This is a genomic window from Vibrio injensis (assembly GCF_001895205.1).
GTDB classification, from domain to species: domain Bacteria; phylum Pseudomonadota; class Gammaproteobacteria; order Enterobacterales; family Vibrionaceae; genus Vibrio; species Vibrio injensis.
Window position 1 is genome coordinate 461372 of sequence record NZ_BDJF01000027.1, and the last position, 230686, is coordinate 692057.

The 230686-nt window shown below is 43.8% G+C and carries 187 protein-coding genes, 1 tRNA gene and 1 pseudogene (2 of these 189 cut by a window edge); 90 read left to right on the plus strand and 99 right to left on the minus strand.

The window, feature by feature from the left end; translation table 11 throughout:
- A protein-coding gene (locus BSR11_RS14085; RefSeq protein ID WP_072670966.1) for an isochorismatase crosses the window boundary here: on the plus strand, nucleotides 1–393 show its 3' portion. It extends 492 nt beyond the left edge of the window; the window shows 393 of its 885 coding nt (coding positions 493–885); its start codon lies off the left edge, out of view; the stop codon is at nucleotides 391–393.
- A 57-nt stretch (nucleotides 394–450) separates the two neighbouring features.
- Here BSR11_RS14085 and BSR11_RS14090 read toward each other — a convergent pair whose 3' ends face one another.
- On the minus strand, nucleotides 451–2076 hold the full coding sequence (locus BSR11_RS14090; RefSeq protein ID WP_072670967.1) for a (2,3-dihydroxybenzoyl)adenylate synthase: 1626 nt from the start codon (nucleotides 2074–2076) through the stop codon (nucleotides 451–453).
- 9 nt (nucleotides 2077–2085) lie between these two features.
- Nucleotides 2086–3267: an isochorismate synthase gene (locus BSR11_RS14095; protein ID WP_072670968.1), complete on the minus strand. Its 1182-nt coding sequence runs from the start codon at nucleotides 3265–3267 to the stop codon at nucleotides 2086–2088.
- 145 nt (nucleotides 3268–3412) lie between these two features.
- Between BSR11_RS14095 and BSR11_RS14100 the strand changes: the two genes are divergently transcribed.
- A complete protein-coding gene (locus BSR11_RS14100; protein WP_072670969.1) occupies nucleotides 3413–4186 on the plus strand; it encodes a 2,3-dihydro-2,3-dihydroxybenzoate dehydrogenase in 774 nt (257 codons plus the stop codon).
- Between the two features lie 54 nt (nucleotides 4187–4240).
- Here BSR11_RS14100 and BSR11_RS14105 read toward each other — a convergent pair whose 3' ends face one another.
- The gene (locus BSR11_RS14105) at nucleotides 4241–5314 is read right to left on the minus strand and encodes a 3-deoxy-7-phosphoheptulonate synthase (protein WP_072670970.1); all 1074 of its coding nucleotides are present in this window, start codon (nucleotides 5312–5314) and stop codon (nucleotides 4241–4243) included.
- 231 nt (nucleotides 5315–5545) lie between these two features.
- On the opposite strand from BSR11_RS14105, the gene BSR11_RS14110 reads away from it, so the two are divergent.
- The 3 genes from BSR11_RS14110 to BSR11_RS14120 all read left to right on the plus strand — a co-directional run bounded on the left by BSR11_RS14110 (nucleotide 5546) and on the right by BSR11_RS14120 (nucleotide 8755).
- Complete coding sequence (locus BSR11_RS14110; RefSeq protein WP_072670971.1) at nucleotides 5546–6268, plus strand: 4'-phosphopantetheinyl transferase family protein; 723 nt, start codon at nucleotides 5546–5548, stop codon at nucleotides 6266–6268.
- A 175-nt stretch (nucleotides 6269–6443) separates the two neighbouring features.
- The gene (locus BSR11_RS14115) at nucleotides 6444–7292 is read left to right on the plus strand and encodes a TauD/TfdA dioxygenase family protein (protein ID WP_072670972.1); all 849 of its coding nucleotides are present in this window, start codon (nucleotides 6444–6446) and stop codon (nucleotides 7290–7292) included.
- The gene (locus BSR11_RS14120) at nucleotides 7277–8755 is read left to right on the plus strand and encodes an FAD-binding protein (protein ID WP_072670973.1); all 1479 of its coding nucleotides are present in this window, start codon (nucleotides 7277–7279) and stop codon (nucleotides 8753–8755) included. Before BSR11_RS14115 ends, BSR11_RS14120 begins: the two co-directional genes overlap by 16 nt.
- 154 nt (nucleotides 8756–8909) lie before the next feature.
- On the opposite strand, the gene BSR11_RS14125 is transcribed toward BSR11_RS14120, so the two are convergent.
- Nucleotides 8910–9800, minus strand: a complete 891-nt coding sequence (locus BSR11_RS14125; protein WP_072670974.1) for a LysR family transcriptional regulator — start codon at nucleotides 9798–9800, stop codon at nucleotides 8910–8912.
- A gap of 232 nt (nucleotides 9801–10032) precedes the next feature.
- On the opposite strand from BSR11_RS14125, the gene BSR11_RS14130 reads away from it, so the two are divergent.
- Both BSR11_RS14130 and BSR11_RS17530 read left to right on the plus strand, forming a co-directional pair.
- Complete coding sequence (locus BSR11_RS14130; protein WP_072670975.1) at nucleotides 10033–11859, plus strand: L-tyrosine/L-tryptophan isonitrile synthase family protein; 1827 nt, start codon at nucleotides 10033–10035, stop codon at nucleotides 11857–11859.
- A gap of 14 nt (nucleotides 11860–11873) precedes the next feature.
- Nucleotides 11874–12008 (plus strand): hypothetical protein, encoded by a 135-nt coding sequence (locus BSR11_RS17530; RefSeq protein ID WP_259741282.1) that lies wholly within the window; start codon nucleotides 11874–11876, stop codon nucleotides 12006–12008.
- On the opposite strand, the gene BSR11_RS14135 is transcribed toward BSR11_RS17530, so the two are convergent.
- Both BSR11_RS14135 and BSR11_RS14140 read right to left on the minus strand, forming a co-directional pair.
- Nucleotides 12005–12934 carry a sodium-dependent bicarbonate transport family permease gene (locus BSR11_RS14135; protein ID WP_072670976.1) on the minus strand — a complete coding sequence of 310 codons (930 nt, stop codon included), beginning with the start codon at nucleotides 12932–12934 and terminating at the stop codon, nucleotides 12005–12007. The two genes, BSR11_RS17530 and BSR11_RS14135, sit on opposite strands and share 4 nt — an antisense overlap.
- On the minus strand, nucleotides 12924–13154 hold the full coding sequence (locus tag BSR11_RS14140) for a hypothetical protein (protein WP_072670977.1): 231 nt from the start codon (nucleotides 13152–13154) through the stop codon (nucleotides 12924–12926). The genes BSR11_RS14135 and BSR11_RS14140 overlap by 11 nt, the downstream gene beginning before the upstream one ends.
- Before the next feature lie 124 nt (nucleotides 13155–13278).
- Here BSR11_RS14140 and BSR11_RS14145 point away from each other — a divergent pair, with 124 nt between their 5' ends.
- Together BSR11_RS14145 and BSR11_RS14150 are read left to right on the plus strand one after the other, a co-directional pair.
- Entirely contained in the window at nucleotides 13279–14214 is a 936-nt protein-coding gene (locus tag BSR11_RS14145) for a LysR family transcriptional regulator (protein WP_072670978.1), read from the plus strand.
- Nucleotides 14215–14283: 69 nt separating this feature from the next.
- Nucleotides 14284–14967, plus strand: a complete 684-nt coding sequence (locus BSR11_RS14150; RefSeq protein ID WP_072670979.1) for a TVP38/TMEM64 family protein — start codon at nucleotides 14284–14286, stop codon at nucleotides 14965–14967.
- Nucleotides 14968–15004: 37 nt separating this feature from the next.
- Here the strand turns inward: BSR11_RS14150 and BSR11_RS14155 are convergent, their stop codons facing one another.
- From BSR11_RS14155 to BSR11_RS14180, 6 genes are all read right to left on the minus strand, one after another.
- Entirely contained in the window at nucleotides 15005–15415 is a 411-nt protein-coding gene (locus BSR11_RS14155) for a VF530 family protein (RefSeq protein ID WP_072670980.1), read from the minus strand.
- A 260-nt stretch (nucleotides 15416–15675) separates the two neighbouring features.
- Entirely contained in the window at nucleotides 15676–16629 is a 954-nt protein-coding gene (gene rihA / locus BSR11_RS14160; RefSeq protein WP_072670981.1) for a pyrimidine-specific ribonucleoside hydrolase RihA, read from the minus strand.
- 133 nt (nucleotides 16630–16762) lie between these two features.
- On the minus strand, nucleotides 16763–17446 hold the full coding sequence (locus BSR11_RS14165) for a Crp/Fnr family transcriptional regulator (protein WP_072670982.1): 684 nt from the start codon (nucleotides 17444–17446) through the stop codon (nucleotides 16763–16765).
- Nucleotides 17447–17600: 154 nt separating this feature from the next.
- Nucleotides 17601–18329, minus strand: a complete 729-nt coding sequence (locus tag BSR11_RS14170; protein ID WP_072670983.1) for a nucleoside phosphorylase — start codon at nucleotides 18327–18329, stop codon at nucleotides 17601–17603.
- Nucleotides 18326–19072, minus strand: coding sequence for a nicotinamide riboside transporter PnuC (gene pnuC / locus BSR11_RS14175; RefSeq protein ID WP_072670984.1), 747 nt, complete (start codon nucleotides 19070–19072; stop codon nucleotides 18326–18328). The genes BSR11_RS14170 and pnuC overlap by 4 nt, the downstream gene beginning before the upstream one ends.
- Before the next feature lie 144 nt (nucleotides 19073–19216).
- Complete coding sequence (locus tag BSR11_RS14180; protein ID WP_072670985.1) at nucleotides 19217–19693, minus strand: hypothetical protein; 477 nt, start codon at nucleotides 19691–19693, stop codon at nucleotides 19217–19219.
- Between the two features lie 355 nt (nucleotides 19694–20048).
- Here BSR11_RS14180 and BSR11_RS14185 point away from each other — a divergent pair, with 355 nt between their 5' ends.
- The 4 genes from BSR11_RS14185 to BSR11_RS14200 all read left to right on the plus strand — a co-directional run bounded on the left by BSR11_RS14185 (nucleotide 20049) and on the right by BSR11_RS14200 (nucleotide 24289).
- Nucleotides 20049–22199: a TonB-dependent hemoglobin/transferrin/lactoferrin family receptor gene (locus BSR11_RS14185; protein ID WP_072670986.1), complete on the plus strand. Its 2151-nt coding sequence runs from the start codon at nucleotides 20049–20051 to the stop codon at nucleotides 22197–22199.
- A 280-nt stretch (nucleotides 22200–22479) separates the two neighbouring features.
- Nucleotides 22480–23178 (plus strand): energy transducer TonB, encoded by a 699-nt coding sequence (locus BSR11_RS14190; protein WP_072670987.1) that lies wholly within the window; start codon nucleotides 22480–22482, stop codon nucleotides 23176–23178.
- The gene (locus BSR11_RS14195; RefSeq protein ID WP_072670988.1) at nucleotides 23178–23885 is read left to right on the plus strand and encodes a MotA/TolQ/ExbB proton channel family protein; all 708 of its coding nucleotides are present in this window, start codon (nucleotides 23178–23180) and stop codon (nucleotides 23883–23885) included. Before BSR11_RS14190 ends, BSR11_RS14195 begins: the two co-directional genes overlap by 1 nt.
- Nucleotides 23882–24289, plus strand: coding sequence for an ExbD/TolR family protein (locus BSR11_RS14200; protein WP_072670989.1), 408 nt, complete (start codon nucleotides 23882–23884; stop codon nucleotides 24287–24289). Before BSR11_RS14195 ends, BSR11_RS14200 begins: the two co-directional genes overlap by 4 nt.
- Here BSR11_RS14200 and BSR11_RS14205 read toward each other — a convergent pair.
- Nucleotides 24286–25182 (minus strand): helix-turn-helix domain-containing protein, encoded by an 897-nt coding sequence (locus BSR11_RS14205; protein ID WP_072670990.1) that lies wholly within the window; start codon nucleotides 25180–25182, stop codon nucleotides 24286–24288. The genes BSR11_RS14200 and BSR11_RS14205 overlap by 4 nt on opposite strands.
- 241 nt (nucleotides 25183–25423) lie before the next feature.
- Here BSR11_RS14205 and BSR11_RS14210 point away from each other — a divergent pair, with 241 nt between their 5' ends.
- The gene (locus BSR11_RS14210; RefSeq protein ID WP_072670991.1) at nucleotides 25424–26635 is read left to right on the plus strand and encodes a sugar efflux transporter; all 1212 of its coding nucleotides are present in this window, start codon (nucleotides 25424–25426) and stop codon (nucleotides 26633–26635) included.
- A gap of 43 nt (nucleotides 26636–26678) precedes the next feature.
- Here BSR11_RS14210 and trhO read toward each other — a convergent pair whose 3' ends face one another.
- Nucleotides 26679–27668, minus strand: coding sequence for an oxygen-dependent tRNA uridine(34) hydroxylase TrhO (trhO, locus tag BSR11_RS14215; protein WP_072670992.1), 990 nt, complete (start codon nucleotides 27666–27668; stop codon nucleotides 26679–26681).
- 307 nt (nucleotides 27669–27975) lie between these two features.
- Here trhO and BSR11_RS14220 point away from each other — a divergent pair, with 307 nt between their 5' ends.
- The gene (locus BSR11_RS14220; protein WP_072670993.1) at nucleotides 27976–28422 is read left to right on the plus strand and encodes a DoxX family protein; all 447 of its coding nucleotides are present in this window, start codon (nucleotides 27976–27978) and stop codon (nucleotides 28420–28422) included.
- An 89-nt stretch (nucleotides 28423–28511) separates the two neighbouring features.
- Here the strand turns inward: BSR11_RS14220 and BSR11_RS14225 are convergent, their stop codons facing one another.
- From BSR11_RS14225 to BSR11_RS14240, 4 genes are all read right to left on the minus strand, one after another.
- Nucleotides 28512–29351, minus strand: a complete 840-nt coding sequence (locus tag BSR11_RS14225) for a CPBP family intramembrane glutamic endopeptidase (protein ID WP_072670994.1) — start codon at nucleotides 29349–29351, stop codon at nucleotides 28512–28514.
- Between the two features lie 332 nt (nucleotides 29352–29683).
- Nucleotides 29684–30946: a tyrosine--tRNA ligase gene (gene tyrS, locus BSR11_RS14230; RefSeq protein WP_072670995.1), complete on the minus strand. Its 1263-nt coding sequence runs from the start codon at nucleotides 30944–30946 to the stop codon at nucleotides 29684–29686.
- A gap of 149 nt (nucleotides 30947–31095) precedes the next feature.
- Nucleotides 31096–31887 carry a response regulator transcription factor gene (locus BSR11_RS14235; RefSeq protein WP_072670996.1) on the minus strand — a complete coding sequence of 264 codons (792 nt, stop codon included), beginning with the start codon at nucleotides 31885–31887 and terminating at the stop codon, nucleotides 31096–31098.
- A gap of 10 nt (nucleotides 31888–31897) precedes the next feature.
- Nucleotides 31898–32269 carry a rhodanese-like domain-containing protein gene (locus BSR11_RS14240; protein WP_072670997.1) on the minus strand — a complete coding sequence of 124 codons (372 nt, stop codon included), beginning with the start codon at nucleotides 32267–32269 and terminating at the stop codon, nucleotides 31898–31900.
- A 350-nt stretch (nucleotides 32270–32619) separates the two neighbouring features.
- Here BSR11_RS14240 and BSR11_RS14245 point away from each other — a divergent pair, with 350 nt between their 5' ends.
- Nucleotides 32620–33132 (plus strand): outer membrane beta-barrel protein, encoded by a 513-nt coding sequence (locus tag BSR11_RS14245; protein WP_072670998.1) that lies wholly within the window; start codon nucleotides 32620–32622, stop codon nucleotides 33130–33132.
- Nucleotides 33133–33316: 184 nt separating this feature from the next.
- On the opposite strand, the gene BSR11_RS14250 is transcribed toward BSR11_RS14245, so the two are convergent.
- Nucleotides 33317–34855, minus strand: a complete 1539-nt coding sequence (locus tag BSR11_RS14250) for an EAL domain-containing protein (protein ID WP_072670999.1) — start codon at nucleotides 34853–34855, stop codon at nucleotides 33317–33319.
- A 325-nt stretch (nucleotides 34856–35180) separates the two neighbouring features.
- Between BSR11_RS14250 and BSR11_RS14255 the strand changes: the two genes are divergently transcribed.
- On the plus strand, nucleotides 35181–37907 hold the full coding sequence (locus BSR11_RS14255; RefSeq protein ID WP_072671000.1) for a cation-translocating P-type ATPase: 2727 nt from the start codon (nucleotides 35181–35183) through the stop codon (nucleotides 37905–37907).
- A 77-nt stretch (nucleotides 37908–37984) separates the two neighbouring features.
- On the opposite strand, the gene BSR11_RS14260 is transcribed toward BSR11_RS14255, so the two are convergent.
- Nucleotides 37985–38635 (minus strand): HAD family hydrolase, encoded by a 651-nt coding sequence (locus BSR11_RS14260; RefSeq protein ID WP_072671001.1) that lies wholly within the window; start codon nucleotides 38633–38635, stop codon nucleotides 37985–37987.
- A gap of 296 nt (nucleotides 38636–38931) precedes the next feature.
- Here BSR11_RS14260 and BSR11_RS14265 point away from each other — a divergent pair, with 296 nt between their 5' ends.
- On the plus strand, nucleotides 38932–40671 hold the full coding sequence (locus tag BSR11_RS14265) for a SulP family inorganic anion transporter (RefSeq protein ID WP_072671002.1): 1740 nt from the start codon (nucleotides 38932–38934) through the stop codon (nucleotides 40669–40671).
- Between the two features lie 39 nt (nucleotides 40672–40710).
- On the opposite strand, the gene nagB is transcribed toward BSR11_RS14265, so the two are convergent.
- Nucleotides 40711–41511, minus strand: coding sequence for a glucosamine-6-phosphate deaminase (gene nagB / locus BSR11_RS14270; protein ID WP_072671003.1), 801 nt, complete (start codon nucleotides 41509–41511; stop codon nucleotides 40711–40713).
- Between the two features lie 407 nt (nucleotides 41512–41918).
- Between nagB and BSR11_RS14275 the strand changes: the two genes are divergently transcribed.
- Nucleotides 41919–42170, plus strand: coding sequence for a DUF3081 domain-containing protein (locus tag BSR11_RS14275; protein WP_072671221.1), 252 nt, complete (start codon nucleotides 41919–41921; stop codon nucleotides 42168–42170).
- A 268-nt stretch (nucleotides 42171–42438) separates the two neighbouring features.
- Here BSR11_RS14275 and BSR11_RS14280 read toward each other — a convergent pair whose 3' ends face one another.
- Entirely contained in the window at nucleotides 42439–42798 is a 360-nt protein-coding gene (locus BSR11_RS14280) for a MaoP family protein (protein ID WP_004396976.1), read from the minus strand.
- A gap of 217 nt (nucleotides 42799–43015) precedes the next feature.
- Here BSR11_RS14280 and BSR11_RS14285 point away from each other — a divergent pair, with 217 nt between their 5' ends.
- Nucleotides 43016–43921: a LysR family transcriptional regulator gene (locus BSR11_RS14285; protein ID WP_072671004.1), complete on the plus strand. Its 906-nt coding sequence runs from the start codon at nucleotides 43016–43018 to the stop codon at nucleotides 43919–43921.
- Nucleotides 43922–44040: 119 nt separating this feature from the next.
- On the opposite strand, the gene BSR11_RS14290 is transcribed toward BSR11_RS14285, so the two are convergent.
- On the minus strand, nucleotides 44041–44289 hold the full coding sequence (locus BSR11_RS14290; RefSeq protein WP_072671005.1) for an Lpp/OprI family alanine-zipper lipoprotein: 249 nt from the start codon (nucleotides 44287–44289) through the stop codon (nucleotides 44041–44043).
- 553 nt (nucleotides 44290–44842) lie between these two features.
- Here BSR11_RS14290 and BSR11_RS14295 point away from each other — a divergent pair.
- Nucleotides 44843–46225, plus strand: coding sequence for a DEAD/DEAH box helicase (locus BSR11_RS14295; protein ID WP_375152949.1), 1383 nt, complete (start codon nucleotides 44843–44845; stop codon nucleotides 46223–46225).
- Nucleotides 46226–46340: 115 nt separating this feature from the next.
- Here BSR11_RS14295 and BSR11_RS14300 read toward each other — a convergent pair whose 3' ends face one another.
- Nucleotides 46341–47720 carry a YjiH family protein gene (locus BSR11_RS14300; protein WP_072671006.1) on the minus strand — a complete coding sequence of 460 codons (1380 nt, stop codon included), beginning with the start codon at nucleotides 47718–47720 and terminating at the stop codon, nucleotides 46341–46343.
- 387 nt (nucleotides 47721–48107) lie between these two features.
- Entirely contained in the window at nucleotides 48108–49766 is a 1659-nt protein-coding gene (locus BSR11_RS14305; RefSeq protein WP_072671007.1) for a SulP family inorganic anion transporter, read from the minus strand.
- Nucleotides 49767–49967: 201 nt separating this feature from the next.
- On the opposite strand from BSR11_RS14305, the gene BSR11_RS14310 reads away from it, so the two are divergent.
- Nucleotides 49968–50279 (plus strand): isoamylase early set domain-containing protein, encoded by a 312-nt coding sequence (locus BSR11_RS14310; protein ID WP_072671008.1) that lies wholly within the window; start codon nucleotides 49968–49970, stop codon nucleotides 50277–50279.
- A 358-nt stretch (nucleotides 50280–50637) separates the two neighbouring features.
- Complete coding sequence (shyA, locus tag BSR11_RS14315) at nucleotides 50638–51951, plus strand: peptidoglycan DD-endopeptidase ShyA (RefSeq protein ID WP_072671009.1); 1314 nt, start codon at nucleotides 50638–50640, stop codon at nucleotides 51949–51951.
- 76 nt (nucleotides 51952–52027) lie between these two features.
- On the opposite strand, the gene BSR11_RS14320 is transcribed toward shyA, so the two are convergent.
- Complete coding sequence (locus tag BSR11_RS14320) at nucleotides 52028–53857, minus strand: putative bifunctional diguanylate cyclase/phosphodiesterase (RefSeq protein ID WP_072671010.1); 1830 nt, start codon at nucleotides 53855–53857, stop codon at nucleotides 52028–52030.
- Nucleotides 53858–54143: 286 nt separating this feature from the next.
- On the opposite strand from BSR11_RS14320, the gene BSR11_RS14325 reads away from it, so the two are divergent.
- Nucleotides 54144–54497 carry a hypothetical protein gene (locus BSR11_RS14325; protein WP_072671011.1) on the plus strand — a complete coding sequence of 118 codons (354 nt, stop codon included), beginning with the start codon at nucleotides 54144–54146 and terminating at the stop codon, nucleotides 54495–54497.
- Nucleotides 54498–54596: 99 nt separating this feature from the next.
- Nucleotides 54597–54731, plus strand: coding sequence for a hypothetical protein (locus BSR11_RS17535; protein ID WP_258306848.1), 135 nt, complete (start codon nucleotides 54597–54599; stop codon nucleotides 54729–54731).
- A gap of 55 nt (nucleotides 54732–54786) precedes the next feature.
- On the opposite strand, the gene BSR11_RS14330 is transcribed toward BSR11_RS17535, so the two are convergent.
- Both BSR11_RS14330 and BSR11_RS14335 read right to left on the minus strand, forming a co-directional pair.
- Nucleotides 54787–55410 carry a glutaredoxin gene (locus BSR11_RS14330; RefSeq protein ID WP_072671012.1) on the minus strand — a complete coding sequence of 208 codons (624 nt, stop codon included), beginning with the start codon at nucleotides 55408–55410 and terminating at the stop codon, nucleotides 54787–54789.
- 248 nt (nucleotides 55411–55658) lie between these two features.
- Nucleotides 55659–56630, minus strand: a complete 972-nt coding sequence (locus BSR11_RS14335) for a porin (RefSeq protein ID WP_072671013.1) — start codon at nucleotides 56628–56630, stop codon at nucleotides 55659–55661.
- A 275-nt stretch (nucleotides 56631–56905) separates the two neighbouring features.
- Between BSR11_RS14335 and BSR11_RS14340 the strand changes: the two genes are divergently transcribed.
- The gene (locus BSR11_RS14340) at nucleotides 56906–57520 is read left to right on the plus strand and encodes a fumarylacetoacetate hydrolase family protein (protein ID WP_072671014.1); all 615 of its coding nucleotides are present in this window, start codon (nucleotides 56906–56908) and stop codon (nucleotides 57518–57520) included.
- A gap of 70 nt (nucleotides 57521–57590) precedes the next feature.
- Complete coding sequence (locus tag BSR11_RS14345) at nucleotides 57591–58238, plus strand: LysE family translocator (protein WP_072671015.1); 648 nt, start codon at nucleotides 57591–57593, stop codon at nucleotides 58236–58238.
- Nucleotides 58239–58306: 68 nt separating this feature from the next.
- Here BSR11_RS14345 and BSR11_RS14350 read toward each other — a convergent pair whose 3' ends face one another.
- On the minus strand, nucleotides 58307–60013 hold the full coding sequence (locus BSR11_RS14350; protein ID WP_072671016.1) for a phospho-sugar mutase: 1707 nt from the start codon (nucleotides 60011–60013) through the stop codon (nucleotides 58307–58309).
- A 377-nt stretch (nucleotides 60014–60390) separates the two neighbouring features.
- Here BSR11_RS14350 and aroG point away from each other — a divergent pair, with 377 nt between their 5' ends.
- Nucleotides 60391–61443 carry a 3-deoxy-7-phosphoheptulonate synthase AroG gene (gene aroG, locus BSR11_RS14355; protein WP_072671017.1) on the plus strand — a complete coding sequence of 351 codons (1053 nt, stop codon included), beginning with the start codon at nucleotides 60391–60393 and terminating at the stop codon, nucleotides 61441–61443.
- 63 nt (nucleotides 61444–61506) lie between these two features.
- On the opposite strand, the gene BSR11_RS14360 is transcribed toward aroG, so the two are convergent.
- The 3 genes from BSR11_RS14360 to BSR11_RS14370 form a co-directional block, all read right to left on the minus strand.
- Nucleotides 61507–64341 carry an FAD-binding and (Fe-S)-binding domain-containing protein gene (locus tag BSR11_RS14360; protein ID WP_072671018.1) on the minus strand — a complete coding sequence of 945 codons (2835 nt, stop codon included), beginning with the start codon at nucleotides 64339–64341 and terminating at the stop codon, nucleotides 61507–61509.
- Nucleotides 64342–64366: 25 nt separating this feature from the next.
- Nucleotides 64367–65503 carry an FMN-dependent L-lactate dehydrogenase LldD gene (lldD, locus tag BSR11_RS14365; RefSeq protein ID WP_072671019.1) on the minus strand — a complete coding sequence of 379 codons (1137 nt, stop codon included), beginning with the start codon at nucleotides 65501–65503 and terminating at the stop codon, nucleotides 64367–64369.
- A 109-nt stretch (nucleotides 65504–65612) separates the two neighbouring features.
- On the minus strand, nucleotides 65613–67316 hold the full coding sequence (locus BSR11_RS14370; protein ID WP_072671020.1) for an L-lactate permease: 1704 nt from the start codon (nucleotides 67314–67316) through the stop codon (nucleotides 65613–65615).
- A gap of 203 nt (nucleotides 67317–67519) precedes the next feature.
- Between BSR11_RS14370 and BSR11_RS14375 the strand changes: the two genes are divergently transcribed.
- Nucleotides 67520–68419: a LysR family transcriptional regulator gene (locus BSR11_RS14375; RefSeq protein WP_072671021.1), complete on the plus strand. Its 900-nt coding sequence runs from the start codon at nucleotides 67520–67522 to the stop codon at nucleotides 68417–68419.
- Nucleotides 68420–68467: 48 nt separating this feature from the next.
- Here the strand turns inward: BSR11_RS14375 and BSR11_RS14380 are convergent, their stop codons facing one another.
- A complete protein-coding gene (locus BSR11_RS14380) occupies nucleotides 68468–68962 on the minus strand; it encodes a hypothetical protein (protein ID WP_072671022.1) in 495 nt (164 codons plus the stop codon).
- 226 nt (nucleotides 68963–69188) lie between these two features.
- Between BSR11_RS14380 and BSR11_RS14385 the strand changes: the two genes are divergently transcribed.
- Complete coding sequence (locus BSR11_RS14385; RefSeq protein WP_072671023.1) at nucleotides 69189–71549, plus strand: Lon protease family protein; 2361 nt, start codon at nucleotides 69189–69191, stop codon at nucleotides 71547–71549.
- Between the two features lie 51 nt (nucleotides 71550–71600).
- Here BSR11_RS14385 and BSR11_RS14390 read toward each other — a convergent pair whose 3' ends face one another.
- Entirely contained in the window at nucleotides 71601–72065 is a 465-nt protein-coding gene (locus tag BSR11_RS14390; protein WP_072671223.1) for a DUF2850 domain-containing protein, read from the minus strand.
- 166 nt (nucleotides 72066–72231) lie between these two features.
- Between BSR11_RS14390 and ppnP the strand changes: the two genes are divergently transcribed.
- Nucleotides 72232–72513, plus strand: coding sequence for a pyrimidine/purine nucleoside phosphorylase (gene ppnP / locus BSR11_RS14395; RefSeq protein WP_072671024.1), 282 nt, complete (start codon nucleotides 72232–72234; stop codon nucleotides 72511–72513).
- A gap of 254 nt (nucleotides 72514–72767) precedes the next feature.
- Here ppnP and BSR11_RS14400 read toward each other — a convergent pair whose 3' ends face one another.
- From BSR11_RS14400 to BSR11_RS14410, 3 genes are all read right to left on the minus strand, one after another.
- Nucleotides 72768–73616 (minus strand): pirin family protein, encoded by an 849-nt coding sequence (locus BSR11_RS14400; protein ID WP_072671025.1) that lies wholly within the window; start codon nucleotides 73614–73616, stop codon nucleotides 72768–72770.
- 172 nt (nucleotides 73617–73788) lie between these two features.
- Nucleotides 73789–74400: an alpha-ketoglutarate-dependent dioxygenase AlkB family protein gene (locus tag BSR11_RS14405; protein WP_072671026.1), complete on the minus strand. Its 612-nt coding sequence runs from the start codon at nucleotides 74398–74400 to the stop codon at nucleotides 73789–73791.
- 347 nt (nucleotides 74401–74747) lie between these two features.
- Nucleotides 74748–76286 (minus strand): DUF3612 domain-containing protein, encoded by a 1539-nt coding sequence (locus BSR11_RS14410; protein WP_072671027.1) that lies wholly within the window; start codon nucleotides 76284–76286, stop codon nucleotides 74748–74750.
- Nucleotides 76287–76444: 158 nt separating this feature from the next.
- Between BSR11_RS14410 and BSR11_RS14415 the strand changes: the two genes are divergently transcribed.
- Nucleotides 76445–77026, plus strand: coding sequence for an aldolase/citrate lyase/malate synthase family protein (locus BSR11_RS14415; RefSeq protein WP_072671028.1), 582 nt, complete (start codon nucleotides 76445–76447; stop codon nucleotides 77024–77026).
- Between the two features lie 120 nt (nucleotides 77027–77146).
- Here BSR11_RS14415 and BSR11_RS14420 read toward each other — a convergent pair whose 3' ends face one another.
- A complete protein-coding gene (locus BSR11_RS14420; protein ID WP_072671029.1) occupies nucleotides 77147–78163 on the minus strand; it encodes a GGDEF domain-containing protein in 1017 nt (338 codons plus the stop codon).
- Between the two features lie 100 nt (nucleotides 78164–78263).
- A complete protein-coding gene (locus BSR11_RS14425) occupies nucleotides 78264–79190 on the minus strand; it encodes a chemotaxis protein (protein WP_072671030.1) in 927 nt (308 codons plus the stop codon).
- Between the two features lie 184 nt (nucleotides 79191–79374).
- Here BSR11_RS14425 and ppiC point away from each other — a divergent pair, with 184 nt between their 5' ends.
- Both ppiC and ompW read left to right on the plus strand, forming a co-directional pair.
- Complete coding sequence (gene ppiC / locus BSR11_RS14430) at nucleotides 79375–79653, plus strand: peptidylprolyl isomerase PpiC (RefSeq protein ID WP_072671031.1); 279 nt, start codon at nucleotides 79375–79377, stop codon at nucleotides 79651–79653.
- A 323-nt stretch (nucleotides 79654–79976) separates the two neighbouring features.
- Nucleotides 79977–80621, plus strand: a complete 645-nt coding sequence (gene ompW / locus BSR11_RS14435; protein ID WP_072671032.1) for an outer membrane protein OmpW — start codon at nucleotides 79977–79979, stop codon at nucleotides 80619–80621.
- A gap of 88 nt (nucleotides 80622–80709) precedes the next feature.
- Here ompW and BSR11_RS14440 read toward each other — a convergent pair whose 3' ends face one another.
- From BSR11_RS14440 to BSR11_RS14450, 3 genes are all read right to left on the minus strand, one after another.
- The gene (locus tag BSR11_RS14440) at nucleotides 80710–83091 is read right to left on the minus strand and encodes a VolA/Pla-1 family phospholipase (RefSeq protein WP_072671033.1); all 2382 of its coding nucleotides are present in this window, start codon (nucleotides 83089–83091) and stop codon (nucleotides 80710–80712) included.
- Nucleotides 83092–83107: 16 nt separating this feature from the next.
- Nucleotides 83108–84340, minus strand: coding sequence for an outer membrane protein transport protein (locus BSR11_RS14445; protein WP_072671034.1), 1233 nt, complete (start codon nucleotides 84338–84340; stop codon nucleotides 83108–83110).
- A 519-nt stretch (nucleotides 84341–84859) separates the two neighbouring features.
- Nucleotides 84860–86905, minus strand: a complete 2046-nt coding sequence (locus BSR11_RS14450) for an alpha-amylase (protein ID WP_072671035.1) — start codon at nucleotides 86903–86905, stop codon at nucleotides 84860–84862.
- A gap of 302 nt (nucleotides 86906–87207) precedes the next feature.
- Between BSR11_RS14450 and BSR11_RS14455 the strand changes: the two genes are divergently transcribed.
- Nucleotides 87208–87516, plus strand: coding sequence for a hypothetical protein (locus BSR11_RS14455; protein ID WP_072671036.1), 309 nt, complete (start codon nucleotides 87208–87210; stop codon nucleotides 87514–87516).
- A 311-nt stretch (nucleotides 87517–87827) separates the two neighbouring features.
- Nucleotides 87828–88736, plus strand: coding sequence for an aldo/keto reductase (locus BSR11_RS14460; protein WP_072671037.1), 909 nt, complete (start codon nucleotides 87828–87830; stop codon nucleotides 88734–88736).
- Nucleotides 88737–88825: 89 nt separating this feature from the next.
- On the opposite strand, the gene BSR11_RS14465 is transcribed toward BSR11_RS14460, so the two are convergent.
- Together BSR11_RS14465 and nadE are read right to left on the minus strand one after the other, a co-directional pair.
- Nucleotides 88826–90151, minus strand: coding sequence for an anaerobic C4-dicarboxylate transporter (locus BSR11_RS14465; protein WP_072671038.1), 1326 nt, complete (start codon nucleotides 90149–90151; stop codon nucleotides 88826–88828).
- Nucleotides 90152–90566: 415 nt separating this feature from the next.
- A complete protein-coding gene (gene nadE, locus BSR11_RS14470; RefSeq protein WP_072671039.1) occupies nucleotides 90567–91406 on the minus strand; it encodes an NAD(+) synthase in 840 nt (279 codons plus the stop codon).
- Nucleotides 91407–91536: 130 nt separating this feature from the next.
- Between nadE and BSR11_RS14475 the strand changes: the two genes are divergently transcribed.
- Nucleotides 91537–92052: a nicotinate-nicotinamide nucleotide adenylyltransferase gene (locus BSR11_RS14475; RefSeq protein WP_072671040.1), complete on the plus strand. Its 516-nt coding sequence runs from the start codon at nucleotides 91537–91539 to the stop codon at nucleotides 92050–92052.
- A 33-nt stretch (nucleotides 92053–92085) separates the two neighbouring features.
- On the plus strand, nucleotides 92086–92559 hold the full coding sequence (locus tag BSR11_RS14480; RefSeq protein WP_083545008.1) for a hypothetical protein: 474 nt from the start codon (nucleotides 92086–92088) through the stop codon (nucleotides 92557–92559).
- A 101-nt stretch (nucleotides 92560–92660) separates the two neighbouring features.
- Here the strand turns inward: BSR11_RS14480 and emrD are convergent, their stop codons facing one another.
- Nucleotides 92661–93866 carry a multidrug efflux MFS transporter EmrD gene (gene emrD / locus BSR11_RS14485; protein ID WP_072671041.1) on the minus strand — a complete coding sequence of 402 codons (1206 nt, stop codon included), beginning with the start codon at nucleotides 93864–93866 and terminating at the stop codon, nucleotides 92661–92663.
- A gap of 323 nt (nucleotides 93867–94189) precedes the next feature.
- Between emrD and BSR11_RS14490 the strand changes: the two genes are divergently transcribed.
- The 6 genes from BSR11_RS14490 (at nucleotide 94190) to BSR11_RS14520 (ending at nucleotide 99930) form a co-directional block, all read left to right on the plus strand.
- Nucleotides 94190–94468, plus strand: a complete 279-nt coding sequence (locus BSR11_RS14490; protein WP_072671042.1) for a hypothetical protein — start codon at nucleotides 94190–94192, stop codon at nucleotides 94466–94468.
- 228 nt (nucleotides 94469–94696) lie between these two features.
- The gene (locus BSR11_RS14495; RefSeq protein ID WP_072671043.1) at nucleotides 94697–95605 is read left to right on the plus strand and encodes a siderophore ABC transporter substrate-binding protein; all 909 of its coding nucleotides are present in this window, start codon (nucleotides 94697–94699) and stop codon (nucleotides 95603–95605) included.
- A 274-nt stretch (nucleotides 95606–95879) separates the two neighbouring features.
- Nucleotides 95880–96818 (plus strand): iron chelate uptake ABC transporter permease subunit VctD, encoded by a 939-nt coding sequence (vctD, locus tag BSR11_RS14505; RefSeq protein ID WP_072671045.1) that lies wholly within the window; start codon nucleotides 95880–95882, stop codon nucleotides 96816–96818.
- A complete protein-coding gene (gene vctG, locus BSR11_RS14510; protein WP_072671046.1) occupies nucleotides 96808–97758 on the plus strand; it encodes an iron chelate uptake ABC transporter permease subunit VctG in 951 nt (316 codons plus the stop codon). The genes vctD and vctG overlap by 11 nt, the downstream gene beginning before the upstream one ends.
- A gap of 6 nt (nucleotides 97759–97764) precedes the next feature.
- Nucleotides 97765–98526 (plus strand): iron chelate ABC transporter ATP-binding protein VctC, encoded by a 762-nt coding sequence (vctC, locus tag BSR11_RS14515; protein WP_072671047.1) that lies wholly within the window; start codon nucleotides 97765–97767, stop codon nucleotides 98524–98526.
- A 210-nt stretch (nucleotides 98527–98736) separates the two neighbouring features.
- Entirely contained in the window at nucleotides 98737–99930 is a 1194-nt protein-coding gene (locus BSR11_RS14520) for an acetate/propionate family kinase (RefSeq protein WP_072671048.1), read from the plus strand.
- Nucleotides 99931–100273: 343 nt separating this feature from the next.
- On the opposite strand, the gene BSR11_RS14525 is transcribed toward BSR11_RS14520, so the two are convergent.
- From BSR11_RS14525 to gcvH, 3 genes are all read right to left on the minus strand, one after another.
- Complete coding sequence (locus tag BSR11_RS14525) at nucleotides 100274–100510, minus strand: RNA recognition motif domain-containing protein (RefSeq protein ID WP_072671049.1); 237 nt, start codon at nucleotides 100508–100510, stop codon at nucleotides 100274–100276.
- Between the two features lie 178 nt (nucleotides 100511–100688).
- Nucleotides 100689–103553 (minus strand): aminomethyl-transferring glycine dehydrogenase, encoded by a 2865-nt coding sequence (gene gcvP / locus BSR11_RS14530; RefSeq protein ID WP_072671050.1) that lies wholly within the window; start codon nucleotides 103551–103553, stop codon nucleotides 100689–100691.
- A 191-nt stretch (nucleotides 103554–103744) separates the two neighbouring features.
- Nucleotides 103745–104125: a glycine cleavage system protein GcvH gene (gcvH, locus tag BSR11_RS14535; RefSeq protein ID WP_072671051.1), complete on the minus strand. Its 381-nt coding sequence runs from the start codon at nucleotides 104123–104125 to the stop codon at nucleotides 103745–103747.
- Between the two features lie 324 nt (nucleotides 104126–104449).
- Between gcvH and BSR11_RS14540 the strand changes: the two genes are divergently transcribed.
- From BSR11_RS14540 to BSR11_RS14550, 3 genes are all read left to right on the plus strand, one after another.
- A complete protein-coding gene (locus tag BSR11_RS14540) occupies nucleotides 104450–105073 on the plus strand; it encodes a helix-turn-helix domain-containing protein (RefSeq protein ID WP_072671052.1) in 624 nt (207 codons plus the stop codon).
- Between the two features lie 234 nt (nucleotides 105074–105307).
- Entirely contained in the window at nucleotides 105308–106441 is a 1134-nt protein-coding gene (gcvT, locus tag BSR11_RS14545; protein ID WP_072671053.1) for a glycine cleavage system aminomethyltransferase GcvT, read from the plus strand.
- A 347-nt stretch (nucleotides 106442–106788) separates the two neighbouring features.
- On the plus strand, nucleotides 106789–107895 hold the full coding sequence (locus tag BSR11_RS14550; protein WP_072671054.1) for a S1 family peptidase: 1107 nt from the start codon (nucleotides 106789–106791) through the stop codon (nucleotides 107893–107895).
- Nucleotides 107896–107900: 5 nt separating this feature from the next.
- On the opposite strand, the gene BSR11_RS14555 is transcribed toward BSR11_RS14550, so the two are convergent.
- Nucleotides 107901–109598: an EAL domain-containing protein gene (locus BSR11_RS14555; protein WP_072671055.1), complete on the minus strand. Its 1698-nt coding sequence runs from the start codon at nucleotides 109596–109598 to the stop codon at nucleotides 107901–107903.
- Between the two features lie 272 nt (nucleotides 109599–109870).
- Nucleotides 109871–111175, minus strand: a complete 1305-nt coding sequence (locus BSR11_RS14560; RefSeq protein WP_072671056.1) for an inosine/guanosine kinase — start codon at nucleotides 111173–111175, stop codon at nucleotides 109871–109873.
- Between the two features lie 130 nt (nucleotides 111176–111305).
- Here BSR11_RS14560 and BSR11_RS14565 point away from each other — a divergent pair, with 130 nt between their 5' ends.
- Nucleotides 111306–111506: a hypothetical protein gene (locus BSR11_RS14565; RefSeq protein WP_139299853.1), complete on the plus strand. Its 201-nt coding sequence runs from the start codon at nucleotides 111306–111308 to the stop codon at nucleotides 111504–111506.
- A 174-nt stretch (nucleotides 111507–111680) separates the two neighbouring features.
- Here the strand turns inward: BSR11_RS14565 and BSR11_RS14570 are convergent, their stop codons facing one another.
- The 7 genes from BSR11_RS14570 to BSR11_RS14600 all read right to left on the minus strand — a co-directional run bounded on the left by BSR11_RS14570 (nucleotide 111681) and on the right by BSR11_RS14600 (nucleotide 122200).
- Complete coding sequence (locus BSR11_RS14570) at nucleotides 111681–112676, minus strand: PDDEXK family nuclease (RefSeq protein WP_072671058.1); 996 nt, start codon at nucleotides 112674–112676, stop codon at nucleotides 111681–111683.
- Between the two features lie 2 nt (nucleotides 112677–112678).
- On the minus strand, nucleotides 112679–114448 hold the full coding sequence (locus BSR11_RS14575; protein ID WP_072671059.1) for a restriction endonuclease subunit S: 1770 nt from the start codon (nucleotides 114446–114448) through the stop codon (nucleotides 112679–112681).
- Nucleotides 114448–115938 carry an N-6 DNA methylase gene (locus BSR11_RS14580; protein WP_072671060.1) on the minus strand — a complete coding sequence of 497 codons (1491 nt, stop codon included), beginning with the start codon at nucleotides 115936–115938 and terminating at the stop codon, nucleotides 114448–114450. Before BSR11_RS14580 ends, BSR11_RS14575 begins: the two co-directional genes overlap by 1 nt.
- Before the next feature lie 139 nt (nucleotides 115939–116077).
- Nucleotides 116078–117403, minus strand: a complete 1326-nt coding sequence (locus BSR11_RS14585; protein ID WP_072671061.1) for an MATE family Na+-driven efflux transporter — start codon at nucleotides 117401–117403, stop codon at nucleotides 116078–116080.
- 3 nt (nucleotides 117404–117406) lie between these two features.
- A complete protein-coding gene (locus tag BSR11_RS14590; RefSeq protein ID WP_072671062.1) occupies nucleotides 117407–118693 on the minus strand; it encodes a nucleotidyltransferase domain-containing protein in 1287 nt (428 codons plus the stop codon).
- Between the two features lie 56 nt (nucleotides 118694–118749).
- Nucleotides 118750–121194 (minus strand): EcoAI/FtnUII family type I restriction enzme subunit R, encoded by a 2445-nt coding sequence (gene hsdR / locus BSR11_RS14595; RefSeq protein ID WP_072671225.1) that lies wholly within the window; start codon nucleotides 121192–121194, stop codon nucleotides 118750–118752.
- A 364-nt stretch (nucleotides 121195–121558) separates the two neighbouring features.
- Complete coding sequence (locus BSR11_RS14600; protein ID WP_072671063.1) at nucleotides 121559–122200, minus strand: hypothetical protein; 642 nt, start codon at nucleotides 122198–122200, stop codon at nucleotides 121559–121561.
- 260 nt (nucleotides 122201–122460) lie between these two features.
- Here BSR11_RS14600 and BSR11_RS17210 point away from each other — a divergent pair.
- Nucleotides 122461–122706, plus strand: a pseudogene (locus BSR11_RS17210) (type I restriction endonuclease); the annotation flags it as partial.
- Nucleotides 122707–122795: 89 nt separating this feature from the next.
- Here the strand turns inward: BSR11_RS17210 and BSR11_RS14610 are convergent.
- Entirely contained in the window at nucleotides 122796–123269 is a 474-nt protein-coding gene (locus BSR11_RS14610; protein WP_072671064.1) for a CreA family protein, read from the minus strand.
- Nucleotides 123270–123442: 173 nt separating this feature from the next.
- Between BSR11_RS14610 and BSR11_RS14615 the strand changes: the two genes are divergently transcribed.
- Entirely contained in the window at nucleotides 123443–123976 is a 534-nt protein-coding gene (locus BSR11_RS14615; protein WP_240004075.1) for a hypothetical protein, read from the plus strand.
- Nucleotides 123977–124258: 282 nt separating this feature from the next.
- A complete protein-coding gene (locus BSR11_RS14620) occupies nucleotides 124259–124963 on the plus strand; it encodes an HAD-IA family hydrolase (protein WP_072671065.1) in 705 nt (234 codons plus the stop codon).
- A gap of 24 nt (nucleotides 124964–124987) precedes the next feature.
- Here BSR11_RS14620 and BSR11_RS14625 read toward each other — a convergent pair whose 3' ends face one another.
- Entirely contained in the window at nucleotides 124988–125218 is a 231-nt protein-coding gene (locus BSR11_RS14625; RefSeq protein ID WP_072671066.1) for a hypothetical protein, read from the minus strand.
- Nucleotides 125219–125733: 515 nt separating this feature from the next.
- Here BSR11_RS14625 and BSR11_RS14630 point away from each other — a divergent pair.
- The gene (locus tag BSR11_RS14630; protein WP_072671067.1) at nucleotides 125734–126357 is read left to right on the plus strand and encodes a DNA-J related domain-containing protein; all 624 of its coding nucleotides are present in this window, start codon (nucleotides 125734–125736) and stop codon (nucleotides 126355–126357) included.
- Between the two features lie 160 nt (nucleotides 126358–126517).
- Here the strand turns inward: BSR11_RS14630 and BSR11_RS14635 are convergent, their stop codons facing one another.
- The 3 genes from BSR11_RS14635 to tesA all read right to left on the minus strand — a co-directional run bounded on the left by BSR11_RS14635 (nucleotide 126518) and on the right by tesA (nucleotide 130282).
- Nucleotides 126518–128173, minus strand: a complete 1656-nt coding sequence (locus BSR11_RS14635; protein ID WP_072671068.1) for an ABC-ATPase domain-containing protein — start codon at nucleotides 128171–128173, stop codon at nucleotides 126518–126520.
- Nucleotides 128174–128322: 149 nt separating this feature from the next.
- Nucleotides 128323–129519, minus strand: coding sequence for an enoyl-ACP reductase FabV (gene fabV / locus BSR11_RS14640; RefSeq protein ID WP_072671069.1), 1197 nt, complete (start codon nucleotides 129517–129519; stop codon nucleotides 128323–128325).
- 145 nt (nucleotides 129520–129664) lie between these two features.
- Entirely contained in the window at nucleotides 129665–130282 is a 618-nt protein-coding gene (gene tesA, locus BSR11_RS14645) for a multifunctional acyl-CoA thioesterase I/protease I/lysophospholipase L1 (RefSeq protein WP_072671070.1), read from the minus strand.
- Between tesA and BSR11_RS14650 the strand changes: the two genes are divergently transcribed.
- From BSR11_RS14650 to BSR11_RS14660, 3 genes are all read left to right on the plus strand, one after another.
- Nucleotides 130281–130976: an ABC transporter ATP-binding protein gene (locus BSR11_RS14650; protein ID WP_004396609.1), complete on the plus strand. Its 696-nt coding sequence runs from the start codon at nucleotides 130281–130283 to the stop codon at nucleotides 130974–130976. The genes tesA and BSR11_RS14650 overlap by 2 nt on opposite strands.
- Nucleotides 130973–133414: an ABC transporter permease gene (locus BSR11_RS14655; RefSeq protein ID WP_072671071.1), complete on the plus strand. Its 2442-nt coding sequence runs from the start codon at nucleotides 130973–130975 to the stop codon at nucleotides 133412–133414. Before BSR11_RS14650 ends, BSR11_RS14655 begins: the two co-directional genes overlap by 4 nt.
- 395 nt (nucleotides 133415–133809) lie before the next feature.
- The gene (locus tag BSR11_RS14660; protein WP_083545010.1) at nucleotides 133810–135276 is read left to right on the plus strand and encodes an FAD-dependent oxidoreductase; all 1467 of its coding nucleotides are present in this window, start codon (nucleotides 133810–133812) and stop codon (nucleotides 135274–135276) included.
- On the opposite strand, the gene BSR11_RS14665 is transcribed toward BSR11_RS14660, so the two are convergent.
- Nucleotides 135273–136013, minus strand: a complete 741-nt coding sequence (locus tag BSR11_RS14665) for a 5-oxoprolinase subunit PxpA (RefSeq protein ID WP_072671072.1) — start codon at nucleotides 136011–136013, stop codon at nucleotides 135273–135275. The two genes, BSR11_RS14660 and BSR11_RS14665, sit on opposite strands and share 4 nt — an antisense overlap.
- A 250-nt stretch (nucleotides 136014–136263) precedes the next feature.
- Here BSR11_RS14665 and galE point away from each other — a divergent pair, with 250 nt between their 5' ends.
- Nucleotides 136264–137289: a UDP-glucose 4-epimerase GalE gene (gene galE, locus BSR11_RS14670; protein ID WP_072671073.1), complete on the plus strand. Its 1026-nt coding sequence runs from the start codon at nucleotides 136264–136266 to the stop codon at nucleotides 137287–137289.
- A 155-nt stretch (nucleotides 137290–137444) separates the two neighbouring features.
- Here galE and BSR11_RS14675 read toward each other — a convergent pair whose 3' ends face one another.
- On the minus strand, nucleotides 137445–138869 hold the full coding sequence (locus tag BSR11_RS14675) for a methyl-accepting chemotaxis protein (protein WP_072671074.1): 1425 nt from the start codon (nucleotides 138867–138869) through the stop codon (nucleotides 137445–137447).
- 231 nt (nucleotides 138870–139100) lie between these two features.
- Nucleotides 139101–140306 carry an aromatic amino acid transport family protein gene (locus BSR11_RS14680; RefSeq protein ID WP_072671075.1) on the minus strand — a complete coding sequence of 402 codons (1206 nt, stop codon included), beginning with the start codon at nucleotides 140304–140306 and terminating at the stop codon, nucleotides 139101–139103.
- A gap of 310 nt (nucleotides 140307–140616) precedes the next feature.
- Between BSR11_RS14680 and BSR11_RS17540 the strand changes: the two genes are divergently transcribed.
- Both BSR11_RS17540 and BSR11_RS14685 read left to right on the plus strand, forming a co-directional pair.
- Entirely contained in the window at nucleotides 140617–140748 is a 132-nt protein-coding gene (locus BSR11_RS17540) for a hypothetical protein (protein WP_256593214.1), read from the plus strand.
- A 164-nt stretch (nucleotides 140749–140912) separates the two neighbouring features.
- The gene (locus BSR11_RS14685) at nucleotides 140913–142175 is read left to right on the plus strand and encodes a DEAD/DEAH box helicase (protein WP_072671076.1); all 1263 of its coding nucleotides are present in this window, start codon (nucleotides 140913–140915) and stop codon (nucleotides 142173–142175) included.
- 63 nt (nucleotides 142176–142238) lie between these two features.
- Here the strand turns inward: BSR11_RS14685 and BSR11_RS14690 are convergent, their stop codons facing one another.
- Together BSR11_RS14690 and BSR11_RS14695 are read right to left on the minus strand one after the other, a co-directional pair.
- A complete protein-coding gene (locus BSR11_RS14690; RefSeq protein ID WP_072671077.1) occupies nucleotides 142239–143018 on the minus strand; it encodes a TetR/AcrR family transcriptional regulator in 780 nt (259 codons plus the stop codon).
- Nucleotides 143019–143137: 119 nt separating this feature from the next.
- The gene (locus BSR11_RS14695; RefSeq protein WP_072671078.1) at nucleotides 143138–143653 is read right to left on the minus strand and encodes an NUDIX hydrolase; all 516 of its coding nucleotides are present in this window, start codon (nucleotides 143651–143653) and stop codon (nucleotides 143138–143140) included.
- Nucleotides 143654–143992: 339 nt separating this feature from the next.
- Here BSR11_RS14695 and BSR11_RS14700 point away from each other — a divergent pair, with 339 nt between their 5' ends.
- Nucleotides 143993–145642, plus strand: coding sequence for an ATPase RavA domain-containing protein (locus tag BSR11_RS14700; RefSeq protein ID WP_072671079.1), 1650 nt, complete (start codon nucleotides 143993–143995; stop codon nucleotides 145640–145642).
- A gap of 13 nt (nucleotides 145643–145655) precedes the next feature.
- Complete coding sequence (gene viaA / locus BSR11_RS14705; RefSeq protein WP_072671080.1) at nucleotides 145656–147098, plus strand: ATPase RavA stimulator ViaA; 1443 nt, start codon at nucleotides 145656–145658, stop codon at nucleotides 147096–147098.
- A gap of 3 nt (nucleotides 147099–147101) precedes the next feature.
- Here viaA and BSR11_RS14710 read toward each other — a convergent pair whose 3' ends face one another.
- From BSR11_RS14710 to BSR11_RS14725, 4 genes are all read right to left on the minus strand, one after another.
- Nucleotides 147102–147761 carry a hypothetical protein gene (locus BSR11_RS14710; protein ID WP_072671081.1) on the minus strand — a complete coding sequence of 220 codons (660 nt, stop codon included), beginning with the start codon at nucleotides 147759–147761 and terminating at the stop codon, nucleotides 147102–147104.
- Nucleotides 147682–148407, minus strand: coding sequence for a hypothetical protein (locus BSR11_RS14715; protein WP_072671082.1), 726 nt, complete (start codon nucleotides 148405–148407; stop codon nucleotides 147682–147684). The genes BSR11_RS14710 and BSR11_RS14715 overlap by 80 nt, the downstream gene beginning before the upstream one ends.
- A gap of 180 nt (nucleotides 148408–148587) precedes the next feature.
- Complete coding sequence (locus tag BSR11_RS14720) at nucleotides 148588–149061, minus strand: peroxiredoxin (protein WP_072671083.1); 474 nt, start codon at nucleotides 149059–149061, stop codon at nucleotides 148588–148590.
- A gap of 193 nt (nucleotides 149062–149254) precedes the next feature.
- Complete coding sequence (locus BSR11_RS14725) at nucleotides 149255–149947, minus strand: tRNA (adenine(22)-N(1))-methyltransferase (protein WP_072671084.1); 693 nt, start codon at nucleotides 149945–149947, stop codon at nucleotides 149255–149257.
- A 106-nt stretch (nucleotides 149948–150053) separates the two neighbouring features.
- Between BSR11_RS14725 and BSR11_RS14730 the strand changes: the two genes are divergently transcribed.
- The 3 genes from BSR11_RS14730 (at nucleotide 150054) to BSR11_RS14745 (ending at nucleotide 152106) form a co-directional block, all read left to right on the plus strand.
- Complete coding sequence (locus BSR11_RS14730) at nucleotides 150054–150476, plus strand: VOC family protein (RefSeq protein ID WP_072671085.1); 423 nt, start codon at nucleotides 150054–150056, stop codon at nucleotides 150474–150476.
- 202 nt (nucleotides 150477–150678) lie between these two features.
- Nucleotides 150679–151032, plus strand: a complete 354-nt coding sequence (locus BSR11_RS14740; protein WP_072671087.1) for a GlpM family protein — start codon at nucleotides 150679–150681, stop codon at nucleotides 151030–151032.
- Between the two features lie 33 nt (nucleotides 151033–151065).
- A complete protein-coding gene (locus BSR11_RS14745) occupies nucleotides 151066–152106 on the plus strand; it encodes an AbrB family transcriptional regulator (RefSeq protein ID WP_072671088.1) in 1041 nt (346 codons plus the stop codon).
- 61 nt (nucleotides 152107–152167) lie between these two features.
- On the opposite strand, the gene glpD is transcribed toward BSR11_RS14745, so the two are convergent.
- From glpD to ahpC, 4 genes are all read right to left on the minus strand, one after another.
- The gene (gene glpD, locus BSR11_RS14750; protein WP_072671089.1) at nucleotides 152168–153712 is read right to left on the minus strand and encodes a glycerol-3-phosphate dehydrogenase; all 1545 of its coding nucleotides are present in this window, start codon (nucleotides 153710–153712) and stop codon (nucleotides 152168–152170) included.
- 353 nt (nucleotides 153713–154065) lie between these two features.
- Nucleotides 154066–154503, minus strand: coding sequence for a DUF3069 domain-containing protein (locus tag BSR11_RS14755; protein WP_004396583.1), 438 nt, complete (start codon nucleotides 154501–154503; stop codon nucleotides 154066–154068).
- A 270-nt stretch (nucleotides 154504–154773) separates the two neighbouring features.
- On the minus strand, nucleotides 154774–156342 hold the full coding sequence (gene ahpF / locus BSR11_RS14760) for an alkyl hydroperoxide reductase subunit F (RefSeq protein WP_072671090.1): 1569 nt from the start codon (nucleotides 156340–156342) through the stop codon (nucleotides 154774–154776).
- Between the two features lie 179 nt (nucleotides 156343–156521).
- Nucleotides 156522–157079, minus strand: a complete 558-nt coding sequence (ahpC, locus tag BSR11_RS14765) for an alkyl hydroperoxide reductase subunit C (protein ID WP_072671091.1) — start codon at nucleotides 157077–157079, stop codon at nucleotides 156522–156524.
- Nucleotides 157080–157328: 249 nt separating this feature from the next.
- On the opposite strand from ahpC, the gene BSR11_RS14770 reads away from it, so the two are divergent.
- The 3 genes from BSR11_RS14770 to BSR11_RS14780 all read left to right on the plus strand — a co-directional run bounded on the left by BSR11_RS14770 (nucleotide 157329) and on the right by BSR11_RS14780 (nucleotide 161079).
- Nucleotides 157329–158576, plus strand: coding sequence for a S1 family peptidase (locus BSR11_RS14770; RefSeq protein WP_072671092.1), 1248 nt, complete (start codon nucleotides 157329–157331; stop codon nucleotides 158574–158576).
- A complete protein-coding gene (locus BSR11_RS14775; protein WP_072671093.1) occupies nucleotides 158573–158932 on the plus strand; it encodes a hypothetical protein in 360 nt (119 codons plus the stop codon). The genes BSR11_RS14770 and BSR11_RS14775 overlap by 4 nt, the downstream gene beginning before the upstream one ends.
- Before the next feature lie 587 nt (nucleotides 158933–159519).
- Nucleotides 159520–161079, plus strand: coding sequence for an AbgT family transporter (locus BSR11_RS14780; protein ID WP_072671094.1), 1560 nt, complete (start codon nucleotides 159520–159522; stop codon nucleotides 161077–161079).
- A gap of 81 nt (nucleotides 161080–161160) precedes the next feature.
- Here the strand turns inward: BSR11_RS14780 and BSR11_RS14785 are convergent, their stop codons facing one another.
- Nucleotides 161161–161874, minus strand: a complete 714-nt coding sequence (locus BSR11_RS14785; protein WP_072671095.1) for a GntR family transcriptional regulator — start codon at nucleotides 161872–161874, stop codon at nucleotides 161161–161163.
- 185 nt (nucleotides 161875–162059) lie between these two features.
- On the opposite strand from BSR11_RS14785, the gene BSR11_RS14790 reads away from it, so the two are divergent.
- Both BSR11_RS14790 and BSR11_RS14795 read left to right on the plus strand, forming a co-directional pair.
- On the plus strand, nucleotides 162060–163385 hold the full coding sequence (locus BSR11_RS14790) for a 6-phospho-alpha-glucosidase (protein ID WP_072671096.1): 1326 nt from the start codon (nucleotides 162060–162062) through the stop codon (nucleotides 163383–163385).
- A 59-nt stretch (nucleotides 163386–163444) separates the two neighbouring features.
- Entirely contained in the window at nucleotides 163445–165007 is a 1563-nt protein-coding gene (locus tag BSR11_RS14795) for an alpha-glucoside-specific PTS transporter subunit IIBC (protein WP_072671097.1), read from the plus strand.
- A 304-nt stretch (nucleotides 165008–165311) separates the two neighbouring features.
- Here the strand turns inward: BSR11_RS14795 and BSR11_RS14800 are convergent, their stop codons facing one another.
- Nucleotides 165312–167015: an FAD-dependent oxidoreductase gene (locus BSR11_RS14800; RefSeq protein ID WP_072671098.1), complete on the minus strand. Its 1704-nt coding sequence runs from the start codon at nucleotides 167013–167015 to the stop codon at nucleotides 165312–165314.
- A 163-nt stretch (nucleotides 167016–167178) separates the two neighbouring features.
- On the opposite strand from BSR11_RS14800, the gene BSR11_RS14805 reads away from it, so the two are divergent.
- The 3 genes from BSR11_RS14805 to BSR11_RS14815 are packed head-to-tail and all read left to right on the plus strand — an operon-like array spanning nucleotide 167179 to nucleotide 168394.
- Nucleotides 167179–167499: an ArsR/SmtB family transcription factor gene (locus tag BSR11_RS14805; RefSeq protein ID WP_072671228.1), complete on the plus strand. Its 321-nt coding sequence runs from the start codon at nucleotides 167179–167181 to the stop codon at nucleotides 167497–167499.
- Nucleotides 167500–167509: 10 nt separating this feature from the next.
- Complete coding sequence (locus BSR11_RS14810; protein WP_072671099.1) at nucleotides 167510–167929, plus strand: YeeE/YedE family protein; 420 nt, start codon at nucleotides 167510–167512, stop codon at nucleotides 167927–167929.
- A 33-nt stretch (nucleotides 167930–167962) separates the two neighbouring features.
- Nucleotides 167963–168394, plus strand: a complete 432-nt coding sequence (locus tag BSR11_RS14815; RefSeq protein WP_072671100.1) for a YeeE/YedE family protein — start codon at nucleotides 167963–167965, stop codon at nucleotides 168392–168394.
- A gap of 102 nt (nucleotides 168395–168496) precedes the next feature.
- On the opposite strand, the gene BSR11_RS14820 is transcribed toward BSR11_RS14815, so the two are convergent.
- Nucleotides 168497–169396 (minus strand): endonuclease/exonuclease/phosphatase family protein, encoded by a 900-nt coding sequence (locus tag BSR11_RS14820; protein WP_072671229.1) that lies wholly within the window; start codon nucleotides 169394–169396, stop codon nucleotides 168497–168499.
- Between the two features lie 289 nt (nucleotides 169397–169685).
- Here BSR11_RS14820 and nrdD point away from each other — a divergent pair, with 289 nt between their 5' ends.
- Both nrdD and nrdG read left to right on the plus strand, forming a co-directional pair.
- Nucleotides 169686–171806: an anaerobic ribonucleoside-triphosphate reductase gene (gene nrdD / locus BSR11_RS14825; protein WP_072671101.1), complete on the plus strand. Its 2121-nt coding sequence runs from the start codon at nucleotides 169686–169688 to the stop codon at nucleotides 171804–171806.
- Between the two features lie 34 nt (nucleotides 171807–171840).
- Nucleotides 171841–172317 carry an anaerobic ribonucleoside-triphosphate reductase-activating protein gene (nrdG, locus tag BSR11_RS14830; protein ID WP_072671102.1) on the plus strand — a complete coding sequence of 159 codons (477 nt, stop codon included), beginning with the start codon at nucleotides 171841–171843 and terminating at the stop codon, nucleotides 172315–172317.
- Here nrdG and BSR11_RS14835 read toward each other — a convergent pair.
- Genes BSR11_RS14835 through rtxB form a run of 3 tightly spaced genes read right to left on the minus strand, consistent with a single transcriptional unit; the run spans nucleotide 172286 to nucleotide 177920 of the window.
- A complete protein-coding gene (locus tag BSR11_RS14835) occupies nucleotides 172286–174454 on the minus strand; it encodes a type I secretion system permease/ATPase (RefSeq protein WP_072671103.1) in 2169 nt (722 codons plus the stop codon). The genes nrdG and BSR11_RS14835 overlap by 32 nt on opposite strands.
- Nucleotides 174455–174456: 2 nt before the next feature.
- Entirely contained in the window at nucleotides 174457–175818 is a 1362-nt protein-coding gene (locus tag BSR11_RS14840; protein ID WP_072671104.1) for an HlyD family type I secretion periplasmic adaptor subunit, read from the minus strand.
- Nucleotides 175815–177920 (minus strand): RTX toxin T1SS ABC transporter subunit RtxB, encoded by a 2106-nt coding sequence (rtxB, locus tag BSR11_RS14845; protein ID WP_072671105.1) that lies wholly within the window; start codon nucleotides 177918–177920, stop codon nucleotides 175815–175817. The genes BSR11_RS14840 and rtxB overlap by 4 nt, the downstream gene beginning before the upstream one ends.
- 421 nt (nucleotides 177921–178341) lie before the next feature.
- Here rtxB and rtxH point away from each other — a divergent pair, with 421 nt between their 5' ends.
- From rtxH to BSR11_RS14875, 6 genes are all read left to right on the plus strand, one after another.
- Nucleotides 178342–178689 (plus strand): protein RtxH, encoded by a 348-nt coding sequence (rtxH, locus tag BSR11_RS14850; protein ID WP_072671106.1) that lies wholly within the window; start codon nucleotides 178342–178344, stop codon nucleotides 178687–178689.
- Between the two features lie 25 nt (nucleotides 178690–178714).
- On the plus strand, nucleotides 178715–179176 hold the full coding sequence (gene rtxC, locus BSR11_RS14855; protein WP_072671107.1) for an RTX toxin-activating lysine-acyltransferase RtxC: 462 nt from the start codon (nucleotides 178715–178717) through the stop codon (nucleotides 179174–179176).
- Nucleotides 179177–179199: 23 nt separating this feature from the next.
- Nucleotides 179200–193869, plus strand: coding sequence for an MARTX multifunctional-autoprocessing repeats-in-toxin holotoxin RtxA (gene rtxA / locus BSR11_RS14860; RefSeq protein WP_072671108.1), 14670 nt, complete (start codon nucleotides 179200–179202; stop codon nucleotides 193867–193869).
- Between the two features lie 70 nt (nucleotides 193870–193939).
- Complete coding sequence (locus BSR11_RS14865; protein WP_083545018.1) at nucleotides 193940–194116, plus strand: 4Fe-4S cluster-binding domain-containing protein; 177 nt, start codon at nucleotides 193940–193942, stop codon at nucleotides 194114–194116.
- A gap of 75 nt (nucleotides 194117–194191) precedes the next feature.
- Nucleotides 194192–195376, plus strand: coding sequence for an amino acid aminotransferase (locus BSR11_RS14870; RefSeq protein WP_072671109.1), 1185 nt, complete (start codon nucleotides 194192–194194; stop codon nucleotides 195374–195376).
- Nucleotides 195377–195399: 23 nt separating this feature from the next.
- Nucleotides 195400–196020 (plus strand): ATP-dependent zinc protease family protein, encoded by a 621-nt coding sequence (locus tag BSR11_RS14875; RefSeq protein WP_072671110.1) that lies wholly within the window; start codon nucleotides 195400–195402, stop codon nucleotides 196018–196020.
- A 109-nt stretch (nucleotides 196021–196129) separates the two neighbouring features.
- Here BSR11_RS14875 and fruA read toward each other — a convergent pair whose 3' ends face one another.
- The 3 genes from fruA to fruB form a co-directional block, all read right to left on the minus strand.
- Nucleotides 196130–197869 (minus strand): PTS fructose transporter subunit IIBC, encoded by a 1740-nt coding sequence (gene fruA, locus BSR11_RS14880; protein WP_072671111.1) that lies wholly within the window; start codon nucleotides 197867–197869, stop codon nucleotides 196130–196132.
- Between the two features lie 78 nt (nucleotides 197870–197947).
- Nucleotides 197948–198874 carry a 1-phosphofructokinase gene (gene pfkB, locus BSR11_RS14885; RefSeq protein ID WP_072671112.1) on the minus strand — a complete coding sequence of 309 codons (927 nt, stop codon included), beginning with the start codon at nucleotides 198872–198874 and terminating at the stop codon, nucleotides 197948–197950.
- A 10-nt stretch (nucleotides 198875–198884) separates the two neighbouring features.
- Nucleotides 198885–200033, minus strand: coding sequence for a fused PTS fructose transporter subunit IIA/HPr protein (gene fruB / locus BSR11_RS14890; protein WP_072671113.1), 1149 nt, complete (start codon nucleotides 200031–200033; stop codon nucleotides 198885–198887).
- Between the two features lie 506 nt (nucleotides 200034–200539).
- On the opposite strand from fruB, the gene cra reads away from it, so the two are divergent.
- From cra to BSR11_RS14910, 4 genes are all read left to right on the plus strand, one after another.
- Nucleotides 200540–201520: a catabolite repressor/activator gene (gene cra / locus BSR11_RS14895; protein ID WP_072671114.1), complete on the plus strand. Its 981-nt coding sequence runs from the start codon at nucleotides 200540–200542 to the stop codon at nucleotides 201518–201520.
- A gap of 74 nt (nucleotides 201521–201594) precedes the next feature.
- Nucleotides 201595–202737, plus strand: a complete 1143-nt coding sequence (locus BSR11_RS14900; RefSeq protein WP_072671115.1) for an exonuclease SbcCD subunit D — start codon at nucleotides 201595–201597, stop codon at nucleotides 202735–202737.
- 3 nt (nucleotides 202738–202740) lie between these two features.
- On the plus strand, nucleotides 202741–205785 hold the full coding sequence (locus BSR11_RS14905; RefSeq protein WP_072671116.1) for an AAA family ATPase: 3045 nt from the start codon (nucleotides 202741–202743) through the stop codon (nucleotides 205783–205785).
- Between the two features lie 53 nt (nucleotides 205786–205838).
- On the plus strand, nucleotides 205839–207887 hold the full coding sequence (locus tag BSR11_RS14910; protein ID WP_072671117.1) for an ATP-binding response regulator: 2049 nt from the start codon (nucleotides 205839–205841) through the stop codon (nucleotides 207885–207887).
- Between the two features lie 139 nt (nucleotides 207888–208026).
- Here BSR11_RS14910 and cqsA read toward each other — a convergent pair whose 3' ends face one another.
- On the minus strand, nucleotides 208027–209208 hold the full coding sequence (cqsA, locus tag BSR11_RS14915) for an alpha-hydroxyketone-type quorum-sensing autoinducer synthase (protein WP_072671118.1): 1182 nt from the start codon (nucleotides 209206–209208) through the stop codon (nucleotides 208027–208029).
- A gap of 455 nt (nucleotides 209209–209663) precedes the next feature.
- Nucleotides 209664–210314, minus strand: a complete 651-nt coding sequence (gene elbB / locus BSR11_RS14920; RefSeq protein ID WP_072671119.1) for an isoprenoid biosynthesis glyoxalase ElbB — start codon at nucleotides 210312–210314, stop codon at nucleotides 209664–209666.
- A 94-nt stretch (nucleotides 210315–210408) separates the two neighbouring features.
- Here elbB and yjjG point away from each other — a divergent pair, with 94 nt between their 5' ends.
- The gene (yjjG, locus tag BSR11_RS14925) at nucleotides 210409–211083 is read left to right on the plus strand and encodes a pyrimidine 5'-nucleotidase (RefSeq protein ID WP_072671120.1); all 675 of its coding nucleotides are present in this window, start codon (nucleotides 210409–210411) and stop codon (nucleotides 211081–211083) included.
- Between the two features lie 53 nt (nucleotides 211084–211136).
- Here the strand turns inward: yjjG and rnk are convergent, their stop codons facing one another.
- The gene (rnk, locus tag BSR11_RS14930) at nucleotides 211137–211547 is read right to left on the minus strand and encodes a nucleoside diphosphate kinase regulator (protein WP_072671121.1); all 411 of its coding nucleotides are present in this window, start codon (nucleotides 211545–211547) and stop codon (nucleotides 211137–211139) included.
- Nucleotides 211548–211787: 240 nt separating this feature from the next.
- Between rnk and phnR the strand changes: the two genes are divergently transcribed.
- Nucleotides 211788–212507: a phosphonate utilization transcriptional regulator PhnR gene (gene phnR, locus BSR11_RS14935; RefSeq protein ID WP_072671122.1), complete on the plus strand. Its 720-nt coding sequence runs from the start codon at nucleotides 211788–211790 to the stop codon at nucleotides 212505–212507.
- 81 nt (nucleotides 212508–212588) lie between these two features.
- On the opposite strand, the gene BSR11_RS14940 is transcribed toward phnR, so the two are convergent.
- Nucleotides 212589–213377: a siderophore-interacting protein gene (locus BSR11_RS14940; RefSeq protein WP_072671123.1), complete on the minus strand. Its 789-nt coding sequence runs from the start codon at nucleotides 213375–213377 to the stop codon at nucleotides 212589–212591.
- Between the two features lie 170 nt (nucleotides 213378–213547).
- On the opposite strand from BSR11_RS14940, the gene BSR11_RS14945 reads away from it, so the two are divergent.
- Together BSR11_RS14945 and BSR11_RS14950 are read left to right on the plus strand one after the other, a co-directional pair.
- Nucleotides 213548–214075, plus strand: a complete 528-nt coding sequence (locus BSR11_RS14945; RefSeq protein ID WP_072671124.1) for an NUDIX hydrolase — start codon at nucleotides 213548–213550, stop codon at nucleotides 214073–214075.
- A 126-nt stretch (nucleotides 214076–214201) separates the two neighbouring features.
- Nucleotides 214202–214705, plus strand: coding sequence for an RNA-binding S4 domain-containing protein (locus BSR11_RS14950; protein ID WP_072671125.1), 504 nt, complete (start codon nucleotides 214202–214204; stop codon nucleotides 214703–214705).
- A gap of 39 nt (nucleotides 214706–214744) precedes the next feature.
- On the opposite strand, the gene BSR11_RS14955 is transcribed toward BSR11_RS14950, so the two are convergent.
- Nucleotides 214745–214933, minus strand: a complete 189-nt coding sequence (locus BSR11_RS14955; protein WP_004396488.1) for a hypothetical protein — start codon at nucleotides 214931–214933, stop codon at nucleotides 214745–214747.
- Nucleotides 214934–215051: 118 nt separating this feature from the next.
- Here BSR11_RS14955 and BSR11_RS14960 point away from each other — a divergent pair, with 118 nt between their 5' ends.
- Nucleotides 215052–215489, plus strand: a complete 438-nt coding sequence (locus BSR11_RS14960) for a TM2 domain-containing protein (RefSeq protein WP_072671126.1) — start codon at nucleotides 215052–215054, stop codon at nucleotides 215487–215489.
- A 74-nt stretch (nucleotides 215490–215563) separates the two neighbouring features.
- On the opposite strand, the gene BSR11_RS14965 is transcribed toward BSR11_RS14960, so the two are convergent.
- Nucleotides 215564–216796, minus strand: coding sequence for an L-lactate MFS transporter (locus tag BSR11_RS14965; protein WP_072671127.1), 1233 nt, complete (start codon nucleotides 216794–216796; stop codon nucleotides 215564–215566).
- A gap of 397 nt (nucleotides 216797–217193) precedes the next feature.
- Between BSR11_RS14965 and BSR11_RS14970 the strand changes: the two genes are divergently transcribed.
- Nucleotides 217194–217268, plus strand: a tRNA-Gly gene (locus BSR11_RS14970).
- Between the two features lie 180 nt (nucleotides 217269–217448).
- On the opposite strand, the gene BSR11_RS14975 is transcribed toward BSR11_RS14970, so the two are convergent.
- The 4 genes from BSR11_RS14975 to clcA form a co-directional block, all read right to left on the minus strand.
- Nucleotides 217449–220211, minus strand: coding sequence for an EAL domain-containing protein (locus BSR11_RS14975; protein WP_072671128.1), 2763 nt, complete (start codon nucleotides 220209–220211; stop codon nucleotides 217449–217451).
- Nucleotides 220212–220284: 73 nt separating this feature from the next.
- A complete protein-coding gene (locus BSR11_RS14980) occupies nucleotides 220285–221235 on the minus strand; it encodes a tripartite tricarboxylate transporter substrate binding protein (protein ID WP_072671129.1) in 951 nt (316 codons plus the stop codon).
- A 146-nt stretch (nucleotides 221236–221381) separates the two neighbouring features.
- Nucleotides 221382–222338 (minus strand): TDT family transporter, encoded by a 957-nt coding sequence (locus BSR11_RS14985; protein WP_072671130.1) that lies wholly within the window; start codon nucleotides 222336–222338, stop codon nucleotides 221382–221384.
- Nucleotides 222339–222458: 120 nt separating this feature from the next.
- Nucleotides 222459–223853 carry a H(+)/Cl(-) exchange transporter ClcA gene (gene clcA, locus BSR11_RS14990; RefSeq protein ID WP_072671131.1) on the minus strand — a complete coding sequence of 465 codons (1395 nt, stop codon included), beginning with the start codon at nucleotides 223851–223853 and terminating at the stop codon, nucleotides 222459–222461.
- A gap of 473 nt (nucleotides 223854–224326) precedes the next feature.
- On the opposite strand from clcA, the gene BSR11_RS14995 reads away from it, so the two are divergent.
- On the plus strand, nucleotides 224327–225310 hold the full coding sequence (locus BSR11_RS14995; protein ID WP_072671132.1) for a CobW family GTP-binding protein: 984 nt from the start codon (nucleotides 224327–224329) through the stop codon (nucleotides 225308–225310).
- A 65-nt stretch (nucleotides 225311–225375) separates the two neighbouring features.
- Here the strand turns inward: BSR11_RS14995 and BSR11_RS15000 are convergent, their stop codons facing one another.
- The 5 genes in view from BSR11_RS15000 to BSR11_RS15020 are tightly spaced (at most 1 nt apart) and all read right to left on the minus strand, a layout consistent with a single transcriptional unit that may run on beyond the window.
- Complete coding sequence (locus BSR11_RS15000; protein ID WP_072671133.1) at nucleotides 225376–226086, minus strand: ABC transporter ATP-binding protein; 711 nt, start codon at nucleotides 226084–226086, stop codon at nucleotides 225376–225378.
- A complete protein-coding gene (locus BSR11_RS15005) occupies nucleotides 226079–227359 on the minus strand; it encodes an ABC transporter permease (protein ID WP_072671134.1) in 1281 nt (426 codons plus the stop codon). Before BSR11_RS15005 ends, BSR11_RS15000 begins: the two co-directional genes overlap by 8 nt.
- Before the next feature lies 1 nt (nucleotide 227360).
- The gene (locus BSR11_RS15010) at nucleotides 227361–228578 is read right to left on the minus strand and encodes an ABC transporter permease (protein WP_072671135.1); all 1218 of its coding nucleotides are present in this window, start codon (nucleotides 228576–228578) and stop codon (nucleotides 227361–227363) included.
- The gene (locus BSR11_RS15015; RefSeq protein ID WP_072671136.1) at nucleotides 228578–229849 is read right to left on the minus strand and encodes a TolC family protein; all 1272 of its coding nucleotides are present in this window, start codon (nucleotides 229847–229849) and stop codon (nucleotides 228578–228580) included. The genes BSR11_RS15010 and BSR11_RS15015 overlap by 1 nt, the downstream gene beginning before the upstream one ends.
- On the minus strand, nucleotides 229839–230686 hold the 3' portion of the coding sequence (locus BSR11_RS15020) for an efflux RND transporter periplasmic adaptor subunit (RefSeq protein WP_072671137.1). 280 nt of this gene lie beyond the right edge of the window; 848 of the gene's 1128 nt are visible here — the last part of the coding sequence; its start codon lies beyond the right edge, outside the window; it ends in the stop codon at nucleotides 229839–229841. Before BSR11_RS15020 ends, BSR11_RS15015 begins: the two co-directional genes overlap by 11 nt.

Genomic DNA, 230686 nt, shown 5'->3' on the forward strand with positions numbered 1-230686 from the left:
GATATTAAGCCTTTTGTGGTCGGTGATGCCGTAGCCGATTTTTCATTGGCAGAGCACCAGCAGATGCTTGCGTACATTACTGGCCGAGCTGGTAGTGTGAAGTCTACGCAACGCGTGATAGAAGAAATTCATCACAGCATTCAATTCGTGGCACCGCTCAGTCTAGAAGCGATGCAAAAAGATATCGCAGAAATGTTAGATCTCGATATAGAAGATGTAGACGTTGATGAAAATTTGATGCTGATTGGTTTGGACTCGATTCGTGCCATGAGATTATTCGAAGGTTGGCGAAAGCAAGGTGCCAATATCGCCTTCTCTGAAATTATTAAGAAAGTGACATTGAGAGAATGGTGGCAAACGATTGAAAAAGCTAAGAATTACGAAATAGCCTAGCCGTACCATTATTATAAAAAAACCGATTTCATTTGAAATCGGTTTTTTAGTGTTTCTTTAGTTTGTGGAGAATTGTTCTCTCAGTTGCTTTTTGTTAATTTTACCGACAGGTGTTTTGGGTAATTTATCCATAAATCGGATTTGATCAGGAATTTTGTATTCAGCTAGCCCTTTGGCATGCAGAAAACGTTTGAGTATGATTGGTTTAAGTGCTTTTTCTGGATTTAAAACAATAATCGCACAGCTGCGTTCTCCTAGAAATTCGTCTTGAACGGCAATTAGTGCCACATCATGTACATCTGGATGCTGTAATAATAGATTTTCGACTTCTTCTGCTGCAATCTTTTCTCCACCACGGTTGATCTGATCTTTATCGCGTCCAGTGACAATGATATTACCCTCTGGAGTCAGCTTGACTAAATCGCCAGTAGAATAGAACCCTTGATGATTGAAAGCGCGTTGGTTATGTTCTTTTGCTCGGTAGTAACCGCGAATGGTATATGGACCTCGGGTCAGGAGTTGTCCTTCCTGACCAGGGGGGACCGGTTTACCGTCTTCATTGAGCACCAGTATTTCGTCATCGGGGGAAATAGGCCGCCCTTGCGTTGAAACAATAACGTCGATGGGGTCATCCAAACGCGTGTAATTGACGAGGCCTTCTGCCATACCGAATACTTGCTGTAATTGACAACCTAGTTTTTCTGGTAACTGTTGTGCTGCACTTTGACTGAATTTAGCACCACCGACTTGCACTAGCTTTAAACTAGAAATGTCCTCGTTAGCTGAAGGTGCATATTGCATCCATAATAAGGCTAAAGGAGGAACGAGCGCTGATACCGTCACTTTGTGGCGTTCTATTAAGTCAAATGCGGCTTTAGGCGATGAATCTTGACTGAGTATCACGCAGCCGCCGGAAAAAAATACCCCTAATGAACCAGGCGAGCTCAGTGGGAAATTATGCGCAACAGGTAGTACGCATAAGTATTTGGTACTTGGGTTAAACTGACAAATCTCGATGCTGCCTATCACACTATAGACATAGTCATTATGGGTTCTCGGTATCAATTTTGGTGTGCCAGTTGTTCCGCCAGACAACTGATAAAAAGCGACATCTTCTGCTTTACTGTTTTGTTGGTAACAAGCATCCAAGTAAAGAGTATCGAGCGATTGAATATCGCTACAAGTGCTTTTACCTGATGTAATAGCGAATTTTAGTGATGGACAAGTTTCAAGCAATAATAGGGCTTGTTTTTGTGTATCAACATTTGCGATTTGATCAGAAAAAATATAAGCCTTTGCTTCAGCGTGCTGGCAGAAATAGCTCAACTCGTTATGACGATGTGCAGGTAATGCAAGAATGGGCTTGATCCCTTTCATGGTGAGAGCAAAAAAACAGAAGAAAAATTCAGCTTCATTGATCATCTGTAATACAACGTTATCACCAGCACTGAGGCCCAGAGCAGAAAAGCCTTTTGAGAGTTGGGCAATATTATTTTGAAGCTGTTGATAAGTATATTGCTGATCCTGACATACTAAGGCGATAGCGTCCGGTGATTGGACCGTCGTTACCGATAAGCAATCAAATAGTGTACGATCTTGCCAGTATCCTTGTTTACGGTAGTACTGCTCATAGTCAGTAGGCCAAGGTGTAAAGTCTAATGGTGTTGAAGTCGAATAAATCATGGAACGCCCTTATGCCGTAAGTAATTCGTCAATCTTTATCCCTGCAGCTTTTAAAATGGTACTCATTTTTGCGCCTGTTTCCTCAAGTTCACTTTGTGGCGATGATTCATGGACGATTCCAGCACCAGCAAAAATGCACATTTCTCGTTGGCTAACTTCAGCACAACGAATGGTCACAACCCACTCACCATTGCCTCGCGCGTCACACCAGCCAATCATCCCGCTGAAATAACCACGTTCAAACTTTTCAATCTGTTTAATCGCTTGATAAGCCGAGTGCCTTGGGAAGCCACATACCGCTGGTGTCGGATGAAGTTCTGCCGCAATTTGAAGTGAGTTTATTTCTGGATCAATGGCTTGACCTTCTAATCTCGTTGAGAGATGGAGCATCGTTTCCGTTTCGATCACAGATGGCACCATGGGGGTAAAGAGATTACGGCAGTAGCCGCTGAGTACTTTTTCAACTTCTTCCACGACAAAGCTATGTTCATTTAAGTCTTTCTGAGTGTCGAGTAAAGAAGTGTGAGATATCTGGTTATCGGATTCATTGATTGACTTTGGACGTGAGCCTGCGAGCGGATTGGAAACCACATGCCCACCTTTTTTCGCTAATAGCAATTCTGGGCTTGCCCCCATCAGCTTAGTTTCTCTTCCAATATCGACAGCAAAAGTATAACCGAGAGAATTAATGGCAAGTAAGTTTCGTAGTAATGCGGTTTGATCAATGATTTGATCGGTGGCTATTCGCACTGATCGAGACAGTACGACTTTAGAAAGATCGGTAGTATTAAACAGGTTTAACAAGGTTGAGACCCCCTGTTTATAGTCATTGCCTGTAGGGGGAGAAATGACCGTCGCCTTGTTTGCGCCAACCTTATCATTTTTACGTTCTCGTGCACTACTGGAGACATACAGTTTTTCAGGGATAAAAAACTTAGTTGGAGTCTTTTCATCAAACGGTACGATAGCAAACAATACAGGATTATCATTCTCTGATTTTTTCACCTGTCCGAGCATTTGGTTAGCACGAACAGCTAGCTCAGAAAATGGAATAGCTTGATCGAGTTGTTGCTCAATACCTACACCCAGCATTGAGTTATGTGGCGATGCAAAGAAAAAAGGGGCAGTTTCTAGTTCTTGGCTCAACAGTTCTTCAGCCATTCTGGAGAATCCGACAACTTCGCGTTTCATAATGACCTCATTCACAAAGGTGGCAAATATTTGCTATTTGTTTCATACGCAATACGTTGTAAGATTATACATGATAACGATTATCAGTTTCAAATGATAATCGATCTTGTTTGGTGGCAGTTAATATAAAAGAGGAGATATTAGGTTGAATCAGAATAATCAAACAGTATTGCTAACAGGATCAAGCCAAGGTATTGGGTATGCGGTATTGGAACGACTGCTCATCGAAGGATATAGAGTGGTTGCAACCGATCGATGCATTGACAAGCTTGATGAACATTTGGCCTCTTTGCAACGACAGTATGCTGAGAGGCTCGATTGTTATGCGATTGATTTGCTTGATAGTCAATTAGATCAGAAAGTCGCGCAGCTTTGTCGTCAGTATCGTTTTGATCATTTAATTAGCTGTGCGGGAATCTTAAGCATCGGGAGTGTTTCTTCAATGCCTATTGAAGAAATTAGGAAAATGTTTGAGGTTAATACTTTTGCTGCCATGAGCATTATTCAGAATGTAGCCAAGGGAATGAAACAACGGAAGTCGGGAAATATTGTGGTTATTGGTTCAAATTCCGCTAATACGCCAAGGATGAATATTGGTGGATATGCAGCATCAAAATCTGCCTTGCATCTGTTAGTCAAGTGCTGTGCATTAGAGTTGGCAGAATTCGGTATTCGCTGCAATATAGTCAGCCCGGGCTCAACGAGAACAGAGATGCAGACACAGCTTTGGAATGAAAGTTACGGTGAGCAACAAGTGATTGAAGGAAATCTTGCTCAATATCGTCTAGGTATTCCATTGGGAAGGATGGCTGAACCTGCTGATATAGCGAATACGGTGCTTTTCCTCATGTCAGACTCTGCGCGTCAAATTACTATGCATGACTTACGAGTAGATGGCGGTGCAACGCTCGATAATTAATTATTCGATAATGTTAGAAAATTAAAATAAAACAGGCTCTTAGAGCCTGTTTTATTAAGCGATTTCTGACTGAAGACAGTGTACTTTACGATAATACTCTACTGCCTGAGCAAGTGTGTCTAGGAAAACAGTGCTGTCTTCCCAATCTAGGCATTCATCGGTTATCGATTTACCATAAATGAGAGTCTGATCAAGTCTTTGATTTCCACCTTTTAAGAAGCTTTCACACATTACCCCTGCTATATTTTGTTCTCCATTCATGAGCTGGGCAGCGATGTCTTTCACCACTTTCAATTGATTTTTAGCAATTTTACTGCTGTTCCCGTGGCTGCAGTCAACAATCAGTCTAGGGCTAAGATTGTTGGACTTTAAGTGTTCAGCTGTATTTTTTATATGTTCGCTTGAATAATTGGGAGTTAAGCCACCACGCAAAATAATGTGGCAATGTTTATTGCCTACTGTGTGTGCGGCCATTGGGGTGCCATCCGCTGAGGACACAATCAGTACATGATTATCTTGTGCTGCATGAATCGCATCAATAGAGATTGCGGTATTGCCATCGGTCCCATTTTTGAATCCGATTGGGCAATCTAATCCAGAGGCGAGTTGACGGTGTGGTTGTGATTCTGTTGTCCTTGCTCCAATTGCTCCCCAGCAGATCAAATCAGCGATGTAAGGTGCGATATTGGTGTCAAGAAACTCTGTAGCCGTTGGGATCCCAAGTTCAAGTATCGATTTCAGCAGCTTTCTGCTGCGATACAGGCCTTGAACTAAATCAAATTGACCGTTCAAGTTAGGATCAACGATGTATCCTTTCCATCCTCTGCGGGTTCGTGGTTTTTCAAAATAAGTTCTCATCACGATTTTTAAGCTATCACGATATTTTTCTTGAATTTTGGCGAGCCGCAGCGCGTATCCTAGGGCTGCTTTAGGATCATGGATCGAGCATGGACCAATAATGACTAAGAGACGAGAATCCTCCCCACAGATAATACGCTTAATTTCCTCTCTTTGTTTTTTAACAAAGCGATACAGTCGTTCATCCACGGAAGTATTGGTTAACGATACGCCAATATCGGGCAAAGGGGAGAAGGTTGAAGCATTGATGACGTCGGTTATAGAGTGCATGGGCGTTTCCAAATCGAGCTAATCTGTGGTTTTCTATTAAACCTACATTTGTTAATGATAATTATTATCATTGAGTTTGAGGTATAGTGTGAGACTAATGGTAATTTGTCAATATTCAGAAGAGGTAGGAAAATGGGAAAATTCGTCCTAGTCTATATAACATATTGTTTTTCATTGTATTATAAGTATTAATACTAACCATTATCATTTTCTGGCTGAATAGAAATACTCATGTTTATTCCAAACTCGCCGAGTTTTTTAGAAATCAATTGGTTAACCGTGGATTATTCGTATCACTTCATCAATACCATGTTAATGGAGTATACCGAGTTACCCCACACCTTAAATCAAGCGGTATTGAAGCGAAAATGTGAGTTTTTGGCCGGTAGAGTGTGCGCACAACGTGGGCTGAATCAATTGATGGGCTCTCGCGTAGTGAGCATTAAAATCGGAAAACATCGGCAACCGATGTGGCCGACTGGGATAGTTGGGTCTATTTCCCATTGTTTGGACTATGCCGTTTCAGCTGTTGGCTTTAAAAGCGACCAATGTATCTCAGTTGGAATCGATATTGAAAAAGTCATCACTACGCAATTTGCCAAAGAAATTACCAATCAGGTGTTGTCAGAGGGGGAGATGGTTTTTGCAGAACAGTTTGATGAATTTCAATCCTTCTTAACCCTTGTTTTTTCCGCGAAAGAGTCGATTTATAAAGCGATTTTTCCTTTTGTAAAACAAGTTTTAGATTTTGATTGTGTACAGTTGATTGCTGTGGATCAAAAACAACAGATATTACAATTTCAGTTTTCTCCTTTTTTACTTGAGGTTCTCAATTCGAGAGTGACGGTCAACTACCATTTTTGTCAGGCAGATACAGTAGCGACTTGGTGTTTGCTCTCAAAAAATCATCTTCATTTTAGAACGATGAAGGACGCGGTTAGCTTGATTGATTGAAGTCGTCGTTGTCTGGGCTTCGTCGTTTATCTCAATCGCATTGTGTGTTCATATTTAGGCGATTGTTCCTTGATCAGTAACGATGGGTTCTATTTTGGCTGTCTAGTCAATACGATACAGAAGGCGAATAATCTGACGGAGAAGTATTGACTAACCCAGTATGGAGACCGTTGAAATGCCTTATAAAATAACTTCACTCGACCCTTTTGGGGTTATGGTTGAAGCGCAACACTCTTCTACCCATGTTGTTGAGCTTGATATATCGAGCTTACGCCATTTGTTTGAGCGTCATCAGCTCGTGCTCTTACGGGGCTTTACGGTTTTTGAACAGGCTGAAGATTTTGCTGACTATTGTGAGCAATGGGGAGAAGTGAGCATATGGCCGTTTGGCCGAGTACTTGAGCTGATTCAAAAAGAGCAGCCCGAAGATCATATTTTCGACAGCAGTTACATGCCGATGCATTGGGATGGCATGTATCGTCCGCAAGTACCAGAGTACCAGATTTTCCAATGTGTCGAAGCTCCCTTACCCGGTAATGGTGGACGGACAACGTTTTGTCATACCATGCTTGCCTTAGACAATGCTTCGGAGCAGGAGCGATCATTATGGCGGAAAGCGACGGGACACTATCAACGTAAAATGGAGTTTTATCACAGTAAAACGGTCTCTCCCATCGTGATGCCTCATCCATATAAAGGCTATGAGGTCATTCGTTATAACGAACCCCATGTGGTCGACAATGGTGATTTACTTAATCCACCAGATGTTACGTTATCGGGCATTTCAGATAGTGAAGCGATGGCGTGCCATCAAAGTTTACGCCGCGCTTTGTATGACCCACGCAACTTCTATGCACATGAGTGGCAGTCAGGGGACATTGTTATTACTGATAATTTCTCTTTATTACATGGCCGCGAGGCTTTCACATCACATACCCCACGGCATATTCGTCGTGTGCAGGTTTTAAGCAATCCGCCTTACCATAACCCTAGTTTGGAGTCGTACGAATGTCCGCAAGAGTAGTTGATATTGTTATTATTGGTGCAGGTCCGGTTGGTTTAATGAGCGCTTACTTAGCGCAGCGATATGGATTGAGTACGGTTATCATTGATAAATCTTCAGAGCCATTACAGGTTGGTCGTGCTGATGCGCTTAATGCGAGAACGTTACAATTATTAGAAATTGTCGATCTGTTTGAGCCGCTGTATCCACTGGGTAAGCCTTGTAATACCAGTTCCGTATGGGCAGATGGACAATTTATTTCCCGCCAATCTTCATGGTGGGAAGCGTTGGAAGGCTGCTTGCATCCGCATTTTTTGATGCTTGGTCAGTCTTATCTTGAGCAGCTACTGGACGATAAACTCACGTCATTGAATGCCCCAGTATGGCGTCAAACATCGGTGAAGGATATTGTTATTCATTCAGAGAATTGCCTGACCGAGTTAACCAATGGCGAGATCATTGAGTCGCGTTTTGTGATTGGTGCCGATGGCGCTCAGTCGTTTGTTCGCCAGCGGTTCACTATTCCCTTCCAGATAGTGCGTCCGGAAATTATTTGGGCTGTGATTGACGGCGTTATTGACAGTGACTTCCCCAAAGTCCCGGAAATTATCGTCTTTCAAGCAGAGACTTCGGATGTCGCGTGGATTCCTCGTGAAGGTGACATCGACCGTTTTTATGTCCGAATGGATACGCATGACTTTACCGTAGAGCAAGTGATTGAAAAAATTAATCGTGCCATGGCACCACATCAATTAAGGTTTAAAAAGAGAGTGTGGTTCTCTCAATTTGCGGTTAAAGAGTCCGTTGCTGAGCGTTATGACATAGAAAATCGCCTCTTTTTAGCCGGAGATGCTTGTCATGTTCATTCTGTCAATGGCGGGCAAGGTTTGAATACCGGATTAGCCGATGCGTTTAATTTGATCTGGAAACTGAACATGGTCCTAAAAGGTCATACGAATGAGTCACTGCTAACCAGCTATCAAGAGGAGCGTCAACCCGTTGCCCAGAGTGTAATTGCCAGCTCGGGTGAGTTAGTGCGCTCGACCAAGTTTTCTGCAACGAATACTCATGCGCAAGATTACGTGAAAATAGTCGAGAAGCGTTCGGGCAATATTACCGGAATGGGCATTCGTTATGGTGAACAAGGATTAGTCGGTACGCGGATATTTGATTTTGTATTCAATACGCCAACGCAAAAAACTCGGCTTTATTCATTGCTGGATTATTGTCAATGGACATTATTGATCGCAAGTGATACCGATTATGAGTTGAATCTGCCAGAGTTTATTAAGGTGATTCGAATTGGCTCGCGGGCAGAATATGCTCCTTATTGGACAAGTCAAAATCCATACACTGACCAAGCGTTATTAATACGTCCAGATAGCTACATTCATTCAATCAATGATTTGCTTGATTTGAATGCGTGGTTAGCAACCAGTATCGAGGCAATATCCAATGGTTTATCAGTGCCACCTGAGTTTTAAGCGGTGAGGACGATGATCGTCCTCACCAAAAGACAGTTGATGGTGGCGCAAGTGATTTGCTTATTTCTTTGCCATTCATCGACTATCTAAAACGCCAGTGATGTTACTGACGACTCATTTTATGAGGCAAAATAGTCGGGTGGTTTATTCTCCATCATACTTTGAGTGATGCTATCAAATAATCAATAAAGCACCGTACACGAGGCGGAATATTTTTTCGACTTGGGTAGAGAATATTCATCGTTGTGCTGACTTGGTAAAAATCGGGAAATAACCGAATGAGCGATGGACCGGGGATTTTATCAATTAAAAAATGAGCGATAGGGCCAATCCCTAATCCATTTTGAATCATGGCCATAACACCTAACGGCGCATTACTGGTGTGTTTAGGTTGTAATTTTATTTGCTGCTCCTGCCCATTATGGTTAGTTAATGTAAGAATATTATTCGGTAAATTTAGCCGAGAGAGGTAAACCCAGTCGTGATCTTGTAAATCGTCTAGGCAAGTGATCGGCTTGGCGTTATTGAGATAATCTTGACTGGCGTAAATACCTAATTCAAAAGGAGCAATCACTCGGCCTACCATCGACGATGACGTCAACTCACCAATTCTAATCACTAAATCGAGGTTAGATTCGACCATATCTTGCAGACCATCATCTAAGCAAAGATCAAAATTGACGTGTGGATACTGTTGATAAAAATCATTTAGTAATGGATTGATCAGGAAGGTTCCGACGTCAATCGTCGTTCCAATACGAATTGTTCCTGATATCTCTGACGCTAAATGATTCACTGCTCCCAGTGCTTGATCAGCGATATTCAGTAAGCCACGGCTGTATTGATAAAAAGTGCTTCCCTCGGTGGTCAAACTAATTTTTCTGGTTGTTCGGTGAAGTAGCCGCACATTAAGTTTTTTTTCTAATAGCGTGACTTGTTCACTGACTTTGGATTTCCCCATGCCGAGTGACTCTCCTGCTAATGTGAAGGAACCACATTCGACCACTTTATTAAATATGGCAATACGTTTTAATTCGTTAAGCATTACTGTTCCCTTATTGGTAACTTTGGGTTCTATTTTTGTCATCTAGTCAAACTGCGTTGTCATCTAAATAATGACACAGTCGATTAGAGAGAATTTGAATGCTTTGGTTTCGATTTAATAATAATTAAATTCTTAAACCCCATTTTCATGGGAGCGGTTCCATTTTATGGGTTGACAATAACCTAAATTGTCATCGTTTATTCAGTATTATGAAAATAATTAAGGGCTGGTTATGCTTGATGTTTACCGAGAAACAGAGATAGATAAAATTACGTTTATTTTACTTGACCAAATTATTGCGCAATGTGATGCATCGTATCAAGGGATTGCCACACTAAAACAGCAACTGCGTGATTCGATAAGAGAACAGAAAAAAATCAAATTACTATTACCTGCATTCCCATGTAAAACCAATAATTTAGATAAAGTGATCAGCCATGAGCCTGATATAGGTGAATATCTAGTGTTAAGACGCTTTTTACAGTGTCTTCGTGATATTGAAGCGGTTTATTCTCCAGGGGTCGTCTTATATATTTTTTCAGACTACCATACATTCTCAGATTATATTGCCGTTGATTTGTCTCATCATTATGCGTATTCTGATGGACTAAAAGAAATGCTTGTCAATATGCATGCTGAAGATTTAATAAAAATAATTAATTTTGAAGATTTTAAAGAGTTTGATCATCTTTGTGATACCGAGTATTTTTCTGGATTACGTAATATGTTTTCAGAGCCAGGCTATGCGGAAAATTTCACTGAGTTAAAACTTAGGAATAATAAAATGAATCAAACCTATCTAGGTTTGAAAAAATTCATGAATCAAGATCAAAAATATGTATTGTCAACGCTTTCTTACAAAGAGCGTCGTCGTCGTTTAGCTGAAATTGCTAAAGGAATGATGATACAAGGGAAAGCTCTAGATAACTTTCTAAAACAAAAGTTTTCCGATTCGATTCGTTTGAGTATTCATGAGCATCCAATGAATGGAAAAAAGTATTCACTATATTTGTTTGCAGAGCGACAATTTAAAACACCTTGGCATAGCACAGTACTTTTTGATGCAAGCCAAGGTAAAGTGATGATTGACACTAAAGAAAATCATCTCAAGCGTACAGGCATTATTTTACCTATTTTCTATAAGGGTAAAACATGGTGTTATTTACAATTAACTTGCGTTGATCAATCAATGAGTCACGTTGTCAGCCAAATTCGAGCAGAGTTACATCATGAAAAAGCAGGTTTACGTTTAATCAGTCCTACACCTTCTTTATCGGCGTCTGTCTTGAACATTAATGAATTGAGCCAACTAGTTAAAGAGTTTGGTTCGGTGTTATTGCATGGTTTTGCGCCTTTTCATCATCCAGATGATTTTTCGACTTGGTATCTGCAACATCGTTCTGCTGTCATTTTGGATAATGATCGCGTTGTGGAAAAATTGTCCGGTGATGCGCTACAGCAATCTATTGGTTGGCAATTCGCTACTTTATCCGATGTGATGGCTAATCGAACTTATCGATACGATTACGAAGATATTACTCCTCATGAATATGCTCTGTATTGCGCTTATTCAGAAACGCCTGTCCATGTGACTACGATAGATGCTGGATTAGCGCCGTTAACCTTACGTGGTCAAGAACGTGAGCAACTACGAAAGAGCATGTTGTATCCAATAAAGCATCACCAAGACTACGCTGAGCAGGAATTACCGCCATTGATTCGTTATTGCCAAGTATCTCGGCAAGATATTTTGCGCTGGCAGGGTCACTCACGTGGTCAACATTCAACAATACGCTTACCGCAAGTGGATGGGCGATCAAGTGGAGAGCCGATTGAACAGCGTATTGACCATTTATGCACAGAGCCGTCCCTTTGCTTTGAAAATACTTTGGTGGCAGGGGATATTCTTTTCGTAAATAACTTAACGACACTGCAAGCGAGTCATTCGTTATCACCGAGTAATCAATGTTGGCGTATTCAATTGCAGCCACCATCGATCAACTCACCATGGCAGCCACACAACCGTATGATGCCAAAGGCCGTCAGTGAAGTAGTGTGAAGATAAATTGATGTATGGATAAAAGGCACAGCAGCTTATCACACTGGGTGCCTTTTCTGATTTGTTTTACCCGTGATATAGAAGAGGCAGGTATTTATCTCTTGGGTGTAGATGATACCTATGGTCTCGAACCGATGAACGGTATTTAACTAACAGCCTGACCAAGAGCAATAAAAAATGGCACGTTAAATAGGACATTGAAAGGAAAAGTAATGCCTAATGCCGCGGTGATCGACATCCCTGCATTGGCTTCGGGCAGGCTCTCTTTCATCGCGGCCGGGACAGCAATATACGATGCGCTAGCTCCAAGTACCGCCATTAGCGTGATGCCGCCAGCGCTAAACCCAAGTAGAATGCCGAGCCCTGTGCCTGCTAACCCGCCAATCATCGGCATCAAAATAGCAAAGCTGATTAAAAACAGGCTGTTATCTCTAAGCGTTGCTAGTTGCTGGCCAGCAATTAAGCCCATTTTCAGAAGAAATAACGCTAAAATAGCCGAGAAAAGGTCAATAAACAGTGGCGAAAGCTTGTATACGGTATCGCCACCTACATAACCAATCACTAAACTGCCGATCATCAATAGCAGGCTTGGATTGGCGAGGAGTTCTTTTTTAAGAAAGTGACGATTAATCAGCGATACACTGCCTTTGGCGAGAATTAAACCAACGATGATCGCTGGCATCTCCAATAACACGACAAACAGAGGGAAATAAGCTTCATATGGGATCTGCTTGGCTTCAAGTAGAGCAACCGCGACGGCATAAGTAGCGACACTGACCGAGCCATAGTGAGCAGCAATGGCACCGGCATTAATCTTATCTAACTGACCAAAATATCTCAGCAGTGGGTAAGCAATCAGAGGTAGCAACAAACCGAATGCCACCACAATCAAAGCCATCACGACTAAGCTGGCCGCGATATGTGCTTGTAAAGCAATACCGCCTTTAAGGCCTATCGCAATCATCAGTATCAGACTGAGGGTTTTATACAGGTTATCTGGGAAAGGAATTTTTGCGCCCAGTAGCTGGCAGACAATACCTAGGATAAAAAAAGCAATTACCGCATCAAGCACCATGTTTAGTGCTCTCCTTGCTTGTTAAGTTGATGGTGTGCATTTTTGTTTTGCCAGAACGATTAAACGCTGTTTTAACCCCTTGGAATGCCGTATAACTTGCTAGCAAAGTAGCACAAACAAGAAAACTAAACGCGTTATGTCCGATGGACAAACCTAAATAGTAGAAGGTTACTAGCATCATCACTGTGGTCATTGGCAGTGCCATTGTACGAAATCTCATCACACTCTCCTGCAAATTTTTCAGCATGTTAGGCGGTTTTAATAATAGATAAAAATAGATAATTACTAACTTTTATATAGATAATGATCTATATTGTCTCAGTGAACTTGCTTGGAGGTGAGCAGTGGCATCGAGATTACACGCCCATATTGGCACGTTTCGCCAGCTAGAGATCTTATTAGCGGTTTATCATGGCGGAAGTATTACGGCTGCGGCAGACAGCTTGTTTTTAACTCAACCTACGGTTTCTATGCAGTTAAAAAAATTGACTGAGGCGATAGGCTTACCGCTTTATCAACAAGTTGGTAGAACACTTCGTTTTACCGATGCTGGATTAGCCACGGTAGAAACGGCGAAAAAAGTTCTCCAAAACTGTGAAGAATTGGACATGCGTCTGTCGCGTTTAAAAGGCCTTGAGGCGGGAACGCTCAAATTAGCGGTGGTCACCACGGCAAAGTATTTTATTCCTCATTTACTTGGCCCTTTTTGTCAGCGCTACCCCGGCATAGATATTCAGTTGACGATTGCCAACCGGCAGCAAGTGATGGAGCGCTGTGAGAATGGTGCCGATGATTTTTATGTGTTTAGTCATTTACCCGAAGGGTTAGAGCTGGACGTGATTGAATTTATGGCCAATGATTTGGTGGCGATTGCCGCGGCGAGCCACCCTTTCACACAGCAAGAGAGCGTGTCATTAGCCGAGTTTTGTCAGGAAGATTTTTTGATCCGCGAAGTGGGTTCGGGAACCCGCTATGCAACGGAAGCTTTCTTTAAGAAACAACCTTATCAGCCTAATATTAAAATGACGATTGCCAGTAATGAGGCGATTATTCATTCTGTATTGGCTCGCTTGGGGGTCTCTATTTTATCTGCTCATACCTTGGCGTTTGGTAATATATACGGTGTTCAAGTGATTAATGTTGAGTCGTTACCGATCAAAACCAGATGGTCATTCTCGTGGACTCGGCAGCGCGCTTTATCGCCGATAGCCGAGGTTTTTCTCAATTATGTACAAACAGAAGGGCGTGAAATCATTCAGCAAACGGTGCAATTGTCATAGCGAGTCAGTTGCTTATGCAAAGCGCCAAGCCTGTATTGGCAGTCATGATGATTAATAGGGAATATAAATATGAAAAAGTGGTTATTACTGATCACGATTGCGATATTGGGCGTGGCATTTTTTGCACTCGATCTCAATCAGTTGCTGACTTTAGACGGCGTTCAGCGTCATTTAGCCCAGTTTGAACAGTGGCGTAGTGATGCGCCTTTGCTGGTGGTGGCGTTGTTTTTTACTGTTTATGTCCTTGTTACGGCATTATCCCTACCAGGGGCGGCGGTGATGACCCTCGCCGCTGGGGCGTTATTTGGTTTATGGTGGGGAACACTGATCGTTTCTTTTGCCAGCACCATCGGTGCTACTTGTGCTTTTTTAGTTGCGCGCTATTTATTGAAAGAAACGGTGCAACGGCGTTTTGGTGAGCGCTTGCAAGCGCTCAATGATGGGGTAGAAAAAGACGGAGCCTTTTATTTATTTACCCTACGACTGGTGCCTCTATTTCCCTTTTTTCTGATCAATATTTTAATGGGCTTAACTACGCTTCGCGCGGTGACCTTTTACTGGGTCAGTCAAGTGGGCATGTTGGCCGGAACTCTGGTTTACGTTAACGCTGGTACTCAACTAGCCCAACTAGACAGCCTTAGGGGGATTTTATCGCCAGCGATTTTATTCTCGTTCGCGTTATTAGGGATATTCCCTTTGCTGGCGAAAAAAGTGGTCGAGAAAATCAATCAACGCCGGCGAGTCAGTGAATAGTGTTTATCGTTACCCTGAAAGCGCATCGGATATTAAGTTAACGACGGCTTTGGCGACTGCGTGCCGCTCTTTCTTTATGAGCGGAAGCGGCTTTAGCTTGTGATTTCAAAATCGAGTCTACGGTTAATTCCATCGGCTCTTTGGGCTGTAAGCCATGAGGGAAGGTGCGTGCGCGTGGTGGAATATTAAACTCTTCACTGGAAGCGCGAGGCATACGTTTAAAACGATACAGATAAAAGTTTTCTAGCTTTTCTCGTGCCCAATCGGTTTTATTTAAATATTTGACACTACTGGCAATTGACGGATTGGTATGGAAGCAGTTAAAGCGCATCGCCGTATCTAAAATATCCCAGCCGTAAAAATCCACCAGCTCTTGTAGTAAGGTTTCTAACTTAAGGCCGTGTAATGGGTTGTTTTTTTGTAGTTCGATTCTTTCTTGATCAGTCATGATAACCGGCTCCTAAGGGTAAACGGTAGATAGGGTAGGTATAGCAGGATTTGGCAGATATGAGTAATGTACTTGTTCATCCTTGCAGAGGGGGCGGATTCTAGCAGAGTTGATCGTACTTCCCTATGATTATCTCTATTCGGTTAACACTTATTCTTTACGACTTGAAGTTGCAGCGCTGTCAGTTCAGCTCGTTTTAATATGCAGGCTGATCGAGAGTCGCTTATCTGCAACTCCAAGTCGTTTGGGTATCACATCATTTAGGAAGCGGATGAATGAGTGGTAAAATAGTGCAAACGTTCAACCAATAAATCGACAAATCCCTGCCGATCAACATCAAATAACACGGTCGCATTGGCGGGCTGATTCGTTAGTTGATAACGATCAACCACGGTCATGCCTTGCGTATACTCACCTTGAGTTTCAATACCGACCCAGCATGTTTGAGCTTTAAACAGTTCAGGGGCCAATAACCAAGCGATGGTACATGGGTCATGCAACGGTGCGCCTGCTAGCCCCCATTTTGGGTCACGATGGTAAATCATAAAGAAGTCGAGCAATTCGGCCACGACACCAGCAATCGGGTTATCAATTTTCCGAATACGTTCGATGTCCTCATCCATGATTTGCGCCCGATGGGTGACATCGAGTCCGCACATGGTGATCGGAATACCGGATTGAAAAACCACTTTCGCCGCTTCCGGGTCGACATAAATATTAAATTCTGCTGTCGGAGACCAGTTTCCGGTTTCAGCGCCGCCGCCCATTAGGACAATTTCTTGAATTTTCGGTATTAACTCACGATGTGTAGCCAGCAGTAGGGCAATATTCGTCAGTGGACCCGTTGGCACCAGAGTAACGGGTTGTTCACTTTGTCTAAGGATGTTAGCCATTAGCTCAACGGCGTGCTCCGTTTGAGGAGCAAAACTGGGGTCAGGTAAGGTTGGGCCATCCAGCCCCGTCTCGCCATGAACATTATCAGCAATGATCAACTCGCGCATTAAGGGTTTTAGTGCTCCACCAGCCACTGGAATATCACTTCTACCCAGTAAGGTAAGAATACGTAAAGCATTATTTAAGGTTTTCTCAGGGGTTTGGTTACCGGCACTGGTGGTCACTGCTTTGATTGCTAACGATGGGGAAGCGCAAGCTAGAATTAACGCAATGGCATCATCATGGCCGGGGTCGCAATCTAAAATAATTGGACGTGTCATAAAAAGGGGTACTCCGTTTGTTTTTAGATGGCAGTGTATCGATTTTGCCAACCACAAAGTGTGATTGTATCGCTGAAACGAAGAAACCTAATGCAAACGAAAACCCTAAAGTGTGATGGTATATAAAATTAAGTTATTGAGGATTGCTATTTAAGAAGCGTTGCAGCTCTTGTTCATCAACAATCGTTAGTCCAGTCGCGGTTTTTTCCACTAACCCTTGAGCGATCAATTCGTTGACTGCTCGGCGATAGACTCTGCTTGAGGTACCAAATCGCTCGGCTTCTTGACTCGCTTTGCTAAAGCTCCCCAGCGCCATCGTTGAGCGTTGACGTAAAAGTAAGTCATAAGCAATGTTATAAGTCAAAGGATGGAGTAGGCGGTTAGTGTAGATCTCCATTGAATCACGGTAGTCTTCTGCCAACGCAGCGGCAAAATACACCATCATTTCGGGATGTTGTTCAAGGGCTTTCGCTAGCGAAGTGAGACAAATAATATCGACTTGTAGATGCTCATCGGCGGTGACCGTCCACTGACAGGGTGTTGCGGTAAAAAACTCCATCTCACCAAAAATATGATAGTCGCAGTTAGCCTCTCCTAATTGAAATCGTCGCCCGTTAGCGGCGAGAATGCTCATTGAAACGCGCCCGCCGGGAACCACGTAAATATGCTCTAGTGGTTCACCTTGCTTAAGAATATCGCTCCCAGCATCGATATAAGCGGTACTCATTTGGCACTGATAGATGAATGTCTTAAAGGCTTGCTTTTGTTCTACCAAGTAGGCGTGGAATCGACCGGATGAATAGGGGGTTATTTTCATAATATATCGACGAGAAATCAGGATGTTCAACGTTAGCTTGATTAGCCAAAGGTGGCAAGTTTTGCTTTCTCTGATGTAAAAATCAATGAGCGCTAAGAGATGAGATAAGCAGCGGTATGGTAGTCACCGCTGCTTAATGCGCTTGCAGGAAAAATTAAATGCAGTGACTCAAGGCATCTAACGCTGCCGTTGCGGCAAGTGTCTCACCCGCCATCATCGCTTGATCAGCGTTAACGTATTGCGTGACGCCTTGCTGTACATCTTGCTGGTACAAAACGACATTATTGAGTACAGACGCAACTTGTAAGCCACGTAATCGCCCTACGGTGAGTAACGCAGACGTTTCCATATCTGCCCCCAAGACTCCTTTTTTATTCCAATAATGACACAGGTTTTGTTCTTCATCGGTATAAAAACTATCGTGTGAGCGAACCAATCCAAAATGGACCGCTGTGGGCTGCTGTGTTAAAAATGCGTGTAAGCGACTCAGAAGCGAAAAGCTGGAAAATGCAGGGTAAGTGTCTGCAATATAGGCTTTTGATCCCCCTTCATCCCGCACCGCGGCTTCCGCGACAATCAGATCACCCAGTTGAATGTTAGCCTGCATTGCACCCGCAGAACCAACGCGCACAATATGGCTGACACCGCACTGCTTTAACTCTTCTATCGCAATGATCAAGGAAGGCGCTCCAATACCAGTGCTACATACGGTGATCTCTCGCCCATTATAACGACCATTGAATAAGCGGTATTCACGATTTTCAGCAATCAGCTCAGGATTATCGAGTAGCGCCGCGATTCGATTAGCTCGATTGGGTTCCCCACAGACAATCACTCGATTGGCAACTTGGCCATGGGCAACATTGATGTGAGGCTGAATCATACCGTGGCCTCTTGAACTTGGTCTGCTGATGTCACGGTTTGGCTGTTACGTTTTGCAGTACGAACCCATTGCCGAGTGCCATTTGCGGCAATAAACATCAAAATAGCGTATTGCACAGACATTGCATAAACACCTTGAGTCGCATAAATACCGACGCTGATGATATTAATCACAATCCATAGCATCCAGTTTTCGACATATTTACGTGTCATTAAAATTTGCGCGACGATGGATAACACTGTCATGGTTGAATCCCAAAATGGAAAAGCATCGGGTTCTAACACAGGTTGTGCAAGTTCAGCTCCTAATCCATTCATGATTTCGACACTAATGTTTGCGAGAGCAAAAAAGAAAGGATCAATATAAACCGTCAGTAAGCCAATACTGACGATACTCATGCCCGCCGTGATCAGTAGCTTTTGTTTACTTAACCAACGAACTTGTAAAATATCACCTTCCGCGTTGGGTTTTGTCCATGCATACCAACCGTAGACATTCGCGCAAAAAAAGAACAATTGAAGCAGCAACAAACCGTAGAGCTGAATTTGGAAAAAGATCACGGCAAATAGGGTGACGTTGAGCAAACCAAAAAGATAGTTGATGGTTTTTTCTTGGCTGGCAAACCAAATGCATAGCAAGCCAAATACGGTACCAAAAGCTTCGATCCAGCTCATGGCATAGCCAGAGCCAATCGGGATATTAACCAGTGTGTTATTAATATCGAGTAGAGCAAAAAGATCCATAGTCATTACCGTGGTGATTGATTGTATGCGCCTATCTTAAGTGATTCTTTGTGTTAATCGGGAGGACATATGTCCCCCTACGATTGAGAGCGATCATACATTTAATCAATAATCTGTTTTTTATAAAGGCTGAAAACCGCTTATTTACTCTTCATATTTAAAGCGTGTAGTTATTTGATAGTCCGAGATAGTCAAATGCGACCGACTGCAAGGGTTACCTTGGTTATCAGAACCGACCGATAACTGTTTGTCTTGGTGATCGAAAACTATTTCAACATACTGGCAATCATCTTGGCCATCACGAAGATAAGGATTGTTAACGGTTGGTTTGACACTAAAAGAATGAGGATCTGGTGCGTCTAGCGTGAGTGGTGAGTTAACGCTCGGTCGAGCATCAGAGGCCAGATAATCGTAGCTTTCTTGATAATCAAGATAAGGATTATGAGTGGGTGGCAATTTGAAAATGAAACTGTCTTTTGCTGGCGCATCAAGGTCTAAGGTCTGTGCCGCTTTATCGCTAGTGCTTTGGTTAAATATATCCAATTCTTTTTCAGACGCTGTCACGGATAGCGAGATCAGTAACAGTGCCCCAGCCAAAGTTGAGAATTTATGTGGTTGCATATGAGTACCTTGTCCATCTTTTATTATCAATATCTGGGAGCGGTACCATATACATTTTTTTACAAAAGTAAATAAGTTTGGGGGTTGTAAAGGTAGCGTTTTACTGAGTTGGGTTTTTTACTGCGCAGCTTTGATTGTGATATTTATCACGTATTTTTGATTTCCACTGTATTGGCTAAACGATAGTTTTTAAATCTAACGTGTTAATAAATATAAGCATATTGAATTTTTTGGTTATTTTTAGCACAATCTTAACTTAATTTCTAGTTAATGCAAATGATAGTAATTGTTATTCGTATAAAGTAGTATTGCGCACATTGTAAATCTGTTATTGATGCATAAGGTAATCACTCAGATGTTGACTAAAACGCTACTTTCTACCTCAATATTGCTTGCTCTTTCTCCTGCGGCGTTTGCCGAAAAAACAACTCAGTTTGATGAAGTGGTCGTATCTGCGACACGGACGGCGCAAAGTCTTGATAATACCGCAGCCTCGGTAGCTGTGATCTCAAGTAAAGAATTAGAAGCGACTATGGTTAGAGACGTTGCGGACATTTTTGAATACACGCCGGGAGTAACGACCAGTGGTTCTTCACGTCAAGGCATGCAAACCATTAATATTCGGGGTATAGAGGGTAACCGCATTAAAATTTTGGTTGATGGTGTTACACAAAGCCAAGCTTTTGACGGTGGGCCTTACTCTTTTATTAATTCAAGTGCTATTAGCATCGAACCAGATATGCTGAAAAGTGTTGAAATTGTTAAAGGGGCGGCATCAAGCTTACATGGAAGTGATGCTATTGGCGGCGTTGTAGCTTTTGAGACCAAAGATCCACGAGATTTTTTAAAAGGGGATGCGACGACAGGTGGACAAATTAAATTATCCTATGCTTCGGAAGATAAATCATTCAGTGAACACGTTGCTATTGCTCATCGTAGCGGTGATTTAGAAACCTTAGTAGCGTTTACTCGTCGTGATGGTCAAGAGCCCAAAAACTTTGGTGATCATAAAGAAAATTATTCAATTTCTGGGCAAGATAGTGCGAATAATGACTTATTATTGAAGCTACAATATCAACTTTCTGAAGCGCATCGAATCGAGTTTACAGGAGAAATGCTGCGTAATCAGGTTGACTCTGATATTGTTCACTCAAGTTATAAAAATTATACCGGACGAGATATTACCAAGCAGTACCGTCTTGGATTAAAACATATTTGGTTTTCTGATTTACCGCTTGCCGATACGATAACCAGTCGAGTCTCATGGCAAAGTAAGGAAGAAAACGGTTTAACTAAGCGTTTTCAGCCAGCCTCTGCCGGAAGGCCTCCTTATCAACCCGCTAACAATGATAATCATCAAACGAAAGATTATTTTTATAGCGATGACAAAATTGAATTAGAAGCTCAGTTCGATAAGCTCATTACTTTAAATAATAGTGAGCATAATATTATGTATGGTATCAATTTACTACGCAGTGATATTTCAAACATTAACAATGAATATAATTCTGATCCAGCGACACCAAATCAGGTGATTGTGTATACACCCGATGCCGAAGAGCAGAAAATTGGTTTATTTATTCAAAACGAAATTGCTTTGTTTAATGGTAATCTGATTGTAACACCTGGATTACGTTACGATTCATTCAGTACTGATCCTGGCGATAATGCTGGAAAAGGACTATCCAAGTTTAGTGATTCTGCCATAACCGGGCGATTGGGTACTCTTTATCGTTTAGATCCAAACAGTGCAATTTTTGCGCAAGTGAGTCAGGGGTTGCGCTCACCTAACTTTACTGAGCTCTACTATACCTTTAGTAATCCTGCTCATGGTTACGTTAATGAACCTAATTCAAATCTTAAGTCTGAAAAAAGCCTTTCTTATGAGCTAGGCTATCGCCACAATAACGATTTTTCTGCAACAGATATCTCACTATTTTATAGCAGCTATGATGATTTTATAGAACAGGTAGTTACTAAGGTTGAATCGAGAATAAACTACTACTCTTATATCAATTTACGTGAAGCGACGATTAAGGGCGTCGAATTATCTAATCAGTTAAAGTTAGATGAATTATTGAATGCTCCACGAGGATGGACAACTCGATTAGCAGCGAATTATACCGAAGGTAAAGATGGTGATGGACGACCTCTTAATAGTATCAATCCATGGAATGTCGTGGCAGCTTTGAATTTTGATGATCCAGATTCGACATGGGGAACGAGTTTAAAACTCAACTATACTGCGGGAAAATCAAACCGTAATATTAATAATGATAAAGCAACTGGTGGTACAGAGAATCAAGTTGAGTTATCTAGTTCAACTATTTTTGATATTACAGCTTATTATAAACCAATCAAAGACCTGACTTTGACTGCTGGTATATTTAATATTGCAGATAAAGAGTATTACCGCTGGAATGACATTAGAGGTAAGAATATTTTAGATAATGATTATTCTCAAGCGAAGCGTAATTTTGCAATTACGGCAAAATATGAGTTTTAATTATTAAAGTAAAAGGTGATTTTGCCCTGCCATAGTTTTAGATTGTCTTCTGACATCTGAAGCTATGGCATTACATTAACTGATCATGCCCAAAACATTCATCTGACCTATCTCAAGCTAAACTCTTATTCATTGAAATATAAAGCTTTACTGCAATTTTTACCTCTTCGGCTCAAGTCGTCATCTTTTGCAAATGATAATGCAATTGATAATTGATATTGTTTAGTTGTTGGGTAATAATCTCCCCATTAAGGCGCTTAGTTTTGATTTGGAGCACGACGTGAATTTCACCAGATATTGTGTTGCGGCGACACTTTCACTTGCCATTCATGGAACCCTGCTGTTGATGGATGATGAAGCCAAAGTTTTTGCTATGCCAGCTGGGAATCAATCGACCTCGGTATCGCTCAACTTTGTTGCTCAACCTCAAACTGTACGTCATGAGCAGCCGGTGTCATCGCCAACTGAACCTAAAAAGCAGAGCAAGCCGAATACGCCGAAGCCAGAGCAGGAAAAACCTCGAGAAGCGAAAAAGGTAGTGAAGTCGGATAAACCTGCTCCTGCGACTCAACCATTGGAGAAAAAAACAGCGCCCTCATCATCATCGTCGGTAGTCAAGGAAGAACCGACCAATCAGTGGCAAGAGAATAAGGAGCCGGCTCCAGAGCCCAGTCGTAGTGGGATAACCAATCAACCTACGCTTGTGGAAACGCCCTCATTTCTTTCGCGCCCCACACCGCCTCACTACCCAAGGCTGGCTCAAAAGCGTGGTATTGAGGGGGTGGCTTTATATGAAGTGTGGCTGGATGAGCATGGCCGACAAATTAAGCAAATTTTACTCTCTTCATCGGGAGCTCAATTGCTCGATCAATCGGCGCTGAGTGCGATTAAACAATGGAAATTTTCACCTTACACGGTGAATGGGCAAACCATGGCTCACCGTGTGCAAATCCCTGTACGTTTTAAATTGGAAGGATAATGGAACTACTGACTCAACTTGAGCAAGAGCTTGGACTGATGGCTTGGCCACTATTTTTGTGCTCTCTTTTCGCGACGATGATTATCGTTGAACGCCTAATCCAAGTGTTATTTACCCTTGGGGCCAGTCGAGGTTCGATTGGTGCGGCGCTTAATCAAATTTCTCCGATGCACAGCGATCAAATTGAAGCGTTAGCAGAGGAGTTATCGACTAGACGGTCACTACTTTACAAAGGGGTCGCGATGCTGTTGGCTCATCACGATTTTTCTAAAGGGCTACGTGAAGATACGGCGGGGATCTGGCTTCAAGATAAGCGCCATCAGCTTCATTCCGGATTACGATTATTATCCCTGATTGGTGCGATCAGTCCATTACTGGGTTTATTAGGTACGGTACTCGGATTAATTGAAATGTTTAAAGGTGTCGCGCTTTCGTCTGGCAATATTACACCGAATGATCTCGCCGATGGATTAGGGATTGCGATGCGCACGACGGCAGCAGGTTTATTGATTGCCGTCCCTGCGATTACCGCGGCTCAATTACTTGGTGCATGGGCAGATAGAGTCATGGCGAAACTTGAGCATACTTTAAACTATGTCAATTTATGGCTTGAAGGGGTATCGCTACAGCATGACTGCACTACTAAAAATGGACGTTGTAACCATGCTAATCATGTCGTTGAAAAAACAGCGGTCAATCCATCATGATTAAAACGCCGCCAACGACAGAAGCATCACTGATGCCAGATTTAACGCCATTATTGGATATTATCTTTATTGTGATGGTCTTTCTGTTACTGACCGCAGCGGTTAAGTTTACGTCATTAGACGTGTCTTTACCGAGTACCGATTCACCTGTGGTCAGTGAAATCAATACCCAATCCATTACGGTGAATATTTTGGCTCAACAGCCATATTGGGCAATCGACGGTACCACTTATGTTGCTTGGCAAGATTTTACAGAGGCTTTATTAAAGCGCAGTAAAGCCAGCGCAAAACCGATTGTGATTGCTGCGGATAAAACCGCTCAAGTACAGAATTTGGTCAAATTACTGGCATTTTTACAAGATAATGGTATTGCAGCGACACAGCTTTTGACTGATGAAAATTAACGTAGAGTTTGAAATTGATTGCGAAACGTTTTGGGTGTCATTGCTTTAATCGCTTTAAATTGGCGATTAAAATTGGATAGATTACTAAAGCCAGTTTTCTCTGCAACCAGAGCAATGGGAAGTGAAGAACTGGCTAGCAGCTCACATGCTTTACCGATCCGAAACTTTTTAAGATGTTCAGAAAAACTCATCGAGTAGTGTTTTTCAAATAAGCGATAGGTTGAGCTTTCACTCATATGCAGTACACGGCATAAATCGGTTATTTTTATCGGGTCAGCGAAATGAGATTCGATATAGCGTTTGGCAAGGTGGACTTTTTTGTGTGCTTCACTGTTGGCACTTAATTGCGATAGTCGGTAGCTAGAGGCTGATAAACGCTGAGCATCTTGATCTTCCGCCATGATCAATAACGACTCTACAATTCGTAGCGCCTGATAAGAACTGGCTAACTTTTCAATATCACTCAACTGGTTAGCAATAGCCTGAGCCGTTGCGTGGCTCAGTTTTAAGCCGTAGGCTGAACCTTCAAGTAAACGTTGAATAGACTGTGTCGGTGGTAAGATAGCTTGAATTTTATCAATCCATTCTGGTTTAAACCATACAATCGTTGAGTGCAGTGCTTGCGCTTGTTTGTGGTGTAGGCGCCCAGTGATCATATGAGGCAAGCCGGGGCCATATAATAATAAGGTGTGATCGTCCACGGTACCGCTAGCATCCCCTGCAAAATAGTTGCCCTGAAAGTTTCGGTTCGGATTGTGATAGAGCACCAATTCATATTCCGTATGATAATGCCACGGGCAAGAAAACTCTTCCGTATCCGCTTGGCAGTGATAATGGCGGATAACCCAGTCATGGTTTAGGCTCTGCAGTACATTTTCAATCAAGGGGCGCATTGCTGTTCTCCATCTATTGGCTCTGATCATAAAGGCTTAGCCTTTTCTGTCAAATGATGTATTTATTCTGACGGTTTAGTATTAAAAGTGGCAGGAATAGCATCATTTATCTTATCAGGATTGATTACACTAGCGGCGTGTTCTCCTACAACTTAAAGCGGCAGCGCCAAGCAACTTGGGAACATGGTAATTTTTATTTGTGACTCGTATCGGGTTACTTCCTGCCATTGGATAGCATGACATGTATCAAGATAAAACCGCCTTATTATTTATCATGACCGCCTTAGTGACGGGATTATGTGGGGCTTTTTTTTACCCATTATCGAGTCTATTTATTGTTGAAGCGCTCGGTGCTTCGCCGATGATGCTGAGTGTGTATATGGTCATGGCGGTTATCAGCTCCGTGGTAGTATCGCAGTGGTTAGCCAGACAATCGGATCGGCACTGGCAACGCAAAGTGATTTTATTGGTCGCACTTGGCTGCTATTTGATCACTGTGGTTAGTTTTACCCTCATTCGTAGTTATTGGTTAGCGATTGTTGTCGTTACCTTATTTGGTAGTGTAAGTGGCGCGTCGTTTGGTCAACTGTTTGCCCTTGGGCGGGAATACGCTGATCGCCATGTGGCAGATAAAACTACTTTTCTTGCCACGATGCGCGCAGGGATTGCTATTGCTTGGGTGTTTGGCCCTCCTTTGGCATTTATGCTCAAAGCCAGCTTTGGTTTTAATGCGGCGTTCAGTGTTTCTGCTGTGATTGTGACGATTGCTATTGTGCTGATTGCTAAATATTTACCGAAAGGTGTTGAAAAAGCGTCAGCCTCAGATCCTGCTGCCGCGTTATCATTACCCAAGCAAGGGGCGGTAAAGCGGCTTATCATTTTATATTGTATGACGATGGTGTTTACCTTTGCAGCGAATAACTTATACATTACCAGCATGCCTTTGTATCTTTCCCAAGAGTTGCTCGTTCCCGCTCATTGGTTAGGCTTACTGTTTGGGATGGCAGCGTTATGTGAAATCCCAATCATGTTGCTGGCAGGGAAATTAGCGCAGCGTTTTGGTACGACTCAACTTCTGTGCGTGGGTATAATGAGTGGTATGGCATTTTATTTGATTATGCTAACCAATACGACCTTCACCACTTTATTATTAGCGCAAATCCTCAATGGCTTTTTTATCGGTGTCTGTGCGACTTTAGGTATGGTGGTGTTGCAGGATATGATGCCTGATCGTTTGGGGACAGCTTCCACGCTGTTTTCTAGTATTCTTAGTATTAGCTCATTAGTGGCAAGTGTAGCCTTGGGTGTTGTGGGTGAGCTGTTCAACTATTTCAGTACGCTTTATGTCTCGCTGATTGGCGCTGTGGCAGCCTTAATTTTGCTGAGATTTTTTATGGGGTTAGCCGAAAAACATGAGCAGCGCGCTAGCGTTACTTCTAACGCGCTGAACTAGCCTTAATGAAGGCAATCATTAAGGCTAAAGCTTGAATGGCAGATTAACGAGGGGTTTTTTGGTTACGTTGCTGGGCTTTACGGGCTAACTTTTCAGCTCGTTTTTGTTCGATAATCTGCGCGGTATCGCTGCCAATGTGCGCTTCACCTCTTTGTTTGGCTAACTGCACTTGTTTTTCTCTTTCACGAAAGCGTGCCAATTGTTCTTCGCTATGAGTGCCAAAGCATTGTGGACAGCTAACCCCTTGTTCAAACTGTTCACTTTGCTTATCTTGTTCGGTAATCGGTAACCGGCAGGCATTACAGATTTGGTAATCACTTTCTTGTAATCCATGACCAACCGCGACGCGGCCATCGAAGACATAACAATCACCTTGCCATAAGCTCTCTTGCTCTGGCACTTCCTCTAAGTATTTTAAAATGCCACCTTCGAGGTGATAAACCTCTTCAAATCCTTGTTCTTTAAGATAAGCGGTGGATTTTTCACAGCGAATGCCGCCGGTACAAAACATCGCTACTTTTTTATGTTTCTCAGGATCGAGGTTTTGTTTTACATAGTCGGGAAACTCACGGAAAGTCTCGGTATGTGGATTTTGAGCATGCTTAAAGGTGCCAATTTGGATCTCGTAATCGTTACGAGTATCGACGACCAGCACTTCAGGATCGGAAATCAGCGCATTCCATTCTTTCGGCTTCACATAAGTGCCAACCACATGACGAGGATTAATACCTTCAACTCCCATCGTCACGATTTCTTTTTTGAGTTTGACCTTGCTGCGCTGAAAGGGCTGCTCTGAAGCCAAAGATTCTTTATAAACGGTTCCTTTGAGGCAAGGCTCTGTATCCAGCCAAGCAATTAAAGCATCAATGCCTTCTCGTGATGAGGCAACCGTGCCGTTAATCCCTTCGCTAGCGAGTAATAATGTACCGCGGATATGATGCTTTTCCATTAGCTCAAGCAGTGGAGCTCGTAGTGTTTGGTAATGGTTAAGCTCGACAAACTTGTACAGAGCACAGACAACATAGTGACTCATTGGAAACCTTTTAAAAACCGTATAAAGAGTTGGCGCGTAGTATAGCGAAGCATGGCTTGTACAAACACGGATAGTTTATAGGGGTATAAACGGTACTTTCGGATAAAAATCGTGACAATTGAATGGAGGTTGTGCGGACTGAGACGAGCAGCATTGGCTCAATATTCATCTTGTTCAGAAATTTCGTATGTTATTGTCAGTTTATATGGGTTTCCATCACAATTTTTTTCTCTAAACTAAGCACTATCTTAGGAAAGACAATAACTCTTTGTCTAAATTGAATCGTTAAATTTATTGAGGAAAAGACATGAAATCACTCATTACCAAGCTGGTTGAATCAAAATCTGGTTACAGTACACTGGCTTTACGTATCCCGATTGGGATTGTTTTTATGGCACACGGCGCACAAAAGTTATTCGGCTGGTTTGGTGGTTATGGACTAGAGGGAACCGGACAATGGATGGCATCGATCGGTTTAGGCCCTGGTATGTTGATGGCATTTCTAGCCGGTAGTGGTGAGTTTTTTGGTGGTTTAGCCATTTTACTGGGCATTTTGACCCGTCCTGCTGCAGCGGTACTTTCTATAACTATGTTAGTAGCTATTTTTGCGGTTCATTTTGAGCATGGTTTATTCATGTCGAATGGTGGTTACGAATTTGCATTAGCTTTATTGGCGGCCAGCGTGTCGTTAATGATGTCTGGTGCGGGGAAATTGAGTATCGATCAGATTATTTCTCAACGTCTTCGTGGCTAAGTTAGTGCATCAGCCTTAAAGCTGGTAATGAGTATCGAGATTGATAAAATGCCGACTTTGTACAAGTGCGGCATTTTTTGTTGTTTAGCCTATATCGAGACTTTAAGTGCGACTGGGTAAGTGAAGAAAATAAGATGGATAAAATTAAATAAGAAGTGCAAGAGCACGGCAATCCACAAACGACCACTGCAATAATAGATGGCGCCATAGAAAGCACCAGCTAAGGTAGCAAATAGTACTAAAGTGACGCCTCCTGCTAGGTGGGCTAAGCCAAATAGACTACTCGCAATAATAATACCTAAACCAAATCCCCACTTATCCGTTATTTTTTGTTGTAAATAGCCGCGGAAAAACGCTTCTTCTGCAACGCAGGTCAACAACGCATTATTAAGAGCAAATAACCACCACCATGTAGGGAGCGATAACTCTGGTTTAATCGCACCGAATCCCCAAGCAAGCAATAACAAACTGAATAATGGTAGTGAAAGTAAAACCACTTGCCGCCAAGGAATGCGCTGCTGATGACCTAATAGAGTAGGATAAGCTAGCAGAAGAGCAAAGAAGACCATCGGTTTATCGAGATTCAGATAGAGATTGAAAGGGACACTATGCGGCCCCGCCAGCACCCCATCTAAGACTTTAGGGTTTTCAAATCCTGGGATAATGTGTAACAACAATAAGCCACACCAAGCGAGCAAAGTACACTGTGCTACGGTTTGCCAACGCTTGGCGAGCGATGGTGTGTAATACGCGAGTATTAGCCCTAGTGAAACATACAAAAACGCGAGACTAGAGAGGCGTTCTATGAACCAGGCTCCAAGCAGTGAGAGAGCGAGTAAAGAGAAGGTGAGTAAAAGACGTTTTTGAAAACCCACGATTACGGCCAGCAACAAGGGTATCCAAATCCATAAAGAGGGATGAATTAGCATAAAAAATATTCTTAACGTGTGGTTTATTATTGAATGTTTATAGGGTCTGTTGACCTTTAGCGATTAAAACGTTTTTAGCTGAACCCTTCGAGCTGCGTTTATGGTTCTTTTTTACGGCGTTATCGTCTTCTCAGATAGAATACCTGTATTTCAAAGCCTCTGACTTGTATAAATAAGCCACAAATTGCTGAAAAAATCAGCTTAAAAGATCAGCAGGTCCTAATTATAGAGAATGATTAGCTGTCATCATATTCTACCAGTGAGCTGAGGTTTATTCGCTCGGTTGAGGTTGTAAGGCACCATAATTATGGTGCCTATTTACACTGTAAAACCTAATTGAGTTTGACCAAAGCAAACTGTTTCTTACCACGTTGAATGACATAATAGCGATCAAACAAGGCAAACTGACTACTGAGCTGTTCTTGCTCCATACGCTCTCCATTAATGCGAATCGCACCGTTGGCTAACCATTCGCGGGCTTGACGTTTAGAGCTCGCTAAGTGAGTAACCAACATCAACTCAATAAGGTTATCCGCGTTATCCGCCTGATAACAAGGCAGCCCATCCAGTTCCAACTGCTGCAACTCAGCTAAACTCAGTTGGTTCATCTCACCACGAAATAGCGCTTGAGTGATACGCTGCGCGCTTAATAAGCCTTCTTCACCGTGTACAAAGCGAGTTAATTGTTCAGCTAGAACTTGTTGCGCTTGTGGCTTACCTGTACTGGCTTTGTCTTGTTGCTCAATGAGTTCAATATCAGACAGTGACAAAAAGGTGTAGTAGCGTAGGAAGCGATATACATCAGCATCATCGGTATTGAGCCAAAATTGATAAAAAGCATAGGGTGAAGTTTTGTTGCTATCGAGCCAGATAGCACCACTCTCTGTTTTACCGAATTTAGTGCCATCTGATTTAGTGATCAAAGGTAGGGTTAAACCATGAACCACTTGATTATTAAGTCGGCGCGTAAGGTCGATTCCGCTCACAATATTACCCCATTGATCATTACCGCCAATTTGTAATTTGCATTGATATTGTTGATTCAAATGGGCGAAATCAAATGACTGTAGCAGGGAATAGCTAAATTCAGTAAACGAGATCCCTTGATCTGGACGGCTTAACCGCTGCTTGACCGATTCACGGTTGATCATCGTATTGACGGAAAAGTGCTTTCCAATATCACGGAAAAAATCAATGACATTGATTTTTGTAATCCAATCAGCGTTGTTGACACAGAGGAGTGGCTGAGTCAGGTGTGGGGTCATCACTTGATCAATTTGCTGAGCCAAATCATTGACCCATTGCTGCACGGTGGTTGATGAGTTCAATGTTCGCTCCGCGGCTTTAAAGCTGGGGTCGCCAATCATCCCCGTTGCGCCACCAATCAGAGCAATGGCGGTATGTCCTGCATCTTGAAAGCGCTTCAACATTAATAAAGGGACTAAGTGACCAATATGTAAGCTGCCAGCAGTGGGATCGAAGCCGCAGTAAAGTGTTTGTGGACGGTTCAAGAGCTCGCTGAGCTCGTCGATAGCAGTACTTTGTGCTATTAAGCCTCGTTGGGCTAATTCATGTAGAAAATGTGCTGAGTTCATACGGCCTTTCATCTTTTATAGACTGGATTTGGCCAGAATACGGATAAAATCGATCTGAGACGATGTCCCTAAAGGGATAGATAGGGTAATTTATGGTGAGGGGAAATAATCGCTGACGTGAAGCTGATTTGGGCGCGTTAACCCTGCTCTCAATAGCCTTTGGTGATCAAATGGTTTAAAAATAATTGGAATAATTCACTTAATGATGAGATTTGCAATTGCTGGTAAATACGTTTGCGGTGGTTTTTTACCGTCCCGTGACTAATGCTAAGCTGCGCGGCGATTTCTTGAGAATCGAGTCCTTGAACCAATAACGTAGTGATTTGTTGCTCGCGAGGAGTCAGGCAATCGGTGGCAAAATCAGCGATAGCTGCTGCTACCCAGTGGCGTAAATCATGCTCTGATTGACTGTTTTCTGCCAGAAATAATGCTTGTGATCCCCAATGTTGGCGGCATAACGCCTGCAAAACAGGAAACCTCTGCTTTAAGCCATTAATTTGTTGCTGTGAAATAGGCTGATCGGTTTGTAGCATGCCTAAGTAGATCACTATCCAGCGATTATCCTCCAGATCGACGGCAATACAGACCTCATCTTGCCAGCCCGTTTTTTGATAAAAATCGGTATGATAATTTTCCTGCAATGGATTGACGGGTTTAAACTCGCTACGTTGTAAAATGCCGGTTTTATGTTGCTCGGCAATCGCGACATAGAAAGGATCATATCGATATGAATGGGTTAAATAGTGCTGAAATAGCAATTGACGTTGCGAGGGCAGTGAATCATAAAGATAAATCGGGTGCTTATGCTGGCGATAGCCTAGGATCACAGCGCAGTCAAAAGTGACAAAGCGCTTAAGCAGTTGGATAAACTGAGCGGTAAACTGGGGGGTTTTTAACGCCGCGATGACCTCGCCAAGCTTTTGATATTCTATTGTATTCATTGTGGTTAACTTAATCTTTACTCACTATTAACTGGCGCATTTCATCCAGTCCACCGGCATCATGGACATGAGTAAATCCTTGCTTAATCAAGTGTTGTTTAGCGATATTAGATCGGTTCCCTGTTCGACAATAGAGAACGATCGGTTGATCTTTGGTAAATTGAGTTAAGTCAGAGTGCATAATATCACTCAATGGGATGTGCTGAGCAGAGTGAAGGTGTCCTTGCGTGAATTCTTGTTCGGTTCGAACATCAATTAACACTGCACCTTCTGCGATCATTGACCAAGCAATTTCAGCGCGTGGTGAAGCGACGGTGCTTCCAGATAAGAGAAGGCTGATGAATAGAGTTATTCTAGTCAAGCGTAAAATATAGCGTCGCATCGTGTTCTCCAATCAAAATGATAAATTGAGTGTTCAATGACCCTATTTGGTTATGGGCATTTTCTAGCATTTGATGCCGTCGATATCTATATAAGATAGGTGGGAGCGTTATTTCAATCATTTCGCAACAGTATGCCTATTTTGCGCTTTTTATTCCATAGGGTGTGATTACCTGTGCGCCAAGTGATTTAGTGATGACGATTCAGTAGTATGATATGGCTAGATTTTGCTAGGTACATAGTGATTTTGTGGCTTAGCTCTCCCCCGTGATAAAAAGGGCTAAGTTTTTTTGTCGATTAGCCGTTAAACTAGAAACACTTTTCGCTTTAGAGACAGATAAGGACATACTCATGAAAAAGTACTTTCCAACCTTAAGCTTAGCGGCTTTATTGTTGGCTGCTGCTGCCCCCGTTTATGCTCAATCTACCCCTTTTAATATGACGGCTAGCGCTGGTCCTACACAAGTGTCTTATGGCGGACAAAGTGCAACGGGTTATCAATGGCAAGTGCGAGGTTCCTACCGCTTAACCCCACTTAGTTCAGTTAACTTAGGCTATGGTGAAACGCACGCTGATTTAAAAGACAAAGAAGGTGAAAAACACGCCTATAAAGCCTATACAGTGCCTTTAACGATGACGCTGCGCCATCGAATGCAGATTGGTGATGTGTATTTGCGAGCGGGGGGCCAATACTATAATCGAACCTATAAAGACATTGAAAGTGATGGGTTTGGTTTGACGGGAGCCGTAGGGGTTAACCTAAATAACATGGATGGCTCGAATTTTTCTTTGGAAATTGGTTACAGTACTCAAGGTAGCGCAGACTCAACCTCGATCACCATTGGTGCTGGGATTGGTTTTTAATCAGACTCGTTGAGCTTGCTTTTGGTATTGGGATTTTATCCATCGCCATCCCGCTTGATAAATTTGCCTCGAAAGTGATACTCACGATACCGTGAGGGCTTTCGGGGTGATGGTTTACCAATCTATTCATCGAATGACGGATGATAAGTACAATAAGTTGAAGTAGGTATTAGCCAAGTGTTGATCACGTTTCGGCATGGAGTTTGTTGATGACCTCATTGATAGGCATGGCTCTGGCGTAGACATAACCTTGAATTAAAAATACACCTTGTTGAGCAAGATAGTCGACTTGATTAATCGTCTCCGCGCCTTCTGCAATCAATTCAATATTTCCTGCTTTTGCTGAAGCAATAATCGAGTCTAGCACGCTCTTTTTCACATCATCGGTTTCTATCGTATCAACAAACATCTTGTCTATTTTTATGCTGCGAATATGCAAATGTTGTAAGTAAGAGAATCCTCCATATCCTGTGCCGAAATCATCAATTTTAAACTGATACCCTTTTTCCATCAGTAGAGCGATTTCTTGGCTTGCAGCGGTTAAATCGTTGATAGGGATACGTTCAGTCAGTTCAAATTTTATCCGCTTAGCTTGAGGCCAATCCAGAAAGCTTAAAAGCGTTGAAAGATGCTGTTTTTCAATGTGTTCAGCGACTAAATTAATGCTAACCCAATGCGATAGTGGTAAATGTTCCAAATCGTGTAAAACGATCTTAATGATTTGGTTGGTGATCTTAATGATTAATCCTGTACTTTCCGCAGCATGGATAAATAAATCTGGCGCGATTAGCTCTTGACCTTTTTGCCAGCGTAAGAGCACTTCGTAACCGACGATCTTTCCAGTTCGGCTATCAATAATAGGTTGATAATAGGGAAGAAACTCATTGTCGCGAATTCCTTTTTCAATTAAGCCTTCGATTGAATTACGATAATTTCGTACAATCCAGTAACTGCCCATCAGTAAACCACCGAATAAAAGGCTCAACGGTGTACCCCAGATCAATAGGTTATGTTGTACATACTGTTGTAAGGCTTGTCCTGCCCATAGTTCTTGCTTGTTGGCGGCGGCAATACCTTGCACTGATACATGTAATGATTGAGCATTAGTGTCGTTGAGAATAGCTTCATTGCCTCTTTGTACCAATAAAACGGGACGATCTTGATTTACAAATCGCGCTTCATAATAAAAGCAGCCGGAACAAGGTTGATTAAGTTTGCTTTGTGTCCAACTACTATCTAAAACCCAAACCGCGGTATTACCATCTTGAGAAAATTGAATCAGCAGTTCACTTTCTGTTTCTGCAATCTCAGGGGTTGCAGCGAGAGAAAACGTTGCCGCTCCTTTATTGTTTAAGTGGTTGAAAGCACTAGCTTCTAATGGATATCCAAGTGTTGAACACTGCTCTCCTTGATTGGTTACGATACCCATAAAACGGATATAACGACTGTAATAATGAGGATCGCGAATCACTTGCCAATCATGAGGGCCACAATCAAATTGCAGTTGTTGGATTTGCTGCTGGATCATGGTTTGTAATTCATCACTTCGCGTAGCTAAATAATGTTCAATTTGAGCTTTTTTTTGTGTCAATAATAAGCTTGTAGCGTAAGTGCTGATCAGTGGAAAAGCAGCAAAATAGATCAACAGTGGCAGAAGCAACAAAGAGAAAGCGCGTTGTCTTATGCGATTGACTGGCAAGATATTGATCCCTAAAACGGTCATGTGTTTAGACTACTTTAGCACTCTTTGTGTCATCTACAGATGTCATGTGGGCAGATATTGCGAAAATGCTGTCTCAATAATGAGAATGCTGTATATTTAATAAGATTCTCTATCGCTGAGCATACTTAGCTCTGTACCGTAAGTGATTGACCTTGGTTGACAAAAAAATTTGAACACTAAGACAATTTTTTGCTTCTATTCTCATCAGTTGCTGCGCAGACGCTATCTTTATAAGAGCCTGTTTTAGTATGAGTGTCATGCATCATAGGTTAACAATACCAAGTTGTTTGTCTCTATTTGGGTTTCATTATTAAAGGAGGTGATTATGGAAAAACACTCACCGAACACCGCGAAAACGAGGGTCAGCCATCCGGTCTGGCATAGTCAATCTGAGCAGAATATTGTCGAGCAACTCAATAGTGATACAGACAGCGGCTTATCCTCTCAAGAAGTTCAAATTAGATTAGAACGTGATGGACGAAATGTCATTACTGGGCAGGCGATGATGCCAGCATGGAAACGTTTACTATTACAGTTTCACAACCCTTTGATCTATATATTATTAGTAGCCACACTCGTCACGACTATTTTGGGTGAATACGTTGATGCTGGAGTTATTTTATTAGTTGTTTTAATTAATGCGTTGATAGGCTTTATGCAAGAAAGTAAAGCTGAACAAGCGATTAACTCTCTTAAGAAAATGTTATCGTCCAATACGACGGTGATCCGTGATGGTAAAAAACAGTCGGTAACGACTACGGATCTGGTGTGTGGTGATATTGTCGTTCTAGCATCGGGTGATAAAGTGCCTGCGGATATTCGTCTTTATCAGTGCCGAGATTTACAGATTGATGAGTCCACCTTAACAGGGGAATCTGTCGCTGTTGAAAAACGATTAGGTGAGTTAGCGCCTGATACGGTATTAGGCGATCGACAAAATATGGCTTTTGCAGGTACTTTAGTCACTTATGGCACCGCTCAAGGCATTATTGTTGCGACAGGAGATAATACACAAACGGGCCAAATTGCCAGCATGATTGCCAGAGCCACTCAGCTAGAAACGCCACTCACTCGGAAAATTCATGCCTTTAGTCAATTACTGTTATGGGTGATTTTAATTTTGGCTGGCGCCACTTTTTTTATTGGTTTGGGTTATGGTTTACCTGCTGCCGATACGTTTATGGCGGCAGTGGCATTAGCGGTGGCGGCGATACCAGAAGGGTTGCCAGCGGTTGTCACTATTACACTCGCGATTGGTGTCCGGCGTATGGCAAAACGTCATGCGATTATTCGTACGTTATCAGCAGTAGAAACACTTGGTTCGACCAATGTCATCTGTTCAGATAAAACGGGGACGTTGACCGAAAACCAAATGACGGTACAAAAGCTGTATGCGGGAGGCTTGGCTCTTGAAGTGACAGGTAGTGGTTATGTTCCACAGGGTGAAGTTCCTGAGATTTGGAAAACGAATGATGCTTTTCAACATTTATTGCGTGCTGGATTATTAAATAATGACTCACGTTTGTTGGAAAAAGAAGATCGTTGGTTGGTGGAAGGCGATCCCACCGAGGGGGCGCTGATCGCTTGTGGTTTAAAAGCAGGATTAGACAATTCTTCTTGCCAGCAAACTTACCGTCGCCTTGATACCATTCCTTTCGAGTCTGATCGTCAATATATGGCGACTTTGCACCGTTTTGATGAGCAACGTAATTTGATTTACCTTAAAGGGTCGGTAGAACAAATCAGTCGCCGTTGCCGTCAACAATTGATGGCAGATGGCAGTTTGGTCACACTCGATCATGATAAGTTAGATGAGCAAGTCACCCAATGGGCCAGCCAAGGGTTAAGAGTGCTGGCTTTTGCGTTGCAGTGGGTCGATCATCATGAACAAACGCTGCAGCGTTTTAATCAACAGGAAGCGGAACCGAATCTTATTTTTTTAGGTTTGCAAGCCATGATTGATCCACCACGGGCTGAGGCTATTCAAGCAGTAAACATCTGTCAAAAAGCGGGTATTCAAGTCAAGATGATTACCGGTGATCATGCGCTCACTGCCAAAGCGATTGCTGCTCAAATTGGGATTGCCAGTGCGACTCATTCGGATTTTGGTACTGTGTTAACGGGTCAACAGTTAAGTGAATTAAATGATGAGCAACTGAAACAAGCTTGTCGTGATGTGTCTGTTTTTGCTCGGGTTGCTCCGGAGCAAAAATTACAACTGGTTAATGCTTTACAATCTCACCACTTGGTTGTCGCGATGACCGGGGATGGTGTTAATGATGCTCCTGCTTTAAAGCAAGCTGATATTGGTATAGCAATGGGGATCAGTGGGACAGAAGTGGCGAAAGAAGCTTCAGATATGGTGTTGACCGATGATAATTTTTCATCCATTGAAGCAGCAGTCGAAGAGGGTCGTAATGTTTTTGATAACTTAACCAAGTTTATCACGTGGATTTTACCGACCAATCTAGGCCAAGGATTGGTGATTATGGTTGCGATTGTGTTTGGATTAACGCTACCAATCTTACCAGTACAAGCACTGTGGTTAAATATGACCACTGCCGTTTTTCTTGGCTTGATGCTGGCCTTTGAACCGAAAGAAGCCGGTATTATGCAACGGCAACCTCGCGAGTTAAAAGAGCCTATCCTAAATCGCGAAATTGTTGGGCGAATTATCTCGGTTAGTAGCTTATTACTCTTGGGGGCATTTGGACTATTCCAATGGTCGGTGGCACAAGGCGCCAGTTTAGAAGAGTCGCGCAGTATTGCGGTTACCTTGTTTGTCGTCGTGCAAAGTTTCTTTTTATTGAATTGTCGACGTCTAAACGGTTCGATTTTTACCATGTCATGGCAGACTAATCCGTGGATTATGGTTGGTATTGTTTTGATGATTTTCGCCCAATTGGCATTTTTATACTTACCTTTCATGAACTTACTTTTCCAAAGTGCGCCGATTTCAGCCACTTATTGGGCGGTAATGGTTGCCTACGGAATCGCAGTGATGATACTGATTGAGTTGGAAAAAATGTTGTGGCGACGTATGAAACGTTAATCATTATGTTAGCCAGCCGTTAGAGTGTTGAACCGACTCCGCAGGTTGGCTAACTTGTCATAATGGGTTTGCTTAGGTTATGCCTGTAACTCGTTGAGTACGTGTCGTAATGATGGTCGAATATGGTGACCCAGTGCTCTGATACTGTCATTAGGTTCGACGAGGTCTGGAATTTGAAACGTATGCATTTTGGCGGCCATCGCTGAGCGTACACCATTATTTGAATCTTCAAAGGCTAAGCATTGTCGTGGATCGACCGCCAGCCGCTGAGCCGCTAAAAGGTAGATCTCAGGATCGGGTTTACCATTAACAACTTCACAACCAGTGGTTAGGCAATCAAAATAGTGATCAAGTTTGGCTAAGCGTAATTTAATGGTAGCGACTTCTTTTTGCGTTGACGTGGCGACCGCGGTAGGAATATTGTGTTGTTTCAGCCACTCCAGCAACTCAATGACGCCTTCTTTGACTGGAATGGGTTGATGTTTAACGACCGCGTCGTAGCCTTTGCGCCATTCTTTGTGCAAACTTGGATAATCAAGCTCAGGACCATAACCAGCTTTTAAACCTTGCTCGATTCCTGCGGCGTTACAGCCAATCACGGATAGGTAAACCTCACGTAGAAAAGGAATACCTACCGTCTGGCATGCTTGTTCAAATACTCTTAAGCACACGCTTTCAGTATCAAGCAGTAGGCCATCCATATCAAAAATAGCAGCGTTATAATTCATAAAAAACCTTTGGGCAGAGTGAAGGAATGATCATTATTTTATGTGATAGCCAACGTCGATATAGCCTTACTACCTGACATTACGCTAGGAGCAAACTCAGGTCTATCTCTGTTATTTTTGGTTATATAAATCATCTGATTAGCCGAGATAGTTGATGACACTTGAGTTATGATAGAGGATGATCCATCTTTCTGTATCGTCGTCGGTCGCTCTAAGTTAAACAACAGCTTTGAGTTATTATTTGGCAATCTTTGGTAGGGTAAACAACATTGAAGTCAATATCAATCAAGCAGTGGATGCCTGGGCTATATCAGCTTAAGCAGTATGAAAAAGTGTGGTTGTTGGATGATGTTCGTGCCGCTTTTTCAGTGGTGGCGGTCGCACTGCCTGTCGCGATTGCTTACGCCCAATTAACCGGAGTCTCGGCGATTGTTGGTCTTTATTCTTGTGTTCTACCGATGATCGTTTATGCGCTATTTGGAACATCACGACAATTGATTGTTGGCCCGGATGCAGCGACGTGTGCTGTGGTTGCTGCTGTGGTGACGCCTCTGGCAGCTGGAGATCCGACTAAGCATTGGCAATTAGTCATCACTATGACAGCGATGACGGGGTTTTGGTGTTTAATTGCTAGCCGCTTTCGTTTAGGCCTTTTTGCTGATTTCTTATCTCGCCCTATCTTACTTGGGCCACTCAACGGGGTCGCTTTAACTATTATCGTTGGTCAGTTAGGTAAAGTCTTTGGCATTAAATATGAACAGCGTTATTTTTTAGAGAGAATCATTGAAGCGCCTCACCGTCTATTAGATTTACATTGGCAGACGGTGCTCGTCAGTATTATGACTTTACTGATTTACTGGTTATCGAAACGTTTTCGGCCCGCATGGCCTGCGGCAATGTTAGCGATTGTTGTTGCTGCCATTTTAGTCTGGTTAACCAAACTCGATCGTTATGGGGTGAGTGTGGTTGGGGTTATCGAAGGTGGTTTACCTATCTTTCAAGCGCCAGCATTTAATATTGGTATCACTCGGGAACTGGTCGTGCCTGCTCTCAATTTAGCGGTGGTGAGCTTTGTCAGCATGATGCTGACCGCACGAAGTTTTGCGGCTAAAAATGGCTATGATATTAATCCAGATAAAGAGTTTCGAGCTCTGGGTTTAGCGAATTTAGCGTCAGCTTTTTCGCAAGGTTTTGCGATAAGTGGCGCGGACTCACGTACTGCTGTCAATGATGCTAATGGCGGTAAATCGCAACTGGTTTCAATCATTGCAGCAGTAGTGATTGGTTTTGTAGCGATTTTTCTTTATCAGCCATTACAGTACATTCCGAGTGCGGCATTAGGAGTCGTCTTGATTATTGCTTCGATGTCGTTGCTTGATCTCAAAGGGGTTTGGGGGCTTAAAAAGCGCAATCGGGATGCTTTTTACCTCTCTTCGATAACTTTGATTGCGGTGCTGGTTGTCGGGGTAATACCAGGCATCACGCTTGCTGTCTTGTTAGGATTGTTCCAATTTTTGCGTGTGGTGATGCGTCCGAGCGATCAATGCTTAGGTTTGGATGAAGATGGCACTATCCGTACCATGGATGAATCTAGCAAAGCAGCTGCGATTCCTGGCCTATTACTGTATCGTTTTAATTCACCATTAACTTATTTTAATGCACCCTATTTCAAGGCACGATTATTAGAAAAGATCGACCAAAGCCCAGATCAGTTGAGCTGTGTCGTGATTGATGCTGTAGCAAGTTTTACTCATTTGGATTTAAGTGTCATGGCGGTATTGGCTGAAACGCAGACGTTACTCAAAAAACGAGGGATTCGTTTAATCCTTGCTGGACGCAAGCGTAGTTTGCGTCAATGGTGTGAAGTAGCGGGCGTGCCGGTTGGAGATGGTGGACTGGTGTTACGTGCAGATATGTATTTGGCGATTAAATTGACGGGTTGTTATCAACATGCTGTTGAAGAAGGTCAAATTCCGACTGTGCAAAAGGAACCTAATCCAGACGATCCACCTAAGCCTATTCCTGAGGTTGCTTAAATAATTAGGCCCGCGATTATGCGGGCCTAAATTTTTTGCTTAGAAGCCTTTAATGTTTTCAGCTTCTAGTTCAGTAAAGTATTTGACCGTTTTGACTTTAAGTTCTTGAGTTGCTGGAGCGTCGCAGACAATCACCGCTTTAGGATGTAATTGTAGCGCTGATACGGTCCACATATGATTCACACAACCCTCAACGGCGGCTTGTAAGGCGAGTGCTTTATTATGTCCGGTGACGAGGATCATCACTTCTTCTGCATCTAACAAGGTACCGACACCAATCGTTAGCGCATATTTAGGTACTTGTGAGATATCACCATCAAAGAAGCGTGAGTTAGCAATACGAGTATCTTCAGTCAGCGTTTTTATCCGGGTACGTGAAGAGAGTGACGACGCGGGTTCGTTAAAAGCAATATGCCCATCATTACCGACACCACCCATAAACAGATTAATTTTACCGTAAGATTTAATTTTATCTTCGTAGCGTTTGCATTCCAGCTCATGGTCGTCAGTGTTACCGTTTAACAAGTTAATATTCTGTGGCTGAATATCAATATGATTAAAGAAATTATTGTACATAAAAGAGTGGTATGACTCAGGATGGTCTTCAGCAATACCAATGTACTCGTCCATATTAAATGTCACGACATGTTTAAAGCTGACTTCACCTGCTTGGTACAATTCAATTAATGCTTTGTAAGTGGCTAGAGGTGTGCCTCCCGTTGGTAGTCCAAGCACAAAAGGGCGATCTGCCGTAGGTTGGAATGCATTGATACGTTTTGCGATATGTGCCGCAGCCCATTTACCGACCTGTGCCGCTTGTTGTAATGGAATTAATCTCATTGGTTACCCCTAATTATAGTCATTGATCCCCTGCGACTTGGAGTAGTTATGGTGTGAAGTCTGGCCCACCCATTTCTCTCAGTGCTCTGGATACGGTGTTAATCACATTAATTTTCATTATAAAATAAGTTATTGGTTACGGCTATGCTTTGGGTCAAAGTTTTTTGTTTTAGGGGGAGAGATTGCCGTTTGTCAGCCAATACATGCCTTTGCTATCAATTGATATCAACGGTTTTGGTTGATTTCAGACCATGTCTAACAGAAAAAATTTACAGGGTAAATTAAGTCTTTTCATTTTAGCTATTACGCTAGGCGAAGCGGTAGTGTCGATATTTAGAGTGAACGAGTGGCAAGAAGTTGTTCGGTTATCCATACTAAAGAAAACAGTACTCAAGGGAGTTACCGCGATGAAAAATGAACTTGAATCAAGCAAAATACTGCATGCTTACGAAAAAGTGATGGAATACGGGACACCGACAGAGTTTGGTAAAATTTATGAAGGCATAGAGGCATTTTCTGACTACGATGGATACACAGTGTATCTACGAGGCAATGGTGTTGAGCTTAAAGTCGGTTTCCATAACACGTATCATTTGGAGTATGACCAAGAGCATCTACGCGATAGTTTTCTGAAAAAAATTGCGCTATTGACTAAATAAGCGCTCTTTTCTCAAGCCACCGGATGCCATCATAAGATGATACAGCCAGCTGATTTTCGTCTTGGTGATATGGAACCTTTTATAAAACAAAGCCCCAAGCAGAAGTAGGCTAGGGGCTTTGGGAGAAAGATTCATTGGATTAAAAAACCAACCGCTAATGTAGCGTTTAAGTTATCAAGCGCAAGGCATAGACCGTAGAGCTGTGACTTAACACGCACTACAGGCTTAATTTAATTCCCGACTTGGCATCACCGAGCATCGGTAATGATTAATCTTCTTCAACTAAGCTTGGTTCATCATCAGTATAATCATCCGACGCATCGGGCTTATTACGTCCATTTAGGGTATGGAAGCGTTTACGACCACGTGATAGACGGACATACTTCATCCAAACTCGCTCGATCTTACTGCTCGCTAGTTCTGGATTGGCTAGTACTTCAACAAAATGTTGTTCTTCAGCGTTTTCTGGGACTAGCTCACCGGATTCAAGGCCGAGCATCGTATCTCCGTAAAGGATCAGCAGTTCTTCTTCACCTAAAGTGAAGTCACCAGACTTGGCAAAACCGCGGGGAAATTTTTTGGTATCGTAAAAACGTTTTTTACCGTGACGAAAGACTGTTTCAGACATATCAACCTCGTGTGAATACGCGGAGTACTTAAAAGTATTTTTGGCTCTATTTTCCAGTGATACGGCGTATCTCTGAGGCCATTTAGGTACACCACTACTTAGCTGTGGATTACGGCGAAAGTTAGGCGCAAACTCTGGAAAAGAAAAACAAAAATTTTTTATCGTCATAATTGTCGTTCCTTGTTAATCTTCGCTGGTCATTGCAGAGGATTCAATAATGGATGTAAAAGTCTTTCGTACTTTTCTTGAACTGGCTAAAGTCCGTCATTTTGGACGGGCAGCGGAGAATCTTTATTTGACTCAAGCCGCTGTTAGCGCTCGAATCAAACAGTTAGAAAATTATTTTGATGCGCAACTTTTTAGCCGAGATCGAAACAACATTAAACTGACATCCGCTGGCGAGCGATTGGTCGGTTATGCTGAAGTCATGGTTGCGACATTACAGCAAGCTAAACTTGAGCTCTCTTTAGAGAGCGGTAAGGCGCTACAGTTAACATTAGGTGGGACACCTAACATATGGGATGCGTATCTGCAAAACTGCCTAAGCGCGGTTACCGATGCGTTTAGTGGCTATGGTTTTAAAGCTGAAGTGATGGGGCGAGAGCAGCTGAACCGTCAGTTACTTGAACGTACCCTAGATATGGCGTTTGCCTTTGATCAAATTAAAGCGGATGAGCTGCAATGTAAAAAGGTTGCGGACTTAGTCTTAGTCTTGGTGTCAACTCGACCAGATACCGCAGACAGTGTTTTTGAGAATCACTATGTTTACGTTGACTGGGGAATGCGTTTTGCCTCAGAGCATGCCGACAGACATCCTCGTGCTCCTGCGCCCTTCCTACGTACCTCAACGGCGCGTATTGCTTTAGATTTTATTTTAGAGAAAGGGGGAAGCGCTTACTTACCAGCATCGGTAGTTGCGCCTTTCATCCAGTCAGGACAATTATATCGTGTGGCAGCCGTTGCCGATTGGTATTGGCCAATTTACCTGAGCTATCGAAAAAATAGCTCATCGATCGACGCTATTCTACAGGTTGAGCAATTGGTGCAAAACATCGATCCGTTGACGGCGTACAGTTTGCAAAAAGCGGCTGAATTAAACGAAACCGAAACGGATAGTGATTAGCCGAAGGTCAACGAGCCTAGAGAGTGACGGCACAACATTCAGAGCCGTTAGTGATGGTTCGCGGTGAAGAAAAGTAAAAAGGGTAAGCTGAACTTACCCTTTTTACTGAATCGAACGATTTACTTAGTGTAAGACTGAGCAATATTATCGATACGCTCGTTTGCGCGTGCTGCCTCTTCTTGTGCAGCGAGAGCCGCATCAGTTAGCGATGCATTTTCACTTTTCAGTGCTGCAATTTGGCTATTGAGTTGGCTGACTTGGTTGTTTAACTGATCGATCTTGGTTGTCGTTGCTTCGTCAGGACCTGATGCACAACCAGCTAGAAGAAGTACAGAAGACGCTGCAGCTGCAAGTAACATTTTGTTCATATTGAACTCCTTGTTGATATTTATCAAATACGCCCTATACATTATTGTTCACTTGACCCTGGCGATCCTATCCTGCTTTGAGGCTAGCATGGTGTTGGCAAGACAAGTTGAAACCAGTTGCACAACGTATGCTCATGGGATGGAACTTATCTTTCCGTCTACCAGCTTGCTTCAGGTTATCCGGATAGGCATTGACCAATCGCCTAGGTGTATACCATATAGTAGCGAGTTAAAGTGTAGACACTATTTTCATTCACGACTATAGATTAAAAGTCAAAATAACCCAAAATTTTATACCTTAATCAATTGTTTGGGCTTTGCCTCAATGTTTTATGGTTTTTAGATGGCCTAAAACACAGAATATTTTATGCGATTGCTATCTATAGCGGGCATATTCAAGTTATTATGGGGCTTAATACCGAGTCTCTACTTGACACTGTCATCAGAGGTTGAAAGCCGCATTTTGCTTTATCACAGAGCCTAGATCTAGGCGGATTGAAGGAAGCGTCATTTCGTTAACCGTCGTTACAAGTGATTTGGTATACTACGTTTGATGTTTTGTTGGCTGCCTACTTTTCAGGCGGCATCATTTTTATTGGAGAATCCTTTGCAGTTTAAAGAATTAGGCCTAGACAATCGCTTATTAAAAACATTAGCACATTATGACTTTAAGCAAGCGACCGATATCCAGCGACAAGCTATTCCTGTTGCAATGGCAGGTAAAGATCTATTGGCTTCGTCGAAAACGGGTTCGGGGAAAACGTTAGCCTTCTTGCTTCCAATGCTGCATAAAGCGCTAAAAACCAAAGCGTTATCTGCACGTGACCCTCGTGGCGTTATTTTGGTCCCTACGCGTGAGTTAGCAAAACAAGTTTATAGTGAGTTGCGTTCTGCATTAGCGGGATTAAGTTACACGGCAACCTTGATCACTGGAGGTGAGAACTTCAATGACCAAGTGAATGCCTTGCGTCGAGGCCCCAAATTTATTGTTGCGACCCCCGGGCGTTTAGCGGATCACCTTGAGCATCGTTCTCTCTTTTTACAAGGATTGGATACGCTGATTTTGGATGAGGCTGATCGGATGTTGGATCTTGGTTTTGCACCACAGTTACGACATATTCATAATGCTGCTAAACATCGTCGTCGCCAAACGTTAATGTTTTCTGCCACGCTAGATCATGCGGAAATGAACACTATTGCGCATGAGATGTTGAATGATCCTAAACGGATTGCGATTGGTTTATCCAATGAGCAGCATAAAGACATTCGCCAACGTTTTTATTTGTGTGATCACTTGGATCATAAAGAAGCGTTATTGGATCGCATTTTAAAAGATGCGGAGTATCGACAAGTGATCATTTTCACGGCAACCCGTGCAGATACTGAACGCTTAACGAATAAACTGAATGAGCAAAATTTAAAAGTTGTTGCGCTCAGTGGTAGCCTCAATCAGGCTCAACGTAATACGATCATGAGTCAATTTGAACGCGCAGTATTTAAGATCTTAGTCACGACCGATATTGCTTCTCGAGGATTAGACATTGCGAATGTTACACATGTGATTAACTTTGATATGCCAAAGCATACGGAAGAGTATGTACACCGCGTAGGTCGTACTGGTCGTGCTGGTAATCAAGGTGATGCAATTTCTTTGGTTGGCCCTAAAGATTGGGACAGCTTTAAACGAGTGGAAGCATTTTTACAGCAAGACATTCAGTTTGAAGTATTGGAAGGTTTGCAAGGTAAGTTTACTGGTTTACGCCCTCGTCAGCCGCTGAATAAAACTACGGTTGCAACCGGTAAAGTTAAAAAACAGGCTAAAAAATTGCCTCAAAAACCCGTGAAACGCGATAAAAGTTTTTATCAGAATGTTGCGGTGGGTGATTCGGTCTTTATTCCGAAAAAGAAAACAGCGCCTAAGCCTGATGACGAATAACGCTACTCACTTTATTATATTGTTCAAGCAGTCAAAGCGGTCTTAGTTAGCAAGAGCCAAAACAAAAAGCGCCCTCATTACTGAGTGGCGCTTTTTTTAATCAAGCCTTGTGAGCTTAGAATATTAAGTGTGCTACACCGACGATAACTGGTAGTGTGATCAGAGTCCGGAGAATAAAGATCACAAACAACTCAAGAATATTGACAGGAATTCGGCTACCTAGCAGTAATGCACCGACTTCAGACATATAGATAAGCTGAGTTACTGACATCGCCGCAATCACAAAACGAGTCATTTCGTTATCGATTGACGCTGCTAAAATTGCAGGGATAAACATATCCGCGAAGCCAACCACAATCGTTTGTGAGGCTTGCACCGCCTCTGGTACACCTAACAATTCCAAATAAGGTACGAAAGGCTGGCCAAGGATCGCAAAAACAGATGTGTATTCTGCGATGATCAAAGCGACCGTACCCAACCCCATCACGACCGGTAAGACACCAAATACCATATCTACGGCATTACGAACACCTTCACCAAAGACCGACTTTACCGATTTTACTTGTGCGGCTTTTTCTAGTGCGAGTGACATTCCCCAAGAGAATGCACTGTGTTCTTGTGGGATAGCATCGGCATCTTTATGTGGTTTAGTACCATCAATGAACTCATCTTTCTTCAAACTGAGTGGTGGTAGACGAGGAATAATCACCGCGGCAACAAAACCAGCCAAACAGATAGCGCCATAGAAAGGTAAAAACAGATGTTCTAACTGTACTTGTGCTAGTACCACCAAACTAAAGGTAATAGAAACAGCAGAGAAGGTTGTGCCAACTACTGCAGCTTCACGTTGAGTGTAGAATTTATCTTCATACTGTTTGCTGGTCAGCAAGATACCGACACTGCCATCACCAAGCCAAGAAGCAGTACAGTCAATCGCACTGCGTCCAGGTAGGTTAAACAAAGGGCGCATGACACGGCTGAGTAGACTTCCCATCAGTTCCAATAAACCAAAGTTTAATAACAAGGGAAGGAGTAAACCGGCAAAAATGAATACTGAAAATAAAGTCGGCAGTAAGCCTTCTAAGACTAATCCACCTGTGTTCTCTTCCCAAATCAGCTCTGGACCGACTTTAAAAAAGGTCATTAATATTGCAGCCCCACCAATCACACGAACGGTGAGCCAAACCCAACTAGGATTGAATAAATTGTTGAGGAAAGGGGAGTTAACAATCACTCGGGGTTTAAAGAGCTTGGTGGCAACCGAAGCAACGGACATAAAAGTGACAATGACCGTAATGATGTTCACTAAGTAATCACCGAATAACGCTTGTATTGATTTCGCTAATACGGCAACAGGGATTGTCAAACCACCATTGTAGTAAACGGGTGCCATAAACAGGAACACACCAATTAATGATGGGATGAGGAACATCCACAGACTGGCAGCAGGGATATTCTTCTCCTGCGTTGGTAAAGTTTGAGAGTTATCTTGCATTGCTTTTCCTGTTTACTGCTGTTTAATTAAGGCCATCCATTGGCATATTAATTCACTAAACATCCCTATTTAATCAATGTGCGCAGAATAACTATTTTCCACCTTGCTTGCAATACTATTCAATAAATGGGGTTAGTTATTCAATCGTTTGCGCTGTTGAAAAAACAGATAACAGTGAATTGTTTTGTTATTGTTGCATTGGTTAAATTATTGTTTAAGTGGGCTGTGCTGTTTTTGTGATTTGCAACACTGTTTTGTCGTGTTCGATGAGAGTAAAGAAAACCCTTATTCTTGAAATTTCATCAATAATGCATTGAATAATAAAAAGAAATAAGGGTCTTAGTCGTTAGGTTTTTTAAAATCAAGATAATGTGGAATGCGATTTAATTAATCATTGGTTGGGGTTTGTTTTGCTAAACTATCTTTTAATGCGTCGGAAAATGTAGCATAAAGATTCTGCTCACCAATTAGCTCTGTTATGCCTGAACGATGCAATTTTAGTGTCACGCGAGAGTTTGCTCCGGAAATCAGTACTTGAACCTGTTTTTTATGGAAGCGCTTGATCATCGCTTCCAGCGTTTGCAACGCAGTGATATCCATAAAAGGCACCCATTTTAAGCGAATGATTAAAATGCGTGGTGTTTCTTGGATATTACTCATCACATGTTCGAAGTTTTCTGCGGCAGCAAAGAAAAAAGGGCCTTCTAGAGCATACACCGCAATATCACGTGGTAATTGAGATAATCCATGCTCTGCAAGTTCTTGAGTTAAATCTGGGCTTGTACTTGCTTTCACTTCGACACTGGAGGCCATGCGTTTGACAAAATGTAAGGTCGCGATGATCACCCCGATATTAACCGCCACCACTAAGTCTGCGAATACGGTCAGTGTAAAAGTGATCAGCAAAATGGCCACATCTGCCTTTGGAGCTCGTTTAATTAATTTAATGAAGTGTGGCGCTTCGCTCATGTTCCAAGCCACGACAAATAAAATAGCACTCAACGTTGCTAAAGGAATATTGACTGCTAGTGGCGCTAAGACTAATAGAATGACAACGAGAGTCAGAGAGTGGATGATGCCAGATAACGGGCTATTACCACCATTACGCACATTGGTAGCGGTACGAGCGATAGCGCCTGTTGCCGCAATACCTCCAAAGAGCGGAGCGACAATATTTGCCATGCCTTGACCCACTAACTCTTGGTTAGAGTCATGTTTAGTGCCTGTCATTCCATCGGCGACCACGGCAGAGAGTAGCGATTCAATGGCCCCAAGCATGGCGATAGCAAAAGCTGGGCCAATCAGTGATAACATTTGGCTAAAAGTGATGCTGGGTATTGAAAACTCCGGTAGACCTTGCGGAATACCGCCAAAAGCAGAACCAATGGTGCGAACGCCATCAAAACCAATTGTATATTGAAAGACAGTGACGACAACCAAAGCCAATAATGGCCCCGGAACTTTACTTAACTTCGGAAGTTTTGGTCCCCAGATAACCAGCGCAAGTGAAAAGAGTGCCAGTAGGGTGGTCGTAAAATCTAGGCTCGGTAAAGCATAGAAAATGGCGATAAGTTTTTGGTGAAAGTGCTCGCCCGTAATCGTCGGTAAACCAAAAAATTCTTGCCATTGTCCAATCCAAATGATCACCCCAATACCGCTGGTAAAGCCAACGATAACCGGATGAGGGATGTAGCGAATAATACTCCCCAGTTTAGCAAGACCAAGGACGAGTAATATCACACCAGCCATCATGGTCGCGATTTGCAGCCCAGTAATACCATATTGAGCCACGATGCTGGCTAAAATAACAATGAATGCGCCTGTTGGGCCGGCGATTTGTACTCGCGATCCCCCAAATAAAGAGACTATTAATCCAGCAATGATCGCTGTATAAATGCCTTGTTCAGGTTTGACGCCTGAAGCAATAGCAAATGCCATAGCTAAAGGCAGGGCGACCACACCGACAATCACACCAGCACTGATGTTTTTTATCCACTGATTGGGTTTGAGTAACCCAGCTTTGTAAGAATCATAAATGGCAAACATGGATCATCACCTCAGAAAAAGAAGGGAGAAATAGAGACGCGGAGGATTCTACGCTCATTTACCTGTCTGTAAAGGTTGAGGCTGGCCGACTCGGTGTTAATGGTTCACGTTGTTTGGGGATAGTGGTTGAGCATGTATGCAAGCGCGCTTATAATCTCTCCAGTTGTTCAAAATTGATACAAAATAGAAATGGAGTTTGTCATGATCAATAAACGTTTTTTTAAAACTAAGAATGAAGTGGAAGTTACTTTTGAACTTGAGGCCCCTCAAGATGCTGAGCGCGTAGATATTGTCGCTGATTTTTTAGATTGGCAACCTCAAGCCATGAAAAAAAGTGCAAAATCAAATGTATATAAGTTTAAAGCTCGTTTGCCTAAGGATGCAGAATTCCAATTTCGTTACCGACTGAATGAGCAGCAATGGCTCAATGATGCACAAGCGGATCATTATGTTGCCAATGAATTTGGCGAGGATAACTGTCTTGTACGCACTTATGAACCAGCCACTCATTAATTCAGATAGATGCTTTTCGCTGCCGGCGGTTGTTTAGTTAGTGCCAACACCGATCCTGAGAATTCGATGATGTCATAAAGTCGTTGTTGCATTAAGCGTTGTATCCACTAGATGCATAGCTTGGCGCAACAGCGAACTTATCATCGATAAAGAGTAGCGATAAACCAAACTTTTTTATTATGGCCTAGAGACGTCTGTTCCCTAGAATTCGCTTTTTGTCAGTCGATTAATTCAACTTTAATCAATAACTTTTCATAAATAAGCACACTTTTACTGATTATTTACCATACAAAAGGTGACTTTTTGGCGAGAAAGTCTTACTCTTTTGTCTCTTTTAACAGTACCAACGGGTTAAATTGTGCTATCCAAGTCTCTTTTTTTGCGCTTCTCCGCTTTATCTAAACGTAAGAAAGTCTCTGTCATCGGTTTACCTCTGCTCGCGTTGGCCGCTATTTCATCTTCAATCAACTCTACGACCTATTCGAAAAAGGTTACTTTATCTGTCCCCGAATCGCACATTGTAGAAACGATTATTGCGGATGCGAGTGAAGCCAAAGTGGCTTATCCCGATTATGAATACCAAATTAAATCCGGCGATAATTTAAGCACTATTTTTAATCAGCTTGGATTCCGGTACCAAGATCTAATGAAAATTATGGAGACAGATTTAAACTATCTGGCTCTCGATACTTTGCGTCCGGGTAATATTTTACGCTTTTGGAAATCCCCAGGTAGCCAAGATCTTGCTAAAATGGAACTTGAATTTAACGTTGTCAAACGTGCGGTTTATACACGCCTCGATGATGGTAATTACGATTTTGCTGAGGTTGAAATTCCTGGTCAATGGCGAGAATTTGCCATGATTGGCGAAATACAAGGCAGTTTTTCTCAGTCTGCGAACCAAGTTGGTTTAGGGAGTGCAGATATTGATCAGATCGTGTCACTGCTTAAAGATAAAGTAAATTTTGGTCGCGATCTTCGCGCTGGTGATCGTTTTGAAGTGGTGTTATCACGTCAGTTTGTCGGTGAAAAATTGACTGGGAACCGAGAGATACAAGCGATCAAACTTTACAATCGTGGCAGTGAGATTACCGCCTATCTTTATAAAGATGGTCAGTATTACGATAAAGATGGGCAAAGCTTACAGCGAGCTTTTCAACGTTATCCCACCACCAGCCAATGGCGGATGTCTTCTGGATTTGATCCTAATCGTCGCCACCCTGTAACGGGACGTATCGCGCCACACAATGGTACGGATTTTGCCGCGCCAACTGGCACCCCTGTTGTTGCCACTGGTGATGGTGTTGTCGTGATGACGCGTAATCATCCTTATGCAGGTAATTATATTACTATCCAGCATGGTAGTACTTACATGACGCGTTATTTGCATTTGAGTAAGATTTTAGTGAAAAAAGGGCAAAAGGTTACTCGTGGTCAACGTATTGGATTATCGGGTGCAACAGGACGGGTAACCGGACCACACATTCATTATGAATTGATCGTTAGAGGTCGCCCTGTGGATCCAATGACAGCTAATATTCCGATGGCGAATTCTGTTCCTAAGCAGGATATGGCCAACTTTATTGCCCGTCGTAATGAGTTAGACCGTTTATTGGCCCAACAAGACAGTATGCTCGCGGCAAGCAAGGCTGGATCGGATTCTGATAGTTAACGATTAGGCCATTCGATTCAATCAATGAACGGCCATTGCCCTAATCAATAGCTAACAATCCCCCCAAGTGGTTTCATTACAGCTTGGGGGGATTATTTTGTAAGTAGTTCACCATCGCCAGTGGTTGCTGAGGCTTGGAAAAATAGTAACCTTGGATTGCATCACAACCCATTTCATATAATTTGGTTAACTCGTGTTGGTTCTCTATTCCTTCAGCAATTAAGTCAACATTCAACTGTTTCGCGAGTTGAATGATTAAGCTAATCACATGCTCCGAGGTTTTATTTAATAACAAGTTACGGATAAACGTGGCATCAATTTTTATGCAGTCAATTGGATAGCTATGAATGTAGTTTAAACTCGAATAGCCAGTGCCAAAATCATCCAGCGCAATTTTAAAACCTAGCGCTCTTAGTTGATGTAAACGCTCAGAGACTTGATCAGTTTGAGTCAGTAAGACGCTTTCAGTCATTTCAATAATGAACTCTGAAGGATGGAATCCATACTGTTGAATGATTAAGTTGAGATGATTTAAATAGTGAGAGGAACGAGCAAACTCATGGGCAGAGCAGTTGATACCTAAAGTGACTTTGTAGTTCAGCCCAGTTTCTAATACTCGTTTTGCTTGGCAAGCCAACTCGATAATTCGCTCACCAAGTTCAATTATTAACCCTGATTGTTCGGCTATCTCAATGAATTCTAAAGGAGAAATTGTACCGAGTTGTTTGTTTTTCCAGCGAGCCAAGACCTCAAAATAAGACCAGTGAGATTGATTGCGATAAACGATCGGTTGGATTTCGACATAGATTTCTGAGTGTTCAGTTAATGGGCTTTCAAGCTCTGCTCGTAACCCACTCACAATTTGGGTTCGGCGATAATAGTAATCATTTAAATGTGTGTCATAGCAACGAACTTGTTGTAGGCTGTGTTTTTTACAATCCATCAACGCCAGACTTGCATTGAGAATCAATTGATCCGCCGTCATGGGTGGTGCTGATTTTTTCGCAATGCCGATACTCAAACGAATTTTAATGTGGTGTTGAGTGTCTCGATAACCCTGATTCAATGTATCGATGATCAATTGACAAATTTTAAGTGGGTCATTGGAAAAAGTAATAAAAGCAAACTCATCTCCCGCTATTCGGAAAACTTGGTTCTGTTTATTGACATAGTGAAAGATAACATTAGCAACAAACTTAATTACTTGATCGCCGATGTAATGGCCGTATAGGTCATTAATCGATTTAAAATTATCAATATCCAGATAAGCGAGAGTGAATGATTGATAACTATTTTCCACTAAATATTCCAGTCGCTCAGATAAGTAATCACGGTTAAAAAGATTGGTTAGGTTGTCATGAGAAATTTCATAACTCAGTTGTTGGGCTAAGCTGTCAAAGCGCTGGTTTAGCCATTGATGGATAAGATGATGGCGAATAATACGGGCAACAACACAATGAAACTCAATTTCCGCCTCTAGTGCCGCTGGGAATTCATGAAAAGTCGATAGAAGCATGCCTAGTATATCGCCGTTATCAGCGTATATCGGAACACCGATATAGGTGATGACTGCGTCATGATAGAGCAAATGATTATCGTGAAATGGCCGATGATGTTGATCGTTATAAACCACATACGCCTGCTTGCATCTAATTAACTGCTCATAAAAGCTCCCTTTGAGTGAGTAATCGCAGGTAACAGGATGAGACGTTTTACCTGCGTAGCTCAATGTCCTACCTTTATAAAGCGATTTATCCACTTCTATCAAATAAGTCGCCCAAGAATTCGAGTTGGTATGTAATACATGGACTGAACGTTGATAAATATCTGATCTATCGAGTAAAAGGAGTTCATTTATGAGGTTAAGACTCGTTGCACTTTGAGTCAAAACGCTGGTTGCTACCATAGTTTTTTTCGCCTTTATATATCCTAATGATTACCGTGATTCCTCTTATTTTTAAATGAAAAAGCATTCACAGCATTTGATTGCAACTTATTAACTATGGATGAGGATCGGCTATTTTTCCACTGTTGCTAGCAAGGGAGCGATGACCTCATCGTCACGAATCAATAAGTAAAGAATGAACGATGGTGAGAAGCGGATTACGGCACTATATCGAACGACATTACCTAACCTTCGCATCTTGAAGTGACTTGGGTATAATCACCGGACTCAACTTATAGGAAATATCATGCAACAGAATCAATTTGAGGCTCTAGTAAAAAGCCTTTGTCAATGGTCAACGCTTCCACAAGTGCTTGACGCGCTCAAACAGTCTGATGATCAAGACATTGCTGATACGGCTGCGTCATTGACGGGTCAGTTTGCTCTTGCTGAGGTCGACGGAGAAGCGCGGATTTACCATGTTACGACAGAGATTGATGAGCAAGAGCAAGAGCAGGAGTTTGTGGAGCATGTGATGAATGAAGGCGACGAGGTAATCAAGTTTATCGCTTGGTTTTTTGATTCTCAGTTTTCAGTCAAACACAAAGAGACTTATCAAGCTGCAGGAAAAACCTATCAGCAGCCCAAATGCACTAGTTAGTAATTTTACAACATAAAAGTGTGATATATGCCTTGTTTTGGTTTAATGTTATGCTATCATAACCTTGTTCGGTAATTTAATTACATTTAGAGGTGGGTTATGGGTAACGATTTAGGTTCAGCCTACATTGGTCAACTTATCGCCAAGCAGATGATGCACGAAGCATTGTACGGTAAAGTAAAACCTAAGAAGAAATCTTTCATTAAAACAGTATGGAAGAAGCTCAGCAAATAATCTGAGTATAAAGAATATAAAAAAGCCCTGAGTGAATCAAACTCAGGGCTTTTGGCTATTTCTTCGCTAATGAAATAACGTTATTGAGCGGCTCATCTTGTAATGAACCGGTTTGAGGATGTTCAAGTAACCAAGTCTGCAGCGCGTCATAGCCTCCGATATATTGACCATCTAACCATATTTGCGGGACAGTCACTGGAGTTTTAGCACCAATGATGGCTTTAACTTCGGGGATCATTCGATAGAGAGCGGCGCTGTTTTTTACGACATCAAAATATTGAAAACGAATGCCAGCTTCTTGTAAGGCTAGCTTGGCTTTTTGACAATATGGACAAGAGGCTTTGCCATAAACAATATTGCCTTGTAAGGTCTCACGTTGTGCTGATTGCTCGATCACTGCTTGTACAAGAACCCCTCGATTGAGTGCTGCACCTTGGCTGATGATTTTACCTTCGACAATCACAATAGGAGCGTGCCAAGCACCGTATTTTAGTGGTTCCCACCAGTGACTAAGCCAATCTTTGCTTTGTAAATTAATTTCAATGCCTGCCAGTTCATTAGCAAAAGTATCTTCAAGAATATCCTGAGTTAGTGTGCATTCACCGCAGGGAATATTGACTTTAAACGGTCCAAATTGACCGGCCCACCGGTATAGGGTGATATTGATTGGTGTCGCCATAAGTAACCTCGACGGTAACAAGAGAAGTGAGTCATTGGCCTTATCTTTAAAAGTGGCTTAGCAATGACTCTTGGTAAGTATATAAGAATTTTTGTTAGTTTTGAGAGTTTATCGTCGGAAAGATAGAGCCCACCGATGGAGGATGCGTATTTAACAGGTTATGGGGGGAAGGGACTAGAGCGTGGCAATGAAAAGGGCCAAGCGGAGCTTGGCCAAAAAGGACAGTATGCAATGGAGTTTATGAAACATTAAAAATCGTAACGTAATCCAAAACGTAGAGTATCTTCACTCTGAGTCTCAACGCCATTAACGACAACATCGTCAAGATTGTTCAGTTTATAGGAGATGTAGCTACGTAAAGCAGAGTTGAATTGGTAATAAGCGGCAAGTTCGAAGAAATCGGCGCTATCTGTCTTGTTTCCAGAGATTTTATCTTCACTTTTGCCGTAAACGCCTTTCAACGTCATCTGCTTGTTTAACTTATAAGCGGCGGCAAGTTCTAGAGCATTAAATTCACTATTGGCTTTATCATCATTATCACCAAAAGAGTAAGTCGCTCCTAACGATAATGCATCAAGCTTATAGCCTACGCCGAGTAACCATTGATTTTGTTTACCTTTACCGACACCATTATCGCCAGCTGAGTAGGCTGCACCAAGGTCCAGTCCGATAGGTAAAGAATACAATCCAGAAATACCATATAAATCAGCATTATCTTTACTATTAGCGGCATAGGTTGCTTGCAGATTAAGTGCATCGAATTGACCACGATACGCAATCACACTGTCTGTTTTATCAGAGGCTGAGGTAATGTACTGTTGGATCCCTGAAAACTCGGTGGTATCGGTGAGATTAGAAATTTGTACCGCTGCCATGTCCTGTTTACCGAATGAAATATCACCGACATTGGTTGCAAAACCAGCATACATGTAGCGATTTTTAAACTCTGAGGTTCCGGTATTCTGTTCCGCTTCGTAAAAAGCAAATCCTCTTAGGTCATCGGCAACTTGAGTTGAGCCTCTTACATTCAGACGAGCACGCGTACTATCTTTCATCGTCCCATCTATTTCTGCGCCTTTATCACCGATAAAATCACCACGGAATTCAACGCGGCCACCAATTCTCAACTCCGTGCCATCAGCGCTATAAACGGTTGCGGCTAAAGATGATCCTGAGACCAATGCGGCGAGAATGGCGGTTGTCACTGCTGCTTGTTTCATTATTATTACCCTATTTAGTAAATTGAGCTTCATGCTCTATGGTTGGTTTGAGAGTAAGGTAGAACGTTTAAATGACGATTTGATTGCTCAAATGTGACGATTACATTTTGTTTTTATGGAAGAAAAAAGACTCGACCATGTTTTCATTTGCTTTTATTGCAGACGGGAAGTGAAGGCATTCATATGGTGTTTTTGATTTTTATCTTTCGATGAAAGCTTGGCGATTTTTTAAGATAGGTTACACTTTGTGCTCACTCATTATTCAAGGACGAGCGATGAACGCGATACGCTATGAACAACAATTGGTTTACCCATCAAAGATACTGTGTGTCGGGCGTAACTATGTAGAACACATCAAAGAGCTCAATAACTCGTTACCAGAGCAAATGGTGGTGTTTAATAAACCCAACAGCAGTATTGCAAAACAATTACATGCCTATCATCAAGAAACCTTGCACTACGAAGCGGAGATTTGTTTTCTTATTCGTAATGGCGATTACGCAGGTGTGGGACTTGGACTGGATTTAACCAAGCGAACTTTACAATCTCAGCTCAAGCAAAAGCAGCTACCTTGGGAGAGGGCAAAAGCGTTCGATGGCTCGGCTGTCTTTAGCCGTTTTATTGATTTAACCGGCATCGATATCGCTACTTTACAGTTAGAGCTATACATTAACTGTGTGCGAGTACAATGTGGTGGTGTTGCGCAGATGATTTTCTCTCCCGCGCAGATTTTAACGGACCTTCAATCTTATACTAGTTTGCTGGATAACGATGTGGTGATGACGGGAACGCCACAAGGGGTTGGTGAAGTGCATCGGGGTGATGTTTTTCTCGGCCGTTTAAAATCTGCCGACCAAACTTTAATTGAAGTGGAATGGTTGGCTGAATAGCTTCCTCAATAGCAATGTCGCTGGCTTTAAGATAGAATTCGCGACTTTGTGCTGCTATTGAGCGATGATAATGATTGATATGACTATTTTACCGCTGTACCTCACCGCGGTAATTGCGTTGCTGTTAATACCGGGCCCTGACATGTTATTAATTGCCAGCTCAAGCTTGAGTTATGGGCGTAAAGTCGGCGTATTTGCTAGCTTAGGCAATGCGACCTCAGGCGTTATTTTAACCTTGCTCGCTGCCCTTGGTGTTTCGGCTATGGTGGCGATGAGCCCAATCGCCCTCACTGTGTTACAAGTGTTAGGTGCAGGCTATTTATTGAAAATGGGCGTTGATTGTCTGCGCAGTGGCGCGAGTGATGCTCCTCATCTTGCTCAAGGGAACGCACTAAGTAGTACTTTTTATCAACGAGCTTTGGTCAGTAACTTACTTAATCCTAAGGCATTGGTATTTTTTGTGATGTTTTTACCACAGTTTGTGTCGAGCAATGTCCCCGCAAGTTCCGGTGAACAAATGTTAATCTTGGGGATTGTACTCAATATCTGTGGGTTACTGTTTAATTTACTGCTGGTAGGTTTAGTCGGCTGGGGCGGACATGTCTTGCTTGAGAATGCCAAGTTTCGTTTATATCAGCACAAATTGATGGGTGGGATCTTTTTCTTACTCGCCTTATGGATGTTGAGTGATCTACTGCTTAGTTTTATGCCAAGCTGACAGCCAATCACACGGCATTATTTTAATGCACCCTCGCTGAATTGAGCATCAAGCGAGGGTATCTGCTGTTACACTAAACTACTTTGATGCTCGCTGATCAGCAATGCCATTTGTTCTTCGGTGCGTTGTTCTGCATCAGCAAAACTTTCCTCTGCGCTAAACGTTCCAACCACTTCATAGTAGCATTTGAGTTTAGGCTCGGTGCCTGACGGACGAACAATCACTCTTGCGTCATCTTGTAAATGATAAATCAGAACATCACTACTTGGCCAAGTGAGCGGCTCTGTCGTGCCGTCTTGATGATAACGAACGGCGAGTTTTAAATCATCGCAGCTGATCACAGCACGACCGGCAATGGTATGGGGAGGGTTCGCTCGTAGATGATCACCTATGGGTGGCGTATCTGGCGCGAGAGCAATACTGCGCTGCGCAGTAATGTATAAACCGTGTTGACGATATAACGTCTCTAATTGATCCCAAATAGTTTTACCTTGGCTATACAGTTCTGCCGCGAGTTGGGCAAAGGCCACCATAGCGGACAAGCCATCTTTATCCCAAACGCTATTACCGACGGTGTAACCTAAGGCTTCTTCATAAGCAAACAAGAATGGATGCTGCTCTGATTGCTTCGCCATTGCCACATTAGTTAACCATTTAAAACCTGTCAGTGTTTGGTAATAAACCGCGCCATGAACGGCAGCAATTTTACTGAGTAGGCTAGAAGAGACGATGGTATTTCCGACTAATGGGGCTTGATGCGCGGTATGACGGAGCAGGTAATCGCCGAGTAATGCACCGACTTGATCGCCCGTCAGCATTTGATATCCGCCTTCAGGTTTCGCCACGGCAACCGCGAAACGGTCGGCATCGGGATCATTGGCGCAGGCAAGCTCGGCATTCACCGATTCGGCTAAGGCTATGACTCTGTCCATAGCGCCGGCTTCTTCGGGGTTAGGGAAGTTAACCGTCGGGAAGCTACCATCGGGTTCGCGTTGCTCTTTGACACTCAGTACCTTATTAAATCCGGCGTCAGCGAGCAGGGTTTCTGCCATTTCGGCACCGACGCCGTGCATGGCGGTATAAGCGATGGTCACACTAGACGGATCGGTGTGATGCTGCAGCAATGGACTGGCGTTAATGGTTTGCCGATAGGTTTGATAATAATCATCTTGCAGCCAAACCAATAACCCTTGCTGTTGAGCTGTATCGAGATCCAGTGTTGGCACCGCTTGCGTTGCCGCTAAATCAATTTGACTGGCAATGCCTGAGTCATGGGGAGCAATGATCTGCGCGCCATTTTCCCAATAGACTTTAAAACCGTTGTATTCTGGCGGATTGTGGCTAGCAGTAACGACCACTGCGGCGGCGGCTTGTAAATGTTTGACCCCAAATGCCACTACCGGAGTAGGCGCTACTTTATAGGTAAGATAGACCTTAATGCCTAAAGCGGTCAGTACCGAGGCGGTATCTTGAGCAAATTGCTGTGAATCTGGGCGGCCATCATAGCCAATGACGACGCCTCGTTGTTTGGCATTGTCGACTTGCTGGATCAGATAATGACCCAATCCGACCGCGGTTTCTTGAATCACTAGCCGATTCATGCGGTTAGGGCCGCATCCCACCTTACCGCGTAGGCCAGCGGTGCCAAATTCTAAGCGAGATTTAAAGCGATCGGCAATTTCATCTTGCTGTTGGTTATCAATTAAAGTTTGTAATTCTTTACGGGTACGGAGGTCTGGATCTTTTGCTAACCAGAGCGTGACGTTATTGTTCATCGTGGTCACCTTTAATAGATAGTGTCAGTAGACATATTGTAAGTAATATTTATTCTCATTAATGGGCGCGCAATCGCTAAACGCGTTCTCTTCTTGCTATAGCAACGGATGTTCAGTCAACCCAGCAGCGTCAAGCAAAAAGGCCAGCCATCATTGGAGTCGATGTAAAAAGTATATTCAAGTCGTTTGAAGATGAACATGTTTAATGGTGTAAACTTTAAGTTACACCCTGTTATTTTTGTATTGAATGCTGAGTGGTTGAAAATTGATAAAAATAGTGCTTGCGATTGCTTGGTGAAGTGGTTAAGTTACTTACAAAGCATAACCGAGCAGTGATGGGAACTCCTGCAGTAATCAGTAATAGGAAGAAGTAAGCGATGTATCAAACCGATGATGTCAATATAAAACGTATCAAACAATTGCTGCCTCCAGTGGCCGTATTAGAGAAATTTCCTGCCAGTGAAGCTGCTTCTTCAACCACATTTCAAGCCCGTGAAGCGATACATAACATTTTACATGACCAAGATGATCGTTTGTTGGTGGTCATTGGCCCTTGTTCTATTCATGACCCTAAAGCCGCGATTGAGTATGGCCAGCGCTTGAAAGCCTTGCGTGATGAATTAAGCGGTCATCTTGAAGTGGTGATGCGGGTATATTTTGAAAAACCGCGTACCACAGTGGGCTGGAAAGGACTGATTAACGACCCGTATCTTGATGATTCCTATAAAATTAATGACGGTTTGCGTATTGGTCGTAAGTTGTTATTGGATTTAACCGATATGGGAATGCCAACCGCCAGTGAGTTTTTGGATATGATCACGCCGCAGTACGTCGCGGATTTGATCAGCTGGGGAGCCATTGGCGCTCGCACAACCGAGTCTCAAGTACATCGCGAGTTGTCTTCGGGACTTTCATGCCCAGTGGGATTTAAAAATGGTACTGATGGCAATATTAAAATTGCCACCGATGCGATTCGTTCTGCCAGTGCTTCACACCACTTTTTATCGGTGACTAAATTTGGTCATTCGGCGATTGTAGAGACGGCGGGTAACCCTGATTGCCATATTATTCTACGTGGCGGCAAAGAGCCTAACTACAGTGCTGAGCATGTTGCGGCGATTAAACAAGAGCTAGAAGTCTCCGGTTTAAAACAGAAAGTGATGATTGACTTTAGCCATGCCAATAGCTCTAAGCAGTATCAGCGACAAATGGTGGTGGCAGATGACGTTTGTGCGCAGCTGCGCGCTGGTGAACACGCTATCTTTGGGGTGATGATTGAGTCCCATTTAGTGGCAGGTCGTCAGGACTTAGTGGATGGTCAAGCACCGACTTATGGACAGTCGATTACCGATGCATGTATCGGTTGGGATGATACTGAAAAAGTATTACGTCAGCTCGCGCAAGCGGTTGAGGCGCGTCGTAACCTGTAAGGGATTTTGTTTCTGGTCGATAAAAAATAGGCGCTGAATCAGCGCCTATTTTATGGCGTCAACTTAATTATTTGGCCTTGATACTTCATCTAACAAATACAAAATAGATTGATAAGGGATCCCACTATGATGGGATAAGCCGATTTCACAAGTCCGACTATTACTAAAACCACGTTGGCAGTTGGCGGGTACTTGTTGTTTCAGCGATTGTACGGCAGCTTGGTTGAGCTCTGGCGTGGTAAAGCCCTTATCACCAGCAAAACCGCAGCATTGAATATGCTCAGGAACAATCACGTCTGATACGCAAGCTTGCGCGACCGCTAACATGGTCTTCTCAAGCGCCATTTTTCGTGAGCTACAGGTGATGTGCAGCATGACTGTTTCTTGTTTTGGAGTAATGCTTAAATGCTCTAAAACATACTGACTGATAAAGCCTGCCGGTTCAAAAATCTGCATTGGCTGGGTAAAGTGATCCATACTGCGTTTGGCACATGGGCTGGTATCGATGAGTACTGGATAGCGGCCCTGTTCACTGGCTTGCCACAATGCTTGTTCTAACTGCTGCGCTTTTTGAGTGGCAATATCAAACATCCCTTTACTGTCATAAGGCATACCACAGCATTGAGAAGAGACATCGTTTGGGATAATGGCCTCAAAGCCGGCTTTGTTGAGCAGGGATAAAGTCACTTCGGTCAGTGGCCGTGGATCAAGGGCGTTTTTGCCTTGCGCCATCGTCCGGCTGGCGCAAGAGGGCAGGTAGACGACTTTTTTCTCGCGTCGTGGCAAATTCGCCGCTTGTTTTGCCAGTGGATAGCGATTGGCGCGAGGCAGCTCTACCATCCATAAGGGTGTTTTGCCTTTGCTGAATTTGCGTAAGCTTTGGCTCAGTTGACTGATTCGCGCTTCTCCGCAGACGTTAGTTGCCAGTTGATTGACTTTAAGACCCGTTGTCACCAGTGCGGTGGTGGTGGAAAAATGGTCGGCTGTCCAGCGCGCAATCGGAGTAAATTTGGCGTATTTTGCCTGGCGTAATTGTTTAATTAAATCGCCCGTGTTGATACCCACTGGACAGCGCTCGGCGCATAAACCAGTGGCGGCGCAAGTATCAATACCTTGATATTGGAATACACGATTCATTTCATCGCTGGCAATCTCTTCTCCCGCTCGCTGACGACGTTGTAATTCACGATACAGCACAATTCGCTGGCGAGGAGATAAGGTCAAGGTGCGTGATGGACAAACGGGTTCACAAAAACCACATTCAATGCAGCGATCAACCAAAGGATCGGCGGCGGGCATCGGCTTAAGGTGTTGTAGATGCGCTTGAGGATCGGCGTTGATGATGACGCCAGGATTGAGCAGTCCTTGTGGATCAAACAGACTTTTGATGCGCTGCATAAGAGCGTAGCCTTCTTTGCCCCATTCTAGCTCGACATAAGGAGCCATATTGCGCCCCGTACCATGTTCCGCTTTTAACGAACCTTGATACTTGACCGCGACCAATTCCGCAACCGCATCCATAAATGCGCCGTAGCGGTCTATTTCAGCTTGCTGTTCAAAACCTTGTGTGAAGACAAAGTGCAAGTTGCCTTCTAAGGCATGACCAAAAATGATCGCTTCATGATAGTGATACTGATCGAATAGGGTTTGCAGTTCACGTACCCCAGCGGCGAGTTTTTCAACCGGAAAGGCGACGTCTTCGATGATCACCGTCGTGCCGACCTCACGGACGGCGCCGACAGCTGGAAACATACCTTTACGAATGCCCCATAAGGTGGCAACAGTTTGGCTGTCACGAGTAAACGGCACCGATTGAATGATCTGATAATCGCTGAGGCTATCCATAATGGCTTGGCACTGACTATCGAGTTCGACTTGTTGACTGGCGTGCGATTCCACCAATAGAGCGCAGGCTTCGATATCGAGTTCGGCAATAAAGTCTGGCATGCCAGGTTTATCAGCAACAGAACGGAGCGCGCGACCATCCATGAGTTCCACCGCAGCAACTGGCGTACTGGACAAGGTGGTTACCGCTTGGCAGGCTTGTTCAATAGTGGCAAAAACCAAGAGCGCTGAGGCTTTGTAGCGATGTTCAACTACGGTGTTATAGGTAATATCAGCGATAAAGCCGAGTGTGCCTTCTGAGCCGATTAACAGATGTTCGATGATGTCGATCGGATCATGATAGTCAATGAGCGCATTAAGTGCATAACCGGTGGTATTTTTTAAGCGATATTTGTGACGAATTTGTTCAGTGAGCTGAGTATTGGCGCGAGTGTGCGCGGCTAACGTTTCAATGCCCGCGAGCAAGTCTGCTTTGCGGCGTTTGAAGTCAGCAATACTTTGCTCATCTCGGGTATCAAGCACGACGCCGTCAGCAAAAACGATGGTCATGCTATCAACGGTACGATACGAGTTGTGCGCGGTACCGCAACACATGCCACTCGCATTATTAGCGGCGATACCGCCAATTTTACAAGTATTGATTGAAGCGGGATCAGGACCAATTTTACGTTGGTAAGGGGCAAGGTATTTATTGGCGTCCGCGCCGATAACCCCCGGTTGTAGCCGAATTTTATGGCCGTCATCAAGAATTTGATGCTCACGCCAATCATCAGTTAAGGTGATCAAGACAGAATCAGACACCGCCTGACCAGATAAGCTGGTGCCAGCGGCGCGAAAAGTAAAATGAATGCCCAGCTCAGAGCAACACTGAATCGTAAATATCACTTCATCAAGAGACTGTAAACGTAAGACGATTTTAGGCACTAAGCGATAAAAACTGGCGTCAGTACCATAGGCCAAACGTTGCGCTGGCTGAGTGATGATGCGCTCACTAGCAACGCGGGTTGCCAGTTGAGTGATCAGCTGCTGATAGTGTGAGGGTAACTCACTCATGTTGAACTCCTGTTTTCACCACGGATTAACGATTCACCAAAGAATCACGGGAGAGATCTTGCACCCGTTTAGCACCGGTTAAGGTCATTGCAACGCGCATCTCTTTATCAAATAAATCCAGTAAATGTTCAACACCGGCTTGACCTTGCGCCGCTAGTGCATAGACAAAAGCTCGACCCAGTAAGGTGCAGTCTGCACCTAAGGCAAGCATTCTGACCACATCCAATCCGCTACGAATGCCAGAATCGACAAGAATTTTTAACTCGCCTTTTACTGCATCAGCAATCTTAGGTAATGCCTGTGCGGTGGACAGTACGCCATCTAACTGACGTCCACCGTGGTTAGAGACCACAATGCCATCAGCGCCGAAGCGTACCGCATCTTTGGCATCTTCGACGTCTAAAATGCCTTTGATCACCATCGGGCCATCCCAGAAATCACGGATCCATTCGAGATCTTGCCAACTGATTGACGGGTCGAAATTATTCCCCAGCCAGCCAATATAATCTTCGAGTTTAGTCGGCGTCCCGCGATAGGTCGAAATATTGCCCAGATCGTGCGGTTTACCCAATAAGCCCACATCCCATGCCCAGCGAGGATGTGTCATCGCTTGCAGAATGCGTCGGCTTGCGGCATTGGGACCGCTCATTCCAGAGTGCATATCACGATAACGCGCACCGGGAACCGGCATATCGACCGTAAACACTAAAGTTGTCACGCCTGCCGCCTTGGCGCGCTCTAACACGTTTTTCATAAAGCCGCGATCTTTCAATACATAAAGCTGAAACCACATTGGACGAGTCAAGGTGGCGGTGACTTCTTCAATCGGACAGACCGACACCGTCGATAGGGTAAAGGGAATGCCTTTATTGGCGGCAGCGTGCGCGGCTTGCACTTCACCACGTCGAGCGTACATGCCGGTTAAGCCCACCGGAGCTAAGGCGATAGGCATGGCCAGCGATTCGCCAAACAATTCGGTCTCAAGGCTTAATTCAGACATGTCATTGAGCACCCGTTGGCGTAGGGCGATATCGGCTAAATCGGTAGTATTGCGACGTAGGGTGTCTTCGCGATACGATCCGCCATCAATATAGTGAAACAGAAAAGGCGGTAACTTCGCTTGAGCGGCTGCGCGAAAATCAGTCGAGGCAGAGATGATCATGGTTTGTATCCTTATAACAACGGGATCATGGATAACCTAATGAGTAAGTCGCGGTAGCGAGGGTTGTCTGTTCGCTACCGCGGTCAATATTAACAGCAGGATCGGTTGCTCATGAGTGTTCGGCTAGCATCAACACATCACTAACATTAAACCCATAAACAACCACCATGCCGATAATGGCGGTGGCAATCAGATAATACGCCGTCGGGATGATAGTTTTACGTAAGGTAGCTCCTTCACGACCCAGTAAACCGACTGTTGCTGAGGCAGCGACGACGTTATGAATCGCCACCATATTACCGGCCGCCGCGCCCACGGCTTGCAGGGCAACCACCACGACCGTAGAGATATTCAGTGTCTGCGCCACTTCAAATTGAAACTGGCTAAACATCATGTTAGACACCGTATTCGAGCCAGCAATGAAAGCACCTAAAGCACCCACGGTGGCACTAAGCGCAGGAAAGGCTTGCCCAACCAGACCTGCGGCAAAATTGGCGGTAGTCACAGGCATGCTGGCCAGATCTGCGCCATTAATACCGGAGTTGATAAAAATTCGTACCATAGGAATAGTAAAGACCAACACAAAACCAGCCCCCACTAACGTTTTACTGGATTCGCCAACGGCTTTTAATAGCGGAGCAGGGCTACGAGACTGTAGTAACACGGCCAAGATCGCGACAAAGACTAAGATGCCACCGGGCAGATAGAGCGGGTCAATCGATGTGCTGACTCCCATTTCACCAAGAATGTTATTAAAGCTCAGTTGTACACTCAGTAACATGGCTTTAAATTCACTGCTGACCCGGCTAGCAACCAGAATGACCGCTAACAACACATAAGGAGTCCACGCGAGAGCCAGCCCCATTGGTTTGGCTTTCATTTCATCAAGGTTCATTTTTAATGAGCCAAGCCATTCACTCGGCCACTCTGTTTCTGGTGCAAAATCCCATGTGGTTTTCGGTACTAAAAAGCCCTTTTTCGCAGCGGTGACCACAACGGCTAAACTGACTAATCCACCGATCAGTGAAGGGAATTCAGCGCCTAAGAAGATTCCCGTTAGCGCATAAGGCAGCGTAAAGGCCAAACCGGCAAACAGAGCAAAAGGTAAGATATCTAACCCTTCGGTCCAACTACGGTTTTTACCGAAAAATCGCGTCAGCATCATCGCCATCAGCACCGGCATCAAGATACCAACAACTGCATGAGTGAGTGCAACGCCTGCTGTGATTTGCTGTAAGTAGGCGTCCCAGTTGGAACCATTAGCCACTAAAGTTTCGCTAATATTATGTGTATCTAGTCCTCGGTTAACACCAACAATGATCGGCGTTCCCACCGCTCCGAATGATACTGGCGTTGATTGAATCATCATGCCCATTAACACCGCGGCTAAAGCAGGAAAACCAATCGCAACCAGTAAAGGGGCCGCAATGGCGGCTGGTGTACCAAAACCTGAAGCACCTTCGATGAAAGAACCAAAGCACCAAGCAATGATGATCGCTTGTATGCGACGATCGGGTGAAATGTCGGTGAAACCATTACGGATGGTAGTAATCGCTCCGGTATGTTTCAGTGTATTGAGTAGTAATATCGCGCCAAAGACGATCCATAATACGGAAACAGTAATGCCGAGCCCTTGCAAGGTTGAAGCAAGGACGCGAGTTATCGACATATTCCAAAAGATCAAAGCGATAGCAACCGTTAAGGCAAATGCCACCGGCATGGCTTTTTTGGCTGGCCAATTTAATCCGACCAGCAATACGGCTGCGACAACAATGGGTGAAAACGCAATCAGCGCCAGTAGGGTGTCACTCATGAAAGACTTCCTCGTCCTTGAACTCTCCATTCATAATGATGACTTAATACGTGCAGTAGGGTACGAGTTAAGCAATGTGAGTTCGGGTTGTTTAATTTTTATAGTTGTGATGGGCTTGTTAATTGTGGGTGAATTTACTCCTTTATTTTTTGAGGATATAGGGAAATAATGAAAATAATTAGTTCCTAAAATGGTGTAATCGAGTGCGCGCAGATGATCTGATTTTGTTCTCTCAAGTGATTGAGCTAGGGAGCTTTAGCAAAGCCGCAGAACAAAATAATCTTACTAATTCAGTAGTTAGCAAAAGAATCGCTCGTTTAGAACAAGAGCTAGCGGTACAGCTACTCTATCGTACAACCCGTAAGTTGACCTTAACTGAAGCGGGGAAAGCGTTATTAATCAGTGCCAGAAATGTGAAGCAAGCCACGCAAGAAGCCATCGATGCCTTATCAGGTTTTGGTGAAAATGTCAGCGGACATATCAGAATGTCTGTGCCGACTATCTCTGGAGATTTGCTGCTTGCTGATGCGGTTGCCGAATTTTGTAATCGCTATCCAGGGTTAACGGTGGATATGTCGTTAGATAATCGGTTTGTTGATTTGATAGAAGATGGTTTTGATTTGGTGATCCGTACGGGTTATTTAGATGACTCAAGTTTGATCGCTCGGCATATTTTGGATTCGCAATGGGTGGTGTGCACATCGCCCGCGTACCTTGCTCGCCATGGTCAACCAATAACGCCTGAGCAGCTTGTTACGCATAATTGTTTGCAATACGCTTATCAAACTACGGGTGCCAGTGATTGGGAGTTTAAAAGCCCAGCAGGAAACCGAATCGTTAAAGTTTCAGGCAGCTTTTCTACCGATAATGCTACGGCGCTACGCAAAGCCGCTTTGGGCGGGCACGGGATTGCTTATGTACCGCGCTGTTTGGTCTACCATGATTTTAGAGAAGGGACATTAATTGACCTGTTCCCAGACCAAGTGGGTAAAAAGTTGGGTATTTATGCGGTGTATCCTTTTACTCGTCAGCCACCGAATAAAGTTCGTTTATTGATTGAGCATATTCGTCAGCGTTATTTAGCGATTGCCCATTATTTTTAACCCTTAACAGTCATCAACGATCAATGGACGAGTTTTGATCACTTGCTTTTAGTTGAGTCTCGCTCCTGCAGTCATTTGCCCTTGTTGATGTTTTAATTGAGTGAAGTAGCGATGAGCTTTTTCAACATTGGCATATTCTAACTGCCATGATGCTGCTCTTTGTGCATGACAAAATGCATTCATGTGTTCGAGTAAATCGTGACTATTTCTGTCTAATACGCTGGCAACGGATCTGACTAATGGATTGTTTTCAATGGATAAAAATTGCAGTAGCGCATAACTTTGGTTGAGTACCTGATAAGCGTTTTTCTGCTGTCCCATGGTATTAAGAATTTCAGATTGATACACCGCACAGTCTCGTAGGCCGCTGATTAAGCATACCAATTGGCAAGGTTTGGTTTGTGCGTGCTGCGCAGCGTGATGCAGATGTTGTGGAAGGTATGCCAAAACTTGCTCGAAAAGATAATGGGCCTCGGGCCAATGTCCCTGATTAACCAATTTTTCTGCTTTTTGATAATAGCTCCAACATAAATTGAGATCCATTGTGACTCCGATATTGCTTAGGTAGTGAAGTTCTATTTAAAGATAATTTCACGGCAAATGCAACTAGTTATCATTTGCATTTTTCATGCTTGGGTTGTTGTTTATTTGTTCACTTAACCATGAATTAGTAGTAAGTCACTAAAAAGATTGTGCTTTTCTTCTACACTTAGGCTAAAACTAAAAGCAGTAACACTCACAATAACAATCATAAGAACTAGGAGGGAGTATGGCGATTCAAAAATTGAATCTTGAGCAGCTCTACCACGTTGCAACTTTAGAGCATTTGCCATGTAAATCGACCAAAGAATTGGCTCCCATTGATGAAATTGTTGGCCAAGAACGCGCGCAAAAAGCGGTTGAATTTGCGATGTCGATAAAAGAAAAGGGCTATAACATCTATGCGATTGGACGCAATGGGTTGGGTAAGCGTACCATGATCTTGCGTTATTTAAATCGCCATCAGCCAGAGAATAACGCGCTATTTGATTGGTGTTATGTGGCTAATTTCGATGATATTCGTACGCCGCGAGTGTTGAAGTTGCCCGCTGGAGTGGGGCAAACTTTCCGTCAAGATATTGAAAAACTAATGACCAAATTGGTCAATGCGATTCCGTTAGCGTTTGATAATGAACTCTACTTTAGCCGAGCCGACCGCTTAAAAAATCAACTCGCCCAAAAGCAGGAACAAGAATTAGCGGCCATCACTTTACGCGCTAAAGAGCGCGACATTAGCCTAACGATCACCAATCAAGGTGAGTATCAGTTTGTCGCCATGAATGGCGAAGAAATGCATACCGAAGAAACGTTTGATGCCCTGAGCAAAAAAGAGCAAGAGCATTTTTCACAAACCATCGATGAACTGGAAGTCAGTCTACGTAATATGGTTCGTCAACTGACCGAATGGGAAGAGACTTACAGCGAAAAAATTAAAAAGCTCAATGATGACGTGACGCTGGACGTGATCAGTCATTTTATTAAACAGCTTAAGCTTGATTATTCTAAATACCCAGAAATCAAAACCTACTTAACCGAATTACAAAAAGATATCGTCGAAAATGTGGAGATCTTTTTGGACGAAACGGGAGAGCAAGGGGAGCTGGCTACCGCGGCGTTGGATAAAAAATTACCGCGTCGCTATAAAGTTAACGTGCTGGTGTGTCGCGCTTCGCAAGAATTTCCGGTAGTGGTCGAAGAAAACCCTAACTATCATTCCTTGTTTGGTTATATTGAAACTGCTACTTATAAAGGAACGGTATTTACCGATTTTTCACTGATCCGCGCTGGTAGTTTACATAAAGCCAACGGCGGCGTGCTACTGATGGATGCGGTGAAGGTACTGGAGCAGCCCTATGTGTGGGATGGTTTAAAACGTGCTCTGCGTTCACGTCAGCTCAGTTTCACCTCGCTAGAAAAAGAGGTCACCTTAACCGGAACCGTCTCGCTGGATCCTGAGCCGATACCTCTGGACGTTAAAATCATTTTATTTGGTGATTACCGAACCTATGAATTGCTTACGCATTATGATCCGGAGTTCAGTGAGCTGTTTCGCGTGACGGCCGATTTCGAAGATGAGATGAAGCGCACGCCAGAAAGTGAATTGCATTATGCTCGTTTTATTTCCAGCATAGTGCATGATAACAATATGTTGCATTGCGATCGTAAAGCGATTGCGCGCATTATTGAACACAGTTCGCGGATGACCAGCGATCAAAATAAGCTCTCTTTGCATTCCGCCCATATTGCTAATTTATTGCGTGAATCTAATTATGTTGCTCGGCAAGCGAACTCTAATATGATCCGACAAAATCATGTAGAAGAGGCACTCAATAACCAACAAATGCGAGTAAACCGTTTGCAAGAAGGGGTGATGGAAACCTTCCTCAATGGCACCACATTATTGCACACGGAAGGTTCCGCCATTGGTCAAGTAAATGCTTTATCCGTATTAGCGACGAGCGATCACGCCTTTGGTGCGCCGAACCGAATTACCGCCACTACCTCGTTTGGCGATGGCGACATTATTGATATTGAACGTAGTGTTGATTTAGGGGGCAGTATCCACTCGAAAGGCGTGATGATCCTTTCTGCTTACTTAAAATCAGTATTTGGTCGCACCGCGCGTGTACCACTCACGACCACTATTACTTTTGAGCAATCTTACGGTGGTGTTGATGGGGATAGCGCAAGCATGGCCGAGTTCTGCGCTATTGTATCGGCGTTTTCTAGACAACCTAATCGACAAGATATTGCGATTACCGGTTCGATGAACCAGTTCGGTGAAGCGCAACCGATTGGTGGGGTGAATGAAAAAATCGAGGGTTTCTTTGATGTTTGTTCGATCAAAGGTCGTCATCCACAACAAGGGGTTATTATACCGCGCTCGAATCAACATCATTTGATGTTACGAGCGGATATTCTCAAAGCGGTGGAAAAAGGCGAATTCCATATTTGGGTGATTGACCATGTGACAGAGGCGATTGAACTCTTCACAGGTAAACCTGCTGGGATTGCAACCGAAGATGGCAGCTACCCAGTCGATACGATTTTTGGCTTGGCTCAGGCTAAGCTCAACGCACTACGTAAATAAACTGAGCTTTGGATTAACACTTCGCTTTCTTATTGGCTCCTTCGGGAGCCATTATCGTTCTCTGAAATGCTCTGATACGGCTGAACGGCGGCTAGGTCCAGGTTCGGTAGAAATGGTGTGCTCGTAGCCTGCTCGAATAAAGCGCTGATGAGGTAGCGGAGGTTCAACTCGACGTAGCTGTGGTGAATCGGTGGTTCCTGACAGTTGATAAAGGGTTTCGCCAGTACCTGTTCTGATCGCAATTGTCTTGCCATCAAATTCAAATTGTGTGGCAATTAAACGATGATCACGAAACACACCTTGTTCATTAAACGTGAGCACTTCGGTTAAGTGGCTCGGCGCGCCAATTTCAATCCAAGAACCATGAACGTTCTTTGGATTAATATAATCGCGATAACTCACGATAATTAACAGCGCAAATCCGACGGCCAATAGACTTAATATTAGCCAAAAGAGGACTTTAAACAGAAACGATTGACTATCAGGGCGGTATTTTCGGCTAGGTTTTTTTCTAATAACCACGTCATTCTCTCAAAGTATTTAGGATTTATTACGTAAAGCCTCTAGGTAAGCTGAGTATAGCATATTGTCATTAAAGCTAAGCTAATGATATCTTGAGTGTCTCGTTGAGTCATGAGTGGAAAATGCCACTCAAACTATTTTATCTCAGAAAAGGAATATCATGATTAAGGAAAATAGCTACTTTGATGGCAATGTGAAATCTTTAGGTTTTCAGCAGCAGGGCGAGTCAATGACCGTCGGTGTGATGGCTCCCGGAGAGTATACCTTTGCGACGGATGCTCCGGAAAAAATGACCGTTATCAAAGGGTCATTAACCATTAAACGGACGAGCGATCAACAATGGTTAACTTTTCATAGCGGAGAGAGTTTTGACGTTGATGGTCATTCATCGTTTGATCTTCAAGTGTCGCAAGCGACCGCTTATTTGTGTGAATTTTTATAGCGACTTATTCTTCGTTCACAATAGGAACGACATTTCCTGCTGACCCAAAAAAGCCACACTGAATCAGTGTGGCAAAAACAAAAATATTAGGCAGTGGCTTTATTTTTGTTTAACAACCGACCTTATGGTCGAATAGACAGTAAACTTATTCTTCCTTTCCTCTTACAGCGGCAGCCATCTTTGTTTGCTCATCGAGTTTGTTGATGAGGGCTGATCACCACTCTAAGTCGTTTGGGTATAGAGTTATCAGGCAATTAGTAGGTGGCAAATAAGCCCGCATTATAATCCGCGATCGCTTGCTCAATCTCTTGGTGGCTATTCATCACAAATGGACCGTAATGAACGATCGGTTCGTTAATTGGTTCACCGGCTAAAATCAATACGCCACTGGCCTCTGAAGCTGATAATTGCAGGTCAGAGTTGCGAGAAAGTACCGCGAGTTCGCCCTGTTTTAAGCTCTTGCCAACTACATTCACCGTGCCTTGATAAGCATAGAGCAACACATTGTAGTGCTCAGGGATGATTAGAGCGATGTCACTGGACGATTGAGCGCGCCAGTCGGCCACAATAGTCGCAACCCCAGTTTGAGTTAGTGGGCCTTGCAGCGTTCGCTCGTCGATAGCCAGTTCTCCGGCAATGATCCTTAGCTTACTCACTGAATCTGTTGAGTATTCAGTGATCGTCTCAGGTTGAAAATCATGATACTGGGCAGGAGCCATTTTGTATTTTGCGGGTTGATTAATCCAAATTTGGAAACCATGCAATTGCCCTTGCTCCATGATCGGCATTTCACTGTGGATGACTCCTCGCCCCGCGGCCATCCATTGTGCGCCACCGCTGCGTAGTTCACCGACGTTACCCATTTGATCGCGATGTTGAAAGTGACCTTGTAACATGTAGGTGAGTGTCTCAATGCCTCGATGTGGATGAGGGGGAAACCCACCAATATAGTCAGCACTGTCGTCTGATTTCAGCTCATCGACCATCAGGAAAGGGGAAAACCTGTCATGGTTAAAACCAGCAATACGACGAATTTTAACACCATCACCATCTGAGGTTGCTCGGGCGGGAATTATCTGTTCAATGACGCGTAAGGGGTTCATGATCATGCTCCATCATTAGAGGATGATCATAGCTTACCGATTACATCACAAAAAGGGAGCACAGAGAGTTGAGGATGTCATTCAAAAATTTTGAATATTGATATTGTTATATTTTCCGACACATTTTTCTAAATGTAGGGCCGTTTTTATGATCTATGGTGTATGCCCATCACTAAATAATCTGCCTGAATGTGAGGTTGATTCTCGGTTGGCAAGCTTGACGAGTTTTAGGAATAGTATGTTGCCAACAGTGTTGTGTGTCTCCCGCCATCACTAATAATGAGCCATGGCTAAGCTCAAAGGTTAATTTTTCTTTACTTTGAATATGGCGCAGCGCAAAACGCCGAGTCGCTCCTAGTGATAATGAAGCAATGACTGGCTGATGACCTAATTCCGGTTCATTGTCTTGGTGCCAGCCCATCGAATCTTGACCATGGCGATAGAGATTCGCTAATACTGAATTGAATGGTTGATCTGCAACACGCTCACATTGTGCTTTCAGGGGCAATAAGGCTGGTGCCCATGACTGTGGTGCTAAGCTTAAGCCTGAATAGCGATAAGCTTTTTCACCATACCAAGCGTGAAGGCGAGGCTGCATGATTGGTTTACCAAACATCATGATCGCTTGTTGCTGCCAATTCAGTTCCAATGACAGACGTTTATAAGCGTTATCAGCTTGTTCAAGGGATAAAAAATTTGGAATCCACAGTAATTGTCCATCCTGAATGGTTAGCCATGAGGGAGTGTGTGTGGACTTTTGAATAGAAAACAGAGTTGGCGTCATTATTATTCTCAGTCAATCTTTTTGTCGTCAGAGTTAGCTTATGTTTGACAGGCGAAAAAACGATTATCGGCGGTCTATTTTTTTTGCATTTTGCGCATTGGTTGCAAAATGCAAAATCACTATGAGATTGGTTGTAATGAAACGGATGTTTTTTCGCCACGTTAACCCTAAATTACTGGATTTTTCGATTTTAAAAAGTTGGCACGCAATATGCTTTATAATATATGACCCTTTTAAGCCGAGGGTCACCTAGCCAACTGACGTTGTTAGTGAACCTTCTTGTTCACACAAAATATAGCCAATCGCGCCTTTTTTGCGGTTGGCTTTTTTTTACGTTGTTTTTCTTGTCAACGATCAACGCTCCCAGCTTTATTGGCACATTTATCATAGCAACTAGGCACTCGTGGGCATACAGCACCACGTGAGCAGATTAATCTTGCTTGATTATCAATCCCACGCTCAATCCAATTAATATTGAGAATTTTTGCAATCGTCAGCAAATCTTTTTTAATGTGTCTGGGGATGATGGTAGAACCTCCTTGTTGAACACAAGAAGCTTTGAGCTCTTCGGCTATCGAGCGGGCATCGCCTCCTTGAGCATCGATCGCAGGATTCAGATCAATCCCAGCACACAGAACTCGATTATTCCCCGCAGCATCAGACATATTCATTGATTCGCAGCAGTAAATACGCGGTTCATCACCGACATTTAAAATTGAAATCTGCGCGGAGCTACCGGGTAACGGTTCAGATAAACGACGAAATACGGCCCAGTGTTGGCAAGGGTCATCAACTTTACGCATATTACCCCAAGGTAGGGGAATGCCATTACCACGATACACCGCTTTAAGTTTTCCTTCGCCATAGGCATCAAAATAGTGCCAATAAGGGTAGGGAGAAACGACGGTCATCCGGCGCATGGCAACCGAAGGAGATACTCCCGCTTTTTGATGTACGGAGATTTCATAACCATTACGATCCAACAGCTGGCGAAAGGGAACCTTAGGGCAAAGTAGAGCACCAGCAAAAAAGCTCGATTCAAAATCACGCCATGCTTGTAAAATATCTTGTGAGTTAAGCTCGGAAGTTTGCTGAAGATCGCTCTGTTCTTCCCAGCCATGAGTATGCCCAACCGAAAGCACACTTTTTAATCCCTCTTTACTGTGCAGAACGTTATGGCCGATATACACCGCTAAATCGTATTTCAGGCGTGTCGGGTATTGTTTTAAAATCTCATTAAGATAAATATTTCCCGGCGGTTCAAAAAAAGAAGTGACTAACTGTTTGGCGCTGATCCCCAATTCATCGACGACATCATGTGGCGTACGAGTCACCCAACGTATGGTCAATCCTAGACTTTTAGCGATATCGATTAAATCTTCTACCGCTAAATTAAGACGTTTTAGTCCCACCTCCTCTGCTGCACGTTCTAGATCGGGGAAATGATTTTGTAAACTTTCTTGATGGGCGCGGATCAGTAAATGTGCAAATTGGCGTCCCGTTATCCCAGTTTGTGACAGCATCTCGGGAATCGCAATTTGTAAAATATCATTAGAAAATAGAAAGCTAGGTTCCAGTGCCATACCGCTTATTCCCCCGCGGTTACCTTTATTCGGGGTAATGTCGGCTTGTTCGGGCTCGTCATCTAAAAACCAACGTGGATCTTTTTGAAAAACTTCTGCAATCACTTCCAGCATTTCCACGCTAGGCACTCGCTTACCTCGTTCAATCATCGAAAGGTAAGAGACCGAAGGAGCGTATTCTGGATTAACCCGTATACAGCGCGCAGATAAGTCTTCCATGGTTAAGTGATTGCGTTTGCGCAAGTTTCTTACCTTGGTGCCTAAAAAATGTGACTGTCTAACTAAGCTTTTTGATATGGCCATTTTGTAAAATTCACATTGTAAAATTTTTGTTGTGAAATTGTAGTAAAAAATCCGCTAGTCTACAAACTAAGCCAGTCACAGAATTGAATGAAAATTAAACATCAGTTTGAAGTAACGGCTCTAGGACACAATAAATAGTTATCCACGAGGGAACGACAATGAATATGCTGACATTCGATAAGACCAACATTCAATCAACTCAACACCCGTTTATCGCTGAAGCTGTTTTCGCTGTGGAGACAACGAGTGCAAATCAACAGCGTGAAAGACAAGTCAAAGCTAAGCAGCTGCTTGACCGTTTATTTCCGCTAGAAAGTGGTTCACATCAAGAAGTCACCAGTTACGTGATCGATTATCACCATGTATTAGCGTATTTTAAAGATGGTCGTCACAGCGGTTTAAAACATCCAAAACAGTTTGTCGCCTTCACAGGAAGTAAAGATCAACCTTGTTCAATCTTATTTCGAGAAGGGGATGGTAGTAGTCATGTAGAGCTGTTATTAGGTTGTTTACGCGGGACTGGTTGCGTGGAATTGGTTGAGATAGAAGATGTTCAGTTGGAAACCTGCACGACGTTTAGTCAACAAATCAATGATCACACAGCCAATACGGCGATCCGTCATTGGATAAGCCTCATTAAAGGTAATGCGCACGGTAAAGCGCAAGCTTGCAGTGAAGATAAAGAATATACAGCCAAAAGTGGTGAAGATTACTGCCTTAGCTACGCTTTTCAGCTATAGGTTTGACTATTGACATTCAGCATTAGGTTGAGCGGCTTATTTTAAGTCGCTGACCGTTTGGATAGAAACCGAATATTTAGATGGCGATCGTAGGGCCATCTAAATACTCGGTTACGGTTTTTAGAGCGGCATTACTCGGTTGCGACCAAGATTTTTTGCTTGATAGAGCATTTTATCGGCTCGATCAACTAAGCTATCCGCGGCTTCCAAGCTTTGATATTCGGCAACCCCAAAAGAAGCGGTAATGTTGCCAATTTGCTGCCCAGAACGGCGATCGCGTACTAACAGTTTTTCAATTGAACGACGCACAGACTCAGCAAACTGACGCGCACTACGCAAGGTCATGTTAGGCAGTAGAATAACAAATTCTTCGCCTCCAAAACGGTAGGCCGTCATCGCTTCGCGACAATTACTTTGAATACGTTTGGCAATCGCTCTTAATACCGAATCACCAAACAGGTGACCGAAATCATCGTTATAGCTTTTGAAATGGTCGATATCTAACAAAATAATGCTTAGCGCTTGTTGAGCATGAAGCATGGCAAGCAGATCGTTGTTGAAAGCGCGTCGATTATATAACCCACAGAGTGGATCAAAGAGGGCATCTTTCTGTACTTCTGCTAACTGGCTTCTGAGTTTAGAGATCTCATCGCAAGCGGTTTTGAGCTGATTGTTTAAAAAGCGGGTCGAATGGCGAATGTCTCGTGACTCACTGACTAGCTGTCGAATAACGCCCATCACCTCTTCTAAAGAGAGGTCTTCTTTTTCTACCCGTTCTAAATCGTAAAAACTTTTATCAATAATGGCTTCAAAAGCTCGAGTGTCAGTCATGGTATCTGACATTGAACTGGCGACTTCGCTGGCTAAAATTTCCATATTGGCGCGCAATTCACTGACCGTCGTTTCTGCTTTAGAGGCGATAAAGTTTTTATAGAGCACTTCACCAGAGCTGGGTGGGCACAAGCCAAAATGCTCCAAAATGGAATCCATCTCTTGATTTAACTGCGGTATCGCGTGATCGACATAAGTATACCAAAGTGCGTAATTAGCAGGCGTAGCGGCAACATGATGCTTCATCATCAGGGGAACCGCTTTTTTCAGGTTGGCAGTGGATTTTTTAAAAACGTCATCAGGCATCGGTTTACCCGTACTAGAGCTAATCAATTCTATGGGCTAAGCGTAGCGGATTTTCGCTGATTTTGCTGCAAAAAACCGCGGATCTTGCCGTTATCGTGTATTACATCGAGAGTGATGATGAGCGTTGTGATTCAAGCTTTTTCGCTCCTCTGAGCATCGCCTCGATAAGTTCAGTGGCGTTAAACTTTTCTAATGCCTCATGGGCACCCACTTGACGAGCGCGATCAACGCATATTTCACTAGACAGTGAGGTGTGTAAAATACAATAAGCATGGCTTAAGCGAGAATCGTTTTGTACCTCAAAAGCCAACTCGTAACCATCAAGACCGGGCATTTCAATATCACTGACTAAAAGGTCAATCGCATTATGTTCATCGGCTAAGTGGCGCATTAACTCGATGGCTTCTAAACCATTTTTACAAATTTGGTAAGGAATGTTGATCCTATCCAGCGCGTCGGCCAGTTGTTTACGGGCAATTGATGAGTCATCGACCAATAAAATATTCAGTGGTTTTAGACGCTCACGTTCAATATCGGTCAGCATCGGCACTTTGGTGGATTCGTATTGCGGATAGATTTTTGAGAGCAGCAGTTCGACATCCAGAAGTTGGACAATACGATCTTGATAACGAGTGATCCCTGTTACAAAAACATTATTGCCTGCAGTCACCGGCGCTGACTCAATGGATCGCCAATTACATTCGATGATTTTTTCAATTCCGCGCACCATAAAGGCAACCACGGTACGCAGGCAGTCAGTGACAATCAAATAACACTGTTTATATTCTTGAGGTGTAATCGGCCTAAACCCAATAGCTGCGGCCATATCAATCACTGGTACCGTTAGATTACGTATCGTCACCGTTCCCACCACATGATGATGAGAATACGGGATTTGCGTCATCGGTAAATAGGGGACGATTTCCCTTACTTTTAACGTTCCAATAGCAAACAGCTGTTGCTGTGAGTTGAGGGTAAACATCAACATCCCTTGCGACTGATTTGCTTTACTGACGGTTTTGGCCATAACACACTACTCAAAAATAAACACACTACACCCTCTATAGTAACTGAAAATTGCCGCTTCGTAACGCTATTGAGCTATTTTTAGCAGTTAAAGCTTCTTGACGAGCGATGAATATCGAAAAGATGCATTAGGTTACGGCTTTGGTTAAAATAAGCAGCTTTGTTATTAGATCGAGTATTTCCCTATGGCGAAAACAGCCGCTGCATTGCACATTTTAGTCAAGCACAAAGAGCAAGCTGATGAATTACTACAGCAATTGAAAAAAGGCGCTAAATTTCAAACCTTAGCCAAAAAACATTCACTTTGCCCATCGGGTAAGCGTGGTGGTGATTTAGGCGAGTTTCGCCAAGGACAAATGGTTCCTGCCTTTGATAAAGCGTGCTTTCAAGGTGAAATTTTGACGCCGCAATTAGTGAAAACCAAGTTTGGTTGGCATGTAATAAAAGTACTTTACCGTACCTAGTGTTGTAGTGAACCATTCTTTTCTACTGAAGCTACCGCGCTGCGGTCGCTTCTTTCGAGCCAAGTATATTGTTTCCATACTCATGATGACTGACTCAATCAACATCGCCGAATGCTCTTACGGTTAGCTTGCTTTTTGCGTGGCACGCCTAGTTTGCATTAGATGATTGTGTTGCTTGAGTATTTATTGTGACAAAGTTTACAGATTTTCATCTTTTCAACTAAAAAAATTCACAAATTGATTTCCATCAAAATAGTGTGGTTTTTATATGCTACTGTGCGCGCCAACAAAAAGAATAATTAGCCCAAGAAAAGGAAAGTAGCATGAAAAAAACAGTCTGTGGATTAGCAGTCCTTACCATTTTAGCTTCAACTTCAGTGCTTGCTCATCAGCAAGGAGATATTTTGGTGCGTGCGGGTATTGCTAGTGTCGTACCCAATGATAGCAGTGATAAAATTCTTGGTTCACAAAGTGAACTGTCGGTGAACAGTAATACTCAGCTGGGCTTAACGCTAGGCTATATGTTGACGGATAATTTCAGTATTGAGTTATTAGCCGCAACGCCTTTCTCGCATAAGATCTCGACCGATCTTGGCGGTTTAGGGGATATCGGTAAAACTAAGCATTTACCACCGACGGTGATGGTCCAGTACTATTTTGGCGAAGCGGGCAGCACGTGGCGCCCTTATGTTGGCGCTGGTGTTAACTACACCAACTTCTTTGATGAAAAATTTAATGATACTGGAAAAACAGCCGGGCTTAATGATTTAAAACTGGATGATTCTTGGGGTCTAGCGGCCAATGTTGGTGTCGATTATATGCTCGATGATAACTGGTTCTTTAACGCATCAGTTTGGTACGCCAATATTGAAACCACAGCAAAATATAAAGCGGGTGTTGATGCCCAATCCACTGACGTGAAAATTAATCCTTGGGTATTTATGATCTCTGGCGGTTATAAGTTCTAACGGATTGGCCTGATAACGCTCAGCAACAATAAAGGCAGGAAATCCTGCCTTTATTGTTTTCTATATTACCGCTTTGCGGTTTGGTTAATTAGTGCAATACGGTTTCTAGAATCGCACCATTCAATTGGTTATTAAACAGAAAATCAATAGTTTGTTTTTGCATTTCACCATGGTGAAGTGTATCAGACCCATCATCATTCTGTGGGCCAATAAAAGTTGAATGCTTAGCTGTGCCATTATACTGAATAAAGACGCTGCTTTGCCCATTCACGGTTGATGTCGTGCGATTGATCGTCATTAATCCAAGTAAGCTCGCCACTGGCTCTGTGCCAGCAAATGGCAGTATGCCTGCTTCCTTTGTGACATTCGGCACCGTATTATCATTGTGAACTTGAGTCAGTAATAGTGGCGTTGTAATGCCTGAGGCTAGATTTGCTATTGGATCTATGCTGTCGAGCACCGATTGAGCAGCAAAGCTAAACTGAGCAAACAGTGCGTTTAATTGTGCTTTTTGTTCATCGCTGGCAAAAGATTCAAACAGACCGTAGCACTCAGCGTCCGTTTGCCCACTATGACAAAATCCCTTTACAAATTCTTGATACTGAGCAGAAGTCAGCGCTAAGTTATGTTTGATTTGTGGTGCAAAGGCGTTTGAACCAAATAGAAGTGGTGCGATACGGCCCCCAGAGTTATGGATTGCTGCGGCGCTAAAGTGATAGAGAGCATTCGCTTGAGGATTACCTAAATCCTGTTCACTTGCTGCCAGTGCGGACAGCCCGACAATACCACCTAATGAGTGACCGAGCAGTTTAAATTCACTATTTCCACTCAGTGTTGCCAAAGGTGAACCTGAGAAATTTGCTTTAGGCATGCTTAGCGCAGCGCGCAGCGCTAGCACATCCAAAATACTTTGACGCACATTATCACGGGCCACGGGTAAGTTAGCTAAGTTTAAATAGGCCAGCACATTGGTATTGGCTGAGCGCTGCTCATCTAAACTGCGCTCTCCGTGCAGTGGCATATCAATCGCAATCACCGCTAAACCCGCTTGAGCAAGGCGAAACGCAAACGCGTAAGCATTTTCTTTGGCTGAGGTAATGCCGTGCTGATAAATCACCACGTCCTTAACCGTACCCGTTTGGGGAGTAAAAAGTAAAAATGGCACGGTTTGCAGTGATTTAATGCTTGGCAGCGGTGAATAGCGGGTGATCAAACGCTCGCTGTCTAATCGGCTGCCATCGGTTTTCGTTAGCTCAAGACCGACTAATTTCATCTGCTGTTCTTGACTGGTTGCCAGTTCGGTAAGATCAATACCAGCACCGATCAATTGCGTGGCAATATGAGCCTGCTCGATAGGGTCTTTTAACGCTGCTGATATTTTCGCTAGGCTTGGGGAAGCGGCGCTAAACGCTTGTGTATTCCAATTTGCGCCAGTTTCAAGATAGTAAGGCAGAGTCACGGTGCCGTGAGTGACGTTAACCGATTGACCGCTATCAATAACGGACTGATCATAAGCTGCAATAAGTAGATTCTTGGGAGCCTTTATATATTGTTCAAAAGCCTTATCTGCGTTTAGCGCTTCAGCAAAAGGCTTGGGATCTTCAAAGGTCATTTGATAAGCATCATTTTGATGGTCAAATGTTTGCTGCCAAACCGCTAATGGGTTTCCTTGCCCCGCGCCGTAGGCCGTTGCTGCAGCTACAGCGCTTAAAGTATCGCCCACCGATTGGGTGCTAAACCAAGTGCTGTATACGATCTGTTCTGCATCAACACCGGTTGCGCTAAATAGGGCTTCCGTACCATGAGTGATTTTCTGCAATTGTGCCAATTGCCCTTGGCTATAGATCCGCTGCTTGGATTTAAGAGTAGCATAGCTACTTGAGGTGCCGATTGGCTCGCCTTGTGCGTCTTTAACTTCACTGGTGATGGCTAAAATATAGTTGCTCGCTGGGTTTAATGGCTTAGTTGGGTAAATGGCGATCTTACTGGTCGCGGCATCGCTAAAGGCGACAAAGTCTTTTTTATCAAAAACATTGCCTAGTTCAAATACCTTTTCAAATGCTTGTGCATCGGGATCACCTAATAATGACTCTTTTAGTTCAACGAGATAAATACCGTCTGTGATGGGGCCAGTAGCCAAACTGCCGCCTGTAAAATCCAGATACAGTGGCATAGTGGTTGACCAACCATCGAGCTGATTCATAGCAACGCGCGGATTACTGGGCGAGTTGTCACCATCAGTAGGTAAGTTCAAGGTGCCATCTTGCGGGTTCATCAACGCATACGATGGCAGCGGCACAGAAGGGTTAGCGCCGCTTAACTGAAATTTAATCTGTGTTTCGCGAGTTAATGCCTTGGCAATATGTGGCTCGTAGCTAATGGTGGGTGCGCCAGAGCTTTGCATTTCATCGCCGCATCCCGCTAACCAGAGAGCAGAGCAGAATAGGGAAATTTTAAGTAGTTTTTTCATGGGTATCTTAACCTATTTAGAACTGGTAATTGAGCTGGATGGCACTGATATAGGCATTGGCTTTGGTGTTGAAATTTAAGCTCTGGCCTGCGGCGTTGGTTTCGGTGAAGTTACCTTCCTTGCTTCTTACTAATGCAAAGCCCGCATCAAGGGTAACGGCATCATTCAAGGTGTAAGTAAAACCTGCTGAATACCAGTAGCGGTCACTATCTGGAATGCTCAAGGTGGCTTTACCCGCTTGTTCATCAAATGCTAAGCCAGCGCGCAGTGTCCAATCATGGTTAAGGCGATAGGTGGTGCCAAGGGACCAGCGTCCGTTGTCTTTATAGTCTTCTGGTTTTTGGAAGCAGACACCGTCTTTACACTCAGCTGAAGTGGCTTTGAGCTCTTTAAATGAACGCCATCCGGTGCGTTGATAGCCATAGTGAATCGCCCATTGATCATTGAGTTGATGAAAGGCGGATATTTCCCAAATTTCTGGTAGATCAAGCTTTAAGCGGCCGACGACTTCGGGCTTGCTGGCTGCGCCAGAGTTATAGCTGGAAAAGGTACCATCATCAAAATCGAGTTTGACCTGTGAGCGGTAAGAAAATCCAAAGCGGTGATTTTCATTCACTGAGTAAAGTGCGCCAATATTCCAGCCATAACCTAGGGTATCGCCTTCCATAGAGATCAGCTTATCACTCGGCTGACCACCTAAGGTCGGAGCTAAGCCACCTTGGTGACGATTGAGCTCAGCATGGGCATAAACAAGATTAACCCCTGCGCCCAAACTAAGATGTTGATTGACTTTATACGCTAGGCTCGGGTTGAGGTTAACGGAAATCAACGCGGTATCGCCTGCCATATCGCCAGCGTAAATATCGCTTGGGTAATCGGTTGCTACACCATAGGTAGTGAAAAGACCGATTCCCCAGCTCCATTGTTCATTGATTGGGCTTAAATAATAAGCCGTTGGGACCACTTGGAGAGGAGCAATATCCGACATTTTTTGCTGATTACTCAGATCATAAACATCGACATCGGGATCGATAATGCTCAATGCACCAGAAAATTGCGCGCGCTCAAAACGAGTCATTGCCGCGGGGTTGCGAGCTAATACACTGGCGTTATCTGCCACGGCGCCTTCACCAGAAAAGGCTCGTCCAAGGCCAGAGGCTGAGTGTTCAGCGACTTGAAAGCCAGCGCTATGTACAGAGCTGCTTACCATAACGGCAAGTGCAACCAGAGTTCGGGGAAAGGTGTTCATTCTCGTGTTCCTAAATATGCAACTGTCGTGGACGATTGAATGTATCCCCTTGCGACTTAAAGCTGCTGTGATATTGGCTGTACTTGTTCACCCCAATGGCACAGGTTGTCTATGCGCATTGGGATAAGCTCACTTGCCATTTACCAGTAACGCTAAGTTGTTTGGAGATAGCCACTATTGCTTTTATTGGCATGATAGATTCCTACCGCGTTCATGCGGCGTTTTGAAATCGTATCGCTACCTGTGATCGATAATTTTTATACTACGGGCATGTAATGTATAAAAACATAAGTTATTATGTTAATAATTTGTATTATTAATGTCAAATTATTGGTTTGTTACATTTGAGGCACGGATTATAAAAGTACATTTCGTCAATGTCTTATAGAAATTTTGTGGTAGTACCAGTAGGGGATTGAGCATTAGGCTAAGATTTTGTTTGAAATGACCAGAAAAAAGCAGTTTAAGCTGCTGTTTATTGGAGATTAAACAGCAGCTTGGTGGGTTTTAAAAATAGGGCTATTGGCCGACAAAGGCGACGACGACGCGATTATTGTCTAACGTACGTGAAAAGACATAAGCATTGTCTTGTGGGATCAGTTGATGAACTCCTGCTCCAATTGCAGGGTTATTTTGGCGAAATTGGCCTAAGGTTTGCCAGTGTTGCAGCAAGGCTGCGCGATCATTATCCCATTGCCAGTTCATTGAAGAGCGAGTCCCTTGATGAAAATCATCCGCATAAGGGCCGACTTCGCGAGCCACTTCATCACCATAGTAAACTTGGATGGCTCCTGGTGTTAATAACAAGGCATTGGCCGCATTACGTTGCATCTCGAGTGATTTAAAACGGCCAAAGAATAGTTCCGTGTCATGAGATGACATGTAACTGACCGGATTAAAATCAGCATGTTTGGCGAGCGTTTGCGAATAGGCTTGGTACACATCCTCCATAGTGCTTAAGCAAGCAGCGCCGCGATCCATTCTTTTTTGTAAATCAAAGTTGATCAGCGCATCGAAACCATCATCAAAATAAGGGCTACGATAAGCACTGTGTGCCCAAACTTCACCCATCATCCAGAACGGTTCACCTTGTTTTCCATGTTTGGTGCGCCATTCATCAAGGCGTTGGCTAGCGGTGGATTTCAGGCGTTGCCATACTTCTCCTTCGACATGTTTAACGGTATCAATTCGATAGCCATCAATACCAAAACGTTTTACCCAATCGGTTTGCCACTCGATGAGATAATCAGTGACGGTAAAATTGTCGCGCGCTTGGACTCGTGTTCCCGGATTATTGAGTAGCCATTGAGGTGGTTTGACATAAGTGTCTGCTTCAGTGAGAAAATCAGGTAAACCCGCTAACGTTAAGGTTAAATCGCTTGAGCCCGGCGCTGGATAACCCGGCAGCCCGGCACGTACCCAATCTTTACCCCACCATTGCTGCCAATTTGAGTTTTGATAATCAATATATTGATGAAAACTGTGCCACGTTTCGCCAGTTTTTGGTGCCCAATCGCTCCATTTTTCAGGCAGAGTGTTAGGTTTGACAACGTCAATGCCATCGAACTGCAAATCCGCTAAAGTCGCGTAGCCAGTATGGTTGAGTACCGCATCGAGTAGGACTTTCATGCCTCGCTTATGGGCTTCTGCCACTAAGGTGGCGAGATCTTCATCAGTGCCAAAGTTTTCGTCGATTTTGGTGAAATCTCGCGTCCAATATCCGTGATAGGCATAAAAAGGAAATGAGCCACTGTCGCCTCCGCCAATAAAGCCATGCACTTGTTCGACAATAGGCGAGAGCCAAATTGCATCAGTGCCAAGGCTTTTAATGTGATCGAGCTTTTTAATTATCCCTTTGAGATCTCCGCCATGAAAGGTACCAATTTCTTGTTGGCCATCTTTTTTACGGCCATAACTGTGATCGTTACTGGGGTCGCCGTTATAAAAACGGTCAACCATAACAAAATAGATATTGGCATTACGGTAAGTGAAAGGCTGTGGCTCACTCTTTAGCGGAGCAAGCAGAATAAGTCCGCCACTGGTTGGCGAGGGGGTTAAAGAGACCTGCCCGTTGTTAACGGTGACTATTTGACCGCTCATCGCGTCTTTTAGTTCGGTGCCTTCAGTAAAACTATCGGCTAAGGTCAAGGTAACCTCTCCACCTTGATATTGCTCACAAACGACCGAGGGTAGTGGGCGTTGAAATTCGGTTTGTTTCGCTGTGGTTGGCTGACGAACAAAGGCGATGGTTTTATGTTGCTCATCAAAACTGAACGCATAATCACCAGTAAAGCGGATATTCAGTGGTAGTTCTGTTACGGCACCACAGTTAAGCTTGATGGGAGTATTAAAACGAACAGTCTGTTCACTGTCAGCGTGACAGTCGCCCTCAATACCACTGATTTTTAGCGTGTAGTTATCCTTGGTTAACGGTATGACTAACGGCGATGTCGCGCTGAGTGGGAAATCTCGACTATTGGTGGTGGTCGAAATGGTGATATTGGGTGATGCCAGTACCGCTGGTGCGGCTAGCATCATTGCGTAGGTTAGCGTATGCAGTTTCATTCTTTTTATTCCTTGAATGATGATATCTCCTGCCAATGGCAATTCACCGCTGTGCTGGTCAGAGGTAGAGAGGCGAGGGAGAGAGTAAACCGAATTTCACGCTTTACCATAAGCGGTCGTGCATGGCTTGACATCATTCTTGCTGACTACGCCCTAAAAGTTTGATGCACTTCACTGCTTGCCCTTTGGGGGCGTAGAGCCTAAGGCGCTTGTTGTTGAGTTTAAGACTCGGCATGATGTGGTTTTGCAAAGGGAGGTATGCTCTCTTTCGTTTGTACTAGAGCTGGTCGAGGAAACATACGATGAGTAAATGGCTATTATGGTTTGGTTTATTTAGCCTACCTGCTCAAGCCGTACATGAAGATTTTTTGTTACCGTTTCTCAACCCCAATCACGCTCTACCGACCTTGTCTGAATGGCAAGAAAGTCATCAGTGGTTAGAGTGCGCAGAGGAGAGTGATCAGCATCGATGGTGCAGTGATGAATTTTATTATTACTCAACATTAGTTTGGGCCAGTATCGACTTTATCAATCAAGAACCAGCCATGTTAGTCTTACATCTGACCTATTCGGCTCATGACTGGAGTCAATTGCAATTAGCGCTGCGCTGAGATGGCTTTCAAGTTGAGCGCGTCCAGATCGCTGAGGCTATTTTTTCCGTTGATGATCAACGGATCGATAAAACCATCTCTGACGTTGATCGCCAGTTAATCTTATTTCTTAACCATCATGCTCATCGTTTTCCTAAGCGGCAGCAGTGGTCGATGTCTGGACGACACGTTGAGTTGTTGACCGATGGTAAGGATATTGAAGTGCGTTGGCTGACCGTGGGATCGAAGGACTAAATTCAGCGGCCTCTTATCGGACGTGGTGTGTTTAGCCTATTAAATCAAATAGAGAGTAAGGTAAAGGAGTAGAAATAATGATTGAGAAAGTTACGATGGCTTCCCAAGGTCCAGAATTTTCTGAGCTAGTGCAAGGATACTGGCGTCTTGGGGAATGGAACATGACGCCGCAAGCTCGTTTAACATTCATTAAGCAGCATCTTGAGTTAGGTATCAGTACCGTTGATCATGCTGATATCTATGGTAATTATCAATGTGAGCATTTATTTGGTGAAGCACTAGCACTTGAGCCATCACTGCGTGATCAGCTCCAGATCATCACTAAGTGCGATATTAAATTATGTGGTGATAGTTATCCTTCGCAAAAGATCAACCACTATGATACCAGTTCAGCGCACCTGTATCAGTCAGTCAATAGTTCATTACAACGTCTCGGCGTCAATGAAATAGATGTGTTATTACTTCACCGACCAGATGCATTGATGAACGCCGATGAAGTAGCCGAAGTGTTCTCTGATTTACATAAAGTTGGCAAGGTCAAACATTTTGGCGTATCGAACTTTAGTCCAGCTCAGTTTGATTTGTTACAATCACGCTTATCTAAGCCTTTGATTACTAATCAAGTTGAGATTAATCCGCTGAATATTCAAGTTGCGCATGATGGTACTTTGGATCAATTGCAACGTTTACGGACTAGACCGATGGCGTGGTCATGTTTAGCCGGTGGTCAACTGTTTAACGGACAGAGTGAGCAAATTACCCGAGTACGTCAGGTACTTGAAGAAATACGCGAAGAGATTGGCGCACAGAGTATTGATCAAGTGGTGTATGCTTGGGTACGTTGTTTACCTTCTAACCCTGTGGTGATCCTTGGTTCCGGCAATATCCAGCGTACACAAGCTGCGGTTGAGGCATTATCGCTGACGTTAACCCGCGAACAATGGTATCGAGTTTGGGTGGCATCCAAAGGACACAATGTGCCATAAGTTAAACCGATTAACCTTGCTGAATGAGATACCAGCCGCATCAAGCGTAAACGATGCGGCTGGTTACTATAAGCTGAGTGGATTAGTGATTAACCAATCACAAATTGTCCGAGCACATAGCCGACACAACATGCACTGATCACGCCCACTAGACCGGGAGCCATGAATGAGTGGTTAAAATACCATTTGCCGATCTTGGTGGTCCCCGTCATATCAAAGTTGACCGTAGCGATATCAGAAGGGTAGTTCGGAATAAAGAAGTAACCGTACAACGCAGGCATTAACCCGATCAATAACGCAGGTTCGAGTCCCAGTGCTACACCGACTGGTAGCATCATCTTCGCAACGACCGCTTGTGAGTTCACCACAACTGACACAATAAATAACGCCAAAGCAAAGGTCCAAGGATAGGTGTTCACCATATCAATGATCCCTGAGCGAAATTGTGGCATCGCATATTGAAAATAGGTGTCCGACATCCAAGCAATACCAAAAATGGCAATGGCTGCAACCATCCCCGATTTGAAAACCACGCCTTCTGGAACCGTTTTCGGATTAACTTTAGCGACTAATAAAATAATACCGCCGAAACAAAGCATCATCATTTGAATCACGGTCGCCATATCAATCGCTTTATTCCCCGAAACCATTCTGACTTCAGGGAACATAGCGATCAAAACAATGATCACAATTGAGAGAATAAAGAGCATGACAGAATTCTTTGCCGCAGCAGGGAGAACTTCATCTAATGATGTGGCGGTTGTGCTAAGAATTTTCTCTTTGAAGATGGGATCTTTTAGCCGTTCTTGATAGTCCTGATCTTGCTCGAGCTCTTTACCTCTACGCATGCTATAGAGTGACATCAGCACGGTTCCAAACAGAGTGGCAGGTACCGATACCATCAAAATAGATAAGAGTGTGATGTTGTGATTAATTGTCGATAGCTCTGCGAGATAGTAAACAACAGCGGCAGAAATCGGTGAAGCGGTAATGGCGATTTGTGAGGCAACGGAAGCGGCGGCCATCGGACGTTCGGGACGAATACCATTTTTTAATGCGACATCGCCAATGATCGGCATAATCGAGTAAACCGCATGACCCGTTCCAAGCAGAAAAGTCATGGTGTAGGTCACTAGAGGAGCAATCATGGTGACTCGTTTTGGGTTACGGCGTAACAACTTTTCGGCAACTTGCAGCATGTATTTTAAGCCACCCGCCGCTTCTAAGATCGACGCACAAGTGACCACGGCTAAAATGATCAACATGACCGTTACCGGAGGGGAGGTCGGAGGCATTTTAAAAATAAAGACTTCCACCACCAAGCCAATGCCTGAAACAACACCAAGGCCTATCCCACCATAACGGGAACCAATGTATAACACTATTAATAGGAATAAGAATTCCAAATACAACATACTAACCTGACCTTATCATTAAAATTGGGTATCCCAATTCACTCGGATAGCGTGTCTAGAAATGCTCGGTATTTCATCTCTATCTTGCTGTTCAAGTGAGTAGGGTGAATATTCTGTGATTGAGACGATTTATTGCTCAATAAGTTGAATATCTTGGCGTAATTAACGGATTAACCAGCGTATTTTCTGATTTCATCCACAAAAAGTATGAAGTGAAGTTCACACATATTTACATTTTAAAAATGGAAGTGACTTATTGTGATCTTTGTCCCATTAAAATCTGAAAAAGTTAATCTTTTTAAGGTGTTAATGTAGCCAAAGTGTAGTTTTTAACGCTGAAAGCAAGAAAAAGCCGAGCGGAGGCTCGGCTGTTTTCAGGAAACGGAAGGTGAATCCGAATCATGCACCACGCTGGTTATAATGATTCGTCATAAATGGTTGGGATCGGCTGTCGTTTATGTTGAGTAACTTGATAGATATGAATCAAACGTTCAGCCACATAGCTAGGGACTGGTTTACCTTCTAGAAAATCATCAATTTGTTGATAAGTGAGATTAAGTGCGTCTTCATCGGCTTTTTGTGGAGCTAGCTCTTCTAAATCAGCCGTAGGGACTTTGTTAACTAAGACCTCAGGTGCGCCCAGTGTGGCGGCCAGTAAGCGCACTTGGCGTTTATTGAGACCAAACAGTGGTGCTAAATCACAGGCACCATCACCATATTTGGTGTAAAAGCCAGTAATATTTTCCGCAGAATGGTCGGTTCCCAGTACCAAGCCACCGACATAGCCAGCGATTTCATATTGAGCAATCATACGTGCCCGTGCTTTAACATTGCCTTTGACAAAATCGATTTTGGCTTGATCATTAGGCAATAAGCCAGTGTTGGCGAGTGCTTGATGCGAAGCTGCATGTAAGCCATCGACGCCCGCTTTGATGTTGACCGAGACCGCATGAGTAGGTTGAATAAACGATAAAGCTAACTGAGCTTCTTGCTCATCTTTTTGTTCACCATAAGGTAAGCGAACGGCAATAAATTGGTAAGCTTGCGTTTGTTGTTCTTGATTGAGTTGATCAACGGCGAGCTGTGCAAGGCGGCCACACGTGGTTGAATCGACACCGCCACTGATCCCAAGGACTAACGATTGACAGCCAGACGTTAAAAGTTTGCGTTTAATAAACGTGACGCGTCGTTCAATTTCAAAGTGAGGATCAATGCTAGGTTGTACGCGCATTTCTTGTCGAATGATGTGTTCCATAAGATTTCCTTTCTGGCTTGCTAAACCGAGGTGGCTAAGGCTCGCATAATGAGGTGACTTAGGTATATCATACCACAAACATGAAATTAGAAAACCGTGAATACGGGCTGAGTCTTGAATTGAGGAAACGATGCAAAAAGTGGCCGTCTTTGGTAGTGCGTTTAATCCACCGTCACTAGGGCATAAACATGTCCTTGAGTCGCTGAGCCATTTTGATCGCGTATTATTGATCCCCAGCATTAGCCATGCTTGGGGTAAAACCATGCTGGATTACACACTACGCTGTCGTTTAGTCGACGCTTTTATTAAAGACTTGGCTACCAGCCATATCGAGTTGTTGGCGATAGAGCAAGTGTTATGGCAACCGGATCAGAGCGTGACAACCTATGCTCTGTTGACGCATTTACAAAGCCAATGGCCTGATGCTGAACTGACATTTGTGATTGGTCCCGATAACTTCTTTCGTTTCCACGAGTTTTATCGAGCAGAAGAGATTGTGCGGCATTGGTCGGTGATGGTCTGCCCAGAAAAAGTGAACATTCGTAGTACCGATATTCGTCAGGCTATCGCCGCGAAGGAAAATATCCAAGGTTTAACCACTCCGAGTGTTGCCGCGCTCCTTGAACAACTTCAGGTTTATCGCTAATCCTATGCAAAACATCCAAAGAGTCATCGCTAAATGATGCAGCCGATAGTGTGGGGATGGTTGATGTTATCCAGCTCGGTCATGGACTGTTCGCCTTATGATGGCGTTGAGCCATCTTTATCAATCCGTTCGGTTATTTTTAGCCATCAAACGGTATGTGATGAATGGCGAGAGGCTAATTATACTGGGCTGACTTTGTCGGCGAATCGTTCAGAGAAACCGGATGATTATTGGACTGGATGGCTTACAGGCAGTGTGTTCAAGGCTGATCCAATGGTCAGTTCTAATTATCAGCAAGGTTATTTTGGTGTCAGTGTCTGGATGCCGGATGAGCTTGCTGAGCAAGAAGCGGAAATGACTTTAGAAGAATGGTTAAAAAATCACGGTGTCGCGCTTAGCTTGGCTTATGGCGATAAGAGAAACGGTTTACCTCGTTTACGCCTCGACTATCGTTGGCATGAAATGTCACAAACCGATTGGTTTTTACAGCTTGAAATCCCTTTTTAATCCTGAAAAATTAATCAGAAAGCATCAGGGGCGTAATCAATACGCCCCTGATTTATTTGAGTTTGTAGCCAAACAACCTCAAATCGAAAGAACATGGTTTATCAAATTGGTAGTGGCATTGACTGTGATGGGTCTTGCGGCTTGTAGACACGTTTTAAACCCAGTATCGCCAGCATGGACATCAATAACATAATGATCCCTAAAGGAAGCTGGTTGGTAGCAGGAAACAAAGAGGCGGTTAGCGTGGCTAAGCCTGCGCCTAAGTTTTGCATTCCGCCTAATATCGCACCACCAGTGCCAGCATGGTAAGGCAGTGGATTGAGCGCTCCGGTTGTCGCCGCTGGGAACAAAATGCCCGCACCGAGAAAATACACCGTTGCGCCACCAATGAGTGTTAATGCGGTCGTTTGGTCGAATAGACCAGGGATGAGGACAATCATTGAGCCACAAAAAATCGCCATTAGACCGACACGCAACGCTTGTTTTTCACTGTATTTCTGCGCGACGACGCTAGATAACCAAGCGCCAGCTAAGTAACCCGGAATGGGTGTTACAAACAACAAGCTAACGGTCGTCGCTGGCAGAGCTAATACGCCACCAAGTAATACACCAGCAGCCGCTTCAAAGACCGCTAAGCCAGCGAAGGTCGCGACTAAGCAGATTAAGTAACCTTGAAAGCGGTGATCCGACATCACAAACTGATAACTGCGTATCACCGGCTCTTTTCGGCGGTTCGCTTTCGGCAAGGTCTCGACTAAGCTAGTCAGCATCGTAATCAGCACTGCAATCGCAAAGAGCGATAAAAACAGATAGCTAGATCGCCAACCAAATGCCTCAGTTAAGTAACCGCCTAATACCGGCGCAATCAGTGGTGAAAAAATTAAACACATACTAATCAAGCTATTGGCTTGATGAAGTTTACTGCCGGTAAAACAGTCACGGGTGAGTGTACGACACATCGCGCCACCACAACCAATACCAAGCCCTTGAATAAAACTACCGGCTAAAAACCAGTGGTATTGATGAGCAAACAACGCAATCAAAGTCCCGAAAATATAAATGACTAACCCAACAATGATGATCGGTTTTCGGCCCAAGCGGTCAGACAGTGGTCCGTAAACAAACTGTGATAAGCCGTAGGGAATCAAATAACAAGCCATCACTGCTTGTAGTGCTGATGGGGAAACTAAAAACTCCCCAGCCATATGACCAATGGATGGAACATACATTGTTTGTGTCATTTGACCTACCGCCGCTAAAATCGCGATCAAAAAAGTCAATTTGACTAATGGAAATGTTGCAGACATTACGTTCTCCACCTAACAACATTAAAGCGTGAGGATTGATATTAAGTATGAATAAAAATAGCCAGCAAACCTTGGTTTACGGCGCGTGATATTAGTCATCAGTATACGGTTAATCAATCGAAAAATGATAAGATAAGCACGATATAATTCTATACTGATGATTAGATAAACTAATTCGAATGAGTGGGATTACTTTCAATGGCGATGGGATGAAATTTATCAATACCACATCAACGTTGAGGTTTTTTTTAGGCTGGCTATTGCTTTCGGTCTTTGGAGTCTCTACATTATCTAAATGAGAACTAATATCATGTGAGGTGTGTGTGTTAGCGTGGTTAGCAACGGTGTTTCTTCTAGTCGGATTAGGGATTAAATTGGCGGTCTCGTCACGTTGGGTTATTGGTGTGCTCAGTGGATTAACCTTATTATCTTGGTTTGTATGGTTTGATATACGCTTAGTTTGTCTTGGGTTATTTATCGCGGCTCCATTTCTTGTTCGCTTATCTAATCAACATACGGCCACATTATGCTTTTTACTGTGTGTGATGGGTTCCACGCTGGGTAGTTTACTCATTACGTTATTGGCTGTTCACTCAATATAACTTCGTTGGTCGCCTCAATATACTGGGGAGACGCCTCTATGTTTTATCATCAGTGAAATGAGAAATTTACAATAATAACCGCGTGATTACGTGGTTTTTCGTATTCAATATTCATCAAATCCGACCCTAGCTATTGCGAGGAAAAACAGAACTGGTTATAGTTCTCCGCACTCTAATGCGAATGCTTATCAAAATATGTCGCAGTCATTTTAGCCAGTAAGGAATCGTATGAAATCAATAATCAGTTGGGCAGCGTTGGGCTTGTTCACCTCAATATCTGTTCATGCCGCCAATGTGACCATTGAACATCAAATGGGAAAAACCACACTACAACAAAACCCTCAACGTGTGGTGGTCATCGGTGTTGGCCCATTAGATGCTGTTGATTATTTTGGAATTAATCCTGTCGCCGTCTCAAAAGTTGCCGAATTGCCTGATTATTTAGCCAAATACCGAGGCGATGATTACGCTCCGGCGGGTTCGTTGTTTGAGCCTGATTTTGAACGTATTTTTATGCAAAAACCGGATCTGATCATTACTGGTCCGCGCGCGGCACGAACGGCTTATGATGAACTGAATAAAATCGCCCCGACTGTAGTATTTGCGGTGGATGATAACCAACCGTATTGGCAGAGCACTCAAGCTCAGTGGCGCAATTTAGGTAAAATTTTTGCTATTGAAGATAAAGTTGAAGAAAAAATCGCTCAGTTAGATAAAAAGTTTTCTGAGGTGAAGGCCTACAATCAGCAGCATCAAGCTCAAGCAATGACGGTAATGAGCTCTGGTGGCAATATTACCACCTTTGGCGCTAATTCCCGTTTTGCAGCCATTTATAAAGATTTTGGCTTCAGCGAAGCCGCACAGGTTAAGCAAACGGCTAACCATGGTAATTTAGTCTCTTACGAATACATTCGTCAAAACAACCCTCAAACGCTGTTTATTATCGATCGAGATAAATTAGTCAACAAAGGACAAAGCCACACGCGTGAAGAGTTTGAAAATCCGTTGATTAAAGCGACGGACGCTTATAAGCAAGATCGTATGGTATTTTTAGATTTGAATGCTTGGTACTTGTCGATTGCTGGTGTGACCGCGACTGAGCAGATGTTAAGTGATATGCAAGTTAGCCTTCATTAATCCTATCGGTTTTCTGTGTGAGGCTGCTGCCTTGTTAATGCTCAATAATCGTCATTAGCCAGCGGTTTCACATGGTTTACATTAGGTCACTAGCAGACTTGATTGACACTCTGAGTCTGTTAGCGCTCTTAGATAGCTATCATCAACCAATTGTTATTGAAGTTTATCGATTAACGAAACTGGTTTTCTCTAATCATCATAAGATTGATGCTCTAGGCTCTGCTTACCATCTTGCTAGATTTGATTTCGTTTTTGTTGTTATTTGAGGTTAACTTTGAAAAAGTTATTACTCGTACTCCTACTGCTCAGTTTGTGTTCCTTATTTGTTGGCGTCGGGCAACTGTCCTTTTCTGCGTTGGTGCAGGGGGATGAAGTGGCTTGGCAATTGTTGCTGACGAGTCGTATTCCCCGTTTATTAGCGGTACTTTTAGCTGGTGGTGGGTTAAGCATTGCTGGGCTTATCATGCAGCAGATTAGTCAAAACCGTTTTGCGGCGCCTTCGACCTCTGGCACGATAGAATGTGCGATGCTTGGCTATGTGCTGAGTTTGGTATTGTTTGGTCATGGCGACAGTTTATTGCTGATTTTCTCTACGGCGATGATTGGTACACTGATTTTTGTCCAATTTATTCAGCGTATTCAGTTTAAAAACGTGGTGTTTGTGCCGTTGATCGGGATTATTTTTGGCAGTGTTGTGCAATCAGCAGCAACGTTTATCGCTTATCGTTATGACGCTTTACAAAACTTATCGGGTTGGGCAGTGGCTAATTTTGCCAACTTACTGAGTGGTGACTTTGAACTGCTCTACATTGCAATTCCTGTCGCGATATTGAGTTATTTATACGCTGCAAGAATATCCGCGGTAGGAATGGGTAAAGATTTTGCTATCAATCTCGGTCTCAATTATCAACAAGTGCTCACCCTTGGCGTCTGTTTGGTCTCGATTATGGCGGCATCGGTGGTGATGATTGTTGGCCAATTACCTTTTCTAGGCTTGATTGTGCCTAATTTAGTCAGCTATTTTTATGGCGATAATCTGCGTAAAAATATTCCACGCACGGCGTTGTTTGGTGCATCTCTCGTACTGGTTTGCGACATTGTTAGTCGCGTGCTGATCTTCCCTTATGAAATACCAATTTCGATGATCATCAGTATTATTGGCGGCATTGCGTTTATCGTATTGATTTTGAGAGGACCTCAGCATGCAAGATAAACATAAAACGTTATTGATGCTGGTTTTGGCACTCGGTTTTGCGGTGCTATTTATTGGCGTCGGTCTTAATGCGGATAATTATCAGTATTTCTTGTCGCGTCGTATCCCGAAAGTGCTAGCGATTGTGGTAGCCGCTATCGCCATCGCTCAATCCTCCTTAGCTTTTCAAACCATTACCCATAATAGAATTTTGACACCGAGTATCATGGGTTTTGATGCCTTGTATCTTTTAGTTCAAGTTCTGGTTGTGGCTACATTAGGTAGTTTTAGTGTCATCATGTTGAACACTTACCTAAATTTTTCGTTATCGGTTCTGGCTATGCTGCTGTTTTCGAGCTTGCTGTTTACTTTTTATTTTCGTCGTCAGCGTAATAACATCATCGTTTTGCTATTACTTGGCGTGATTTTAGGTCAGCTATTTTCCAACTTTTCATCCTTTTTTATTATGTTGATGGATCCTAATGACTTTGCAGCAGTCCAGGCGAAAATGTTTGCTAGTTTCAATAATGTTAACGTGAAACTGGTTTATGCCGTATCACCGCTATTACTCGTGGTGAGTTATTTACTGTTCCGTATGCATCGTACACTCGATGTTTTTTGGCTCGATAATGATAATGCGGTTAGCCTCGGTGTTGATGTTAAGCGCACCACGCGTGATGTGATGTTGCTGAGTGCGGTGTTGGTCTCAATTTCGACAGCTTTGGTTGGACCGGTAATGTTTTTTGGTTTGCTGGTGACCAATTTAACTCGTGAATGGCTACGTTCTTATCAACATCGTGTGTTACTTATGGCTTGCTCTGCGATGTCGGTCGTTGCTCTTTTAGGCGGGCAGTGGATAGTAGAAAACGTATTTTCATTTGGTACCACCTTGAGTGTGATCATCAACTTCATTGGTGGGATTTATTTCCTCTCTCTTCTCTTGCGTAATAAAGTGGTGTAGCCCGTTATGATTCAATTAGACAAACTGACCAAGTATTTCGGCTCTCAAGCTGTGGTTCATCAAGCGAGCGCGCAATTTTCGAAAGGCCAGGTGACCTCAATTATTGGCCCGAATGGGGCAGGCAAGAGCACTTTGTTATCAATGGCAAGCCGCTTAATGTCACGTGATGAAGGTAAGGTTTGGATTGAAAGCCGTGAATTGGTGGATTGGGATACCAAAAGCCTCGCCAAAAAACTGTCCGTTTTACGTCAAGCCAACAATCTGACCATGCGCTTTACCGTACGTGAGTTAATCGCTTTTGGGCGTTTTCCACATTCTCAAGGTAAGCTCACGGTAGAGGATAACGCTATTATTGATCAAGCGATTGCTTATCTTGATATAAAAAGCATGGAACATAAGTACCTTGATGAATTGAGTGGTGGTCAACGTCAACTGGCGTTTATTGCGATGGTCATGGCCCAAGATACCGATTGTGTTTTTTTGGATGAACCGCTAAATAATTTAGATATTAAACACTCACTGCAGATTATGGAAACGATCCGCCGTCTGGCGCATGATCTAAACAAAGCGGTCGTGGTGGTTATTCACGATATCAATTTTGCTTCTTGCTATTCCGACCGGATTATTGCCCTAAAAAAGGGAATAGTAGTGGCCAGTGGTTCGGTGGAAGAGGTGATTCAAGCTTCAGTATTAGAAGACATTTACGAAACGCCTTTTCGAGTCTTAGAGCTGGAAGGGAAGAGAATGTGTCTTTACCACACTGCATAAGGTGGTGGCCTTATCAAGACCAATAAGGGCAGAGAAATATTTCTCGCTAGAAAAGAATAGATTATTTGTTACAGATCAATAAAAGAAGCGGCTTAACTGAGCAAAACAACAAAACAAAAGTTGAAAGATTCAAAAATTATTGAATAATGGGTGGCACGAAAAAAGAGAAGCGCACGCTTCAAACTCATAGTCGAATACAGGATACTCCCCATGTCGAACTCGTATGTGTTGGTTATTAACTCTGGTAGCTCATCACTGAAATTTGCGGTTATTGATTCTAATACGGGTGATGCCGTATTGAGTGGTCTCGGTGAATGCTTTGGGCTGGATGATGCTCGAATGAGCTGGAAATGTAACGGAGAAAAAGCCAGTTGCACCATTCAAGGTGAAAATAACCACCATCAGTTAGCGGTAGAAAAACTGGTTGAGTTAGTCAAAACTTACGGTCTTATCGATGAGGTGGTGGCGATAGGGCACCGCGTCGTTCATGGCGGCGAAAAGTTCACAAAAACCGTTAAGTTAGATGAGAAAATCGTACAAGAAGTCGAAGCGTTGAGTGATTTAGCTCCGCTGCATAACAAAGCTCATGCAATTGGTATGCGTGCAGCGATGCATGCTTTTCCTGAGCTGCCACAGTTTGCGGTTTTTGATACCGCCTTCCACCAAACGATGCCACCGAAGGCTTACACCGGTGGTATTGCTAAATCGCTTTATACCGAATTTGGTATTCGCCGATATGGTTTTCATGGTACCAGCCATTACTTCGTCAGTCGTGAAGCGGCCAAAATGCTCAATAAGCCCATTGAACAAAGCAGTTTTATCTCTGTTCATTTAGGTAATGGTGCATCCGTTTGTGCGATTAAAGATGGTCAGAGTGTTGATACCAGTATGGGCTTTACTCCCTTATCTGGTTTGATGATGGGCACCCGATGCGGTGACCTTGACCCAGGGATTATCGAATTCTTGTTAAAAAAAGGGTGGACGCAAGAGCAGGTATTTAACTCATTAAATAAAGCGTCTGGTTTCCTTGGTGTGTCCGGTTTAACCAGTGATGCGCGTGGTATCCTTGAAGCCATGGATCAAGGCCACGAAGGTGCGACGTTAGCCTTCCAAGTGTTTACTTACCGCGTGGCTAAATACATCGCTTCTTATCTTGCTGCCCTAGATTCTTTAGATGGAATTATTTTTACCGGTGGTATTGGTGAAAATGCTCTGCCTATCCGCCGTGAAATCTTACGTAATTTAAAAATTCTTGGTTTTGTGGAAGATGAGCAAGGTAATGAGCAGGCTCGTTTTGGTAATGCTGGGAGCATCGCCAGATCAGAACCATTAGGTGCAGTAGCCCTTGTTGTACCTACTAATGAAGAATTTGTAATTGCTCAGCAGTCGATTGAATTGCTGTAATGAATAGTAAAAAAAGATAGTGAAAAGCGAGCTTCGTGCTCGCTTTTTTGCTTCTTCAGTTGGATAGACCATCATTAGGCACGTGAATGACGACACACCTATTGCTCACTACACGACTTCCGCAGTTATTTTTGTTTATCCAAGTTAGCGTTAGCTTGTTATGGGTGATTACATCAGGAATCACAATTATCGAAGTAAATTAAGCCGTCTTTACTTTAATAATACCACTTGACAGAAAAGCACTGATTGATAGTGGCGTTAAGAAAAATAAGCTATCAAAATACAGTGATAAAATTGATCTATACGAAATAAATTATGGATGGCTATATCTATAAGCAACTACTTAATCAGCTTTTTTAACGCGAATCTTGCTTTTATGAACATCGCTTAAATTGAGATTAGCGATGGCTTGTTTGGCTTCTTCGAGGTTCGGCATTTCGACAAAGGCAAAGCCTTTTGATTGACCAGTGATTTGATCCAGTACCAAGTTGCATGCTTTTACTTCACCAAAAGCAGAGAATAAAACGCGGATGTCTTGTTCGGTGGTAGTACGGGATAAATTTCTAACTAACAGTTTCATGAATAATAATCTTATAGGAATTGACGCTATATTGTCTCAGTTTCTCAAGGCGAAACCAAGGAAATCTTTGTGTTAACGATGTTTGTCTCGATGAGAGGTGATAAAAGGCGAGCTATTAAGCTCGCCATTGAATTTTCAAGTTAGTACATTGTTAGGTATCAATACCCACAACGGTTTATTACTCTTCGTAACTATCAATACTTGGACAAGTACAGACCAGATTACGATCGCCATAGACGTTATCGACACGGTTGACGGTTGGCCAGTACTTGGTGGTTTTGCTGTGCTCTGATGGGAAGCAAGCAACTTCGCGAGAGTAAGGATGCGACCATTGTTCAATGGTTAAATCCACTTGTGTATGCGGTGCGTTGACTAGCGGGTTATCTTCTAATGGCCACTCGCCAGTTTGTACTTTATCTATCTCTTGGCGAATAGCGATCATCGCCTCACAGAAACGATCGATTTCAGCTAAGCTTTCGGATTCGGTTGGCTCAACCATCAGTGTACCCGCAACCGGGAACGACATAGTTGGCGCATGGAAGCCATAATCCATTAAGCGCTTAGCGATATCTTCTTCACTGATGCCGCTTTGCTCTTTTAATGGACGAATATCGATAATGCACTCATGGGCTACTCGACCATTATGACCACGATATAAAACAGAGTAGTGCGGACGCAGGCGCTCCATAATATAGTTGGCATTAAGAATCGCCAGCTTGGTTGCTTGCTCTAATCCCGTTGCTCCCATCATGGTGATATAAGCCCACGAAATAGGCAAAATGGAGGCACTGCCTAAATCCGCAGCAGAGACGGCATATTCTGTGCCTTCGATACCGCCTTCAATATGCCCAGGTAAGAACGGAGCTAAATGAGATTTTACTCCAATAGGGCCCATACCTGGACCACCGCCACCGTGTGGAATACAGAAGGTTTTATGTAGGTTAAGGTGCGATACATCTGAACCAATAAAACCGGGAGAGGTGAGGCCAACTTGTGCATTCATATTGGCGCCATCGAGATACACTTGGCCGCCAGCTTGGTGCACCATTTCACACACTTGGCGTACTTGTTCTTCATAGACACCATGAGTCGAAGGATAGGTGATCATAATCGCAGACAGGTTCGCTCGATGTTTATCGATTTTCGCCGCTAGATCAGTCAGATCAACGTTACCATTATTATCGCATTTCACAACCACCACTTTCATCGATAACATGGAAGCGGTTGCTGGGTTAGTGCCGTGAGCCGAACTTGGGATTAAACAGACATCGCGGTGTCCTTCACCACGGCTTTGGTGATAACGCTGAATAGCAATCAGACCCGCGTATTCACCAGATGCGCCAGAGTTTGGTTGCAGTGAAAAGGCGTCATAACCGGTGATTTCGCATAATTTTTGTTTTAGATCTTTGGCTAATGCTGCGTAACCTTGCGCTTGTTCTTTGGGTGCGAAGGGGTGTAATGCGCCAAATTCTGGCCAAGTGACTGGGATCATCTCTGCGGTAGCATTGAGCTTCATCGTACAACTGCCAAGAGGGATCATACCATGCACCAAAGAGAAGTCTTTATTCTCCAGTTTCTTCATATAGCGCAGCATTTGTGTTTCGCTATGATGAGTATTGAATACAGGATGAGTAAGGAAACTTGATTGGCGGCGGCAAGATTCAGGAATCGCGGCTAATTCATTATCAGTAATGGCGGTCGATAAATCGTCAATCGATTCGTTAACGGCAAAAACGTCAAATAGGGCTTTGATGTCTTCAACTGTCGTTGTTTCATCCAAGCTAATACCAAGTTGCTGCGCCGATTTACGTAGATTCATTCCGGCTAGTTGCGCTTGCTGATAAAGTTTTTCTGTTGCCGATCCAGTATTGATGGTTAGGGTGTCAAAGAAGCTATGGTGGGCGAGTTCATAACCGGCTTTGATTAACCCAGCAGCAAGAATGGCTGTGAAGTGATGGGTTCTGCGCGCAATGGTTTTTAAACCTTCAGGACCATGGTACACCGCATAGAAAGCGGCCATGTTCGCCAGAAGTGCTTGAGCGGTACAAATATTTGAGGTGGCTTTTTCACGGCGAATATGCTGTTCACGAGTTTGCATTGCCATGCGCAGCGCTTGATTGCCTTTGGCATCGATAGATACCCCAATCACTCGACCAGGCATAGTACGTTTGTGAGCATCACGAGTTGCCATAAACGCGGCATGAGGACCACCGTATCCCATTGGCACACCAAAACGTTGTGCTGAGCCAATCACAACATCCGCACCCATCTCTCCAGCCGGTTTAAGCAGTACACTGGCCAGTAAATCAGTGGCCACCGTAACCAGCGTTTTATTCTCATGCGCTTGCTCGATGATATTGGTTAAATCACGTACTTCTCCGCGAGTATTTGGGTATTGCAGTAAGGCACCAAACACATCGTGCTGCGCTAAGCTTTCGATGGGAGCCACCTTGACATCAAAGCCCAGAAATCCGGCTCGGGTTTTGATCACTTCAATAGTCTGTGGATGGACATCGTCCGCGACAAAAAAGACGTTACTTTTGCTTTTGCCAGCACGATGACACAGTGCCATGGCTTCTGCGGCGGCGGTTGCTTCATCCAATAATGAAGCGTTTGCGATCTCCATACCCGTTAAGTCGATAATCATCTGTTGATAGTTAAGCAGCGACTCTAAGCGACCTTGAGAGATTTCAGGCTGATATGGAGTATAAGCGGTGTACCACCCCGGGTTTTCAAACACATTGCGCAAAATGACATTAGGAGTAAAGGTGTTGTAGTAACCTTGACCAATAAAAGTACGTTTAATTTGATTTTGTTGAGCAAAGGCTTTCAGCATCGCGAGCATATTGGTTTCACTTTGCGGCTCGCCAATATCAAGGGGGGCCTCTAAACGAATGTTAGCGGGGACGGTTTCCTTAATCAGCGCATCAAGACTTTCAGCCTGAATAGTCGCTAACATAGTCTGTTGATCATCGACGCGTGGTCCATTGTGGCGTGCAATAAATTCATTTTGTGTGCTTAGGCGGTGCAGTAACTCGGTCATTTTCCCTTACCTATAGATAGAGCTGTCGCGTGGCTGACCATCATCTTCAACAACGCCGATCATATAAATAAGCGTTGACAGATAATCGGTATCGACGGGTTATAGTGAATAACGATGATGCTGAAAAAGCTGCCTTGGCTTCTACCATAGTAAGAGGCTTCGACCTATTGTGCGGCAGCTTCTTGGAACAACTAGTCTTCTTCAATCAAAGTGAGATATTCGTCTGCGTCTTTAAGATCATCGAGTTCAGAGGCATCGGACATTTTAATTTTAACAATCCAGCCTGATTCATAAGGTTCTTCATTGATAAGTTCAGGACGCTCGGCGAGATCTTCGTTTACTTCGATAACTATGCCCGATACCGGAGCGTAAATATCAGAAGCTGCTTTGACGGATTCCACCAAGGAAAAATTATCTCCCGCATCATATTCACTTTCGAGCTCAGGTAACTCGACAAACACCACATCACCGAGCATCGCTTGAGCATGCTCTGAAATTCCAATCGTGACGGTACCATCTCCGTTATCACGCACCCATTCATGGCTATCAGTAAACTTCAGTGTTTTATCCATTATTTTTTCTCCAAATTGGTAGCGAACGCTCGCCGAGCGAGTGTGCAATAGTTCAAAAAGAACTTTTGTGTGCTTGCTCACTGAATTGAGCCAATCTGCTCTTTTTGAGGCTATTAAGCGTCATTGAACCAAACGATTGCTTAACTAACATGTTGGTAACATACCCCTTGCTAAATCAACAATCAATGAAAAATTTCCTATAGGAAACAAGCGTGCTATTTTTGTTACTTAAAGCACGCTTTACGCGCGTGTGGCTCTTTTTTATGCATAGAGCTTGATGCACAATGAATGCTCTTGACAGCATAACACCATAGGATAAAAAGCATGACCGAGCCCATTCATGATGAGTATCCATCCATGACATTAGCTAAAGAAGAGCGTGCAGAAAATATTGAGCCGCTTAAATTAGGGCCACGCATCAAGCAAGTGAGGGCGAATTTAGGCATCACCCTAGAAGAGGCGAGTCAGAGAACGGGGCTGGCTCGCTCGACATTGAGTAAAATAGAGAATGAGCAGATTTCTCCGACTTTTCAAGCCATGCAAAAGCTTGCCCACGGTTTGCAAATTGATATGCCACAACTTTTTGATCCACCTAAGAAAATTATCGCTACTGGCCGTCGAGATATTACCCGTAGCGGACTAGGGAAACCACATCCAACGCCTACTTATGAACATGAGCTATTGGCAACACAGTTGACCAATAAAAAAATGATGCCGTTCAAAAGTACCATCCGCGCTCGAGATTTTAGCGATTATCCAGATTGGGTAAGGCACGACGGTGAAGAATTTCTGCTGATTTTGAGCGGTGAGGTACTGTTTTACAGTGAGTTTTATGAGCCGGTGCCCCTTAGCGAGGGCGATAGTGTCTATTATGATGCGACGATGGGGCATATGTTAGTTTCCGTCAGTGAGCAAGATGCTCTGATTTTGTGGGTTACGGCAAAGTAGCGGTTCGATTCGTAGCAGTCATTTTGTTGAAAGCGACGATGAACAGTTTGTGATCTAAGTGTTAATTATTGCAGTATGCAGAGCATGAAACTTGTTCGATGATCAAAATAAGCGCATGCTTGTTTTTCTTGTTTATTATTGGAAACTTAAGCTAAGCACTGGAGCGTGATGAAGACTTTCTGGATACCGCTCGATCAACAGGCTTGATAGGCAATTCGCCACATGGAGAAAACAATGAATCAACAACCCCACTCAAATTCGCTACTGACTACCCCTTTGCATGCTGTACATGTTGAACTAGGCGCAAAAATGGTGTCTTTTGCTGGGTATGATATGCCCGTTCAATACCCTCTAGGTGTAAAAAAAGAGCATTTACATACTCGTCAAGCGGCTGGATTGTTTGATGTTTCACACATGGGGCAATTGCGTTTACATGGTGTGGATGCGGCGGCGGCTTTAGAGCGTTTAGTTCCGGTTGATGTCATTGATTTACCCGTTGGCAAGCAGCGCTATGCGATTTTTACCAACCCACAAGGCGGTATTTTAGATGATTTAATGGTTGCTAACTTAGGTGATCATCTTTTCCTTGTGGTTAATGCGGCCTGTAAAGCGCAGGATATTGCCCATTTAACCGCGCATTTACCTGCTGGTGTAGAATTAGAGGTGTTAGAAGATAGGGCGTTGCTCGCCTTGCAAGGGCCGAAAGCGGCGATGATATTAGCTCAGTGGCAACCCGCTGTTGAGCAGATGCGCTTTATGGATATTCAGAATTTATCGATCAACGGTATTGAATGCATTGTCAGTCGCAGTGGTTACACAGGGGAAGATGGCTTTGAAATTTCTGTTCCGGCTGATCAAGCCGTCGTGTTTGCACAAGCATTAGCGGAGCATCCCGACGTCGAGTGGATAGGTCTTGGTGCTCGTGATTCGCTACGTTTGGAGTGTGGTCTGTGTTTATATGGACATGATTTGGATGAAACCACCACGCCAGTAGAAGCCAGTCTATTATGGGCGATACAACCTGTGCGGCGTATCGGCGGCGAACGTGCCGGAGGGTTTCCCGGCGCTGAAATTATTCTAAAACAGATAGAGAGCAAACAGGTTGCTCGTAAGCGTATAGGGTTAGTGGGGCAAACTAAAGCGCCTGTTCGAGAAGGCACAGAGTTGTTTGATGCTGAAGGTAATAAAGTCGGTATCGTGACTAGTGGCACTGTTGGCCCGACAGCCGAGCAACCCATTTCAATGGGGTATGTTCGAGCGGATCTAGCGGTGATTGGTCATGAGTTGTTTGCTGAAGTCCGTGGTAAAATGCTGCCGATGACGATTGAGAAGATGCCATTCGTCCCACAACGCTATTATCGAGGATAGCGAATTATTGACTTATCTCTTCTCGGTTAATGTTAAGAATAGAGCAGCGCGACCATGCTGCTTTATTCTTTTTCTCTTCGCTCAAACGCCTTAATTTTTCAATGACTCACTCGGTAATTGTTTGCCAATTACCACTAGCCTAATAGTTTTCTTTTCTCTTTCCTTCTTACAATTTACATCGCTAAGTTAGGTTGGAGCAGTTCGCCGATTCTAATTTGATTATTGGCCTCTGTTTGTTGAGGCCGAGGGACCTCCTATTCACTTGCTGCATCAAGTTTTTTTGGGTTGATTCCGTTATCTAGAACTACACTTTAATTAGCTTACTTCGCTAGATACATGAGGTGTTTATGATAAAGAAACCCAGTCAGATGGTTATTTTATGCCTCATGCTATTGATGAGTTCAATGGTTTTTGCTGAGCTGACACCACGTATCGTAAATGGTAAACCGACGACGATTACCACTTATCCTTCATTCGTTAGCTTATTTTATGATCGTATTGAATATGATCGCCGCTACAGTGCGGCGAGTTTTTGTGGTGGGACCTTACTTGACGATCGACACGTCTTGACTGCTGCTCATTGTTTGTTTGACGGAAGAGGATCGTTAGATATTCCATGGTTACTGTTTACGGTAGCAACTCAAGTGGATAATGAATCGGATTTTCCTAATGGTAATATCACCACAGTACGTGGTGAAGCGTTTTTCTATCATCCCAATTACGATGATTCCGTTAACTCATTATGGGCAAACGATATCGCGATCATCCGTTTAGAGCGAGGGCTAAATGGGCAAGGGTTTGTGAATCGACCGACGAGCCAAGCTTATCGGCTCGGATTTAATGGCAGTGATGATGACGAAAATGACGGTATTTTTGAAGCGGTCGGCCACGGTAATACGCGTTCAGGATTTGATGAAGATGACCGATTATTGTTTACGACTATGTATTATGTATCGAATGCTCGTTGTCAGTTAGATATTACGCCATTCGCGTTAGCGTTAAATCCCCATCACCTCTGCTTTAAAGGGGACGGCATTAATCCTGATAGCCGTCTTGCTAATGGGACTTGTCAAGGGGATTCGGGAGGGCCTATCTACTGGAATAATGCGGGTCATTTGGTGCAAGTGGGCATCACAAGCTTTGGTCCTGCAGAATGTGGCGTAGGTTTTCCACAATCACAGGTTACCTCCGTATTTACGGAGATTTATGGTTACCGTGAATGGATAGATCAAGTACTAAATGGACAGCTGACGGCTAACTATCTTGTTACAGAAGAGGCGCGTTTAGCGTTTTTAGCGGGGAGCGGTAGTTCATCGGTTTCACCTGCGCCTATTGCTGCAGACTCAGGAAGTATAGCATCACCGAACGCTTCGGGAGGTGGGGGGATTGATGGCTGGTTCAGCGTCCTACTCTTGCTTTTAGGGTACGCGCGTTATCAGCAAACGAGGAAGTGATACGTTTAGTTGAGTAGGGTATAGCGGCTGGCGGTAGCTAAAGAAAGGGGTTTAGAGAACCAGTAACCTTGTAGATAGTTGACCCCCATTTGGCAAAACTTTTGCTGCATTGCGCTGTTTTCTATCCCTTCAATCACAATATCCATGCCTCTTGAGCGGCATAGCTGAACAATAAATCGTAAATACTCTTCAGAGGCGGTATTAGTCAGTGTTTTCAAAGCCATTGTTCGATCAATTTTGATTTGATTTAGGGGCAAATCAAAGAAGCTATAAATGGAACTTAAGCCAGCGCCAAAATCATCCAGTGACAGTTGAAAACCCATCTTACTGAGTGTATTCAGTTGATTTAAAGCATGTCGGTTGCCGTCCAATATCACGGTTTCGGTCAGCTCAAGTACGATGGATGAAGGGCAGACCCCCGCCGCATCGGCCATCATTTTTATATTGGCAGGGAAATTGCTGTTAAGCAGTTGCAAAACAGACACATTGACGTTTACTCGCGTACTTGAGCCATGTTGAAAATGGTAACGATGAATAAACTGACAAGCTTTTTCAAAGACTTGATAACCTAACTCCGTGATCAGCCCCTTTTTTTCTGCTACAGGGATAAATTCATCTGGATAAATCTCACCAAACTCGGACGATCGCCAACGAACTAAAGCTTCGAAACTGGCGACTTTACCAGTTTGCGCATGAATAATGGGTTGAAATTTAACCGATAAAGAGTGATGACATAAGGCTTCTTTTAAACCGCGTTCAATAAAAAAGTAGCGATCCACCGTATGCTGAGTTTTTCCTGCGTAAATCTCGATTCTTGAGCGACTTTTTTCTCCCGCATACTGACAGGTTTGTGCCGCAATATTGAGAATTTGTACCGCGCTGAGTTGATCTGAAAAATGCGGTAAAACACCAATGTTCATTCGATCACCCAATAGGTGACCTTGCTCTTGAGCGGAGTGAGAGTAACGCTCAAGAATCGATTGGCATAGCTGCGGTAAGTCTTGGTCTGAAATTGGTTGACGTAATAAAATTGCAAAATCGTCGGAACGTACGCGATACAGTGTCGAGTGATGATGGATAAGATTACTCAACGCATTATGCATATGATGCAGGATATGTTGAATGACTTCAGCACTGTACTGATTTAGGTAGGATTTAATGTCTTCAATTTGAATATACATCAGTGTGGCTGGCGATGCAGCACGTTTGGCATCATCGATGTCTCGTAATAGCTTGGTGGTGTTCGGCATCCCGGAAACGACATCATAAAATGCCGCTTGTTGCAGAAAAGACGTCATCTTTTTTTGTTCAGAAATGTCTCGGTGACTGCCGACCATAAACATTTCACCGTTTTCGACTTTAGTTACCGCAGTACCCAGTAACCAGATATAACGACCATCAACGGTTCTTGCGCGATATTCAGAAGTGACTCGACTTTCCTGATTAAGATGACCATCGACTCTTTGTTCTAGTGCCATCCTATCGAGTGGGTGAACCAACGCCATCCAATCTTCTAAAGCAATGGTGGCTGAAAAAAAACCAAATTGCTGATAAAAACTCGGATTATAAAAAGTCATGGTTCCCTGTTGGTCCATATGGAAAATACCTTCACTAAAGATATCAAAGATATGAATCAAACGCTGTTGGTGACGACTGAGAACTGAATGGGTTGGTTCGATAGTGTTTTCTTCTGTCAACAACATGCCAGTACACCTGATCTTAATTGTTATCCGTAACCTACTATAACGTGTCGCTCAGTAGCGCTCAATTAACAATGTGTATTATCAGTCAGTTATAAGTCAAATTTGTGATAATTAAGGAAATCTCGATGCGTCTTCTTGAGTACAAAGTAATGTATGATGAGTCGGTTAGATGAAATTGACCACAGCTAGGTTAATCCCAACTGTGGTCAAAATGATGATGTCTCTTCTATCATCGGTGATTTTTTATTAGCGACGACGCTGTATGAGAGAGATTAACGATCCCAATACGCTTCTTCTAAGCTGTCTTCACGCTCGGGCAGTGAGCGGGATAGGCGAGGTGAGTGCTGCGTTAATACTTCATAGCTGACTCGGTTGGCATACCGACAAATCTGTGAAAGTGATGAATAAGTCAAATAAGGTAACGCATGTTTTGCTGAGTTAGGCACATTATTTTGATGATAGCGGTTAGCGGCCATATCATGCAGTAAAGCGGAAAGCGCACCATCGCCGGCACCATTAGTATTTTTGATTTCTAACGGTCCGCCTAAATAGGGGCCAATATGCGAGTATACTTTTACTGGTTGTTGACAATCTTTTTTACGCATCGCACGGCTAAATTCATAGCGGTTAAACTCAGGAATATTACCGGGCAGCAATGGTAGTTCAGTATCGCGTTTTGCTGAGTCATCGACATAACCTGCCATGTATAATCCAACCGGACCGGCAGTACACAACACTAAATCTACCCAATCTAACGTTTTGTTGGCAGCTAAGAGCGGATCTTTCTCTCCGGTTAAGGCTTCCCCTTCTTCTTCATTCATCGCTAAGACGGTGACATGTTGCTTAAGATACTCTTGCCACCAAGTTTGATTACCTTCGATGACATATTTCGTCCCTAGAGTTAAAACAACAGGGACATGATGCGCTTTTGCTAGTTCAATGGCACGTTGTACCGCTTGTGGCATCGGATCATCAGCTTTGCCGCGCATGAGATATGACGAGACGACTAAAGCCGAGGCGCGAGCAAACACTTCTTCAGGGATACTTTCAGGACGAAGCTGATTCATTTGCCCTTCATTGATCGCGAAGGTTCTTTCGCCGTCTTCTGAAATCAAGGTATAACAACGACCAATTGGACCATCGACCGTTTGTAGATGGTTCAAATTCATCCGCGAAGAGGTTTGACATAAGTATCGATAGGCATAAGAGCTTACTTCGATATTTTTAGACATCACACCAAGTAGTACGGACTTGCTGTCTGCTAATACCGAGTAGTTATGCAGAGTGTTACCTATCGTGTCTCCCGGATATAAATGGGTGATCAGTTTACGCTCAACTAACTCGTCGTAAAGAGCATCGGCTTGACGCTCTTCAAGCACTAAAGAATGCCCTTTGCTTAATTGATATTTGGCTAAAAAAGCATCATCAACTCTGGCTTCAATATCGACAATCGTTTGCCCCACGCCAACTACCGTAGGGTGGCGTAACTTAGGGGTCGGTTGCATTTGGTTTACAAGCGGATCACGAGCGTGAGTGGGGAAGTAGTGTTTCGATTTGCGTTGTCCGGGAAACTTCATATCCAGAGTCATAGGTAAGGAACAGTTTCGCGAATATTATCACAAAAAGATGAAACAATTTATAATATTTGCATTGTTACGAATGCCAATAAGAAGCGAAAGAGCAATCATCTGCACGATGGTTGCTCTTATGGACGATAAAACCATCGCTAAAGTTTATCTATCTCTAAGGCGTCGTATGAGCCACGGGTGGTTGAGTGGATTTGTCACTGTTATAGATGTTGAAACACCTATGAACAATGTTCTACCAGATCAACTAAAAACAGTGGAACAGATAGAGTCTAAGCTTAAAGCGTATGTATTGCCTTATCTCACGCTAGCTTTTAAGTAACGCCTGTTTTGATGTGATCAACCATCTCGATAGTGCACTGAACTGTACTCGGAACAATGTTCTTATCCTAATCTTAAAATAGTAAAGATGGGGTATTTGATTAACAAATAAAAAAGCTTCGAGGAGAACTATGTACTACTCGAAGCTTGATACTTGGAATTTTGACCAACAAAATCAGTCTGCTTTCTCTACAACCATGCCACTTTGCTCTGCAAAGTGAATCAATCGAGTTATACTCCTGAGGCTCCACTGGTTGGTGATGGCTATCACCTCGTCGTTAGGCAACGTAATCAGCGCATCTTCATCGCTGTGGAAACGGCGAATTCTACCTTGAGGGATATCATCCGCTAGGATGGCAATGCGTCGTCTTACTGGCTCGTTAAATGCGTTGAGTACATCATTCAAGCTTTGTGGCTGATGTTTCTCGATCCAGTCCGTGACTAACGCTAGCGCTAGGTGTCGCTTTTTATAGATATGGCCGTTATAGCGATACTCTGAGTAATCTTTTTCGCCTTTTTGAACGCTTGTGCGCTGCTCGGCACGCTTCTCGCGGAACTTTACCTGATACTCTTCTACCTCGGGTACAGGGATGATCTGTTCGGCATTGATCAGTACATCCTCTTTGTAGCGATAGGGCGTGAGGCGCACACAACTGATATCGATGCCTTTGTCACGCAGCCACAAGACAGAAGTGGTGAGTTCTTTACCGAAGTCTGCTGAGGCTAAAACGATCCGAACATCGTTACCAAAGTCATCCAAGCTGTTTTCATCAAGATCGACAAACTCCAGAATGGCTTCGCGGGCGTCAACCTCTTGACCTTCTTTCTTCAGGTACTGGGCATAGTAGTCGCACGCTTTGTCGAACGTCATGGTAGAGATCATTGCAGCATAGCGCAGCGCTTGCAGTTCCATGTGCGCACCGATTTCATCCCGTTTAAGCTCAATGACCACTAAGTTGGCGTTTTTATCGATGGCTAACAGATCAATACGGCGACGGCTGTCTTCCCAATCAGAAAACTCTTCTGATATCACCAAACAATCAGGCGCGATGGCATCAATACAGCCTTTCAGCGCTTCTTGTAAATCGTGCCGTTCTTGCAGCCCTTCGGCTGCAAAAGTGGTCGGTGTCAGTGCGGTGAGGTTTTTATTGGCGATATTGTAAAGGCTCATGGTTATACTGCTTGTTCAACAATTGCATCGGTAAGTTGAAATTGAGTGATTTGGTTTTCTTGAACCTTTTGCTTTAATTGCTCGCATATATCGAAAAAACAACCCACGATATCAATAATTGCTGTTTGAGTTGCAACTGGAGGAAGGCAAATCAATAAGTTCTTAATTTGCTCTCTTGATACATTTTTCATTGAGCTACTGGTGCCGCCAGCTACTTGTGAATAGTAATTTCGAGCAAATTGGGAGTTGTTGAATAAATTAATGTAATGGCTGCTCACTTTATCTGAAAACCGAAAGCGAATTATTTTATCACTCATCATTAGGTGCGTAGGCGAATCGTTAGGTACAATAACTGCTTTTGCTACTAAATCAGCGGTGTTTGCTCGTGAAATAAGGAAATCGCCATCTTGAACCTCAAGGTGTTCTCGTGGTGCAAGAGAGTTTGGTAGTTCTTTGTTTTCCATAGGATTATACTGGTTCCAAGTTACTGCGCTAACTTTAAGAACCCCCCAGTTATCTTCAGATCTGGGTGTGTCCAAACATTTCGGACTCCATCCCGCTTCCGAGCTTAGTTCCAAGTCCCCTAATCGACACCATTCCCACCCACTCGGAAGTTCAAATGGCTTTTCATCTTCAGCAATCGGCGGTAGCGCTTTTTCCTTTTTAATTTTCTTCTCTTTGACTAACTGCGCTTTTTCTTCCGCGATTCTTTTCAGTAACTCAGCAGCAGGTTCATCGCTTGGATCTTGCGGAACCAACTTACCCATCACCGCCAGTTGGAGGATGGTTTGTTTAAGCTGGTCGATACTCGCTTCAGTGGTGAATAAGGTATCGAAATGCTCACTGATTCGCGCCCAGTTTTGCATTAACTCGTCAGCATCGGCGGAGTTGGTGAGTGTGTCCAACAGCGTTGTTACCAGCACTTGGTGTACTTCGATACTGCTTTCGGTTTGTTGCTCTAGCTGGTCGCAGAGCGCCATTAGTTCATCGACTTTGGCGACGATACGGTGTTGCTCTTGAAGCGGAGGCAGAGCAATTACGATGTCATTGATCTGTCCTGTACTTAAATTTGGAATTGCACTACCTAATGATTTTTCTAGATTTTCTGCAATTTTTGTAGTTAATGGAAAAAACAGATAATCCAAATCAATTTGATGCGGGATGAACTTTCCAACCCTCTGATTTAAGTAGAATACTTCATTTGTTGTATTGAAACCTACTTTACCAGTAGTTGCCCCTGACATTGCAATAACCATGTCGCCTCGATTAACTCGGAGCGATGGATCAAGATCCTTGATTACACTAGTATCAACTCGAGACATTGTGTTGGGTGTAAGCTCACCAGCAAATGAAATATCACCAATTTTTACTATACCTACTCCAGAGTCTTGGAAGCTCGAACTCTTGAAAGCAAAGCCATTAACAAATGTTGTTATTAAGCCGATTCGAGTCCACGACCAACCTCTTGGTATATCAAATGTCTTTTCCTGCTCTTTAACGCTTGATAGAGGCTTTGTTTTTTTGATCTTCTTGTCTTTGACCAATTGAGCCTTTTCTTGCGCAATGCGTTCAAGTAACGCTGAAGCTGGCTCATCATTAGCATCTTGAGGAACAAGCTTGCCTCGCACCGCTAACTCTAAGATCAGCTCACGCAGCTTCTTAACACCGTAAAGCTCTAGTTTCTTGCTGCTGCCACGACCAGAGGTCGATCTGGTCTTTACTGCCGAAGTCCAAATATCAATATGCTCGGTGATTAGGTTTTCTACAGCCATTATTGTGCTCCACCTTGCTTTTTACCTTGAATGGTAGAGCTAAGCGCATCACCGAGAATACCTTTCAGTTGGTCACGCAGGGCTTTAATGTCTTGTTGTTGCTGCTGATAGTTCGCCAGTAACTTTTCAGGATCATGGCTGACGACTTCGTCCTGATACGGGTTTTTAATATCAAGGTTAAAGTTGCGCTCGATGATCTCCTCAATCGACACTTTCCAAGCTTGCTTGGTCTCGATGCGGCTAGCGAATCCATCAGCCTCGTTACCCCACCAATCGATCTCTTGCTGGAACTCCTCAAACTTCATTGGTTTGGTTTTGCTGTAGTTCTTCACACCTTCTGGGTAAGGGTGCTCATAGAACCACACTTCTTTAGTCGGCTGGCCTTTGGTAAAGAACAGAATGTTGGTCTTAATACCCGTGTATGGGTTGAATACGCCATTAGGTAAGCGAACAATCGTGTGCAGGTTACACTCTTCCGTCAGCATCTTTTTGATTTTGGTTTTTACGCCTTCACCAAACAAGGTGCCATCAGGCAACACCACACCAGCGCGACCCTCTTTATCCAATACTTCGACAATAAGCTGCAAGAACAAGTCAGCCGTTTCGCGGGTTTGCATTTCGGCAGGGAAGTTCTTTTCAATCCCATCTTCTTCGGTGCCGCCAAACGGTGGGTTAGTCGCAATCACATTGATATTGCTGTCCCAGTTTGAAAGCGGCTTGTTAAGCGTGTTGCCATGCTTGATCTGCACAGGGACTTCGATACCGTGGAGCATCATATTGGTGATACACAGCAAATGTGGCAGTTGTTTCTTCTCCACACCATGAATTTGCTTTTGCAGCGTTTGGTGGTCGGCTGCGCTTGTCACGTAGTTCTCTTTGACGTGATCGAACGAGCAAGCCAGGAATCCCCCCGTGCCGCAGGCGGGATCCATAATCTGATCACCCAGTTTAGGGTCAAGACGATTGACGATAAAGCGAGTCACCGCGCGAGGGGTGTAGAACTCACCTGCATTCCCTGCGCTTTGTAGGTCGCGTAGGATTTGCTCGTAAATATCACCAAACAGGTGGCGTTCTTTAGAGTCAGTAAAGTCGATTTCGTTGAGCTTGTTAATCACTTGGCGCAGCAGTGTGCCATTTTTCATGTAGTTGAAGGCATCACTAAAGGCTTCTTTCACCACGAAACCGCGTGGGTTGGTGTCTTTCGGTGCGGTTAGGTTTTTTAATGTCGGGAATAGGTCATCATTGATGAATTCCAGCAGCTCGTCACCTGTAATGCCTTGATTATCTGCCGCCCAGTTGCGCCATAGGTACTTGGCTGGGATGGGGGCGCGGTAATCATCTAACTCGAACTCTAGCTCTTCCTCTTGAGCATCAAACACTTTAAGGAATAAAAGCCAAGACATTTGGCCTAGACGCTGCGCGTCACCATCAACACCCGCGTCTTTACGCATGATGTCTTGAATAGACTTGATAACTGAACTGATTGACATGGAGTTCTACTACTAACTGACTGAAAAATTGGGGCTGAGTATAGCATTTCTACGTCAATGTGAGTACTGAAAAGGGGAGAGGTGATGCCCAATAACGGTGGAGGTTAGTGGGCGTTTATATCTATGATAAATATATAAATCAATGTCTTACTGGTTGTTGATTCATGCTCTCTTTGCTCCGTAAGGCAAGGTACAACACCCAAGTGATTAGCGCATCAGCAGTAATGCCCAAGCCGAACATTATGGCGATTCGTTCAAGCGTAGGGACAAAGATACCGATTTGATAAAGCACAAAAGCACAACCGTAAAAGAAGGTGTTGACGATAAGTGATTGATACAGCATTAAATCCGTGCGTCCAATACCATAAAAGTAACTGTCTATGACATTGTTTAAACTGAAAATGACATAGAACCCAACCATTAGCCAAACTAGACTGGTGATTGACTCTGGGTTCTCTATCCCCATGACATTGGCTATAAAGCTGTTCCAAAACGGTGCGGTGAGTATCCAAACAGCGATAATGCCCAGCGTTATCCAAAGGTAGCCATTGACTCTCTCAGATGTTAACCCATTGTTTGTCGCAGCATCTTGCTTAACCAGTTGTCCTAATGTCAAAACGGGAAGTAGTAGCCAGCCCCAAATAAATTGATTAGCAACCCAGAATGTTCCCGCTTGTTGTACTTGGTTAATAAGCTGAAGAATCATGACAATAAAGGCAGTATTTCGCACGATTGACTCAAGCCCTGACTTCCATCCAATCTTTGCCCATTCTTTGAGCCATTGCGATTGATCTGCTTTAGAAAACTTGAAGCTGAGAGTGATCCCTGATTTCGATAAATAAATCAGGGCAAACAGCGCGAGAAGACTATTGACCACGATATTACTTAAAGCAATACCATTCACTCCTAACTGAAGGGAGTAAGGTAGTTGACTGACGAAGACGCTGTCACAAAGGACAGTCATGATCGTTTGTACTACTAGAAGGCCATACAGCGCTTTTCGTTCATTTTTTAGGACGAGAACCAAAGACAAAAAAGCATAGAAGCTGGAGAGCAAAATAGCGGCAGATTCCAATCGAATGTATTGGATCGTTTGGGTCAATAATTCAGCCTGTTGCTGCATAGCATCAACAAAGTTCGGGGCTAGCCACAAAACCATTAAGGTCGCCACAAAGTAGCAAACTAAGGTAACCAAAAGAGATAGACTGGCTCGGTCGCGAAAAGCTTCATTACTATGAATCACTCTGCCTAGAATAAATGCTAAAGGGATGAGTAATGCTTCACTGAGGACTTCATATCCTACATTTAGCCATGCAACTTGTGCTGCAATGCTAAAAGTCCATGGGCTAGGGATGCTGCCCAAGAAATGGATTCGTGTAGTAGAGTAGATTAGTGGTATTAAGCTTGTCAGAGCCAACGCTAGCCACAGGCGAAAGTTGATTGTCTTTATTTGATGATTTTTCAATGTTTAAGCCTTGTTATCTTCACTAGGGATCTCGTGGAGAAAGCGATTCTCCACAGAGAAATAGCCATTACTTTTAATCAGTGGTTTCTTTCTAAGCCGTTCGAACAGTGTGATTAGGTACTGATAAAGTTCAGTATATTGCACTGTACTGATATGAGTTGATGAGCAGTTAAATACTTGCCATGGGAAATCAATCAATGTTGTAGCGACATGTTTGGGGAGGTAATTGTGTTTAAACTCACTCAGCAATAAATGTTCTAGCTGAACACAATAGTGCTGGATGATAGAGCAGTGAAAGTGGTACTTGTAACTGTCGTTGTTAGCGATAAGGTTCGGTAAGGAGCAAAACAAAAAGTAAACCTGAGCGGCCAACTCTTTGGCTTGTTTTCGCTCGCTTGTATGTGTTTTGGTAACGGCGTCTAATTGTTCTGTAAGGCCAAACTCACCCTTTAAAATAGTGAAGTGAACGTTGTAGATTTGTGACTCGCGATAATAAAGAGAAATGTCAGACAGCGATTGGCCTATAACGATTTCTATAAGCAAACGGTCTTGTGTTCTAAGCGTGATTTTCGACCCCAAAATATCGGTATGAGCCAATTGTTCACCGAACAATCTGAGGAGTCTTTCATGCCAACTCTGAACCGGAATCGATGACTGAATAAATAAATCGATATCGGAGCGCTTTGTTAACTGATTAGCCCCCAAGCTTCCGTAAAGTAGAACTGTAGGTACGCTTGTATCTGTGCTCAATACTTTATTCAGTTTACTGATCCAAGTGTGTTGAGATAATGGGAAGGCCGCCCAGAAGGCATCAAAGTTATCAGAGAAGTCAAAACAGTAAGATTGCCAAATCTGTCTTTGCCAGTGAGTTTCTAGTTCTATCGGTATGGTTGTATCTTTCAAAAATCTAATAGCTTCATCAACAGCTTGCATTTTTTTGTAGGATGATGGGTAAGGGATTTCTGAGTATTTCTCGTCATCAATTGAATTGATGCTCTGCTCAATATCTCTAGTGCAACAAATTAATATGCCTGTTTTCCTATCTAATTGATTGGCAAGAAGGCTAGCCGTTTGACCGTATCCTGTAAATTCAACAATCGCGTTTTCCTGTTGTTTAACCGCAGCAAGGAAATGCTCACAAGCAAGTTGCTCACCTTGCTCGGTTCCATCGCCAAAGCGAATTCGATACTCATCTAATGATAAATAAGTGAACTCAGGCAAACGTCCTTGTATTTGTTGGCTTAACGTCGTTTTGCCTGAATTTAGGTTACCAAAAATATAGATATGCATTGTGACTTGAGGTTGTTAACCAAGCTGAAGAAACTCTAGCTTGGTTTTAATGGTGATTAGGCTGATTGATAAATCTCAGCTTCCAATTCAGAAATCGCTTCTAAATACTGCTCTTTTCCACCAAAGCACTTTTTGACGATTTCAGCAGGGCGTCCCATCTCATCAAAAGGCTTAACTTTGAGTACATGAATATTTTCAATCTCTTGAACGCCTTCATCTGCGTACTTGTCTAGTAAGTTGTTCAACACCTGCTGAGCCGTTTCACCGTACTTAGTGAAGTAGTTGCGCTTTTTGACGTTATCAGCGCGTTCTTTTCTGGTGAGTGCTGGTTGGTCATACACGACATGACAAATCATGTCGAATGGGTCGAGATCTTTGCCTACTTCCAGCTCTAATGCTTCCCAGATAATGCCTTCCTCTGCCAGTTCATCAATGATTGCTTGCTTTTTATCGGCATCTTGCCAGCGCTTAACAAAGTCATCCATTGAGGAGAACTGTTTTGCCATTGTCTTGCGGGTGTAGTCTTTGAACGATTCGGTTACGAGTTTACCATCGGCATCGTAGTATTGAACACGCTCGGCAATGGCTTTCACTGTTACACCGTTGACATGGAACTTTCTAACTCGGTTTTCATCCTGCCAATCATCATCGGCATTGCTACCGTCAGAAGGAGATGAACCTAAGTCGTATGGAGCTTCTGGTTCATGGATGCTTTCAGGGTCGATATCTTCCCCTTCAAAAGGATCATCTTGTTCAAGTTCATCCTCACCATCGATGATCTCATCGATTCCTGCATCGGTATCGAAGTCTTCTGGTTTTGTCTCTTTTACTCGCTCAGGGACACCATCAAAGCGCTCATCAGCGAACAGTTCAGTCGCCTTTTTGAAGTCGAGAATGGTAAACCATAGCTTTCCGTAACGATCATCAATACGAGTACCACGACCGATGATCTGCTTAAACTTAGTCATCGACTGAATGCCCTGGTCAAGCACAACCAGTTTGCAAGTTTTTGCATCGACACCTGTTGTCATGAGTTCTGAGGTGGTCGCGATAACAGGGTAAGCCTTTTTGGGGTTGATGAAGTTATCAAGCTGAGCTTTGCCGATTTCATCATCACCTGTAATTTTCATTACGTATTTTTCATTTTTAGCCACTTGCTCGGGGTTGCAGTTGATCAGCGCTCGACGCATACGCTCTGCGTGGTCAATGTCATTACAGAACACAATGGTTTTAGCCATCGGGTCGGTGTGCTTGAGGTAGCTGGTGATGATCTGCGCAACCAGTTCTGTTCGCTCATCAATGACCATGGTTCTGTCGAAGTCTTTCTGGTTATAGATCCTGTCTTCGATCACTTCACCATGTTTATCGATTTGCCCTTTGGTTGGTCGCCAACCTTGTAAATCTACATCGATATCGACACGTACAACTTTGTAAGGAGCTAGGAAGCCGTCTTCAATACCTTGCTTAAGCGAATAGGTATAAAGCGCATCACCAAAGTATTCTGTGTTAGAGACGATATCGGTTTCTTTTGGTGTCGCGGTTAGCCCGATTTGAGTCGCTGAAGCGAAATACTCAAGGATCTCACGCCATGCGCTGTCCTCAGCGGCGCTGCCACGGTGACACTCGTCAACAACAATCAAGTCAAAGAAATCAGGGGCAACTTGTTTGAATGCCTTTTGGTGCTCTTCTGGACCAGTTAGAGCTTGATACAGAGCTAGATGGATTTCGTAAGCGGGATCGACTGTTCGACCAGTGACTTTGGTCATAGCGGGGCCAAACGGCTGGAAATCGTTGGTTTTGGTTTGATCGACCAGAATGTTTCTGTCCGCCAAAAACAGGATGTGTTTTTTAGCTCGGGACTTCCACAGTCGCCAAATAATCTGGAATGCAGTGTAAGTTTTGCCCGTACCTGTTGCCATAACCAGCAGCACTCTATCCTGTCCTGCTGCTACTGCTTCCACGGTTTTGTTTATCGCTTGTAGCTGGTAGTAGCGCGGAGACTTACCGCTACCATCATCATGGTAATCTTGAGTAATGACTGGAAGGTGCTCGGTTTTGTAGTCTTTCCAAACGCAGTACTTGTCCCATAGTTGCTGAGGTGTTGGGAAGTCTTCAAGTCGGATCTCAGTTTCGAGTTGAGCTGAGTTGGTTTTGTCGTGGAAGATAAAACCATCGCCATTTGAGGCAAAGACAAAAGGGACTTCAAGTAAGCTGGCGTAATCAAGGCCTTGCTGCATACCTTTGCCGACTTCATGCTTGTTCGCTTTTGCTTCGACAACGGCTAGAGGCATGCTCGGTTTATAGTAAAGGACGATGTCCGCAGACTTAACCTTTTTCCTCGCGGCTGCTTGACCACGAACAATGACTTTACCATCACGCAGTTTAACTTCTTGACGAATTTGAGACATATCATCCCATCCCGCATCTTTGATAGCAGGAAGAATGAATTTCGTGATGATGTCGGTTTCAGATAGCCTTGATTTATTTATTGTCGATTCCATGCGATTAGCCAGCCCAGTACAATGCATTTCATGACTATACCAAAAGATGCATAAAAGCAGAAAAGATACTGACTTATCAGTGAAGTGGGTAACGGTATGGGTGAGATGCCCGAGGCTATTCGTGGAAATAGTTATCCCGTTATGCAATAGAGCATAACGGGAAGTCAGTTAAACAGACCCTAGAGACTCGGTATTTACCACTACAAGGTGTGTTGGCTACTTTCGTTCACCCCAATCACATCGTCTGTCTAGGCTCATGGGGATTCACTCACTTGCCGCTTACCTGAAACTCCAAGTAGTTTGGATGTAGCTATATTGATGGCTTAAGTTTGAGGTTCGTTTGATTCGTAGTAGCAACTTGCTGCTACATTTGTCGCTCTTTGATCAATGTTTCAAAATCTGAAGGATAAGCCGTAACAAGAGTAGTTTCAGCGTTCAGAGCATTTAAGTTATCTCTGATACTGGCAATGGTACGAGGAATAAACTGACTTGAATCTCCCATCACTCCGCGAACGAGGTCGCGACCTAGATTTTCTAAACCACCAGTAACGATATCGAATTGAGCATAAATATCGACATGATAGCCACCTTCATATTGCCATAGACAAGTATAAAACTGAGTATTTTCTCCATGTGAATTCATGGAACTGTCAGTTGCTTGAGCATACACAAGTGCCCCATCACAAGTCGGCATTCTAACCGCTCCACCTGCTAAAGCTGATAGGGCTGAGTTGCCAGCGAATGGATTGACTAGTTCAAAGCGAGGAGACTCTTTAGGTAACGGATAAGGGGGTAAGTCCTCGGTGATCTTTACAGAAGAAGTATTGGACTGTAATGCTGTTTTTATCGCTTTAGCCATATCTGTGGACGAAACGTTATCTGCCACCTTTAAATCAAAAACAGCGTAACTTCTTTTAGTTTCTTTTGTTTTAGTTAGCGATGTATTTTGGCACCCCATAAGCCCTAATGATGCGATTAGAGCCAGAGCAATTGATTTGTAATGCATGAAAATAATAACCTTCTTTAATAAACAAAGCCTATGCATTTTATTGCTCAATTATTTGGTAAGCAATTGTTAAATAAAGACCTAGATCACTAAAAACATAAAAAATAGTTTTGAATGGCGTTAACTTACGGTCAACGTGTGGTTATCCCGATCGCGGACGACATGCACCACAACAAACTCTCGTCTTTCCTCACCAAGTGAGGTGGTTAACATTCCCATTGCGGGGCATATACTATTAGCGTTTCACGCCATCGTTTGTTGAGCACATTTCCAATGCCTTAACTTATTGTATCAGTGTGACGGAATTTATCGATGGCAAAAAAGCCAACCTATCTATTCAAATCATGGATTGAAAAACTCCTGCCAATAACCAGTTGCATTTCACTGAAGAGATGGAAATTAATAATGTTCACGGCATAGGCAAACGCATTCCTGATCTGGTCTGTTTTTTTAATGGTCTGCCTTTGCTCAAGGGCGAGATGAGAGCGATCCCTAGTATATTTTAAACGGCAGTCAGCGGGTGTTTAAATTTACTACAGATAAATTTGTTACTCACTGGCTGCTTATCGGCAACGCCAAGTAGTTTGGTTAAACGTTAATTGATAACCGAAGTCGGTTCCACATAGGCTGCGGTTCCCCAAAGTGGTACCGTAGAAAGGCTGTGCTTAAAACTGCCAGAGGTTTCTTTGGTGGAATAAGAAACATACATTAAGGTTTGCGTTTGCGGATCATAAATACGTCTGATTTTCATGCTCTTAAAGAAAATACTCTTCGATTTTTTAAACACGACTTCGCCAGATTTAGATTTATCGATATTCGCGATCATCTCAGCAGTGATCTCACCCGTTTGGCGGCAAGATATCGAAGAATCAGAAGGATCAGCTAAGCTTAAATCCGCTTCAATACTGGCAATATGGCAAGTGACCCCCGTAACGATAGGGTCAGTTAAATGGTGGAGTTTAATGTCTTTCATGGTAAATAGTCCTAAACTCACATCGCCGACGGCAGAGCGATCACAGCCAGATAACAATACGGTGCTGATGGCTAGGATGGTTAATTTTTTAAACATACTTAAAGTCCTTGCTAAAACAGAGTGTGATAATAACAGTAAGCAAGACAAAAGCGCGTGGAGAACTGTGCTATGATAGGCAAAATATTGAGAAGCGACCTTAATTTTGCCTCTTTACTCCAGATGGGTAAGTATTTTTAGCAAAATGGCTTGCCAGAGAAGAAGAAATTCCTATGACCCACTTATCTTCACTTAACGCTATGCAATCACTGATTGATGCAAAGAATCAATGGTTGTATGACCAGGTCGATGTACAGTTCCCCACACCAGAGAGTTTGCAAGGTCTCGCTGTTTATCAAACCTTAAACCAAGCCTTACCGAATGAAATCTTTACGGCGCAGCGTCAAGTGTCTGAGAATCATTTAGCTGCTATTTATTTAGTGGATTTTCATCGCTTAACCATCATGTTTGCGTTATTACAAGCCACTCGTTGTCAGCAACCGGAGCAACAAGCTTTACTCGTCGAGTTTTTTACGCAAATCATTTATTCGCCACCTTGCAGCTTATATTTGGGGTTTGCTGATACTCAACCGATAGCTGCTGCTATTGTGACCAGTGATGGCTCATCACTACTTATCTCCGATGTAGTGATGCAACATAACCCGATCTTTACTTCTAGTGATGAGTTTGTCTCTGCTGTTGTGGCTAAGTATCAGCAAGATCATTCGCTTTCAGGTTCAATCTATATCGAATATTCCCAGCCATAACATTTTTTCTGAGTATTTGAGTCATCGTCACTAGGTTTTTATAGAAGAGAATCGTGATGTTGCTTGAAGATACGGGATTATTGTCTGTATTTCCCCTTGTTTTGTTAACTGCATCATTCGAGCGTTGTCTCAGCGGTATACACTACTCTGGGGCTTGTCTCTTTGCCCAGAAGTCGTGTTGATGATGAAGGCCATAGGTGACAAATGAATGAGTGATAAGGTTAAGCCGCATTGGGATTTCTTAACGGCAGTTAGCCATCACAAAGCATAATAAGGACAGCCATGAAAAACCGTACTATTCGCTGCGTGATTTTTGATTGTGAAGGAACGTTGATCGATAGCGAGCGTTTGAGCTGTATCGCGCTGGTTCGAGTATTTAACGAACTGGGTGTCTCATTAACGCTCGAGAATGTGTTGCAGCATTTTTCTGGTGGAAAAATTGCCGATATTCTGATTAATACCAGTAAATTTGCAGGTATCAATGCGGATATTGATCGACTAGAGCTTCGTTATCGACAAGAGCTTACTGCGCTGTTCCATGCAGAGTTGAAACCTATGCCAGGCGCGATTGATTTATTAGAGCAACTTAAACGCTATAATATTGAGTACTGTGTAGCGTCAAATGCACCACACGACAAGATGGCTGCTGAATTAAGACTGGCGGGTTTAGAGAGCTATTTCACGGGTGGGCGTATTTATTCGGCCTTTGAGGCAAATAGCTGGAAACCTGAACCCGATTTGGTGCGTTATTGTGCCATGAGTATGGGGTTTTCATTAGCAGATTGCGTGTATGTAGATGATACACCGAAAGGGGTTGAGGCGGGGATCAGCGCAGGAGTTATGACGTTTCAACTATGTTCACCTCTATTTTCTCATCCTGTGTTGCATCCTGATGTGATTACTCTGCATCATTTGCAACAATTGGTTGAATATCTTGGCGATACATCAACCAATAGTGCACAAGCTCAGACACTGATTAAGCGCTGAGCAGTCAACACGATGGTTTACCCGTCAATGCTGGGTTTGGGTTAAGGGGTGCAATTGATGAGGAAGATAAGTTGCTGCCAGTGTGACGGCTGGTTTACTTAATAAGACTTGTTGTTGGATCTGTTGTAACTGATGGGTATGGAAACCGCACTGTGCGCAAAAAAACTTCTCGCCGTTTTGAGAGATAAAAAACTCGTCATGTTGACATAATGGGCAAGCGTCAATATCAATATTGGGGATTCTTGTTGTCATCATTATTACTCAGCAGCATTAAAAATAATGTCTCATTTTCCCCTCTGATTTGAAGCCGCAAAAAACGTCGCTATTCGCTCCATTCTTGAAATTATTTTGACCATTCCAAGTGATATCGGGGGTTACTTTTATTAGATAATCTATTCATGTTATTTGGTGCTACAGCAAGAATGGCGGTGTTTATTATCAACAACTTTCCGCTCTCTAGGCACGATTGGTTAAGAATAGTGCAGTAAGCATAATCGGCTTTGTGACGATACTGATTAAATAAAGATAGCTTTGATTCATTTTTGAGAGTGATTTCATGTTTTCTGTTTTATTTGTGATACAGATCCATTGCGAGGGCTTTTTGTTCCATTTTCGTCAGTTGGAGTAGTGGCTAAATGAGGATTTACATTCGACAATTACATGAGAAGCGCAGACCAGTTCAAAAACTGACACTAAGCTGCGGAGGGAAGCTCGACAAATGCCTAGCTTTAGCTTTGAATGGGAATGAGACAACGTAGCGTGAGTAGAGTATGGCAAATTCACAGGCTTTGAGTACCACCTTTCAAACTTACATGGAAAACCCCTTGTTGTGGCCCATCCTAGAAGTTTTGAAACGGCAATCTTCTGGTTGGAAGGTACATACCTTAGCAGCTCATCTTAGCGAGCAGGGCTTAATTCCTGTTCTTGATAGTGCTGCTGATAAAGATCTTTTTAAGCGAAACTTTCTGATCATGAATGCGTTATACCAGTTACAAGAGATGTTGTATCCGAAAAACTGGTTACAAGTTGAGGCGATGGACATTGCGTTATTGCCAGTATTTAGTCATTCGCAATATGCCATAGACCCTGATGATCCGCTGCGTGATTATTACTCGCGTTGGGAGCACTATGAAGTCAGTGAAGGAGAAGTGAAGCGGTTACTGAATGAATTTTGGACCCGTTATCAGCGTTTTGTTGGAGGGGACGACATTAAAACCCTCGATCGTTCTCAAGCTTTACGATTATTTGAATTGCCCGCTGATGCCTCTTCTTTTGAAATTCGTAAGACCTGGCGTCGATTAGCGTTACGTTGGCACCCGGATCGAGATAATGGTAATGCTACTCAATTTCGAATCTTGTGCGCTGCTTGGAATGTTTTGAGGCATGATCATTAGGGTCTGTTTATCTCGAACAAAATTTAACCGCGAAAGATAAACAGACCCTAGATAAGATTGAGCATTTATCGTCGTTATATAATATCCCCAACTCACAGAAACGGTTTGTTATCGTGGTGTGTTGGGGAGATTAAACATGACCATCTTTAAGCGGCGTGGATTATTCGGTTATTTTAAATTGCGCTTTACGCAGACGATTTAAGGTGGCCATCGCATCTAAAATACGTGGTTTCGCCAAATCGCCTTGATTGGGCATCCTGCTATACCATTCGCCTTCCAATAATGCCTCCAGCTCTCGTGCCGGATGAGTTGCCCAACCAGGCTGCTGGGCAAGTTGAAAACAAAGCCAGCCGATAGCGTTAATCTCTGCAGAGGACTCTAACTGTTCCAGTGCCGAGATATCAGCAAATTCTTTACCAAAGCGTAGTGAACCAGTGCCTTTTGCTGAGACTCTAAATTTACCCTCTGCTAATATTTTTTGTAAGGCGCTACGGTTTAATGAGCGGGGGGGGAAAGCGGTTAATGGCGTTTCACACTCATTGCGACGTAAAGTTGGATGCTGTTGGATCACTTGTTGTGCTTTCGCAGTAACATCGATCGCTTGATAATCATGCATTTGAATTACGGTATCTGCGATATCTAAATAGTCGCCTGACCCACCCATTACGATCAAGGTTGAAATACCGAGTTCATCTCTTAATTGACCAATTCTATCAACCAATGGCGTGATGGGCTCATCGCCTTTTGCGACTAGAGCCTGCATTCTTTCATCGCGGATCATAAAGTTGGTTGCTGAAGTATCTTCATCAATCAACAGTGTGCTAGCGCCTGCTTCAATCGACTCTTGTAGCCAAGCGGCTTGTGAGGTCGAGCCTGAAGCATCTTGAGTACTAAAATCATGGGTGTTTTTACCCATAGGTAGATGATTGATGTAGTTGGATAAGTTTAAGTTATGAACACAGCGTCCTTCTTCCGCACGAATTTTCATTGCTTGCGGATCAGTGACAATACCTTCTCGACCATCACCGGGAATATGATTATAAATTGAACGCTCTAACGCGGTTAATAAGGTTGACTTACCATGAAAACCACCACCGACGATTAAGGTAATGCCTTTAGGAATTCCCATGCCAGTGATCGGGCCTTGGTTTGGCGTTATGAGTGTCACCTGTAGCGTTTTTGGTGCTTGAAAAGGCACGGCTTCTTTCATTGGTAGATCGCAGTTACCTGCGATACGAGGCAAAATACTGCCATTAGCAACAAAAGCAACCAACCCATTGGCCGATAATTGATCACGCAGAGCTTGTTGATCTTCAACCACTTGGCAATGAGTAATTAAGGCCGCCTTATCGAGTTCACGCTCTAAAGTTGCTCGACGGATAAATTTAGGTAGATGAAACGTCAAAATATTAATGGCTTTTTTGGCCAGAATATCACGACCTTCTGCTGGTAAATTGATTCGAAAACGCAGCTCAATACCTTGCTGATTAAACAGAACGGACGTGTTATCCAGCACCGTTTGTCCAGTCAATGAGATAGATAAGCTGTTTTCTTGCTTGGCTAGTTCAGCAAAACGGCGGGCGATGAAGTCACGTGCGGCTTGCTGGTAAGTGGCTGAGCAGTCTTTTAACCATTCTAATCCGGTCAGTGACCAAGCACGTTGTGCCCGTAAACGAGAGGCTGATGCGTAAGGATCAGACTGAACATGGTCGATAGACAGGGTAAAATCACCAAAATCATACAGGCCTTTTATTTTTTGATAGGCACGGTAGTTCTGTTTTTCGAGTTTTTTCAGGTTTGCAATTAATAGATCCATCTCGAGTATCACTTATTGAGAATGACAAAGGCGCGATTATAGGGACCGCTATAGACAGAGTAAAGCAATCATACGGAGTTCTCACTGCCTTTGCTCTTTTTGCTCCTATGCTTCACGGCTGTCAGGCTATCGTCCCCAAGTGTAAGACCCTAAGCATGGTTCATAAAAGGCGAAAGGTCGACGTCTTGTTGGTAATCTATCTCTGGAAAATCAAAACCATTTAAACGCAGGAATTCTTGCTTGAAGCCTTGATAATCGCCTAATTCAGCAAAATTACTGGCATTCATTTGACGCACTAGATCGCAAACTTGTGCTTGGGTATCAGGGGCTAATTCCCATTCATCAATTCTTAGTAAACGCTCCCCATCGACAGGTACAGGCTGACCGGTATAAAGTTTCTCGCTGAATAAACGTTGCATTTGCTCAATGCACCCTTCGTGGGTGCCTTTTTGTTTCATTACGCGATACAAGGCGAGTATATAGGGGGTAAACGCGGGGATAAACACACTTGCTTTTGTCACTAATGCCTTACAAACAGTCGCGTAAGCGTTGCCATCGTAATTAGCGAGTTTCAAGTTTAAGGCATGGCTGGTTTGGTGCAGGTCGACTTTTGCTCGGCCTAATGTGCCATCAAGATAGATGGGATGCGTCAGTTCTGAACCCACGTAAGAGAAAGCAAGGGTTTTACATCCTTGTGCTAAAGAATCATGGTTAATCAATGTGTCGATCCAGTTTTCCCAATCTTCGCCACCCATCACTTTTAACGTGTCTGCAATCTCTTGCTCTGAAGCAGGCGGTAAGGTGGTGTCTAACCACTGATCATCTTCCAGAGAGACCGTCGCGCCAGTGACACTCTCACCAATCGGCTTGATCACTGAGTGCCAGAATTCTTCGCTATCGCCTTTGCGGCGCATGCCACTGGCAATGCTATAAATGACTAAATCGACTTCACCTTCAAAATAAGTTTCAATCGCTTCAATCACTTGTTCTTTGATGTGTTGTGAAAAAACGTCACCAGTAATATTTATCGCGACTCGTCCCGCTTGTTCCGCGTACTGTTTAAAGAAATGGTTATTATAAAACCCCGCGCTGCCAACGCCTTTACTCGATGGGCCACGCTCTAATGAAACGCCGATGGTATCGGCGTCTGCGCCACCAAAGGTTAAGGCGATTCGAGCCGCGAGTCCAAAGCCGGATGAAGCGCCTAAGATCAACACCCGCTTAGGACCTTGACTGATCGATGGCGCGGATTTTACGTAGTTAATTTGTTGAAGGACGGCTTGCTGGCATCCATAAGGATGAGCAGAGCGAGCAACCATGCCCTGAATGAGGGGCTCAATGCGCATAAAGATGACCTGTGTGCAGTGGATGAACCAATAAAATAACGTAAAGCATGGTAAAGTTTATTGAGCTGAACCATTAAATCAGACAGTTTTAGGCAATTGACCATTGCTAGCGTAACAAGCCGATGAACGGGCACTGTGTCATTGGTTACAATAACGGTGTGAGCTTCTGGGCCATAAATTGAGCGATCCAAGGTTGAGCGGCTGAGTTTGGATGTAACCCATCGCTCATCATCCACTCGGGATTGATGATCACTTGTTCAAGGAAAAAATCGATCAGGGGTAGATCAAACTCTTTGGCTAAGCGAGGGTAGACGTCCGCGAATGAGTCACTGTAACGTTTACCATAGTTGGGCGGCGTTTTAATTTGCATTAACACAGACTGTGCATTGGCTTGCTTAATTTGTTCGATCATTGTGCGCAGATTATTTTCCACCACTTGAGGGGGAAAACCACGTAAGCCATCATTCGCGCCAAGGGTAATCAGTACCGTTTGAGGTTGATGCTGCTCAAGCAGAGAAGGGAGCCTTGCCAGTCCATTACCAGTAGTATCTCCGGAAATACTGCCGTTAATAACCGTGATATCTTGGTGTAATGCTAATTGGCTTTCAAGTAAGGTTGGCCATGCTTGCTCAATCGGCATTTGATAGCCTGCGCTTAAGCTGTCACCCAAAATCAACAAGGTTTGACTACGTGCAGTCGTTGTAAATAGCATCACGCTAGAAAAAATAAACCCTAAAAATAACAAAGGAAGTCGTTTCGCCATGCAAAGCTCCGTTAGCTCAGTACCATCTGTGATTTCAGTCCAGTCAGTGTCAAAAGTTGTCTCTACTGAACAGGAGACCTTAACCATTCTTCATGATATTAATCTTACCATTGGTGCTGGTGAAAGCGTAGCGATTGTCGGCAGCTCTGGTGCGGGTAAATCAACGTTAATGACGTTATTAGCAGGCTTAGATACGCCAACACAAGGTGAAGTATATCTGCTGGGGCAGGGGCTTTCTTCGCTGGACGATGAAGCAAGAGCGGCGATCCGCAGTCAATCGATTGGGTTTGTATTTCAGAGTTTTTTACTGATCCCAAGCTTATCGGCGCTCGATAATGTCACTCTACCTTGTCTCTTAAAAGGTGAACCTGAAAATCGAGCGCGAGCTGAGGCGTTATTGACCTCGGTTGGTCTCGCCCATCGCCTACATCATTCGCCTAATCAACTGTCTGGTGGTGAGCAGCAGCGCGTGGCCCTTGCTCGTGCATTTATGGTTGAACCGCAAGTACTGTTTGCTGACGAACCAACGGGCAACTTAGATCAAGAAACGGCCAGTAAAGTGATTGATCTGCTATTTGAGCTTAATCAACAGCATGGCACCACGTTAGTACTGGTGACTCATGATCCTAAACTGGCTGCTCGTTGTCAGCGCCGCTTTTATATGCAAGCAGGCAAGTTGGAGGAGCGAGTGTGAAACTAACCCAATCATCGGCTTTGAATCAGCGATTTTTACGTTGGAGTTTGAGTGAAATTCGTCATGGTCAACTGTGGCCTATTTCGCTGGCGTTAACCTTGATTATCGCCTGTGTGTTTGCACTCAGTGCGTTAGCTGAGCGCATGGAGCAAGTGGTCGTTAAACAGGGTAAAGACGCACTTACCGCGGATAGTGTGTATGTTTCTGCTCATCCGATACCAGACTCTTTATTAACGCTTACTGAGCAGAAGTCGTTGAGCACTTCGCAAATGACCCGTTTTGCGACGATGGCATTTAGTGAGCACGGAATGCAATTGGTCGGAGTTCGTGCGGTGGACTCAGCATATCCGCTGCTTGGCAAAATGACCTTAAGTGACGGTGTTGACCTGTCTCATCGTGTAGAAGCTAACCAGTTGTGGTTAGACGATCGTGTGTTTGCTCAACTTAATGTAGAGATAGGTGATACGGTTACTTTGGGGGACGCTGATTTTCTGGTTAGTGGACGAGTCGTTGACGAGCCTGGTCTTAGTTTCAATCCTTTTCAACAAATGCCGGTGGTTTATATTCATCAAGCGGATGTAGAGAAAACCGGAGCACTTCAGTTAGGGAGTCGTGTGCAATATCGGTTATTCATTCTTGGTACGGATCATCAGATCGAGTCATTAAAATCATCACTGGAACTCGGACCGAGTGACGAGTGGCGAGATCAAGAAACGACTAATCAGAGTAATGAAGTTTTTGAACGTACTCAGCAATATCTGTCGTTAACGGTCGCGATTGTGATCATGATGGCGGCGACGACGTTGGTATTAACCTGTCAGCATTATGTGTCGACGCGGCAGCGTACGATTGCCATGCTAAAAAGCCTTGGCGCGAGCAAAAAATGGATCGTGCGTTGGTTAACTATTCAAATTGCACTGCTGCTACTTTTTGCTGCATTAGGTGGCATCCTAATTGGCGTTGGATTGGAATTTTTACTCAGAATACCTTTGGTTGATTTATTACCCAACCCTTTACCTACCTATGGTTTTCAACCGGCCGTTATTGCGTTGCTGTCGAGTATTTTGATTGCCGTGCCCGCATTAGGCATTCCTCTTGGTTATCTCCTGAATGTTAACGCTGCCAGTGTCATTCAGCCGGTTAAAGTGGCTCGCCGTCACTCATGGAATGCACTGCTAATAGCCGTACCATTGGTGCCTATGGCAGTGGTTTACTGGCAAAACCAACTGGTGTGGATCATCTTATTTGGCATTCTTGGGCTGTTTTTTGTCTTAGCGGTGATCAGTCTGCTCTTTATTCGCGTATTGGGTTGGCTGCCGCTCAATACCGCGATGCGATTGGCATTAAGTCGAATTAATCGTTCAAGTGTTGCCACGGGATTGCAGTTTGGTGCCTTATCACTATCGCTAATGTTATTGGCTGTTATGTGGTTAGTTCGCACCGATTTACTGGCGGATTGGCAAAAAGTATTGCCTGCCGATGCACCGAATGCTTTCGCAATTAATATTGCCGATTATGAAAAGCAAGCCTATTTGCAAGCCCTTGATGAGGCAGGTCTTGAACGCTCCGAGGCGTTTCCGATTATTCGTGGGCGACTTACCCATATTAATGGTCAAGTCGCTCAGGAAAGAATTGACAATGGAGATGGCCCTAACGCGCTGCGCCGTGAGCTCAATTTTACTTGGGGTGAGGAATTACCGAGTTATAACACGATTGTCGAGGGGCAATGGGTGGCCAGTCAGGCGGTGTCAATTGAACAATCCTTAGCTCAAGAGTTGGGTATAGAAGTGGGTGACACACTGAGTTTTATGATCAGTAGTCAAACTATTAGTGCGGTCGTTAATACGATTCGTCACGTAGAATGGCGAGAAATGAAACCGAATTTCTTCGTTATATTTTCGCCTGATGTGATGCAAAACGTATCAGGTAGCTGGATGGTGAGTTTTCGTATTGAGTCTGATCACCAATCCTTGCTCAGTGAGTTATCTCGCCAGCATCCGACAGTAAGCTTAATGGACATTCGAGCGATGGGCGAAAAAATTCAGCAGTTACTGACGCAAATCGTTTGGTCGATTACGGTGTTGGCTGCGCTCGGGATGTTAGCGGGTATCTTGTTGATTTTTACCTTACTGCGGTTAAGTTTGAGTCAACGTCAACAAGAAATACAGCTTTATCGTACATTAGGGGCGAGTCGTCGTCGGGTCACATCAACCTTATGGGCAGAATATGGCGTGATGGCATTGATTGCTGGACTGGTAGCGGCAATCAGTGCTGATGTGATAGTCGGCAGTATCATGTATTGGGGATTTGACTTATCCCCAACCGTACATTTTTCCATGTGGTTAACCTTACCAGTCATGACTTTTGCTATCTTAGCTCTTGTCGTTAGTAGCTTGTTGCAGCGATTGTTAACTCCGATCAATCGTGCGTTTAGTTGATGGTATCTTGAGTAAATAAATAACTTATCCACAAAAACAGTGGATAAATGTTGGGATAACTTCCTTGGCTATTGATAGCGATCAGCATGCTAAGCCAATGCCGCTCAAGCTTACCGATAATTGGTTATTCACAGTGAGTGACAGTTGGAGATAAGCGGATAATCAGTCAAGGCTTTTTTGATAAATTTTATACCGTTGATAACGGTGCCACGTTACATTAAACCGCCGTGATCCAGTGTGCATTTTGGGATGCTCTCATCACGCATGGCTTTCAGCGATGATCGGTGAGTCCGTTATGGTGAGAGTGAGACCCATTTGGGTATAACATCGATAAGACCTTGTGAAAAATGTGATTTTCATAACCTTTTACACGTTTTAGAATAGGCAGCAACGTAATGACCAACGGCAGTGAAATGTTACTTACTAAACCAGAAATACAGGCCCCGAGTATTGCCATTATTGGTGGAGGGGTCGCCGGTGCCACCGCCGCGGTGCATCTGAGTGAACTTGGCCTAAAGGTGACCTTGTTGGAAAAGAGCGCTGGTCTAGTCAATGGACCGCCGATTTGTCATCTTCATGCGGGAGGTAATTTATATCGAGAAATCTCTCAGCAGCAGTGCATCGAATTACTGCGTCAATCGATAGAAACCGTAAGGCTTTATCCACACACTTTAAACCGGCGACCAACAGTGATCGCTATTCCACACAGCGATCCTGGTTCGGCAGAGGAAATATTACCGAGGTTAGACGTTATTCGTTCTGCCTATCAGCAACTTGTCGTCGAAGATTCGCAAAATAAAATACTCGGTGAGCCCAGTGACTATTTTCGTCTTTATCAACAAGATGAACTTGAACGTCTGGCATTGAGATCTCAACCGAAAGTACCTATTAGTTTCGACGATTGGTTAATCCCTTTTGCTCAACATACGGATTTATCGCAGCTTAAATATCCGGTTGTTGCGGTGCAAGAGTATGGTTGGAGCGTCTTTCGATTAGCGGCCAGCGCACACTTAACCTTAGAAGCGTTACCGAATTGTCAGATACTGACTCAAGCAACGCTGATTGACACTCATTTTGCTGAACAGCAGTGGCAGTTGACTTACCAAGATCGTGATGGCCATTCACATCAGTTACAGTGTGACTATTTAATTAATGCCTGCGGTTACGAAACCGGTAAAATTGATGACTTAACTCATCATCCTCGTCAGCGTCTGGTTGAGTTTAAAGCAGCCTTTGTCACTCATTGGCCGCGTTGTCATCAAGAGTGGCCTGAGGTGATTTTCCATGGCCCGAGAGGAACACCACAAGGAATGGCTCAGCTCACTCCTTATGCGGATGGTGTTTTCCAATTGCACGGTATGACGCAAGATATTACGTTGTTTGATGATGGTTTGGTGTCTTCAACACCGGAGTCTTCACAACCTTGTTTGCCTACTTATCTGCAGCAGAAGCTCACTCAAGGCTGGTCAAACCAGGCGCTAAGTGAACGGACTTTGAGAGCGATTAAGCACATGAGCCAATTTGTACCCGAATTTGCTTGTGCAGAGATTGGTGGTAGTCCGTTATTCGGTGCTCAGCAGATCCCTGGGGAAGATGCATCATTGCGAGCCGCAGATGTTACGTTTGAGGCCAACCAGTATGCTCGCATTGAGGTTGTAAAAGGCTCATCGGCCTTGGAAGCTGCGAGAAAGCTCGTTGCGACTTGGCAATTAGCCGACGTTGATGCGGGATTATCCATTGAACAGCAGCATCCAGTATGCTTGAGTTTTAGTGAGCAACAAATTGAGCAAAAAGCCATCCAATTAGCGGAACAACGTGGTTATCCGATAGCGTTAGCTAAAGTGGTTGGCTCAAGGTATTAACACCACTGTTCTCTAATGCGGTTGATTAACTCAACCGCTCTAGGATGGTTTGTATCGATGCATAACGTATCCGCTTCAATCGCCAAAATAAAACCGTCTGCACTGGTTACTTTTCCATAACGAGTGATTTGTTTGACTTGGTTTACTATCGCCTCTTCATTGCGTAATCTGCCATTAGCTGACGTATCGGGCGTTAACTGCCCGTTAGCCAGATACGTTCTATCGGCAAAAGCTTCAAATAAGAGTGGCACATCAAAACGATCCGCCAAATCGAGATAATCTTGGTTATTCGGCGAGGCTAAGATCATCAGGGGAAGATTAAAGCAAGAGACAGCATCAACCACTGAACGGAAAATATTTTTATCCTTCATCATGTCACGGTATAACGCGCCATGGGGTTTGACATAGCTTAACTCGGCATTTTTGCTCTCACACAAGGCCTTGAGCGCACCAACTTGATAAATCACAATATCGCATATCTCTTCATCCGACATGGCGAAGGAGCGTTGACCAAAGCCTTGTTTATCAGGATAGCCGGGATGAGCACCAATCATGACGTCGTTTTGTAGTGCTAAGTCAATGGTTTTACTAATGATATGTGGATCAGCAGCATGGAAACCACAAGCGATGTTAGCCATATCGATATGAGGCATAATTTCTTCGTCTGTCCCCATTCTCCATACACCAAAGCCTTGGCCCATATCACAATTTAGTTTGATCGTTCGTGTTGTACTCACAGAGGGTGATCCTTATTGGTTATCCCTTACTTATCTGGCGTTGAATATTAGTCATTGTTTAAGTCCATTTATCATTATCTTATAGGATAAGATCAACACGATGACAGTTTTTTCTTGGATTCTTTATTGGTATTTTGAAACAACTTAACGATAGAATAGGTTTATGAACGTGGTCAATCGTGCTGCAATCGAATCGATGACTCAAACGGATAACTAAGATGCAGAAATTAACGAACAAAGGTAGCTAGGTATGAAAGTGTTAGTCACCGGGGGAATGGGCTATATCGGTAGTCATACTTGTATCCAAATGATTCAAGCGGGCATGACGCCAGTTATTGTTGATAACTTATATAATAGTAAAGCCTCGGTATTGGATAGAATTGAGAAAATATCAGGTTGTCGTCCCGTTTTTATTCATGGTGATATTCGTGATAAAGCGCGGTTAATGAGTATCATGGCCGAACATGCAATCGAATCGGTGATTCATTTTGCCGGTTTAAAGGCCGTCGGTGAATCAGTACAAAAGCCGCTTGAATACTACGATAACAATGTTAATGGTACTTTAGTGCTCGTTTCTGCGATGCGTGAAATGGGGGTAAGATCATTAATATTCAGTTCTTCTGCGACCGTATATGGCGATCCTGCTAGTGTGCCAATCACTGAACTGTTTCCGACCAGTGCGACCAACCCCTATGGGCGTAGTAAATTGATGGTCGAAGAGTGTCTACATGATTTTCAACGTGCTAATCCAGATTGGAGCATCACGCTGTTGCGTTATTTCAATCCGGTTGGCTCGCATCCATCGGGAGAGCTTGGTGAAGACCCGCAAGGCATTCCGAATAATTTAATGCCGTTCATTTCTCAAGTTGCTGTCGGGCGGCGCGAATGCTTGTCTATTTTTGGCAGTGATTATCCCACCAAAGATGGTACTGGCGTACGAGATTATATTCATGTGATGGATTTGGCTGATGGGCATATTGCGGCGCTACAAAAAGTGGGTGTTCAGTCAGGGCTGCATATCTATAACTTAGGCACAGGTCAGGGGTACAGCGTATTAGAAATGGTCAAAGCCTTTGAAACCGCTAATCAGTGTCAAATACCGCATCAGTTAGTGGCAAGACGCCCTGGTGATATTGCTGAATGTTGGGCAGACCCAAGTAAAGCTCAGCGAGAGCTTAATTGGCAAGCGACACGCACCCTACAAGAGATGGCACAAGATACTTGGCGTTGGCAATCACAAAATCCTCAAGGTTATCCAGATAGCGAAACGATATAATTGAACAACCTGACTAACCATTACTTATTTTGAGTGATGGTTAGTCGTTATTGGTCATCAACAAATGGTTATCAATAAAAAAGCCAGTCACATGAGTTTGACTGGCTTTTTAACAAATCACTTCTCGTCTCAAGTCGAGAGGGGAAGACTGTGGATTAATTTGTTTGGTAGCGGCTCAATATCTGACTAAGATTTTGTGTCGCTTGACTGATTTCATTAATCCCAGACGAGGATTTTTCTGCGACTCGGCGAATGGTATTGGACTGACTACGGATATCGCTCAATTCTGATGCGATATCATTAGCGACTGAACTTTGTTCTTCTGCAGACGTTGATATTTGCACACTCATATCATTGATCATCCGTGCCGAATGAGCGATTTTTTCAATATCTTGGCCAATTTCCATTACTAAGCTGCTGCTACTTTGTGCTTGGCTCACCGTTTGTTCGGTCATTTTTGCTATCGTACGGCTTTCACTTTGCAGTTTTTCAATCATCGATTGAATATCAATAGTGGCTGATTGTGTACGGCTAGCGAGAGTGCGAACTTCGTCAGCAACGACAGCAAATCCTCGACCTTGTTCACCTGCTCGCGCGGCTTCAATCGCGGCGTTGAGTGCCAGTAGGTTAGTTTGTTCAGAGATAGCGTTGATGGTGGTGATCACTTCATTAATCTTGATCGCATTTTCATTTAAGGTTGTCACCGATGAGGATGTTTGACCGATAAATCGTGATAATTGTTCAATTTCGTTGATCGCTTGAGTGACTCGACGATGACCAATCTCGACTTGTTTCGCATCCTGCTCTGCTTGTTGAGTCGCTTGACGTGAAATGCTCGATACTTCTTGAGCGGAGGCTGTCATTTGCTCCATTGCGGTGGCAACAGAATCTAGCGACGCGTACTGATTATGGATTTGTTTTTCACTCTCTTTCATTTCACCAGCGAACACTTTTGAGGTGTCGGTCAGTGTCGCTGAGTTGTTTTTGACTGTGACGACTAATTCAGTCAAGGTATCCATGGCTTTATCTAGTGCGCAGCCAATGGTACCAAACTCATCACGCCCGGGATGAAAACCTAATCGAGAAGTAAGATCACCTTTCGCAATTTTTTGCGTCGTAGTGTAAAGATCCCATAGAGCTCCACCTAAGAAAGTTGCAATCCAATAACAAAGAAGACCGAACGGAAGAACCCACAAGTAACTGAATAAAAGCACCTTGAAAGCGGCAGAGCGCATTTGCTGCTCTTGACGAGAGAAATCTTCCGTTAAACGATAGACCTGCCCATTCTTGCTTTGAGCTGTCGCCATAACTCGACCTTGTTGATACTGCGTATCTTGCAAAGCGGCGCGAGCTTCTAACCCTGGGATCAAGGTAATGTCATTTTGACTGATAATCCCTTGTAATTTGTACTCTACGGCTTGTTTTGCTTGAGTTTCAAAGTTAGCGATGGTGTGCATATAACGAGCGCCAGCTAGGGCGCTAAGTGTGATAAAAAAGAGCGCAAACACGGCCCACATCTTATCGTTGATGGATATTTTGATGAATACACGATCAATCATCCTGAATGGAACTTGTTTCATATCTTCTCCGGTGTAGCACTATGGCGTGGGGGTTGAGCGATTTTACGGCTATCTGAGCGATTAAAGTGTGTAATATCCCATATATTTATGAAATATATATGTACCAATGTTTCAGAAGTGAGAGGTAGATCGATATATTCAGCATTTATATAAAAGCCCGAATAAGGATTCTTATTCGGGCTTTGAGAAAGGTCATAAAGAATTCAAAGCAGGGCGCTTGAATGACAGTGATTAGCCGAGTGCGGGAAGTGCACCTATGGTGATCATCAATTGGGCAGCAACAATTAATAAGCCAATAACCCCTGTAATCATCAAGGCTGGCTTACCGCCAATGACTTGATAATACTCAGATGAGGAGGCTTGGCGTCTTACGCGCACGACCATAGCAATCGGTAAAAATATCGCCAGAATCGCTAAAGCGATGGCCGCATAACCTAGAGCCATAATAAAGCCCTGTGGGTAAAATAAAGCAAACAACAGTGGGGGGGTAAAAGTGGCGACAGAAGCGACGAAACGATTTATCCCAGCGCCTTTTTTACGTAGCGTATCACCCATAAACTCAAACAAACCTAAGCTAACGCCGAGGAAAGAAGTCAATAACGCTAAATCCGCGAAAATACCGATCATGCTCCCCAGGCCAGATTGGTGTGCACTGCGTGCTAATGTGCCAATTAAGGCAGATAAACCACTATTTTGAACCAGCTCAGCTTGGCTGACGACACCGAGTGTGGCTAATTGCCACAGAATATAAATGATCAGTGGAATTGCCGAACCAATGACGATTGCTTTACGCAGTGATGGGGTATGTCCATCAAGATAGTTGACGATAGCGGGGATGCTGCCATGAAAACCAAACGAGGTGAAAATTACGGGTATAGAAGCAATGATCAGCCCCTGTCCAAGTGGCATACTCAATAAGTATGACTCAGTAACATTAGGGGCAAGAAACGTGAGCACCATGATCATGGCAATGATTTTACCAGCAAACAATAAACGGTTAACTTTATCGACCGTCGCTGTACCAATGGTGACTACGGCAGCGACAATAACGGTAAACAGCAAAGTGCCTGTTGGCGCAGATATGGTGAATCCAGTAAATTCACTGATCCGTTGAGTAAATTGCCCACCACCTCCAGCGATATAAGCAGCACACAACGAGTAAAATAAGAACAGCATCGCGAAGGTCGCTATCCATTTGCCTTTTGTGCCGAGTATCTCTTTTGCGAGTGTGTGCAACGTGGCGTCTTGACTTGAGTATTGATGGATTTCGACCATCAATAATGCGGTGAAGGCCATTAAGGCCCATAGACCAAGCATAATCAGTAATGCCGTCGAAAATCCAAGCCCTGCAGAAGCTAAGGGCAGAGCAAGCATACCTGCACCAATCGTCGTTCCTGCAATAATTAAGCTACTACCTAACAGTTTTGATTTGATCATATTGTAAACTTATCTGTACGTTTGTTGAGGGTTAAATGAATGCAACGGGGTCAGTCAAACAATAATTAGGTCGCTGCTTACGTTTTTTGGTTATTCTGAATAAATTAATCAATAAGGTCAATGGTGTTGTAAAAAATTAAGTTCATTGGTGTAATTTTATTTATACACTTAATTTTGGCTAGCATCTGACTGGTGATGCATCGCTGACTGTGCTAAATGTGTTGTCGCTATTATTTTTGTTAAGTACGGTATAACACCACACGGAGTGGAAAAGTGATGCACTTTTCCAGTAATAACACAGGAGGTCGGGATGACAGACCAGATAAACATTAACGATGATAGCTTAGAGCTATTGGACGCTTTGGAAATTGGTTGCGAATTGAGTCACTACGATACAACGGCTTATGACACCAGTGAGGCTGACGTTACCTTACTCTGTTAGTTCTCATCATGATTTCCATTTGCGTACAAAATGATCACTATAGGTGGCGATCCTCATTTTCGCAAAGCCAAAGCCATAACTATTTGCTACAATCCGCGCCCAGATTTTCTTTACGCTCAGCGTCGAACGCTGGGCGTTTCTTGTATTTTTAAAAGGAAAGTAGCATGTCTTCACCCTTCAAAACCTTTTTAGACTTGGGTATTGCACCTACTTTAGTTGAGAGCCTGAATGCGTTAGGTATTGAGACGCCAACAGAAATTCAAATTCAGGCCATCCCACCCGTTTTGGCAGGACACGATGTCCTTGCTGGAGCACAAACCGGAACAGGTAAAACGGCGGCCTTTGGTTTACCGCTTTTACAGCGCTTGGCAGCATCGAAAACTGATGTTGATGTGAGCAGTAAGGATATTCGTGCTTTGGTGTTGGTGCCAACGCGTGAGCTTGCCCAGCAGGTATTTGACAGTTTGACTGCTTACGCGAAAGGCAGCGAGTTAAAAGTTGTTGTTGCTTATGGCGGCACCAGTATGAGTGTGCAGAAACAACACTTGCGTGGTGGTGCTGATGTACTTATCGCCACACCTGGGCGGCTTTTGGATCACGCACATGTAAAAAGTCTTTATTTAGGCAACGTACAAACCTTAGTGTTGGATGAAGCGGATCGAATGCTGGATATGGGCTTTATGCCTGATATCCAAAGAGTCTTACGTAAGTTAAATCGTGCACGACAAACGTTATTCTTTTCTGCCACCTTTGATCAAAAAATTAAAGCACTGGCTTATCGGATGATGCATGAGCCGATAGAGGTACAAGTGACACCAGCGAATACGACAGCAGATACAGTGTCACAAATGGTTTATCCGGTTGATAAAAAACGCAAAAGCGAGCTATTGGCATATTTGATCGGTTCACGTAACTGGCGGCAAGTATTGGTCTTTACTAAGACCAAGCAAGGGAGTGATGCTTTAGCTCAAGAACTGAAGTTGGATGGGATCAAAGCGGCTTCGATCAATGGTGATAAAAGCCAAGGCGCGCGACAAAAGGCGTTGGATGATTTTAAAGCTGGTAAGATTCGGGCGTTAATTGCCACGGATGTCGCCGCGCGCGGGATTGATATTTGCCAGTTAGAGCAAGTGGTTAATTTCGACCTACCTTATAAAGCGGAAGACTATGTTCATCGCATCGGTCGCACCGGACGGGCTGGGCAATCCGGTTTGGCGGTCTCTTTAATGAGCCCACAAGAAGAGCCGCTATTGCAAGCGATTGAGCGATTGTTGGATCAACGCCTACCACAAGAGTGGCTAAAAGGTTTTGAACCATCGCCATTAGAATGCTATGACGATACGCCTCCTCTGCGATTGAGCCGCTCTGCGGAGAAACGTCAATTAAAGGCTAAGCTGAAAATTCACGCCAAACGTGGCAAAAGATAGTTAAACATATAACCCTCCTTCAAAGGCGTGAGCCTTTAGGAGGGGTATGTGTTAGATCTTGGCTTAATCTTTTGTCGCTGATGCGTCTTCGTCAGTGGAGAGGTTTTCCGATGGATGAGAGAGGGCGCACTGTTTTCGCCAATCATACTGCACATCATAGACCAGCTCTTTGACGGAACGAGGAGATAAAACATACTCATCGGTAATGCGGTATTTTTGAATCATCAGCCCATTAAACAGTTGCCAGTGGTTGAGTAAGCACTGGTCGAGGTCCGCTTTTTCATCTCGCCATGTTTCTTTAAGAAAAGGCGTTAAACTGGCCGCACTGTGGGTGTACATGATCATCTGCCATTTTACTTCCCAAATTTTGATCGGTGCTTCAGGGCATTGCTGATTGTACTGTTCGGCAAAACCTTCAATTAATCGTTCTATTTCACCCGAAGTATCCATAAAGTAGTCGATTAATGCATCTTCTTGACGCACAGCATCGGCAATCAATTGGATGGGTTGCTTGACAATCAATCCATGAGCCAGCAGGCGCATGATAAACAGATAGACTTTCACGTTAGCTGGCATGGATTCTGGGATCTCTTTGATAACCCTACGCATATAATGCTCAACATACAGATGCAGGCCGTCACTAATGCTGTGCCAGATTTTCTCTTTACTACCGAAATGATGACGAATCAAACTGTGTGATACCCCCGCTTTGTCACTGATGTTACGCAAGGAGACTCGTGCATAACCGAAATCACAAAACAGTTGTGCTGCAACTTTGAGGATATGATAGCGAGTGTTCAGTGCATCTTCAGCACTGCGCCGCCCTTGTCGTTTTTCCGTCATGTCACTTCTTCATTGATTGATTACTGTGATGTTTTACCAGATCTACCGCAGAGTTTCACGGATAACTGGCGCATGGAGAGATTGAATGCACAAAACCTCGCCTTAATTGATGCGAAGGTTCATAAATAACCGCAGAGTTTGGCTTTACTTAAGCAAGCGATGGTTTTTGCATCGCTGATATCGCCATCAATAATGTACTGTTCGAGCTCTTCAATCGTTAGGCTTAATACCTCTATCAGTTCATCATCATCACACTGAAAGCGTTGAGTTTTCGTTAGTTGTTTGGCGACAAATAGATATTGTATTTCGTCACAAAATCCGGCCATCGGCGTTACTTGGCCTAATTCAAAAAATTGTTCGCCACTGTAGCCAGTCTCTTCCTCTAGCTCACGTTGTGCACATTCAAGTGCTGTTTCATTATTTTCGATGGTCCCTGCCGGTAATTCGAGTAACCATTTTTTTAACGAAGGTCTGAATTGACGAATAACGATCACTCGTTTATCGGTTGTTATTGGCAATATAACCGCTGCACCCGGGTGTTTGATGGTGGTATGGACCAAGGTTTGTCCGTTTGGATAGATAATGGTTTCTTCAACCAGTGCAATGTTTTTCCAGTGGTGTATGGTTTTTATCATGGACTAATAATCTATTTTTTTATCTGTTGAAATGCCGAGGCAGTCAGCGATGAATAAAAGCAATAAGGTATCAACAGAGGGCGGTTATCGTTAAGCGACTAACCTTACCCCATTTAATAGGATACCCCAACTCAATTGAGGCTCAGACGTGACGTTTCTACGAGTTTGTTATTGAGTCATCAATAGCTTGGGAGGCAATTCTGCAAACTTTGATCTCAATCCTTTTCTCACGATTGAGATCTGGTATAAGGCAGGCCCGAGTTTAAAATACAACTTGTAACAAATTAATAACGAATGTATAAATCCCGCTGTACCCTCAGCCAGCTACGGAGCGTTTCTATGATTTCCCCTTCTTCTCATGCACAAAAAGCGTTACTGGCAGAAAGAATTAATAAATTAGCCAAAGCATTGGCTGATGGCGTGTATGAGCGTGAAAGTACGATTAAGCTCTGTTTGCTCGCAGCTCTGACGGGTGAAAGTGTTTTTTTACTCGGCCCTCCCGGGATTGCAAAAAGTTTAATTGCCAAACGTCTTATCCAAGCTTTTGAGAGCAGTAGCTATTTTGAGTACTTGATGACTCGATTTTCTACCCCTGAAGAGGTATTTGGCCCATTAAGTATTCAAGAATTGAAAGATAATGGTCGCTATCTACGCCTAACGGATGGCTACTTACCGACGGCACAAGTGGTTTTTCTGGATGAAATATGGAAAGCAGGGCCGGCGATTCTTAATACATTGCTGACAGTCGTTAACGAGAAGACGTTTAAAAATGGCAGTGATATTGAACGTGTTCCGATGCGTTTGTTGATTTCGGCTTCCAATGAATTACCTGATGAAGAGAGCGGTCTTGATGCTTTGTACGACCGTATGTTGGTACGTGTTTTTGTTAACCGTATTCAAAATAAACAGAACTTTAAATCGATGTTAACGGTAGGCACGCCACAAGAAGCGAAAATTCCGGATGGACTGGCAATCACCGATCAAGAATATCATCAATGGTTAAGTGAGTTAGATAAGCTGACGTTAACCGACCCGCTGTTTGAAAAACTCTATCTGTTAAAAGCGCAATTAGAACAAGCGGCGCAAGAGAGTGGTTTACCGGCCGATGATGTTTATGTTTCTGATCGTCGTTGGAAAAAGTCGGTGAAGTTATTGAAAGCGTCTGCTTTTTTTAATGGACGAGATCAGATCAGTCCGCTGGATTTACTGTTATTACAAGATTGCTTATGGAACAGCCCCGAGTCTCGTGAATTGGTGTATCGAGCGACTCGTGAGTTTGCGTTACGTGAGGCATTTGATCAATCTCAGGTTGAGCAACAAATTGACCGCTGTCGTATTGAATTGACGTCCATTCAGCAGACGTTAGAAAGTGAATTAGCCATGGAGCCGTCACTAGAAACCACCAATGGCTTAAGAAAAAAACAATTTCATCAATACGATCTCAGCCAAGCTAAACTTTATCAAGTGGGGCAAACAAAGAATCTCGTTAAACTGGTATTGCTGCAAAACAATTTATCGGTTGCTGAAGCAGAAAAAGGCGATAGTCGATGGATTTACCTTAGTAAGCCTGAGCTGCAAAAGGCGATTAAACAAGGACAGGGAGAGATTTACGGTTACGTTAACCACAATCCGAATGTATTCCGGTTACGGATCGAATTGGATGGACAAGGGAAGTTAGTTATCAAAGATATTGCCAATCGCTCCGTATTGTTAGCGTTGGTGACTAAGCAAGGGTTAGATGAGCAACAGTATCAACTTTGGTTACAACAAGCGGAACAGGCGTTGGCACAACTCAAGCAAACGGAGCATCATTTACGTCAAGTGCGTTCAGATTTTCATAGTGCGTTACCACATAACTTTATTGATCCCGAGCTGCCTGTGGCGATGCAGTCGATATTGCATGAGTTACAGCAGCAATTAGAAGAGACGCACAGTGAGTTTGAGAAAACCGTTCAGCGTTTTAGGCAGTTAAGTGATTTTTTTAGTTAATTGAGGTCTGATTATGCTCGGTGCAGACAGCTTGAATATCGTTTTAGCCATCGCGGAATCTGGCATTATTGAAACCGCCGTCAATGATCTATTGGCGCGTTCACAAATGATGATGGTTGAAAATGATGGTATTCGTGCGTCGGTAAAAAATCATTTAGCGAAGTGGCATAGTCAAGTTAAACAACAGATTACCCAAGTCACAGAGAGTGAGCATTTTCAAACTGAAATGGCACTTTACCAACAAGTGATTCATTGGGATGAAGAAACCTTTTTCAGCAAACTACCGGAACTGGTCAAGCAGTTAGAAGGGATGTCGTCTTTTTATCTGAAAGCTCGTCAATTAATGGAAGATAACAATGCACTGAAAAATCCGATGTTTGCTCATTTTTTCTGTGACCAATGGTACAAAGCTTTAAGCGAAGAAATTAAACAAGCGCAGATTATTGAGCTTGAAGCGAGTAAAGAACAGGCTTATGCCGAGTTGTACCAGCGGATGGAAACGTTGCGTAATATGGATGATGTTACCCAATCTGGTGATGAAAATCACGTTGGACGCTTATGGGATATGGCGGCCGCTAAGTTAAGTCGAACCGATCTAAACGTCATGAAACGTCACGCTGACTTCCTCAAAAAGCATAAAGGGCTACAAGAAATCGCAGAGCAACTCGGACGAATGGCCAGTCAAATTGATGATCCTTCGTTCAATCCAACGCTAAATGAACATCCTGAGGTGGTGGAAGAGAAATCTGATCAAGCGACCGATGACATTGTTGGCATTCATCCTAGTGATGATCTCAATAAGTTACTGCCGAATGAAATTCTTTTCTTGAGTCATCCAGAACTCGAAGTGATTTTTTATAAGCATCTGATAGATAAGCGCTTAATGAACTATCGTATGCAAGGTAAATCACGCACGCTGCGTAAAGTTCGTGCTCAATCTGCCGAGCATGCGCAGTTAGAATTAGAAAAAGGGCCGTTTATTATTGCCATCGATGCATCAGGCTCAATGAAAGGTTTTCCTGAGCAGTGCGCCAAAGCGATGGCCTACGCTTTGATGCAAATTGCGCTAGCCGAAGATCGTGATTGTTTTGTGATGCTGTTTTCAACACAAGCAATTGTCTATGAGCTCACGCGGCAAGATGGTCTGCGTGAAGCGAGTGATTTTTTAAGTTATACCTTTCATGGCGGGACTGATCTGCAACCTGCGTTAGAAAAAGCGATAAGTTTGATGCAAGGTGAGCGATACAAAAATGCCGATCTGATGGTGATTTCAGACTTTATTGCGCCTAAGCAGAACGAATCGATTTTGCTGCAGGTTGAAGATTTAAAACGCAGCCATAACCGCTTCCATGCGTTGACCTTGTCTCGTCATGGTAATCCCGAACTGATGACCATGTTTGATCACTGCTGGCATTACCATCCTAATTTATTGGGTAGACTGGTGAAGAAATGGTAGCCATCAACGTTTGCTATTAAGGATCTGCTGGATACGTGGGTTGAGCGTTTTCCCGTGTTGCTGCTCATACTCCTCCCGTTTGAGATCATTGACGTTTTTCACTGAATGGGTCGGGAGTAAGTTGTTGGGCAATTCAGTCACTAATTTCCCTTTTTCTTCAAGCCTTTTCGCTTCCAAATAATATTTTTTAAACAGTTGATCTAACTTGGCTTCCGCCACTCGTTTTAAGTCATACAGCTTGTTTTGAACTAACCATTTCTCAATGTTATTTTCTGGTTCGCGCGCGAGTACGCGGATCCGGCTGTCGAGTAGCTCTTCGGCAGTAAGAGCATCACGCAGTACCCAAAGCTCGCCCATTTGTGGTGGCCAGCTATTGCCCAACTGAATACGTTCATGACAATGCTTTAATACTCGGTTGAGACTATTTGGATCTATCGATTCAGCGAAATCAATAAATTTACCCGTAGGCAAACTGCCATACTGATATTCCCATTGCGTTTCATAAACACTCAAGAACGAGCCAAAAACATGTAAGCACCAGTCGGAAGGCTCCTCAGGATGAACACTATCGACTGCGATGGGCTCAGAAGGTGGGCTTTTTTCCTTTTTGGATAAGCTGCTGTCGGAAGCGCTCAGATGGGCTAAGCTTTGGTTTATACCCATTTCCCGTAGTTTGCTCTCGATTTCCTGAATGTTCAGAGGTTTTCGCTTGCTGTCTTTCATTGAGTTTCTCGTTAGTCAACCAATACTGGAGTTTGTTTTCTAATCGGGCGACGGTTAATAGCTCGCTGGCTTTAGACTTGTGCCAGAGAACAAACTTTTTCCACACTAATAGATGATCATTGTTAATGCCAGAGAATTTAAAAGCACGCTCTGCCCACATGGGGATTTCACTCTCATCCAAATCATGCGTTGCGATTGCGTTCCCTTGCAGTAAATTAGACGAGTTATTGCGATAGTGTAACGCTTGCTTTGGCAGATTGGGAAAGTTTTCCTGTTGTGCAGGTGCAGGTGATTTAATGGCTATCGATTGGCGCTCTTCTTCGCTAATCCGCATCTGGAAAATATGCAGCTCATGACCATGACGATAGTCTACTTTGATTTTTTCAAGCCGTTGCTGTTCACATAAAGCACGTAAACATTCGGCTAAACCAAAGGTAGATAAGCAGCAGAGTGGGCCCATATGCTCTAAATTAACCGTGACATAGCCCATATCATCCGCGCAGTCGGCGAGCAGTAATAAAACCAGTTTTTCCGTTGCACTTGCGCAGTTGAGTTGCCAGGCTAGATGGGTATATTTTGCGCTCACTTATCTTGCTCCGACTTCTGTATAACGTAAAAAGAAACGTTATTGTATGTCAGTCGCATAGGGAGTTGTAGGCTTGAGAGTAATTAAATTCATTTACACAATAGCGATATGCGAAAGAAATGAATTGGCCCCATTATGTTTTGGGGCCATAAGTATTATCAATAGTGGCTTAAGCGTTGATTACAGTAGCGCAAGTAACGTTTCTGCTTTACTGGCCTCGAAGGCTTTCCCTTCTTCAACATTGAGTGTTGTGACAACGCCGTTTTCAATGATCATCGCATAGCGTTGTGAGCGGATGCCGCCAAAACTGCCAGTGTCCATTTCAAGACCGAGAGCTTTGGTAAAACTAGCATCACCATCGGCGAGCATTAATAGCTCAGAGGCATTTTGCGCTTCACCCCATGCTTTCATTACAAATGCATCATTAACCGCAACACAGGCAATCAGGTCAACGCCTTTCGCTTTGAAAGTATCGGCATGAACCACGTAACCAGGTAAGTGGGCTTCTGAACAGGTTGGGGTAAATGCACCTGGAACAGCAAATAAGACCACTTTTTTGCCCGCAAACAATTCTTGAACATTATGATTAACCATACCATCGGCGGTCAGTTGGCTGAGTGTTGCCGCAGGTAAAGATTGTCCTTGCTTGATCATCTTGGTTCCTTAATCGTGAGTTGTCCCTGCGGTTTGAAAATCAAATCGCCTGAGGGAAGAGATTACTCATCCAGTGTAACTCTAAATACGATGACCAACCACCGACAAACTGTAGGGAAATCATGATGAGTTAATGGCGTTATTATGGTTGCTACCACTTGTTATCGATGCACCCCAGTTTAGGGCTGATATTTCATTCTGATAACGTGATTGAAACGGAGTGATAAGCACGGACAATTGGCGCGGCTTTTTCAGGGTGACTTTTTTCAACACGCTGATAATGGCTAAGTAACTTAGTTAAATATCCTTGCGCATGCTGATATTCAGCGAGGGTCTTGACTTGCCAGAGTGAGTCGCCTACCAGACTGATCGTTGGTGCGTGATTATCAGTAGAAGATGGTGTTCCAATATACAGCACTTCGTAATAACGGCGGTTGTCTTCGACTAGGCTTTCATGATACAGCCGACAGGACAACTGACGTAACTGTTGTCTTAAGCGATAGGTGTGATAAACCGGACAAAGTATAAAATCGATCGATTGGTTTGGATGAGTGGTGATGATTTTGTCCACCAGCTCCGCGGTTAAATCACCACCGACACCCGCGATGATCACTAAATGACGACCGCTATAGTCACTCAGTGGTAAAGCTGCTACGTCTAGGCTGTCGGCGGTCCATTGAGTTTGATTAGGAAAGTGGCGTAAAAGGCGCTGGCGTAACACGTCAATCAGCTCGGGGACAATATCAACAAAATGAATGCAGCTCGCCGCTTGGCGCGTTAATAGCGCTTGTCCCAACCAACCATGATCACAGCAGCAATCCCAAATATGATCATAAGGCTGGGTAATCAGTTGCTCAATGTGTTGTAGGCGTTGGCTTAGCTTCATGGAAAATAACGATTAGTCAATTAAGGAAGCGGATTATACTCAACTTAACTCGCGAACCACAATTTTAAACGATCAAGCTAAGATAAACAGCCATAAGGAGAAAATAATGTTGACCATCCACGGTTTGGATCACGTGGTGTTACGCACCACTCAGTTAGATAAGATGCTCTATTTTTATAGCACTGTGCTTAGTTGCCCGATTGAACGTACTTTGCCAGATGAAGTGGGATTAATTCAATTACGAGCTGGTTCAGCCTTAATTGATATTGTTACCGTTGATAGTGAATTGGGTAAATTAGGTGGCAAAGCGCCACAGCAAGATGGACGTAACGTGGAGCATATTTGTCTGCAAGTTTCTCCATTTGAAGAGACGGCGTTATTAACCTTTCTGGATCGGCACGATATCCCTCACTCTGATTTTGACACTCGTTATGGCGCACAAGGTTTTGGACGTTCGATTTATATAGAAGATCCTGAAGGTAATGTAATTGAATTAAAAGCTTTTCAGCAATATACCCTTCCTACTTGAAGCTGCAGGGGTGTTGGCTACGTTCGTTCGCCCCAATCACATAGTCTATCTATGCTCATGGGGACTCACTCACTTGCCGCCTACCTGCAACTCCAAGTGGTTTGGGTATAACGGTCTATTTTCACAGGTTGAGAACTTCATCTTTACATCTTGTAACAACTGGTTATAGTAAGCACGCGTTGAGAATAACCAAGGAATGACCATGCTGGCTCTGTTTTTGAAATGTTTATTGGGCGCAGTAGCGGTGTTGATCATTGCTATTCTTTCAAAAAGCAAAAGCTTTTTTATTGCTGGTTTAGTGCCATTGTTTCCTACCTTTGCTTTGATTGCACATTATATCGTTGGCTCTGAGCGTACCATGGCTGATCTGCGTATCACGGCTTTATTCGGCCTCTATTCTTTGATCCCTTATGCCGCCTATCTATTAGCGATTTATTATTTTAGCTATCACTTCTCTTTACTGTGGACATTGAGTTTATCTACCTTGGTGTGGCTAGCTTTCGCTGGCGTATTGATTTTGAGTTGGGGTCGCTTTCATCCAAGCATCGCGGCGTGATCGGCCGTGATATCTGCATAAATAGGAGAAAGTATGCGCATAGCAAGTGTTAACTTGATGACCATTACTCTGATTGCTTTGTGTGCCATGTTAGTGGGAAGCTTTTTCTCTTTGCCGTTAAGTGAGTTATTTATCGCTGCCATTGTTGTGGTGCTATTGCGCAATCAAGCGCAAATCACCTTGAATCTCCCGAAAAGTTTGTTGATGTTTGTACAGGTGATATTGGGGATCAGTGTTGGAGCGACCATTTCGCTGCTTGAGTTAGCGCAAACCTTGAATATATCCGTAGTCGCAGGACTGATGGTTTGTCTATTGTTGCAGACGGGGGGCGGCTTTTGGTGGCTACACAAACGGGAAGGTTGGCATCCATTTGAGGCATTATTGGGTGCTATTCCTGGTGCGATGGCGGCGATACTGGTGATCAGTGAGTCGGGGAGTAAGCCATCGAGTAAAGTGGTTTATGCTCATTCAGTTCGGTTAATTATTTTGATCTTATTGGCAGGGATCATTTCTCTTAACGGCCCCCGTATTGCGGTTAGTCATCCGTTGATGGGTATTGAACAATGGTTAGTGTTAGGAACTATTGTTGGGGTAAGTATGGTTTGTGGCAAACTGTCAATAAAATTGGGTATTCCCGCTCCTTATATGTTGGCCTCGTTACTGATCGCTGCTGCCTTCAATAGTTTCGTCCCCACCGTTTCTTTCGCCGTGCCGATCCATTTGGTGTTATTTGCTACCGCTTTATTGGGCGTGTTAATTGGCGTGCGTTTGGCAGAAACGACATTGCGTGAAGCAGCTTCTTATTCTAAAGCTGGGGTGATAGTCACCCTGATTGGCTTAATGGTTGCCGCAGGCGTATCGTGGATTGCCGCTCACGTCTTGGGCATCAGTTGGTTGGTATTACTGTTATCTTGGGTGCCTGGAAGTGTTGAAGCGATGACCGCGGTTGCTTTATTACTCGGTTTAGAGCCGGCTTTTGTGATGGTCAATCATGCTATTCGATTACTGCTTTTATACACCATGCCTGCGCTGTTCAAGAAGCAGTTAGAGCAGTTACGCCCGTCTGAACAGTAAATTAATTCATCGTATAAAAAACCACCGCGCAAGGCAGTGGTTTTTCTATTTTTGATTCTGTCTATCCAGCCGCGCGTTGAGCGCTATTCGTTTCTGCTTTCGTACTTAGGTATTGAGCGACGCTATCAACACACGCCAACGTATGGTCAATACCTAGCTTGCTTCGGCGCCAGAAAATATCATCTACCTGATGGGCATATTCATGCTCAATCAAATAATCGATTTCGATTTGATACAAATCATCGCTAAACTGAAGACCCAAATCCGCTTGGTTTTGCACGCTATCAAGCATGGTATGACAGCGGGTACCATAGTTAGTGACCCAACGCTCTAAGATGGCTTGATTGACAAATGGCAGCTGTTGTTTCAATTTGGCCAGTAGCTTATCTCGCGCAAAAGCTTCTCCTCCCGGTAATGCAGATTGTGCTGTCCAACTTGGTTTCATCTGTGGGAAGAAGGGGGCAAGCTGTTTCATCGCTGATTCGGCCAATTTACGATAGGTAGTCAGCTTACCACCAAAAATCGACAGCAGTGGAGCTTCATCACCGTGTTGGTCGAGAGATAAGGTGTAATCACGAGTAATGGCTTGTGGTGAGTCCGATTCATCATCACATAAAGGACGCACACCGCTAAACTCAGAGACGATATCACTGACAGCGATCTCTTTCGCAAAATGCTTATTGACGATATCAATCAGGTACTGACGCTCTTCTGCTGAAATAGTGACTTGTCTTGGATCGCCTTTATATTCGACATCAGTGGTACCGATCATCGAATACTTACCCAAATAAGGGATAACAAATACGATACGCTTATCTTCGTTTTGCAAGATATAAGCTTGTGGCTCATCGTGAATTTTCGGCACAATGATGTGTGAGCCTTTAATCAGGCGAATACCGTAAGGTGAATCGATTTGGATATTGTTATCTAAAAATTGCTTAACCCAAGGCCCAGTCGCATTGACTAAGGCATGGCTTTTACGCACAAAACGCGTTTGCGTTCGTTCATCAAAGAGCGTAACAGACCAGATATCATGTTCACGAGTGGCTTTTTCTACTCGGCAATAATTCATTACCTCTGAGCCGAGTTCTTTGGCTTGCATCGCATTAAGAATGACCAAACGAGCATCGTCTACCCAGCAATCGGAATATTCAAAACCGACCGACATTTCAGGTTTCATTACGCTGCCGGCCTGCAAGGCGACTTTTTTACTGCTTGGCAGTGACGTTCGCTTACCTAAATTATCGTAAAGAAATAGGCCTGCACGAATCATCCACGCAGGGCGAAGAAATGGGCGATGAGGAAGACGAAACCGCATCGGTGTGACAATATGCGGTGCTTTTTTAAGTAAAACTTCTCGTTCAGCTAATGCTTCACTCACTAAACGAAACTCGTAATGTTCGAGATAACGCAGGCCACCATGGATTAATTTAGAGCTGGCTGATGAAGTGGCACTGGCAAAATCTTGTGCTTCATAGAGCCCGACTTTTAAACCTCGCCCAGCGGCGTCGGCGGCGATGCCAGCACCATTAATGCCGCCACCCACCACGATAATATCTAACACTTGGTGTTCGTTAAATTGCGTTGAACTGTGCTGTTGTTTCATTTTGATGGCCTTTGTGTTCGTTTTTGTCTTTTAATGTTCGTATGAAACCATTAAATGGTCAAGATTGGCAGTTATTACGTGTGTTTTTTTGATATGGATCATGTTTAATGCGCGTTTGAAGGTTAAGGTGATTCATTAATCGCGTTACTGCGTATTTATTTACCTTAATGATCGAGAAATGTACCAATCAGATGAGTATAGGCCAGTTAAATGACGACGAAATGAAAGTTATTGGTAGTGATAACAATCAGCCGGCAGAAAGGAGAAAAGTGAAATGATCTGCGGAACTAGAAAATAAAAAAGCTCGCGATTACGGTTAGATAACGGCGAGCTAGGTATCGATGGTTATTGAACTATTTAACAAACACGTCTTTAAAATCACGTTTTAAAATAGGATCACGACGGGCTTTCTTGATTTGCTTGACCATGTCTTTAACGCAGTTATGTAAGACTTGATCGAGTAATTCAGCACGGTATTCTTCTTTGTCTTGCTCACTCATGTCTTTTGGTAACTTCAGCGTTGGAAACTCTTCCATTACATTGACACCTGCAAACGCTTGGCTTACTGAAATCAGCGCATGGAACTGCTCAAAGTTATCAAGGATATTTTGCGCACTAGCAGGCAGGCTATTCCATGCTTCTCTAACGACCTCTTCTGAGACTTCATGAATCGAAGCCACCATGTTGTACATTTGCTCGGGTACTTGGTCAAATTCAATCACCTGACGCAGTTCAGGGGATACGGTATCCAAATTAACGATCGGTGCTTCAGTTTGAGTCGTGTCTGACATGAAAAATTTCTCATCAAGGAAAAACCTCATGCTAAAAAGTTACACTGAAAAGTCAACCTAAACGTATCAATAAAGCGCTAAGCGCGGAGATTTTGTTCGTATCATCAGCATGGCTAACAGCCGGCAAAGGTTGAAACAGAGCTTTTCTGCTAAAAATTAGACTAAAAGCCAGATCGCGATTAAATTCATGGCAAAAAAAAGACTCCTACGATAGCGACCTAGAAAAGGAGTCAGCCGCATCGCAAGAGTCAGAGTCGTCATCAGGTGAGGTTAGTTCTGTTGACGGATAAGGTAGTCAAAAGCACCTAAGCTGGCCTTAGCCCCTTCGCCCATCGCAATGATGATCTGTTTGTAAGGAACCGTTGTCGCATCACCTGCGGCAAATACCCCCTCAAGACTGGTTTCACCGCGACTGCCGATTTCAATTTCACCACGCGGTGATAAGTTAACCGCGGAATCTTTCAGCCATTCGGTGTTCGGTACCAAACCGATTTGCACAAAGATCCCCGACAATTCAATGTGTTTAATTTCATCAGTATGACGATCTTTGTAGTTCAATCCGGTAACTCGTGTCCCGTCACCGATCACTTCAGTGGTTTGCGCCATCGTGATGATATCGACGTTTGGCAATGAGTTAGCTTTGTTGATTAATACTTGGTCAGCGCGCAAAGTATCTGCAAACTCTAATACCGTAACATGCTCAACGATACCCGCTAAGTCAATCGCCGCTTCAATACCTGAGTTACCACCACCGATCACTGCGGTTCTTTTGCCTTTAAATAATGGACCATCACAGTGTGGGCAGTAAGCCACGCCTTTATTGCGATATTCTTGCTCTCCTGGTACGTTCATTTCACGCCAGCGAGCGCCGGGGCTTAAAATCACGCTGCGACTTTTAAGGCTGGCTCCGCTTTGTAAACCGACATGAATGCGTCCATCATCAGTAAATTCTGCGCCCATTAATTTATCGGCTTGCTGTTCAGTAATGATGTCTACGCCGTACTCTTTTAGGTGCTCAGTTAGGTTAGCAGTAAGCTTCGGACCTTCAGTATGTTTGACTGAAATAAAGTTTTCGATAGCCATAGTATCCATGACTTGACCACCAAGACGCTGGGCAACAATACCGGTGCGAATGCCTTTACGAGCCGCGTAAATCGCTGCTGCTGCACCGGCTGGACCACCACCAACAACCAGCACATCGTAAGGGGCTTTTTCATTGAGGCTTGCCGCTGCTTTTTCGGCTGCGCCATCGTCTAACTTGTGTAGAATTTCAGTTAGACTCATGCGCCCTTGACCAAACAGTTCACCGTTTACGAATACGCTTGGCACCGCCATAATGTCGCGCTGTTTGACTTCATCTTGGAATAGAGCGCCATCGATCATCGTAGTACGAATGTCGGGATTAATTGCCGACATCATATTGAACGCCTGCACGACATCGGGGCAGTTTTGGCAAGACAGTGAAATAAAAATCTCTACGTCTAATTTTTTGTTTAACTGGGCAATTTGCTCAATTACTTCTGGCTCTAGTTTCATGGGATGACCACCAGAGTGGAGTAGAGCGAGAACTAAAGAGGTAAATTCATGGCCCATAGGCACACCAGCAAAACTTAATTGAGTTGCTTTATCTGGGTTACTGACGGTCATGATAGGCTTACGCGCACTGGCATTGTCGTCACGCTCGACCGAAACTAATGGGCTGAGTTCAGCAATGTCATTAGCCAGAGCTAGAATGTCTTGCGCTGCTTTACTTTCATCGAGGCTGACCACTAAACGGACGTCTTGTTTCAGATTACTGAGATATTGTTTTAATTGTTGTTTAATCGCTTGGTCTAACATAGAAACACCTTGTCGAATACGTTGAAAAAAATGGCCACTCTGGATGAATGTCTTTAAGAGAGAGCAAGCTAGGCATTTAGGTCGTCAGAGTAAAACACCCAGCCTGCTCTTAATCGGTTAACGTCTGTGCTTGCGGATGTGGTTTAACACCACAGGTTCGCTATCAGCGTTAATGAGAATTAGATTTTGCCTACAAGGTCTAAAGATGGCGCTAGCGTTTCTTCGCCTTCTTTCCATTTTGCAGGGCACACTTCACCTGGGTGAGAAGCCACGTATTGTGCTGCTTTGATCTTACGCATGAGGTCTTGTGCATCACGGCCAATACCTTCAGCAGTGATTTCCATCGCTTGGATAGTACCTTCTGGGTCGATAACGAAAGTTGCACGGTCTGCTAGACCTTGACCTTCACGCATTACACCGAAGTTGTTGGTGATGTTGCCGGTTTGGTCGCCTACCATGTAGTAGTTGATTTTGCCGATAGTGTCAGAGCTGTCGTGCCATGCTTTGTGAGTGAAGTGAGTGTCTGTCGATACAGAGAACACTTCTACACCGCGTTTTTGTAACTCTTCATAGTGATCAGCAAGGTCACCAAGTTCTGTTGGACAAACAAACGTGAAGTCAGCTGGATAGAAGAAGAACACGGCCCATTTACCGAGAACATCTTTTTCTGTGATTTCTACGAACTCACCGTTTTTGTATGCAGTTGCGCTAAATGGTTTGATTTGAGTGTTAATCATTCTTTACTTTCCTTTTCTGTAAGTTTTTGATTTCGCAATGTGTTGCGCTCGGTAAGTATATTCCCACTTTGAGTTGATAAAAGAAAATTGCTTATGTCTATCCTATTAATAGGCGAAAGCTATTTTAATGGAAGAGACGTTATCTAGATATGTTTAAAAAATACAAACACATACAAAAAGTTGCTATATTTATCAGCCACTAAAATTATACTGGATGCATATCATAAGGATGAGGGGTAAGGATTATTTATGCGTAACACAATAGGTCTTTTATTGGCCGCTGGATTGGTTGCTGGGCCAGTAGTGGCAACAGAATCGACAGAAATGCAAACCAGTTTTTCGAGTCGTATTATTGGTGGAGAACCAGCAGAAAAAGGTCAATGGTCTTTTATGACTGCGTTGATAAGAAATCAAGCGAGCAATAGTTATGAAGGACAATTTTGTGGGGCGAGTTACTTAGGTGATGGCTGGGTGTTGACCGCTGCCCACTGTGTGGAGAGAATCAACTTTAACGATTTCCATGTGCATATTGGCGTGCATGATCTGCTGAGAGCGAGCATTGAAGGTGAACGTGCCGAGATTAAAGCAGTTTATGTAAATGAAAAATATGCAGATGCTAGTGATTACAGCAATGATATTGCTTTGATTGAGTTAAAGCCGAAACCTAATGCTGACGCAGTAGCACTAAAAACAACTGAAGGAGATCTGTCGGAAGGGCAACTTCTAACAGTCATGGGCTGGGGAAATACGATATCAGATCGTAATCAAACACCCCAATATCCATCAGTGTTGAGACAAGTTGATTTGCCTTATGTGCCGAGGGCAACTTGCCAAAATCTTGGTGGTGATTATAGCGATATTGGTGACGATGCCATTTGTGCTGGCTTTCCAGAGGGTAAAAAAGATTCTTGCCAAGGGGACAGTGGCGGCCCATTAGTGTACAGCCATAATGGTAGCATTGAGCAGGTGGGTGTGGTGAGTTGGGGAAATGGCTGCGCTCAGCCAAACGCCTATGGGGTTTATGCTAATGTTGCTTATTTTCAAGATTGGATCGCTGAGATAAAAGAATCGGGTATCAGTTATACCCAATATACTTATCGTAAAGTGACTCAACCAACCGTAGAGGAAAAGCTTGTCATAGAGAATACCTCTGATACGGCATGGTCTATTCTTGACATAGAACTTGAGCCTGATTCCAAGCTCACTATAACAACCAATACTTGTATTGGTAAGACTTTAGAGCCTTCTAATAGCTGTAGTATCCATCTAACCTCAACCTCAAAAAAACTGTTTACTCAACTGGATGATATTCGCGAGGTACAACAGTTAGTGGTGACGACTGACCGCTCGAATGATGAATTATCGCTTTTCTTGGTGTTTGAACGTGATAAACCAGATTTGCCTTCTTCTTCTGGTTCAGGCGGCAGTATCGGTTGGTCTTTATTTGGGTTAGGTTTACTCGGCTGGTTCCGTTTTCGTAAAGGAGTGAGATTATGATAAGAGTCGTATTCAGTACATTATTAGTATTCATATTGAGCGCTTGCAGCGGTGCAGAGAGTGCAGCAACTGACCCAGTAGTTGGAGATAAAATTCCTCTACTGAGTTATCAAGTTAATCCCAATCATATCGCCTTTGAAGCGCTAGGTAATGGATGCAGTCAAGCGGATCATTTTGCGCTACAAATCGATTCAATCCACCGACAAGCAGCAACGGTATCGGTGATACGCGTTAAACAAGATATGTGTCGTCGTATGCCGATGTGGGAATCGTTCACGCTTGCTTTACCTAAAGAGATCCAAGGTAAAACCCTTTCCGTAACCAACCCCCAAGGGCAGGCAGATAGTAAAGGTTAATAATCACAACGTGTTTATGGTTTGTGAGATAAACCAGCGGCGCAGTGCCTAGTTATGGCTGCGCCGTTTGAGTTTTTAACGCGCTAGGTTATCAAAGATCGATCATTCAGATCAGGTGAAATCAGGTAGCTAGAAGATATCTCGCTAATTGAGCCTGTTTTGAAGAGAATCATTCTGTATATAAATTAAACCGTAGGCTTACTTTCCCTCCCTTCTTGTGACAGTTTTCTTCAACAAATACTGATATTAGTACTCATTTTTAATCATTTATGACCTTTATTGATAGATAATGCTTGAAATGTTCCATTAACTTTTGATTTACTCTGCGGCAGCATTGCTAAGGTTAATGCAATTTACTTGGTGATATATGCTGAGTTGATGAACAGTAACCTCGGTTAGTCTGCTGAAATACTGAATCAGCTCATCGCAATGACTCGGCTCACTTTCTTACTACTGATAGCAATGGCTGCATAAACATCCTCATACGCCCTCATTCATCCCAATGATCTAGGTCGATATAGGTGCTGCAGTGAAGTAGTTTGAGCATAGCTATGATTTTAATGGATGACATAAGGATAGAGAAATCAATGAGTGAAATCGCGGATAAGGAATCAACGCAAGGCCGTGGTGTACTGCGTTTTATTGCCCTTGCGGGACAGAAAATCCCAGACCCTATTGTGATATTTATGGTGTTATTTGCTGTCTGCCTACTCCTCACTGGAGTGATGAATGGTGTGCAGTTTGTAACCACGGGAGCGGATGGCGCGAGCACCACGCACAGCATTAAAAACATGCTGGCAACCGAGCACGTGCGTTGGGTATTTGATAATGCGTTACTGCAAAACTGGCTAGCCTTTGGTGGCGGTGTTCTGGGCGTCATTTTGATCGTCATGATTGGTGTCGGCATTGCCGAGCATTCCGGTTTATTGAGCACCGTAATCAAACGAGTAGGCACTAAAATCAGTGATCGTTGGTTACCTTTGCTACTGGTCTTTTTAGGGATTATGAGCTCGATCGCCAGTGATGCGGGTTATTTAGTCTTAATTCCTTTAGCTGGTATGCTTTACGCTGGTTTAGGTAAAAACCCACTAATCGGTATGAGTGCGGCATTTGCGGGTGTTTCTGCCGGCTTTAGTGCCAACTTGATCCCCGCTACGCCTTCAGACGTGATCATCGGCGTTAATGCCCGAGTCTTTGCTGAAGCGCAAGGTGTGCCGTTTGTGAATGCGGCGGGAGAGGCGCTTAATCCTGCAACAATGCACTATTATTTTATTTTTGTTTCCACCATTTTGCTTGCCGTTGTTGGTGCTTGGGTGACAAAACGTTTCGTAACTCCACGCTTAGAGAAGATGAGTTATCAGCTTCCTGAAGATTTGAATTTAGATGACTTTAAGGTTACTGAGAAAGAGCAAAAGGGATTACGCGCTGCAGGAGTGGGTCTAGTTCTTGCGCTGTTAATGGTGTGGGGACTGATTGTTGGCCCATTAGCAACCTATACTGATGCCTCTGGCCGTGAAGTTACGCCGTACCTGAATAATGTCATTTTATTGATTGCCTTAGTTTTTACCATTATTGGTGTGTTTTTTGGTGTCGCGAGCGGTAAATTCAAGAAAGTTCAAGACGTCGTACAAGCGATGGTTAAGCAGATGAACACGATGGGCTATATCTTAGTCTTGACCTTTTTCTGCTATAACTTCTTGGCTCTGCTTAGTTATTCCGGTCTTGGCACTTATATTACCTATCTTGGTGCGACCTTCTTGCAATCCCTTGGGCTGCAAAAATTCCCGATCTTATTGATTGTTGGTTTCTTGCTGACCACGGCGGTAATTAACCTCTTTGTCGGTGGTTTAACCTCGAAATGGATGTTATTAGGCCCTATTTTTGTACCTATGCTGTATCAAGTAAACCCGAATATGACGCCAGATTTAGTGGCTGCGGCCTATCGTGTTGCGGATTCATCAACCAATATCATTACGCCGATGATGAGTTATGCTGGAGTTATTTTAGCCTTTATGCGTAAGTACAAACCGGAGCTATCGTTTGGTGATGTGATTGCGATGATGATCCCTTATTCTGTTGCTTTCTTAGTCTCTTGGACAGTATTACTGATTGCTTTCTTCACTCTCGGATTACCATTAGGTTTCTAAAGTGATGTTATTCTAATAAAAAGCCCGATTGCATATCGGGCTTTTTATTATCGATAGGTAGGTTGTTCGGGTATATTTGAGTTAACGTTTACGATGCGCAACAAACTCAAAACTGTATTGATGGAGCCTAAAATAGTTAATAGTAAATTCAAACGGTCGACCATCAACTAATTCACCCACCGATTCGACGCGAAGGATAGGGGCTCCCACCTCGCTATTAAGTAAAGAAGCTAGCTTTTCGGTCATTGTATCCGGCCAAATGACTTGTCGGCTTAAGGCTATCGTCAGTCCTTTTTGATTCTCAATATAATCATATTTTGAGGTTTGCATCACTTCTAAACTTAAGTCGGTAAACATTTCGACCGGTAAATAAGTGCACTCTAAAATTTCCGGTTCTTTATCGATCAAACGCAAGCGTTGTACGGCGTAGATAAGTTGCCCTTCTTCTAGTTGTAATTTTTGGGCAATTGAAGCATTGCAGGGCTGAATTTCAAATGTGATCACTTGCGAAGACGGTTCTCTGCCTTGTGCTGACACTTCTTCAATAAATCCGCTTAACTCAAAGGCATTATGTTGAGTTTTTGGTGCTTTGACGTAAGTACCACTCCCTCTGACACGAACAAGTAAATCTTGTTCAACCAAGATCTCCATGGCTTTACGAATCGTCACGCGGCTCACCGAAAATGTATTTTGTAGTATTGCTTCTGTGGGGAGCAGTGTTCCCGGTTTGTATTCACCACTTTTGATACCTGCGATCAATTGATCGGCAATCTGTAAATATCTTGGTTTGTCCACGCAAGTCCTCCTTTCATTAATGCTAGCTATGATAGCAAAACTGTGATCGTTAATACATTTAAAATACATTTTCGATAGGCTAGTGTCGTGCGGATCAAAAAACACCCTAATATGTATTACTAATGTATTATTTGTTTGGTACTTTAACAATACAAAGTGGCTGGTTACAGAATGAGGATAACAGCATGAAAAAACAAAAACTCACCATCGTTGGAGCGGGTAGTACCTATACATTAGGCATGATCAATAGCTTGATTGCAGAGAAAGAGAATTTTCCACTCAGTAAAATTACTTTCTATGATATTGATGAACAGCGCCAGGCTTCGAATGCTTTAGCGACCGAAATTGTTCTGCGTGAAGCCTATCCAGAAGTTGAAGAATTTATCTATACCACGGACAAAGCAGAAGCGTTTAGCGATAGTGATTTCTTTTTTATTCAGATCCGTACCGGTGGCCTAGCGATGCGGGAACGTGATGAGCAAATTCCGCTTTCATTCGGTTGTGTCGGTCAAGAAACCTGTGGGGCAGGTGGTATGGCTTATGGACTGCGTTCTATTGGTGACATGATCACCTTAGTTAATGAGATCCGCGATTATGCTCCGGATGCATGGATTTTAAATTATACCAATCCGGCAGCCATTGTTGCAGAAGCCTTAAATCGAGAGTTTCCTGACGACAAACGAATTCTTAATATCTGTGATATGCCAGCGGCGATCATGGTCAGCTATGCTCAGCTACTTAACTGCGAAATTTGGGATTTGGTTCCAGAGTATTTTGGCCTCAACCATTATGGATGGTTTACTAAAATTCGTAATCGCCAAGGGGAAGATCTGACCGATAAGATTAAACACATTATCCTTGAGCAAGGGATCAGTGCCGTGGATGCCGAAATTGCCGATGATCCTTCATGGCAAGCAACATTTAAAAATATGCAGACCATGTTACGTGATAATCCGCAATTTTTGCCTAATACCTACCTGCAGTATTATCTCTATCCAGAAAAAATGGTTGCCAAAGAAGACATTAATAACACTCGTGCCCGTCAAGTGATTAATGGTCGAGAAAAGCGAGTGTTTGAACTTAACCGACGCATTATTGAAGCGGGCACAGCACAGAATGAGCAGTTACATGCCGATATTCACGGCCGCTATATGGTCAGAGTTGCTGCTTCACTAGCCTATAATCTTGGAGAAACCTATCTTGTGATTGTGCCGAACCAAGGTGCAATTGCAAACATTCAATCCGATGCCATGGTTGAAGTACCAGCAGCATTGACCAATGACGGCCCGAAACCTTTTGCGGTTGGCCATATTCCAACCTTCCAAAAAGCCATGATCGAAACTCAATTGGGTTATGAAAAATTAGTGGTTGATGCTTGGTTTAGTGGTTGTCGTCAAACTTTGGTTAACGCTTTAACGCTAAATCGCACCGTGGTAAATGTGCCGACGGCACAGGCCATCGTGGATAAATTATTAGTAGAAAATGCCTCCTACTTACCTCAATTTCAATAAATTATCAGGCCCAGTTATCCGGGCCTATTTTATAAGATAAACCAAAGGATGAGGTCATTATGAAAGATATGATCCAACGTTTTGGCGCTGCGATGTTTGTTCCAGTGCTATTGTTTCCGGCCGCTGGGATGCTGCTTGGATTCTCAGTTATGTTACTCAATCAAGATTTATTTCCTTGGGCTGTTGAAGGGAGTACTTGGGTAAAAGTATCCACTATCTTATTGCAGGCATCATTGGCAGTATTTAAAAATATGTCTTTGGTGTTTGCGGTGGGATTACCGATCGCCTTGGCAAAATCAGCCTCTGGCCGTGCGGTACTGGCTACTTTAGTTTCTTACATTACCTTTAATTATGTAGTGGGTGGGATACTACAATTTTGGGGGCCAGAATTAGGGGTGAATTATGTCGCGGGTGAGCGTGGTTTAACGGATATTGGCGGAATTTTAACCCTGGATACTAACTTGATTGGTGCAATTGTGATTGCAGGGATCTCGGTATGGGTTCACAACCGCTACTTTGACAAAAAATTACCAAACTGGGCGGCGGTGTTTGGCGGCACCCCATTAGTCGTCATCATTAGCTTTCCCATTATGGTGTTGCTGGCGATCGTCACCTGTTTAGTGTGGCCAAGCATTCAACATGGCATCAATAACTTACAAACCTTTTTAGTCTCTGCTGGTTCATTTGGGGTGTGGGCATTCACCTTCCTTGAGCGAATTATGATCCCAACAGGATTACATCACTTTGTTTATGGTCCGGTGTTTTATGGCCCTGTGGCTGTGGATGGTGGGACGGTTGCCTATTGGATTCAACATATTCCAGAGTTTGCGGCTAACCCAGCGCCATTGACCGAGCAGTTTCCTCAAGGGGGTTTGATGTTAACCGGGATGGGTAAAGTCTTTGGTTGTACAGGTATTGCACTCGCTTTATATTCTACAGCGAAGCCAAACAACAAAAAAATGGTGTTGGGTTTAGTTCTGGGCGCGTCTTTGACGGCCATACTCACCGGGATCACTGAGCCGATTGAGTTTACTTTCTTATTTATTGCTCCGCTATTGTTTGCTTTACACGCTGCGTTATCGGCGACCATGGCAACGGTTGCTTATTGGTTTGGTGTGTCAGGTAACTTCCAGACAGGTTTGATTGATTTTGTGTTCCAAAACTGGCTACCTTTGGGCAGCAATCATGCTGGAACTTATATCATTCAAGTTTTCATTGGCTTAAGTTTTACCGCTATCTATTTCGTTGTTTTTCGTACCTTAATTTTAAAATACGATATTCCTACTCCTGGGCGTGGTGATGCGCAAGCTAAGCTATACACTAAATCTGATTTTAAAAAAGGTGCGGCGGTTGGTGAGGAAGCGAACACTAGCGAAGACAGCCAAGCGCTGGCCTTTATTGAGGGGTTAGGAGGTAAAGAAAATATTGCGTTACTGACTAACTGTGCCACTCGCTTAAGAGTAAAAGTACATTATCCAGAAAACGTTGCTGAAACAGAATTCTTTCAACACCATGGAGCAGTAAATGTGGTGAGAAATGGCGACAGTTTTCAAATTATTGTTGGTTTAACCGTTCCTCAAGTTAGAGAAGAAATGAGCCAGCATATACGATTACCTGCCTAATCACCGGTTTGCTCCTGTGCTTATAGTTGTTAGGTAACCCCCAGTTCCTTCAAGTTATTTACAGGGGCATTTTTAATACTTGAGTATTGAATTTTATAACTTATATCCTCTTCTACCTGAAGCAGCAGAGGGTTGGCTACGTTCGTTTACTCCAGTCACATAGCTTGCCTATGCTCATGGGGACTCGATATCGGCAACTCCAAGTTGTTTGGGTATAGCTATTTATGTAAACAATCAGTGTTAGTTTTGAAAGCCAAATATATCAATACCAGCTATCTTTGGCTGGTATTGATATTTGATAACATCACACTTTGGAATAAAAATAAGTACGATAACCACCAATCAAATTGCGAGCTTTAAAGCCATTGTTTACTAACTGGCGATAAGCGACATTACCGCGTAACCCAACTTGGCAGTAGATGATGATCTCTTTGTCTTTAGGTAGCTCATTAAGCCGTTGGCGTAATTGATCAACCGGAATATTGATATCCCCTTGTAGATAACACCCTTCTTGGCGTTCTTCAGGATTGCGCACATCTAAAATGATCTGATCGTCACTCAGGGTTGCGAGTTGATCAAAGTGAATCGCTTTTGCATCACCTTTCATCAGGTTTGTAGCCACAAAGGCTGCTTGGTTAATCACATCTTTTGCACTGCCGTATGGTGGTGCGTAAGTCAACTCTAGGTGCTGAAGTTGTTCCACTGTCATACCAGCGCGTTGCGCTACGGCCATCACATCAATACGTTTATCAATTCCGTCTTTGCCAACCGCTTGCGCGCCGAATATTTTGCCGTTATTGGGATCAAATAACATTTTAAATGAGACAATTTCTGCTCCCGGGTAGTAGCTGGCATGGCTAGCGGTGTGGACGTAGACTTTTTCGTATTCGATCCCTTCACGCTTTAACTGTTTTTCGTTTTTACCCGTTGAAGCAACGGCAAGATCAAAGACTTTACAAATAGCGGTGCCTTGTGTGCCTTGATACGTTTCTTTGCGACCGAACATATTGTCGGCTGCCATTCTACCTTGCCGATTCGCTGGGCCTGCTAGTGGCACGAGTGTTGGTTTACCTGTTACAAAGTCTTGCTCTTCAACCGCATCGCCAACGGCGTAAATGAAAGGATCACTGGTTTGCATTTCTGCGTTAGTCCAGATACCACCGAGTTGACCAATCTCTAATCCTGCTTGTTGCGCTAGTGTGGTTTCAGGCCGCACGCCTATTGCCATAATCAATAGCTCAGTGGTTAACGATTCGCCATTACTTAATGTTAATGAAAGTTGACCACATAAATGCTGAGTAGAAGCTTGCTCGCCAGCGTCGGTATTCGCAATGGAAGTAGTTGCAATAAATTCAACCGATTGCAAGGCGACTCCTAAACGTAAATCGATGCCTTGACGGCGAATTTCATGGTGGACAAAACCTGCCATTTCTCTATCGACGGGGGTCATGACTTGGTCAGCCATTTCAATCAGCGTGGTGTTAATACCAAGTTGATGAAAAGCTTCCATCATTTCTAAACCAATAAAACCACCACCCACTACCGTTGCGTGAGTGGGCTTATTCATCTGGATCGTTTGGATAATGCGATCCATATCGGGAATGTTACGTAGCGAATGGGTAAGTGGATTATCAAGACCAGCAATAGGAGGAACTATTGGACTTGCCCCTGGGCTAAGGAGTAAGAAATCATAGGATTCGTGATATTCTGTGCCGTCGACAAGGTTTTTCACGGTAACCGTTTTTTCTGAGCGATTGATCGCTATCACTTCATTCATCACTCGTACATCCACGTTAAAACGAGCGAGAAAACTTTCTGGTGTTTGTAGTAGCAATTTGCTGCGATCTTGAATATCGCCACCGATGTGATAAGGCAAGCCGCAATTAGCAAATGAAACGAACGACCCCCGTTCAAACATGATAATTTCTGCATCTTCACTTAAACGGCGAGCTCTGGCTGCGGCAGATGCGCCACCTGCGACGCCACCAATAATAACGATCTTGGTCATAATTACCTCTTCTAGCTTCTAAAAAAATAGTTAGCTCTTAAAAATACTGACAACAGTATAAGGTTATTAATTAGATTTATCTAATTTTTATTTAGCTAAATAAGTGTTGACTAATTTAATGTTTGGTTACTATTATGTTGACAGTGTGACCGGAGAGAAGCGTATGGCTGAGATAAATATTGATCAAATGCAAGTTCATATTGATGAGGTCACGGAATTATTAAAAATTATGGCTCATCCTGAACGGATGATGGTGCTGTGTCAGTTGATTGAAGGTGAAGTCGCGGTAGCTCAGTTACAACAAGCGTCTTTATTGAGTCAATCAGCCTTATCGCAGCATCTTGCTTTACTGCGTAAACAGCGATTGATCAGCGCACGTAAACGCTCTCAACAAGTTTTTTATTCTTTGGCCGATCAGCGTGTTCAACAACTGATTGCCAGTTTACAACACATTTTTTGTCACCCAAATAACGCTAATTCATGATGAGGTAATTATGACATTTTCAATTCCTTGGTATTCGCTATTCGGCGGAATGTTGCTTGGCGTCTCAGCGACTTTATTGCTGTTATTGAACGGTAAAATCGCTGGGATCAGTGGTATTCTTGGTGGTTTGTTCACCCCTAAAGCGCAAGATACTGCATGGCGCTGGTTATTTATTATTGGCTTAGTGGTGGGAGGCGTGTTTGGGGTTCGTTTATTCGCCGCCGAGGTGCCTTTGCAGTATTCATCGAGTACAGGGATGCTCATCATCGCTGGCTTACTGGTTGGTTTAGGGACTCGCTTAGGTAATGGCTGTACCAGTGGTCATGGAATTTGTGGGATTGGGCGTTTGTCACTGCGCTCTATTGTTGCGACGGGGATCTTTATGTTGGTTGCTGGCATTACCGTCTTTGTCCGTTTGCATCTTCTTTAAACGCATAACTCCTTTTATTAGTAAGGATAGATCATGAATACGTTCTTATTTCGTTTTACGTCACTGGTAACCGGCTTATTGTTTGGTCTCGGTATGGTGATTTCTGGTATGGCGGATCCGACCAAGGTGATAGGCTTTTTAGATGTTACTGGCGCTTGGGATCCAAGCCTAATGTTTGTGATGGGCGGTGCGTTATTGGTCTTTATGCCGGCTTATTTCATTATGATCAAACCAAAAGCTAAGCCGCTTAATGCCTCGAGTTTTAGTCTGGCGAATAATCCCCATCTCGATAGTCGTCTGATTAGCGGCGCGGTTATTTTCGGCTTAGGATGGGGGTTAGCAGGCATCTGCCCTGGGCCAGCAGTGTCAAGTTTGGCACTAGGTAACCGTGACGTATGGGTATTTTTTGTGGCTATGTTGACCGGTTTATTCGTCATGGGACAATGGCTAAAAACCAAAAATTAGTGACGATCTGTTAGTTATTTAAGATGTTTAGGTCTATGGCGTATTGAAAAATGTCATTCAATACGCCTATTTTTTATCTGGTCTTAATAGACTGTAAAAGAATTACCAGTGAAATTGACCATTGATCGGACAATGATCACTCAGTCGGTAGCGCAGCACTTCATCAGCAGGAAAAACGATTTGTTGTACCTGTTGATACACGACTTGGCTGCTGACAATCATATGATCAATTAACGAACGAAAACGGTGCAGTGTATCTGGCTGACGGCGAGAGCGAACTTGGCAGTGTGCGGGCGTTTCTTGAGTCGCGAGTTGCACTGGCTCGTTTAACTCTTGGTTAATTATTTTCCATAGCCAATCCCCATGGTAAGCGAGATTATGATTAAAATCGCCTAAGATGATAGATTGCTGTTGATTGCGCTCTCGTTCTTGTAGCCAATGGTTGAGTGCTCTGCCCTGAGTTTTTAAAGTCTGGCAACTGTCAGCATTGGGATGAAAGGCTCCAGCGCATCCGGCTTTTAAATGCACAGCCAATAAATGCATCTCTTTTCGAGTATCAGGATAGAGAATCACATACGTGGCGAAGCGCAGTTTATGATTAGCCCGTCCATAGAGATCAATATCAGCTGGTGTTGCAAAAGGGATCGCCGATTTGATAGCAAAGCCAGTGTATTGATTGAGTGTTCTAAATTGATGTTGTTGATGTCGTGACGTGGCACGGTCAGACAAGACAATCCGATAATCATTGCCGACCACTTTTTGTATCGCTGCAACACTATCGACTTCTTGAAACGCCAGTACATCAGTGCTGAAACGCTGAAAATGTCGAGACAAGGCTTGAAAATCCGTTTCGCTACGTTTGCCCTTATCGTCAGGCGCATCGAGATTTAAGTTCAGCCATTCTATATTCCAGGTTGTGATACTGATCGGTTGTGCATAGCTACCAAATGAGCTGAGCAGTATCACACAGAGAGCCAATCGTGACAGAAATCGGGTTATCATGGTTATTTTCATCCGTTGAATCTTAAGTCCTTAGCCTAGCAGGCTTTTTAAAAAATCAATACGTTGTTTGAGAAAATGCCTATTTTCATCGTTTCTCAATAGATTGAGATCATTGACCTAATTATCGTCTTCTTCTTATCCATGGTCTGATTTTTATTGATCCAAATCAATACGAACCAAAGTCACTTTTCGTCTAATACGCCACAACATATAGTGTCAGTGGTTCAAGCTTGTGCCTATATGATGTATTTGTGGATAAGCGTGTGGATATGCTGGGTAAGGAGAGATAATGAAACCAATCGTAATCAAGCGTGACGGCTCTAAAGCGTCGTTTAGCCGAGATCGTATTCAAGCGGCGGTAGAAAGCGCGGCTGAACAAGTCACCAGCGAGATTGCTATTTATGCACTCAATGTCGCGTTAGCGGTTGAATTACAACTTGAGGGACAGCAGCAGGTTCATATTGCTGAGATTCAAACCTTAGTCGAGAATGAACTGATGCAGGGGCCGTATAAAGGCTTAGCCCGCTCCTACATTGAATATCGTCACGATCGCGATATTGCCCGAGAAAAGCAGAGCACCTTAACTAAAGAAATTGAAGGTCTGATTGAAGAAAGCAATGCTGATCTACTCAATGAGAATGCCAATAAAGACGGTAAAGTAATCCCAACTCAGCGTGACTTATTAGCGGGGATTGTCGCTAAACACTACGCTAAGACGCGCATTCTGCCACGAGACATTGTACAAGCCCATGAGCAAGGTGATATCCACTATCACGACCTTGACTACGCGCCATTTTTCCCAATGTTTAACTGCATGCTGATTGATTTGCAGGGGATGCTCACTCATGGTTTCAAGATGGGCAATGCGGAGATTGATACACCGAAATCGATTTCTACCGCCACTGCCGTAACCGCGCAAATTATCGCCCAAGTCGCTAGCCATATTTACGGTGGCACCACAATCAACCGTATTGATGAAGTGCTCGCCCCTTACGTGACGGCAAGTTATCACAAACATTTGGCGATTGCGGAAGAATGGAGCATTGCTATACCGCAGGATTTCGCCATGTCACGTACTGAGAAAGAGTGTTATGACGCGTTTCAATCATTGGAATATGAAGTCAATACCTTGCACACAGCTAATGGGCAAACCCCTTTTGTCACCTTTGGTTTTGGTTTAGGGACATCGTGGGAAGCGCGCTTAATTCAGCAATCTATCTTAAAAAATCGTATTGCTGGGCTTGGTAAAAATCGTAAAACCGCCGTGTTTCCTAAGTTAGTCTTTGCAATTAAGCAGGGGATAAACCATAAACCCGGTGATGCTAACTACGATATTAAGCAACTGGCTTTAGAGTGCGCGTCGAAGCGTATGTACCCTGATATTCTTAATTACGACAAAGTGGTTGAAGTTACCGGTTCATTTAAAACCCCGATGGGATGTCGAAGCTTCCTCAATACATATCAAGAGCAGGGTGAGCTTGTTCATGAAGGGCGTAATAACTTAGGTGTGGTGAGTTTAAACTTGCCACGTATTGCACTTAAAGCCAAGGGTGATGTAGATCAGTTCTATCGTTTATTAGATCAGCAACTACTGCTGGCTCGTCGAGCCTTAGAGACTCGGATTAACCGTTTAGAGAATGTTAAAGCACGGGTTGCGCCGATTCTTTATATGGAAGGGGCTTGTGGGGTTCGTTTGCAAGCCGATGATACGATTGCGCAAATATTTAAACATGGCCGCGCGTCGATTTCATTGGGTTATATTGGCCTACATGAAACCATTAATGCGTTATTCGGTAATGATAAGCATGTCTATGATAGCCCCACATTAAGAGATCATGCGCTGCACATTATTAGTAGATTGCGTGCCGCGGTTGATCTATGGAAAGAAGAAACCGGCTACGCGTTCAGCTTGTACGCAACGCCAAGCGAAAATCTATGTAGTCGATTTTGCCAAATTGATACCAAAGAGTTTGGGATTATTGCTGGTGTGACCGATAAAGGTTATTACACCAATAGTTTCCACTTGGATGTTGAAAAGAAAGTTAATCCATACGATAAAATTGATTTTGAAATGCCATACCCAGCGATATCCAGTGGTGGTTTTATCTGTTATGGCGAGTTTCCTAATATGCAGCTTAATATTGAAGCATTGGAAAACGTCTGGGATTACAGCTATAGCCGAGTGCCATACTACGGCACCAACACGCCGATAGATGAGTGTTATGAGTGCGGTTTTACTGGTGAGTTTTCTTGTACCAGCAAAGGGTTTGTCTGTCCGAAATGCGGTAATCATGACTCGGCAAAAGTGTCGGTCACGCGCCGAGTTTGTGGTTATCTTGGTAGTCCAGATGCAAGACCGTTTAACTTCGGCAAACAAGAAGAAGTCAAGCGACGAGTGAAGCACCTATGACGGTTTTTTTCATCAGATCATCAGTGGTTGAGCTATGAATTATCATCAATATTATCCCGTTGATGTGGTGAACGGGCCGGGGACTCGCTGCACTTTGTTTGTCTCTGGCTGTGTGCATCAATGTAAAGGTTGTTATAACCAAAGCACTTGGTCGTTGACTTCTGGTTTGCCATTTACTACGCAATTAGCCGATCAGATCATTGCTGATCTCAATGATCAGCGCATTATTAAGCGGGGTTTGTCACTGTCCGGTGGCGACCCTTTACATCCGAGTAATGTCCCTACCATTTTAGCTTTGGTGCAACGAGTTAATCAGGAATGCCCGGGTAAAGATATTTGGTTATGGACGGGTTACCGTTTATCTGAATTGAACGCTCAACAGCGCCAAGTGCTCGATTATATTGATGTATTAATTGATGGTAAGTTTGAGCAAGACAAAGCGGATCCAAGTTTACCGTGGCGTGGCTCAAGCAACCAATTTATTCACCGACTTGCTGCTTCCAGAGCTTAGCGTATAGCCCCTGCTGTGTAAGCAACTCTTCATGAGTACCACTTTCGGCGACTTGGCCTTGGTCTAACACAAAAATGTTGTCAGCATGGCGAATGGTGTTGAGTCGATGGGCGATACTTATCACGGTCCGACCACGACATATTTCATCCATGTTGCTCATGATCGCGGCTTCAGAGTTATAGTCGAGTGCCGAAGTCGCTTCATCAAGTAATAAAATTCTGGGGTTGACCAACAGAGCTCTAGCGAGCGCAATACGTTGTCTTTGGCCACCAGACAGTGCGCTGCCTTTTTCGCCAACGGGTTGGTTGAAACCGTGTGGTAGACCTTCAATGAATTCTAATGCTCCGGCAAGCTGAGCTGCGTGGCGAATTGCTTCATCGGTGGCTTGTGGTTGACATAATCGAATATTGTCCGCCACACTGCCTGAAAATAAGATGCTTTCTTGTAATACTACGCTCATATTACGACGCAGAGAAACTGGGTCAGCAATCGCAAGATCCATTCCATCAACTAAAACTTGTCCATGCTGAGGTACATACAAACGCTGCAGCAAACGGGTGAGTGTACTTTTTCCTGAGCCAGAAGGGCCAGTGATACCAATAAATTGCCCTGGTTTGATCTTGAGTGATAGGTTGGCCAGCACTTCAGGAGCATCTTGGTGGTAACGAAAGCGAATGTTACTAAATTCAATACCGCCTTCGAGTTCCGGCACAGAGGCTAAGCCTTGTTTACTGTTTTCTCTTGGCTCATCGAGAATATCACCGACTCGTCTTAACGCGATGAGCGTGTGCTGAAAATCTTGCCAAATTTGTGCCAGTCGCAGGACAGGCTGAGTCACATGGCCTGCGAGCATATTGAAGGCGACAAGCTGACCGGGTGTGATTTCCCCCTTGAGTACCGCGCTAACTCCCCACCAAAGCAGCAGTGCCGCCGTCAGTTTTTGTACCAGCGCGATAGCTTGTCCAGCAATTAAACCGGATTTTTGTGCATTGAAGCTGCGGGTTAACTGCTGGCTCAGAATGCGTTGCCACTGCTCAAGAAAACGGTGTTCCGTAGCGGTGGTTTTGATGGTTTCAATACCGGTAACGGCTTCGGTCAAAAACGTTGTTGCGTTAGCATCGGACTCGTACTCAGACTCGACTTTTTTGCGGATCAATGGTCCTGCAATCAACCACAGCAGAAAATAAATCGCCAGTGAGCCGATCACTAACCAAGTTAGCGTGCTGGCGTAATGAAACATGACAGCGAGAAAGACGGAGACAAAAATCAGATCAAGCAATAGCATCAAAGTCGAACCCGTCAGAAACTGACGAATTTGCGCCATTTCACGTACGCGAGCAATAATTTGCCCTGTTTGACGCTGCTTGAAATAGGTTAACGGTAAGCCAATCAAATGCCGATAGAGTCGCCCTGAAAGCTCGGCATTTACTTGACTAGCAAGATGACCAAAAATGGTATTGCGTAAATAGCTGTATGCTGGCTCAGCTATCGCTAACGCTAACATCGCCAGCGCCAGCACATGCAAGCTTGAGAGACTTCGCCCAACGAGTACCTTATCAATGAGATTTTCAAACAGCATTGGGCTAACCAGTGCAAACACCTGGAGTGCAATCGCATAAAAAAAGACATCTCGCAGTTGGCTTTTTTGACGAAGAATAGAAGGTGCGAACCAACTTAAACCAAATTTGACCTCTTTTGTGCTTAATGCTTCATCGGCAATCAGCATGACTTTATAGCTTGTTTCAGAATCCGGAGCTGAGAGTGGCTGGATTTGCAGCTCTTGTGTTTCGGGATTGTACAAGGTCCAGTGTTTGTCATCGATTTGTGTCATGACTTTCCAGCGCCCCTGATTGTCGATCAGTGCTGGGAGTGGAAGCGTAGCAAACTCTTGAATGTGTATGTTTGTTATCTGGCTTTTGAGGCCGAGATAATCGGCGGCCTCTCTCATTTCCATGTCAGAGAGGCGGGCATGACTTATCCCTAACGCATGTTTAAGCTGCGAGATGCTGGATTTCTTATGAAATTGCTGACCTACGTAAACGATCGCTTCAAGCCCGTAATTGTCGTTGGGAAGCCTTTGCGATAATTCTTGCTCAGAATGATGAATTGGTTTGTCGGTCGATAAAGTCGCTTGCATCGTTACCTTTCCCTCAAAGCTTCAGCTTGGTATTCTCGAATTGGGCTGAGTAGATAGTCAATAACACGTCGTTTATCCGTTTTAATTTCAGCCACAACCGACATGCCGGGTGTGAGCTCGACTCTCTGACCATCGATGAGAATATTGTTTGTGTTCAGATGCACTTGCGCTGGAAAAACTAATCCTAGCTTTTCATCCGTGGTGGAATCGCGCGAGATACTGAGTAACTCAGCGTCTATCGTGCCATATCGAGTGTAAGGAAAAGCATCGACTTTGACGGTCACGGACTGACCTGGATAGACAAAGCCGACATCTTTATTCAAGATCTGAACTTCCGCTTGTTGGACGCCATTTTCTGGCACAATGATCATTAAGTTTTGCGCAGGTTGCAGCACTGCACCAAGAGTATAAACACTTAGCTGTTGTACTGTGCCATCGACAGGAGAGCGAATGATTTCTAGCTGCTCTCGCTCGCGAACTTTAGAAAGCTCTTGATCTAAGGCCGCGAGTTGCAGTTTGGCTTGTCTGCGTTTTTCCAACCACTCGCGCTGTTTTTGTGCTTTGAAGCCAGTTTGTCTCTCTTCAAGAGTTTGATATTGGGATTTAAGCACCTCTAGCTCTGCACGTTGCTGGGCGACTTGACGCTGTACTTCAAGCAACTCTTTTTCTTGCTCTAGATACTCAATGTGACCAATCACTTTGACTTGATTGAGTTTCTTACGCGCCGCAAGGCGTTGGCTAATGTTTTCAGTGAGGTGCATTAAAGCATTGATATCGCTTTGACGGGCCGCTTGTGAAGTACGGTTAACCCTCATCTCGGCAACAATGCTCGCTAGCGTCGAATCGAATTCGTTTTTTTCACTGAGATAGTTTTCCTGGACTACATCTTGTTGCTCGGTAGATAAGGCGACAAACATCGGATCTTGAGACAAGGATTGCCCATTAAGTAACGCACGATAACGAATCAGCTCGTTGGTTTGAAATTCTGCTTGGCTTATCAAACGAGTGATATCTTGGTTAACTCCCAAGGTATCGAGGGTCAGTAATGGTGCGCCTTGCTTTACTCGCTGACCATCTTGGACATGGATACTTAATACTCGGCTTTGTTCATAAGATTGGATCACTTGTGAACGCCCAGATACTACAAGGCGGCCAGTAGCCGTGGCTTGTACATCCAGTTTGCCCCAATATGCCCAAAGTAGGGCGGCAAGCACACCCAAGCTAAGGGTGATGGCTGTTAAACGAGCAAAAGGTGACGGCGGGCGATGAGCCAAAGCAAGATGTGCGGGCAAAAACGTATAATGATGCTCGGCTTTGTGATGTGGCTTTTTTTTAGTGAGCCAGAGTTTCACGATGTTCTTCATCCGATAGCGTCCTCTTGTTTGAGCTCTTGCTGAAGCTGCCATAACTGTTTGTATTGTTTGCCGAAGGTGAGTAATTCTTGGTGTGATCCTTGCTCAACAATATTGCCCTGATGTAACACTATGATGCGATCGCAATCTCTTACCGTAGATAAGCGGTGAGCAATGGTGATGACTGTGCGTCCTTGGGCAATGTTAGCCATATTGGCTTGAATTAACGCTTGAGATTCATCATCCAGTGCACTGGTAGCTTCATCTAATATCAATATTTTTGGGTCCGATAACAGTGTGCGAGCAATGGCGAGGCGCTGTCTTTGACCGCCAGAAAGCGATTGACCACCTTCTGCTAATACTGTGTCGTAACCCATGGGCAACTTGAGGATAAACTCATGGGCACCAGAAAGTTTTGCTGCCGCAATAATTTCTTCTAAGCTTGCTTCGGGTTTAGATTGGGCAATGTTTTCACTCACACTTTTGTTAAATAAAAAGTTCTCTTGTAGCACCACTCCAACTTGTTGTCTCAGTTGTTGAACATTGATCTGATTCAGCGGAATGCCATCAATGGTAATGCTGCCTTGCTCAGGGCTATACAGGCGCAACAGCAGACGGGCGAGGGTGCTTTTCCCTGAACCTGAAGTGCCGACGATCCCCAATGTTTCACCCGCGCGAATTTCTAGTGACAAATTGTTAATGGTCGGTGGGATATCTGGTTGATAACGAAAGAGAATATTTTTGAAGCTAATCGCACCGTATATAGTGACATTGTCACTCCCGGTATGCTGTTCCACGGGAAGGTTAAGCATGTCTCCGAGCTTCTCGATGGCAACACGGGTTTGAATGAATTGTCCCCATAGCTCAACCATACGCGCCAAGGGTTGCGCGATGTGGTTGGTCATCATATTAAAAGCAATCAACTGACCAATCGTCATCTCGAGTGAAAGCACTTCTGTCGCCCCCAGCCACAAAATCGCCACACTGGTTACCTTTTGCAGTAATTGTACTAAGTGGTTTGAGCGGTTATTGAGTTGTTGGACGTCATAGCCCGTTGCGACCATTTTATTTGTTTGTTCGTCCCAGCGTCGGATAAATCTCGGTTCAACAGCTAAACTTTTTAGCGTTTCACTACCAGCTACGGTTTCGGTGAGAAATGAGGTATTTGCTGCTGCATGTGAGAACTGTTTTTCTATTGCACCTTGCATTCTTGGGGTAAGCCACCAAGCGAGTACAATATAAAAGGGGATAGTGGCGATAAACAACCAAGTAAGAATCGAAGAAAGTAAGCTCATCACATAAATAAAGACGAACACGAACAGCAGCTCTATGCTTAAAGTAAACATAGATCCAGTCAAAAACTCGCGAATCGTGTCGAGCTCGCGTACTCGTGTAACAATCGCGCCAATTTGGCGAGATTTGAAAAACATTAATGGCAAACCAAATAGATGTTTGACCATTTTTAGTCCAAGCTGGATGTCAATCCTATTCGCAGTATGTGCGTATTGATATTCTCGCAGAGCGCGCAGAACCACTTCGATAACCCCTGCTACCAATAGGCCAAAAACAAGTACATCAAGAGTCGACCAAGCCTGATGCACCAGTACTTTGTCCATGACAACTTGGAAAAAAAGTGGTGAAATGAGAGCCAGTATTTGCAAAACGAAAGAAAACAAAAAAATCTCACTTAACACTCTTTTATGCTGAAGAAATTCAGGAATAAACCAAGTGATATCAAAGCGAGCCTGTTTTTGATTGATTTTTAAAGATTTCTTGTTCCAATTTTCCTTGAGTTCATCATAGGAAATAACTTCAGGCGTTTCTTTATTAGGCCTTTGCACTAAACATTTATCTTCATTAGTTTTTGCTAAAATAAATGGTGAGCCTTGATTGTCGAATAAGATAACGGGTGTTTTAATCTTATTGATTTTTTTAAAATTTAAGTTTTTTGTAGCTATTTTTATTTTGTATTTATTTTGTATTTTATCGAGTTCTTTCTGGAAGTCATCAGCTTTTGTTAAATTAGTATTTTCTTTAAATCTATCTTTGTTGCTACTGATAATGCTTAAATAAAAATGAATGCATATCAGCGTTAACCTTTCATCGTTGGACATACTTAAATTACTTTGCCGATTAATTACACTTGTTTCGGAAGGGCAAAATCCTAGCACCTTAAGTCAATGCGTTCAATTATCAATTGCATTTGTCTTATCTAAAAAGTACGCGTATTGGTTGTTTTGTCTTCGATTTTCGGTTTTTATTATGATTCAAATCACATTGCCTTGCAATGATTTTGTTGTTTACATTTTTGCAAGCTTAATGAGTAAGCGTCGAATGAAATAGAGTTTTAACTCTAATTTGGCGTGTTAAAGTATATTGATAGCAATGAGTTAACGATGTAATATCCAACTTGTAAGAAAATGTTACCATGATAAATGGTTTATTTTTTTATATTTGTCCCTTTGTTCTTACTAGTAGAGATTGTTATTGAAAAATAATCTCTTCCATTTTTGTATAAAATAAGTTTGGAAATTTATGATTGAGAAGTTTGTTCAAACGGTATCGAGTGTTAACTACAATAAAGGGGTTTTTTCTCTTTATTTCGTCGGTCAGGATCAAAATAATATGGCTAACGGCGTAATGGCTGAAAGCGATAATGATCTTGAATTAAAGCAAGTTGTGCATATGCCTGCGTCAGGTTTTATGTATATGGTTTCTATGATCAAGAATATGCTTGAAGATCCTCGTATGGAAGCTGAATTTAATAAGCTCGTCGCGGCTGGTTTTTTACCAGCAGGTGATGTCTCCGCAAATTCAACAGAAGATGCCGTTGCAGAAGAGAAACCCGCAGTGAAGAAACGTCCTGCTCAAATGAAAAAATAACCGTGTATCGGTTGAGATAGGGCTTATGTCTATAACACATCAACCCGCAAATCTCACATTAGCGCAAATACAACAGATGATCGGTGGTGTGATGCTGCTCAGCCAGCATTCGCCGCTTCATCGTCGTTATGTGGTTGCAGAATGGCTGCAACGCATTATGCCTGCGTTTGAGCTAAACCAGTTTTGCTATTACGAAGATGAGCATGGACGGCCAATTGCCTTTTGTAATTGGGCGTTTGTCTCTGAGCAGATCCGAGGTGAGCTGCTCTCTGGTGTGCGCGAAATATCTCCATCCGACTGGCTTTCGGGCCAGCAAATCTACATTCCAGAGATGATTGCTCCATTCGGGCATGGTCGCGAGATTGTCAATGATCTGCGTCGCCGTGTATTTCTTCCGTGGCAGGGGCAGAAAGTCTGTACTGTCCGCGGCAAAGTGGATGCTCAAAATGACCGCTGTATCCGAAAGGTACAGTGGTTTTCTATTTAATTCTTAAAAGAAGAGTTTGGCTTATGGGAAAACCATTTTGGAGAAGTGTCGAATACTTCTTCACAGGAAACTATTCCGCCGACGATGGAAACAACAACATTGTAGCCATTGGTTTTGGGGGACAAATTCATGCCTACGGTGGTGACGACCATATTACTGTGGGATCGATTGGCGCTACCGTATATACGGGGAGTGGCAACGATACCGTTGTAGGGGGCTCTGCATACCTAAAAGTAAATGACACAACAGGCCACCTTACGGTAAAAGGCGCGGCCGGATATGCCGATATTCATAAAAATGGCGATGGCAATGTGTCGTTTGCTGGTGCCGCTGGCGGTGTCTCGATTGATCACTTAGGTAATCATGGCGATGTAAGCTATGGTGGAGTAGCAGCCTATAATGGTCTTAGTCGCAAAGGGGTGAGTGGCAACGTCACCTTTAAAGGTGCGGGTGGTTACAACAGTCTTTGGCACGAAACTAATCAGGGTAATTTATCATTTATCGGTGCTGGAGCTAGTAACAAGTTAGATCGAACGGCATTTAATCGTTACCAAGGCTCTCGTGGTGATGTGACCTTTGATGGTGCCGGTGCCGCGAACAGCATTAGTTCACGTGTTGAGACTGGTAACATCACGTTCCGTGGCGCAGGTGCTGATAACCATTTAGTCCGTAAAGGCAAAGTGGGCGATATAACCCTGCAAGGTGCTGGAGCTTCAAACCGCATTGAACGGACACATCAGGCCGAAGATGTCTACACACAAACCCGCGGCAATATTCGTTTTGAAGGTGTGGGTGGTTACAACAGCCTTTATTCTGATGTGGCCCATGGTGACATTCATTTCTCGGGTGGCGGTGCGTACAACACCATTATTCGTAAAGGTAGCGGTAGTGATTTTGATGCCCAAGGTATGGAATATGCCAAAGCAGATGAGATTGTACTCACTACGGCTCAGATGCACGGTTTATCGATCGCTAACGGCAACAAACTCCATGCTGTCACTGCCATAAAATCACAGCGAGAGCCAAATACTTATCTGTTCGCTATTGTTGATGATACCTACACCAAAATCAACAAAGTCCGTCTTTATAACGATGCTGAAACGGGCAAGCTGAACTATTACTCAGAAGCGTGGTTCAAAAGCGGCAATCATCTGGAAAGCCTAGCCAACGCTGATGTTTCCTCTTCAGGTGGCTTTGAACCTAATCCACTCAAAGGTGGCTACACTCTTTCTCATATTTCCATTGAACAGCAACAATCCGTCACCGTTCATGCGGTTGAAAAAAGCCTGACTGAATATGAGTGGGTGACTTACGCCAATGGTGCGGTGATTGATGCGAAAGAGGTGTCATTGTCGGATGCCAAAATGGGCGGTCATGCGATTTATGCAGATGGCACTAAGGTGGATGTCAAAGCGGTAAAATCCAACCGCCAACCCAACACTTACATTTATGCCAAAGTACTTGGGCCTTACACAAAAATTGTGGTGGTGGAGCTGGCAAATGATGCTGAAACCGGGGCACTGAAATATCAAGCTCGCTCTTGGTATAAAGAAGGTGATCACACGGCCAATATAGCCAACCAAGATATTTCATCTGCAACTGGGTATAACCCAATGGGCAAAGGTGGCTACTCGCTTAGTGACTTGCACTACAGCGTAAACGCCGTTAGAAGTACCAGCGAAACCGTAGCGGATATCGAAGAATACACAGATCAAACGTTGTTTAAACCCGCTAACGATAGCGGTGAAAGCTCGGGTGATGTTCGTTTCAACGGTGCCGGTGGCGGTAACGTCATCAAATCAAACGTGACGCGTGGTAATGTGCATTTCAACGGTGGCGGTATTGCCAACGTGATCCTGCATAGCTCCCAATTTGGTAATACCGAATTTAACGGTGGTGGTGCTGAGAACGTCGTTGTCAAAAGTGGCGAAGAAGGGGATCTCACCTTCCGCGGCGCAGGTTTGGCGAACGTCTTGGTACACCAAAGCCAACAAGGCAAGATGGATGTGTACGCGGGCGGTGCGGTAAACGTGTTGGTTCGCCTTGGCGATGGGCAATATCTCGCACATTTACTGGCTTACGGTAATATTTCAGTTCACAAAGGCAGTGGTGATAGTCGCGTTGTGATGCTCGGTGGCTACAACACCCATACCCAAGTCGGTTCTGGTAACGGATTATGGTTGGCGGCGGGCGGTTTCAACGTGATGACGCAAGTTGGCAAAGGTGATGTTGCTGCGGTACTTGCTGGCGGCGCAAACGTACTGACCAAAATGGGTGAGGGCGAACTCACTACGGGTATGCTGGGTGGTGCGAACGTAATAACCCATATCAGCAATGATGATCAATTATCGAATACCACGGCAGTGGCACTTGGCGGTGCAAATATTCTCACCAAAAAAGGCAAAGGGAATACCCTTGCTGTGATGGGCGGTGGCGCAAACGTGCTTACCCATGTTGGTGATGGCACCACAACGGGTGTTATGGTCGGTGGCGCGAACATCCTAACGAAAATCGGGAATGGCGACACGACTGGCATTATGCTTGGCGTTGGCAACGTGCTGACGCATGTGGGTGATGGCCAAACCCTGGGTGTAATGGGCGCGGCGGGTAACATCTTCACCAAAGTGGGTGATGGAACCTCTATTGCGGTCATGATTGGCGCGGGCAACATCTTTACCCATGTGGGTGAAGGCAATGCTTGGGCGCTGATGGGCGGCTTGGGTAACGTCTTTACTAAGGTGGGCAACGGTGATGCTCTCGCGTTAATGGTGGCAGAAGCCAACGTCTTCACTCACATTGGCGATGGTATGTCGGTGGCACTGATGTTAGCCAAAGGTAACGTTGCGACAAAAGTGGGCAATGGAACCACACTGGCAGCGATGGTGGGGAACGCCAACATCTTTACCCATATTGGTCATGGCAGCACGTTTGCGGCGATGATCGGCCAAGCCAACATCATGACCAAAGTGGGCAATGATCTCACGGCGGCGCTGATGGTCGGCAAAGCGAATATCATGACCCATGTTGGCGATGGTACCAGCCTAGGGCTGTTTGCTGGCGAAGTGAACGTGATGACTAAGGTTGGTAACGGCACCACGCTAGCGGCGATGTTCGGTAAAGCCAACATCATGACCCATGTCGGCGATGGCTTAACTGGTGTACTCGCACTGGGTGAAGCCAACATCGTTACCAAAGTGGGTGATGATTTCATGGGTGTGGTGGCCGCGGCTAAAGCCAACGTCGTGACTCATGTCGGTGATGCAACAACCGCGGCTGTGTTGGCTGGCAAAGGCAATATCCTCACCAAAGTGGGTGAAGGTACAACCGTTGGTTTATTGATCTCCGATGTTGGCAATGTGATGACCCACGTTGGTGACGGCACCACCATTGGTATTGCCAAAGGTAAGGCTAACTTCATTACCAAAGTCGGTGATGGTTTGGGTGTTAATGTCGCTTGGGGTCAAGCCAACGTGTTAACTCAAGTCGGTGATGGAGATCGTTACAACTTCGCCAAAGGCGAAGCCAACCTCATCACCAAAGTGGGTGATGGCCAAGAAGTCTCCGTTGTGCAAGGCGAAGCCAACATCATTACTCATGTCGGTAATGGCGACGACTACACCGGAGCTTGGGGTAAAGCGAACGTCATTACCAAAGTCGGTCATGGCCAAAACGTGGTGCTAGCCAAAGGTGAAGAGAATATTGTTACTCAAGTGGGTAATGGCGACAGCTTCAACGCTCTATGGAGTAAAGGCAACATAGTTACCAAAGTGGGTGATGGTATGCAGGTGACGTCGGCAAAAGGCCAAGCCAATATCACCACCACGGTGGGTAACGGTTTAAGTGTCACTGCTGCCTACGGCGATACTAATATCAACACCAAAGTCGGTGATGGGGCGTCAGTGAATGTCGCTTGGGGTAAATACAATCTCAATACTCAAGTCGGTGATGGCCTGAATGTCGCTGTGATGAAGGGCAAAGCTAACGCCAATATTCACGTTGGGGACGGCCTCAACATCAATGCTTCCTACGCTCAAAACAACGTTGCCATCAAAGTCGGTAACGGCGATTTCTACAGTTTGGCGGTGGCATCAAGCAATACCAGCAGCAGCAAGCTCTCTGCCTTGTTTGATAACATCAAACAAACCGTACTGGGTGTCGGTGGCAGCCAAGCCATCAACTACTTAGTTCAAGGCGATGAAGCCTCCTCATCAGGTACGCATAAAGGTCGTGGTGCGATTGCAACGCCTGAAATCACCAAGCTAGATGGTTTCCACATGGACGCCATTAAGGAAGTCGGTTCTGACCTCGGTGATAGTCTCACGGGCAGCGTGACTAAGGTAGATACTCCTGATCTCAACAAGATGCAACATGCACTCAATGTTGATGATTCTTCCGCGCAAGCTCCAAATCTGATTGTGAACGGTGATTTTGAGCTGGGCGAACATGGCTGGCAATCTACCCATGGGGTTGAAGCCTCTTATGCAGGCAGTGTATATGGCGTAGAGGGTGAAGGTCACGGCGCACGTGTGACCGAGCTCGATACTTATACCAACACCAGTCTCTATCAAGATCTGACTGATCTAGCGCAAGGTGAAGTCATTGCGGTGAGCTTTGATTTTGCAAAACGCGCGGGCCTCTCTAATAACGAAGGCATCGAAGTTCTTTGGAACGGTGAAGTGGTGTTCTCATCGTCGGGTGATGAGTCTGCTTGGCAGCAAAAAACCTTAAAACTGACCGCGCAGGCCGGCAGTAATCGTATCGAATTTAAAGGCACAGGCCACAATGATGGGCTGGGCTACATCTTAGATAATGTGGTGGCGACATCAGAGTCATCGCAACAAGCTAATTCAATCCGTGAGCACGTAACACAAAACCAAGCGACACAGAATGCTCTGTCCGATAAAGAGCGTGCAGAAGCGGATCGCCAACGTTTAGAACAAGAAAAGCAGAAACAGCTTGATGCTGTCGCAGGTTCACAAAGTCAGTTGGAAGCGACCGACCAACAAGCCTTAGAAAATAACGGTCAAGCTCAACGTGATGCGGTGCAAGAAGAATCGGAAACCGTGACCGCCGAGTTGACAAAACTGGCGCAAGGTCTTGATGTGCTTGATGGCCAAACCTCGCATACGGGACAATCTGGTGAGCAATGGCGCAACGAATTTGCCAGCGGTCTGCTGGCTGGCGTTCAAACTCGGCTCGACGATGCTAAGCTGCTCGCCAATGCCAAGATTGCTGAGGCGAAGCAGACGCACGCGGACAATAAAAATAAAGTCAAAGATGCGGTTGCGAAGTCAGAAGTTGCTGTGGTGAAAGCTGAACAGAACCTATCGGAAGTAGATCAAGACATTGCTCATGCTGAAGAAAATGCTGAAAAACGTAAAGCTGATGCTTTAGCAAAAGGCAACGACGCAAAACAAGCCGAATTCGATGCACACAATGCGGTAAATCACGCTCAATCACGCGGTGATCGTGATGTGCAAATGGCAGAAAACAAAGCCAACCAAGCGCAAGCAGACGCTCAAGGTGCTAAACAAAACGAAGGTCATCGTCCTGATCGTCAAGGTGTAAATGGCAGTGGTCTTTCGGGTGAGGCATATCAGGTTGAAGGCGCAGGTGAAACCGCAAGCCATGTTAACGCAGACGCACAGGCTAATGCCGATGGCTTCTTTAGCGAAGGTTTGACTGAACAAGAGCAAGAAGCGCTAGAGGGGGCAACCAATGCGGTTAACCGTCTACAAATTAACGCAGGTATTCGAGCGAAAAACAGCGTTAGCCGGGTTACTGCTATGTTCTCTGCAACAAATAGCGAGAGCATCGTTATTCCTACCACTGTCTCCCCGGAGCTAAATCGCCAAGAGGTGACTCGCAGAGACGTCCGTATCTCAGGAGTGAACCTCGAGAGTCTAAGCGCTGTACAGGGAAGTCAACCAACGGGTCAACTGGCTTCGAAAAGTGTTCCCGGATTTAAAAGTCATTTCGCATCGACATCCATTGGTATAGAAAATGAGCTATCCGGTCTGGTTGTAGTTTTGCCGAAAAACTCGGCGCAGACATTTGGGTATGTGCATGATTCACAAGGTAACCCATTGTTCATGCTAACCAAAGACATGAATCAAGGTGGTTATAGCAATCCTGTTGGTATCAGTGATATTCAAGGGGTGAACAACTGGCAGACGCATACGATTGAACTGGTTACCTATCCTAGTGAAATCAGTGATACGGCAGCGGTTGAAAGTCGTAAAGAGGCAATGCTATGGCTTGCGAAAGAGTTTACCTCTCATATCAATCAGTCTAACCACCAAAGCTTGCCTCACTTAGTGAGTGATGACGGACGCTTCACACTGGTTATATCGAACTCTAAGCATCTTATCGCCGCGGGTAACGGGACTTCTATTGATGCACAAGGCAAGACCATAGGGATGACCCCTAGTGGTCAACAAGCCACAGTAGCGATCAGTGCGAAAGAATTTGGTACAAGCTCGTCATCGGAAGTTAGATTACTTGAATCTGCGCCTTGGTATCAGGCAGGGCTAAGAGAAGAGTTTTTAGCAAACTCGAAAAACGCTAAGTTGGATGATCCTGCTACAGCGCAAAATGTGTATGCCTATCTCACATCTGTCTATTCAAAAACAGCAGATTTGGCCAAAGAGTATGGGATCTACATCAATGATTGGGATCCTGCCACTGAAGGTTTTTCTCCGAATGCTCAAGGGTTAACAGATCCGAAAGTCAAAAATGCTTGGAGCATATTGCCAAGAACTAAACCCGTTAGAATGCTGGAACTTCTCAGTGCGGAAGACTCACGCTATGTAAGGCAACAGATTGCGGAAAAGCTGAAAGGCTCCTATTCAGAAAGCCTTGCTAAGAACGTATTTGAATACTTCCAATATGGTGGAGAAGTCGCTGGACATGGAATTAATAATGCGACGACAGGAAGTGTGCAACAGCCTGAACCAGCGATCTTATTTGAGTTTCGCAGTGTACCGAGTGCATTAAGTGACTTTGTACCCAAAACAGAGTCAACCGTGAAAGTAGATGTTAAGGCACTCGATCATTTTAACTCGGCAAGCCGTAAAGCCATCATCACTGAAGTAAATGCTTTGGTTAGCGGTAGTGAGGATTTCGACGCTTGGTATCAGGAGTATCGAGCAAGCAAAGGACAGCCGCCAGTCAAAAATCCTAAGTCCAGTGCATCCGCCAATCACAAAGCTGAATGGTTGATGACGCAGCATGCTGAACAATGGGCGAAAATTACCGCTCCTTATACTGATAACCATGAGACGCTCACATCTACCAAGCTTGCTTCTAACGATAAAGAAGAATTACACGCTTTAGGTGAAACGTCCAATCTAGAACATAACAAGCAGCAAGAAAACGTCGTTTCCATAATTAACACCACGTTAAATGACATGCTGCCATTCTATTCACTGCGTACTGAACGAAACCTACTGATACAAGAAGGAGATGAAGGTTTTGAAGTACGTGTTTGGCCAGGAACCGATGGCAAGAGTAAAACCATCATTCTTGAGAACCCTGAAGACGCGGCTCAGCACAAAGTCATCGAACGCTTCATTCTGGCCAACTTCGATAACTTCGAACAAATGCCTGACGAGCTCTTCTTGGTGGATAACAAGGTGATTTCACACCATGAAGGTCGTACACATGTGTTGGCGCAAAAAGTCGATGGCACTTGGCACTACAACACTAAAGTGGAGCTGATGTCAGTCACTGAGCTGCTGGATGCGGCGAATGTAACAGGCAAGATCCGCGGTGAAAGCTATCAGCAAGTGATTAACGCATTAGCCGAATATCACTCTAGCGTCACTGAATTCTCTGATTACGAGCAGGAATCAATAGAAAAACTGCTCAACCTACGTAAAAAAATTGAAGGCTATGTACTCGGACACCCGGATTCGGGGCGTATTGCAGCAATGAACTCACTGTTAAATCAGGTGAATACTCGTTTAGATGAAGTTTCGGTGCTGTCAGATGCTGAGCAAAATATCCAAGCGAAAGACAGTTTCAGCCGACTATATGACCAGCTAGAAGCCGCCAATTTGAAAGAGAGTAAGCACCTTTATCTGGATCAACAGGGTGACTTTGTTACCAAAGGTAAAGGCAATCCTGCCAATATCGATCTGCTAGGTAGCAGCGAAGCTGCGCTTGAAAAAGTGAAGTCGACAGTAAGTCACGAGTACGGACAAACCGTTGCAGATACAATCTTTGCTGGATTATCAGCCAAAGATCTTGCCAAAGACGGTAAGGGTATTGATATCACTGGCCTTAAAAAAGTGCATTTAGCGATTGAGCAACACTTATCACCCGTCAGCGCAACACTATTTCTTTGGAAACCGAGTGATCATAGTGCCCTTGGACATGCCGCGCTGCAAATTGGTCAGGGCCGTAATCAAATCAATACAGATCAAGCACTAGCATATAACCAGAGTAATTATGTTAGCTGGTGGCCAATGGGGAGTAAGTCATCGAGTTTAAATCATCTATTTGATGTGTCATCAGAAGCGATGCCAGACCTTAAATTGCGCTGGAAAGATTTTAGCCAACCCGCCGCGCAGGGGGAATCTTTAGCGTTTGATATGCAGTCGGAAGAAAATGATGATTTCGGATTAAAAAGCGCTGAAGATAAATTGAAGGATTTTATCAAGCAGTTGGCTTCAGCCTCTGGTGTTGATGAGAAATTTAAAGATATTTCTGAAACGTTTACCATGATGGCATTAATGAACCCTGATATTTTGGAATCGGCCAATATTCCTGAGCATATTTCTAAACCGTTTGTTGACCAATGGAATGACACTAGCTACGACATGCAAGATGTCGCGCAGCGCTTTGCGAAAGAGCTGCAAGAACAAGCGAAAGTTGCGGTTAACTCGGAACAAATGGAACAGCAGATATCCGAAGTTGTGCTGCGATTTGCACAGGATGAACTGGATAAAATTCAAACCTTTAAAGAGATGCAGGCTGACCAAGGCCGAGTATTTCGCATTAACCTAGAAGGTCTTGATGTAGCGGCAATGCAAGCCGAATGGCATCGCCTCAGTAACGACCCAGATGCACGTTATCAGTTGCTCACTAAAAACTGCTCTAGCACAGTGGCGAAAGTGTTAAAAGTGGGGGGAGCCGATAAACTGATTGGCCATAATTGGCAACCTAAGTTTGGTGTTTGGACACCGACAGAGTTGTTTAACTTCGGTCAGGCACTACAAGAAGCTCAGCTTGAAATTACCGCCAAGAAGCAAAACCACCAAGTGACAGATGTTCTTGATGTCTTATCAGGTAATGACAAGCAGAAAGAAAACGTCGCGATTGAAAATGATGGTACACCACCGCGCGATAAAGAATCTCTGAGCCCATTGACTCGATTCCTCAATAATGAGTTATACGGTGAGAAAGACGCGCGTCGTAAGATTGGCGAAATCACACAAACTCTACTTGACCATGCGGTAGAAAACGGTGAATCACAGAAAGTCACTCTGCAAGGGGAAGCTGGCCGTCTAACGGGGTATTACCATCAGGGGGCAGCATCAAGCGAAGGCGAAACGAGCACGACAAGCGACAAAGTCGTATTGTTCTTACATGGTTCTGGTTCTTCAGCCGAAGAGCAAGCGAGTGCGATTCGTAGCCACTATCAGAAACAAGGCATCGACATGCTCGCAGTCAACCTGCGTGGCTATGGTGAAAGTGACGGCGGGCCAACTGAAAAAGGCTTGTACCAAGACGCTCGCACTATGTTCAACTACCTAGTAAACGACAAGGGTATTGACCCAAGCAAGATCATCATTCATGGCTACTCAATGGGTGGGCCGATTGCTGCCGATCTCGCGCGTTTTGCGGCGCAAAATGGCCAATCAGTTTCAGGCTTGTTGCTCGATCGTCCTATGCCAAGTATGACTAAAGCGATCACCGCACATGAAGTGGTAAATCCTGCTGGTATTGTAGGTGCAATCTCTAAGGCAGTGAATGGTCAGTTCTCTGTAGAGAAGAATCTTGAAGGTTTGCCAAAAGAGACGCCGATTCTGTTGCTAACGGACAGTGAAGGTTTAGGTAAAGAAGGCGAGAAGCTACGATCTAAACTTACGATTGCTGGCTACAACGTCACGGGTGAACAAACCTTCTATGGACACGAAGCAAGCAATCGCTTGATGGGTCAGTACGCAGATCAAATTGTCTCCGGTCTGTTCAATGCAGAGCAAGCGGCGGAAAAAGCAGGTGAAGTGCTGAAAGGGCTAGAGAAAGATTTTAAACGCTATGGTGACGCGCTAAAACTAGATACTAGCGTACCGGGTAAATCGAAAGACATTCGTACGACCAAAGATTTCCTAAATGGCTATAAAAACGATCATGCTAAGGCGATCGTTGATGGCTTCCGCTCAGATATGAACATCAAGCAACTGGTGGATCTGTTTGTTAAAGGCAACTTGGGTGCAGAGCAAAAAGGTGCGCTAGCTTGGGAAATTGAAAGTCGTGCACTGAAAGTGACGTTCCAGAACAAGTCTGAGAAGTACAACCGACTGTTCCGTGAGGTTGCCTCTGCTGGGGTGGTGGATACGAAAGCGACCGAACAACTTGCGCCACAGTTAATGCTGTTGAACTTATCGAATGATGGTTTTGGTGGACGTTGTGATCCACTTTCTAAACTCGTTTTGGTTGCTAAACAGCTCGAAAATGATGGTCAAGTCGGCGTTGCAAGACAACTACTGGAGAAGATGTATTCTGCGGCAGCGGTGCTGAGCAATCCAACCCTTTACTCAGACAGTGAAAAAGCTAATGCAAGCAAGTTGCTCAGTAGCTTAGCGGCCATTCATGCAAAGAACCCAATGCATGATACGTCGATGAAAGTGTGGCAGGAAAAGCTGGAAGGTAAGCAAGCGCTGACCGTAAACGGTGTGATTGAGAAGATCACTGATGTATCGGTTAACGGTAAACCTATATTGTTGGAACTTGATGCTCCTGGGCATGCGATGGCGGCTTGGGCAAAAGGCTCAGATGAAGATCGTGTCTACGGCTTCTATGATCCAAATGCTGGCATTGTTGAGTTCTCGTCAGCAGAGAAGTTTGGCACCTACTTAACACGTTTCTTCGGCACATCTGATCTAAAGATGGCTCAAAGCTATAAGTTGGGTAAAAACGACACAGGTGAAGCGATCTTCAACCGTGTGGTGGTAATGGATGGCAACACGTTAGCAAGCTACAAGCCGACCTTTGGTGACAAGACCACCATGCAGGGGATCCTCGATTTACCTGTGTTTGACACAACACCGATTAAAAAGCCAGGTATTCCAGATGTAGATAGCAATGCAAAAGTTGTAGATGACACGAAAGAAGCATTGGCTTATGGAAAGACACTTCATAATCAAGATGTCAATGGCTGGGATCCTATAGCGGTTACACCAACGACAGAAGGCGGTAAAACCCGCTTTGATGGTCAAGTGATCGTGCAAATGGAAAACGACCCGGTAGTAGCAAAAGCGGCAGCCAGCTTAGCAGGTAAACATGCTGAAAACAGTGTGATTGTTCAGCTAGATGCTGATGGCAACTATCGTGTGGTGTATGGCGAACCGTCAAAACTGGATGGAAAGCTACGTTGGCAGTTGGTGGGGCATGGTCGCGATCACTCAGAGCACAATAACACGTACTTAAGTGGTTACAGTGCCGATGAGCTGGCCGTGAAACTAGCGAAGTTTCAGCAGACGTTTAATCAAGCGGAAAATATCAGCAGCAAGCCAGACCATATCAGTATTGTCGGTTGTTCCTTAGTGAGTAATGACAAGCAGAAGGGCTTTGGTCATCAGTTCATCAACGCGATGGATGCCAATGGTCTTCGTGTCGATGTCTCTGTACGTAGCACTGACATAGCGGTAGATGCTGAGGGGCGTAAATATACCAAGGACGCGAATGGCGATTGGGTTCAAAAGGCAGAAAACAACAAAGTTTCGCTAAGCTGGGACGCGCAAGGTGAAGTTGTTACCAAGGATCAACGTATCCGCAATGGCATTGCGGAAGGCGACATCGATTTATCTCGCATTGGTGTCAGCGATGTCGATGAACCTGCTCGTGGCGCGATCGGTGACAATAATGACGTGTTTGATGCGCCAGAAAAACGCAAACCAGAAACGGAAGTGATTGCCAATTCTAGCAACAGTAATCAACTCGGCTACTCAGGTAACATTCAAGTTAACGTGGGCGAAGGGGAGTTTACGGCGGTGAACTGGGGGACATCGAATGTGGGCATTAAAGTCGGTACTGGTGGCTTTAAATCGCTGGCCTTTGGTGACAATAACGTTATGGTTCATATCGGTGACGGTGAAAGCAAACACAGTGTTGATATCGGTGGCTATCAAGCACTGGAAGGTGCGCAAATGTTCCTCGGTAACCGTAATGTGAGCTTCAATATGGGACGAAGCAATGATCTGCTGGTGATGATGGAAAAATCCATCCCGACTCCGTCACTGGTCAATCCATTCGACGGTGCTGCGCGTATTTCTGGTGTACTACAAAACATTGCAACTTCAGGGCAAGGAGAGGGTTGGCTTGCCGCTCAAGAGCAGCAATGGACTCTCTCTGGTGCGAAAAAGTTCGTCAAAGATATGTCTGGTTTGGATCAAAGCAGCAGTGTGGATTACAGCACATTAGTTGAATTGGATTCACAAAATGAACGTGATAGCCGAGGCTTGAAGCACGATGCAGAAGCGACACTGAATAAACAATACAATCAGTGGCTAAGCGGTAACGGTAATAGTGGCACGAGTCAGCTCAGCCGCGCTGACAAGCTTCGTCAAGCCAATGAAAAGCTGGCGTTTAACTTTGCCGTAGGTGGACAAGGGGCGGATATTCAAGTCACGACGGGTAACTGGAACTTTACTTTCGGCGATAATATTCAGTCGATTTTGGATACTAACCTAGGTTCACTGTTTGGTCTGATGACACAGCAATTCACGGCAACAGGGCAGGCTAAAGCCACCTTCACTTATACGCCACAGGATCTGCCGCGTCAGCTCAAGAATAAGCTACTTGGTAAACTAGCTGGTGTAGGCGCAGAAACCACGTTGGCCGATATTTTCGGTGTCGATTACACCGCATCTGGTCAAATTGTTTCGCGTAATGGTCAAGCCGTCGATGGTGTTGCGATCCTCAAAGAGATGTTGGAAGTCATTGGTGAATTCAGTGGTGACCAGCTGCAAGCCTTTATCGACCCGGCTAAGTTGCTAGATAGCCTGAAAGCGGGTATCGACATGGGAGCGGATGGCATTAAGTCTTTTGCTGAAACTCATGGTTTGAAAGAGAAAGCGCCAGAAGAGGAAAAGGACAACTCTTCGGTTTCTGTCAATGGTGCGAGCGCGAACAGTACGCAAGGTGTGGCTGATGGCAACATCGAAACAACAGAAACACAAGATCGTGCCTTTGGCTTTAACTCGCTTAACCTGCCTAACTTGTTTGCGACTATCTTCAGTCAAGATAAGCAGCAGGAAATGAAGTCACTGGTCGAAAATCTTAAACAGAATCTCACTGCCGATTTGCTGAACATGAAGGAGAAAACGTTTGATTTCCTTCGTAATAGTGGTCATCTCCAAGGAGATGGTGATATCAACATCTCTCTAGGAAACTACAACTTCAACTGGGGTGGTGATGGTAAAGATCTCGGTGCGTATCTCGGAGATAACAACAATTTCTGGGGTGGCCGAGGGGATGATGAGTTCTACGCAACTGGCACATCAAACATCTTCACTGGCGGTGAAGGAAATGACATGGGCGTTCTGATGGGACGTGAAAATATGATGTTTGGGGGCGAGGGTAACGATACAGCGGTAGTTGCTGGACGAATTAACCATGTGTTCCTTGGTGCGGGTGATGATCAATCATTCGTCTTCGGTGAAGGTAGTGAAATTGACACAGGAACCGGTCGTGACTACGTGGTTACCTCTGGCAACTTCAACCGAGTCGATACTGGTGACGATCAAGATTACACCGTCACGATTGGTAACAACAACCAAGTGGAACTCGGAGCGGGTGATGACTTTGCCAATGTCTTTGGTAACTATAACCGCATTAATGCTGGTACTGGTAACGATGTGGTTAAACTGATGGGTTACCACGCTGTACTCAATGGTGGTGACGGTGATGATCATCTGATTGCTGCTGCCATCTCTAAGTTCAGCCATTTTGACGGCGGAGAAGGTCGTGATCTGATGGTACTTGGCGGGTACCAAAATACCTTCAAAGGTGGCACAGATGTCGATAGCTTTGTCGTAAGTGGTGATGTCATCGATAACCTTGTGGAAGACATTCGCAGCGAAGACAATATTGTCTTCAATGGCATCGATTGGCAGAAACTGTGGTTCGAACGCAGCGGATATGACCTGAAATTATCGATTTTGCGCGATCCGTCAAACGACAGCGACCAAGCCAAGTTTGAGCATATTGGTTCAGTGACGTTTAGCGATTACTTCAATGGCAATCGTGCTCAAGTGGTGATCGCTATGGGTGATAAAGACGCAGCCGGTGAACGGAATTATACCGCATTATCGGATAACGCTATCGATGCCTTAGTCCAAGCCATGAGTGGTTTTGCGCCTCAAGTGGGAGACAATGGATTTATCGATAGCCTAGACAGCAAGTCTCGAGTCGTTGTCACCACAGCGTGGGCAGATGTCGTTCACCAAAAAGGCTTAATCGCATAAACAAGTATCAACTCAAAACTTAAGCTACAACAAATAAAATAGCTTAAATGCCCGCAAACCCCACCTTAGTGTGGGGTTTATTTTGGGTACAGCGTGCTATCGTTTATCAGAATTGAACGCTCAACAGCGCCAAGTGCTCGATCATATTGATGTATTAATTGATGGTAAATTTGATCAAGACAAAGCGGATCCAAGTTTACCGTGGCGGGGTAGCCATAATCAGCTGATACATAGTTGTAAAGTGTAAAAATTACTTTCGGTTTTATGGTTTCTGGTGTTTACTTGAAAGTCATTACTTGAATTTCAAAGGGTTGTGACTTTCATGCTAGACCATTTATCTGAACCAGTATTAGATCCTATTCTTTCTCTCTCCGTCGCTTTTCGCCAAGATCCCCGTCCTGAAAAGGTCGACTTAGGCATTGGCGTCTATAAAAACAGTCAAGGCCATACGCCGATCATGCAGGCGGTACAACTGGCCCAGCAAAAGGTGATCCAAACGCAAACCACTAAATCCTACGTTGGGCTTGCCGGTTGTGAAGAGTTTAACCACAGTATTACCCAATTAGTCTTAGGTCATGAACATTCCTTATCTGACCGTTTAACTACCATTCAAACTCCTGGAGCCAGTGGCGCATTACGAATGTTGGGGGACTTGATGCGTGTTGCTCAGCCCGATACGACGGTATGGTTAACCAATCCCAGCTATATTAACCATAAACCAGTCATGGAAGCGGCAGGATTAAAAGTAAAATACTATGCTTATTTTAGTCCGGAAACCAAAATGGTTGATCTTGCTGCCATGATGGACGATCTGGCTCAAGCTGGGCCGAAGGATGTGGTGTTACTGCATGGCTGTTGCCATAACCCGACAGGAGCGGATATTGATTTTTCCGTCTGGCAGATGATAACAGAGTTATCACTTAAACAAGGTTTTACTCCATTTGTGGATATTGCTTATCAAGGTTTTGGTGAGTCACTTGAAAGCGATGCTCAAGGTGTGCGTTATATGGCACAACGGGTAGAAGAAATGCTAATCACTACTTCGTGCTCGAAAAACTTTGGCTTGTATCGTGAACGGACAGGAGCGGCAATCGTATTAGGTAAAAACGCTCAGCAGGTCGCTAATGCTCGAGGCAAAATGCTGACCCTAGCACGCGCTACTTATACTATGCCGCCTGATCACGGAGCAGCTTTAGTAAAAACCGTGTTACAAAATGAAAAGTTGACCAACATTTGGCAGCAAGAATTGACTGAAATGCAGCAGCGATTGTTAAGCCTTCGTCAAACCTTGTGTAATGAGTTGAGAAATCAACATAATACGTCACAATTCGACTTTATCCAAAGCCACAAAGGGATGTTTACTATGCTCGGTTTTAGTCCAGAACAGATGGGTCGTTTACGTGATCAGTTTGCGATTTATGCGGTGGCAGATGGCCGAATTAATATTGCAGGTCTAACGGAGAAAGACATCCCTTATGTAGCAGAGGCCATCGTTAGCGTGTCATAAAAGTAGTTGAATGAGGTAAATGAATGAAACAACCATGGAAAATCCTTCTAACGTTGCTGCTCAGTGGTGGTTTAGTCGCTTGTGCGATGGTACCGCCTTCTGAGCAAACTGAAACCTCAACCCAAATTGATCAACCCGAGCCAGAAACAGAATCTGCAAAACCGGAAGTTGAAACCCCAGAGATTGTTGAGCCAGAAGTGCCGGTGGCGACCAAAACGCCCGATGGTAAACTGATTTTTGGTGAAAAAGAGTGGGTTTATGTTCCTGCTATTGAGGAGAGCTTTCGGGCTCGCATCGATACTGGAGCCACTACTTCTTCAATTAGTGCGGTAGATGTTGAAGCTTTTGAGCGCGATGGACAAGATTGGGTCAAGTTTCGTATTGAACATGATGGAATAAAAAGTGGTGAGATCAATTTACCTGTTGAACGTTGGGTACGCATTCGTCAATCGTCTGATAATAATTATCAGCGTCGTCCGGTGGTGATGATGTGGGTACAGCTTGGGGAAATGAAAGATCATACTCAATTCACTTTAGCTAATCGAACTCATCTCACCTTTCCTATACTACTAGGGCGTAGCTTTTTTCGGGATGTCGCAGTGGTCGATGTGAGCCGAGAATATGTCCAAGGTAAGCATCAATAACATCCACAGTGGTGGAAGTAATGAAACAAAAAAGTCAGCGTATTGCTGACTTTTTGCTTTTTTGAACAAGGAGCACAGAGCCTGATAGCTTGCACCATGGCTGAGAGATTTAAGCTTGAACAGCTTGTGCACTTGCCGCTGCGCGTGATTTTAAAAACGCATAGCCTACACCTGTCACGATAGTGCCGGCGGCGATTGCTACTAAATACATCAATACTGGCGTGATAGCATTAGGGATCAACAAGACAAATAGCCCACCATGCGGAGCCATGAGTTGTGCACCAAACAGCATGGATAGTGCTCCGGTTAATGCCCCGCCCACCATACACGCTGGGATAACTCGCATTGGATCTTTGGCAGCAAAAGGAATTGCCCCTTCAGAGATAAAACACAAGCCCAGTACAAATGAGGCTTTGCCTGCTTCACGTTCACTTGCTGCAAATTTATTTTTGGCTAAGAAGGTAGCAAGGCCCATTCCTAATGCGGGGACCATGCCTGCCGCCATGATCGCAGCCATGGGAGCATAGGTGTTTGAGGCAAGGAGACCAACACCAAAAGTATACGCCGCTTTGTTAACTGGGCCACCTAAGTCAAAGCACATCATTGCACCAAGAATAATGCCTAACAACACGGCATTGGTTGAACCCATGCTATTTAAAAACTCCGTCATTGCCGACATGATGCCTGAAACTGGCCCACCGACGATATAAATCATCACTAAACCGGTGACTAAGCTGGCGATGAACGGAATGATTAAAATCGGCTTAAGCGCTTCCATTGACTGAGGCAATGATACGTTGTCAGCAATCCATTTTGCGCTATAACCGGCGATGAAACCGGCGGCAATGCCACCTAAAAAGCCAGCGCCCGTTGAGCTAGCGAGCATGCCACCAATCAGACCAGGTGCCAGACCAGGACGGTCGGCAATAGAAAAGGCAATATAACCAGCCAGTACGGGGATCATCAGTGCAAAGGCGGAACCACCACCAATCGCCATTAAAGCCGCGGCAAGGGTGCCTTCTTCTTTAAAAGCTTCAATACCAAACACGAAAGAGAGGGCGATCAGTAAGCCACCAGCAACGACCACTGGGAGCATGTGTGAAACCCCAGTCATCAGGTGTTTATAGACGCCTTTTTTCTCGTCACTAGACGATGCACTACTTGATCCTGAGTGTTGGTAAGTGGTGGCTTGGATCAAGGCTTTATCCATCTCTTCAGCCGTTTTTTTCAGTGCTGGGCCAGTTTTGGTGCGATACAGCGCTTTACCATTAAAGCGCTCAAGAGGCACTTCAATATCGGCGGCAATAATCACTAAATCGGCCTCGGCAATATCTTGTGCCGTGAGTTGATTTTTGGCACCGACCGAGCCGCGAGTTTCGACTTTAATTTGGTGGCCACGACGCTTGGCTTCTTCTTCCAGCGCTTCCGCTGCCATGAAAGTATGAGCAACACCGGTTGGACACGCGGTGATAGCGACGATTTTTTTCACCGCTGATGTAGTGGATGAACTTGGCGCCGTAGTGGTAACGGCTGAGGCGTTAAGCTCGGTCGCTTGTTCAACGGCGGTGGTTAAGTATGCAGTGGGATCGCTGGTGCAGGCTGAAATCTCACTTTGGTAAACTTTTTTACCGACAAAACGTGAAGTATCAACTGGCGTATTGGCAGCGATGATCACAACATCGGCTTGAGCAATGTCGGCTTCGGTTAACGTGACTGTATTTAGTATCGAAGAGTGGCACTCGACAGCGGCATTCCAGTTCAGCGATTTCGCAGCTTGTTCTAATAAACCTGCGGCGATAATGCTATTGGCAACCCCGCTGGGGCATGCGGTAATGATGGCAATATTCATAGTGTTGACCTTTTATCGTTATGGTTAGTGCATAGACTAATCAATGGTTTATCCTAGTAACTTTGTTAAGTTGTGTGGTTATAATTGGATATCATTTTGTAGAGCGGTGACTTTTTCTATATCAGGAACGCCAACCCCCACTTGGGTGACTGCCAGAGCGGATAGCGCGGTTGCAAAGGTGATCAATGATGGTTTATCCATATTTTGCATATGCCCCCAACACAGGCCTGCCACTAAGGTATCGCCAGCACCGACTGTACTCACAACCGGCATTTTAGGTGGCTTGGCGTGCAGCCATTGACCTTGATTGAGCCACATTGTGCCTTGTGCGCCCATCGACACCACAATATTAGCGATACCTTTATCGGCCAGTTGTTGAGCGGCAGCTTGACAGGCTTCTGGGCTATGCAGTGGATAGCCCACAAACTGAGCCAGTTCTTCTTCATTGGGTTTAATTAACCATGGCTTTGCATCGACTCCGGCGATTAGGGCCTCGCGGCTACTATCAAACAACACTTTTTTACCCAGTAACCCCAACTGCTCAATCCAGCTGGCGCAGCGTTGTGGTGAAAGGCCGGATGGTAAACTGCCTGCAATAATGAAGTACTGGTGATCTTCGGCGAGCTGAAACAACCTTTGTTCGAAACGTTGAATATCTTGTTCATTAACATGAATGCCGGGGAAATTGATGTCGCTGACTTGGCCAGATTGCTCGACCAATTTGACATTAATTCGTGTCGCTCCAGGTAGACGAATAAACTGATCGTTTGCCCCTATCTCAGTGAAGAGTTGACAAAACATTTCTTGGTTATCTTGACCAAGAAATCCTGTCACCGTGACTTGAGCGCCAAGGTCGCTGAGCACTTTGGCCACATTGACCCCTTTACCTGCCGCATGTAATGAACCTTGTTGGACTAAGCTCACTGAACCAAGATGGAGCTTTTCCATACTGCCAGTGAGATCAAGTGCTGGATTCAAGGTAATGGTAACGACTTTCATATTCATCATCGGCTCCTTAATGCTCACCAAGACCGGATTTAATCGCTGCGCCAATCGATTCAAGGGCAAGAGCGGCATCTGGTCCTTCAGCGCTAAACTGGAGTTGGTGGCCGTGTTTCACTCCGAGGGCGATCACTTTCATCAAGCTTTTCGCGTTAGCTGCTTTACCATCACCATCTAAATTGACCACCTTGATGTTGGCTTGAAACTTTTTCGCTTCTGCGACGAGCATAGCTCCAGGGCGAGCATGCAAACCATGTGAATTGGTAATTTTAAAGATAGCGGTTTCAACATTGGCGTTGGTTTCTGGGTGGCTTGAAGCGACTTGGGCGTTGTCTTGAGAAAACAACGCGACCAATTGATGGGCATCCGCTTGTAATAATTGCTCTTGCTGCTGGTTGAAGACAAGCTGGGTGATGATGTTAAGAAACGAGCGATGGGCATCATTACAAGCGGCAATAGCGATCAAGGCTTTGACAGCAATGCCTTGGTACTCACAATGATTAGCGGTAGAAACAAATGACATCGCACTGCGAGTGACACTTTTATCACTACTGACTAACCATAATCCTTGGCCTAAATGCGTTGGAGATTTGGTGACCAGATCGGCGACAAAAGCACTATCAGTACAGCCAGTATTTTTCAGTAAACCACCCGCGACCGCTGTCATTTGCAGCATGTCACTGGCAGGAAAGAGTAGTTGAATCAATGCAGGATCAAAATCAGCGCTAAATTGTATTTCACCATTAAGCAGTGCGACTAAATCACTTGCTTGCTGTACTTGCTTAAGCTGATCCGCAACGCCATCGGCAGAGAGTACCTTGGTCAGTTGCTTTAATATGCCTAAATGTTCATCGGATTTGGCTGCAATACCAATCGCAACATACACAATATTACCGTCCCCCCAATCAACACCATTGGCAAAGTGATGCACGGTGACGCCAGTCTGTTTAACCAGATCGCGAGTTTCAATCGTGCCATGGGGGATGGCGATACCACTGCCTAAAAAGGTGGAGTTTTGCGCTTCGCGGTTAAGCATACCTTGAACATAGCCTGACTCGACCAGCTGTCTGTCGGTAAGGTCTGCTGCGATGGCACGAATGGCATCTTGTTTGTTTGAGGGTGTCTGCGCTAATCGAATATCTTGCGTAGAGAGTTGCAACATGTTTGGCCCCTTAGCCAGAAATGGCTTGTGCTGATAATGCGAGTTACTTTTCTGTCTATCCCCTTCCTACTTGAAGCTGCAGGGGTGTTGGCTACGTTTGTTCACCCCAGTCATAGAGTCTATCTATGCTCATGGGGATTATGAGAGCCATCCGTGGCTCTCACCAAAGGCCAGCCTACGGCTGTTCAAATTTGTTCCAGACAAATTTGTCACTCACCGTTTACCTGCAACGCCAAGTTGTTTGGGTATATAGTGGCATTATCGTGATTTATGATTAAGCTGAATCGTTTCAGCTTTAAGTTTAAAAAAATTTAGCAAACGCTATGCTTTAACTAATCAGTGGCTTTTCATTAGGTTTAGTCCAAAAAACTCGACTTGGCTACCAATTTAAACCTTTGCTGAATCCTTTCAGCTTTGATACTGAATCGATTCAGCTTATAATTCAACTCAATTAAGGATCAAAAAATTGTTTCTATGATCCCACGCACAGAACCCGAGTAGTGGATATGACACTAGATGAAATTGCCAAATTAGCTGGCGTGTCAAAAACGACGGCCAGTTATGTGATTAATGGCAAAGCGACCAAATATCGCATTAGCCAAAAGACTCAGCAAAAAGTCATTGCCATTGTTGAGCAATACGATTACCGCCCAGATTTGGCGGCTTCTTCGTTAAGGGCGGGTAATAGTCGTTCGTTTGGTTTGATTATTCCTGATTTAGAAAACACCAGTTATGCCAAATTAGCCAAATTACTTGAATATAATTCACGCCAAGCGGGCTATCAAATATTAATTGGTTGTTCTGATGATGATGCAGAAATTGAAAAAAATGTTGCCCACGCTCTCGTCTCTCGGCGGATTGATGCTTTATTTGTGGCCAGTAGCTTGACAGACGCCAGTGAGTTTTATTGGCAGGTTCAACAAGCGGGCACGCCGGTGATTGCTATTGACCGACCTTTGGATGATGAATATTTCCCTTGCGTGGTCAGTGAGGATTTCAGTGCTGCTTTTGAGCTGACTCAATCGGTGTTGAGTGATGAAGTGACCAGCGTTGGTTTGATTGGTGCATTGCCTGAATTGAGTATCTCCCAAGAGCGGCAAATGGGCTTTGAATCGGCATTGAAACAGGCAAATAAGCACATGATGCTCGGTTATGGTGAGCACTTTAATCGCGAGGACGGACGGCGAGTGTTCGCACAGTGGTACGCACAAGGCCAGGTGCCTGATGCCGTGGTGGTGACTTCTTATACCTTATTAGAAGGGGTATTAGATGTGTTGTTAGAGCAGCCATTACTAATGGAGAAACTAAGACTGGCAACCTTTGGCGATAATCGATTATTAGACTTTTTGCCGATTAAAATTAATTCATTACCCCAGCAGTTTGAATTGATCGCGGATAGTGCGATGGCATTAGCCTTGAACGCTTCGGCAAAACGTTTTTCCAATGGCATTGAGCTGATCCCACGTCGGCTAAAAGTTCGCCGCTGATCAATGAAAGCGATGATCTTATAATGGCTTAAGGTTATCATAGGCTTAACATAACCTTTGCTTATAGGCTGGCAATGAAGTTTTTACACACTTCCGATTGGCATTTAGGCCGCCACTTTCATAATGTCTCTTTATTGGATGACCAACGGCAGGTCTTAAACCAACTTATCGATTATATCACTCATCATCCGGTGGATGTGTTGTTGATCGCCGGTGATATTTATGATCGTTCTGTACCACCGACTGCCGCAATTGAGTTATTGGATGAAGTGTTAACGCGCATTTGTCAGCAATTACAGACCCCAGTGATCATGATTCCTGGCAACCATGATGGCGCGAAACGTTTAGGTTTTGCGGCAAAACATATGCAGTCGTCTGGTTTGCATATTATCAGTGACTTTACGCAAATGTTACAGCCTGTGGTGCTTAGCTCAGAGCAAGCCGGGGAAGTGGCTTTTTATGGTATGCCTTATAGCGATCCTGAGCAGGTTCGTGATGCGTTTAAAAATAAGGTCAGTACTCATGATCAGGCGCATCAATTTCTTTGTCAGCAGATTGTCGACACGTTTAATCCCAGCCAACGCCATGTCTTGCTCAGTCATTGCTTTGTTGATGGCGCAAGTACTTCTGATTCAGAGCGACCACTGTCGATTGGTGGCGCTGACTGTGTGAATCACCAGCATTTTTTACCCTTTGATTACGTGGCGCTAGGGCATCTACATCAGCCGCAATATAAAGGTCAAGACTATATTCGCTACAGTGGCTCACTGATGAAATACAGCTTCTCTGAGCAATATCATAAAAAAGGCATGACTTTGGTTGAATTGAATCAACAGGGTTTTGTTTCAGCACAATCGATTCCGCTCACTGCGCCTCATGATATGCGTATTGTCGAGGGCGAGTTAGAGGCATTACTGGCCCAAGGTCAACAGGATCCTCATGCAGATGATTATCTGCTAGTACGTTTAATGGATAAGCATGCCATTTTAGATCCGATGGAAAAACTGCGTAAAGTATACCCAAATGTGTTGCATTTAGAGAAACCGGGCATGCTAATGGACAGCCAGCAGCCGATGGGGCGTGCTCGCTTGGCGCGTGGTGAGATAGATATGTTTCGCGATTTCTTTCTTGAAGCTAAGCAAGAGCCGTTAACGGAATTGCAAACGCAGGCGATTAGTCAAGTCATCCAGTCACTGAAAAATCAGGAGTCAAATTAAGTTATGCGTCCAATTACTTTGACTCTGCAAGCTTTTGGTCCATTTGCCAACCAGCAAGTAGTCGATTTCAGCGCTTTTGGTCATGCGCCGCTATTTTTAATCAATGGTCCAACTGGAGCGGGAAAAAGCTCGCTGCTCGATGCAATATGTTATGCCTTGTATGGTGAAACCACGGGGAGCGAACGTTCTGGCGATCAAATGCGCTGTGATTATGCGCCGGATTCTGTTCTGACGGAAATAGAGTTTGTATTTGAGCTGCATCAGCGGCGGTTTAAGATCATTCGTAGCCCGGATCAGCAGGTCGCTAAGCAGCGCGGTGAAGGTACCACTAAAAAATCCCATGCTGCCAGCTTAATTGAACTGATGGCTAATGAGGAAGAAAAGCTGCTGGCTCACAGTCCGAAGCGTGTTGCTGCCGCTGTATTGGAATTAATTGGCCTAGATGTTAAGCAATTTCGCCAAGTGATGGTGATCCCGCAAGGTAAATTTCGAGAATTATTGGTAGCGAACTCAAAAGAGCGTGAACAAATCTTTGGTCAGCTTTTTCAAACCCATATTTATGCGCAAATTGAACGAGAACTTTCAGAGCGGGCCGCTGGGATCAGTCGTCAAAAAGAACAATTTGATCAGCAAATAAAAGGGGCGCTGAATGTGGTTGCCATGGCCAATGAGGAGGAATTGCAGCAAGCATTGATCAGCATTGAGCCAACCCTAAAACACAATGAGCAAAGCCACCAACAGGCTCAACAGCAGCTTGATGTCCTCAAGCAGCAATGGCATGCGGGGCAAGAGTTACAAGAGAAATTCAGTCAGCAAGAGCAACTGGCTCGCGAACAAGCGCAATTAACGGCGCAACAGACTGAGATCGATGAGCTGCAACTAAGACTGCAACAAGGCCAAAAAGCGGCGCAACTCGATTTACCTTATCAACAATTATCTGATGCACGCCAACAATTGACGCTGGCTGAGCAAGCGCAAAAAAGCCATCAACAAGCGGTGACTCAAGCAGAGCAGCAAGTGGCTAGCGCAAGGTTGGCTCACCAACAGGCTGAGCAAGCCGCGCAACAAATTGAGACGCTAAACCAACAGTTGTATCAACTGGAAAGTATTGGCAAAAAATGGGTGGAGTTAGAGCAACAACAGCGTCAGCAGAGTAAAGCACTTACGGAGTTAAAGGCGGAACAGACTCAGCATCAGCAGTTGAAAAATCAGCTGACTGATCTCGACAATCAGCGCCAACAGCAGCAGCAAGCGTTAGAGTTGCTAGTCAGTCAGCGCAGCGGTCTAGAAGCCAAGCAATTGCTGCTTAGTCAATTAGATGAGCACATTCAGCTGCGTGTTAAGCAGTACTCTTTAACTCAACAAATCACTCAGTTACAGCAGGCGTATCAACAAGCTGGGCAAGCTTATCAGCAGGCGCAGCAACAAACGTTGCAAGCTAGCCAGCATGCCGATCAGTTGGAATTTTATTGGCACAGTAATCAAGCCGCAGAATTGGCACAGAAACTCGTACAAGGCAATCCATGCCCAGTTTGTGGTAGTGAGCATCATCCCCATATTGCACAATTTACTGGTCAAGTAGTCAGTAAAGAGCAAGTTCGGCAAGCTCGTCAGGCGCAGCAACATCATCAAGCGAGTGAAACCGAGCAGCTAAAGCAATACCAAAATGCTGAGAATAGTCTGAATTATTATCAGCAGCAGCTCAAGCAGCTTGCAGAGCAAATTGAGCACAAAGCTCTGCCAGAATTAACCTTATTACAACAGCAATATCAGACCTTAGCAGCGGATATTGAGCGCTTAGCGCAGTTAAATCCACAAGCACTTGAGCAGCAACTGAGCCAAGTGATAGCGGCCTTGCAGCAAGTTCAGTTACAACTTGAGCAGCAGCAGTATAGAGTCGAGCAAGCCAGTAAAGCAGAGATTGAAGCACAAACTAAAGTCGCCAGTTTACAAGCCGAAGTTGCTAGTGAATTTACGGATGCCGCGCAAGTACGCGAAGCCTATGGGCGAGTGAAAAAACAAATGACTGCCTTGCAGCAAGCTGAATTACAGGCACGAACGCAACTCGCGGAGGCTCAGCAAGGGTTTTCTTCCGCTCAAGCAAGTTTAACCAGCGCCGAGCAGCTAGCGAAACGTTGGTTGGCAAGTGAGCAGCGCTTAGCTCAGGAATGGCAAGTGGCGCTTAATGGTAGCACTTTTTCCTCGCTAGAAGATTATTTGCAAGCCAAGTTGACAGAAGAGACGCGTTTATCCATCGAGCAGAAAGTTCGTCAATTTGAACAGCGTCGAGCGACGCTTCAAGGGCAGAGGGATGCGTTGGCTAAGGTATTACACCATCAAACACCACCGAATCTCACCGAACTCAAGGCCGCGGTAGAACAGCAACAAGCGCATGTTACGCTTTGCTTGCAGCAGCTCAGTGAAGTTCGTTCACGTTACGACGGTTTACGTCAAGTGAGCGATAAGCTGGTTACGCTGTATCAAAACAATGCGCAACTGGAAAAAGAGTATCAAATTTACGGCACATTAAGTGATATAGCCAATGGACGCACAGGCGCTAAAGTGAGTCTGCATCGCTTTGTGTTAGGTGTGCTGCTTGATGATGTCTTGATTCAGGCCTCGCAACGCTTACAGATCATGAGTAAGGGGCGGTATTGGTTAAAACGCAAAGAGGAACGCGCCAAAGGTAATACCGGTTCAGGGCTCGATTTAATGGTCGAAGATGGCTATACCGGAAAATGGCGCGATGTGGCGACATTATCGGGCGGAGAATCTTTTATGGCGGCGTTAGCATTGGCATTAGGTTTATCCGATGTGGTGCAAGCCTACAGCGGTGGAATTCGGCTCGATACCCTGTTTATTGATGAAGGATTTGGCAGTTTAGATCCTGAATCGTTAGATTTGGCAATTCAAACCTTAGTGGATTTGCAACAGGGAGGCCGTTGTATTGGTATTATTTCTCATGTTGCTGAGCTCAAAGAGCAAATTGCATTACGTTTGGATATCGTGACTTCAACCCTCGGCAGTAGCATTAAACTTGTTGTATAGTTCAAAGATAGGATAGAGGATTGATCAATGGATCATAGGCAGCGATAACTCATATGGATGCGGTAAAAAAAATATACCAATACGCAGAACCAAACTTAACGTTAGTTGGATGGATGGGCTTCATCGGTTTTCCGATTTACTACTATGTATGGACTTATCTCTTTCCTCAGGGCTATGAATCATTTTGGCTGCGGGGATTTTGCTCGTTGTTGTTTGCTGGGATTGCTTTTCGCCATTCATTTCCTAAAGTTTTACAGCGTTATTTACCTTATTACTATCTCCTGTCGATAGGTTTTTGTTTGCCTTTCTTCTTTTCTTTCATGATGTTGATGAACGATTGGTCAACAGTCTGGGCGATGTCTTTCATGGCCTCAATTTTCTTGCATATTTTGTTAGTTCATGAAACGAAGATAATGTTGCCACAAGCCATTATTGCCGTGCTATTGGCCTACTTCTCGGTTTATGTTGTCGTAGATGCCGCCCCTAGTCAGATGATTTCTTGGACTTATGTGCCTATTTTTATTTTTACTTATGTATTCGGCAATCTGTTCTATTTTCGTAATCAGGTCTCACACGAGAGCAAAGCATCATTAGCAAAATCGTTTGGCGCTGGAATTGCACACGAAATGCGTAACCCACTCAGTGCGCTCAAATCTTCGCTAGATGTTGTTCGCTCTCTGGTACCGGCTCCTCATTCAGGTTTGCAAACCTACATCATTAATCAACAAGATTTACAGCAATTGCATGAAATACTAAATGATGCGGATGAGGTGATTCATTCTGGTAATGAAACGATAGATTTGCTGCTAACATCGATCGATCAGCACCGTGTCTCGACGTCGACTTTTCGCAAGTTATCGGCCGCTGTGGTGGTTGAAAATGCTATCCACTCTTTTGCCTACAAACGAGCGGTTGATCGAGCGGCGGTTTCATTTGTTGTTCATCAGGATTTTAACTTTTTTGGTAGTGATACCTTACTCAAATTTGCGTTGTACAATTTATTGAAAAACGCGTTTTACTATCAAAGCAGCGAAGCTTTTTCAATTCATATTGAATTAAACAGAGTTAATGGACAGAACGTTATTACCGTTAAAGATAATGGCATCGGCATTGAAGCCGAACGGCTCGAAGAAATTTTTAAGGATTTTTATACCTTTGGTAAACATAATAGCTATGGATTAGGGCTGCCTTTTTGTCGAAAAGTCATGCACTCGTTTGGGGGGGAAATTGTTTGTCGTTCCGTCTTTGGTGAATGGACCCAATTTACTCTTCAGTTTCCCGATGTTGAGTCTGAACGCATCAAACAGATAAAACATGAGTTAGTAAAATCTAAATCGATATTATTAATTGGTGAACCGAGTTTATTAAGTCGGCATTTAAATGAACAAGCGTTTTATTTAGGCTTGACTTTGCATACGCTAACACTCAATCAAGCGATGCAAAAGGAAGCGTACGAGTTTGAATTTGATCTTATCTTCGTTGATTTAGCACCATTTGATACACAGTGGGATCAATTGAGCCAGTTGGAAGGTCAGTTGCATTTCACGGAGGCGAGAATATGTTATATTTACGACCAATCTCAGCGCTATCCGGTCAATATTTCTCGTTATTTAACGATTTATCCAATCGAGATACGTCATTTATTAAAAGATAGTATTGGAACTATTGAAAAATTACTATTTTCGATTGATGAAGTTGCAGTCGAACGGGGAAATATTCCACAACGAGAGATCAACTATCAACGAAGTATTCTGCTGGTTGATGATAACGACTCTTTACGTGCTTTCTCAGCTATTTTATTGGAAAGGCAAGGATATGATGTTTATCAAGCTCACGATGGTCAACAAGCCTTAGAGATACTAAAACAACATAAAATGGATTTAATCTTAATGGATGTTGAAATGCCCGTCATTGATGGATTAGAGGCGACCAATATCATCCGAAACTCAATGGCCGAATATCGTAAAACGCCTATTATTGGTTATACTGGGGATAACAGCTCAGAAACAATAAATTGCCTTTATCGTGCAGGAATGAATGATTACATCGTTAAACCTGCTGATAAGGATAAATTGTTAAATAAAGTGGCTGACTGGTTATAGGATATAGGAAGCCTCCTATATCCTATAGTTATTTAAACAGTATTTCTCAATATTAATAAAGTGGATTTTATATAAATTCTTGAGTTTATCTATAGTGATAAATTTAGAATGCTATAAATCTACTTGAGTTAATAGTTAATCATTTAAAATAGAGTTGTTTATTGTTTATCGCAGATTCGCACACTGAGAGAATTTTTTGAATATCAGATTCTTTTAGTGCACTATTTAATGATAATCGAATAATGTTTTTATTTTTTGCTGTAGCAGGCCGACAAAAGACCGCACCAAATACGCCATTCTCTTCTAGAAAATCACGCACGTTTTCGGTATTACGCTCATCACCTGTTTCTAACGCAATAATTTGCGATTGACTACGAATTGTAAAACCAAGATCAAGCAAACCTTGACGTAATCGCTCACTGTGGTGAAAAAGCTGTCTCCTTCTATCATCCGCCGATTGTATTACCGATAAGGTAGCACTGAGCGCGGCGACTTCATAAGGGAGAATGGTTGAGCTAAAGATCGCGGGATAACCGACAAAAGGTAAACAGCGATCAACATGATTATTCGCCCAGATTGCGCCAGCTCGATAAGCAAAACTTTTCGCTAAGCTAACTGTCATAAAATCAACCTGTGATGATAAACCAAGTTCGGCGAGCAAACCGGCACCTTTAGGACCATGAGTGCCGAGTGAATGAGACTCATCAACTAAAATAGCGCAACCATACTGTTTGGCTATTGCGACTAAATCCGTTAATGGGGCGACAGTACCAATTGTGCTGTAAATAGAATCGACCACGATCAATCCTGGTCCATGGCGTTTAATGAGTTTCACTAAATGATCACAGTGATTATGCATAAAAGGGTGCAGATGAGCGTTGGCATAGCGAGCGCCTTCCCAAAGTGACATATGAGCAAAAAAATCGATATAGACATTAGTGTCAGGTGAGCAGATCGTTTGTAAGAGTGCGGTATTCGCATTCCAACCAGACTGAGAAAGTAAACACGTATCAAATTGAGCAAATTGGGCAAGCTGTTGCTCAAGATCAGGTTTATCAGCATCATCTTGTAAAAAGATCGCTGACATAAATACGCTATCAGTACTGTCATCGATGGCTTGCTTTAAGTGAGCTTTAATGAGTGGATGATGAGATAAACTAAGGTAATCATTACTCTGCAAAATAATATCATTAGTGCTTGGACGCTTGCCAAGAACCAAGTGTTTACCATTATTATTGCTATCAATAAGGTCATTAATAAATACATCTAATCGTTGCTGAATAAACTCAGGTAGTTGTTTTTTTGAGGTGCCATATTTCATGGTTAATATCCTTTTTTGAAAGTAAGCGCCAGCTGACAAAGGATATATTGTCGTATAAAAAAATATTGTCATTATCGAAATATTATTATTTTGCGCGTATTAGCAAACTCAATTATAGTGCCTTTATTATGTGTTGTTGATCCGTAGGCTCAGAGAGCCTAATTAAATAGTAATCAATTTAATCGCTCTATTTATTTTTTGTCATTTGAAGGTGTAGTGGTGTAACCATGTTCATTTTTTATCTATGCTGAGGGTAGTGAAAGCTAGAATCACTCTCGGTAACGGTTGTTGTTGGATGAGAGAATTCATCACTGAGTGGTTATCTACTTATAAGATTAAGTCATTCGCAAATAAAGTGAGAATAGCAATAAAATAACCGCCGAAAACAGACGTTTTCAGCGGTATATTAAGTGTAGAGATTGAACGTTATTGGCTTTGAATAAGCGTGCCTTACTTTAAGCCAATTGGATTAAACGTTTAATTAATCGATCAATGCCGACTGCAGCTTGCGATAGATTTTCCGCAAGCATGTAAGCAGGAGTCGAGAGAACGTTATGGCGTTGATCGTAAACATAATCATCAACGGGACAATTCACGTGCTCTCCACCCATTTGATTAAATGCACTTGCTGTGTGTTGGTCATTGCCAATGGTGCCTTCTACGCCGGTTGGATAAATAAGCGGGATGAGTGCAGGCGAGATACATAAATAACCGGCGGGTTTACCACTTTGAGCAAAGTCACGACAGACTTTTGCGACCTGCTCATTGAGCGTGCAGTTGGCTCCTTTGGTGGCAAAATCGCTGAGGTTTTTGGCGACGCCGAATCCACCTGGGAGCAGTAATGCATCAAAATCTTGAACATTGAGCTCTGCCACATCTTGTACTTTGCCACGAGTCAATCTTGCTGCCTCGACCAGTACGTTTCGAGTTTCAAGCATGATTTCACCAGTGAGGTGATTCACCACTTGAGTCTGCTCAATATTTGGCGCAAAACAGGCCCATTGCGCACCTTGTTTTTCTATTGCATAAAGGGCAAGTACCGATTCATGAATCTCAGCGCCATCGAAAACCCCGCATCCACTTAATATCACAGCAATCTTTTTCATTACTCTGCTCCTTAATCAGTTAACGGATCTAATATGAGATTAACATCTTATTAAAAACAATCTACACTTGCTCAGCAAATTTGAGGAGTAAATGATGAAGTACGATTGGATTTTGTTTGATGCGGATGAAACCTTATTCCATTTTGATTCTTTTAAAGGAATGCAGTTGATGTTCTCCCGTAAAGGTGTGGATTTCACCGAGCAAGATTTTATGGAATATCAAGAGGTTAACAAGCCTTTATGGGTAGACTATCAAAATGGTGACATTACGGCAGCACAGCTAAAGCACACGCGATTCGAACAATGGGCAACAAAACTGAATACCACGCCAGCTGAATTAAATAGCGCATTTTTGACCGCGATGGCGGATATTTGTACTTTATTACCTGGCGCTCGAGAATTATTAGAAGCATTACGTGGTAAGGCAAAGCTTGGCATCATCACGAATGGATTTACCGAGCTACAAGATGTTCGATTAACCAAAACTGGCATGAAGCACTATTTCGAGCATATCGTGATTTCAGAACAGATTGGTATTGCTAAACCGGATGCAGGTATCTTCGCCTATGCCATGGAAATGATGGGGCATCCAGCTAAGGAAAAAGTATTGATGGTGGGGGATAACCCACACTCTGATATTTTAGGTGGGTTGAACTTTGGGCTTGAGACATGCTGGTTGAATACTCATCAACATCCAAAACCAAGTGGTATCAATGCGCATTATGAAGTGGCGTCATTACACGAATTAAAAACGATTTTGCTGGCGTAACTAAGATAGGCAAAACCTGATGCAAAGTTAACCTTTGCATCAGGTCAAAGCGTTTAGCGGTTATACTCGCCGTTGCGCTCTGGTTGATCGATAATATCGATGATTTCGATGGTGCGTTCAACGCCGTTTGGCATTGGCCAAGTCAGTTGCTGGCCTTTAGAAAGCCCAAGTAATGCGCTACCAACGGGAGCAAAGATTGAAATATCATCGTTACTCTTAACGTCATGAGGGTACACCAAGGTTTTTTGCATCACATCGTCACTGCCTTGAAACTTAAATTTCACAGTAGAATTCATGGTGACGACATCCGCAGGAATCTCTTCAGGCGCTAACACGGTGGCTCTGTCGAGTTCATTTTCTAGACGTTCTAACTCTTGAGACAACTTAGGTAGTTTGTCCATCAGTGCGCTAATTCGATCCATATCCAGAGTCGATACGATAATCGCGTTATTATTGTTTGGCATTTTGTTTTCTCCAAAAAGAAATACCGCCCTGAACGTATCAGGGCGGCATAGAAACTGATTTAGTGGTACCGCTTGGCACCTATTGTGATATAGAACATAAACCGAATGGAGAGAAAATACAATCTATATGCCCATAGTTTTACATTTTTGCGTTACTATCGACATGTCAGGTATGGTTGGACTCTTCCATTGGCGTTGTCGAGAGAGATATCGGCGCTATCATTTTAATCAAGGATTATCGTGCAGTATTTAGCGATTAAAGACATTATCATTGAACAGATAAGCTCTGGTCAGTTGTCTGCCAGACAAAAACTGCCTTCAGAGCGTAAGCTGGCTGAATCATTCTCAACCACCAGGGTAACTTTGCGTGAGGCGCTCTCTTTACTCGAAGCTGAAGGGCGGATTTATCGAGAAGATCGTCGCGGTTGGTTTATTTCTCCTTTGCCACTACGCTATGATCCAACACAAAATCTAACGTTTGAACAGCTAGCAAAAACTCAGCAACGTGTTCCAATGGTGCAATTACTCTCTGCTAAAAGTCGCTTAGCCAATCAGCAGGCCAGTCACTTATTGCAGCTCAAGCCTTTTTCAGAAGTGTATCATCTTGAACGCGTTCGCTGTTTAGAGCAAAGGCCGGTTGCTTTCGTGACCCATTATGTTAATCCAGAACGTTTTCCGAACTTACTGACTTTAGATGTAAGTCAATCGTTGACTTTGCTCTATCAACAACACTTTTTTACCGAGTGTGCGACGATACGTTACCGTATTACCAGTCGATCACTGTTGGGTGAGATGACACAAGCTCTACGTACGACGCAAGGAACACCGGCAACGGTTATCGAACGAATCAGATACGATGCAAAAGGTGAGTTAATTGATGCTGAAGTAAGTTATTGGCGTCATGATGCCATTGTGATTGAATCTTTACTGACGGTGCAGAGAAAGCACAGTGACGATTAACCATATTAAAAACACGACTGGATATAAGTTGAATATCCAGTCGTGTTTCAGTAAGCCAGTGGGGGAAAAACGGCGTTAGTTTTAACTGTTCGCTTCAGCGTCTTCTCGTTTTATCACTTTATGCCCATCTTCTGTTACGCCATTCTTCCAATAGCTGCTGATGTATATATGATCGCGATCCACTTGCTTGTCATTACGAAAGTATTGGCGAAGCTCGCGCATAGACTCAAACTCACAAGCACACCAAACGGTGCAACGTCCTGCTAACCAAGGTTGAGCTTTTACGGTCTGCGCTAGCGTTTCTCCTTGCTCAGTATGAGCCCAGATGATGTTGACTCCTGGTGGCGCGATTAACGATTGTTGATCGTCAGGATGAGTAATTTCAATCACGGCATAGCCTTGAGCCTGTGAGTCTAAGCTCGCGAGTGTTGTTGCCAGCGCGGGTAGTGCCGTCATATCTGCAGCTAAACAGACCCAATCGGCTGCCCAATTTGGGCCCTGGCTTTTACCTGGTCCGGCGATGAATATTTCATCGCCCACTTTTGCGTTTTCTGCCCAGCGAGCGGCAAAGCCACAGGACAGATCCTCGGTAATATGTCGGACGAAATCGACAGTCATTTGATTGGTTTGAGGATTAAATTCACGAATGGTATAAGTACGTAAAATTGGTCGCTCGTTTGGCATCAATCGCGAGAGATCAGGATCACCTTGTGGGGTGAAAATCAGTTTAAAGTAGCCGCCAATACTTTGCTCACCAAAATGGGCGATGGTATCGCCTTGCAGCACGATACGTTGAATATTGGGAGAAAGGCGCTGAGTCTCGGCCACAGTCACCAGATAGAAGTCACGTTGTTTTTCTTGATTTGCCATATACATTCATCAAAGTAGGGGGTTATTTTCTCTATTACCTTAGCGGTAAATGAATCATTCGGCAATGATAATCGTTGTCGTTTATATCTAAGCCTAAAAAACCAGAGCAAGTCTCACGCCGTGTTGAGGATCATGATAAAATCCATCCTTAAGAAATAAAAAGGTCGTTTATGAAGCATTTACATACCTCTATTCATCCTGAGGTGGCTGAACTCAGTCAATATACTATTGTCCAACGCAAGGCTGCTCGTGCGATCGTTCTCGATGGCGATGATATTTTACTGCTCTACACTCAGCGTTATCATGATTACACCCTGCCTGGAGGTGGTATTGATGAGCATGAAGATATTATTCAAGGGCTCGTGCGTGAGCTGGAAGAAGAGACGGGGGCAAATCATATTCATCATATTCAACCCTATGGTATTTATGAAGAATTTCGCCCCTGGTATCGCGATGATGCAGATGTGATGCATATGATTTCCTACTGCTATTCCTGCAAAGTGGATCGTCAGTTAGGTGATACTCGTTTCGAAGATTATGAAATAAAAAATGGCATGCAGCCGATGTGGGTGAATATCCATCAAGCAATTGCTCATAACGAGCAGACGATGGCTTGTAGTGATAAAAAGGGTATGAGCATTGAAAGAGAGACCTTTTTATTACGTTTAGTCGCTAAAGAAATGGCGATGAAACCCTAAAATAAGTCATGATACCGCCTAATCGACAATGTTGTTGGCTTAGTAGGTATGACAAGCCTTGTTTCTGGTCTTGTCTGTGAGTGTATTCGGTATACACTAGCGCGAAATATTGAATGAGAAATGATCATGAGTCAAAGTGTTGACGACCAACAAGAAGTGGAAATTGAAGCGATTGGTGTAGAAGTTGATAATCAGCCGATTGAATTATATAAGGTGCTCAAGCTGGCTAATGCAGTTAGCGGGGGGGGAGAAGCGAAGCATGTCATCGCTGAAGGCTACGTTGTCGTTAACGGTGAGCTAGAAGCTCGTAAACGTCGTAAATTGTACGATGGAGACTTGATTGAGTTCAATCAAGAATATTATCTAGTGATTTGTGATGCGCCGGTGACAGAGCCGATTGAACGCCCATTAAGTGCAGAAAAAGCACCAACCAAGAAAAAATCAGCCTCCTCGGCCCCTAAAGCAAAAAAATCACAATCTAAAATATCTCAAAGCTCAAGCCGCCAATCTAACCAGAAGAAGGCTAAAAGTAACAGTAAAAATAAGACAACTCATAAAGCGGCTGATGTGGTTACCGTTGATGAGCAACGTGACCACGAGAGCGGACGCAGTCGGATCCGCTTTTTTTAGTGCGATGTGGCAAGGGAGCCAGCGGCTCCCTTGCATTATTTATCGCCAATCATCATCAATAAACGTTCTTCCTTCGAGTGCGTAAGGATCTTCATCGAAAGGGTGTTCCATTTTGCCTCGAAGTTGCTCTAACTGTTTTTCAAGGTGGTTGACGGTTTGAAAATCACCTTCTGAACACGCAACGTAAATTTGTTGCTCTAAAGCATCGATGTTATCTCTAATGTTCATCTCACACCTCCGGTTATCTACGTGAGTTGGGAGTTACTGGCCATTCATGGTTAGTATATACCCTGTTTGGTGAATGTGCAGAGATGGTAACATTCATTATCTGAGGTATAAGTAAAAAATGAAAGGCACTGTTATTGATTTCAATCAGTTCGACCGCACTGGGCTTATTTCCGGTGAGGATGGTAACCGATATCCATTGACTATATACGAGTGGAAAGGCGAACAGGGGCCAAAAATTGGTCTTACGGTTGATTTTTTTGTTCAGGATGGTCAAGCCACCGCGATTTATCCGCTACCGAGCAGTAAGTCATCGAAGAAAATTGTTGCCGCTTTACTGGCATTTTTCTTCGGCTCGTTAGGGGTACATAAGTTCTATTTAGGGTATACCAAACAAGGATTGATCATGTTGTTTGCTTTTCTCTTAGGCTTTTTGTTACTGGGTATACCTTCGGCGATCATTGGCATTATCGCTTTTGTAGAGTTTCTTATTTACGTGACGAGATCCGATGAAGAGTTTGAGCAGACTTATATTTTGAGCCGTAAACCTTGGTTTTAGAGTATTTGGATAAATAAAAACGCGCTGCTTTTTAAAGCGGCGCGTTTGTTATAAGGAAGCGTTGAACCGTGAGATTAAGCAGTTTTCAACTCTAAAACCTCTGGACGAGTCACGGGTTTGGTCACTAAGGCCAGTACAATACACAGAGCCATCATTGCCGCTGAGATACTGTAAGCGAGCTGGTAACCACCACCATGTGTCATGGAATAGCCAACTACCGCCGCGCCAATTGCGCCACCGATGCCCCATGACGTATAGAGAACACCGTAGTTAGTGCCGTAATTTTTTAAGCCATAAAACTCAGCCGTGATCGATGGGAAGACAGCAAGTAACGTACCGTAACCGACAGCGGCGATCGCAGTACCGATAATCAGTGTCCATTCAGAGTCAAATTGAGCAAACAACATCATATTGGCTCCTTGCAGTAAAAAGGCAATCAGTAAAGTCTTTACGCCGCCGATTTTGTCTGACAATACACCCGCAGCAATGCGCCCACCTGAGTTGAAAATCGCTAAAATAGAGGCAAGATAAACGGCATTAGGTAAGCTTGCTTGTACGCTAGCGATATTGGTTATATTGCCAATGACCATTAAGCCAACCGATGCGGCTAGGGCATACATGATCCATAAAGCGTAAAATTGTGGGGTTCTTAGCATGGCTCGCCAAGTCATATCATTATTAGCAGACACTTTTTTGGCTTGTTGTCCCGCTTTTAATACAGGTTCAGCGGGTACATAGCCACTTGGCGGATTATTGATAGTGCATGCCAACGGCACGGCGATAACCAACACGCCGATACCGAGTAAAATGAAGCTAGTTTGAATACCATAATGAGTGATCAGCGTTGAGGTTAAAGGAGCAAGATAAATAGCGGCTAAACCAAAACCTGCGGCAATGAGTCCATTAACCATTCCCTTCTTTGAAGGGTGAAACCACTTCATCGCAGAAGGAGAAAGGCAAGCATAACCAAAGCCGATACCAGCACCAGTGATGATGCCAAAAGTAATATTAAGCATGGCTACGGAGGAAACGAATCCAGAAGCAATCATGCCTAAACCAGTTAGTGAGGTGCCAAGAATAAGAATATTACGTGGTCCCATTTTATCTTGTAGGACACCCGCGATCAGCAATGAAACTGAGAAAGCAATGGTTGCAAGGGCATAAGGGGAAGAGGCATCGGCTGCACTCCAGCCAAAATCATTAACGAGCGCTTTATTAAATACGCTCCAAGCATATAGGATGCCAAGACAAAGGTTGATACAAAAACCAGCTAGAAGAATACGTAGCGCTTTATCAATCTTGCTCATTAGTTGGGATACTCAAAGGTCAGTTCAGGAAAATGCCAACGGCATTAGTTAAAAATTAGTTTGCAATTATCAACACAAATCACAAAACGCGCGGATTATAACCAATATCGGTGTGATTGGAATCACTTTTCACATTTGATTGGTGAAAATTATTGATGCCGCTTGAGTAGAAGTGCGGACCATTGATTTGGGTGATGATATGGGAGTGGTGAGACGAACAAGATCGACATTATGGGAGGTAAAAATGCCTATCATTTGGCCTGGTAAGATTAAAACTTAACCCATTGATATTGGTTTGTTTATTTTACAAGCAAACAAACAGAAATTATTAAAAAAGGCTTTTCTTTTCTCATAACTATGGCAATATACACCCCGTAAGCAAGCCAGACCAAACAAAGCGTGCGTCGTATAATGGCTATTACCTCAGCCTTCCAAGCTGATGATGCGGGTTCGATTCCCGCCGCACGCTCCAATCATAGTTAAAATCACCCAATAAAGCGCAAAATGCGCTGTTTTTTGTCTTTTATCCAGCAGATAGTCGCTTCCTTTATCATCACCGTTTTATTTACAAAGCAGTCCTTAGATTATTGTTGAAACTCATTGCATTTTCGTCGTAATGAAGAGTGTCTTTATCATACAAGTCTATTGTGACTTATTTCATTTCGCCTATTGCTGTGGTCGTAGCGTCGGGATAATTAAATGGAAAAGCTTCGATAGGAACGGGGCGAGAGAATAGATAGCCTTGGAAGTCTAAGCAGCCATAACTGGCGAGAGCGAGTCTTTGCTCTTGTGTTTCGACCCCTTCAGCAATAACTGATAAATTCATACTTTTCGCTAGTGAAACAATGGTACGAGCAATATCTGCATCATGAGTATTAGTTAATAAATCTCGCACAAAAGATTTATCTATTTTAAGTTGATCTAAAGGCAATCGTTTTAAGTAGTTGAGTGATGAGTAGCCGGTTCCAAAATCATCGAGGGAAAAGCTGACACCGTGCTTTTTCAGTTGCGACATTTTTGTGATGGTATCTTCAAGATCTTGATGAAGCATACTTTCTGTTAGTTCAAGTTTAAGACGATGGGGGTTTGTTCCATAACGTTTCAATGCATCTAGAACCTGTTGGACAAAACCAGTTTGATGAAATTGCTTGGCACTAATATTAATGGCTAAAACTAATGGTTCACTTAAGGGTGAGTTTTGCCATACAGCCAGTACTTGGCAAGCTTGATCCAATACCCATTCACCTAAGGGAAGAATTAATCCAGTTTCTTCAGCAATAGGAATAAACTCCATTGGTGAAATCGTTCCTTGCTTAGGATGTTGCCAGCGAATGAGGGCTTCAGCGCCAGTAAGCGTACCATCATGGGTGACTTGTGGCTGATAATACAAAGTAAATTCATTACGAGTTAAAGCATGGCGAATATCATTGGCCATCGCAGCATGCTCTAACACTTTGGCTTGCATTTCTGGATTAAAGAATCGATGCGTATTACGCCCCGCTCCTTTGGCTTGATACATGGCCAAGTCGGCGTGTTTGAGTAATTCATCAATGCCTTTATTCTCTCCGAGAAACAGAGTAACACCAATACTTAATGTGCTAAAATGTTCAATGTTATCAATGTAATAAGGTTTAGATAGTGTATCTAAGATCTTATTGCACAATGAGTCGGCGCGTTGAGATGCAATGTCTGAATTGGTATCCAATTGTTCAAGAATAATGACAAATTCATCACCACCGATTCGAGCTACGGTATCTGTTCTACGTACACAATCAAGCAATCGTTGGCTGACTAAGGTTAAAAATTTATCCCCAGTATCATGGCCGCGAGTATCATTCAGAGTTTTAAAATCATCTAAGTCTAAATATAAAATTGCACCATATTGTCTACTTCTTTGGCTATTGAGTCTGGCGGATTCTAAACGCTCCATTAATAACTGACGATTAGGTAAGCCAGTTAATTGGTCGTAGAAAGCCAATTGCTTTATTTTACTTTCGGCAGCGTTGCGTTGGGTAATATCAATTAACGTGATAACATAATTAATAATCTCATTATCGTTATCACTCATCACGGCGGTGATCATCGTCCATTGTAGATATTCTTCACCATTTTTTCGCTTATTTAATATTTCACCCTGCCATGAACCTTGGGTTTGTAATTGTAGTTCAAGATTGTCATAAAACTCTTGATTATGACGACCCGAACGAATGACTTTAATATGGTGACCTAGTACATCCTTCGCTTGATAACCAGTGATGTCAGTAAATGCTTGGTTAACTCTGAGGATATATTTTTTCTCATCGGTTACCACCATACCTTCGGCGGATTCAAATACGGTCGCAGCAATTTTTAGATTCTCTACCATATGCTGCATGGCCTCTCCGACTTGATTGTATTCATAGACCCCAGTAGGAGAGAATCGTACTCTTAGGCCCTGTTGAACGCCTTGGATATAGTTAGTCAATTGGCTTATCGCTCGACTATGACTCAAATGTAAAAGCCAAGCGGCAAAGGTCAGTAATAGTAAAAATCCGCCAGATAATAAGACGAAAGTTTGCCAATAATGTTCAGAAACAGAACGAAATCGTTGCTTATCAATCCCCATTTTTAAGCTTAAGGGATAGACTTTATTTTGAATGTTCAGAGGCGAATTTAATAGATATAGATTTTCGTAGACACGCATTTGTGATGAAGCTGCCTCTTCACTCGAACGTGTTGGAAGCGCGATACTTGGACTATATTGAATGAGTCTTGCCTGCTGATAATGAATAGACAGAGCATCTAAATCGGCCCGTTCAGCGAGCGTCTGGATAAAGCTACGGTTTTGTCCAATCGCCAAACCAATAAACATATAACCGCGTAATTGGATACTCGCTGGGTCAAAAATTGGAGTCGCTTTGAGTAAAGCAGTTAAATTTGGACTGTGTACTAATGTCCATTCACTCGTATAGTGTAATGGGGAGCGTAGGGAGGTTAATATCGGTGTAATATTGTATAAAGGAAGTCCCGCATCCATCAAAACGGTACCTGAAGAGTCGGTTAAAAAGAAGATATCAAGGTTGGCCCCTAATGCTGAATCTTGAAACATATAGATCATATCCTCAGCAATATTATTAAACTCAAAACTTTCACCAGTTAATGAGGTGAACACTTGATTAGACGCCGTCGTGTGTAAATAAACCTCTAATAAGTCTAGGCGATTTTCTATCAAACTTTGTACAGTTCTTTGTCGCTGTTCTAAACTGTTTTTAATTTCTGAATGTAAACTGATTTCTGCTGTACGGATTGAATAAAACATCGAAACGAGCAGAGCAAACAGACTCAGAAAACCAAAAAGCAAAGTAATTCGGGTAGTGAATTTGAGTTCCCACCTGTTTCTTTTGTTTTTTTTTCCTATCTCTGAGCTCGGTGACATTAATGTGTCTCTCCTCGAATCTTATTATTCTATGATTCTGATTAGTGTATTTCAATCAGTGTTATAAAAATGTTCATCGAGACTCTGAAATTAATTGCTTATATTCTTTTACTTGGGCGTTGAATAATTCAATTAATGCTGGTTCATCCATAAATATAATGGGCATTTTTATTGTCTCTTCTGTGACTTGTTTAAATCGAGCGTCTTGAATCGCTGATTGCAGCGCTTTACTTAAAATGTCAACTTGGTCGTCAGGGGTATTCGCTGGCACGGCAATCACACGGATCGCATGCATACTGACGTCATAACCCAGTTCTCTTAAATTGGGTACCTCTGGATAATGAACCAGTCTCTCATCGGCTAAACTTGCCAGCACACGCATCAGTCCTGAGTCAGTATAAGCGCTGTGTGTACCGCCACTAAAGGCAAGGTCGGCATCCCCAGAAAGAATTAATGGCGCCATACCCGCCCCTCCGGTGGTGGGCATAACACGTAATATAATACCCTCCCGTCGCATGATTCGATTGATTACGAATCGATCTTGAATATTTTGCGACGCATAAACTAAGCCGGGATTAGCTTTGGCATAAGTAATAAACTCAGCCCACGTAGCAAATGGAGTATTGGGGCCGGTGACTAAAGCAATTTGATCCAGAGTAATGCCTGCTACATATCGAAAACTGGTGAGTTGGTAAGAAGCCGGTGTCGCTAACGGTGCAAATGTATAAGGCAGAGAAAGACCAAATTGAAAGGTGTAGCCCTGATCGCGGCTATTGGCCAACATTGCAGCAGCAGAAGCACCGCCCGCGCCAGGGTGATAAATGATATTCACTGGTTGGCCGAGTTTTTCGGAAAGTACTTTCGCAAGGACTTGGCCTTGAATATCCGTACTTCCTCCAGGATTAAAACCGATCAACATAGTCAGTGGCTGACTAGGAAAATTAGATTGAGTGAACGCAGGTAGTGTGAATACCGATAGCAATAATAACCATAATAACTGAGTTAATCGTTTGGTTTGTCTCATTATCATGCTACCTATCTGGTTGAATTATTCTAAGTTTAGGAGTGGTTTATGGTTCTGTCTATGGCAAGCGATGATGATAAATAACCAATGACTCACCCAGTCGGCTAATTTTGCTGTATGGCATGCTAACGTTGTTTGGTGATGGTTTAACTTACTCTATCTAATGAGGAAGGCCAATACATTTTCCAGTACCCGCAAATAACCCAAGCGACCAACCCCGTCGCGACAAGCAGTTCAAATAAACCAAATAAATGTAACCAATACCAGTGTGGATAAGACTCTGAAAAATAATCGGTTAAACGGTGCATAGCAATAGCGCTGATCACCGAAGGAAAGGTAAGTGCCGCAATGGATGGTTGAAAGGCTAAGCGCAATAGTCTGAAATAACAGAGATAAATTAACAGGGTCATGGTAATAGCGATTCCTGCTAAGGCTCCCGTGAGGATGGGGTCGGGAGTTGCAAAATTGACCAGATAGGTGGCGAGAGTGAGGTTAATGGGTGCAGCCATAATCGCTAAGGTTGGCCGCGCGCGTCTGGGCAGCATGCCTTCAAAGACTAAGCGATAGAGCACGACGGGTAACATCACAAAATAGATAGCAATACAGAGACTAACCAGCGTTTCAGAGAAAACAGTATGACCAAACTGTGTCCCAGCAAGAGAGCTGCTGATCAGCCCTACTGGATAGAGAAACCAACTGGGGACAATATTGGATATTTTAAAATTCAGCAGTTGAAAACGGAAAAATAGCACCATCATGGTGATGTGTAGCAATAGAGCGAGAGCCCAGATCGGATAGGCAACAGATGGAGAAATGACCGCTAAATAATCACATAAAATCAGCAACGCCATACTCATCGGAGCCATTAAACTGCCATGTAAAGGATGGCGGAGATCATTAATAAATGAAGAATAACTAGTGAGATATTTAGCTAAAACGGGCAGTAATAATAAACTACCAAACAGCGCAAAATAAGGATGGAAAAGAGAGCCCCAAGTGGGTGAGTAAAGTGTCCATGCTTGGCCTAAGCCGATAACGCCCAAGGCTAGAGCGGCTTGCGAAGCCGGTACGCTTTGTACGTGTAGTAATCTTTTCCAGTGCAATGTTCACTCCATTGAAACGCATAACCAACCATAAAAACAGCGGCGATTCTAGCAAGTTTATGCGTTACATGGGTAATCAATCACGGGATAAGAGTCACAAAATGATCACATTTGCCGATATTAGCTTTTGGGCAGCTCTTGTTGGCGCAGTTTTTCTTTTTTTATCGTTCTATGTAGAAGTTGACTATAAATAGGTTTACCACCTAAAAGCTGAGCAAAAATGACTGCACCGAGACTGGTAATGATCAAAGGTAAGATTAAATAATAATTATTAGTCATTTCAATCACTAATAAAATACCAGTGATCGGTGCTCTAACCGTAGCAGCAAACAGTGCTCCCATGCCTGCGATTGCAAACATTCCGGGTTCGATATTGAGTTCTGGAAACCAGCTTTGAACGATTAAACCAAAGGCGTAGCCAAACAGTGTCCCTAATGCCAACATGGGAGCAAAAATGCCACCGGGAGCGCCAGAGCCAAAGCAGAGTAGGGTGGTTATGATTCTCCCTAAAAATAATAACAGTAATACGCCAGTGGTATATTCTCCCATAGCCACTGAAGGGATTAAGCTAATTCCTCCTCCGGTTAGGTCTGGGATATAGAGGAGAGTTAACCCAAAGCAACCGCCAAGTAATGACCCTGTGAGTAGATAACGATGGCGGATATTATGATGAAGGCGTATAAAAGCGTCTTGACTAAGGGTGATCAGCCGATTGAACGCGACTCCAAAAAGGCCAAATAATGCGCCAAGCAATAGGAAAAAACCGAGTGCAGAAAGTTCAGGGGCCGAATATTGCGGCAAAGTGATGACCGCTTGTTGGCCATTAATGACTCGGTACACAATATTGGCTGACACGGCTGCAATGATCACACTACGTACGGAAATGAAACTGTAGCGAAATTGTGGGCGCATTTCTTCCAAAACAAACATAATACCCGCAAGAGGGGCATTAAACGCAGCGGCAAGACCGCCAGCAGCGCCAGCGGCAAGCAAAGAGTGTCGAGTATCATCGTTTTTTACTCGAAAAACATCAGATACCATTCGACCAACGGCACCGCCCATTTGTACGGTTGGACCTTCTCTTCCCAAAACCATACCTGAGCCAAGCGCGCCCATACCGCCGATAAATTTAACCGGTAAAACGCGCCACCAGCGAACTGGGCGAATGTTATCCATTGCCCCTTCAATTTCTGGTATACCAGAGCCTGCGGCTTCAGGTGCGAATCGATGAACGAGGTAGTAGCCGATTAAGGCTAGACCTGCACTGATCAAAAAAGCGGCTAACCAAAGCGGAACTTGCGAAGTAATCGAACCCACTAACCATTCGGTGCGAGACTCTGATACGAAATGCACGGCAAGTTCGAAATAAGTAGCGATCAGGCCTGCTAATATTCCGACTATCATCGATAAAAATAGGATGGGTAATGAAAGCTTATCGTTGGCAAGAAATTGGCTAAAGTTATCTTTAGGTATTTTATGGAGCAATCGATGAGAGAATTTCTCGCGGATAAGCATGTATACAATAGCCTTATAATGTGTGACAAAATGTAAATTATACTTGGCGAATCTTTTAACTATAGTTTTAAAAATGAAATATTGAATTGGAAAAATAGCTCTTGTGTTATAGGTAATAATGATTTTTGGGATAAGATCGCAAAGTCGTATTTAAACTCAAAAATAGCTAAGAAAAAAATGGTGTTTTTCTAAAAATGAGCGATAGTTAAGGCGTAAGGCAAACAGAGTATTTCAACAGGAGGAAACGCAAGCCTTACCTACAATTTGGATGGATTCAACCTACAATTCAGATAGCCTCGATTATGATCAGGTTGCAACTATAGCCTTCCTGATTCGCACAACTCACGATTGAGTTCCGAGGATTAAGGCGCGCTCATACAGTGCGCCTTTTACTATTCAAGCGCTTGTCTTCGGCTCGTTTCAGTCTACACCTCTTTGTTTTTTGTATATACTCCGCGAAAAGGAGTACCACGATGACAAAAAAAGTCCCGACTAATATTATTACTGGCTTTCTTGGCGTAGGTAAAACGACCACGATTTTAAACTTATTGAAGCATAAACCGGCGGATGAAAAGTGGGCGGTGTTGGTGAATGAGTTTGGTGAAATTGGTATTGATGGCGCGATGATGTCTGAACAAGGGGCATTCATTAAAGAAGTCCCGGGTGGGTGTATGTGCTGTACGGCGGGTGTACCTATGTCAGTGGGGATTAATACCCTATTAAGACAGAAGCCCGATCGTTTATTGATCGAACCGACAGGCTTAGGGCACCCCAAGCAAGTTATCGCCACTTTAACTTCTGCCCAATATCAGCCTTATGTTGACCTCAAAGCGACCATTGCATTAGTTGATCCGTGTCATTTAAGTAATGATAAATATTTGACGAATCAAAATTTTAATGATCAATTAGCCAGTGCTGATGTGATTGTTGCCAATAAAGTTGATCAAGCAACGCCAACAGATATTGAGATTTTCCAGACTTGGTTCGCCAGACAGCAACCAGCGAAAGCGGCTTATCAGTTAGTCAGTCAGGGCAATTTACCGCTCTCGATGCTTGATATAGAACGTAGTGCGGAAAGTGCATCAAGCCATATCGAAGCTCATCACCATCATCATGCGCAATTAGAGCCACAGTTTGCTTTAGCACCGGGACAAGCATTCCTACGTAAAGAAAATCGTGGTCAAGGCTACTACAGTTGTGGCTGGCTATTCGGTGCGGAGTATCTATTTGATTTTGATGAGTTATTTTCAATGCTTAGTGCCCTAACCTCTGAACGAGTGAAAGGGGTGCTGAATACGAGTAAAGGTTGTTATGCTTTTAATGCCAATAACGGGGTGTTATCGGTTAACGAGTTAACCCTACAAGGCTTTGAATCTCGTTTAGAAGTCATTGATTCACAATTGATGCCGTGGGATCAATTGGAGTCAATTTTATTGACCTTAGCCAACATCAAATGATGATTGATTCAGAAAGATAAGAAGACCGTTTCTCAGCCTTCTTATCTTCTCTCTAAAGGGGGAGTTTAAGCGTCATTCGCTTTGATCGCAGGCTTATCCGATAACACTTTACCATCCTTAATAGTAATGATCCGCCGAGTGCGCTGCGCCAGTGCCACATCATGAGTGACAATAATCAGCGTTCGTCCCGCTTGATGGAGCTGATTGAACAAGGCTTCGATTTCAGCGCCTGATGTTGAATCCAGCGCTCCTGTTGGTTCATCGGCCAAAATGATTTGTGGGTCATTAACCAGTGCTCGAGCAATAGCCACTCGCTGTTTTTGACCGCCAGAAAGTTGATTGGGTTTATGATAGAGGCGATCACCCAAACCAACACTCTCTAATAAATACTCTGCCCGTTGACGCCTTTCTTTCAACTTTGTTCCGCTATATACCAGTGGCAGAGCGACATTATCAATCGCATTTGCATAATCGAGTAAATTAAAGCTTTGAAAAACAAAACCAATTTTTTGATTTCTTATCTTGGCTAATTGGTGATTGCTTAACGATGATACTGGTTTGTCTTCGAGTATATAGTTACCACTGGTGGGGGTGTCCAAACAGCCAAGAACATTCATTAAGGTCGATTTGCCTGAGCCAGATGGACCAAGAATAGCAAGGTATTCCCCTTTATTGATATTCAGTGAGACATTATCCAGCGCTTTGACGTGTTCTTCACCACTTCGATAATGCTTACAGATATTGGAGAGTTGCACGAGAGGAGATTGATCATTCACTTTGTAATGCCTCTAATGGAGTGATATTTGCTGCGCGATTAGCTGGAAACCAAGCCGCAATGACGCCGATGATAATTAATGCTGCCATAACCAAAAGCAGAATTGGCCATGATAGTTCTGGTTGAGGTTTACCCAACTGATCATAAAGAAAGTTACCTTGTAGTGGTAATTGTTGAATGAGACGGATCAGTGCGTAGCTAAAACTCAATCCAACGATTCCCCCCATAGCCATCGTTAGGATGGATTGCACTAAATAATGCAGACGAATATTGGTGCTGGTAGCGCCAACCGCCATTCTGACACCGATATCTCGCGTAGCGCGTTTGACGGTTGCATACATTACATTGGCAATCCCAATCCCTGCAACGCTTAAAGTCACAAGACCAATCACCCCTAAAAAGCTTTGCAGACCGAGTAAAAAGCGTTGCATGGTTTTTTGTCGGAGTAGCATGTCTTGGGTTTGAATTAACTGCTCATCACTGGGATCGGCAGAATATTTTCTGGCTAACACTTGTTTAATCACTTGAGCTAATTGTTCGCGATCAGCTTGTGCTGTGGGTTTGACATTAATCGCCGTAATCGCTTGATTGGGATAAAAACGTTGCCAAGTACTTAAAGGAACAAATAACGAATAATCAATGGGTAAGCCATCTTCTACTAGTGAGCTATTGGTTTTAATGACCCCAATTACTGTGAAATCTTCATCACCGACCTTAACGATTTTACCGACGGGATTGATGGTTAACACGGGCGATTGCAGGAAATCCTCATCGCTGTCTTGATTAAACAACTGACTTGCAGTGGTATAACCCAACACGATGACTTTACGCTGTTGCTGGTTATCTAATTGATTAAACCAGCGACCGCCGGGCATCATTTCTATCCCTGTCAATTGAGCATAATCAGGACTAACGGCATAGGGCGTTCGCCAACTGCTGTTTTCTTGGTAACTGACGGTTTTCTCCCACACAGCACTGACTTCTGCTTGTTGTACATTGGGCAATGCACGGATTACATCGACATCTTGAGCTTGTAAAGTCACGGCTTGACCACTAAAGAATCGCCCACTATTGATAGTGGCGTAGCCGGGAGTGATGTAAATCAGTTGACCATTACCGCTTTGCGAGGCGCGGGTTAACCCTTGTTTTAGCCCTTCGCCGCTGGCTAACATGATGCTAATGCACAAGGTCCCCCAAGCGACGGCAAGTATCGTGAGCAAAAGACGCTGTTTTTCTGCCAGCATTTCTTGAACAATTTGTCTGATTGGCAGCATGCTATCCTCTCGCACTTAAAGCTAACACTGGCGTTAAATGGGCGGCACGGCGCGCTGGAAAATAAGCGGCACATAACGCGAGGCAAGTGGTTATCAAGAGCGAACCAATGATCGATGCGCTGGTGATGATCGGCGTACCTAGCCATTCAGGCAAACCCAATTGATTGAGCGTTGCAATGGTTAAATACGAGAGGCCAATACCAAATGTACAGCCAAGAGCAACCAATAACGTGCCTTCGAGTATAAATTGCCAGAGGATAGTGTTTGGGGTTGCCCCGACCGCCAGTCTCACACCTATTTCTCGCGTTCGTTCTGTCACCGATAAAAACATAATATTCGCCACGCCTAACGCGCCAACGGCAAGTGTTATCATGCCACTCGCACCTAAAAACAGTTGAATACCGCGAAATAGCGCATTGATAAATTGAGCACCACTACTGAAGTCTGGTAAATAAACCGCTTCGCTATCTGTCGGATCATAGTGTTGCTGCTTGGCAAAAAACGTTTGTATGGTGTGACGTAAAGCCAGTCCTGGGATATCTGCTTTAGGTTTTACCAATAAAGAATAGGGTTTACTTTGCCATAAATCGGTAAAGGTAGTGCTAGGGATCATCAATTGATTACTTTCATTATTTAATGATACACCGCCTTCTTTTTGCTCAGTGATACCAATAATAAAAAAGGGTACGCCATTGACCTTAACGCTATCGCCGAGCGCCAATTGACCGACTTGGGCTAATTGCCAACCGATGATCGCTACTCTCGCATGATTGAGTACATCATTAGGGGTTATCGCACGCGACGCCGGACGTAAGGTTAGACTTTGTAAAGCAAAATAATGCTGATCAACCCCAGCGACATAACCTGGTAGTGAGCGCCCTTGAGCGTTGGTGACGTTGGCATCCCATTTTCCGTACATCACCGATAGTTGCTCTATCGCTGATTGTCTGGCTAACGCGTGCATTTGCTCCTCGGAGATCCGGATAGGTCGTTTCGCCGGTAGCCCTTGCCATGGTTTAGTCGTTTGACTAGGAAAAGCCATCTGAGTATCACTCATCAGTAACGCAAAGGATTGAGTATTCACTCGATAAAACCCTTCACCTAAAGCGACTAAAACCAGTACCGACAGCATTCCCCAGACAATGGCAATAATGGCTAATGTGCTGCGCAAGCGGTGTGCCAACAAAGTTTGGGCAACTTGTAAAAATAGGCTGTTCATTACTGCAGTGCTCGTGCGATTAACGCGATACTTTCATCATCTAATTTGCCAACGGTTTTTAGCAAGGCAATGCGATGACGCCAGTAGTCGTATAAACGAGTTTGTAAGGTATGTTTACTATTAAACAGTGCATTATGAGCAGTGATAACCTCAGAAGCTTCGGTCATCCCGGCGTTATACACCGCTTGCTTACTTTCTAACGCGGTTTGTCGCGCCAACACTTGTTGCTGGGCAATTTCAATCCGTTGCCATTCCAATTGCAGTTGATGAAAGCGAGTTTGAATTTCTTGTTGAATATCAATCTCAACTTTTCTCACCGCTTGCTTGTTGTTTAAGATAGTGAGTTGAGCGCGATCCACACTAGAACGTGTCGCCCCATTTAAATCGATAGGCACGCTGAGCGTCAGCCCTGCATTCAAATCACCATCACGACCTTGATCAGTACTTTGATAGGACACGCTACCTGATAACGTCGGGTAATATTTGGCTTTAGCGGCGTCATGCGCAAATTGAGCCGCAGTTAACTCTTGTATGCTGGCTAACAAGGTCGGACTGTTGTCTTTGGCAAGCTTAATCCATTGTTGTTCAGTCGCAAAAGGCAAAGTGGGTTGCTCTGATACCTGCGTATTGATTTCATTGATTTTATCAACTGGCTGATTAATGAGCGCCGTTAACGCATATTGTTTGCTAGCAAGAGCCGATTGTGCGGCGAGTAAAGCAGCTTGCTCATCAACATGATTGGCGCGCATATCTTCTAACTCTGTGGCGCGAATTTTACCGGCCAGATAGCGCTGCTCAGTGATCTGCAGTAATTGTCCACCTTCATGCCATTTTTCTTGAGCAAGATTCAAATCGCCTTGAGCGCTTGCCACATCAAGATAAGCGGTCAGTAAACGGGCAGCAAGGTTATTGTATTCCGCTTTTGCCCGCAGTTGCGTAGCGACATAGTGAGCTTGAGACTGATCAAGCGCAGACCAAGCAGAGCTATCCCAAAGGGTTTGACTTAATGTGGCGCCATAACCTCTTTGGTTGTCACCATCTTGGTTCCAACTGGTTTGCGCCGTGATATTCAGCGATGGGCGTAATACGCTAGTGGCTGTGGCGACGTCAGTTTGACTAATTTGCGATTGGATTTGTGCCTGCATGTAGGTTGGATCAGCGGTTTTTGCCGCTTGCCAAGCTTGTTCTAACGTAATAGCAAAAGCGGGTTGACTGATCGCAAGTGCTAATAATCCATAACGGGTAAAATTGATCAAGGCATTAGTTGGCATAAGAATGACCCAGCATACTGTTATCAACAATGGTTTGTTGGTTTTCAAGTCCAGATATAATTTGCACATTGATGCCATCGGATAACCCTAATGTTACTGGCTGTGCGGTGAATCCATGTTCTGAATCATCAGCAATTAATACTTCGGCTTGATTACCTTGAAAACGTAATGCACGTTCGGGGATCGTCACGACATCGTCGACTTTCTCTAAGATGATATGAGCGGTGGCTGAAAAACCGGAGCGAAGGGTAATTGTATCAGGAAAGCTCAGTTGGCTAATCTCGACTTCAAAACCATTATCAAACCCTGTGCTATTGGCCGAGCTAGGGTTATTAAGCTTTTCCGATTGCACGGCGACTTTACTTAATACGCCATCGATATTAATGGTTGGAAAGGGTGCAAGTACGACCGTAACTGGCATACCAACGGCTAATTGCGCGGCATCGTGTTCGCTGACACTGCCTTTAAAAATCATGTTGTTCATATCGGCGATGGTCATCAATTCGGTCGCAGCTTGGCTGGAGGCGGTAGAGATGATTGGCTCACCCACTTCAACTTTTAAATTTAAAATAGTGCCATCAATGGGAGCGGTTAGGGTTGAAGTTAATTTTGCGTCGCCAATCGAGGCTTCACCGCTACGAATTAATTCCAAGTTTTGACGTTTTTGCACCACATCAGCTAATTTTGACTTCAGATCCGCTTGAGCTTGGACATAGTCGCCGTAGTTTTTAGGAATAATATTTTGTTGTACCAGCCGTTCTAAATTGGCAACGTTTTGTTTTGCTGATTCTAAGCTGGCTTCACTTTGCATTAACATGGTGGTTGCTTCGGTGAGTG

Coding starts and splice junctions, on each gene's coding strand:
- BSR11_RS14090 (WP_072670967.1), bottom strand. CDS start 2,076: ATGATTTATTCGACTTCAACACCATTAGACTTTACACCTTGGCCTACT.
- BSR11_RS14095 (WP_072670968.1), bottom strand. CDS start 3,267: ATGAAACGCGAAGTTGTCGGATTCTCCAGAATGGCTGAAGAACTGTTG.
- BSR11_RS14105 (WP_072670970.1), bottom strand. CDS start 5,314: ATGCACTCTATAACCGACGTCATCAATGCTTCAACCTTCTCCCCTTTG.
- BSR11_RS14110 (WP_072670971.1), top strand. CDS start 5,546: ATGTTTATTCCAAACTCGCCGAGTTTTTTAGAAATCAATTGGTTAACC.
- BSR11_RS14115 (WP_072670972.1), top strand. CDS start 6,444: ATGCCTTATAAAATAACTTCACTCGACCCTTTTGGGGTTATGGTTGAA.
- BSR11_RS14120 (WP_072670973.1), top strand. CDS start 7,277: ATGTCCGCAAGAGTAGTTGATATTGTTATTATTGGTGCAGGTCCGGTT.
- BSR11_RS14125 (WP_072670974.1), bottom strand. CDS start 9,800: ATGCTTAACGAATTAAAACGTATTGCCATATTTAATAAAGTGGTCGAA.
- BSR11_RS14130 (WP_072670975.1), top strand. CDS start 10,033: ATGCTTGATGTTTACCGAGAAACAGAGATAGATAAAATTACGTTTATT.
- BSR11_RS17530 (WP_259741282.1), top strand. CDS start 11,874: ATGGATAAAAGGCACAGCAGCTTATCACACTGGGTGCCTTTTCTGATT.
- BSR11_RS14135 (WP_072670976.1), bottom strand. CDS start 12,934: ATGGTGCTTGATGCGGTAATTGCTTTTTTTATCCTAGGTATTGTCTGC.
- BSR11_RS14140 (WP_072670977.1), bottom strand. CDS start 13,154: ATGAGATTTCGTACAATGGCACTGCCAATGACCACAGTGATGATGCTA.
- BSR11_RS14150 (WP_072670979.1), top strand. CDS start 14,284: ATGAAAAAGTGGTTATTACTGATCACGATTGCGATATTGGGCGTGGCA.
- BSR11_RS14155 (WP_072670980.1), bottom strand. CDS start 15,415: ATGACTGATCAAGAAAGAATCGAACTACAAAAAAACAACCCATTACAC.
- rihA (WP_072670981.1), bottom strand. CDS start 16,629: ATGACACGTCCAATTATTTTAGATTGCGACCCCGGCCATGATGATGCC.
- BSR11_RS14165 (WP_072670982.1), bottom strand. CDS start 17,446: ATGAAAATAACCCCCTATTCATCCGGTCGATTCCACGCCTACTTGGTA.
- BSR11_RS14170 (WP_072670983.1), bottom strand. CDS start 18,329: ATGATTCAGCCTCACATCAATGTTGCCCATGGCCAAGTTGCCAATCGA.
- pnuC (WP_072670984.1), bottom strand. CDS start 19,072: ATGGATCTTTTTGCTCTACTCGATATTAATAACACACTGGTTAATATC.
- BSR11_RS14180 (WP_072670985.1), bottom strand. CDS start 19,693: ATGCAACCACATAAATTCTCAACTTTGGCTGGGGCACTGTTACTGATC.
- BSR11_RS14185 (WP_072670986.1), top strand. CDS start 20,049: ATGTTGACTAAAACGCTACTTTCTACCTCAATATTGCTTGCTCTTTCT.
- BSR11_RS14195 (WP_072670988.1), top strand. CDS start 23,178: ATGGAACTACTGACTCAACTTGAGCAAGAGCTTGGACTGATGGCTTGG.
- BSR11_RS14200 (WP_072670989.1), top strand. CDS start 23,882: ATGATTAAAACGCCGCCAACGACAGAAGCATCACTGATGCCAGATTTA.
- BSR11_RS14205 (WP_072670990.1), bottom strand. CDS start 25,182: ATGCGCCCCTTGATTGAAAATGTACTGCAGAGCCTAAACCATGACTGG.
- BSR11_RS14210 (WP_072670991.1), top strand. CDS start 25,424: ATGTATCAAGATAAAACCGCCTTATTATTTATCATGACCGCCTTAGTG.
- trhO (WP_072670992.1), bottom strand. CDS start 27,668: ATGAGTCACTATGTTGTCTGTGCTCTGTACAAGTTTGTCGAGCTTAAC.
- BSR11_RS14220 (WP_072670993.1), top strand. CDS start 27,976: ATGAAATCACTCATTACCAAGCTGGTTGAATCAAAATCTGGTTACAGT.
- BSR11_RS14225 (WP_072670994.1), bottom strand. CDS start 29,351: ATGCTAATTCATCCCTCTTTATGGATTTGGATACCCTTGTTGCTGGCC.
- tyrS (WP_072670995.1), bottom strand. CDS start 30,946: ATGAACTCAGCACATTTTCTACATGAATTAGCCCAACGAGGCTTAATA.
- BSR11_RS14235 (WP_072670996.1), bottom strand. CDS start 31,887: ATGAATACAATAGAATATCAAAAGCTTGGCGAGGTCATCGCGGCGTTA.
- BSR11_RS14240 (WP_072670997.1), bottom strand. CDS start 32,269: ATGCGACGCTATATTTTACGCTTGACTAGAATAACTCTATTCATCAGC.
- BSR11_RS14245 (WP_072670998.1), top strand. CDS start 32,620: ATGAAAAAGTACTTTCCAACCTTAAGCTTAGCGGCTTTATTGTTGGCT.
- BSR11_RS14250 (WP_072670999.1), bottom strand. CDS start 34,855: ATGACCGTTTTAGGGATCAATATCTTGCCAGTCAATCGCATAAGACAA.
- BSR11_RS14255 (WP_072671000.1), top strand. CDS start 35,181: ATGGAAAAACACTCACCGAACACCGCGAAAACGAGGGTCAGCCATCCG.
- BSR11_RS14260 (WP_072671001.1), bottom strand. CDS start 38,635: ATGAATTATAACGCTGCTATTTTTGATATGGATGGCCTACTGCTTGAT.
- BSR11_RS14265 (WP_072671002.1), top strand. CDS start 38,932: ATGCCTGGGCTATATCAGCTTAAGCAGTATGAAAAAGTGTGGTTGTTG.
- nagB (WP_072671003.1), bottom strand. CDS start 41,511: ATGAGATTAATTCCATTACAACAAGCGGCACAGGTCGGTAAATGGGCT.
- BSR11_RS14275 (WP_072671221.1), top strand. CDS start 41,919: ATGAAAAATGAACTTGAATCAAGCAAAATACTGCATGCTTACGAAAAA.
- BSR11_RS14280 (WP_004396976.1), bottom strand. CDS start 42,798: ATGTCTGAAACAGTCTTTCGTCACGGTAAAAAACGTTTTTACGATACC.
- BSR11_RS14285 (WP_072671004.1), top strand. CDS start 43,016: ATGGATGTAAAAGTCTTTCGTACTTTTCTTGAACTGGCTAAAGTCCGT.
- BSR11_RS14290 (WP_072671005.1), bottom strand. CDS start 44,289: ATGAACAAAATGTTACTTGCAGCTGCAGCGTCTTCTGTACTTCTTCTA.
- BSR11_RS14295 (WP_375152949.1), top strand. CDS start 44,843: ATGTTTTGTTGGCTGCCTACTTTTCAGGCGGCATCATTTTTATTGGAG.
- BSR11_RS14300 (WP_072671006.1), bottom strand. CDS start 47,720: ATGCAAGATAACTCTCAAACTTTACCAACGCAGGAGAAGAATATCCCT.
- BSR11_RS14305 (WP_072671007.1), bottom strand. CDS start 49,766: ATGTTTGCCATTTATGATTCTTACAAAGCTGGGTTACTCAAACCCAAT.
- BSR11_RS14310 (WP_072671008.1), top strand. CDS start 49,968: ATGATCAATAAACGTTTTTTTAAAACTAAGAATGAAGTGGAAGTTACT.
- BSR11_RS14320 (WP_072671010.1), bottom strand. CDS start 53,857: ATGGTAGCAACCAGCGTTTTGACTCAAAGTGCAACGAGTCTTAACCTC.
- BSR11_RS14325 (WP_072671011.1), top strand. CDS start 54,144: ATGCAACAGAATCAATTTGAGGCTCTAGTAAAAAGCCTTTGTCAATGG.
- BSR11_RS17535 (WP_258306848.1), top strand. CDS start 54,597: ATGGGTAACGATTTAGGTTCAGCCTACATTGGTCAACTTATCGCCAAG.
- BSR11_RS14330 (WP_072671012.1), bottom strand. CDS start 55,410: ATGGCGACACCAATCAATATCACCCTATACCGGTGGGCCGGTCAATTT.
- BSR11_RS14335 (WP_072671013.1), bottom strand. CDS start 56,630: ATGAAACAAGCAGCAGTGACAACCGCCATTCTCGCCGCATTGGTCTCA.
- BSR11_RS14340 (WP_072671014.1), top strand. CDS start 56,906: ATGAACGCGATACGCTATGAACAACAATTGGTTTACCCATCAAAGATA.
- BSR11_RS14345 (WP_072671015.1), top strand. CDS start 57,591: ATGATTGATATGACTATTTTACCGCTGTACCTCACCGCGGTAATTGCG.
- BSR11_RS14350 (WP_072671016.1), bottom strand. CDS start 60,013: ATGAACAATAACGTCACGCTCTGGTTAGCAAAAGATCCAGACCTCCGT.
- aroG (WP_072671017.1), top strand. CDS start 60,391: ATGTATCAAACCGATGATGTCAATATAAAACGTATCAAACAATTGCTG.
- BSR11_RS14360 (WP_072671018.1), bottom strand. CDS start 64,341: ATGAGTGAGTTACCCTCACACTATCAGCAGCTGATCACTCAACTGGCA.
- lldD (WP_072671019.1), bottom strand. CDS start 65,503: ATGATCATCTCTGCCTCGACTGATTTTCGCGCAGCCGCTCAAGCGAAG.
- BSR11_RS14370 (WP_072671020.1), bottom strand. CDS start 67,316: ATGAGTGACACCCTACTGGCGCTGATTGCGTTTTCACCCATTGTTGTC.
- BSR11_RS14380 (WP_072671022.1), bottom strand. CDS start 68,962: ATGGATCTCAATTTATGTTGGAGCTATTATCAAAAAGCAGAAAAATTG.
- BSR11_RS14385 (WP_072671023.1), top strand. CDS start 69,189: ATGGCGATTCAAAAATTGAATCTTGAGCAGCTCTACCACGTTGCAACT.
- ppnP (WP_072671024.1), top strand. CDS start 72,232: ATGATTAAGGAAAATAGCTACTTTGATGGCAATGTGAAATCTTTAGGT.
- BSR11_RS14400 (WP_072671025.1), bottom strand. CDS start 73,616: ATGAACCCCTTACGCGTCATTGAACAGATAATTCCCGCCCGAGCAACC.
- BSR11_RS14405 (WP_072671026.1), bottom strand. CDS start 74,400: ATGACGCCAACTCTGTTTTCTATTCAAAAGTCCACACACACTCCCTCA.
- BSR11_RS14410 (WP_072671027.1), bottom strand. CDS start 76,286: ATGGCCATATCAAAAAGCTTAGTTAGACAGTCACATTTTTTAGGCACC.
- BSR11_RS14415 (WP_072671028.1), top strand. CDS start 76,445: ATGAATATGCTGACATTCGATAAGACCAACATTCAATCAACTCAACAC.
- BSR11_RS14420 (WP_072671029.1), bottom strand. CDS start 78,163: ATGCCTGATGACGTTTTTAAAAAATCCACTGCCAACCTGAAAAAAGCG.
- BSR11_RS14425 (WP_072671030.1), bottom strand. CDS start 79,190: ATGGCCAAAACCGTCAGTAAAGCAAATCAGTCGCAAGGGATGTTGATG.
- ppiC (WP_072671031.1), top strand. CDS start 79,375: ATGGCGAAAACAGCCGCTGCATTGCACATTTTAGTCAAGCACAAAGAG.
- ompW (WP_072671032.1), top strand. CDS start 79,977: ATGAAAAAAACAGTCTGTGGATTAGCAGTCCTTACCATTTTAGCTTCA.
- BSR11_RS14440 (WP_072671033.1), bottom strand. CDS start 83,091: ATGAAAAAACTACTTAAAATTTCCCTATTCTGCTCTGCTCTCTGGTTA.
- BSR11_RS14445 (WP_072671034.1), bottom strand. CDS start 84,340: ATGAACACCTTTCCCCGAACTCTGGTTGCACTTGCCGTTATGGTAAGC.
- BSR11_RS14450 (WP_072671035.1), bottom strand. CDS start 86,905: ATGAAACTGCATACGCTAACCTACGCAATGATGCTAGCCGCACCAGCG.
- BSR11_RS14455 (WP_072671036.1), top strand. CDS start 87,208: ATGAGTAAATGGCTATTATGGTTTGGTTTATTTAGCCTACCTGCTCAA.
- BSR11_RS14460 (WP_072671037.1), top strand. CDS start 87,828: ATGATTGAGAAAGTTACGATGGCTTCCCAAGGTCCAGAATTTTCTGAG.
- BSR11_RS14465 (WP_072671038.1), bottom strand. CDS start 90,151: ATGTTGTATTTGGAATTCTTATTCCTATTAATAGTGTTATACATTGGT.
- nadE (WP_072671039.1), bottom strand. CDS start 91,406: ATGGAACACATCATTCGACAAGAAATGCGCGTACAACCTAGCATTGAT.
- BSR11_RS14475 (WP_072671040.1), top strand. CDS start 91,537: ATGCAAAAAGTGGCCGTCTTTGGTAGTGCGTTTAATCCACCGTCACTA.
- BSR11_RS14480 (WP_083545008.1), top strand. CDS start 92,086: ATGATGCAGCCGATAGTGTGGGGATGGTTGATGTTATCCAGCTCGGTC.
- emrD (WP_072671041.1), bottom strand. CDS start 93,866: ATGTCTGCAACATTTCCATTAGTCAAATTGACTTTTTTGATCGCGATT.
- BSR11_RS14495 (WP_072671043.1), top strand. CDS start 94,697: ATGAAATCAATAATCAGTTGGGCAGCGTTGGGCTTGTTCACCTCAATA.
- vctG (WP_072671046.1), top strand. CDS start 96,808: ATGCAAGATAAACATAAAACGTTATTGATGCTGGTTTTGGCACTCGGT.
- vctC (WP_072671047.1), top strand. CDS start 97,765: ATGATTCAATTAGACAAACTGACCAAGTATTTCGGCTCTCAAGCTGTG.
- BSR11_RS14520 (WP_072671048.1), top strand. CDS start 98,737: ATGTCGAACTCGTATGTGTTGGTTATTAACTCTGGTAGCTCATCACTG.
- BSR11_RS14525 (WP_072671049.1), bottom strand. CDS start 100,510: ATGAAACTGTTAGTTAGAAATTTATCCCGTACTACCACCGAACAAGAC.
- gcvP (WP_072671050.1), bottom strand. CDS start 103,553: ATGACCGAGTTACTGCACCGCCTAAGCACACAAAATGAATTTATTGCA.
- gcvH (WP_072671051.1), bottom strand. CDS start 104,125: ATGGATAAAACACTGAAGTTTACTGATAGCCATGAATGGGTGCGTGAT.
- BSR11_RS14540 (WP_072671052.1), top strand. CDS start 104,450: ATGACCGAGCCCATTCATGATGAGTATCCATCCATGACATTAGCTAAA.
- gcvT (WP_072671053.1), top strand. CDS start 105,308: ATGAATCAACAACCCCACTCAAATTCGCTACTGACTACCCCTTTGCAT.
- BSR11_RS14550 (WP_072671054.1), top strand. CDS start 106,789: ATGATAAAGAAACCCAGTCAGATGGTTATTTTATGCCTCATGCTATTG.
- BSR11_RS14555 (WP_072671055.1), bottom strand. CDS start 109,598: ATGTTGTTGACAGAAGAAAACACTATCGAACCAACCCATTCAGTTCTC.
- BSR11_RS14560 (WP_072671056.1), bottom strand. CDS start 111,175: ATGAAGTTTCCCGGACAACGCAAATCGAAACACTACTTCCCCACTCAC.
- BSR11_RS14565 (WP_139299853.1), top strand. CDS start 111,306: ATGGACGATAAAACCATCGCTAAAGTTTATCTATCTCTAAGGCGTCGT.
- BSR11_RS14570 (WP_072671058.1), bottom strand. CDS start 112,676: ATGAGCCTTTACAATATCGCCAATAAAAACCTCACCGCACTGACACCG.
- BSR11_RS14575 (WP_072671059.1), bottom strand. CDS start 114,448: ATGGCTGTAGAAAACCTAATCACCGAGCATATTGATATTTGGACTTCG.
- BSR11_RS14580 (WP_072671060.1), bottom strand. CDS start 115,938: ATGTCAATCAGTTCAGTTATCAAGTCTATTCAAGACATCATGCGTAAA.
- BSR11_RS14590 (WP_072671062.1), bottom strand. CDS start 118,693: ATGCATATCTATATTTTTGGTAACCTAAATTCAGGCAAAACGACGTTA.
- hsdR (WP_072671225.1), bottom strand. CDS start 121,194: ATGGAATCGACAATAAATAAATCAAGGCTATCTGAAACCGACATCATC.
- BSR11_RS14600 (WP_072671063.1), bottom strand. CDS start 122,200: ATGCATTACAAATCAATTGCTCTGGCTCTAATCGCATCATTAGGGCTT.
- BSR11_RS14610 (WP_072671064.1), bottom strand. CDS start 123,269: ATGTTTAAAAAATTAACCATCCTAGCCATCAGCACCGTATTGTTATCT.
- BSR11_RS14615 (WP_240004075.1), top strand. CDS start 123,443: ATGACCCACTTATCTTCACTTAACGCTATGCAATCACTGATTGATGCA.
- BSR11_RS14620 (WP_072671065.1), top strand. CDS start 124,259: ATGAAAAACCGTACTATTCGCTGCGTGATTTTTGATTGTGAAGGAACG.
- BSR11_RS14625 (WP_072671066.1), bottom strand. CDS start 125,218: ATGATGACAACAAGAATCCCCAATATTGATATTGACGCTTGCCCATTA.
- BSR11_RS14630 (WP_072671067.1), top strand. CDS start 125,734: ATGGCAAATTCACAGGCTTTGAGTACCACCTTTCAAACTTACATGGAA.
- BSR11_RS14635 (WP_072671068.1), bottom strand. CDS start 128,173: ATGGATCTATTAATTGCAAACCTGAAAAAACTCGAAAAACAGAACTAC.
- fabV (WP_072671069.1), bottom strand. CDS start 129,519: ATGCGCATTGAGCCCCTCATTCAGGGCATGGTTGCTCGCTCTGCTCAT.
- BSR11_RS14650 (WP_004396609.1), top strand. CDS start 130,281: ATGCAAAGCTCCGTTAGCTCAGTACCATCTGTGATTTCAGTCCAGTCA.
- tesA (WP_072671070.1), bottom strand. CDS start 130,282: ATGGCGAAACGACTTCCTTTGTTATTTTTAGGGTTTATTTTTTCTAGC.
- BSR11_RS14660 (WP_083545010.1), top strand. CDS start 133,810: ATGACCAACGGCAGTGAAATGTTACTTACTAAACCAGAAATACAGGCC.
- galE (WP_072671073.1), top strand. CDS start 136,264: ATGAAAGTGTTAGTCACCGGGGGAATGGGCTATATCGGTAGTCATACT.
- BSR11_RS14675 (WP_072671074.1), bottom strand. CDS start 138,869: ATGAAACAAGTTCCATTCAGGATGATTGATCGTGTATTCATCAAAATA.
- BSR11_RS14680 (WP_072671075.1), bottom strand. CDS start 140,306: ATGATCAAATCAAAACTGTTAGGTAGTAGCTTAATTATTGCAGGAACG.
- BSR11_RS17540 (WP_256593214.1), top strand. CDS start 140,617: ATGACAGACCAGATAAACATTAACGATGATAGCTTAGAGCTATTGGAC.
- BSR11_RS14685 (WP_072671076.1), top strand. CDS start 140,913: ATGTCTTCACCCTTCAAAACCTTTTTAGACTTGGGTATTGCACCTACT.
- BSR11_RS14690 (WP_072671077.1), bottom strand. CDS start 143,018: ATGACGGAAAAACGACAAGGGCGGCGCAGTGCTGAAGATGCACTGAAC.
- BSR11_RS14695 (WP_072671078.1), bottom strand. CDS start 143,653: ATGATAAAAACCATACACCACTGGAAAAACATTGCACTGGTTGAAGAA.
- BSR11_RS14700 (WP_072671079.1), top strand. CDS start 143,993: ATGATTTCCCCTTCTTCTCATGCACAAAAAGCGTTACTGGCAGAAAGA.
- viaA (WP_072671080.1), top strand. CDS start 145,656: ATGCTCGGTGCAGACAGCTTGAATATCGTTTTAGCCATCGCGGAATCT.
- BSR11_RS14710 (WP_072671081.1), bottom strand. CDS start 147,761: ATGGGTATAAACCAAAGCTTAGCCCATCTGAGCGCTTCCGACAGCAGC.
- BSR11_RS14720 (WP_072671083.1), bottom strand. CDS start 149,061: ATGATCAAGCAAGGACAATCTTTACCTGCGGCAACACTCAGCCAACTG.
- BSR11_RS14725 (WP_072671084.1), bottom strand. CDS start 149,947: ATGAAGCTAAGCCAACGCCTACAACACATTGAGCAACTGATTACCCAG.
- BSR11_RS14730 (WP_072671085.1), top strand. CDS start 150,054: ATGTTGACCATCCACGGTTTGGATCACGTGGTGTTACGCACCACTCAG.
- BSR11_RS14740 (WP_072671087.1), top strand. CDS start 150,679: ATGCTGGCTCTGTTTTTGAAATGTTTATTGGGCGCAGTAGCGGTGTTG.
- BSR11_RS14745 (WP_072671088.1), top strand. CDS start 151,066: ATGCGCATAGCAAGTGTTAACTTGATGACCATTACTCTGATTGCTTTG.
- glpD (WP_072671089.1), bottom strand. CDS start 153,712: ATGAAACAACAGCACAGTTCAACGCAATTTAACGAACACCAAGTGTTA.
- BSR11_RS14755 (WP_004396583.1), bottom strand. CDS start 154,503: ATGTCAGACACGACTCAAACTGAAGCACCGATCGTTAATTTGGATACC.
- ahpF (WP_072671090.1), bottom strand. CDS start 156,342: ATGTTAGACCAAGCGATTAAACAACAATTAAAACAATATCTCAGTAAT.
- ahpC (WP_072671091.1), bottom strand. CDS start 157,079: ATGATTAACACTCAAATCAAACCATTTAGCGCAACTGCATACAAAAAC.
- BSR11_RS14770 (WP_072671092.1), top strand. CDS start 157,329: ATGCGTAACACAATAGGTCTTTTATTGGCCGCTGGATTGGTTGCTGGG.
- BSR11_RS14775 (WP_072671093.1), top strand. CDS start 158,573: ATGATAAGAGTCGTATTCAGTACATTATTAGTATTCATATTGAGCGCT.
- BSR11_RS14780 (WP_072671094.1), top strand. CDS start 159,520: ATGAGTGAAATCGCGGATAAGGAATCAACGCAAGGCCGTGGTGTACTG.
- BSR11_RS14790 (WP_072671096.1), top strand. CDS start 162,060: ATGAAAAAACAAAAACTCACCATCGTTGGAGCGGGTAGTACCTATACA.
- BSR11_RS14795 (WP_072671097.1), top strand. CDS start 163,445: ATGAAAGATATGATCCAACGTTTTGGCGCTGCGATGTTTGTTCCAGTG.
- BSR11_RS14800 (WP_072671098.1), bottom strand. CDS start 167,015: ATGACCAAGATCGTTATTATTGGTGGCGTCGCAGGTGGCGCATCTGCC.
- BSR11_RS14805 (WP_072671228.1), top strand. CDS start 167,179: ATGGCTGAGATAAATATTGATCAAATGCAAGTTCATATTGATGAGGTC.
- BSR11_RS14810 (WP_072671099.1), top strand. CDS start 167,510: ATGACATTTTCAATTCCTTGGTATTCGCTATTCGGCGGAATGTTGCTT.
- BSR11_RS14815 (WP_072671100.1), top strand. CDS start 167,963: ATGAATACGTTCTTATTTCGTTTTACGTCACTGGTAACCGGCTTATTG.
- BSR11_RS14820 (WP_072671229.1), bottom strand. CDS start 169,396: ATGATAACCCGATTTCTGTCACGATTGGCTCTCTGTGTGATACTGCTC.
- nrdD (WP_072671101.1), top strand. CDS start 169,686: ATGAAACCAATCGTAATCAAGCGTGACGGCTCTAAAGCGTCGTTTAGC.
- nrdG (WP_072671102.1), top strand. CDS start 171,841: ATGAATTATCATCAATATTATCCCGTTGATGTGGTGAACGGGCCGGGG.
- BSR11_RS14835 (WP_072671103.1), bottom strand. CDS start 174,454: ATGCAAGCGACTTTATCGACCGACAAACCAATTCATCATTCTGAGCAA.
- BSR11_RS14840 (WP_072671104.1), bottom strand. CDS start 175,818: ATGAAGAACATCGTGAAACTCTGGCTCACTAAAAAAAAGCCACATCAC.
- rtxB (WP_072671105.1), bottom strand. CDS start 177,920: ATGTCCAACGATGAAAGGTTAACGCTGATATGCATTCATTTTTATTTA.
- rtxH (WP_072671106.1), top strand. CDS start 178,342: ATGATTGAGAAGTTTGTTCAAACGGTATCGAGTGTTAACTACAATAAA.
- rtxC (WP_072671107.1), top strand. CDS start 178,715: ATGTCTATAACACATCAACCCGCAAATCTCACATTAGCGCAAATACAA.
- rtxA (WP_072671108.1), top strand. CDS start 179,200: ATGGGAAAACCATTTTGGAGAAGTGTCGAATACTTCTTCACAGGAAAC.
- BSR11_RS14870 (WP_072671109.1), top strand. CDS start 194,192: ATGCTAGACCATTTATCTGAACCAGTATTAGATCCTATTCTTTCTCTC.
- BSR11_RS14875 (WP_072671110.1), top strand. CDS start 195,400: ATGAAACAACCATGGAAAATCCTTCTAACGTTGCTGCTCAGTGGTGGT.
- fruA (WP_072671111.1), bottom strand. CDS start 197,869: ATGAATATTGCCATCATTACCGCATGCCCCAGCGGGGTTGCCAATAGC.
- pfkB (WP_072671112.1), bottom strand. CDS start 198,874: ATGAATATGAAAGTCGTTACCATTACCTTGAATCCAGCACTTGATCTC.
- fruB (WP_072671113.1), bottom strand. CDS start 200,033: ATGTTGCAACTCTCTACGCAAGATATTCGATTAGCGCAGACACCCTCA.
- cra (WP_072671114.1), top strand. CDS start 200,540: ATGACACTAGATGAAATTGCCAAATTAGCTGGCGTGTCAAAAACGACG.
- BSR11_RS14900 (WP_072671115.1), top strand. CDS start 201,595: ATGAAGTTTTTACACACTTCCGATTGGCATTTAGGCCGCCACTTTCAT.
- BSR11_RS14905 (WP_072671116.1), top strand. CDS start 202,741: ATGCGTCCAATTACTTTGACTCTGCAAGCTTTTGGTCCATTTGCCAAC.
- BSR11_RS14910 (WP_072671117.1), top strand. CDS start 205,839: ATGGATGCGGTAAAAAAAATATACCAATACGCAGAACCAAACTTAACG.
- cqsA (WP_072671118.1), bottom strand. CDS start 209,208: ATGAAATATGGCACCTCAAAAAAACAACTACCTGAGTTTATTCAGCAA.
- elbB (WP_072671119.1), bottom strand. CDS start 210,314: ATGAAAAAGATTGCTGTGATATTAAGTGGATGCGGGGTTTTCGATGGC.
- yjjG (WP_072671120.1), top strand. CDS start 210,409: ATGAAGTACGATTGGATTTTGTTTGATGCGGATGAAACCTTATTCCAT.
- rnk (WP_072671121.1), bottom strand. CDS start 211,547: ATGCCAAACAATAATAACGCGATTATCGTATCGACTCTGGATATGGAT.
- BSR11_RS14940 (WP_072671123.1), bottom strand. CDS start 213,377: ATGGCAAATCAAGAAAAACAACGTGACTTCTATCTGGTGACTGTGGCC.
- BSR11_RS14945 (WP_072671124.1), top strand. CDS start 213,548: ATGAAGCATTTACATACCTCTATTCATCCTGAGGTGGCTGAACTCAGT.
- BSR11_RS14950 (WP_072671125.1), top strand. CDS start 214,202: ATGAGTCAAAGTGTTGACGACCAACAAGAAGTGGAAATTGAAGCGATT.
- BSR11_RS14955 (WP_004396488.1), bottom strand. CDS start 214,933: ATGAACATTAGAGATAACATCGATGCTTTAGAGCAACAAATTTACGTT.
- BSR11_RS14960 (WP_072671126.1), top strand. CDS start 215,052: ATGAAAGGCACTGTTATTGATTTCAATCAGTTCGACCGCACTGGGCTT.
- BSR11_RS14965 (WP_072671127.1), bottom strand. CDS start 216,796: ATGAGCAAGATTGATAAAGCGCTACGTATTCTTCTAGCTGGTTTTTGT.
- BSR11_RS14975 (WP_072671128.1), bottom strand. CDS start 220,211: ATGTCACCGAGCTCAGAGATAGGAAAAAAAAACAAAAGAAACAGGTGG.
- BSR11_RS14980 (WP_072671129.1), bottom strand. CDS start 221,235: ATGAGACAAACCAAACGATTAACTCAGTTATTATGGTTATTATTGCTA.
- clcA (WP_072671131.1), bottom strand. CDS start 223,853: ATGCTTATCCGCGAGAAATTCTCTCATCGATTGCTCCATAAAATACCT.
- BSR11_RS14995 (WP_072671132.1), top strand. CDS start 224,327: ATGACAAAAAAAGTCCCGACTAATATTATTACTGGCTTTCTTGGCGTA.
- BSR11_RS15005 (WP_072671134.1), bottom strand. CDS start 227,359: ATGCTGCCAATCAGACAAATTGTTCAAGAAATGCTGGCAGAAAAACAG.
- BSR11_RS15010 (WP_072671135.1), bottom strand. CDS start 228,578: ATGAACAGCCTATTTTTACAAGTTGCCCAAACTTTGTTGGCACACCGC.
- BSR11_RS15015 (WP_072671136.1), bottom strand. CDS start 229,849: ATGCCAACTAATGCCTTGATCAATTTTACCCGTTATGGATTATTAGCA.